The organism is Isoptericola sp. b515 (assembly GCF_030588125.1).
GTDB lineage: Bacteria > Actinomycetota > Actinomycetes > Actinomycetales > Cellulomonadaceae > Isoptericola > Isoptericola sediminis.
On record NZ_JAUQYR010000003.1, the window covers coordinates 341,468 to 569,162 of the forward strand.

Here is a 227,695-nt window from a genome sequence, read left to right on the forward strand (position 1 = left end):
CCGCGCCGAGGCCGCGGAGGTCGGCAAGCGTCTCAAGTCCCTCGGCGGCATGCGCCTGCCGGTGCCCAAGGGCGTCGACCCGATGAACGCCCGCCCCGACCGCAAGGGCATGCGCGGGCGCTGACACCCCCTCCGGACCACCGTCGGGCGGCCGGGACCCTCATCGACGCACGATGACGGTCCCGGCCGCCTTGTCGTGCAGACCCCGGCCGTCGGTGTCCCAGACCACGGCCGGGATGACGAGGCACACCAGCACCGCGCGGATCGCCCCGCGCCCGAACCCGACCAGGTGCGGGCCCTCGACGCCGAGCCGGCGCACCTGCAGACCGAGCAGCCGGTGCCCGAGCGTCGTGCCGACCGTGCTGACCAGCAGCAGGTTCATGGCGAAGAAGATCGCCAGGGTCGCACCGGCGTCGTAGGAGAAGAACGCGTAGCTGATGGCGCCGGCGGCCGCCCAGTCCACGACGAGCGCCACGACGCGCCGCCCGATCCGGGCCGGCGACCCCGGCCCGGAGGTGGGCAGACCCAGGGAATCGGTCCCGGACGTCTCATCCCTCGGGACGCCCCGACCGGTCAACCACGACCCGAATTCCTCGCGCGACGGCATGAACACACTCTACGTCGGGGTTTCGGCCGTCTACGTAACGCGGACGAAACACCGGCGCTATGCAAGAGTAATGCCACGGCTCTAGCGTCGAGGGAGCCGAGCCACCTGGCACCGTCCCATCAAGGAGCGCATGCATGTTCACCAATGCCGAGGAGGCAATCGCCTTCACCCGCAACGAGGGGGTGGAGTTCATCGACGTCCGGTTCATCGACCTTCCGGGCGTCATGCAGCACTTCAACATCCCCGTGGCGCAGTTCGACGAGGACTCCTTCACCGAGGGCCTCATGTTCGACGGCTCCTCGATCCGCGGGTTCCAGGCGATCCACGAGTCGGACATGAAGCTCGTGCCGGACGTGAAGACCGCGTTCATCGACCCGTTCCGCAAGCGCAAGACGCTCGTGATGAACTTCTCGATCGTGGACCCGTTCACGGACGAGCCCTACGCCCGCGACCCGCGCAACATCGCCGCCAAGGCTGAGGCCTACCTCGCCTCCACCGGCCTCGCGGACACCGCGTTCTTCGCCCCCGAGGCGGAGTTCTACATCTTCGACGACGTCAAGTTCGGCACCTCGTCGCAGTCCGGCTTCTACAGCATCGACTCGGTCGAGGCCGCCTGGAACACCGGCCGCGACGAGGAGGGCGGGAACCTCGGCTACAAGACCCGCTACAAGGGTGGCTACTTCCCCACCTCCCCGGGTGACCGCTTCGCCGACCTGCGTGACGACATGGTCGCCACCCTCGGTCAGGTGGGCCTGGACGTCGAGCGTGCGCACCACGAGGTGGGCACCGCCGGCCAGCAGGAGATCAACTACAAGTTCAACACCCTGCTGCACGCCGCCGACGACCTGATGAAGTTCAAGTACGTCATCAAGAACGTCGGCTTCGAGGCCGGCAAGTCGGTGACGTTCATGCCGAAGCCGATCTTCGGCGACAACGGCTCGGGCATGCACTCCCACCAGTCCCTGTGGCTGAACGGCGAGCCGCTGTTCTACGACGAGAAGGGCTACGGCGGCCTGTCCGACATGGCCCGCTGGTACATCGGCGGTCTGCTCAAGCACGCCCCGTCGCTGCTCGCCTTCACCAACCCGTCGGCGAACTCGTTCCACCGCCTGGTGCCGGGCTTCGAGGCGCCGGTCAACCTGGTCTACTCGGCCCGTAACCGCTCGGCCTGCATCCGCATCCCGATCACCGGGAACTCGCCGAAGGCCAAGCGCGTCGAGTTCCGCGTGCCGGACCCGTCGAGCAACCCCTACCTCGCGTTCTCCGCGATGCTGCTCGCCGGCATCGACGGCATCAAGAACCGCATCGAGCCGCCGGCCCCGGTCGACAAGGACCTCTACGAGCTGCCCCCGGAGGAGCACGCGGAGATCGCCCAGGTCCCGAGCTCGCTCGAGGGCACGCTGAACTCCCTCGAGGCGGACCACGAGTTCCTCACCCAGGGCGACGTCTTCTCCGAGGACCTCATCGCCACCTGGATCGACTACAAGCGGACCAACGAGATCGACCCGATCCGTCTGCGCCCGCACCCGCACGAGTTCGAGCTGTACTACGACATCTGATCGTTCTCCCCGGTCACCAGGCGTGGCACGTCTCGACCTGACACGTCGGTGACCCGAGGACGTCACGCGGACGCCCTGGCCCCACCTTCCACGGTGGACGCCAGGGCGTCCTGCGTCATCGGAACGTCGGCTCGCGACCTTCCCGCATGGCTGCCATGGCCTCCAGCAGGTCGTCGCTGGCGAGGAAGGCCGAGTTCCAGGCTGCGACGTACCGCAGGCCGGCTTCAACGCGCGGACCACGCTCGGCGTCCAGCACATCCTTGATCCCGCGCATGGTCAGCGCGCTGTTGCGGGCGATGGTCGAGGCGAGCGCGTGGGCGGCAGCCATCAGTTCCTCGGAGCTCGGATAGACGTCGTTGACCAGGCCGATCCTCGCGGCGCGCTCGGCGGTGATGTCCTCGCCGGTCAGCGCGAGCTGGCGCAGGTGGCCGTCACCGATCACCCCCACGAGTCGCTGCAGACTTCCGAGGTCCGCCACGATCGCGAGCTTCGCCTCCTTGATGCTGAACGTCGCGTCCGCCGAGGCCACCCGGATATCGCAGGCCGCGGCCAGGTCGACGCCCCCGCCCAGGCACCATCCCTCGATGGCGGCGATCGTGGGCTTGCGGCACGAGGCGACGGCGGTCATGGCCGCCTGCCAACGCCTGACCGTGGCGTGAACCTGCTGCCGCGTGTCGGCGTCGTCCTTGCTGAGGAAGTGGCCGAACATCCCCGCCACCGCCGCGATGTCGAGCCCGTAGGAGAAGTTTCCGCGCGTGCCCCGCAGCACGATCGCCCGCGCCTCGTCGTCCTGGTCGAGCTCGACGAACGTGTCGTGCAGCTCCGTGAAGAACTCCGGATCCATGACAGGTTTCCCGTCCCGTCCGGCAAGCTCGACGGTGACGACTCCGCCGTCCCGCGTGAGGTCGAAGCGTGCGTCGGTCACAGTGGTGCCCTCGTTTCTCGGGGGGTATGGGAGTTGATTCCTGGGTCCGAGCCCGCGAGCCGTGCGCGCAGCGCCTCGGCGACCGTGTCGAGCGCTGCCCGATCGGCGACCCGGTCCGGTGCGGAGACGACCATCCCGTCACCGGCCACACGCGGGATCACGTGCAGGTGCGAGTGGAACACCGACTGCTGGGCGTCACGCCCCTGCGCCGGCAGGTCCGTGATGGCCTCGTGGTGCTCGACCGAGGCCTCGAGGTCACCGTTCACGATCCGGCAGAAGAGGCAGTCGTTCTCCATCGTCGACACGGGGACAAGGTACCGGTCGGGACGGCACCGCCGGGACGCACCGACCCGGGTGCGAGTCACGACGGACACGCCCACTATCCGAGGACCACCAGGTTCGAGACCAGGAGGCGCAGTGAGCACGGCGGACCTCTCCAGCCTTCCCCTGGAGGACCTCCTCGACGAGCTGGGGGCCACCCCGTCCGGCTTGACCACCGCGGAGGCCACGGAGCGGCTGGACCGGTACGGGGCCAACGAGATCATCGAACGACGGAAGAACCCGCTGCTCGTGCTGGCCGGGTACTTCTGGGGTCCGATCCCCTGGATGATCGAGGCCGCCCTGGTGCTCTCCCTCGTCCTCGGCAGCTGGTCCGACGCGGTGATCATCGGGGTGCTGCTGGCCATGAACGGGGCGGTGGCGTTCAGCGAGGAGCACCAGGCGACGCGGGCGATCGAAGCGCTCCAGGAGCGGCTCGCCACGTCGGCCCGGGTCCGCCGGGACGGTGCGTGGACCACGGTGCCGGTCCGCGAGGTCGTGCCCGGCGACGTGGTCCGCCTCCGGCTCGGCGACGTCGTCCCCGCCGACGTCCGGCTCCTGGAGGACGCCGAGCTCCAGGTCGACCAGTCGGCGCTCACCGGCGAGTCGCTCCCCGTGCCCCGGGGGCAGGGTGACGCCGCGTGGTCCGGCTCGGTGATCACGCGCGGCGAGGCGGACGCGGTGGTCTACGCCACCGGTGAGGACAGCTACTTCGGCCGGACCGCGACGCTGGTCGAGAGCGCCGGGGTGGTCAGCCACTTCCAGCGTGCGGTGCTGCGGATCGGCCGGTACCTCATCGTTATCGCGGTCACCCTGGTCACGCTGACGTCGGTCGTCGCGCTGCTGCGCGGCAACGACCTCGCCGAGATCCTCCAGTTCGCCCTGGTGGTCGTCATCGCGTCCGTGCCCGTCGCGCTCCCGGCCGTGCTGTCGGTGACGATGGCGGTCGGCGCCCGTGCGCTCGCCCGCCGCCAGGCCGTCGTCAGTCACCTGCCGGCCGTCGAGGAGCTCGGCGGGATCGACGTGCTGTGCTCGGACAAGACCGGGACGCTGACCAAGAATCGGCTCGCCGTCGGCGACCCGTGGTGCGCCTCCGGCGTCGGACCGGCGGAGCTGCTCGAGGCCGCCGCCGTGGCCTCGCGCGCCGAGGACCAGGACCCGATCGACCTTGCCGTCCTCGCCGCCGCCGAGCACTCGGACGGGACCTCGGCCGGTCGGCTGCTGCACTTCACCCCGTTCGACCCCGTGGGCAAGCGCACCGAGGCCACCGTGCGGCAGGAGGACGGCTGCACCTTCCGGGTCAGCAAGGGAGCCCCGCAGATGATCGCCGCGCTGTGCGGCGACGACCCGGCCGTGGCGGAGTCCGCCCGGCAGGTGGACGACTTCGCCCGGCGCGGGTACCGCTCCCTGGCCGTGGCCCGCACCGACGGGGCCGACCGGTGGCATCTGCTCGGGGTGCTGCCGCTCGCGGACCCGCCGCGGGAGGACTCCCGGGAGACGATCGGCGCCGCCCGCGAGCTCGGCATCGAGGTCAAGATGGTCACCGGGGACCAGGTCGCCATCGGGGCGGAGATCGCCCGGCAGGTCGGGCTCGGCGACCGGATCCTGCCGGCGTCCGCGCTGGGCGACGAGGACACCCCCGAGGACACCCGGGCGCGGCTCGTGGCCGAGGCGGACGGGTTCGCCGAGGTGTTCCCCGAGCACAAGTACCGCATCGTCGAGCTGCTGCAGCGCCGCGGCCGCATCGTGGCGATGACCGGCGACGGCGTCAACGACGCCCCCGCGCTCAAGCAGGCCGACGCGGGGATCGCGGTCTCCGACGCGACCGACGCCGCGCGCTCCGCAGCGGACGTCGTGCTGATGGCCCCGGGTCTGTCGGTGATCGTCGACGCCATCCGGATGGCCCGGGAGATCTTCGCGCGGATGACCAGCTACGCGACGTACCGCATCGCCGAGACGATCCGGGTGCTGCTGCTCATCACGCTGGCCATCGTGTTCCTCGACTTCTTCCCCGTGACGGCCGTGATGATCGTCCTGCTCGCCGTGCTCAACGACGCGGCCATCCTGACGATCGCCTACGACCACGTCCGCGGCTCGGACCGCCCCGCGCGCTGGCGCATGGGGTCCGTGCTGACGGTCGCCACCGCGCTCGGGCTCGCCGGTGTCGTGGCGTCGTTCCTGCTGTTCCTCGTGGCGGACCTCGCGCTGGACCTCGACCGCGAGCTGATCCAGACGCTGATCTACCTCAAGCTGTCCGTGGCCGGGCACCTGACGATCTTCGTCACCCGCACCCGCGGCCCGTTCTGGTCGCGTCCGGCTCCGGCCCCGGTGCTGGTGGCCGCCGTGCTGGGCACCCAGGCGATCGCCACCGTGATCGCCGCGACCGGGTTCCTCATGGCACCGATCGGCTGGGCAGGCGCCGGGCTCGTCTGGGCCTACGCCCTCGTGTGGTTCCTCGTCAACGACCGGGTCAAGCTCGCCGCCCACGCGCTGGTGGGCCGCCGGGCGGCTCGGCGCGCAGCTCGCGACCGAGTGACCCTGCTCCGCGCCGAGGGCTGACCCCCGGGGCCGCCGGCGGTCCGGAGCGACCGCACGCGGTCCTGGGCATACTGAGGTCATGAGGCGCCTGGCCGCGCTCGTCATCGCCTGGGCCGTCCTGACCGCGTGCACCGGGCAGGAGCCCGGTTCGTCAGTGTCCGTCGGGGACGACGTCGTCGGGGCTGCCGACGCCGCGGTCGCGCCCGACGTTCCGACCGTGCACTGGTTCTGGGCGCCGTGGTGCCCCACCTGCCAGGCCCCGGACCCGCACCTGTCCGGACTGGCGGAGCAACACGCGGACCAGCTCGCCGTCATCGCCTTCGAGGGTCCCGACGGCCTCGAGACCATCGAGGTGGCCGCCCGGGTGGTCCCGCACGTCACCTACGTCGTCGGCTCCGAAGGCACGCTGTGGCAGCAGCGCGAGGTCACGGGCATGAGCACCTACACGGTCTTCGGACCGGACGGCGAGGTCCTCGACGAGGGCCATCTCGGTCAGACCGACCTGGCCGAGCTCGTGGCGGGGCTGGCGGAGGAGCACGGCCACGCCCCGGACGTCACGGTCCCGAACCGGTCCGCGATCAGCGCCGGCTGACGGTGCCGAACCGGCGGGCGACGGGGGCCAGGAAGAGCGGACGCAGGAGGGCGGCCGCCCCGGCGATCACCACGACCGCCGCGACGAACAGCCAGAAGCCGACCCAGCTCACCTCGTCCCGGGCGGCGAACATGTGGTTGAGGTTGCGCAGCGCCCCCGTGGCGAAGACCAGGGAGACGTGGACGACGGTGAACGCGACGAAGTACAGCATCACCGGGAAGTGGATCCGGCGCGCGACCTCCACGGGGAACAGGCGGTCCCGCCGGGGCCGCGAGGGCCAGGAGACGCTCATCCGCACGCCGGTGGCCATCGCCAGCGGGGCGGCGACGAACACCGTGGTGAAGTAGGCCAGCTGCTGGAGGCTGTTGTAGTGCACCCACCCGTTGTCCGTGGGCCAGCTCAGCGACAGGTACTGCAGACCCGCGGACACCGCGTTCGGGAACACGCTCCAGTCCGTCGGCACGATCCGCACCCACTGCCCCGTCGCGAACAGCAGCACGACGTAGAGCACGCCGTTGGCGACCCAGAAGACGTCCAGCGCCTGGTGGGCCCAGGACATGATGCTGACGCGCTCCTGCGGTGCGGCCCGCCGGGCCCAGTACGCGGCCGGCCGCTGCTGGCGGCGCACCATCCAGCCGGTGCGCACGATCAGCACCAGCAGGAACACGTTGAAGAAGTGCTGCCAGGAGAGCCAGGCGGGGATGCCCACCGGGGAGCCCTCGGGGAGCGGGTAGTCGCCGGGATAGGTGGTCAGGAAGCCCTGCACCGGTTCCAGGTGCACCAGCCACCGCGCGACCAGGACGGCGACACCGACCAGGACGACGGCACCGGCCACCAGGACGAGGGCACGACCGGCCCAGCGCGGCGGCCGAGGCCGGGCGGCCGGGAGCTGCTCGTCCTCGGCGGCCGTGCCCGTCTGCTGCGCAGCGGCCGGCGCGTGGTCCGCCCCGACGAGCGGCGGTGTGGCCGGCTCGGGCACGGGCTCCGGCTCCGGCGGCCGAGAGGCCCACGCCGGCGCGATGCTCGCAGGGGGCCACGGTTCTCCCCCGGGCACCCGGGGCAGGCCGCGGCGCAGGGGGACGCCGTCGAGGGCGGTCTCGGACGAGGTCGGCACGGCGGGCGACCCCGTGGATGCCTCCGCGGACGCCCCCGCAGCGGTCACCGCCTCCGAGCGCTCGACCGTTCCGGTGGCGACGGAGGCCTCCGGAGCGACCGTGGTGCCCGCCGCCGCGGACGTGTCGGCAGGGGCCTCGCCGGCCGGGGGCCACGGTGGGCCCCCCGGGCGGCGCGGCAGTCCTCGCCGCAGGGCGGTCATGAATTCCTCCGCGCCTCGAGGGCGGCGACGAGCCGGGGCACGACCTCGAACACGTCGCCGACCACGCCGAAGTCCGCGATCTCGAACAGGGGGGCGTCGGCGTCCTTGTTCACGACGACGATCGTCTGAGCCGTCTGCATCCCGGCGCGGTGCTGGATGGCGCCGGAGATGCCCAGGGCGACGTACAGCCGGGGCGACACCGACACGCCGGTCTGGCCCACCTGGGCCGACGACGGGGCGTACCCGTTGTCGACCGCGACCCGCGACGCGCCGACGGCGGCACCGAGGGCGTCGGCGAGTCGCTCGACCAGCTCGAAACCCTCTGCGGAGCCCAGACCCCGACCGCCGGAGACGACCTTCTCGGCCCCGCGCAGCGCGGGGCGGGACGACGTCACCTCGACGGGTTCGACCGCCACGATCTCGGCGCCGGGGATCCCCGACTCGGTGGCCGCGAGCTCCTCGACGGAGGCGTCGGGGACGGCGGACGCACGGTCGTCGATCTCCCCCACGCGCAGCGTGACGATCGGTGCGCCGAACGTGGCGGCCGCGTCGACCAGGTAGGTGCCGCCGTAGACCGAGTGGCGGGTGACGATCCCCTCCTCGTCGCGCGAGACGCCGACGGCGTCGACCGCGAGCGCCGACCGCGACCGGACGGCGTAGCGGGCGGCGGCCTCCCGGCCCTCCACCGAGTGCGCGGCGAGCACGGCGGCGGGGCGGACGCGCTCCGCGGCGGCCGCGAGGGCGTCGACGCGGGGCACCCCGAGGGCCTTGACGGGCGCGGAGACGGTCAGCACGCGCCGTGCTCCCAGCGCGGCGGCCGACGCGGCCTCGGTGTCGGCGTCGGGTCCGAGGATCAGCGCCACGGGGCTGCCGAGCGTGGCTGCCGCGCCGAGCAGCTCGGCGCTGGAGCCCGCGAGGGCGCCGTCGGGGTCACGGTCGAGCAGCACCAGGATCGGCGCGTCGTGGACGTCGGTCATGGTCGTGTTCCCCTTCATGCCAGCCGGTTCTCGACCAGGAAGTCCGCCAGCCGTTCGGCGGCGTCACCGCTGTCCACGATCTTGGTCCCCGCCGTGCGCGGGGGACGTTCCGAGACGGCGATCATGATCGAGCGGGCAGCGTCGACGGGCTCGGGGTCGACGCCGAGGTCGGCCGCGGAGACGGTGTTGATGGTCTTCTTCTTGGCGGCGATGATCCCCTTGAACCCGGCCAGGCGGACCTCGGGCAGCGCCTCGGTGACGGACACGACCGCCGGCAGGGGTGCGCCGACACGTACGGCGGCACCGTCGGAGGCACGCACCCCGGTGACCTCGGTGTCCGAGAGGTGCACTTCGGACAGCGCCGTGGCGGCGGGAACGGCGAGAAGCTCGGCGACCGCCGCCGGCACCGCTCCCCCGGACCCGTCGGTGGACGCGTCCCCGGCCAGGACCACGTCGAAGCCCACGTGCTGGACCGCCGCAGCCAGGATCTCGGCGGTGAGGACGACGTCGGCGCCGACGAGTCGCTCGTCGACCACCTGCAGAGCGGACGTGGCGCCGAGGGCGAGGGCCTTGCGCAGGCTGGTGACGCCGGCCTCCGGGGTCATCGCGACGGCCACGATCTCGGTGTCGGGGTGGTCGTCGGCATGGCGGAGCGCGACCTCCAGGGCACGCTCGTCGATCTCGTCGAGGACCAGGTCGGCCGTGGCACGGTCGGCCAGCCCCGTCTCGAGCGACAGCGTGCGGTCCACGTAGGTGTCCGGCACCACCTTCACCAGCACGGCGATCTTCATGGTCCTCCTTCTGCCGGGCTCCCTGGCGCGATGCTTAACCTCGGTTCAATCCCTGGACCTGACGGCGAGAAATCTTCGCCAGGACCAGCAGCGCGCCAGCGACGTTTCTAATACGCTATAGAAAGACGGAGGTCGAGATCAAGGACGATCGGAGACGACATGAGCCAGATCTTCGGGCCGCGCTCCCTCTACGAGGAGGAGCACGAGCAGCTGCGCGAGATGGTGCACGACTTCGTGGAGCAGAACGTCCGCCCCCACGTCGAACGGTGGGAAGGCGAGGGCCGGGTCGACCGCAAGCTGTTCACCCAGGCCGCCGAGGCAGGGATCCTGGGCCTCGGGATCCCGGAGGAGTACGGCGGCGGCGGGTCGGACGACTTCCGCTTCAACGCCGTCGTCGGCGAGGAGCTCTCCCGCCACCCGGTGTCGGACGGCGTGGCCAACATCCCCCTGGCGAACGACGTCGTCATCCCGTACTTCACCGACCTGACGAACGACGAGCAGAAGCAGCGCTGGCTGCCCGGGATCGCGGCCGGGGAGAGCCTCGTCGCCGTGGCGATGACCGAGCCCGGCGCCGGCAGCGACCTCGCCGGGATCCGCACGTCGGCCGTGCGCGACGGCGACGACTACGTCGTCGACGGATCCAAGACGTTCATCTCCAACGGGCAGGACGCCGACCTCGTGGTCACGGTCGTGCGCACCGGACCGGACCCGCACCGGGGGCTGAGCCTGCTCGTGATCCCCGCCGACTCCCCCGGGTTCTCCCGCGGCCGCCTGCTGGAGAAGATCGGCCTGCACACCCAGGGCACCAGCGAGCTCGCGTTCGAGGGCGTCCGCGTGCCGGCGGCGAACCTGCTCGGCCCCGAAGGGTCCGGCTTCGCGAGCCTCATGCGCAACCTGCCGCAGGAACGCGTCTCCATCGCCGCCGCCGCCGTCGCCGCCAGCGAAGGCGTGCTGGAGCGCACCCTCGAGTACGTCAAGCAACGGCACGCGTTCGGCCAGCCCATCGGCTCGTTCCAGAACACCCGCTTCGAGCTGGCCGACATGGTCACCGCCGTGCGGGCCACCCGGGCCTACATGGACGCCTGCCTCGTCCAGCACAACGCCGGTCGGCTCAGCGCGGAGGACGCCGCCGGGGCCAAGTTCCTGGCCACCGAGCAGTACGTCGACGTGGTCGACCGCTGCCTGCAGCTGTACGGCGGCTACGGGTACATGCGCGAGTACCGCATCGCCCGGGACTACGAGGACGCCCGCGTCACCACCATCTACGGCGGCACGACCGAGATCATGAAGGAGATCGTCGGCCGCGGCCTGGGGCTGTGAGGAGGAGCGCCGGGTCGGTCACGTCCCGGCGCCGTGCCGGATCATCCCCTGGGCGGTGGCCACCAGGTCGTCGAGCGACCGGGTCCGCGGGTTCCACCACTCGACGACCCAGTTCATGGCGCCGAGCAGCAGGAGCCGGAGGATGTTGATGTCGAGGTCGGCCCGCACCTCCCCCGCCTGCTGGGCGGCCACGAACAGGTCCCGCCACAGGTGGGTGTACTGGGCCTCCTCGGCGGCCGGCCGGACCCGGAGCTGCTCGGGGACGTGCCCGGCGTTGCGGACCGAGGCGGTCGCGTAGTCCGACAGCTGCAGCTCGAACCGCAGGTGCGCCTCGACGGCGACCATGAGGCGGTCCATCGCCGAGGCGTCCTCCGGCACGGCGGCCAACCGCTCCTCGACGTGGAGCCGGACGCGGTGCGCCCCGACCCACATCACCTCCTCGACGAGCTCGTCACGGGAGGCGAAGTAGTAGTAGATCGCCGGTGCCTGCACGCCGGCCACGGCCGCGACGTCCGAGAGACGTGTGCCGGCGTAGCCCTTGCGCGACAGCACCTCCGCGGCCGCGTCGAGGATGCGCTGCCGGGTCTGCGCCGACTTCGACGCCGCCCGCGGCGGGCCCGACGGGGCAGGCTCGGTCAGGTCCATCCCTCGATTCTAAGCCAGATTAGAGAATCTCCCGCTGCGCGGCACGGCCCGGGAGTGCACGCACGGGTCGGAGCTCGGCGGCGCGAGCGGCCGCCCCGATGGCGGTGCGTGGCCGGTGGAGGCGACCTACGGTGACGGCACACCGGCGAACGGCCGCCGGCGACCTCGAGGGGGAGGGGGTGACGCCGGGTGAGCGACCGAGCATCCGGGACGTCGCCCACGGTCGGGTCGACCGCCGTGACCACCGCGGGCATCGACCTGTCGGCGAACCCTCGCAAGACCGGCGTGGCGACGATCGAGTGGTCCGACGACGATGCCCGGGTCACCGCGCTGGCCGTCGGGGAGCACGACGACGCCGCGCTCTGCGACGTCGTCCGGGCGGCCGCGACCACCGGGATCGACTGCCCGGTCGGCTGGCCCGACGCGTTCGTCGACTACGTCGTCGCCCACCGCGACGGCGGGCACGACCTGGTGATCCCCGAGACGCGTCGCCCTCTCACCTACCGGGCGACCGACCTGCACGTCTGGGAGAACACCGGGGTGCGCCCGCTCGCGGTCTCCGCCGAGCGGATCGGCGCCGCGGCGATGCGCTGCGCGGCGATCCTCGCGATGCTCACGCGGTCCGGGACCGTCGTCGACCGCGCCGGTGAGGGGCCGGTGATCGAGGTCTACCCCGCGGCGGCCCTGAAGGTCTGGGGGCTGCCCCACCGCGGGTACAAGGGCCGCGACCCGCAGTCGTCCCGCGCCCGCGCGGACCTCGTCGACCACCTGGCGATCGCGTTCCCGTGGCTCGACCTCGACACCTTCGCGCCGCTGTGCCGCGACACCGACGACGCCCTCGACGCCGTGCTGTGCGCCGTCGTCGCCGGACTGGCCCGGCAGGGCCGCTGCGAACCCGTGCCCGCCGACCTGCGCGACGTGGCGTCCCGGGAGGGCTGGATCGTGCTGCCCCGTGCCGGGCACGACTGACGTCTCACCGGCCGCGGCGGCTCGGCGCGACGGCCCGGCTCAGCGCGGCAGCTCCCCCAGCACCGCCGCCAGGTCGACGACGGACGCGACCTCCCGGTCCGCCGGGCCGAAGTGGTCCGGGTAGACGGCGCCGGTGCGGTTGACCCACGCGGTCTGCAGACCGGCGCGACGCGCCCCTTCGACGTCCCAGGGATGCACGGCGACGAGGACCGCCCGCTCGGCGGCCACGCCGGTGGCTGCCAGCGCATGGGCGTACGCGCGGGCGTCGGGCTTCCAGGCGTCCGCCTCGCCGACCGCCAGGTAGTCCTCGATCACCCCGCCCGCGGCGGTGTCGGCGAGCAGGGCGCGGGCCACGTCCGCGGACCCGTTGCTCAGCGTGACGATCCGGCAGCCCTGCTCCGCCAGGGCCAGGAGCCCCGGGACGACGTCCGGGTGCGGGGACAGGGCGACGAACCGTCCCAGGACCTGCTGGGCACCCTCGGACGGGTCGGGGTGGCCGGCCGCCCTCAGGCGAGCGCGGAGCAGCGCGCCGCCGATCTCCGCGAACGACGGGTTGTCACCGAGCATGCCGAGCGCGAAGGCGTCCCGGAGCACGCCGGCGAACCAGGCCTCCACGTCGCCCGGGTCCAGGCCGACGTCACCGAAGGCGTCGGCCAGCGGCGCCAGGTCGGACAGGGTCTCGTTGACGTCGAGGACGACCAGGTCGGGACGTGGGAGCGACATCCCCCTACCGTCGCCCGGGTCGCCGGTTCCAGCAATCCGACGGGGCGGGCGGACTCAGTGCTCGTCGTGCCGGCTCGCGCCCGTCCCCGCTGACTCGCCGCCCGACCGCCCTGACTCGGCGTCCGGGTCGCGGTCGACGGCGGGACGCTCACCGGCGGGCGTGTCGTGAGCGTCGCGCGCGTCGTGGTCGTCGCCGAACGGCAGCACGTGCATCACGGCCACCGCGACCGCACCGACGACCAGGCCGATGAGGGCCGAGCACAGCGTGTTGAAGCACCAGGCGAGGAACCCGCCGATGCCCGGGACCGCCGCGGCGATCGCCTCCTCGCCGTGGTGCACCAGGTCGTACAGCCCGTGCCAGCCGAGCTCGTCGACCCCGACCAGCAGGATGTGCCCGCCGACCCAGAGCATCGCCACCGTGCCCACCACCGAGATCGTGGCCAGCACCTTGGGCATCCCGGTCACCAGGGCGCGCCCGACCCGGCGCGACAGGTCGGACTCGCGCTGCGCGAGCGCCAGCCCGACGTCGTCCATCTTCACGATGAGGGCCACGGCGCCGTAGACGATCACGGTGATGACGAGAGCCACGACGAGCAGGATCACCAGCCGGGACCAGAACCCCTCGTCGGCGACCTCGTCGAGGGCGATGACCATGATCTCCGCGGACAGGATGAGGTCGGTGCGGATCGCCCCGGACACCATCGTCTTCTCGGCCTCGGGCCCGACCGCGGCGGCGGGCCGGTCGTGGTCGGTGTGCCCACGCACCCGGCGCCAGATCTTCTCCGCACCCTCGAACGCCAGGTAGGTGCCGCCGAGCATGAGGATGGGTGTCAGCAGCCACGGCAGCCACTCGCTGAGCACCAGCGCGATCGGCAGGATGATGAGCACCTTGTTGCGGATCGAGCCCCACGCGATCTTCTTGATGATCGGCAGCTCGCGCTCGGCCGCGACCCCGTGCACGTACTGCGGCGTCACGGCGGTGTCGTCCACCACGACGCCGGCCGCCTTGGCCGTCGCCCGGCCGGCCGCCGCCCCGACGTCGTCCAGCGAGGCGGCCGCGAGCTTGGCGATGGCCGCGACGTCGTCGAGGAGCCCGAGCAGCCCGGCGCTCACGCGGCCGCCCCCGGCATGCCGGCGTGGCGCGGGCAGGACGCCGCGAGGACGGACGAGGACTCCAGGCACGATCGCATGGGCCTATCGTGCCCCAGACCGGGTCAGTCGTCGCCGTAGACGAGCCGCTCCATCACCGTGCGGGCGCGTCGCGCGGTGCGCAGGTACAGCTCCTCCAGCTCCTGGCCGGTGTCGACGTCGCCGAGCAGCCGCGCCAACCCGGTCAGCGCCCAGGCGTCCGCCGGGAGCACGTCCGCGCGCAGGCCGCCGACCTTGCCGGACCACAGCACCAGGGCGGACCGCAGCCGGGACGCGAGCAGCCAGGCATCGAGCAGGCACTCGGCCTCCTCGGCCTCGACGAGGCCGGCCCCCTCGGCCGCGGCCAGCGCCGCGACCGTCTCGGTGGTGCGCAGCCCCGGCACCTCGTGCGCGTGCTGGAGCTGCAGGAGCTGGACCGTCCACTCGACGTCGGACACTCCCCCGCGCCCCAGCTTGAGGTGGCGGCTCGGATCGGTGCCCCGTGGCAGCCGTTCGGACTCGACGCGGGCCTTGATGCGCCGCACCTCGCGCAGCTTGGGCTCGGCGAGCCCACCGGGCGGGTAGCGCAACGGGTCGACGACGGCGTCGAAGCGCTCGGCCAGGTCCACCGCCGTGCCGGTCGCGCCGGCCACGGGGCGGGCGCGCAGCAGGGCCTGCTGCTCCCACACGCTCGCCCACCGCTCGTAGTACTCGGTGTACGAGGCCATCGTGCGCACCAGCGGCCCCTGCCGCCCCTCGGGACGCAGGTCGGCGTCCACCGGCAGCGGGGGCTCGGGTCCGACGGCGGAGAGCAGCTTCTGCAGCGTGCGCGCGGTGAGCTCGGCGAACGCCTTGGCCTGCTCGGGGTCGGCGTCGGGCAGCGGGTCGTGCACGAACAGGACGTCGGCGTCCGAGCCGTAGCCCATCTCCCGTCCGCCGAGGCGGCCCATGGCGACCACGAGCATGCGGGTGGGGTTCGCCGCCGGGTCGGGTCCCAGTCCCATCTGGTCCCGGGCGGCGAACTCGGCCACGCGCAGGCCGCCGACGACGACCATGTCCGCGGCGTCGGAGATCGCCGCCTGGGCCTGCACGGGCCCGAGCACGCCGAGCACCTCGCCGGCGCCGGTCCGGGCGAGCTCGCGGCGCCTCAGGGCGCGCAGCCGGGTCGCCGCCGGACCGGGGTCGTCCGCCCGGGTCAGGACGGCGTCCGCCTCCGCGGCGAGCCGCTCGGGACCGCGGGGTTCCAGCCGGGAGGTGTCGGCGAGCCACTGCACCGACTCCGGTGAGCGGGCCAGCGCCTCGGCGAGGTACCGCGAGGAGGACAGCAGGTGGGCCAGGTGGTAGGCGGCGTTCCCGGAGTCGCGCAGGAGCCGCAGGTACCAGGGCGTGGCGCCGAGGTTCTCGGACAGCTTGCGGAAGTCCAGCAGGCCCGCGTCGGGGTCGGAGCCCTCGGCGAACCAGCCGAGCATCACCGGCAGGAGCTGGCGCTGCAGCTTGGCCCGGCGTGAGGTGCCCTCGGTGAGGGCCACGACGTGCCGCATCGCCCCGTCCGGGTCGCGGTAGCCGATCGCCGCGAACCGGGCGCGCGCGGCGTCCGGGGCGAGCGAGAGCTCGTCCTCCGAGAGCTGCGCCCACGCCGGCAGCAGCGGGCGGTAGAAGACGGCCTCGTGCAGGGCACGGACCTCGCGCCGGGTGGCCCGCCAGCGCTGGCGCAGGTCCTCGGCGCCCTGGCCGCGCATGCCCAGCGACCGGGCGAGGCGCCGCAGGTCCTCGTCCTCGGTCGGCAGCAGGTGCGTGCGCTTGAGCCCGAAGAGCTGGACCCGGTGCTCCAGGGACCGCAGGAACCGGTAGCAGGCGCCCATGCGCAGGGCGTGCTCACGCCCGACGTACCCCCCGGCCGCGAGCGCGGACAGCCCGGCCAGCGTGTTGCCGTCGTGGATGGCGTCGTCGGTGCGGCCGTGCACGAGCTGCAGGAGCTGGACGGTGAACTCGACGTCCCGCAGCCCGCCCTTGCCGAGCTTGATCTGCCGGTCGGCCTCGGCGTTGGGCACGTGCGCCTCGACGCGGCGCCGCATCGCCTGGGCGTCCTCGACGAAGTGGTCCCGGTTGGCGGCCGCCCAGACGAACGGGTCGACGGCCTCGCGGTAGGCCGCGCCGAGCGCGGCGTCCCCCGCCACCGGGCGGGCCTTGAGCAGGGCCTGGAACTCCCACGTCTGGGCCCAGCGCTCGTAGTAGGCGACGTGGCTGGCCAGGGTGCGCACCAGCGGCCCCTGCTTGCCCTCGGGACGCAGCGCCGCGTCGACCTCCCACAGCGCCGGTTCGAGCGAGGTGCCGCCGCACACCTTCTGCAGCCGGGTGGCGAGCTGGGTCCCGATCCGCATCGCCCCGGACTCGTCCAGGACGGGCTCCCCGGCCTCGTCGGTGGCGGGTTCGCACACGTAGACGACGTCGACGTCGGAGACGTAGTTGAGCTCGCGACCGCCGGTCTTGCCCATCCCGATCACCGCGAGGCGGGCCCCGGCGCCGTGGTCAGGGAGCTGGGAGCGCGCCACCGCCAACGCCGCCTCCAGCGCGGCGGCGGCCAGGTCGGCCAGCGCGGCGCCGACGTCCGGCAGCGTGGCCGAGGGGTCCGGCGCGGTCAGGTCCGTGGCGGCGATGCGCAGCAGCCGTTCGCGGTAGGCGCGCCGCAGCGCGTCCGTGGCGGTGGGGGCGTCCCGGTCGGGCCACCCCGGCGTGTCGGCGCCCTCGGGCTCCAGGGCCGCGACGGGATCCGCCGACTCCGGGTCAGCGCCGACGGCGCGCAGGAGCTCCGCCCGCACGTCCCGCGGGTCGGCCCCGAGCCCGCCGTCGCCGTCGCCCAGCACGTCCAGGAGCGCGGGACGGCGGACGATCTCGTCCGCGAGCGCCGTCGACGCGCCGAGGACGGCGAGCAGCCGTCCCCGGGCCACGCCCTCGCCCGAACGCTGGTCCGCCGCGAGCAGCCGTTCGACGGTCTGCTGCGCGGCGGGCACCGAGGCCAGCCGCACGAGGTGCAGCAGCGCGAGGTCCGGGTCGGCCGTGACCCCGAGGGCCTGCAGCACGCCGTCGTCCCCGCCCGCGTCGGCGGGGAGGCGGCGCTGCAGCGCGGCGTCCTGCCAGAGCGTGGCCGACCGGGTCAGGTCGGCGAACCCTGCCCGGAGCAGCCTCCGGGTCGGGGTCTGCGGTCTACCGGTGCCGGAGGTCGTCGGGCTCACCTCTCGACCCTATCGGCCGCCGCCGGAGCGTGCGGCGGCCGTCCGCTCAGAGGAACTGCAGGGAGGTCTTGAGCTCGTACGGGGTGACCTGGGCGCGGTAGGCGTCCCACTCGTTGCGCTTGTTCTTCAGCACGTAGTCGAAGACGTGCTCGCCCAGGGTCTCGGCGACGAGCTCCGAGGACTCCATGAGCTCGATGGCCTCGTCGAGGGACTCCGGCAGCGGCGCGATGCCGAGCGCGCGGCGCTCCGCCCCGGTGAGCTCCCAGACGTCGTCCTCGGTGGCCTCGGGCAGCTCGTACCCCTCCTCGATGCCCTTCATCCCGGCGGCCAGCAGCACGGCGAACGCCAGGTACGGGTTCGCCGCCGAGTCCAGCGCCCGGTACTCGATCCGCGAGGAGTTGCCCTTGCCCGGCTTGTACATGGGCACGCGCACCAGCGCGGAGCGGTTGTTGTGGCCCCAGCAGATGTAGCTGGGCGCCTCGGAGCCGCCCCACAGCCGCTTGTAGGAGTTGACGTGCTGGTTGGTCACCGCGGTGATCTCCCCGGCGTGCACCAGCAGCCCGGCGATGAACTGGCGCCCGGTCTTGGACAGCTCGAACTGCGCCCCCGGCTCGTGGAAGGCGTTGGAGTCCTCCTCGAACAGGGACATGTGGGTGTGCATGCCCGACCCCGGCTTGTCCGCGAAGGGCTTGGGCATGAAGGAGGCGAACACACCCTGCTCGAGCGCGACCTCCTTGACCACGGTGCGGAACGTCATGAGGTTGTCCGCGGTGGTCAGCGCGTCGGCGTAGCGCAGGTCGATCTCGTTCTGCCCGGGCCCGGCCTCGTGGTGGGAGAACTCCACGGAGATACCCATCGACTCGAGCATCGAGATGGCCGCGCGCCGGAAGTCGTGCGTGCTGCCGCGAGCCAGGTGGTCGAAGTAGCCGCCCTCGTCGACCGGCACCAGGGGCCCGTCCGAGGAACCCATCTGGTTGAAGAGGTAGAACTCGACCTCGGGGTGGGTGTAGAACGTGAAGCCCTTGTCGCCGGCCTTGGCGAGCGTGCGCTTGAGGACGTTGCGCGAGTCGGCACGCGAGGGCTCACCCTCGGGGGTGAGCAGGTCGCAGAACATGCGACCGGTGCCGTGGCGCTCACCGCGCCAGGGCAGCACCTGGAACGTCGTGGGGTCGGGCTTGGCGATCATGTCCGCCTCGTAGACCCGTGTCAGCCCCTCGATCGCGCTGCCGTCGAAGCCGATGCCCTCGACGAAGGCCTGCTCGAGCTCCGCCGGGGCGACCGCGACGGACTTGAGCACCCCCAGCACGTCGGTGAACCAGAGTCGGATGAAGCGGATGTCGCGCTCCTCGACCGTGCGAAGCACGAACTCCTGCTGCCTGTCCATGACCTCATCCTGCCCGATACCTGTTAACCGTGGGTGACGGACCGTCGACGGTCCGTCGCACCGGTCCGGGACCTGGGCCCGCACCGGCTGTCGCCTACGCTATCGACCATGGAACCCGCAGGCCACAACCCCTCGGTCACGCCCGCTGACAACTCCGCTGTGAGGTCGGTCACCGACGACGACGCGGCCGGCATCGCCGCCGGCGCCCGCCGAGTCCGCGTCCACCACCTGCAGCGCGCCAAGGAGCGCGGTGAGCGCATCACGATGCTCACCGCCTACGACGCCCCCACGGCCGCGATCCTCGACGCCGCCGGCATCGACACGCTGCTCGTGGGCGACTCCGTCGGGAACACCATGCTCGGGCACGCCACCACGCTGCCCGTGACCCTCGACGACATGGTGCGGGCCGGACGGGCGGTCGCCTCGGCGGCGCAGCACGCGTTCGTCGTCGTCGACCTGCCCTTCGGCACCTACGAGGCGGGCCCCGAGCAGGCCCTCGCCTCCGCCGTGCGCATCATGAAGGAGACCGGCGCCTCGGCGGTCAAGCTCGAGGGCGGCCGCCGCTCGGCCGAGCAGATCCGCGCGATCACCCAGGCGGGGATCCCGGTGGTCGGCCACCTCGGCTACACCCCGCAGTCCGAGAACGCGCTGGGCGGCCCCCGCGTGCAGGGCCGGGGCGACGACGCGGCCGAGGAGCTCAGCCAGGACGCGCTCGCCGTCCAGGAGGCCGGCGCGGTCGCGGTCGTGCTGGAGATGGTGCCCCGCGCCGTGGCGGCCCGCATCACCGAGTTCCTGGTCATCCCGACGATCGGGATCGGCGCCGGCCCCGAGGTCGACGGCCAGGTCCTCGTGTGGACCGACATGGCCGGGATGACCGACTGGTCGCCGCGCTTCGCCCGCCGCTACGCCGAGCTGGGCCGCGCCCTGCAGCAGGCGGCCGCGGACTTCGCGGCCGAGGTGCGCGACGGGTCCTTCCCGACCGAGGAGCACACCTTCGACCAGTGACGCGGGACCGGCGGCGCAGAGCCCCTCAGCGCCGCCAGTCCTCGTCCTCGGCCTCCCACTCCTCGTTGCGCCGCGCGGCGTTGTCCAGGGCGTGCTGCGCCTCCTCGCGCGTGGCGTACGGACCCAGCAGGTGCGTCCAGCTCGACTTCTCCTTCGCGGTCTCCACCTGCCCGGTCTCGGTGTTGAACCAATACTGGGTGCTGCTGCTGTACTCGCTCATGACTCGATCCTGCCGCAAGATGGGGTCCATGGCTGAGCAGAGCGGACACCAGGTGGCCTTCGGTATCGACATCGGCGGGTCCGGGATCAAGGGCGCCCCCGTCGACCTGACCACCGGCGAGTTCGCCGCGGACCGGCTGCGGATCCCCACCCCGAGCAAGTCCACCCCGGACGCGGTCGCCGACGTGCTCGCCGAGCTCGTCGCCGGCTTCGACCTGCCCGACGAGGCGCCGGTCGGCGTCGCGTTCCCCGCGCCCCTGGACCGCGGGATCGTCCGGTTCATCGCCAACCTGCACAAGTCCTGGAAGGGCGTCGACCTGCCGCAACTCGTCCGCGAGGCGACCGGCCGTGACGTGACGGCGGTCAACGACGCGGACGCGGCCGGGGTCGGGGAGGACCGCTACGGGGCGGCCGCCGGGCACGGCGGCGTGGTGCTCATGGCGACCCTGGGCACCGGGATCGGGTCAGCCCTGCTGGTGGACGGCGTGCTCGTGCCGAACACCGAGCTCGGCCACCTCGAGATCGACGGGCACGACGCCGAGACGAAGGCGTCGGAGGCCGCGCGGGACCGCGAGGACCTGTCGTGGGAGAAGTGGGCGAAGCGCCTGCAGCGCTACTTCGAGACCGTGGAGATGCTGCTCTCCCCCGACCTCATCGTCGTCGGCGGCGGCGTGAGCAAGCACCACCAGAAGTTCCTGCCGCTGCTGGACCTCCGCGCCGAGATCGTCCCGGCAACACTGCGCAACCGCGCCGGGATCGTCGGCGCCGCCTCCCTCGCGGCCGATCCCCACTGACCCTTCCGGACACGAGGACGCCGCACCACCCGGCCGGGTGGTGCGGCGTCGTCGTGTCGGGTCAGTTGGCGACGGGGACGTCGACGTGCAACGTGCCCAGCGGTTCGCTGACGACGGCCGGCGGGTCGTGCAACGTGACGGAGAGCCCTTCGTCCTGCCCGATGCGGCAGAGCTGGACGAGGAAGGCGATACCCGCGGAGTCGAGGAACGTCACCTCGGAGGCGTCCACGATCACGGGAAGGTCACGCTGGAACGCCCCGGCCAGAGCAGCCGAGGCCTCGTCGCGCAGGGCGATGTCGATCTCGCCCCACAGGGTCACCACACTGGCCTCGGGCGTCTCGTTCAAGACGATCCCTCCGGCCCGAACCTCATGGATGAGGGTCACTGTGCCACCTTCGTCCCTGGTGTCCTCGCCCCCTGCGTGCCGCGGGCGCGGCACCGGCGTTCGAGACTCGCGACCTCGTCGTCGCGATGCGGCCAACGTACACCACTCCGACCCCCACGGGAACCCGTTTCGGGAACCGTTCTTGACCGAACTTTCACGTTCGGACCGGGGCACCGGAGCGCCCGTCGACCCGTCGGTCACAGCTCGAGGCGCAGGACGCGACGGCGCGGCGTCGGGGCCGCGACCTCCTCCAGGCCGGCGGCCGAGAAGATCTGCGGCACGCCGACGCTCGTCTCGTCCCAGATCACCTCGCCACCGTCCGCCGCGACGATCGGATACCCCTCGAGGACCCGCGCACCCCGTTCCCGGGCGAAGTCGACGGCGCAGCGGGCCAGCTCGTACATCAGCCCCTGGCCCCGGTACCCCGCGCGGACGACGAAGCAGGCCGCGAGCCACACGCCGTCGTCGTCGCGGTCCTCGTGACGCCCGCGCCACGCGACGGGACTGCGGCCGTGGTACCGGCGGTAGGTCGGACGCGGGCCGACGGCGACCCAGCCGACCGGCTCGTCGCCGTCGTAGAGCACGACGCCGCTGGTCACCGGCGATGTCGGGTCGTCGGCACACGTCTGCTCGGCCAGCCGGAGCCGCCGTTCCTCGACCGGCATGTCCCACCACTCGCCGTCGCCGAGCACCTGACGCTGGCACTGGCACCGACCGGCCTGGGAGGTACCGAGCACCGTCTGGAGGTCCTCGAAGGGGACCTGGTTCGCGGGCCGTGCGGTGAGCGTCGCCACGCCGTGACCCTACGGGCGACCCCCGACGCTCGCCGCCGGACGGCCGGCGCCGGGGCGATGGGGTGCGGACGAGCCGGTCTGTACGCCGGGTTCTGTTCCCGTGCCGGGTCACCCCCGCACGGGCGACGGTCATCCATCTAGGACCTGCGTCGCCACAGGCCTCCAGCGGTCTACCCGGGGACATCGGGCGGGCAGCCCTCGAACGTCCCCTGTCCGACCTTGCTCCAGGTGGGGTTTACCGAGCCGTGCCCGTCACCGGACACGCTGGTGGTCTCTTACACCACCGTTTCACCCTCACCGCCGGTCTCCCGGCGGCGGTCTGTTTTCTGTGGCACTGTCCCGCGGGTCACCCCGGGTGGCCGTTAGCCACCACCTTGCCCTTCGGAGCCCGGACGTTCCTCGGCGACGGCGCCTGAGCACCGCCGACGCGACCGTCCGACCGACTCGTCCGCCCCGCAAGGATACCGGCCTCAGACCTCCACCGGGTACGTCAGCGCCAGCTCGTCCGCCGTCCGTCCGCGGATCCCCCAGTTCTCCGGCCGGCTCTCGAGGATCACGACCTCCAGGTCGTCGTCCGCCAGGTCCAGGGCCGGCGCGACCTCGTCGTACATGGCCCTGACCAGCGCCTTCTTCGCGGTGGTCGACCGGCCGGAGAAGCAGACGACCTCGATGAGGAGGTACGCGTCCGACCGCGGCGCGACGAGGTCCCCGTCCTCGAGCAGCAGGAACCGGTGGAACCTCTTGTCCTCGGGGATCCGCCAGGCCGTGACCAGCGCGTCGTGCACGGCGTCGGAGACCTCCTCACGACGCTCGCCCCAGATGGTCCGGTTTCCGTAGATCTTCACCTGCGCCATGAGGGGACCGTACCGCCCGGGGCGGTCCGTCAGTAGGCGGTGCGCCCCGGATAGGCGTGCCATGCCTCGAACGGGGCGAGCGCGGCGTCGATCCGCAGGTTCTCCATCGGCACCTCCGAGGGCTGTCGGCCGGCGAGCACCTCGTGGAAGTGCCGGTCGTCGAAGCCGGCACGGGCGGCGTCGTCGCGGTCGGCGGCGAACACCACCCGGTCGACGCGCGCCCACAGGGCGGCCCCGAGACACATCGGGCACGGTTCGCACGAGCTGTACAGCACCGCGCCGCTCAGGTCGAAGACGCCGAGCCGTGCGCACGCCTGCCGCAGCGCGACGACCTCGGCGTGCGCGGTCGGATCCGTGTCGGTCGTCACACGGTTCGTCCCCTCGGCCACGACCTCGCCGTCGCGGACGACCACCGCACCGAAGGGCCCGTGACCGGCCGGGACGCTGCTCGTCGCCAGCTCCACGGCCCGGGTGAGCCAGTGCACGTCGTTCGTCATGCCGAGATCGTCCCACGGGTGCCTAAGGTGTCCGGGTGCTGATCTGCCTGCCGCCCTCCGAGGGCAAGACCCCCGCGCCCGACGACGGCGCACCTGTCGACCTCGCGGCGCTCACCGCGCCGGAGCTCACCGCGCAGCGCGAGGCCGTCCTGGACGCGCTGGCCACCGCCAGCGCCCGCGACGACGCCACTGCGGTCCTCAAGGTGGGGGCGGGCCTGGCGGAGGAGGTCGCCCGCAACACCCGGTTGCGCACCGCCCCGACGGCACCGGCGACCGACGTCTACACCGGGGTCCTGTACGCGGCGGCGGGCCTCGCCGAGCTCGACGGGGAGGCGGCGGCCCGTGCGGCGGCGGACGTGCGCATCTTCTCGGGCCTGTGGGGCGTCGTCGCGCCGTCCGACCGGATCCCCGCCTACCGGCTGTCCATGGGCGTCACGCTGCCGGGCGTCGGCGGGTTGGCCACCGCCTGGCGGCCGCACCTGACCGCCGCGCTGGCCGAGCGGGCCGCCGGCGACGTCGTCGTCGACTGCCGCTCGTCCGCCTACGTCTCCGCGTGGAAGCCGGCCACCACCGGCGACCACGCCGCCGAGTGGGTGACGGTCCGGGTCGTGCGGGAGGCGGACGGCGAGCGCACCGTCGTCTCGCACAACGCCAAGCACACCCGTGGCGTGCTCACGGGCCACCTGCTGCGTCGCCGGGCCGCTCCCCCGACCTCGGCGACCGGGCTGCTCGCCGCGGCCCGCGAGCTCGACGGCGAGGTGATCGGCACGCAGGTCGGCACCGGGCTCAGCTACCGGATGGTCGCGGCGGAGCTGCACGAGGCCACCGGCGCACGTCGCCCGCACACCCTGGAGCTCGTCGTCGCCTGACCGGTCTCCCGGGCGGGGCGCGTGCCAGCGGCGCACACTGGCGCCATGGCCTACGACGAGGAGCTGGCCGACCGCGTGCGGGACTCCCTCTCCCGGTGGGAGGGGCTCACCGAGCGGAGGATGTTCGGCGGCATCGCGTTCATGCTCTCCGGGAACATGGCCGCGGGGGTGCTGCGCGACGCGCTGATGGTGCGGGTCGGCCCGGACGGGTACGAGGACGCCCTGGCCGCGGGCGCCGCCCCGATGAGCATGGGTCACCGCGAGATGCGGGGGTTCGTCTCGGTGGGACGGGACGAGCTCGCCGACCCCGCCACGCTGGACGCCTGGGTGGCCCGCGGCGCCGACCACGCCGCTGCCCTGCCGCCGAAGTGACCGGTCGTCAGTCGGCGGCGGGGTGCCCGACGGCGGTGACCTCGCGGTCCCCGTCGGGCCACAGCCGCACGATGGACAGCGAGCACGGCGGCACACGGAGGCGCCCCCACCCCGCCGGGGGCGCGTCCAGCGCCCGGCCGATCACGGACCGGATCACGGCGGCGTGGGCGACCACGACCGCGGTGCGCCCCACCGTGCCCGCCGCCAGCTCGTCGACCGCGGGGCCGACCCGTTCGCCCAGGTCCGCGTAGGACTCTCCCTCGGGCGGGGCGAAGGACCCGCTGGTGACCCACTTGGCCAGGTCGCCCGGCCAGGTCTCCTCGACCTCCTGCGGCGTCAGGGACTCCCAGACGCCGAAGCGCACCTCGGCGAAGCGCTCGTCCGTCGTGACGTGCACCCCGAGCCGCCGGCCGATCGCGGCGGCGGTCTCCTGGGTGCGCACCATCGGGGAGGCGACCAGCAGGTCGGGCCGGGCGAGGTCGGCCCAGGGCTCGGTGCCGAGCCGGAAGACGGCGTCCGCGGCCTGTGCCGCCTGGCGGCGACCCGCCGTGGTCAGCGACGGCCCGGGCACGTCGCCGCCGGACAGCGCCCCCGCCTCGGTCAGGTGCGTCACGCCGTGCCGCACCAGCACGAGCGTGGCCGGGACCGCGCCGTCGTAGCGCGCCAGGGCTCCGGGGGCGGGTCGGCGGTGCATCAGGAACCGTCGGGGTCGCGCACGAGGATCCGGCCGCACTCCTCGCACCGGACGATCTGCTCCGGGGCGGCGCCGCGCGCGGCGGCGAGGTCACCCGGGTTGAGCTCGAGGCGGCAGCCCTCGCAGCGGTTGCCGCGCAGGGCAGCGGCGCCGAGACCGCCGAGCTGGCCGCGCAGGCGGTCGTAGAGCGTCACGAGACCGGCGTCGAGCCCCTCGGCCAGCTGGGCGCGCTCCGCCTGGACCTCCCGCGCGGCGGCGTCGATCTCGGCGTAGGCGGCGTCCTGTTCGGCAGCGGCCTTCTCCTGGGCGGCGACCAGCTCGCCGTGGGCGGCCTCGACCTGCCCGAGCGACTCCTGGTGGGCCTCCAGCCGCTCCATGATCTCGAGCTCGGTCTCCTCCAGGACGTTCTGCCGACGGGCGAGCGACTCGAGCTCGCTCACCACGGCCTGGGCGTCCTTGGCACCGAGGGCGCCGCTGTCGAGGCGCTGCTGGTCCTTGGTCGCGCGGGTGCGCACCTGCTCGACGTCGGCCTCGGCCTTGGCGACCTCGCGCTCGAGGTCCGCGACGGCGGTCCGGGAGTCCACGAGCGAGGAGTGCAGGTCCGCGAGCCGCTTGTCCAGCTCGGCCAGCGTCGTCAGCGACGGGTGCTTGCTGCGCTGGTGGGCGAGCTGCTGGAGGCGGGTGTCCAGGGCCTGGACCTGGAGCAGACGACGCTGGTCCTCGACGGGTGCGGTAGCCATGGACGGGTCCTCTCGGTCTGCTCTCCTGATGCCGGTCAGCGCCCGACGCCGCCCACGCGGTGCGTCCACGGGTCGGTCACCAGGGTGCTGACCTTCGTGGTCACCGTACCGTCTCCGAGCCCGGCGGAGAGATCCGTGGCCGCGTAGGCCAGCCAGGGCCACTCGGAGGCGAAGTGCGCCACGTCCACGAGGAACGGGGTGCCCGCCTCGCGCCGCTCCGGGTCGGTCGACTCGAAGAGGGCCCGCTCGCGCAGCTCGGAGGCGGGGTGGTGACGCAGGTCGGCGGTGACGTACACGTCGGCGGCCGTCGCCCGCACGGCGTCGAACAGGGAGTCGCCCGACCCGCCGACGACCGCGGCCGTGGACACCGGGGCCTCGAGGTCGCCGGCCACGCGGACACCCTGGGCGGTGGTGGGCAGCACCTGGGCGACGCGTTCGGCGAACTCGCCCAGGGTCGTGGGGTGGTCGAGGGTGCCCACGCGTCCCAGCCCGCGCTCGGTGTCGTCGACGTGCGCGACGAGCGGACGGCGGTCGGTCAGCCCCACGAGGTCGGCCAGGGCGTCCGCGACCCCCCGCGGCGCCGCGTCGGCGTTCGTGTGCGCCACGTACAACCCGCAGCCCGCCGCCAGCAGCCGGTGGACCACGGCACCCTTGAACGTGGTCGCCGCCACCGAGTGCACGCCGCGCAGGAACAGCGGGTGATGGGTCACCACGAGGTCCGCCTCCCACTCCACGGCCTCGGCGACGACGTCGGCCACCGGGTCGACGGCGAACAGCACCCGGCGCACCGGCCGCGACGGGTCGCCGGCGACCAGACCGACGGCGTCCCAGCCCTCCGCCGTCGACGGCGGGTAGAGGTCCTCCAGGACGGAGACGACGTCGGCCAGCGTGGGGTGTTCGGCGTTCATGGCCCCGAGCCTAGGACGTGCCGGTCACTCCATGTCCTCGAGCTCCTTGTTGCGGGTCTCGGGGACGAACCGCAGCACGAAGAACAGCGACGCCAGCGCCGCGATCGTGTAGAAGCCGTAGGCGAACCACAGCCCGACCTCCGCCATGGACGGGAAGGAGCTGGAGATCGCGAAGTTGGCCAGCCACTGGGCCGCCGCCGCGATGCCGAGGGCCGTGCCACGGATCTTGTTGTTGAACATCTCCCCCAGCAGCACCCACACGGCCGGGCCCCAGGACATCCCGAAGAAGACGACGAACAGGTTGGCGGCCACGAGGGCGACGATCCCGGCGCTGTCGCTGAGGACCGGCTCGAGCTCGCCGGCGTCGTTGGGGACGAGCGGCGCCTGGCTGAACACGATCGTCATCGTCCCGAGGGCCACGAACATGCCGGCCGACCCGATGGTGAGCAGGCGACGTCGGCCGATCCGGTCGATGAGCAGGATCGCCACGACCGTGACGACGATGTTGGTCACCGACGTGATGACGGTCTGCTGCAGGGCGTCGTCCTCGGTGAACCCGACCGCCTGCCACAGGGTCGAGGAGTAGTAGAAGATGACGTTGATCCCGACGAACTGCTGGAAGACGCTCAGCGCGATGCCGATCCAGACGATCGGCAGCAGACCGCCGGTGGGCTTGAGCAGGTCCCGCAGCGAGGTGGCGCGGTCGCGGATGATCGTGCGGCGGATCTCGCTGATGCGGTCGTCGACGCCCTCGGTGAGCACGCTGGACAGCACCTTGCGGGCCTCGTCCTCGCGGCCCTGGTGCACCAGGAACCGGGGGGACTCCGGGATCGACAGCGCGAGCGCGCCGTAGATGACGGCGGGGATGACCTCGGTGAAGAACATCCAGCGCCAGGCGTCGAGGCCGAACCAGAACTCGTTGCCGGCCCCGCCGGCCGCCGCGGCGATGGCGTAGTCGGACAGCAGGGCGATGAAGATGCCGGTGACGATGGCCATCTGCTGCAGGGAGCCGAGGCGCCCGCGGATGTGCGCCGGCGAGATCTCCGCGATGTAGGCCGGCGCGATGACGGACGCCGCCCCGACGCCGAGGCCGCCGATGACGCGCCAGATGATCATGTCCACCGGGCCGACGGCGAACGTCGAGCCGATGGCGGAGATCGTGAACAGCGCCGAGGCGATGACCATGACGCGGACGCGGCCGATCTTGTCGGAGAGCCGCCCGGCGAAGTACGCGCCGACCATGCAGCCGAGCAGCGCCGAGGACACGACGAAGCCCGTCACCCCGGCACCCATGCCGAAGGCCTCCTGCATGGGCGTGACGGCGCCGTTGATGACCGCCGTGTCGAAGCCGAACAGGAAGCCGCCCAGCGCCGCGGTCACCGCGAGCTGGATCACACGCCCCGCGTGGAACCCCTGCTCCTGGGTCTGTGCCGTGCCTGACATGGTGCCCCTTCCGCCGCTGTCGTCAGAACCCGGCCAGGTTAGGCCCGCACGCCGTCGGGCGCCTGCCGGAGTCGGGGCGCTACTTCGCCTCGTCGTAGGCCGGCACGGCGGCGATCGTCAGGGGGAAGGCGACGGGGAACTCGCCGAAGAGCAGCCGTCCGGCCTCCGCGGCCGCCTCGCGCACCTCGTGGGCGACGGCGTCGGCGAGCTCGGCCGGCGCGTGCACGACGACCTCGTCGTGCACGAAGAACACCAGGTGCGGGCGGTCGGTGAACGGCGCCGGCGCGCGACCGTCGGTCGCTGCGGTGCCGAGCGCCCAGAGCCGGCGGCGGATCGAGGCCAGCCAGCAGTCCGCCCACTCGGCCGCGGTGCCCTGCACGACGAAGTTCCGCGTGAACCGCCCCCACGCGCGCGCCGAGGACCGGGCGAGCGTCGCGGCGTCCGGGGCGGCGTCGTCCCCGAGCGCACCGGACTGCGCGTCGTCCCAGGCCTGCCCCGGCGGCGGGGAGGACCGCCCGAGCCAGGTGGTCACCACGCCCCCGCGCTCACCGGTCGCGGCGGCCTCCTCGACCAGTCCCATCGACCGCGGGAAGGCGCTGCGCAGCCGCGGGAGCACCTGACCGCTGACACCCGTGGTCCCGCCGTAGAGCGCGCCGAGCATGCCCACCTTGGCGTGCTCGCGCGAGGCGACGGCACCGCCGGCCACGATGCCGGCGTACAGGTCGCCGTCGCGGCCGGCGCGCGCCATGGCCTCGTCCCGCGCCATCCCGGCGAGCACCCGCGGCTCGAGCTGGGCGGCGTCGGCCACCACCAGCACCCAGCCGGGATCGGCCCGCACCGCGCCGCGCACGCCCTTCGGCAGCTGCAGGGCTCCCCCGCCGGTGGAGGACCAGCGGCCGGTGACGACGCCGCCGACGACGTAGTCGGTGCGGAACCGGTCGCCGCGGACCCACTGGTCGAGCCAGTGCCAGCCGTTCGCGGTGTAGAGCCGGTAGAGGCTCTTGTACTCGAGCAGCGGGGCGATCACCGGGTGCTCGAGGCGCTGGAGCTCCCCCTTGCGCAGGCTGCGCGCCCCCACGCCGGCGTACTCCATGGCACGCAGCAGGTCCGGGTGGGAGTCGGGGTTCAGGGACGCGGGGGCGTCGAGGGCGGCGCGGATCTCGGTGACGAGCGCCTCCAGCCGGTCCGGGCGCAGGCCGGGCGCCGGGCGGGGCCCGAGGGCCTCGGTGAGGATCGCGTCGTGCACGTCCGCGCGCCACGGCAGGCCCGCGTGGTGCATCTCGGCGGCCGCGAGCGCCGCGGCGGACTCCGCCGCGAGCAGGAGTCGCAGCCGGCCGGGCTCCGACGCACCGGCGACGGCGGCCTGCTGGGCGGCCAGCTCGGCCACCGGGTCCGGGTCGGTCTGCGCGGGACGGCCCGACCGGGCCCCGTGCGTGGATCCGTCGAGGTCACCGAGGTCGAACAGCGAGTCGGCCTGCTGCTCGGGGCGGGCCCGGTCGACCGCTCCCCCGGCGACGGTGGGTTCCAGGGCGTCCCAGGGACCCGACGGGGCACCGGCCAGGTCGGAGCCGTGCGCGAACCGCGAGCCGCGCAGCACCCGGTGGGCGAGGCGCAGGTCGTGGGCCCGCTCGACCCGGACCCCGTCGGCGAGCAGGGCGGGGTACCAGCGGTTGGTGTCGACCCAGGTCCAGCGCGACGGTTCCACGGACTCCCGGGCGTGCACGGCGGCGGAGAGCTCACCCGGCGCCAGCCGCCACGGCGAGGCGTCGTCGGGGTCGCTCCCTGCCCCCTCCGGACGTCGGACGGCCTGGACGACCCCGGAGGCCTGCCGGGCCAGGACGATGTGCACGGGAGCATCCTCGCGCGTCCCTCCGACACCGCGCGGGCGCGGTCCCGCAGGGGGGCGACGCGCGTCACGCGGCGCACGGCCCACGTGGCCGCGACCGCGCGGCTTTCCCCGCGTATCCTGTGAAGGCTTATGAGTCAGAACACCGAGCCCGTCGACGCCGTGCCGCCGATCGCCGTACCCGACCAGGCGTCCCGCCCCGACGGCGGTGCGTGAGGTGGCACCGGACGACGACCGCTCCGGCGGCGGAGTGATCCTCGGCGGCCGCTACGTGCTCGGGGACGTCCTCGGCACGGGTGGGACCTACACCGCCTACGAGGCCACCCGGGTGGACGCGGGACCCGACGACGCCGAACCCGCGCTCCTCGTCAAGACCCTGCACCCGCACCTCGTCGACGACGAGGCCGCGCGCGCCGCGATGGACCGCGAGATCTCCGCGTCGCAGCAGATCGACGACCCGCACGTGGCGACGGTCCTCGACTCCGGCGAGGACGAGGTCGCCGGGGCGACCGTGCCGTGGGTCCTGACCCGGCGCTTCCCCGGTGCCCCTCTGTCCGAGACGGTGGCCGGCACCGGCCTGCCGTGGCGGGAGGCCCTCGTCGTCGTGGACGGGGTGCTCGGTGCGCTCGCGGCCGTGCACGCCGCCGGACTCGTGCACCGGGACGTGAGCCCGCGCAACGTCGTCGTCTCGCGGCACGAGGAGAGCGGCCCCACGGTGGGGCTGATCGACCTCGGGCTCGCCACTCCCGGCGACGCGGAGGGCGCCGCGGGTGTCGTGACGGGTTCGGCCCTGGGCATGTCCCCCGAGCAGGCCCGTGGCAGGCCGCTGGACGAGCGCAGCGACGTGTACGCGGTGGGCGCCCTGGCGTACTACGTCCTGACCGGGCACCCGCCGTACGAGCGGGCGACACCGGACGACGTGCTGCGCGCCCACGTCGGGGCCCCGGTCCCGGCACCCTCGGCCCGACGGGCCGCCGTGCCGGCCGCCGTGGACCGGTTCGTGGCGCAGGCGATGGCGAAGGACCCGGCACGACGTTTCGCCTCGGCCGCCGCCATGCGCACGGCGGTGGCGTCGCTGCTCGGCGGGTCCGCCGCCGTCGCGGCGCCCGGCGGCGGGGCGTCCCCCGACCAGACGATGGACCTGGGCCGCGTCGACGAGGACGACCCGCACCGGACCGCCGCGCTCGGAGCGGTCGGCGCCGCCGCGGCCGCGGCCGCGGTGGACGACCTGGGTGCGGAGCTGCAGCGCACACGGCAGATCGCCGCGGTCGAGGACGGTGACGCCGGCGCGACCGAGGGCGACGTCGCGGCCGACGGCGGCGGCGACACCGCGGCCGCGACGACCGCGGCGGCTGCCGGTGCGGCCGTCGGCGCAGGTGCCGGTGCCGGCGCGGCGTTCGGCACGGATGCTGCCGCGGCGGACCCGGGTGCCGGAGGGACCGGCGCCGACGGGTCCGGCAGCGGCGCGGAGACGGTCCCTGCGGGACGGCGCCGGCGATGGGTCCTGGTCGGGGCGCTCGCCCTCGTCCTGGCCGCCGCCGTGGGGGCGATGATGACCTGGCCCCTGCTCGACGGGGAGGACGAGGCACCGGTCGTCCCGGTCCTGCAGAGCCCGTCGCCGTCACCCACGTCGGAGCCGTCGCCGTCACCGACGACGACCGGCCCGACCTCCGAGCCGGAGGCGCCGACGTCGGAGCCCACGTCGGCACCGACCCGCACCGAGGAGCCGACGGAGGAGCCGACGTCCTCGCCGACCCCCACGGACTCCCCCTCGCCGACGGACGACCCGACGACCGCGGCGCCGGAGCCCGAGCCCACCGCCACACGGACCAGCTCCCCCGCGCCGGAACCGACCGCCACGCAGACCAGCGCGCCCGCGCCGGAACCGACCGCCACGCAGACCAGCGCGCCCGATCCCGCGCCGGCACCCAGCGAGGACGCGGACCCGATCGCCGAACCGAGCCGCAGCTCCTCGCCCATGCCCTGACGGGGGGCGACCGGAACCTCCCGGGCGCCACGGCGCGGGCGCGGCCCTGCCGCGTCACACCCCGGGGCCGCCGGCGATGTAGTCGGTCAGCTGGTCCCGCTCGGCCTGCACCTCGGCCATCCGGCGCTTGACGACGTCCCCGATGCTGACGATGCCGACCAGCCTGCCGTCGTCCAGGACGGGGACGTGACGGATGCGGCGCTCGGTCATCACGAGCATGAGGTCGTCGAGGGACGTCCCGGGGGTGCAGGTGTGGACGTCGACGGTCATGATCCGCGTCACCGGCCCGTCGAGGATCTCGTCACCGTCGACGTGCAGCCGGCGGACCACGTCGCGCTCGCTGACGATGCCGTCGACGTGCATGCCGTCGACGGACACGACGACGGCACCGATCCGGTGCTCGGCGAGCAGCGCCAGCATCTCGCGCACGGTCGATCCCGGCGCGATGGTGACCACGCCCTCGCCCTTGTGCCGCAACGTCTCTGTCACCCGCATCCCGGACACCTCCGTGGTGTGCACGCCGGGACCTCGTCGTCCCGGCCTCCTGCCACGACGCTACGACATCGGCCCGCGCTCGCTCTGCGGCCCCGGGCCGGTCGGGGTGTCCTGCCGCGGCAGGGATTCACCCGACGGGGTGGCGGCGCCCACCCGGCGAGCGGGTGAACCGTGGCTACGCTCGACACCAGGAGGGCGTCCCGCGGCGGCCAGGACCTTGCGGGCGCGGCGAGGTCGCCGGCACCACACCACGAAGGAGCGGTGATGACCGAGCTCACCACGCTCGAGGGCGGCACCGCACGGCTCGACGCCGAGCTGGACGCGCTCGCCGCCGCCCTGGCCGGCCGCCTGGTCCGCGCCGAGGACGACGACTTCGACGAGGTCCGGGCCCTGTGGAACGGCGTCACGGAGCGGCGTCCCGCGGCGATCGTGCGCTGCGCCACCACCGAGGACGTCCGTCGCACCGTCCTGCTGGCCGCCGAGCACCACCTGTTGGTCGCCGTCCGCGGGGGCGGGCACAACGTGGCCGGGACCGCCGGCGTCGACGGCGGGCTCGTCATCGACCTCGGCGAGATGCGGGACGTCGCGGTGGACCCCGGGGCCCGGCTGGCACGGGTGGCCGGCGGCGCCCGCCTCGGCGACCTGGACGCCGCCTCCCAGGAGCACGGCCTGGCGACGCCGGCCGGGGTGTTCTCCGACACCGGTCTCGGCGGGCTCGGTCTGACCGGAGGGATCGGCTGGTTGCGCCGCCGGTTCGGCCTGACCTGCGACAACATCGTCGGTGCCACGATCGTCGCCGCCGACGGGTCGGTGCACCACGTCGACGAGGAGTCCGACCCCGAGCTGTTGTGGGGGCTGCGCGGCGGGGGCGGGAACCTCGGCGTGGTCACCGAGTTCGTGGTGCGGCTGCACCCCGTCGGGCCCGAGGTCTACGCAGGGTTCGTCGTCCACCGGGCCGAACGCGCCATGGAGGTGCTGCACGCCTACCGCGACTGGTCCGCCGACCTGCCCGACGAGGTCTCCTCGATGGCCGTGCTGGGGGCCGCTCCCGAGGACGACGCGATCCCCGCCGAGCTCACCGGGCAGCCGTGCGTCATCGTGCTGGCCTGCGTCACCGACCCCGCGCGCGGTCCCGAGCTGCTGGCGCCGATCCGCGACCTGCCCGACCCGGCGGCCGACCTCAGCGGCCCGATGCCCTACGTCGAGCTGCAGCAGATCTTCGACGCCGACTACCCGAACGGGATGCGCTACTACTGGCGCTCGGTACACCTGCCCGAGCTCTCGGAGGAGGCGCTGCGCCGCGCCGTCGACCAGACGTACCGCCGTCCCTCGGCGCTGTCCACCATCGATCTGTGGCACATGGGCGGCGCGATGTCCCGGGTCGCGCCGGAGGACACGTCGTTCGGTGACCGCAGCGCACCCTACCTGGTGGGGATCGAGGCGAACTGGACGGAGCCCGGTGACGACGAGGCCAACGTGCGGTGGGCCCGGGCGTGCGCGGCCGACCTCGACGACCTGTCGACGGGACGCGAGTACCTCAACTTTCCCGGGTTCCAGGAGGGCGGCCAGGCGACGCTGCGGGCGGCCCACGGCGAGGCGAACTACGCCCGGCTGCGCGCCCTCAAGCAGCGCATGGACCCGGACAACCTGTTCCGACTGCACCAGAACGTCGCGCCCTGAGGAGAGGAACGATGATCGAGAAGAGCGAGATCTGGTCGCGCGGGGTCGTCGTCGGCGTCGACGGGTCGCACGAGAGCTACCACGCGTTCGACTGGGCCCTGGCCGCGGCCGAGCGTCACCACGCCACGCTGACGGTGACCCACGCCCGCACGGTGCCCGCGGGACCGATCAGCCCCGTGCCCGCCTACGACCCCGAGCTCCTGCGCGACGAGGGCGAGAGGATCCTCAGCGAGGTCCTCTCGCGGGTCGGACCGCGCCGCGAGGGGGCACCGCCCGTGCGCTCCGCACCGAGCGTCGGGGCGGCGGACGCCGTCCTGGCCGGGTACTCCCGCGACGTCGACCTGGTGGTGGTGGGTCGCCGGGGCCGGAGCGAGACCCGCCACGCGCTGGGATCGGTGTCCGCGGCGACCGCGGCCCACGCCCGAGGGCCGGTCGCGGTCGTGCCGACGGCCGCCCAGGGCACGGCCCCGGAACGGGTGGTCGTCGGCATCGGGTTCGACGACGACCCCTCCGCGGCGCTGGACCTGGCGTTCTCGGAGGCGCACCGGTGCGGCAGCCCCGTCGTGCTCGTGCACGCCGTGCAGCCCTCGACCCGTGCCGCCCGGGAGGCCGGCGCGGGCCGGGACGAGGACGTCCGGGCCGCGCTGCGCGGTCTGGCCGAGAGCTGGTCGGTGCTCCACCCGGACGTGGAGTGCCAGGTCGAGGTGGTCGAGGGCGACCCGGCGGACGCGCTGCTCACCCGGGTGACGGCCTCGGACCTGCTGGTCCTGGGCGGGCACCGGCACCCCCGGTTCGTCGGCCGGCTGCTCGGGTCGGTGCCGGACGCCCTGCTCGGCGACGCGCCCTGCGTGGTGGTCGTGGCCCACACCTCTCGTCCGCACCACGAGGAGGACTGACGACGTCGATGCAGGCCTGGACGACCGGCACCGAGCCCGGCCGCCTGACGAGGTCCGAGGTCGCCGTCCCGGACCCCGGGGCCGACGAGGTGCTCGTGCGCGTCGAGGCCTCGGGGGTGTGCCGGACCGACCTGCACGTCGTGGACCAGGAGCTCCCGGTCCACCGCCCGCACGTGGTGCCCGGGCACCAGGTCGTCGGGACGGTCGAGGGCACGGGACCGGCCGTCCGCCGGCTGCGACCGGGTGACCGTGTCGGGGTCGCCTGGCTGCGCCGCACCTGCGGAGCCTGCCGGTGGTGCCGGGAGGGGCGCGAGAACCTCTGCCCCGACTCGCGGTACACCGGGTGGGACGCCGACGGCGGGTTCGCGGAGTGCACGACCGTGCCGGAGGCCTTCGCGTACCCGCTGACGTCCGACCACGACCCGGTGACGACGGCTCCCCTGCTCTGCGCGGGGATCATCGGCTACCGCGCGCTGACGCGTGCTGCGCTCCCGCCGGGCGGACGGCTGGGGATCTACGGCTTCGGATCCAGCGCGCACCTCACGGCGCAGGTGGCGGCCGCCCGGGGCGCGGAGCTGTTCGTCATGACGCGGGGCGAGCAGAACCGGGAGCTCGCACGGCACGCCGGGGCCGCCTTCGTCGGCGGTGCCGCCGACGTGCCCCCGGTGCGGCTCGACGCCGCGATCGTGTTCGCCCCCGCCGGCGAGCTGGTGCCGTGCGCGCTGCAGGCCACCGAGCGGGGCGGCACGGTGGTGCTGGCCGGCATCCACATGACCGACATCCCGGCCATGGGCTACCAGGAGAACCTGTTCGACGAACGCGACCTGCGCACCGTCACGGCGAACACGCGGGCGGACGGTGCCGCGCTGCTCCGGCTCGCGACCACGCTACGGCTGACGCCGACCGTCACGCGCTACCCGTTCACCGCTGCGGACGCGGCGCTGGACGACCTGCGTGCCGGACGCGCCTCGGGCTCGCTGGTGCTCGAGCCGGACTGACCGTCAGGCCCGCTGGAGCATCTCCAGGGCACGACGGGCCAGGCGCTCGCCCCACTGGCGGGCGCGGTCCCGCTCGTGCGGCAGCAGCGGCCCCTCGACGTCGGCGACGTAGAACGAGGCGCCGCGGTCCACGACCCGGTGCCCCTCGTTGCGCAGCGCCCGCGCGGCAGCGTGCGCGGCGGACCCGGGCAGGTGGCGCACCTTCTCCACGCGGGTGTCGAAGGTGGCGTACAGACGCCCCTCCCGGTCCGGGTCGAGACGGTCGATCCACTCCCGGATCCCCGGGTAGTCGGTCGGGCGGTCACCCATCCGCTCCTGGGCCTCGTGCCGGGTCTGCGGCCGGCTCATCCCGAAGGCGTGGGTCGGACCGCCGACGACGACGAGGTCCTCGCCGTCGGTCTCGTCGTCCCCCAGGCTGGTCACGGACCGGACGCGGACCGGCATGTGCTCGGCGATCCCGTCGCCGACGGCCCGTGCTACCAGGGCCGTGTTGCCGAAGCTGGACTCGTAGACCACGAGTGCGGACATGGTGCTCATCTCCTCGGCGCGTGTGCGCTCTCAGCCGGCCTCGACCTCGGGGCCGTGGACCGGCATGACGATCCGGGTCCGCCACGTGGTCGGGTCGGGGTCGGACTCGGGGCCGGCCTCGTAGAACTCCCAGGACTGGTCCAGCGGCTCCAGGTGGCGCTCGGCCATCCACGACTCCAGGTCCGCGTACGTCGCGGCCAGCCCGTCGTAGCCGCCGTGGTGGACGGTCTCCACGACCCGGGCCTCCGGTAGCACGTCGGCGGTGGGCTCGCCCGGTCCGGGGTCGTCGACCGTCAACGTCGCCGGCTCGGCGAGGGGGAACCCGATCTCGACGTCGAAGCCTCCGGCCATCCGGCCGCGGTACCGGGCGTACGGCGGCCCGGCGGGCTGCACCCCACCGTGCTCCATCGCCGCGGTCAGCACGGGCAGGACGCGCGCGAAGAGCGCGGGCATGTCCTCCTGGCTCACCATCTGGCGTAGCCCGAACGTGGGCTGCTCCAGCGACTCGATGAGGTGGATCTCTCGCGTCTCGGCCATGGCTCCTCGACCTCCCGGCGGTCCCCGCGGTGCGCCGTCGCCCGCTGATTCCCACGATCGGTCGGGGCGGTCCGCCCGGATAGGGCCGATGGTCCCGGAGAGGTCGGCCGGAGGTCCCGGCCGCCTCGGACCCCGGGGCCGGGACGGCCTGTCAGTCCACCAGGACCTTCTCGCCGGACCGGGGGACGACGGCGACGCAGCCGACCTCGTCACGGATGCGTCCGGCCAGGGCGGCCGACGCCTGCTCCTCGCCGTGGACGACGTAGACGACCTCGGGCGGCTCCGGCATCTGCCGGAGCCAGTCGACCAGCTCGCTCGCGTCGGCGTGGACGGAGAACTCCTGGTCCTCGACGATCTCGGCCTTGACCGGCACGTACCGGCCCATCATCTTCACCTCGCGGGCACCGTCGCGCAGCATGCTGCCGCGCGTGCCGACCGCCTGGTAGCCGGTCAGGACCACGCAGTTGCGTCGGTCCGGGAGCAGGTGGCGCAGGTGGTGGACGACCCGGCCGCCGGACGCCATCCCCGAGGCGGACACGATGATGCAGGGCTGCCGCGGCGAGTTGAGCCGCATCGACTCCTCCGGGGTCCGTGCCGCGTGCAGCGACGGGAGGTCGACGAAGCTCGACATGCCCTCGCGCAGCTCTCCGGCCACCTCGGCGCGCCCGTAGACGTCGAGGGCGGCCAGCGCCATCGGGCTGTCGACGAAGACCGGGACCGGAGGGATCTGCCCGTCGCGGACCATCGCGGACAGGGCGTGCAGGACCAGCTCCGTGCGGTCGACGGCGAAGGCCGGCACGAGCACCACCCCGCCTCGACGGATCGTGCGCCGCACGGCGTCCGCGAACGCGGCATGGGCCCGGGACGGCTCGCGGTGCTCACGGTCGCCGTAGGTGGACTCGATCACCACCGTGCGTGCCGCCGGGGGGTCGGCTCGTGGTCGCAGCACCGGGTGCTCCGTGCGGCCGAGGTCTCCGGAGAAGAGGACGCGGGCGGACCCGGCACGAGCCAGCACGCTGGCCGAGCCCAGGACGTGCCCGGCACGGTGGAGCCGGACGCCGGCGTCGCTCCCGAGGTCGACGTCGACGTCGAAGGGCACGGTCTCGAACCGCTCGATCGCCCGCTCGGCGTCCGCGACCGTGTAGAGGGGCAGGGGCGGGTCGTGACGGGACCACCCTCCGGCACGGGCCATGTCCGCGTCCCGCTCCTGCAGGTTCGCGCTGTCCCGCAGGACGATCGCCGTGAGCGCGGCCGTCCCCTCGGTCATCCGGATCGACCCCTCGTAGCCGTCACGCACGAGGACCGGGAGGAACCCGCAGTGGTCCAGATGGCAGTGCGTCAGCACCACGTCGTCGATGGTCCGCGGCGAGACCGGGAAGGCGTCCCAGTTCTTCCGCCTCCACCGCCGCTCCCCCTGGTACAGGCCGCAGTCGACCAGGAGCCGCCGCTCTGCGGACTCGATCAGGAACCGGCTCCCCGTGACGGTCCCGGCGCCACCGAGGAAGGTCAGTGCGACCGATGCTGCCTCGCTCATGCGCACTCCTCGGGTCGTCCCGTCCTCTCCACCGTCCACCCTCGGGGCCCCGGGCAGCAGGGCCGATGGTCCCGATCGGGCCGGCCGGAGGTCCCTGGGGTCGGCTCTCCCGCAGCGGGTCGCCGCCACGGGGCGGACGATGGGAGGACGAGGGATCCGAGGAGAGCACCATGGGCACCGCGGACACCGAGCCGCCGGCCGTGCGGCGCCGGTCCCGTCTCGGCCGGTGGGTCGTCGCCCACCCGCCGGCCGCCTACGTCGTCCTCGCCTACGTGCTGTCGTGGGGGTACTGGGTCCCGCTCGCCCTCGCCGGGCAGACCGTCGAGGCCGGTGTCGGCCGACCGAGCCAGCTCCCGGGACTGCTCGGCCCGCTGGTCGCCGCGGTGGTCGTCACCGCCCTGGTCGACGGCCGGGCCGGCCTGGCGGACCTGGGCCGCCGCATGACCAGGTGGCGCGTGGGCTGGTGGTGGCTGTCCGTGGTCGCCGTCCTGGCGGTCGGCGCGGTCGGGCTGGTGGTGGTCGGCGGCCCACCCGACGCTGCCGATCTCACGCTCTACAGCGGGATCGACGCGGCGGCCGGCCCCGTGGTGACCGTCGTCCTGGCCCTCGTGGTCAACGGACTCGGTGAGGAGACCGGGTGGCGCGGCTTCCTGGCCGACCGTCTGCTCCGTCGGCACGGCCTGACCGCCACGGCCCTGCTGGTGGCGGCGGTCTGGGCGCCGTGGCACGCACCGCTGTTCGTCGTGATGGCCTCGTTCTCGGGCTTCACCGTCCCCGAGGTCCTCGGCTGGGTGATCGGCCTGACCGCGGGGTCGGTGGTGCTCACGTGGCTCTACCGCGGCTCCGCGGGCAGCATCCTGCTCGTCGCGGTCTGGCACATCGCCTTCAACCTCACCTCGGGGACCCCCGGGACCGCGGGCACCGTCGCCGCGATCAGCTCGACCGTCGTCATGGTCGCCGCGGTGGTGGTCGTCGTCGCGGACCGGCGACGGCGGCGGTGATCAGCCCCAGACCGCGAGCGCCACGGTGCCGACGTAGATCGCCGGGATCGCGACGCCCTCGAAGCCGATCCCCCGCCGGTCGCGCACGACGAGCCCGGCGGCCAGGGTGGCGGTCATCAGCAGCGTCCCGCCGACCAGCACCAGGCCGGTCGACCCCGCGTCGGTGTAGACGGACCCGGGCAGGTACGCCGCGTCGGCCACGGACACCATGAGCATGTCGTAGACGTTGCCGCCGATGATGTTGCCGATACCGAGGGTGAACTGGCCCATCCGGACCGCGGTCACCAGCACCACGAGCTCGGGCAGGGAGCTGATCCCCGTGGTGAGCGTGAAGCCCACGACCCCGCCGTCGAGCCCGGTCGCCTCGACCACGGACAGGCCCGCCCGGCCGACGAGCCAGCCCGCGACGCCGACGACGACGCCGAGCCCGGCCAGCGACCACCACAGCCGCGGGGTCGAGCGGCCGTCCTCGTGGCCGTCGTCCCCGTCGTTCCCGTCGTCGTCCTCCGTCTGCGGGGTGCGGATGGGCTGCCACATCGGCGCCTTGTGCATCTGGCGCAGCAGCACCAGCCCGTAGCCGTAGAGCACGGGGATGAGCAGCGTCAGCCAGTGCACCCACCCGATCGTCAGGTCCGGGGTGGCGGCGGCGACCACGGGCACCGCCAGCAGGGCGACGAGGATCAGCGACTGCAGGACGTTCTGCAGGGAGGCGGCCGCGTGCTCGAGGTTGACCCGGCGGTAGACGAGGTCGGCGATGGCCAGCCACACGGTCTGCACCGCCACGCCGCCCACGGGGTTGGCCAGTGCGAATCCGGCGTCGCCGCCGAGGGACCCCGTGAGCACGGTGACCAGGCCCGGCAACGAGGTGACCGCCCCGAGGAGCAGGGCGCCGCCGACCGCGTCGCCGAGCCCGGTTCGCTCGGACAGCGTGTCGGCGACCCGGGTCAGCCGCACGCCCGCCAGCACGATCACTCCGGACATGGCCGCCAGCGTGACGAGGCTGGGCAGGAGGTCCCACGGGGTGCTGAACATCGCCCCGAGGCTACCGGCGCAGGTCGACGCGCGTCGGACGGCCCAGGAGCGCGTCGCGCGAGTGGACGCTCCCGACGGACCTCGGTCGTGCGAGCGGCTCAGCCGACGGGGCGCGGGATCCGCAGCACGCCGGCACGCGCCGCCTCGACCGCGCCCGAGACGGCTCCGGTCGTGACGACCTGGGCACCGAGGGTGGAGGCGACCAGACGCGGCGGAGGCGTCACGACGGTGGCCGGGAGCAAGGCGGAGGCCTGCTCCACCACTTCGGTCAGCCCCTCTGCCGCACCCCCCGAGACCACCACCACCTCGGGGTCGTACACCGAGCACAGAAGCGTGGTGACGCGGGCGAGGACCTGAGCAGCCCTGGCCGTCAGACCCTGCGCCCAGCGGTCCCCGTCGCGGGCACGCTCCACCACGGCCCGGGCGTCGACCGCCTCCATCCCCGCGACGTCGGCCTCGCGCAGCCCTGCCCAGGGGTGGTCGGCAGGCAGGTCGCCCGCGACGATGTCGGTGTGTGCCCACGTCGCCAGGCGCAGCCCGAACCCGTCCGCCGAGCCGACACCGTCGACGTGGTCCAGGACGCTCATCTCCCCGGCACCACCGTGCATGCCCCGTAGGAGGCGCCCGTCCAGCACGACGCCGGCGCCGAGCCGGTCCCCGGCCATGAGCGCCACGTAGTCCCGGCTCGCGGTCGCGGCGCCGACGCTGCCCTCGGCGAGCGCCGCGAGGGAGGCGTCGTTCTCCACGCGGACGATCGGGGCGAACTCCCGCAGCAGCGAGACGAGGCCGGGGTTCATCCGCGTCCAGAAGCCGGAGACGTCCTCGGGTGAGGCTCCGTCCCGGTCCACGGGCGCCGGGACGCCCACGCATGCAGCGACCACCTCGTCGCCCGCCCGGCCCGAGTCCGCCAGCACCGTGGTGATGGCGGACCGGACCGCGGCGCGCCGGTCCACCGCACCGTCCCGATCCTCCCCGAGCTCGAGGGTGCAGCGGTGCAGGACGCGTCCCCGCAGGTCCGCAAGCGCCACGGTCAGGTGTGCACGCCCGGCGTCCATGCCCAGCACGAGGCCGGCCTCGGACCGCAGGGTGAACCGACGGGCGGGGCGGCCCTTGGTGTAGCTCCCGGATGCCCGGGCGTTCGGGAGCTCGGCCACGAGACCGATCTCGATGAGCTGGTTGAGCGCCTCGATGGCGGTGCTGCGGGTGAGCCCGGTCGCGCTCATGACCTCGGCGCTGGTGAAGTCGACGGCATCCCAGGCGAAGCCGAGAGCGGCGTCGACGCTACCCCGCACGGACGCCTGGTCGCGTGCGGGAGGACCCGCCGCGGCGCGCGACGCGGCCTGCGTGTGCTGTCCGACCTGTGCTTGCGACATGACTCTTGACCTCTCCCTCGGTGCCTGACACTATGTTGACGTGAGTTGATTCGCAGACTAAATCTACCGATGCGATCAACCGGTGACGACGGAAGGACGACGACGTGCCTCGCCCCACCCCACGCCCGACCACCGCGGCCCTGGTCAGCGCAGCCCTGGCGGCCTGCGCGACGCTCAGCGCCTGCTCCGGGAGCGACGGCGCGCCCGAGACCGTGCGCTTCCACCTGAGCAAGCCGGAGGCCATCCCCTACTTCCAGGACCTCATCGCCGAGTACAACGCCTCGCAGGACGAGGTCGAGGTGGAGTTCGACACCTCCTCCAACCTGCAGGCGGGATTCCTCCGGGGGAACCCGCCCGACCTCGGGCTCCTGAACTACAACATGGAGATGGCGCGCTTCATGGAGCGTGGCGCGCTCTCCGACCTCTCCGACATGCCGGAGGCCGACCGGATCCTGCCGCAGGTGCAGGACCTCGTGGACCAGTACGCCACCTACCCCGGGCGCACGAGCGTTCTCCCGTACTCGGTGATGGCGGCGTCCGTGATCTACAACGAGGAGATCTTCGCCGAGCACGACCTCGAGGTCCCGACCACGTGGAGCGAGTTCGTCGCGGTCTGCGAGGCGCTCGAGGCGGAGGGGGTCACGCCGATCTACGGGACCTTCAAGGACACCTGGACCATCGCCCAGGGATGGTTCGACTACACGGTCGGCGGCACCGTGGAGGTCGCGCCGTTCTTCGACGCACTCGCCGACGAGGGCACCGAGGTCGGCCCGGGCGCCGACGTGTCCTTCAGCCAGGACCTCGCCGAACCGGTCTCCCGGATGAAGATGCTGGCGACGACGTACACCAACGACGACGCGGCCTCCAAGGGCTACGGCGACGGCAACCTGGCCTTCGCGCAGGGCGAGGCGGCGATGTACCTGCAGGGGCCGTGGGCGTTCGGGGAGATCGCCAAGACGGACCCGGACCTGGAGCTGGGCACGTTCCCCCTGCCGATGACGGAGGACCCCGCGGACCTCGAGGTGCGCGTCAACATCGACCTGGCCGCCTGGATCCCGGAGGCGTCCCCGCACCAGGAGGCCGCCCGCGACTTCCTGCAGTTCCTCTTCCGGCAGGACGTCATGGACGACTACAACGCCGCGTTCCTGGGGTACGGCACCACCGTCGAGTCCGCACCGGTGACCGACCCGCGGATCGTGGGCATGCGTCCCTTCTACGAGGAGGGGCGCTTCTACCAGGGCGCCTCCAAGGCCATCCCCCTGACCATCCCCACGGAGAACTACCTGCAGTCCGTCGTGCTGGGCGGCGACGTGGAGGCCACGCTCACCACGCTCGACTCCGACTGGGCCCGGCTGGCCCTGCGCGGATAGCTCCTCCTTTCCCCTCGACCGCTCGTCAGACAAGGAAGTCGGACCATGACCACCACAACCACCAGGTCGGCACCACCGACCCCGCCCCGGGAGCCGGCCCGGCGACGCCGCCGTCCCGTCGGGATCGCGCACTACCTCTTCGTGCTCCCCGCGCTCGCGCTGTTCACGGTGATGATCGCGCTGCCCGCGTTCGTCGGGGTCTTCTTCAGCCTCACGAACTCGATCGGTTTCGGCGAGTGGGACTTCGTCGGGCTCCTGAACTACCAGGCGCTCTTCTCCGACCCCGCGATCCTGCGCAGCTACCTCTTCACCCTCGGGTTCGCCGCGGTCACCGTCGTGGTGGTCAACGTCGTCGCGTTCCTGCTCGCCGTCGGGCTGACCGCCAGGATCCGCATGAAGACGGGTCTGCGAGCCGTCTTCGTGATCCCCATGGTGGTCTCCGGCATCATCATCGCCTACGTCTTCAACTACCTGTTCTCCAACTCCCTGCCGCAGCTCGGGCAGGCCTGGGGACTCGAGTGGCTGAGCTCGTCGATCCTGGCCAACCCCGACCTCGCGTGGGTCTCCATCGTCATCGTCACCGCATGGCAGGCCGTCCCCGGAACCTTGCTGATCTACATCGCCGGTCTGCTGGCGATCCCGGGCGACGTGTACGAGGCGGCGGACATCGACGGCGCGACCCGGGGACAGCAGATGCTGCGCATCACCCTGCCGCTCATGGTCGGCTACGTGGTGATCAACGTGATCCTCGGCTTCAAGAACTTCCTGAACGCTTACGACATCATCGTCGGGCTCACCAACGGCGGCCCGGGCACGGCCACGCGCAGCGTGGCGATGACGATCTTCACGGGCTTCTCCGGCGGCGACTACGCCTACCAGATGGCGAACGCCACGATCTTCTTCCTCATCGTGCTCACCCTGTCCGCCCTGCAGCTGAGGCTGACCCGTGGAAGGAAGGCTCTCTGATGACGACGCAACCTGCCCTCGCCGTCGAGGACGTCGAGGCCGGCGAGACGCTCACCGACCGCCGTGCCGGCCGCCCGGCGCGGCGACGGACCACGAGCCGCCGCGGCCTGGCGCTCACCCTCGTCCTGGCCCTGTGCTCCCTCACGGTCCTCGTCCCGCTGTACGTGACCATCGCGATGGCGTTCAAGACCACCGCCCAGGCGGTGGACGGCAACGCCTTCTCCCTGCCCGCCCCGTTCAGCATCGACGGGTTCCGCGAGGCCTGGGCGCTGACCGACTTCCCCCGGGCGTTCACGATCTCCGTGCTCGTCACGGCGGTCACCGTGGTCGGCACCATCCTGCTGGCGTCGATGGCGTCGTACGCGATCGTGCGCAACTGGGACCGGCGGTTCTTCCGGTTCAGCTTCTTCTACCTGCTCGCGGCGATGTTCGTGCCGTTCCCGGTGCTCGCGCTGCCGCAGATCCAGCTCACGGGCCAGCTCGGCCTGGACAACCCGGTCGGGGTCGCGATCCTGCACGTGATGTTCCAGCTCAGCTTCAGCGTGCTGCTGTTCACCGCGTTCCTGCGCTCCATCCCCGGCGAGCTGGAGGAGAGCGCCCGCATCGACGGCGCCTCCACCGCCCAGGTGTTCTGGAAGCTGATCTTCCCGCTGCTGGCGCCGATGAGCGCCACCGTCGGCATCTTCGCCTTCCTCGCCTCGTGGAACGACTTCATGATGCCCTCGCTGATCACCTCGGACCCTGCACTGCAGACGCTGCCGGTGGTGCAGAACATCTTCCAGACGCAGTTCAGCAACAACTACAACGTGTCCTTCGCCTCCTACCTCATGGCGATGGCGCCCGCGATCGTCGTCTACCTCTTCACCCAGCGCTGGGTGATGGAGGGCGTCACCCAGGGCGCGGTCAAGGGCTGACGTCCGCGTCGCCCCGACACCGTCTCCGCACACCACCGACCCCGTACGAGGAGAACCCCGCATGACCCAGATCCAGCACGCCCACGGCACCCGGGCGTCGGACTCCGCCGAGCCGGCACCCTGGTGGCGCCAAGCCGTGGTCTACCAGATCTACCCGCGCAGCTTCGCCGACGCGGACGGCGACGGCCTGGGCGACATCGCCGGCATCACCTCGCGCGCGGACTACCTCTCCGCACTCGGTGTCGACGCCGTGTGGCTGAGCCCCTTCTACCCGTCCGCGCTCGCCGACGGCGGGTACGACGTCGCCGACCATCGCGACGTGGACCCTCGGCTGGGCACCCTGGACGACTTCGACACCATGCTCGCCGCCCTCCATGCCCGCGGCATCAAGGTGGTCGTCGACATCGTCCCGAACCACTGCTCCGACCAGCACGTGTGGTTCCAGGAGGCGTTGCGCGCCGGGCGCGGCTCGCCCGAACGCGAACGGTTCGTCTTCCGCGAGGGCACCGGGCCCGGTGGCGAGCACCCGCCGACCGACTGGCTGTCGGCGTTCGGCGGTCCCGCCTGGCACCGGGTGGCGGACGGCCAGTGGTACCTGCACCACTTCGCACCGGAGCAGCCCGACCTGAACTGGGACCACCCGGACTGGCGCGAGGACTTCGTGCGGACCCTGCGCTTCTGGTCCGACCGCGGCGTGGACGGCTTCCGGGTCGACGTCGCCCACATGCTCACCAAGGACCTCACCGAGCCGCTGCCGTCACAGGCCGAGCTGGACGCGATGCCGAAGGACGGTCTCCACCGCACGATCGACCGTGACGACGTGCACGACGTGTATGCCCAGTGGCGCGAGGTCTTCAACTCCTACGACCCGCCGCGCACCGCGGTCGCCGAGGCGTGGGTGAGCTCCGACCGGATCCCGCTGTACGCCAGCGAGACCAGCCTGGGCCAGGCCTTCAACTTCGACCTGCTGATCGCCGACTTCGACGCCGAGCAGTTCCGCCGGGTGGTGACCCACAACCTGGAGCTGGCCGGAAGGACCCGCTCCTCCAGCACGTGGGTGCTATCCAACCACGACGTCGTGCGCCACGCCACGCGCTACGGCCTGCCGGCGCCGGAGCGCCGGCCCGACGGCGAGCCGGCGGTGAAGCACGGCATGGAGTGGCTGCGGTCCGGCGGCACCGACCCGAGGCTGGACCGCGACCTCGGCGGACGCCGCGCCCGCGCCGCGACCCTGTTCATGCTCGGCCTGCCCGGATCCTCCTACCTGTACCAGGGCGAGGAGCTCGGACTGCACGAGGTGGCGGACATCTCCGACGGAGAACGCCAGGATCCCTCCTTCTTCCGCAGCGGAGGCGAGGACGTCGGCCGCGACGGCTGCCGCGTGCCGCTGCCCTGGTCGCGTGAGGGTGTGGCGCTGGGGTTCGGTGAGGCGAGCCCCCACCTGCCGCAGCCGTCGTGGATGGCCGACCACGCGGTCGAGCAGCAATCGGGGGTGCCCGGCTCGACGCTGGAGCTGTACCGCCGGGCTCTGGCGCGTCGCCGGGAATGGCAGTGCGAGGAGGACCTGGAGTGGTTGCCGACCGGTCGGGAGGACGTGCTGCACTACCGGCGTCCGAACGGGTGGGAGGTCGTGACGGTCTTCGGGGACGCCGACCACGCGGTCAGCAGGCCCGTCGCGCTGCTCAGCAGCGACGACGCCGTGGGCTCTCGGGTCGTCCCGCCGCAGACCACCGCCTGGATCGCGCCGTCGCGAACCGACTAGGGGCTGCCGGCGTGCGGCCCGGCTGACCGCGTCGGGCCGCACGCCGCGGGGTGGGCCCGGAGGGACTCGAACCCCCGACATCCACGGTGTAAACGTGGCGCTCTGACCAACTGAGCTACAGGCCCCGGTAGCGCAGGACAGGATACCCGGCCGCGCCGTCGCGCCGAACATCCGCCGTGCGGTTCAGACCTCCGCGAGCGCCGCCAGGTAGTCGTCGAGGTCGCGCCGGGCGCCCCGCGGCAGCACCGTCGACCAGCGCACGAGGCCGTCGGCGTCGATGAGGAACGAGCCGCGCAGCGCGTGCCCGGTGGACTCGTCGAACACGCCGAACGCCTGGGCGGCACGGCCGTGCGGCCAGAAGTCGCTGAGCAGGTCGAACCCGAAGCCCTCGACCTCCTGCCAGGCCCTGAGCGTGAACACCGGGTCGGTGGAGACCGCGAGGATCCGCACTCCCGCGGCCTCGAACTCGCCGGCGTGGTCGCGCAGCTCGCCGAGCTCCGCGGTGCAGGTGCCGGAGAAGGCGAACGGGAAGAACACCACGAGCACCGGTTCGCCGCGCAGGTCGGCCAGGTGGGTCGGGGTGCCGTGGGTGTCGGGCAGCGTGAAGTCGGGGGCCGGGTCGTCGGCGCCCGGCACGGTGCCGTCGGCCATCTGCTTACCGGCCGCGGGAGGCGAGCCGCGTGGCGGACCAGTCGTCGCCGGCGGCGAAGGTGCTGGTGGCGTGCAGGCCCGCGGTCGTCGACGCCTCCTGGATCTCGCTGTGGCCGACGTGACCGTCGCGGCCGGGCTTGCGGGTGAGCAGCCAGATCTGGCCGCCGTCGTCGAGAGCCGTCTGGACGTCGACCAGCATGTCCGTCAGGTCGCCGTCCTCCTCGCGCCACCAGATGATGACGCCGTCCACGACGTCGTCGTACTCCTCGTCGGCGAGCTCCTCGCCGACGACCGCCTCGATCGCCCCGCGCAGGGGTTCGTCGACGTCGTCGTCCCACCCGAACTCCTGCACGACCTGACCGGTGGTGAACCCGAAGCGTGCCGCCAGGTTGTCCGCCTGCTGTCCCACGAGGACCTACGTTCCTTCCGTCATGCCTTCGGCGCCGCCCGGCGCCCTGTCTGCTTCCTGCTGTGCGTCAACGTAGTGCACGCGCGCCCCGGATGCCCGCCCAGCCCCCCGCATGGGCCCACCTGACCACTTCAGCACGGGGTGACATGACGTAGATCACGGATTCTTGACCGCTCCCTGGTGTCAGTGCGGAGCAAGTGGGGACACAATGTGTAGTGACCCCCTGTGGGTGCTCCCGCGCCGTCGCGATCCCGACGACGCAGGCGACGCGCACGGGACGCCTGACACGGGCGCGCGCCGGACCCTCGGCGACCGCCCGCAGAAGAGAGAGGTTGCTGGTGGCTTCGTACGACGAGACCGGACCGTTGATCGACGGTCTGCTCAGCGCTGTGCCGGACATCGACCCGTCCGAGACCTCGGAGTGGGTGGAGTCCCTCGACGGGTTGATCGACGACAAGGGCGGCCCGCGCGCCCGCTACGTGATGCTCAACCTGCTGCGGCGCGCTCGCGAGCGCAACGTCCAGATCCCGACGTCGGTCGCGACGCCGTACGTCAACACGATCGGGGTGCACGAGGAGCCGTACTTCCCCGGCGACGAGACGATGGAGCGCCGCTACCGCTCCTGGATCCGCTGGAACGCCGCGGTGATGGTGACCCGCGCCCAGCGCCCCGAGATCTCGGTGGGCGGCCACATCTCCTCCTACGCCTCCGTGGCGACGCTGACCGAGGTGGGGCTCAACCACTTCTTCCGCGGCAAGGACCACCCGGGCGGCGGCGACCAGGTCTACTTCCAGGGGCACTCCTCCCCCGGCCAGTACGCCCGCGCCTACCTCGAGGGCCGCCTGTCGGCCGACCGGCTGGACGGGTTCCGCCAGGAGAAGTCCCACGAGGGCGGCGGGCTGCCCTCCTACCCGCACCCCCGGCTCATGCCGGAGTTCTGGGAGTTCCCGACCGTCTCGATGGGTCTCGGCCCGGCCTCGGCGATCTACCAGGCGTGGACGAACAAGTACCTGCACAACCGCGGTATCAAGGACACCAGCCAGCAGGACGTGTGGGCGTTCCTCGGCGACGGCGAGATGGACGAGCCGGAGTCGCGCGGCATGCTGCAGCAGGCCGCCCACCAGGGGCTCGACAACCTGACGTTCGTGGTCAACTGCAACCTGCAGCGCCTCGACGGCCCGGTGCGCGGCAACGGCAAGATCATGCAGGAGCTGGAGGCCCAGTTCCGCGGCGCCGGCTGGAACGTCATCAAGGTCGTCTGGGGCCGTGAGTGGGACGCCCTGCTCAACGCGGACAAGGACCGCGCCCTGGTCAACCTGATGAACGCCACCCCGGACGGCGACTACCAGACCTACCGGGCCGAGTCCGGCGCGTTCATCCGCGAGCACTTCTTCGGCCGCGACCCGCGCACGAAGGCCCTCGTCGAGAACATGACCGACGAGGACATCTGGAACCTGCGCCGCGGCGGCCACGACTACCGCAAGATCTTCGCCGCCTACTCGGCGGCGCGGTCGCACACGGGCCAGCCCACGGTGATCCTCGCCCAGACGGTCAAGGGCTACGGGCTCGGGTCGAGCTTCGCGGGCCGCAACGCCACGCACCAGATGAAGAAGATCAAGAACGAGGACCTCAAGGCGCTGCGCGACAACCTGCGCATCCCGCTCAGCGACGAGCAGATCGACGCCGAGCCGGGCCTGCCGCCCTACTACCACCCGGGCATGGAGGACGAGTCGATCCAGTACATGCTGGAACGCCGTCGTCAGCTCGGCGGGTTCGTGCCCGAGCGGCGCTCGTCGCCCAAGGCCCTGTCGCTGCCGCAGGACAAGTCCTACGAGATCCTCAAGAAGGGCTCGGGCAGCCAGCAGGTCGCCTCGACGATGGCGTTCGTCCGCCTCCTGAAGGACCTCATCAAGGACAAGGAGTTCGGCCGGCGCATCGTGCCGATCATCCCCGACGAGGCCCGCACGTTCGGCCTGGACTCCATCTTCCCGAGCGCGAAGATCTTCAACACCGCCGGCCAGAACTACCTGGCCGTGGACCGTGAGCTCATGCTGAGCTACAAGGAGTCCGAGTCCGGGCAGATCATGCACACCGGCATCAACGAGGCCGGGTCCGCGGCCGCGTTCCAGTCGGTCGGCACCGCCTACGCCACGCACGGCGAGCACATGGTGCCCGTCTACATCTTCTACTCGATGTTCGGGTTCCAGCGCACCGGCGACCAGTTCTGGGCGGCCGGCGACCAGATGACCCGCGGGTTCATCATCGGTGCCACGGCGGGCCGCACCACGCTGACCGGTGAGGGCCTGCAGCACGCGGACGGGCACTCGCCGCTCATCGCGGGCACCAACACCGCGATGGTGCAGTACGACCCGGCCTTCGGCTACGAGATCCGCCACATCGTGCGCGACGGCATCGAGCGCATGTACGGCGACGGCTCGGACGGTCGCGACCAGAACGTCATGTACTACCTGACGGTCTACAACGAGCCGATGGTGCAGCCGGCCGAGCCGGAGGACGTGGACGTCGACGGCATCCTGCACGGCATCCACCGCGTCTCCGCGGACAGCGGCGACGGGCCCCGGGCCCAGCTGCTCGCGTCGGGCGTCGGGGTGCCGTGGGCGCTCGAGGCGCAGGAGCTCCTGCGCGAGGACTGGGGCGTCTCGGCCGACGTCTGGTCGGTGACGAGCTGGAACGAGCTGCGTCGCGACGCGCTGGCCGCCGAGCACGACGCCCTCGTCGACCCGGCCGCCGAGCCCCGCGTGCCGTACGTGACGCAGAAGCTGTCCGACGCCGAGGGTCCGTTCGTGGCCACCAGCGACTACGACCACCTGGTCCCCGACCAGATCCGGGCGTGGGTGCCGGGTGACTACGCGGTGCTCGGCGCCGACGGCTTCGGGTTCTCCGACACCCGCGCCGCCGCACGCCGGTACTTCCTCATCGACGGGCCGTCCATGGTCGTCAAGACCCTGCAGCAGCTCGCCCGCCGGGGCGACGTCGCCCAGGACGTCGTGGCCAAGGCCGTCGAGAAGTACCGCCTCACCGACGTCAACGCCGGCACCTCCGGTGTCGCGGGCGGGGACGCCTGACCCACCGCGGCCGACCGCAGCACGACGACGGCCCCGCCACCTGTCCGGTGGCGGGGCCGTCGTCGTGGCGGGACTGTCCGGCTCAGGAGGAGGCCTGGCGCGCCTCCGCCTCGTCGATCGCGGCGACGAGGTCGTGCCGCATCGCCTCGACCTGGTCGTGGTCCGGGTGCGCCTCCAGCGCCTCCAGGTGCTGCCTGGCCTCGAACACCCGGTCGGCCTCGAGCGCGGCCAGGACGAGCTGGCGGCCGACCTCGGGCACCTGCTCGCGCGTGCGCCAGTGGCCGATGCCGAGACCGAGCGCCTCGACGGGCATGTGCGCGTCCCGCAGGATCTCGAGGCTCTTCGCCAGCGCCACCCCGGACGGGTCGCGCTCGGTCGCCGTCGTGAAACGACGCACCGCACCCTCGGGGTCGTCGTTGACGGAGAGCCGGCCGAGCTCGACCAGCGGGCGCCAGGCGCGAGGGTGGCCGGCGAGCTCCTCGGCCAGGGACCACAGCGCCAGGTCACCGGCCTGGATCGGCTCTTCCTCCGGCTCGGCGGTCAGGGGGTCGTCGGGGTTGTCGGGCTCGGACGCGTGACGACGCACGAGATCGGCGAGCGCGTTGAAGGCGCGCTCGTCGTTCGGGTCGTCGTGGAGCATCGCCCGCAAAGAGTCTTCGTGCACGGTGTCACCTCGCCGTCGGGTCTCGGTGGGCCTGCGGACACCCACCGTGGAGGTGGACCGTGTCCGCCGGATGAGCTGGCGGAGCCGAGACATCATGGCCATGAACCGACCCTATCGCCTGCGCCTCCTCGGGGCCGGGCGAACGCGCCCCGGGCACACGACGGCCGCCGTTTGTGCAATCCCCACAACGATGGCCCTATCCTCGAGAGCATGTCGACCACGACCGTCTCGCGTGACGAGAACGTCCAGCGCGTCCGTGAGGGCCTCGGGCTGCTCACGAACGCCGCCATGCGCCGCCTCGACGAGGAGGTGAGCTGGTACCGCCAGCTGCCGGCCGAGGACCGCTCCTACGTGGCGCTCGTCGCCCAGAGCGGCATCAACGCGTTCGCGACCTGGTTCGCCGACCCGACCCAGACGCCGCACGGCGTCGGCGAGATGTTCGCCGCCGCTCCCCCGGAGCTGACCAGGTCGATCTCGCTGCAGCACACCCTGCAGCTGGTGCGCCTGATGGTCGACGTCGTGGAGTCCTACTCGGACCAGATCGCCGCCCCAGGGTACGAGCGCGAGCTGCGCGAGGCCGTCCTGCGCTACTCGCGCGAGGTCGCGTTCTCCGCGGCCGAGGTCTACGCCCGCGCCGCCGAGGTCCGCGGCGCCTGGGACGCCCGTCTGGAGGCCCTGGCCGTGGACGCGCTCGTGCGCGGGGACACCGACGACGCGCTGCGCTCGCGCATCTCCGCGCTGGGGTGGAGCGGGCGCGGCCAGGTGCTGGTCGTGGTCGGCGAGGCGCTCGACGGGCTGGACGACGTCGGCACCGCCGAGCTGCGCCGGGCCGCCCGGCGGGCCGCGGGCGACACGCTCGTCGGCATCCACGGCGACCGGCTGGTGCTGGTCCTGGGCGGGGACACCGACCTGGTCGCCGCCGCCACCAGCCTCATCGGCCGGTTCGGGCCCGGACCCGTCGTCTTCGGGCCGGTGGTGCCCACGATCGCCGAGGCCACGGCGTCGGCGCGCTCCGCCCTGGCCGGACTCGCCGCCGCCGCCGCCTGGCCGCAGGCCCCCCGGCCGGTCCTGGCCGACGACCTGCTGCCCGAACGGGTGCTCACCGGGGACCAGGAGGCCCGCCGGACCCTCGTCGCCCAGGCGTACCTGCCGTTGCAGCAGGCCACGGGTGCGGTCCTGGAGACGCTCTCCGCCTACCTCGGTACCGGCCGCTCCCTGGAGGCGGCGGCCCGTCGTCTGTACGTCCACCCCAACACCGTGCGCTACCGGTTGCGCAAGGTGTCCGAGATCACCGGCTGGGACCCCCTGGACGCCCGCGAGTCGTTCGTGCTGCAGATCGCCCTCGCGCTGGGACAGCTCGACGACGCCCCCTGATTGCCGATTCCCACAACCGGCGGTGGCCAGGTTGGTGCACGTCGCGACGCTCGGGGTCAGAACCCAGGTGGCACCGTGGTGTCGTGCTCGCCGTCGTCTGCCCTGGACAGGGCTCTCAGAACCCCGGGATGCTCAGCCCCTGGCTGGAGCTGCCCGGCACCGCCGACCTGCTCGACTCCTTCTCGGCCGCGGCCGGGACCGACCTGACCCGGCACGGGACCACGTCGGACGCGGAGACGATCCGGGACACCGCCGTCGCCCAGCCGCTGATCGTGTCGGCCTCCCTGCTCGCGCTGCGCACGATCCTCGACGGCCGCGACACGGCCGAGGTCGTCGACGTCACGGCCGGGCACTCCGTCGGTGAGCTCGCCGCCGCCGCCGTCGCCGGCGCGCTGGACGACGCCGGGGCGGTCGGGCTGGTCTCGCACCGCGGACGAGCCATGGCGGACGCCGCGGCCGCGTCGCCGTCGGGCATGAGCGCGGTCGTCGGGGGCGACCCCGAGGACGTCCTGGCCGCCATCGAGGCGGCCGGCCTGTTCCCCGCCAACGTCAACGGCGGCGGCCAGGTCGTCGCCGCCGGGTCCCGGGAGGGGCTCGCCGCGCTGGCCGAGCAGCCCCCGGCCCGGACGCGCGTCGTGCCGCTGCCGGTCGCCGGCGCGTTCCACACCCCGTACATGGAGCCGGCCCGCGGACGCTTCGAGCAGGTCGCCACCACGTGGCTGGCCACCGACCCGCGCCTGCCGCTGCTCAGCAACGCGGACGGCGCCGACTACGGCTCCCTGGGCGAGGGCTCGCACGGCCACGGCCGCTCCGCCGACCTGCTCGCCCGCCTCACCGCCCAGATCACCGCGCCCGTGCGCTGGGACCTGTGCCAGGTCTCCCTCGCCGACCGCGGCGTGACAGGACTGCTCGAGCTGGCCCCCGGCGGTGTCCTGGCGGGCCTGGCCAAGCGTTCCCTGAAGGGCGTCGAGTCCGTCGCCGTGAAGACCCCCGACGACGTCGAGGCCGCCCGCGACCTGATCTCCCGCCACTCGGCCGTCGGCGGCGCGGCATGAGCGCACGGGCGCTGCGCCAGGGCGCGCCGGTGCTCCACTCGCGCATCCTGGGCATCGGCGGCGAGCGCGGCAGCCGCGCCGTCACGAACGACGAGATCGCCGGCCCGATCGACTCCTCGGACGAGTGGATCCGCCAGCGCACCGGCATCGTCACGCGCCGACGCGCCACGGACGACGTCGAGGTCCTGGACCTGGCCGAGGCCGCGGCCCGCCGCGCGATGGACGCCGCCGGCGTGACCGGCGCGGAGATCGACACGATCATCCTGTCGACCATCACGTACTACCACCAGACGCCCTCGGGCGCGGCGGTGCTGGCCGACCGGCTGGGCGCCTCGCCGGCCGCGGCCTACGACATCTCGGCGGCCTGCGCCGGGTACGCCTACGGCGTCGGGCAGGCCGACGCGCTCGTCCGTGCCGGGGCGGCGCGGCACGTGCTGGTCATCGGTGCCGAGAAGCTGAGCGACATCATCGACCCCACCGACCGGTCGATCTCGTTCCTCCTCGGCGACGGCGCCGGGGCCGTCGTGGTCGGCCCCTCCGACACCCCGGGCATCGGCCCGACGGTGTGGGGGTCGGACGGCTCCCGCTCGCAGGCGATCCGCCAGACGCACTCCTGGAAGGAGCTGCGCCAGGACCCCGACCTCGGCTGGCCCACGCTGCGCCAGGACGGCCCGACCGTGTTCAAGTGGGCGAGCTTCCAGATGGCGCCCGTGGCCGCGAAGGCCATGGCCGAGGCCGGCGTGGAGCCGCAGGACATCCAGGTCTTCGCCCCGCACCAGGCGAACATGCGGATCATCGACCAGATGGTCAAGCAGCTCGGCCTGCCCGACCACGTCGTGGTCGCCCGGGACATCGCCGAGACCGGCAACACCTCGGCGGCCTCGATCCCGCTGGCCCTGGACCGCCTCCTGGCGGAGGGCCAGGCCCGTTCCGGCGACCTGGCGCTGCAGATCGGCTTCGGCGCCGGCCTGGTGTACGCCGCGCAGGTGGTCGTGCTGCCGTAACACCCGCCCCGTAGAGTCCGACCCTGGTGGTGCGCAAGAATCGCACCGCCGCATCCCGACCTGGTGCCGGAGGACCGGTACCCCGTTCAAGGAGAGAAGCACCCCATGGCTCACACTTCTTCCGAGATCCTCGACGGCCTCGCCGAGATCGTCGCCGAGGAGACCGGCCTGCCGACGGACACCGTCACGGCCGAGAAGTCCTTCACCGACGACCTCGACATCGACTCGCTGTCGATGATGACCATCGTGACCCACGCCGAGGACAAGTTCGGCGTCCGCATCCCGGACGACGAGGTCAAGAACCTCACCACCGTCGGCGACGCCGTCACCTACATCGAGGGCGCGCAGAGCTGACCCGGCTCCCCCGCCCGCGCGGGCAGGCCGGCCCTGCCGGTCTGCCCGCGTCGCCCGTCCACCGCCGACCTTCGTTCTCAGGAGCACCGTCATGACCGCCCCAGCCTCGCGCGACGTCGTCGTCACCGGCCTCGGCGCCACCACCCCGCTCGGCGGGGACGCACCCTCGACGTGGGCGGCCGCGCTCGCCGGCGAGTCCGGTGCGCGCACGATGGACAACGACTGGTCGGAGAAGTACGGCATCCCCGTCACCTTCGCCGCGACGATCAAGGAGCAGCCCTCCGAGAAGCTGTCGCGCCCGGAGATGAAGCGGATGGACCCCTCGACCCAGTACGCGATGATCGCCGCGCGGGAGGCCTGGCAGGACGCCGGCGCCCCCGAGGTCGACGGCGAGCGGCTCGGTGCGGTGGTGTCCTCCGGCATCGGTGGCATCTGGACCACGCTGGACGCCTGGGACACGCTGCAGGAGCGGGGCGCGCGTCGCGTGCTGCCGATGACGGTCCCCATGCTCATGCCGAACTCCCCGGCCGCCTACGTCTCCCTCGAGCTCGGCGCCCAGGCCGGTGCGCACGCACTGGTCTCCGCCTGCGCCTCCGGTGCCGAGGCGATCGGTTACGGCATCGACATGATCCGTGCGGGCCGGGCCGACGTCGTCGTCTGCGGCGGCACCGAGGCCACGATCCACCCGATGCCGATCGCCGCCTTCGCGGCCTCGCGCACCCTCTCGCTGCGCAACGACGACCCGCAGGGCGCGTCACGGCCGTACGACGTCGACCGGGACGGGTTCGTCATCGGCGAGGGCGCGGCGGTCGTGGTGCTGGAGAGCGCCGAGCACGCTGCCGCCCGCGGCGCCCGCGTCTACGCGAAGATGGCCGGCGTGGGACTGTCCTCCGACGCCTACCACATCACCTCCCCCGACCCGGAGGGCAAGGGCCAGGTCGCGGCGATGCGCCGGTCGCTGGCGGACGCCGACGTCGACGGGGCGGAGGTCGTGCACGTCAACGCCCACGCCACGTCCACGAAGGTCGGCGACCTCACCGAGACGCGGTCGATCCGCACCGTGCTCGGCGACGACACCGACCACGTGCGGCTGTCCGCCACGAAGTCGATGACGGGCCACCTGCTCGGCGGCGCCGGTGCCCTGGAGGCGCTGTTCACGATCAAGGCGGTGCACGAGCGCCTCGCCCCGCCGACGATCAACGTCGTCACCCCCGACCCGGAGCTGCAGGTCCCGCTCGTCCGCGACGAGCCGGCGACGCTGCCCGACGGCGACATCGCCGCCGTCAACAACTCCTTCGGGTTCGGTGGGCACAACGTGGCGCTGACCGTGACCAACGCCTGAGCGTCCCCCCACCCACGACGGCGCCCCACCGGTTCGAGCGAACCGGTGGGGCGCCGTCGTGCACGGAACCTCCGAACCCGCCAGGGGCGGGCGCGCGACTACCCGACGCGGTGCAGCCAGCGCACGGGAGCACCCGCACCCGCGTAGCGGAACGGCTCGAGCTCGTCGTCCCAGGCGCTGCCGAGGGCGAGGTCCATCGCCTCGCGCAGGGCGCGCGGGTCGGACGAGGACTCCATGGCGCTGCGGACGCGGTCCTCGGGCAGGACCACGTTGCCGTGCACGTCGGTGACGGCATGGAAGATGCCGAGGTCCGGGGTGTGCGACCAGCGGGCGCCGTCGCTGCCGTGGCTCGCCTCCTCGGTGACCTCGTAGCGCAGGTGCTCCCAGCCGCGCAGGGCGGACGCCAGGCGGGCGCCCGTGCCCTGGGCTCCCTGCCACGCGTGCTCGGCGCGGTACAGGCCTCGCCCGGCGGGCTGAGGGGTCCAGTCCAACGAGACGTCAGTGCTCAGCACGTTGCCCGCCGCCCACTCGAGGTGGGGGCACAACGCGCGTGGCGCCGAGTGCACGAAAAGCACACCGCGGGTGATGACACCAGCCATGTTGTCCTCCCTGGTTCCGAGATCCGTCTTCCCCTACGTCCTCGGTAGCCACGAAGTTCCTGGTCAGGCCATCTTTTGCGGCGTGTCGTCTTGCTTCTCGGACACATACTGCCGCAGCGTCGGGGAACACGCGAGAGTGATTCGGACATTTGAGGCCGCTCAGAGGCGCTCGCGCAGCTCCCGCATCGCCTTCTTCCGGACGCTGCGCTCCAGCCGGTCCAGGTAGAGCTTGCCGTCCAGGTGGTCGCACTCGTGCTGCAGGGCCCGGGCCATGAGGTCGGTCCCCTCGACGACGACCTCGTTGCCGTCGAGGTTGATCCCCTCGACCCGGGCGTACCAGGCGCGTGTCGTCGGGTAGAACAGGCCGGGCACCGAGAGGCAGCCCTCGTCGCCGTCCTGGAGCTCCTCGGAGACGTCGACCAACCGCGGGTTGAGGACGTAGCCGAGGTCGTCGTCGACGTTCCAGGCGAACGCCCTCAGGTTGACGCCGATCTGGTTCGCGGCCAGGCCGGCGCGACCCTCGGTGTCCACGGTCTCGAGCAGGTCCGCGACGAGACCCCGCACGCGGTCGTCGATCGTCGTGATCTCTTCGCACGCCGTCCGCAGCACGGGGTCGGGCACCACCCGGATCTCTCGCATCGCCATGGCGGACATTCTTCCACGGCGCCACGCTGACCAGCGCCGCCACGGACTCCGGGCGGGCCGCCGTCACAAGGGCTCCACACGGCGCTTCCGGTAGGCTCACCGCCGCGCCCCGTTAGCTCAGTCGGTCAGAGCAGTCGACTCATAATCGATCGGTCGCCGGTTCAAGTCCGGCACGGGGCACCACCGGACGCGCGACGTCGGGCCACTACTTCTTGAAGGCGTCCTTGACGTCGTCGCCCGCCTGCTTGAGGTTCGCCTGCGACTGCTCGGCCTCGCCCTCGGCACGCATCTCCTCGTCGTCGGAGGCCTTGCCGACGGACTCCTTGACCTTGCCCGCCGCTTCCTCGGCCATGTGCTTGGCCTTGTGTCCCCTGCTCATGTCGGACCTCCTCGTCCTCGGAGGTCCGACGATACGGGCGCCGACGGACCGTCGCACCTGGACGGTCGCACCCTGACCGGGTCGCGTCTCGGGCACAGGCCGCTCGACCAGTACCGTGGGCGCATGTTCGCCAGCCGTCGCCAGCAGCCGCCCGCCGTGCGCCAGGTCGTGCCCCTGACCCGTGGCGAGCGCCTGCTCGCGAGCGCCGAGACCTCCGACGGCGGCTGGATGGTCGCCACCACGGCGGACCTCGTCGTCGTCGCGGCGGCGGACGACGGCCCCGCCGTGTCGCTGCGCCGCCCCTGGTGCGACGTCGACCGGGCGGCCTTCGACCCCGAGCGGTCGATCCTCACCGTCGAGTGGGTCGACGCGGCACCGGATCTCCGCCCGATGCTCTCCGACGCGGCCGGCTCGAACCTGCCCGCCGTCGTGCGCGAGCGGGTCCTGTGGTCCGTGGTGCTGGCCGAGACCGTCGACGTCCCCGGCGGCACGGTGCGCGTCGCGGTACGCCGCCGTCTCGACGGCACCCTGTTCTCCCAGGCGGTGGCGGGCGACGGTGTCGACCTGTCCCGCGCCGACGTGGCGAACGTGGTGGACGCCACGGAATCGAGGGTCCGAGGGGCGTGCGGACTACCCGGGTAGACCTGGTAAGGTTCTTCACGGTTCGGCGCTCCGGAGGAGCCTCGGGCCCTCGATCCCGCGTAGCTCAGCTGGCAGAGCATCCGACTGTTAATCGGACGGTCACTGGTTCAAGTCCAGTCGCGGGAGCCCCGCAGAAAGGCCCCTGACCTGCAGGTCAGGGGCCTTTCTCATGCGCTGTGCGCCGGTCGGTCAGCCTGCGCGCTCGGCCTCGCGGGCCTGACGTGCGGCGTCGATCTCGGACGTCGCGCCGGCCGTGGACAGCTCTCCCCCGGCGGTCTCCAGGTGGGCCCGGACGAACCAGTGGAACTGCTCCAGCTCACGCAGGTTGCCGATCAGCAGGTCGTTGGTGACGTCGTCGAGCTCAGCCGTCGTCTCGGCCGCCTGACGGTGCGCGGCGATGACACCCTGGTACACCTCGTCGAGCGCCCCGAGGTGCTCGATGGTCGTGGCCCGTCCCAGGTGGTAGTCCTCCCAGGTGCGGTGCGCCACCAGCGCGCCCGGGGTCCCCTGCGGGACCCCGCCCAGCGTCGCGATCCGTTCAGCCACGTCGTCCGCCATCAGCCGCACGGCGTCGACCTGCGGGTCGAGCATCTCGTGCACGGCGATGAAGTGGGGGCCGACGACGTTCCAGTGGACGTGCTTGAGCGTCAGGTGGAGGTCCGTCAACGAGTTGAGCCGGTCCTGCAGGATGTCAGCGACCCGGGCACCGTTCTCGGCGGTCATCGAGGGCACCGTGTAGGTGGGGTCGTGAGTACCGTCAGCCATCTGATCTCCTTCGCTCGGTCGTCCCCCCATGCTGGCCCCCCGACCCATCGACCGCGACCCGAGGACGACAGGCGTACGGTGAACGTATGAGCGAGGACGACCTGATCGCCGGCATCCCCCAGGAGGATCCTGCGGTGCGTGACGCGTTGGCCACCGCCGAGGAGTGGATCGGCGCGGAGATCCAGGGCGTCGCCGTCGGGGAGACGGCCCAGGGTGAACCGTGCGTCGTGGTCTACGCGCCGGACCCGGAGTCGCCGGCCGTGCGCGAGCTGCCCTCCTCGCTGAACGACATCCCCGTGCGCGTCGAGGCCGGCGGCCCCTTCCTCGCGGAGTAGCGAGTCCGGGACCGACGGCACCGCGCGGCCTTGTCACGGCCAGATGCGCACACCCAGCAGGATCTGGACGTAGGCGATCGGGTTGATGATCGTGGCCGTGCTGGACCCGGCGAACAGCAGCCCCACGGGGTTGTTGTCCAGGTCGAGCACCAGCGATCCCGAGTCACCACCGGCCGACATGTCCGAGGTGACGATCTGCTTGCCGAACTTCGCGACCTTGCCCCCGCCGTAGTTGACGTTCACGGTGGCGTTGAGCGCGGTGACCCGGCCGGTGGTGAAGTGCGTGGTGCGACCGGTCTTCTTCACCAGCATGCCGACCTCCGCCGCCTTGACGAGCGACCGCGGGTAGCCGGACCAGTAGATGTCCCGGTCGATGGTGTCGAACGGGATCTCCGCGATCGCCGCGTCGACGTAGTTGACGGTCCCGTCGAAGCGGATCGGCACGTAGCGCGCCAGCCGGCCCACCACGTCGGCCGGGTAGGTCCCGCCGTCGTACGCCCCCGGCTGGATGATCGGGTCGCCGATCCGGGCGTCGTTGGAGTTGGCGAGCACGTGGTTGTTGCTCAGCGCGTAGTAGTGCGGCGGCTTGCCGGGCACGGTGTTCCGCAGGTCGTAGGCACCGGCACCGAGCGTGCCCGCCGTGACCTTCAGGTGCCCGATGCTGTAGCCGGGCCGCACCGGACGGACCCGCTTGGCCAGCTTCTGCACGCCCGCCTCCATGGCGGGTTCGGCGTCTCCCCCGGCGACGAGCGGGCCGACCTCGAGCACGTCGGTCGGCGCACCCCCGACGGTCTTCGGGACTCCCTTGCCGGACAGCATCTCGGCCGGCAGCTTCTGCTCGACCAGCACCATCACGCTCGGCTTGTCCGTCTGGGTCCCGCCGGTGATCTTGAAGCCGAGTCCCACCCCCACCACGTTCTCCGTGGCGAGCAGGTCGTCCTCGGCCGAGTCCCGCTTCGAGGCGATGCCGGAGAGCGCCTCCGGTACGTCCGGTTCGAGGTCGAACATCTCGTCGTTCATGATTCCCTCCCCGAGGAGCCCGGAACGCCGGCCCGGGTGGGCCGCGACGTCGCTCCGGCACCCCTAGCAGGAAGGAGGGGCCCTCGGGTGTCCCGATACCCGGGTCGGGGGTGAATCAGACGCTCTCGCGCAGCTCGCGGCGTTCCTTCTCGATCGCGACGAGCTCCTCGAACGCGGCACGGTAGGCGTCGGGGTCCGCCGTGGCGTCGAGCCGCTGCACGCGGCTCTTGGCGTCCGCGATCCGCCGGGTCAGCCCCAGGTCGGCGACCTTGCGCACGACGTCGGCCACGAACGCGGCGATCGCGCTCTCGCGGTCCTCGGGCACCGGCGCGACCGCCAGCTCGGTCACCAGCGGCGACACCGCGTCGCCGGCTTCCTCCACGACGGTCTCGACCCACCGGTTCCCGCCCAGACCGGCGCCGGTCCGCACTCCCCCGGCCGCGCGGATCGCGGCGTGCACCGCCCGCCACGCGGGGGTGGCGAAGGCGTCGGGGCCCAGGTCGTCGAACGTCACCGGCACGTGCTGCGGGTACTGCAGCACCACCACGAGGGCGAGCCGCTCGATGCGTGCCACCGGGTCGGCGGGGTCGGGGGCGCTGAGCACCGGGCCGGACACCACCGACTCGCCGTCCGCGGGGCCGAGTGCACGCTCGGGCCGTGCGGTCCGCTCCTCGCGCCGTCGGGCGGGGCCCGGGGTGCTGTGCGCCCGGCTGACCTCGCGGCGCACCTCGTCGGTGTCGATGCCGATCCACCGGGCGAGCAGACGCGCGTAGCCGAGCTGCATCGACCGGTCGCGGATCCCCGCGACCACCGGTGCCGCGGCCCGCAGCGCGTTGACGCGCCCTTCGACCGTGTCGAGGTCGAAACCGTCGAGCGTCGTGCGGATGACGAACTCGAACAGCGGGACGCGCTTGTCGACGAGGGTGCGCACCGCGTCGGGGCCGCGCTGCATGCGCAGGTCGCACGGGTCCAGGCCGGTCGGTTCGACGGCGACGAAGGTCTGGGCGTGGAAGCGCTGGTCCTCGCCGAACGCGCGCATCGCGGCCTTCTGACCGGCCGCGTCCCCGTCGAAGGTGAAGATGATCTCGCCGCCCAGCGACGCACCCGAGGCGAGCTGCAGGCCGCCGCCGGCGGTGGTGTCGCCGAGCAGACGCCGCACCACCTTGGCATGGTCGGCGCCGAACGCGGTGCCGCACGTCGCCACCGCGGTGTCCACCCCGGACAGGTGGGCGGCCATCACGTCGGTGTACCCCTCGACGATGACCACCCGCTTGTTCTGGGCGATGGCGCGTTTGGCCAGGTCGATGCCGTAGAGGACCTGCGCCTTCTTGTACAGGGTCGTCTCGGGGGTGTTGAGGTACTTGGGGCCGGGGTCGTCGTCGAAGAGCTTGCGGGCGCCGAACCCGATGACCGCCCCGGTCACGTCGCGGATCGGCCACACCAGCCGGCCGCGGAACCGGTCGTAGATGCCGCGCTGGCCCTGGCTGACCAGCCCCGAGGCGACGAGCTCGGCCTGGGTGAACCCGCGGCTCTGCAGGTGCCGCATCAGGGCGTCCCACCCGGTCGGGGCGAACCCCAGCCCGAACGTCTCGGCGTCGGCCCGCTCGAAGCTGCGCTCGGCGAGGAACGCCCGTGCCGCCTGGGCACCGGGGGCGAAGAGCTGTTCGGCGTAGAACTGCGCCGCCACGCGGTGCGCCTCGAGCAGGCGCTGCCGACGGCCCGGCTCCTCGCGGGGGCCCCGCTGCGCCGCCGCACCGGTGCGGGAGTCCTCGTAGTGCAGCTCGACGCCGACCTTGTCCGCCAGGTACTCGACGGCGTCGGTGAACCCCATCCCGTCGATCTTCTGCACGAACGAGATGACGTCGCCGCCCTCGCCACACCCGAAGCAGTGCCAGCGGCCCACGCCCGGACGCACGTGGAAGGAGGGGGTGCGCTCGTCGTGGAAGGGGCACAACCCCTTCATCGAGCCGACGCCCGCGTTCTTGAGGGTGACGTGCTGGCCGACGATCTCGTCGATCCGCGCGCGGTCGCGGACGGCGTCCACGTCGTCTCGCTTGATCAGGCCTGCCACGGGCGCGAGTCTATGCCCCCGCAGTCAGTCGTCGCCGCGCACCAGGCGGCCGTGCATCTGGACCGCCGAGACGTCGGTGAGCGAGGCCACCTGGTCGACGACGACCCGCAGCCGCGCGGCGTCGTCGGGGGCCTCGTGCCAGTCCGCGGCGAACTGCGGCTCCAGCGCCGTCGGGGCACGGTCACCGAGGACCTTGACCAGGTCGGCGACGATCTCGCGCTGCGCGGCGTACAGCGGTTCGGACTCCCGCGGCGCCATGACGTAGGTGACCGCGACACCCTTGAGCGCCAGGATCTCGTCGGCCGTCTCCGGCGGGACGACGAGCTGGGCCGAGTACCGCGTCAGCGGCCCGTCCCCGTACTCCTCGCGGGTGGCGCGCTGGGCAGAGCCGCTGAACCGCCCGATGAGCTGGCTGGTGGCGTCCTTGAGCCGGGCGAGGGCTCCCCGCGATCCGTCGAAGTCGGTCACGAGGTAGCCGGTGTCCCGCAGCCGGCACAGCGCGGCGTCGAGGGCGTCGGCGTCGTGCCACGTGCCGTACCAGGACCGCACGTGCTCGACGATGCGCGCCCGCTCGGACTCGTCGTCGAGCAGGCGCAGGTCGAGGCGGCTGCCGACGACGGCGTCCTCGACGTCGTGCACGGAGTAGCTGATGTCGTCGGCGAGGTCCATGACCTGCGCCTCCATGCAGCGCACCATGGACCGCGGCGCGCCCTGCCGGAGCCAGTCGAACACCGGGGCGTCGTCGGGGTAGACACCGAACTTGCCGGTCGTCGACCCGTCGGGGCGAGGCGGCCCCTCGTGCAGACGCCAGGGGTACTTCACCGAGGCGTCCAGCGACGCCCGGGTCAGGTTGAGGCCGCGGGGTGCGCCGTCGGCCTCCAGGATCTTGGGCTCGAGGCGGGTGAGCAGCCGCAGGGTCTGGGCGTTGCCCTCGAACCCCCCGATGTCGGCGGCGAGCTCGGCCAGCACGCGTTCACCGTTGTGCCCGAACGGCGGGTGCCCCAGGTCGTGCGTGAGGCAGGCGGTGTCGACGAGGTCGGGGTCGCAGCCCAGCGCGCGGCCCATCTCGCGGCCGACCTGCGCCACCTCCAGGGAGTGCGTCAGCCGGGTGCGCACGAAGTCGTCGCTGCCGGGCGTGAGCACCTGGGTCTTGGCGCCGAGACGACGCAGGCCCGAGGAGTGGACCACCCGGGCCCGGTCGCGCTCGAACGGGGTGCGGTCCTTGGACTTGGGCGGCTCGGCGGCCCAGCGCTCGGTGTCGGCGTCCGTGTACGACGCCGGCCCCTCCTCGCCGGGGGCAGGACGCGGCCCGGTGCCGACCACGTCCGGGTCGAAGGCCTCCTGCGAGAACGTCTGCACGAGGGGAAGCCTACCGAGCGCCGCCCACGGGCTCGACGGCGTGCCGGCTGCGGTGGACGGCGGTGCGCAGCTCGCGCTCCCACGGCCCGTACTGCGGCATGTCCAGGTGGCGGGCGACGGCCAGCTCGGCCTCCACGTCGTACGGCAGACGGACGACCTGCAGGCCGAACGGCGCGGGGTCCGGTCCGGGGACTCCCTCGAGGACGACGTAGGCCGCCGACGGCTCGTCGAGGGCGTTGCCGACGCTGCCGGCGTTGAACAGCGTGCGGCCGCGCCGGGTGCGCTGATAGGCGGCGTGGACGTCGCCGTATCCGACCAGGTCGGGCTCCGGCCCCGGTCCCGTCAGGTCCGTGGCGGCGAACATGCCGGCGAACTCCTCCCGGGTGTGGTCGACGTGCACGCGCGTGTGCACGCTCGCCGCCGAGGCGTGGAAGAGCCGGATCCGTCGTCCGGAGAGCTGCAGGTCGTGGCACAGCGGACGACGGCGGATCAGCTCGCGCTGGTCGGGGCGCAGCTCGTCGCGCCACCACACCATCTCCGGCGGGCCGTCGTCGGGGATGTCGGGCAGGAACTCGTCCCAGTTCCCGCGGACGTTCACCTCGCAGACCTGCTCGGTCCGGTCCACGACGGCGCTGGCGCGCGGGCCCTTGCCCACGTCGTCCCCGAGGTTGAGGACCCGCGTGATCCCGCGGGCGGAGATGTCCGCGAGGACGGTCTCGAGCGCCGTGAGGTTGCCGTGCACGTCGGAGAGGATCGCGATCTGCTCGGTGGCCACGGCCCGAGCCTCCCACAGGGTGCGGGCCGTCACGCTTGACCTTTCCCCCGGGTCAAGGAGTCTTCTGGTGCCGGCCCGTTCGAGACTCGCACGGCGACCAGGAGGAACGACGATGACGACATGCACGATCGAGCAGTGGTCCGAGCGCCACTGGGTCGGTATCCCCGTGACGGCCGAGCTCTCGCGGTGGGACCGCGTCAACGCTCTCGTGCCGCAGGTCTTCGCCGCCCTGGCGGCGGCGGGCCACGAGCCGCTGGGAGGGCCGATCTACCAGTACCACCGGTTGCGGACGGTGGCCGACCCGATGGACGTCACCGTGTCCGTCCCGGTCGCGGCCCCCGTGCAGCTGGGTACGGGATTCGACACCGGGACGCTCCCGGCGGGCCGCTACCTCGTGGCGCGGCCGCACGGCGGACCGGACGCGCTGGCCCAGACCCACCGGGACATGGGCGACTGGGCGGGCCAGCAGGGTCTGGAGCTCGCCGTCGACGAGGAGGCCGACAGCATCCGGTGGCACGTCCGCACCGAGCAGTTCCTCACGGACCCGCAGACGGAGCCGGACCGGAGCAGGTGGACGGTCGAGGTCGCATACTTGCTGAGGTGAGCGAGCACAGCACCCGGATGCCCATCGGCGAGTTCGGCCGCGTCACCTGGCTCTCGCCGCGGGCGTTGCGCCTCTACGAACGCCGGGGCCTCCTGACGCCCGAGGTCGTCGACCAGTTCACGGGCTACCGCTACTACGGGATCGCCCAGGCCGACCGTGCCCGGCTCATCGCGTTACTCCGCCGGGCGGGGATGCCTCTGGACCGGATCGGCGACGTCCTGGACGCCGACCCGCGCCGGCGCTCGGACCTCGTCGCCGCGTACCGGGAGGACGCCGCCCGGCAGCACGCGCGGACCGTCGCGCTGCTCGACGACCTCATCGACGACCTCGACGGCGACCGCTCGCACCCGACGCGGTCGCATCCCCCGGTGGAGAGACGTGACGTCCCGGCGCAGGTGTTCCTCTCCCGCACCGTGCGCACCACGGCCGCCGACCTTCCCCGGCACGTCGAGGTCGCTGCGACCGAGCTGTCACGGCGGGCAGGCTCCTCCCGCGACGAGGACCGACCCCTCGTGGTCGTCTACCACGGCGAGGTGAGCTGGGAGTCCGACGGGCCGATCGACGTGCGCGTGCCCGTGCACCCCGACTCCGGCGTGGACGGCACCGAGGTCGAACCGGCCGGGTCGGAGATGTTCGTCGCCGTACCGTACGGCGCCGTCCAGTTCCCGACGATCCTCGGCGCCTTCGACGCCGTCCGTGCGGCCGCGACGGTCCAGGACCGCCGACCGCTCGGCCCGCCGCGGGAGATCTACCGGCAGGGCGACCCGTTCCGCTGCGAGGTGGCTCAGCCGTATGCCGTGACCCGCGTGGGCGCCGCCGATGGCTACGCCCGTCCGGTGCGCTCCAGGACGCCGCGCAGGTAGGCGATCTGCGCGGCGTGCTCCAGGGAGTCCAGGCCGACGCTGACCAGCCGGACCCCGCGGGTGACCGGCGGGTCCCAGGCGTCGTCGACCACCTCGTCCAGATCGTCGTCGGTCAGGTGGTCCAGCACGTCCAGGGACTCCGCCGCCACCGCCTCGACGTAGCCCAGGAGCAGGTCGGCCGGTGCCCGGACCCGCGCGACGTCCTCGGCGGTGTGCCCGTACCCGGTGTCGTGCAGCCCGAACGGGAGGTCGAACCGGTCCGCCCAGCCGCGGGCGTACACCTGGTCGCGGCCGACGGCGTCGGCGACCTGGACGTCCTGGTCACGGCCGATGTGCCAGGTCAGCCAGGCGACGGTGTTCGCCGCCGGGTCGAGCCGCTCGGTGAGCGCGGCCTCCGGCAGCCCCGCGACGGCACGCCGCACCGTCGGGAAGATCCGGGAGTACAGGTCCTGCAGCACCGCGATGCCGTGCATGATTCCTCCGTCGCGTCGGGGTCGGTGGTCCCGCAGCCCACCGTGCCGTGGACCGCCGGCCGGCGCGACCGGGCTCCGTGCCGGCTCTGGCGGCCGCGGCGGCCCTGGCGGACCTCCGGGTCGGGCATCGGCCACCCGATGCCTGACCGACGACGCCGTCACGCAGCGGTGGGCAGACGGAACACGCCCACGCCCGGCCCCGCGCCGTCGACCGTCAGCCCGTCCGGCCCGACGTCGAGCCCCACCTCGCCGTACAGCCGCTCCGGCTGCGCACCCGGGTCCAGCAGGTGGCTCGGCAGCACCGTCCCGGCCCAGGGGCCACGGGCGAGCACGACGAGCACCCGCTCGGACGGCGTCTCCCGCAGGAAGACGACGGCGTCGTCCTCGACGACCGCCCAGCGCAGCCCGCCGTCACGCAGGGCGGCCGATCCGCGACGCATCGCCGAGAGCCGCTGGTAGCGCTCGAGGATCTCCGCGTCCCAGCGCGGCCCTCCCCCGCGAGCGCCCTGGTCCCACGCCATGGTCGTGCGGGCGTGCTCGCCGTTGTCCCCGGTGGCACCGATCTCGTCCCCGGCGAAGACGACGGGCGTGCCCGGGTAGGTGAACAGCAGGGCGGCCGCGACCTCGGCCGCGGCGTCGGAGTCGACGGTGGTGCGCAGCCGCGGCGTGTCGTGGGAGCCGAGCATGTTCCACTGCCGGGCGGTGACGGACCACGGCACGGCGGAGTCGAACTCGCGCATCGCGGCCACCATGGCACCGCCGGGGCGGCGGGCGCCCGCCACGGGCAGACCGTGCGCGGCGGCCGGGGACCCCTCGGCGGCCAGCCAGGACCACGCGGGTCGGGTGAACCCCGTGTAGTTCATGTTGGCGTGCCAGCCGCCGGCGCGCAGGTCCTCGATCGCGTCGTGGAAGTGCTCGGCGATGAGGGCGCCGTCGAGCCGCTCCCGCTCGATGGCGGCACGCAGCTCGCGCGCGACGGCGTGGGTGCGGTCCTGGTCGGCCCACCGACCGGTCATGTTGGCGACGTCGACCCGCCAGCCGTCGAGCTCGAACGGCGGGCGCAGGTACCGGCCGATCGGGGCGTCGGGGTCGGTGACCATGCGGCGCCAGGTCTCGGGCGCGCCCCAGTCGAGCTTGGGCAGGGAGCCGAACCCGAGCCAGCTCGCGTAGTGCTCCCCGGACGCCGTGGTCGACACGTCCGTGGTGTCGCCGGACGGGTCCGCCCACACGTACATGGCGTGCTCGGGCGAGTCCGGGTCGGCGAGCGCGGTGGCGAACCACTCGTGGCCCTCGCCGGTGTGGTTGGTCGTGATGTCGCCCATGAGCCGCATGCCGCGGGCGTGCACGGCCTCGGCGAGCCGCGCGTAGGCCTCGTCGCCACCGAGCAGGGGGTCCACCTCGTGGAAGGACGAGGCGTCGTAGCGGTGGTTGGACCGGCCCGGGAACACCGGGGTGAGGTAGACGGTGCCGACGCCGAGCGCGGCGAGGTGGTCGAGGTGCTCGACGATGCCGTCGATGTCGCCGCCGTAGTACTGGGTGCCGGCCAGCACCCCGGTGCCGGCGGGCTCGTCCTCCCACTGCGCCGGCGCGGCCCAGTCCGGGACCGGGCGGGCGTCCGCGGCCGCCGAGCGGGCGAACCGGTCGGGGAAGATCTGGTAGACGAGTCCCTCGCCCATCCACTCCGGGCCCGGGGCGTGCGTCGTGAGCCGGAAGTCGCCGGCGTCGGACACGTCGCGGTCGTGCACGCCGCGCCCCGTGAGCCAGCGGTAGCCACCGGGCCCGTCCAGGAGGAAGCGGTAGGGCGTGACGGGGTTGTGCACCACGACGTCCGCGGTGAACCACCGGTCGGCGTCCGTGCCGGCGTCGGGCGTCGCCTCGGTCAGCCGCGGCTCGCCGTCCCGCACGCTGCGGACCCAGACCCGCTCGACACCCGAAGCGCGGGGCACGCGGACCCGGACCGGCACGGAGTCACCGAGCCGCGGGGTACCCGGGGGCACGTGGACGGCGGACCCGTCGTGGTGGGGCAGGTCGAGCAGGTGGGGTGCAGGGTGCATGCGGTCCTCTCGGTCGGTGGCGGCCGCCACCGACCGAGGTCCGGTCAGCGGCGGCGGCCGATCGCCCACCCGGTGGCGAGCGCGATCACGATCCCGACGATCTGTCCGCCGAGGATCACCTTGTTCAGGTCGAGCGCGGGCTGCCATCGCGTGCCCGTGGCGCCGACGACGTAGACGCCGAGCGGGGTGACCCGCAGCCCGTAGCCGCCGCCCCCGCCGCCGCCCTCGCCGGACGCCTCGTCGGGGACCTCGCTCGCCTCGTCCGTGGCGTGGGAGGCGGGGCCCGCCCCGCCGCCGGACCCCGTGCCGACACCACCCCGCACCCGGGCGACCGGGATGACGAGCTGGCCGTCGTGCTCGTACGCCTCGCCGAACGCGCGGCGCACGGTGAACGACTGGTCGGCGGCGTCGGTGAGCCGCGCCAGGTCCGGGCCGAAGGTGCGCTTCTCGCTCATGCATCCAGGCTAGGACCGGGGCCGGAGCCCCGCCACGGGCACGCGACCGACGCCGTCAGCCCTTGACGGAGCCGGCCGTCAGCCCGCCGACGATGTACTTCTGCAGGAACAGGAACAGCGCGAGGATCGGGATCGTGGAGATCACCGCGCCCGCGGCGAAGAGCCCCCAGTTGGCCTCGAGGAGGCTGGAGACCCACGAGTAGAGACCGACCGCGAGCGTCCAGTTGGACTCCGACTGCAGCAGCACGCGGGCGATGACGAACTCGCCGAAGGTGGCGATGATCGACAGCAGCGCCACGACCGCCAGGATCGGGGTCACCAGGCGCAGGATGATCGTCCAGTACGTCTGGGCGTGCGTGGCGCCGTCGATCTTGGCCGCCTCGTCCAGCTCGCGCGGGACCGTGTTGAAGAACCCGTACATGAGGAACGTGTTCACGCCGAGCGCGCCGCCGAGGTAGACGCAGATGAGCGCGACCCGGGAGTTCAGGCCGAGCGCCGGGACCACCTCGCCGAGGCTGATGAGGAGCAGGAAGATCGCGACGAACGCGAGCATCTGCGGGAACATCTGGAGGATCAGCAGCGTGGTCAGCCCGGCCCGGCGCCCCGTGAACCGGAACCGGCTGAAGGCGTACGCCGCGGCGGCGCCCATGAGCACCGTACCGATCGAGGTCGCCACGGCGATCAGTACCGAGTTGGCGAACCACGACCAGTACACCGTGTCGGCCAGCCGGGCGTAGTTCTCCGTGCTGAACGTGTCGAAGAGCTGGTTGGACCCGGTCAGGGTGCCGCTCTCGGCCACGGAGGCCGACAGGACGTACACGATCGGGAAGGCGGCGTAGACGACGAACACGACGCCGACGACGTGCCGCCAGCCGAGCTCGGTGAACCAGCGCCCGGCCGTCCTGCGACGGGTGGGCGTCGACGGGGTGCGGACCGCGGGGGCGGTCGAGGTGGCGGTCATGTCAGTTGATCTCCTCGAGCGAGCGGGTCCGCTTGAAGGCGATGGCCGAGATCGTCGCGATGATCACGAAGATGACGATGGACAGCGCGCTGGCCAGGCCGAAGTCCTTCGGGGCGTTCCCGTCCAGACCGGCCACGGAGTAGACCATCGTGATCATGATGTCGGTGTGACCCAGCGGCACGGAGGCGTCCTCGAACCGTGGACCGCCTCCGGTGAGCATGTACACCAGGGCGAAGTTGTTGAAGTTGAACGCGAAGCTCGAGATGAGCAGCGGGGTCGTGGAGACGAGCAGCAGGGGCATGACGACCGAGCGCCAGGTGCGCAGCCGGCCGGCGCCGTCGATCTTCGCGGCCTCGAGCACGTCGGTGGGCAGGGACTGCAGCGCACCGGTGCAGATGAGGAACATGTACGGGAACCCGAGCCACAGGTTCACCCCGATGATCGACAGCTTGGCCAGCCACGGGTCGGTCAGCCACGGGATGGCCGCGCCCCCGAGCAGCACCTGGTTGATGAACCCGAAGCTGCGGTTGAGCAGACCGGACCACAGCAGCGGGGCGACGAACCCCGGGATCGCGTACGGCAGGATCAGCAGCGTCCGGTAGATCTTGCGCCCGCGCATCGGGGTGTTGAACACCGACGCCAGGAACATCCCGAGCAGGAACGTCGTGGCCACGGAGGCGAAGGCGAAGACGAAGGTCCAGACGACGATCTGGAAGAACGGCCCGGAGTACCGCGAGTCGGAGAACGCCGTGGTGAAGTTGTCGAACCCGACGAACACCCGCCAGCCGACGTTCAGCGTGGATCCGTCCGCCGCCTCGAACTGCCCCTCGTCGTTGGGTGTGTAGACGGTGCCGCTCGCGGTGTCCGTCATGGTGTCCGCGGCCTCGTCGTAGACGAGCGTGGACTCGTAGACGTACCCGGTGCGGGCGTCCTGGGTGCGCACGGACCCGGCGGCCGGGTCGTCGGAGACGGGCACCCGCAGATCGGTGACCTCGCCCTGCCGGGCCAGCACGTCGGCGCGGTCGAGGACCTCCCAGCCGTCGACGGCGGTGACCCGCCCGTCGGTGACGGTGGCCTCCGCCGCGGCGAGCGGCTCCTCGGCGCTGCCGACCTCCGTCGTCCCGTCGGGCTGGACGACGGCGAACCCGAGCTCCTCGCCGTCGGCCACCACGGTCAGCGGCACGGCGGGCGACCCCTCGACACGGCGCTCGTTCTGCACGAGCAGCGCCGCGACGGCGTCCTCCTTGGTGGAGTTGTGGCCGTCCCCGTAGTTGGTGAAGGCGACCCACCCGGTGTAGCCGATGGTGAAGATCTGGAAGGTGAACAGGAAGATCAGACCGGGCAGCACGTACTTCAGCGGGACGACGCGCCGCGAGAAGTAGACCCAGTTCGCCACGACCAGCATGGCGACCATGGCGCCGAGGATGAACCACGACTCGGCGAGGTAGGCCGACCAGACGACGTAGACGCCGAACGCGTCGACGACGGCCATGAGGGCGAGCTTGGCGAGGAATCCGGCGCCGTAGCGTCCGGCCGGCGACTCGTCGCGGCGTCCGAGCCGGAAGCGGCGCGAGGGGCGGCCGGGGGGTGCGGGAGCGTCGTCCGAGGCCTCGCGCGAGGCGGTGCGGGACTGCTGCAGGTCGGTCATCGAAGAGCCTTCCGGGATCGCGCGACGGGCCGTGGTGGCACCACGGCCCGTCGCGAGAGGTCAGGACGTCAGGAGTCGAGTGCGCCCTCGATGTCCGAGATCATCTTGTCCCAGGCCTTGGCCGGGTCGGCCTTGCCGGCGATGATGTTGGCCTCGGTGACGCCCCAGAAGGCCCACACGGAACCCATCTCGGGGATGGACGGCATCGGCACGGCCTCGGCGCCGACCTCACGGAAGCCCGCCACGATCGGGTCCGACGACGCGGCGTCGGCGGCGGCGGTGAGCGCCGGCGGGCGGCCACCGGCCTCGAACAGCGCGGTCTGCGCCTCCTCGGTGGACAGGTAGTTCACGAGGAAGTCGTTGGCCAGCAGAGCGTTCTCGCTCTGGGCGCTGACGTAGAAGCCCTGCACGCCGACGAACGGCTGCGCGGCCTCGTCACCCGCGGCCGGGATCGGGTCGATCGCCAGGTCCAGGTCGGCGAACTGCTCGAGCATCCACGGCCCGCCCACGATGAACGGCGACTGGCCCTTGGCGAAGGCCTCGACGGCGATGTCGTAGGTGATGTCGGTGGTCAGCGTGCCGGCCTCGCCCTGCTCGGCGAGCCACTGCGCGTACGCGGTGCCCGCGTCGCCACCCATGGCGAGCTCCGGGGCGTAGGAGCCGTCCTCGTTCTGCTCGAACACGGGAGCGCCGAACGACGTCTGGAACGGGTAGTAGGTGTACGGGTCACCCTCGGTCCCGGTCTGGATGAGGAACGGGTACTTGGTGTCCGCGTCCTCGCCCATCGAGATGGCGTCGTCCCACGTGGCGGGGGCGCTGTCGGCCAGCTCGGTGTTGCGGATCAGGGCGATGTTCTCGATCGCGTACGGCATGCCGTAGACCGCGCCGTCGGCGGTGAAGGCCTCGACGGCGACGTCCTCGAACCCGTCGGCGGTGGCGCCGAGCTCGACCGGGGCGACGACCCCGTTGGTGATGAGCTCGCCGAGCCAGTCGTGGGCACCGACGGTGACGTCCGGGCCCTCGCCCGTCGGCACCTGGGCGATGAAGTCGGAGCGGATGTCCTCGAAGTTCTTCAGGACGATCTCGACCTCGGCGCCGGTCTCGGACTCGAACGCCTCGGCGGCGGACTCGACCGCGGTCTCGCGCGTCTCGTCGACCCAGACGGTCAGCGAGCCGGTCGCCTCGGTGGCCTCGGCCGTGCTCTCCTCGGTGCCCTCGGTGGTGTCACCGGCGTCCTCCGACGACCCGCACGCCGACAGGGCGAGGGTCGTCACCAGGGCGGACGCGATAAGGATGCTCCGTCGCATCGTCATTCTCCCAGCATCTTTCGGGGTGGTGGCCCACCGGCATGCACGCCGGCGGGCCCTGCTGGAGGATGAATCTAGGACAGGATGTTCGCGATTTGCAAGATGTTGCAATAACGTTTCTGCAACCGACGATCCACCGCAGCGTCCGACCCGCGGTCGCCCGAGGACGAGGAGGTCCCGTGTCCCTTACGATCGCAGGCGTGCGCACCCGACTGAGCGACCTGGCCGACCAGGCCGGGGTCTCGACCGCGACCGTGTCGCGCGTGCTCAACGGGAAGCCCGGTGTCGCCAGCTCCACCCGCCAGGCGGTGCTGGCCGCCCTGGACGTGCTGGGCTACGAGCGCCCCTCGACGCTGGCCGGCCGGTCCGCGGGACTCGTCGGTCTCGTGGTGCCCGAGCTCACCAACCCCGTCTTCCCCGCGTTCGCCCAGGCGGTCGAGTCCATCCTCGCCCAGCGGGGCTACACGCCGCTGCTGTGCACCCAGGCCCCCGGCGGCACCACCGAGGACGAGTACGTCTCGACGCTCGTGGACCACTCCGTCGACGGCATCATCTTCATCTCCGGCCTGCACGCCGACACCCGCGCCAACCACTCGCGCTACGAGCTGCTGCGCGGGCAGGGCGTGCCCATCGTCCTGGTCAACGGCTACGCACCGGGCATCGACGCCCCGTTCGTCTCCCCCGACGACGCCGAGAGCATCGACGTCGCGGTCCAGCACCTGGTCACGCTGGGACACCGGCGCATCGGCCTGGCCATCGGCCCCGAGCGGTACGTGCCCGCCCAGCGCAAGGCGGCGGCGTTCGCCGCGGCCCTGGTCCGTCACGGGCTGGCCGCCGACGAGGCCGCGGCCCGGGCGCACGTGGTCAACACGCTGTACACCCTCGAGGGCGGGCAGGCCGCGGCCGCCGAGCTCTACGCCTCGGGCCACACGGCCGTGGTGTGCGGCTCGGACCTCATGGCCCTCGGTGCCGTCCGGGCGGCCCGGGCCCAGGGCCTGAAGGTCCCCGACGACGTCTCCGTCGTGGGCTACGACGACGCCCCGCTCATCGCCTTCACCGAGCCGCCGCTGACGACGGTGCGCCAGCCCGTCGACGCGATGGCCGACGCCGCCGTCAGCGCCCTGCTCACCGAGATCGGCGGGGACCGCGCCCCGCGCACGGAGCTGCTGTTCTCCCCCGAGCTCGTCGTCCGGGGCTCGACGGGTCCCGCGCCCCGCGACTGACCCTCGACCGCAGGGTTGCCCTCCTGCCCGCCGCAGCGCAGGCTGGATGCCACGACGGCCCGCCCATCGACCCCGGGCACCCCTTCTGCAAGAATCTTGCAGAGGCGTTTACACTCGACCGCCGTACCCCCACCGACCACCACCGAGGTTCCTCATGGCCACCACCGAGCCGACCATCCCGACGTCGGAGACCCTGTCCACGGGCGCCACCGTGCACGTCGGGTCCGCGACCGCCCGCGAATGGTGGCGGGACGCCGTCATCTACCAGGTCTACCCGCGCTCCTTCGCCGACGGCAACGGCGACGGCGTCGGCGACATCCCGGGCATCACGTCCCGCCTGGACCACCTGCAGACCCTCGGCGTCGACGCCGTCTGGCTGTCCCCGTTCTACCGGTCCCCCCAGAAGGACGCCGGCTACGACGTCGCCGACTACCGCGACGTCGACCCGCTGTTCGGCACCCTGGCCGACTTCGACGCGATGCTCGCCGGCGCCCACGCCCGCGGCATGCGCGTCATCGTCGACCTCGTGCCCAACCACACCTCCGACCAGCACGTCTGGTTCCAGCAGGCGCTGGCCTCCGCCCCGGGCTCGCCGGAGCGGGCGCGGTACATCTTCCGCGACGGCCGCGGCCCGGCCGGCGAGGAGCCGCCGAACAACTGGCACTCGATCTTCGGTGGTCCGGCCTGGACGCGCCTCGAGCCGCGCGAGGACGACGGCCCCCTCGGCCCGCAGTGGTACCTGCACCTCTTCGACTCCACCCAGCCGGACCTCGACTGGGACCACCCGGAGGTGCGCACCGAGTTCACCGACGTGCTGCGGTTCTGGCTGGACAAGGGCGTCGACGGCTTCCGCGTGGACGTCGCGCACGGCCTGGTCAAGGCCGACGGGCTGCCCGACTGGCACGGCCACGTGTCCATGGTCGACGGCGGCACCTCCGACGACGCCGAGGACGACCCGGGCGCCCCGGAGGACGGCTCCACCGGCGCCGGCAACCAGGGCCCGATGTTCGACCAGGACGGCGTGCACGAGATCTACCGGACCTGGCACGACGTGCTCGCCGAGTACGACGGCGATCGCTGCCTCGTCGCCGAGGCCTGGGTGGAGCCGCTGTCCCGCCTGGCGCGGTACGTGCGCCCGGACGAGATGCACCAGGCCTTCAACTTCTCGTTCCTGACCACCGCGTGGGACGCCGCCGCCCTGCGGCGCGTCGTCGCGGCGTCGTACGAGGCCAACGACGAGGTCGGCGCGCCCACCACGTGGGTGCTGTCGAACCACGACGTGGTGCGTCACGTCACCCGGCTCGGCCTGCCCGACGTCGGCGTGCGGCCCAACGGCGTCTTCGCCACGGACCCCCAGCCCGACGAGGAGCTCGGCCTGCGCCGCGGACGCGCCGCCACGCTGCTCATGCTGGGCCTGCCCGGCTCGGCGTACCTGTACCAGGGCGAGGAGCTCGGCCTGCCCGAGCACACCACGATGCCGAACGAGGTGCGCCAGGACCCGGCCCACTTCCGGACGCACGGTGCCGAGGCCGGCCGTGACGGCTGCCGCGTGCCCCTGCCGTGGGAGGCCGACGCCCCCGGCTTCGGCTTCGGCCCGACCGATGAGACGTGGCTGCCGCAGCCCGACTCCTACGCGCGCTACGCCGCCGACGTCCAGTACGACGTCCCGGGCTCGACCTTCGAGCTGTACCGGGCGGCCCTGGCCGCGCGGCGTGCTGAGGGTCTCGGGCACGGCACGATGGCGTGGCTCGAGGCGTGGGAGGACTCCGCGGACGTCGTCGCCTTCCGCAACGACGGGGTCGCCGTCGTGGCGAACCTCGGTACGGAGCCGGTGGCCCTGCCCGAGGGCGCCGAGGTGCTGCTGACCTCCGGCCCGGTGAGCGACGACCTGCCCGCCGACACCACGGTCTGGCTGCGCGCCTGACCTCACCGCTGTGGGCATGAAATATGCCGTCCGGGGTCACCCCCGGGCGGCAGATTTCATGCCCACAGGCGTGACGAATTCCCCCGGGGGTATGGCTTAGGCTCGTCCCCGATGGGTACCACCGGGTCGTCGCGTCAGGTTCGCGTGCTGCGCGGTGCCGTCGCCGCGACCGTCACGACGGGGGTCGCGCTGGCGTCGCACGTCGCCGGCGGCGCTCCCGTGCCCGGTTGGCTCGGCGTCGCCGCCCCGTGGGCGATCACGCTGTGGCTCTCCACCCTGCTGGCGGGGCGCCACGTCGCCCGCTGGCGCACGGCCTCCTCGGTCGTCGTCGGGCAGGTGCTGTTCCACACCCTCTTCGTGCTCGGCACCCCCACCGGGGCGCCCGCGCCCTCCGGCCCGCACGCGGGTCACGCCGTCATGGCGCCGTTCACACCGTCCGCGACCACGGTCGACCTGCTCCAGGCCGACGCCCGCATGGGGGGCTGGCACGCCGCCGCGGCCGTCGCCACCGTCGCCCTGCTGTACCGCGGCGAGCTGTTCCTCCACCGGCTGCTCCGCGCCGCCGGCACGGTCGCCACGCGCCTGGCACCACGACGCCTCGACGTCGCCGCCGCGACCGTCGAGGTCCCGACGCCGCCCGCCCTCGTCGCGGTCCGGTACCAACGGCCGGCCCGGCCGCGGCCCCAGCTGCGCCCGCTCCAGCGGCGCGGCCCTCCCGCCCTCTCAGCGTCCTGAACCCCCATCCCGGGTCCGTCCGACGACGGACCCCGGTCGCGCCGCGCCCGCGCTCCCGTGCGGCGGCGCCGGCGCGCCCGACGCCAGAGAACCTGAGAGGCACTCCTGTGACCACCCGACGCACCACCACGACGCTCGCCCTGCTGCTCGCCGCCGGCTCCCTCGGCCTGGCGGGCTGCGCCACCGAGGAGTCCGCCGCCCCCGCGGCGACGGACACCACCACCGCCGACGACGTGTCGATCGACGACGCCTGGGTCAAGGCCGCGGACGCGGGCATGACCGCCGGCTTCGGCGACATCACCAACGACGGGGAGGCCGAGATCACCGTCGTCGCCGCAGCGACCAACGCCGCGGCCCGCACCGAGCTGCACGAGACCGCCGCCGACGCCTCGGGCGAGATGTCCATGGCCGAGGTCGAGGGGGGGTTCGTCGTGCCGGCCGGCGAGACCCTCGTCCTCGAACCGGGCGGGCACCACCTGATGCTCATGGACCTCGCCGGCCCGGTCCGTGCCGGGGACGAGCTGACGTTCACCCTGACGTTCGGCGACGGCTCGACGGCCGAGCTGACGGCGCCGGTCAAGGACTTCACCGGCGCCGAGGAGAGCTACGACGGCGAGTCCGGCGCGGAGCACGGGGACTCCTGATGGCGGCGTCCGACGAGGGCGCCCGCGGCCGGCCCGGGTCGACCCGGCGGCAGTTCCTCCTCGGAGGGGCTGCCGCCGGGTTCGGCGCGGTCGCCGCGCTGGGCGCCGAGCACGCTCTCGACCGGCCCACCGCCGCGGCGGAGCCACCTCCCCTGCACGGCACCGAGACGGTCCCGTTCCACGGTGCCCACCAGGCCGGTATCGCTACCGACGCCCAGGCGTACGGCACGTTCGTCGCGCTGGACCTGCACGAGGACACCGGCCGCGAGGCGCTCGGCCGACTGATGCGCATCCTGTCCGACGACGCCGCGCGGCTCACGCAGGGCGAGCCGGCCCTGGCGGACACCGAGCCGGAGCTCGCCGTCGTGCCGGCACGCCTGACCGTCACCTTCGGGTTCGGCCCGGGCTTCGTGGCCCGAGCCGGCGGTGAGGCCCCGGCGTGGCTGCACCCGCTGCCGTCGTTCGCCGTCGACCGGCTGGACCCCGGTTTCAGCGACGGCGACCTGCTGCTGCAGATCGCCGCCGACGACCAGCTCACCGTGTCCCACGCGACGCGGATGCTGCTCAAGGACGCCCGGGGGTTCGCCGAGGTGCGCTGGACCCAGCGCGGGTTCCGCCGGGCGCACGGGTCGGTCGCGCCCGGCACCACGATGCGCAACCTCTTCGGTCAGGTCGACGGCACCGCGAACCCGGTGCCGGGCACGCCCGACTTCGACGAGGTCGTGTGGGCCACCGAGGGCTGGATGGCCGGCGGGACGAGCGCCGTCGTCCGGCGCATCCACATGGACCTCGACGAGTGGGACACCGTCGGGCGGGCCGGACGGGAGCAGGCGGTGGGCCGGACCCAGGCGACCGGCGCCCCGCTGACCGGCACCCGGGAGCACGACGAACCGGACTTCGCCGCGCGGACCGAGGCCGGCTTCTCCGTGATCCCGGAGTTCTCGCACGTGCGGCGAGCTCGCGGTGTCGACGAGGGCCGCCACGACCGGATCTTCCGGCGGGGATACAACTACGACGACACCCCGTCCGGAGACCACGTGTCGGACGCGGGGCTGATCTTCGCCTGCTTCCAGGCCGACGTGGACCGGCAGTTCACGCCGATGCAGCGGCGGCTGGCGAAGCTGGACCTGCTGAACCGGTGGACGACACCGATCGGGTCGTCGGTGTTCGCGATCCCGCCGGGGTGCGCACCGGGCGGGTTCGTCGGCGACACCCTGCTCGCCTAGCCGTTGTGGGCATGAAATCTGCGGGCGTGAATCGATCCACGCCCGCAGATTTCATGCCCGCAACGGGACGCGGGGTGGTCAGCCGCCGGAGACGCTGAGCTCGGCCTCGCGCAGCTTCGCCTCGAACTCGGCGTCCAGCTCACGCGAGTCCAGCCAGCCGTACGGCAGGTGCGGCTTCTTCGGCGAGCCGGCACGTCCGCGCGGACCCTCGGCGTCCTCGCCCGGGTAGGGCAGGTCGAGGTCGAGGCCGTCGAGCCGCTCGCGCAGCTCGGCGAGCGTGGAGACCATCGCCAGCCCGCGGCGCGCGTCGCCCCCGACGGCGTACCCCTTGAGGTACCAGGCCATGTGCTTGCGCAGGTCGCGCATGCCCTTGTCCTCGTCACCGTCGTAGTACTCAATCATCAGCTGGCCGTGGCGGTAGATCGTCTCGGCGACCTCGCGCAGACCGGGCCGCACGCGGGCGTCGGACCCGTTGAACGCGGCCGCGAGGTCGGCGAAGAGCCACGGACGCCCCTGGCAGCCGCGGCCCACGACGACGCCGTCCGCACCGGTCTCACGGACCATGCGCACGGCGTCCTCGGCGGCCCAGATGTCGCCGTTGCCCAGCACGGGCACGGTCCGCACGGCCTCCTTGAGGCGCGCGACGGCGGTCCAGTCGGCGGTGCCGGAGTAGTGCTGGGCCGCGGTGCGGGCGTGCAGCGCGACGGCGGAGGCACCGAGGGACTCGGCGGTGCGGCCGGCCTCGAGGTACGTCAGGTGGTCGTCGTCGATGCCCTTGCGCATCTTCACGGTCACCGGGATGCCGTGCGGCTCGGCGGCCTGGACAGCGGACCGCACGATGCCGGCGAACAGCTCGCGCTTCCACGGCACGGCCGCGCCGCCGCCCTTGCGCGTCACCTTGGGCACCGGGCAGCCGAAGTTCAGGTCGATGTGGTCGGCACGGTCCTCGGTGGCGATGATCCGCACGGCCTCGCCGACGGTCGCCGGGTCGACGCCGTAGACCTGCGCCGAGCGCGGCGTCTCGTCGTCGCCGAAGGTCACGATGCGCAGGGCCTCGGTGTTGCGCTCGACGAGCGCCCGTGAGGTCACCATCTCGGCCACGTACAGGCCGGGGTCGAACCCGGTCGACTCCCCCGCCTGGCGGCACAGGGTGCGAAAGGCGCGGTTGGTCACCCCCGCCATGGGGGCCAGCACCACCGGGGTGTCCACGGTGAGGGGTCCGATCTGCAGCGGCGGCAGCACACGGCTGCCCGACGCCGGAGCGTCGGGTGCGGAGGTGGGCTGCGGCGTCGTGCGGGCGGGGTCGAACGTGAAGGTCACGTCGGTCATTGTCCCACCGGTACCGCGCGAGCCGCTGTGACCTCCACTACCGCGCATCCCCAGGACTCGCCAGTGTGACGCTCGTCACACTGGCGCGTTTCGGGTCGCAGGATTTTTCACCCGCTGCCAATCTGGCACGACCTCGACGAAAGGAAACACATGGCCCTCTGGCTGATTATCCTCATTGCCGGTCTCATCTCCCTGATCCTCGGTCTGACCGTCCTCGGCCAGACCTTCGTCTGGATCGGTGTGGTGGCCATGGTCGTCGGAGTCGTGCTGGTGCTCATGAACAAGGGCAAGAAGAAGGTCGCTTGATCCTGGGCGGGCTGGAAATGGCCTCGCCCGCCCGACGACAAGCACTCCCCCGCTAATCCGTGACATTGTCACATCTTGCCGCGGCACAAGAATTCCGCGGCTCTCGAAGGAGGAAATGTGCCCCTCTGGCTCATTCTGATCATCATCGGCGTCGTGCTCCTGATCCTCGGGCTCAGCGGCATCGCGGAGATCCTGCTCTGGATCGGCGTCGCCATCCTGGTCGTCAGCCTGGTTCTCGCGCTGATGAACCGCGCAAAATCCTGAACTCCCCTCTGGGTTGGTGTACCCGCTGACGCGGGAGCAGTAAGGGGGCCGTCCCCACCGGGACGGCCCCCTTACTGCTGTGCGCACACGACTGCGCCGGGGTCAGGAGACGCCGGGCATCTTCTCGGCGAGGTAGCCGGCGACCTTGTCCAGGGAGACCCGCTCCTGGGCCATGGTGTCGCGGTGACGGATCGTCACGGCCTGGTCGTCGAGCGTGTCGAAGTCGACGGTGACGCAGTACGGCGTGCCGATCTCGTCCTGACGGCGGTACCGCTTGCCGATCGCCTGGGTGATGTCGTGGTCGACGTTCCAGTACTGGCGCAGCTCCTCGGCCAGCTTCTCGGCCGTCGGCAGCAGCTCGGAGCTCTTCGACAGCGGCAGCACCGCGGCCTTGACCGGGGCGAGCCGCTCGTCCAGGCGCAGCACGGTGCGCTTGTCGACGCCGCCCTTGGTGTTGGGCGCCTCGTCCTCGGAGTAGGCCTCGATGAGGAACGCCATGAGGGAGCGGGTCAGACCGGCGGCCGGCTCGATGACGTACGGGAAGTACTTCTCGTTGGTCACCGGGTCGCGGTACATCAGGTCCTTGCCCGAGTGCTTCGCGTGGGTCGAGAGGTCGAAGTCCGTGCGGTTGGCGATGCCCTCGAGCTCGCCCCACTCGCCGCCGGTGAAGCCGAAGCGGTACTCGATGTCCACCGTGCGGGTGGAGTAGTGGGACAGCTTGTCGGCCGGGTGCTCGTACAGGCGCAGGTTCTCCGGGTCGATACCCAGGCCCTTGTACCAGGCCATTCGGGTGTCGATCCAGTACTGGTGCCACTCGGCGTCGCTGCCCGGCTCGACGAAGAACTCCATCTCCATCTGCTCGAACTCGCGCGTGCGGAAGATGAAGTTGCCCGGCGTGATCTCGTTGCGGAACGACTTGCCGATCTGGGCGATGCCGAACGGCGGCTTCTGCCGCGCCGCGGCGGCCACGTTGGCGAAGTTCACGAAGATGCCCTGGGCCGTCTCGGGGCGCAGGTAGTGCCGACCCGACTCGTCCTCGACGGGGCCGAGGTACGTCTTGAGCATCATGTTGAAGTCGCGCGGCTCGGTCCACTCACCGCGGGTGCCGCAGTTCGGGCAGGCGATCTCGGCGAGGCCGCCCTCGGGCGCACGGCCCTTGCGCTCCTCGAACTCCTCGATCATCTGGTCCTCGCGGAACCGCTTGTGGCAGCTCAGGCACTCGGTCAGCGGGTCGGTGAACGCACCGAGGTGACCGGAGGCCTCCCAGACCGGGGTCGGCAGGATGACCGACGAGTCCAGGCCGACCACGTCGGGGCGACGGGTCATGGCCTTCCACCACTGCTTCTTGATGTTCTCCTTGAGCTCGACGCCCAGCGGGCCGTAGTCCCACGCGGAGCGGGTACCGCCGTAGATCTCGCCGGACTGGAAGACGAATCCCCGGCGCTTGGCGAGGGAGACGACGGCGTCGAGCTTGGCGTGCGCGGACGGTGCTGCCACGGATCACTCCTGGGTGTCGACCCCGCCGGTGGCTCCGGCGGGGCGTACGTTCACGGTGGGGTCGGCGCCACGACGGGCGCCAGTGGTCCAGCGTACCGGTCGGGCATCTAGGGGTCGGCGACTCGCCGCCGTCCTCCGCGTGGCACCAGGGTCTGCAACCGCTGCCGAGGTGCGATCCGCGGCGACTGACGAGACCTAGCCTGCACCGAGAGCGAGGGACGCTGCGCCAACAAGGCAGACACCGCCGAGCAATAGGCCGACCATGGTCCGTGCTGCTGAAAACAGGTCTTTTCGCGCGAATGGTGCGGAGGGGTCATAGTAGCGCCGGATGAGCGGGTAGAGTGCAATAGCAGCCGCCACAAGAGCGAGTCCCAGCCATAATGCCATCACAATAGCCTCGTCCTCCGGATCAGCCAAGCCAGCGGCCAGGCTCGCCATCATCCCAGCCCCACCAAGCGCGAGACTCCCCGATCGGAAAAACTCCCGGAGGAATCTTGGATAGGCCTCCGACATTCCGACGAAGTGGGTTAGCCAGGTCCCGTTCATTCCGACCGCGAGAAGGAAGAGCGCCCCGAGGAGCCCCAGCAGGAATCTCAGGGAATCAATACCTAACATGAGCGTGTTCCTTTGAAGGGCGCCTCAAGCACTGAAGACCTCTCCGATCAGACGCCCCGCACCCCGGACGAGCCAGACGACGCCGCGCCCCACCTGGACCAAGAGCCTGGCAGGTCAAGCAGCTCCGCCAGAGCCGTGCACCGCGGCCCATGGCCCCGAAGGGTCGCCCCACCGTGGACCATGTGGCGCAGGCAAAGGATCCGCAGGACATTATCCGCTCAGCAACCCCCAGCTTTCGCGTAGTCTACAGCGCACAGAAACCCCATGTCAGCGAAGTGCCTGCCTGTTCAGCTCAATGCGTCGCTCTCGCTCCTTCCCCGACAATCTGGCTTCACCTGCGGCGCGGAGCACGCACCGTGTTGAATCATCCACCTCCACCAGATCCTCATTACCGAGCAGCGTAGTGTAGCCACTCTTCTTCTCGGCACGCGCCTTGATACTCTGGCCAATCGAGGCGGCCGTTGCCACTAAACCGTTGACAAAGACACAGGCCATGACCGCAAAAAGGACTGGTGACTCAGTGTAGCCCCGACCGGATACCGCCATGCCAATCACCAATACAACAATGAGCAATGGCAACAAGGCCCCGGAGACTGTCGACCACAACGTCCACGTCCGTGCCGAGGGTCCGGGAAGCAAGTCCACTCTCGTTCCAGCGACCCAATCGTCTGCGTCCAAGGAAAGTCCTTTCACCCGTGATAACTGACCGCTACACCAGGCAAACCGACCTGGGTGGCCTGAAGTCCCGTAACCGTATCAATCATCTTTGAGGAGCTCGAGACGCCGAGCGATCAGAACCTCCAAGAGAATCATAGCCGGGAATAGCGAGTAAGCAACGAGGGTGCCGAAGAGAAACGCTACCCCCGCAGCTCCGGCGACAACGACCACGAGGGTCCATGCGAGCCAGGAAGTGGAAAGATTGCCCAACTTACCAGGACCGTGGCGGGTGTCCAGCTTTTGCAGGATCAGGCGTGCACCAAGGTATTCCCGGTAGAATGCTAGCCATTAAGGAAAAGGTCATTAGCACCGGGTCGCCCAGCATCGCGATTGCAGGCATAAAAATGAAGAGTAACACGAAGGACCCGACCCATCGAACCCAAGCATTAAAAACCTGGAGGCGCTTGATGCGCACACTCTGCTCGCGCGAAACGCTTGAACCGTCCACCGACCTCGAATCCTCCAGTAGGCCTGCTATTCATTGCCCTCAAATCCAAATCCGGCCGACCATCCAAGGAAGTTTAGGCCCCACCGCCTCACCGAGATCGCCGCCGCCGCCCTCCTCTTGCCTACGATGACACTTTCCCTTTGCACGTCAATCAAGATCGGGGGATAAATCAGATATGAGCTGCAATCTCCGCCGGCACTTGGCGGGGCTCAAATACTCTTCCATCGGAAGTCGCAGGACGTAGCCAGACACGGGGTCAACCTGAGTAAGATGACGATCCTTCACACACCACTGACGGTATATCCAGCTTCGGCCTCTCTGCGCGCACGGCGTATCATGACGAAATCTTGACGGATAGCAATGACTGCCGCAACCACTAGACCAACATAAATCCAGCCAGGCGCGTCAATTTCTAGCATGAGCGTGATGAATAGCGCGACCAGAATCGCGAATGCTGAACCAACTGCAACCAACAAGAATTTCGCAGCGGCTCTCGAACTCGGCCCCGGTATGACCTCGAAGGTCATGCCAGGCGCCCACGTCGGAGTCTCATCAGATCCTTTCGCCGGCAAGCTATCCATCATTCATCTTCCTCCTCACCGTGTTGGCGGTGGAACCACCGAGATAGCCACAGCAGGTCGAGCGACGACGACGGCGCCCAGGCACTCGCCTCCACCTACCTCCTGCAGCACCTGGCCGAGAAGGTCGGCGGCGACCTCATGAACGTCGAGAACCTCACGCCCCAGGCGCCGGCGCATCACGACGTCGTAGCTCCTTTCTCCCCGGAGATCCCTTGAGGGCGGGATCAACCATGAGCCCTGGCCACCCGTATTCACTCTCAATCCATCCCCACACACGGAGGGTGCCCGCCACAGCACCCGGCACAACGTGCATCCATGGCACAAGCTCTGGGTGCCCTGATCCGAGAGCACCGAACAGGAAGCACCAAACACCAAGAACCACACCGCTCGCCGTCACATGAAACTGTGAACGCGCGTCCGCACTCGCGGCGGCAACGTCGCCGTTATGCATTGCAACATGCCAGTCGGTCAAGACGGTGGGACCTCGCCCGAGCAAACTCGCGATCACACGACCAAGCAGCGCTCCGAAGTAGCCGATGACGGCGATCCCGACCACAAAGGCGACGATCCGCAGCCCAATCGGGGGAACATAGTTGGCGAAGTCGTCAATCATCCAGCCTCCCCACTCTCCTGCATTCATGCCAATGACCCTTCCGCCGAAAACGGCCGATGGCCTCATCCGCCCTGCTCAGCAAGCCGCCGGTCGCCGAGCCTGCTCACCAGGCGACCGCCCTCAGCCACCGAAGACCTCTCCGATCAGACGCCCTGCACCCCGGACGAGCCACACCGCACCGCGCACCACCTGCACCGGGAGCCACAGCAGGTCGAGCAGCTCCACCAGACGCCCGACAGCGCGGCCCAGCGCCCGGAAGGGACGCCCCACCGTGGACCAGAAGCCCCTGCGCGACCGGGCGGCGTCGACCATGGCGCGAGAGTAGCGTGACGCCCATCGCAGCAACCCGGATTGACTTTCATTCTCAACTACGGTGAGAATCGTTCTCATGACTCGTCGCGCCACCCTCGGCCTCGCCGCCGCGCTCCCCCTCAGCCTCGTCCTCGCCTCCTGCGCCACGGACGGAGGCAGCGGAGACGGCGGCGACACCGTCGACGTCCTCGCCTCCTTCTACCCGCTGCAGTACGTGGCCGAGCAGGTCGGCGGCGACCTCGTGAACGTCGAGAACCTCACTCCCCCGGCCGCCGAGCCGCACGACCTCGAGCTCGCCCCCGCCCAGGTGCGTGCCGTCGGCACGGCGGACGTCGTCGTGTACCAGTCGGGCTTCCAGCCGGCCGTCGACGAGGCGGTCGACTCCCGCGCCCCGGAGCACGTGGTCGACGCCGCCGAGGTGGTCGACCTCGAGGAGAGCCCGGGCACGATCGAGGACGGCCACGAGGGCGAGACCGCCGAGGAGCACGCCGAGCACGCGGACGAGGAGGAGCACGCGGACGAGGAGGAGCACGCCGAGGACGACGGGCACGGCCACGGCCCCCTCGACCCGCACTTCTGGCTCGACCCGACCCTCCTCGAGCCGGTCGCGGACGCCGTCGCCGAGCAGCTCTCCGCGGCCGACCCGGACAACGCGGACACCTACGCCGCGAACGCCGAGGCGCTGCAGGGCACGCTCGACGAGCTGGACGCCGAGTTCGCCACCGCGCTGGAGCCGTGCGCGGGCGAGACCCTCGTGACGAGCCACGCCGCCTTCGGGTACCTGGCCGAGCGCTACGGCCTGACGCAGGTCGGCGTCGCCGCGATCGACCCCGAGACCGAACCGTCCCCGGCGCGGCTGCGCGAGATCGGCGAGGTCGTCGAGCACGAGGGCGTGCAGACCCTCTTCACCGAGACCCTCACCAGCCCCAAGGTCACCGAGACGCTCGCCTCCGACCTCGGTGTCGGGACCGCGGTCCTCAACCCGCTGGAGGGCCTCACCACGGAGGAGATCGACGCCGGCGCGGACTACGTTGCTGTCATGACCGAGAACCTCGCGACCCTGCGCGACGGCCTGGGGTGCGCATGACGACGCCCGCGATCGACGTCCGCGACCTGCACGTGCACCTCGGCGCCAGCCACGTGCTGCGCGGGGTCGACCTGCGCGTCGACCCCGGCGAGGTCGTCGCCCTGCTCGGCGCCAACGGGTCGGGGAAGTCCACCCTGGTGCGCACCGTCGTCGGTGTCCTGGAGCCCACCCGCGGCGAGGTCGACCTGCTCGGCCACCGGCGCGGGTCGGACGTGCCGTGGGACCGCATCGGCTACGTGCCGCAGCGGGTGAGCGCGGCGGCCGGTGTGCCGTCGACCGCCGCCGAGGTCGTGGCCTCCGGGCTGCTCCACCGCGGCCGGCTCACCCTGCCGCGGGGCTGGCGGCACCGCGCCCGCGAGGCGCTGGCCCAGGTCGGTCTCGCCGACCGGGCCGACGACGCCACGAACCGGCTCTCCGGCGGCCAGCAGCAGCGGGTCCTCATCGCCCGGGCGCTGGTGCGCAGCCCCGAGGTGCTGGTCCTGGACGAACCCGTCGCCGGTGTCGACCGGCCCAGCCAGGAGGCGTTCGCCGCCACCATGGCCCGCCTCGTCGACGACGGCCTCACCGTCCTGGTGGTGCTGCACGAGCTCGGGGAGCTCGCCGGGCTCATCAGCCGGGCGGTCGTGCTGCGTCACGGACGCGTGGTGCACGACGGCGCTCCCCCGCGCCCGCACGGCGAGCACGGCACGGAAGGGCACGAGCACATCCACCCCCACACCTCCGAGGTGCCGGCCCTGGGCGGTTCCGGCCTCGGCCTGACCGACACCCCGTTCGAGAGTGAGCAGGAGGCGCGGCCGTGACCGAGATCGCCTTCATGCTCACCGACCCCCTCATGCAGCGCGCCCTGCTGGCCGCCCTGCTCGTCGGCGCGGCCGCCCCGGTGGTCGGCACCTACCTCGTCCAGCGACGCCTCGCCCTGCTCGGTGACGGCATCGGCCACGTCGCCCTGACCGGCGTCGCCCTCGGCTGGCTCATCGGGTCGGCCATGGGTCTGGCGCCCAACGACGTGCTGGCCATCCCGGGCGCCGTCGTCGCCGCCGTCATCGGCTCGGTCCTCATCGAGGTCGTCCGACGCCGCGGGCGCACCTCCGGCGACCTGGCGCTGGCGATCATGTTCTACGGCGGTATCGCGGGCGGTGTGCTGATCATCGGCATCGCCGGCGGATCGTCCGGCAGCCTCATGTCGTACCTGTTCGGGTCGATCTCGACGGTCACGACCACCGACCTCGTCCTCACCGTGGTCCTGTGCCTGCTGATCCTCGTGCTCGGCGTCGGGCTGCGTCCCGCGCTGTTCTCGGTCAGCCACGACGAGGAGTTCGCGATCTCCTCCGGCCTGCCCGTCTGGGCGCTCAACATGGCTGTCGCGGTCCTGGCGGCCCTGACCGTCACCGTGGCGATGCGGGTGGTCGGGCTGCTGCTCGTCTCGGCCCTGATGATCGTGCCCGTGGCGATCGGGCAGCTCGTGACACACTCCTTCCGCCGCACGATGGCCGTCGGCTCGGTCACGGGCGTGGCGGTGTGCGTCACCGGGCTCAGCATCACCTACTGGTACCCGCTGTCCCCCGGTGCCCTCATCGTGGTGCTCGCGATCGGCGTCTACGCGCTGGTCGCGGGGCTGCACCCGCTGCTCGCCCGTCGCCGTCCCGCCGGCGACCCGCACCCCGACATCCCCGACGACGTCCAGGTGGCCGCCCGGACGTCCGCGCAAGGAGACTGCGAATGACCACACCGCTGCGCATGACCAAGCAGCGGGCCGCCGTCGCCGAGGCGCTCGACGCCAGCGACGAGTTCCGCAGCGCGCAGCAGCTGCACGAGCTGCTGCGCGACCGTGGTGACGCCGTCGGCCTCGCCACGGTCTACCGGACGCTGCAGGCGCTGGCCGACGGCGGCGACGTCGACGTGCTGCGCACGGACGACGGCGAGGCGCTGTACCGCCGCTGCGCCCGCACCGAGCACCACCACCACCTGGTGTGCCGCTCGTGCGGCCGAGCCGTCGAGATCGACGGCCCCACGGTCGAGGCCTGGGCCGCCGAGGTCGGCGCCTCCCAGGGCTTCACGGACATCGACCACACGATCGAGCTCTGGGGCACCTGCGCCGACTGCCGCGCACTGTGACGTAGTCGACTAAGGACAGGCATACCTCACAGGGCACAATGGGGCCATGGTCACCGCTCACCTGGTCGTCGCCGCGTCCGAGGACGCCGAGCGCCAGGGTGTGTTCACGCTGGACGGATTCCCCTTCTGGATCGTGTACGTGGCCGCGTTCTGCCTCGTCATGGTGCGTGCCGGGGCCACCTACTGGCTGGGCCGCGGCGTCGCCCGCGGCACGGTGCGCACCCGCGCCGCCGAGCTCCTGACCGGCGACCGCGCGACCCGGGTCATCGACCGGATCCATCGGTGGGGCCCGCCGGCGGTGACCTTCTCCTTCTTCACCGTCGGTATCCAGACGGTGGTCAACCTCGCCGCCGGCTACCTGCGGATGCCGTTCGGCCGCTACCTCGTGGCGCTGACCTTCGGCTCCCTGATCTGGGCGGCGATCTGGACCACGGTCGGCACCGCGGTCGTCTGGGGCGCCGTCCTGCTGTTCCTCGAGCAGCCGGCCGTGCTCGCCGCCCTGGGCGTGCTGGCGGCGGGCCTCACCGTGTGGTTGCTGCTCCGTCGCCGGGCCCGCGACCGGACCGCCGCACCCCAGCCGGACGAGGTCTGATGCTCACCTCGCCGGCCACCGTGCCGACCGCCGCCGAGCAGGTCGCCCGCCGCACCCGGCGCCGGGTCCTCGCCTGCCTGCTCGCCCTCGCCGCCCTCACCGCCGTCGTGGTGGCGAGCCTGGTGCTCGGGGTGCGTGACGTCTCCCTGCCCGTCGTGTGGCAGGCGCTCACCGACCCCGTCGCGGGCGACGTCGACCACCAGGTGATCGCCGGCCAGCGGGTGCCGCGCGCTCTCGTGGGGATCGCCGCCGGCCTGGCCCTGGGCGTGGCCGGTGCCGTCATCCAGGGCGTCACCCGCAACCCCATCGCCGACCCCGGTCTGCTCGGGCTGAACTCCGGGGCGTCGTTCGCCGTCGTCTGCGCCGTCTGGCTGCTCGGCCTCACCGCACCGTCGCAGTTCGTGTGGTTCGCCTTCCTCGGCGCCGCGGCCGCGGCCGCCCTGGTGTTCTCCATCGGCTCCGGGCAGCCGGTCAAGCTCGCTCTCGTCGGGGCGACCGTCACCGCACTCATCACGCCGCTCATCACGCTCGTGCTGCTGCGCGACCAGCAGGCGTTCAACCTCTACCGGTTCTGGGCCGTCGGGTCGCTCACGGGCCGCGGCACGGAGACGCTCCTCGTGGTGCTGCCGTTCGTCGCCGTCGGCGCCGTCCTGGCCGCCGGCCTCGCGCACCGCCTCAACATGCTCGCCCTCGGTGACGACATCGCCCGGGGCCTGGGTCAGCGCGTCGGTGTCACCCGGGCGGTCGCCGGGCTGACCATCGTGCTGCTGGCCGGCGCTGCCACGTCGCTCGCCGGACCCATCGCGCTCGTCGGCCTCGCCGTCCCGCACGCCGCCCGCCGCCTGGTCGGGACCGACTACCGCTGGGTGCTGCTGATGTCGGCGCTGCTCGGACCCGTGATGCTGCTCGGGGCCGACGTCATCGGCCGACTGGTCCTGCCGCACAGCGAGCTCGAGGCGGGCGTGGTCGCCGCAGCGCTCGGCGCGCCCGTCCTCGTCGCGGTCGCCCGCGGCCGGAAGATCGCGGGGGTGTGAGATGACGACGACGCTCCCCGCCACCCCGTCGGCCACCCCGGCCACCGACCCCGTCGGCGCGCTGCGCCGCCGCCGCCGGCGACGCCTCGCCCTCGTCCTCGGCGCGCTCGCGGTCCTCGCGGTGGCGCTGGCCGGTCTGGCCCTCACGCTCGGCGCGGCCTCGCTCACCCCGGGCCGGGCGCTGCTGGCCGCCGTCGGTGTCGGTGACGACGGCGACCTGTTCATCGTGCAGCGCCTGCGGCTGCCGCGGCTCGCGGCGGCCCTGCTCGCCGGTGCCGCGTTCGGCCTCGCCGGTGCCCTGTTCCAGTCGACCCTGCGCAACCCGCTGGCCAGCCCCGACATCCTGGGGATCGCCACAGGCGCCTCGGTCGGAGCAGTCTTCGCGATGCTCGGACTCGGGCTGACGGGCCTGGCCGTCTCGGCCGGGGCGTTCGTCGGCGCGGGGGTCATCGCGCTGCTCATCTGGTTCTTCGCCTGGCGCCAGGGCCTGCACTCGATCCGGTTCGTGCTCGTCGGCGTCGGGTTCGCCTATCTCGCCTCCTCGGTGCTCGCCTGGATGCTCGCGAGCGCCGACCAGCGCGACGCCGCGTCCGCCCTGGTCTGGACCGTGGGCAGCGTCGCCGACGTGCGCGGCACCGAGCTCGGGGTGCTCGGACTGGGTCTCGCGGTCCTGGCCGTGGTGGTCGCGGCGATCTCCCGCTGGCAGGCTCCGCTCGCCCTCGGCGACGACCACGCCCGTGGGCTCGGCGTACCCACCGACGCCGCCCGGGTCGGCACGCTGCTCACCGCGGTCGGCCTCGTCGCGCTGGCGACCTCCGTCGTCGGGCCGCTGGCGTTCGTCGCCCTCGTCGCCCCGGCGATCGCCCGTCGTCTGGTGGACGACGGCGGCCCGGCCCTGTCGGTGTCCGTCGCCACCGGCGCGACCCTGGTCCTGGCCGCCGACGTCGTCGCCGAGCACGCCGTGCTCGGTGTGGCCGCCCCGACCGGCATCGTCACCGGCCTGGTCGGCGCCCCGTACCTGCTCTGGCTGCTCGCCACCCACGAGAAGAGAACCCGCGCATGATCGACGTCCCGCACACCGACACCCGCCCGGCGCACGGCACCACCGGCGCGCTCGTCGCGCACGGGGTCTCGATCGGGTACGACGGGCACCGCGTCATCGAGGACCTCGACCTCACGCTGCCCGCGGGCCGGGTCACCGCCGTCGTCGGGCCGAACGCGTGCGGCAAGTCGACGCTGCTGCGCGGCCTGGCCCGGCTACACCCGCTCGACGCCGGACGGGTCACCCTCGGCGACCGGGACGTCACCACCATGCCCCGCAAGGAGCTGGCCCGGTCCGTCGGGGTCCTGCCCCAGACCTCCGTCGCCCCCGACGGCGTCCGCGTGGCCGAGCTGGTCGGCCGGGGCCGCTACCCGCACCAGGGCTGGTTCGGCCGGCACTCCAGCGACGACGACGCCGTCGTGCGGCGAGCCCTGGAGGCCACGGGGGTCGCCGACCTCGCCGACCGGCCGGTGGCCGAGCTCTCCGGCGGTCAGCGGCAGCGCGTCTGGGTGGCGATGGTGCTCGCCCAGGAGACCGGCGTCGTGCTCCTGGACGAGCCGACGACGTTCCTGGACGTGGCCCACCAGGTGGAGCTGCTGGACCTGCTCGCCGACCTCAACGCTGAGCGGGGCACCACCGTGGTCATGGTGCTGCACGAGCTCAACCTCGCCGCCCGCTACGCGGACCACCTCGTCGTGATGAGCGCGGGGCGGGTCGTGGCCGAGGGACCGCCGGCCGAGGTGCTCGACGCCCGCACGGTCCTGGACGCGTTCGGCCTCGACGCGCAGGTCGTGCCCGACCCGGTCTCGGGCACGCCGATGGTCGTCCCGGTGGGCCGGCACCGGCGTGGGTGACGTCACACTCCCTTCCACTCGGTCGACAAATGAGGTTAGCCTTGCCTCACTTAACCGCCCTCACGCTTCGCCGTGAGCACACCGAGGAGGACCTGTGCGTTGTCGCCGCTCCCTGACCACCGCCGTCGGTCTCGCCGCCGTGGGCACCCTGATGCTGACCGCCTGCTCCGGCGACGCCGAGCCCGAGGCCGGCTCCGGGGAGGAGACCGCCGCCGAGGAGTCGGCGGGCTCCGCGGGCGCCACCGACGAGTTCCCGGTCACGATGACCCACGCCTTCGGCGAGACCACGATCGAGTCCGCACCGGAGCGCGTCGCCACCTGGGGCTGGGGCTCCACCGAGGCGGCCCTGGCCGTCGGGGTCGCGCCCGTCGGCGTCGCCGAGCAGGTCTTCACCGTGGGCGAGCAGGCGCTCGTGCCCTGGGTCGCCGAGGAGTACGAGGCCCTGGGCGCCGAGGAGCCGGTCATCTTCACCGACCCGGAGGCCGGCGCCTCCGTGCCCTACGAGGAGTTCGTCGAGGCCGACCCCGACCTCATCCTCGCCCCGTACTCGGGCCTGACCGAGGAGCAGTACGACGTGCTCTCCGACATCGCCCCCGTCGTGGCCTACCCCGAGAACCCGTGGACCACCCCGTGGGACGAGACCATCACGATCACCGCCGAGGCCCTGGGCCGTTCCGAGGCCGGTGAGCAGGTCCTGTCGGACATCGACGCCTACTTCGCCGACCTCGCCGCCGAGCACCCCGAGCTCGAGGGCGAGACGTTCGCCGCGATCGTCGACTCCCCCTCCGAGGGCCAGGTGTACGTCTACACGCCGGCCGACCCCCGGGTGAGCATCCTGGAGAAGCTGGGCATCGAGTCCGCACCGGCCGTGGCGGAGCTCGACACCTCCGACGGCGGGTTCTTCTACACGCTGTCCTACGAGGAGCTGGACAAGCTCGAGTCGGACGTCGTCATCGCCTACACGTACACCGAGGAGGAGGCCGAGACGTTCGGCGAGTCCGACGAGCTCCAGGCGGTCCCGGCGATCGCCGACGGGAACGTCGTCAAGGTCGTCGGCAACGTCGCCGTCTCCTCCGTCTCGCCGCCCACGGCCCTGTCCTACGACTGGCCGGACGGCGTCCCCGCGATCGTCGACCAGCTCGCGGCGCTGTACGACGAGAGCTGAGTCGTCACGACACGTCGTCGAACAGATGACGCCCGTCCGAGGTCGTCGATCCCGAAGTGGAGGGGCCCCTGGGGCCCGTGAACGCGATCTCGGACGGGCGTCATCTGTTCGGCGTCAGGCCGACGCGCCCGGGACGTCCACGGCCCCGCCGTAGCGCCGGTCGCGGCGCGCGAACTCCTCGACCGCCCTCCACAGGTGCCGCCGGTCCACGTCCGGCCACGGCTCGGGCAGGAACACCAGCTCGGCGTACGCGGCCTGCCAGATCATGAAGTTGCTGGTGCGCTGCTCGCCCGAGGACCGCAGGAACAGGTCGACGTCCGGCAGGTCCGGCTCGTCGAGGTACTGCTGGATCGTCTTCTCGGTCACGCGCGCCGGGTTGATCTTCCCGTCGACGGCGTCCCGCGCGATCGCCGCCGCCGCGTCGGCGATCTCCGCGCGGCCGCCGTAGTTCACGCACATGGTCAGCGTGCAGCGGTCGTTGTCCTTCGTCATCTCCTCGGCCCGCTGCAGCTCGTCGATCACCGAGCCCCACAGCTTCGGACGCCTCCCCGCCCAGCGGATCCGCACGCCCCAGGACGCCATCTCGTCCCGGCGCCGGCGGATGACGTCCCGGTTGAAGCCCAGGAGGAACTTCACCTCCTCCGGCGACCGCTTCCAGTTCTCCGTGCTGAACGCGTACGCCGAGACGTGCTTGACGCCGATCTGCACCGCGCCCGCCACGACGTCGAGGAGCGACTTCTCGCCCTCCTTGTGCCCCTCGATCCGGGACAGCCCGCGCGCGTTGGCCCACCGGCCGTTGCCGTCCATGACGACGGCGACGTGGTTCGGCACGAACTGGGCGGGGATGTCCGGCGGCGTGGCACCGGAGGGGTGCGGGTAGGGCTCGGCGTACTCACGGGGGGCGCGGGGCATCAGGCCTCTCTCTCGATCAGGCGCAACGAGCGCAGGGTGCGCTCCAGGTAGAACTGCGAATAGGCGGCGACGAGGCCGTCCGCCTCGTGGCGGTGGCGCGGCTCGGCGGCGTCGGCGACGTCCCACTCACCGGCGAGCAGCGCGGCCAGCAGCACGAACGTCTCCGGGGCCGGCGACGGCGACCCGGGCGGGCGGCAGCGCGTGCACACCGCGCCGCCCTGCGCGACGGCGAAGGCGTGGTGCGGCCCGGGCTCGCCGCAGCGGGCGCACTCGGTGAACGACGGTGCCCACCCGGCGACGGCGAGCGCGCGCAGGAGGTAGGAGTTCAGCACCAGCCCGGGGGCGTGCGCCCGCTCGGACAGCGCTCGCAGCGCGCCCACGAGCAGCCAGTACTGCTGGACGGCCGGTTCGTGCTCCTGGGAGACCAGGCGGTCGGCGGTCTCCAGCATGGCCGCCCCGGCGGTGTACAGCGCGTAGTCGGCGCTGATCTGCCGGGCGAACGGGCCGATCGTCTCGACCTGCGTCACCGAGTCCAGGCTGCGGCCGGTGTGCAGCTGGACGTCGACCGCCATGAAGGGTTCCAGCCGGGCGCCGAACCGTGAGGACGTGCGCCGCACACCGCGACCGACGGCACGGACCTTGCCGTGCTCGCGGGTCAGCAGCGTGATGATGCGGTCGGCCTCGCCCAGCTTCTGGGTGCGCAGCACGATCGCGTCGTCTCGGTACAGGGGCACCTGGCCATTGTCCCAGGTGCCCCTGTCAGCGAGGACCTCAGGCGTGCTCGGTGCGGTTCACCGCCGAGACGATGGCCTTGAGCGAGGCGGTGGTGATCGACGGGTCGATGCCCACGCCCCACAGCACGTCGTCGCCGACGGCGCACTCCACGTAGGCCGCGGCCTCGGCGTCGCCGCCCGCGCTCATCGCGTGCTCGGCGTAGTCGAGCACCTTGACGTCGACGCCGACGCCGGCGATCGCGGTGACGAAGGCGTCCAGCGGTCCGTTGCCGGTGCCGACCAGCGTCTGCTCCGTGCCCTGGTCCACGACGTCCACCTCGAGCGTCGTGGTCCCGTCCTCGGCGGCCCGGGTGCGGATCTCGCGCAGCCGGAGGCGGCCCCACGGCTTGAGGTCGGAGTGCCCGTTCTCGTCGAACGGCAGGTACTCGTCGGTGAACATGCGCCAGATGTCGTCCCCGGTGACCTCGTTGCCGGCCGTGTCGGAGAACTTCTGCACGACGCCGGAGAACTCGATCTGCAGCCGGCGCGGCAGGTCGAGCTGGTGCTCGGTCCGCAGCAGGTAGGACACCCCGCCCTTGCCGGACTGCGAGTTCACGCGGATGACCGCCTCGTACGACCGGCCGAGGTCCTTCGGGTCGACCGGCAGGTAGGGCACGCCCCAGGTGATCTCGTCGACGTCCTTGCCCTCGGCCGCGGCCCGGGCGTCCATGTGCTCCAGGCCCTTCTTGATGGCGTCCTGGTGGGACCCCGAGAACGCGGTGAAGACCAGGTCGCCCGCGTACGGGTGGCGCTCGTGCACCGGCAGCTGGTTGCAGTGCTCGACCGTGCGCCGGATCGCGTCGATGCCGCCGCCGACGGTGAAGTCGATCTGCGGGTCGATGCCCTGGCCGAACAGGTTCATGCCCAGCGTGACCAGGTCGACGTTGCCGGTGCGCTCCCCGTTGCCGAACAGGCAGCCCTCGATGCGGTCGGCACCGGCCTGGTACCCCAGCTCGGCGGCGGCGACGGCGGTGCCACGGTCGTTGTGCGGGTGCAGGGACAGCACGACGTGCTCACGGTGGTTGAGGTTCCGGCTCATCCACTCGATGGAGTCCGCGTAGACGTTCGGGGTGGCCATCTCCACCGTCGCCGGCAGGTTGACGATCACCGGGCGCTCGGCCGTCGGCTCCAGGACCTCGAGCACCTCGTTGCAGATGCGGGCGGCGTACTCCAGCTCGGTGCCGGTGTACGACTCCGGGGAGTACTCGTAGTAGACGGTCGTCTCCGGCACCGTCTCCTCGAGCTTGCGGCACAGCCGCGCACCCTGCAGGGCGATGTCGATGATGCCGTCCTGGTCGGTGCGGAAGACGACCTCGCGCTGCAGGATCGACGTCGAGTTGTAGATGTGCACGATCGCCTGCTTGGCGCCGCGGATCGCGTCGTAGGTCCGCTCGATCAGGTGGTCGCGGCACTGGGTCAGCACCTGGATGACGACGTCGTCGGGGATGCGGTCGGTCTCGATGAGCGTCCGCACGAAGTCGAAGTCGGTCTGCGAGGCGGACGGGAAGCCGACCTCGATCTCCTTGTAGCCCATCTGGACGAGCAGCTCGAACATCCGCAGCTTGCGCTCGGCGTTCATCGGCTCGATGAGGGCCTGGTTGCCGTCCCGCAGGTCCACCGCGCACCAGCGCGGGGCCTTCTCGATCCGGCGGTCGGGCCAGGTGCGGTCCGGCAGGTCCACCTGGATCTGCTCGTGGAACGGCACGTAGCGGTGGTAGGGCATCTGCGAGGGGCGCTGGGGGTTGTGCGCCGCGATGCCGTTGGTCGAGTGGGTGTGCTCGGCGATCATCGGGAGGTCGTCCTTCGGGGTGGTTCGGCTCGGTGACGGCCGGCGCACCAACGTTCCCCGCGGCGAGGAACCGGCCTGTACTAGGCCTCGCCGCGGCACCGAAGGAGGAGGCTCACCACGTGCTGCACCCTCACACCGTACACCGTTTGTGGCCGAGGTCACCCTGACGTCCACACTGTGTACCGCGACCGCACCCGGCGGCGCCACCCCACGCCGGGACGCCGCGACCCGACCGGGTCCGCCCCCCGGGGGGCGGGCGCTCCGACCGCGGGTCGGGGCGCCCGCCGGCGTGGTCAGCGCCGGCTGCGCAGCGCGGCGTCGACCGCCGGGTCGCCCAGCGCGCCGAGCCAGTCGAGCAGGGCCGGGTAGGTCGCGGGGTTGGCGGCGACGTGCGGCCGCAGGTGGGGAGCCTCCTGGACGATCTGCGCGAGCTGCTCCAGCGGCGTGTGGGGGTCCATCGCCTGCTCGGCGGTCCAGGACCCCGCCGGGGCGTCGGCCACCGGCGACATCATCTGCGTGCTCTCGGCCCGCGTGGCCTCCGCCTGGGCACGCACGGGCTGCTGCACGGCGGTCGCGTCCACCGGGGAGCTGCTCCCGGCGGCCTGCGGCTGCTCGCCCGACGGGGCGGAGCGGACCGGCGACATGTGCTGCGTCGCGTCCGTGCCGTCGGCCCAGGTGCCACGCCACCGGGCCCCCGGCTCCGAGCCCGACGACGGCTCCCGCGACGCCGCGGAGGAGGCGCTGTGCCCGCTCTCCTCGCCCGACCACTGCTGCGCGTGCTCGGGCTGGGCGTACTGGCCGTACTCCGGCTGATCGTGGTCCGGCCCGGCGTACTGGCCGTACTCCGGCTGGGCGTACTGGCCGTGCTCGGGCTGGGCGTACTGGCCGTACTCGGGCTGGGCGTACTGGCCGTGCTCCGCCTGACCGTGGACCGGGGCGGTGGCCGGCTCGCTGCCCAGGAGGGCGCGGACCGAGGGCGGCACGATGAGTGCCACGAGCACGAGGGCCGGCAGCGCGAGCGCCAGCAGCAGCTCCTCCACCCGCGACGCGGTGCCGACGCCTGCGCGTGCCACCACGATGATCACGCCGAGGACGACCACGACGCAGGCCGCCCCGACCGCCGTGGCATGCCCGTCCTTCGGGTTCCGCAGCAGGGCCCGGCGGGCCAGCACGGCGACCACGACGACGAGCACCCCGACGATCAGCCGCACGATGACCTCGGCGCTGACCCCGACCCCCACGAGGCGCACGAGGGCGACGGCCGCGACGAAGCCCGCGACGAGGGCCATCAGCTCGAAGGACTGCACCGCGACCCGGACCCAGCGTGCCGAGGCGGCCTCCACGGGCTCGTCGGCCAGGGCGTCGATGCGCGTCAGGACCGGCACGGCCGCCGCCGCGGACACGACCGGCAGCAGCAGGAGCCCGAAGCGGCTCCCGTGGACCGAGTCGAACCAGGCGGTGCCGACGCCGCCACCGAGCATGATGATCTCCAGCATCACCGCACCGCCGACGACGAGCAGCACGATCCCGGCGGCGTCGTCCCCCCGCAGGAAGCGGCGCACCGTGGCCCAGAGCAGACCGAGCACCAGGACCGCACCGAGCAGTGCGCCGAGGACGCCGTTCGCCGACGTGTCGCCGACGAGGTTCAGCAGCGGGTTCAGCACGGCCCCGGCGGCGAGGACGACCGCGGAGACGACCATCGGCCGGGTGCCGGTCATGGCGGCGGCCAGCACGGCGCCGGCCAGCCCGACCGCCAGCCCCCCGCCGACGAAGCCCTCCTGGTCCCCGGGGCTGAAAACGTCGAGCACCAGGTACAGCAGCGCCACCAGGCCGTAGGGGGCGAGCCCCCACCACCGGGCGGCGGGTTCGGCCAGGCGCTTCCAGCCCCCCGACAGCACACCGGCGCGCTCGGCGTAAGGCGCGACGATCACCACGAGGGCGGCGACCGTGGCCAGCACCACCCAGAGCAGGTCGCTGCCCCGCAGCAGCATCGCCCACGGCAACGGCAGCGCGACGAGCAGGGCGCCCACGGCGACGGCGTCGCGCACGATCTCGCGGGTGGGCACCCCCGCGAAGGGCGATCGGCGCTGGTCGACGGCGACGGCGTCGGACATGACGGTGACTCCTTGCGATTGGCCTACCCGGACCGGGGAACCGGGACCGGACCTGGACGTTTCTACCCGACCGGACCGCCTCCCGTCTCCCCGGGGCGCGGCACGGTCAGATCCCGAGCTGGTACACCCCCCAGTAAGCAGCTGTGACCAGCAACAACGCGGAGCCGAGCACCACGGCCCACAACGTGACGTGCGCCACCGCCCCGTGTGCGACGGCCACGTCGCGGTCGGCCCGACGGTGCACCCGCACGTCGCCGACCCGTCGCAGCAGCACGGCGGCGGCCACGGCCGCGACGACGCCGAGCACCCGCACGGTGATCCAGCCGCCCTGGACCACGAGGGCGTCACGTTCGTAGTCCACAGCGAGGCGGGCGACCGCGGCCAGGTAGAGCGCCAGACCCACGACCGTGGCGACGGACACCACCCCGAGCACGACCAGCGGCGGCCCCACCCCGGGCGCGAAGCGGCCGCCGTGCGGCGCCGGCCGGTGCAGGAGTCGGTGGGCCAGCGCCGCGACGCCCCAGGCCACCAGGGCCAGCACCACCAGGCCGGTCCCGGCCACGACCACGGCGACGACGACGTCACCGTTGCCCCACCACTGCGGCCGCGGCACCGGCGCCGCCAGGTAGAGCTGTTCCGGGGAGTCGCCGGCGACCCGGGGCGCGGCGTCGGCGGTCCCCGGCAGCCCCTGGATCCAGGCGGCGAGGTCCCGCGGGAAGTCGGGGTGCAGCGGCGACCCGGCTCCGTCCGTCGACTGCTCGCCGCGCAGGCGGATGCCGTGGTCGGCCCCGGCATAGTACCGCACCGTCACGGGCGCGTCGGTGCCCACGCCGGTGTCGGCCAGGATCAGCCGGACCCCCTGCTCGATGGGCATCGACGGGTCGGCGGTGCCGTAGACGACGAGGATCGGCGCGGTCTGCTGCTCCAGCCACGGGCGCACGTCGAAGTCCGCGTAGTCGAAGCCGCCGCCCGGCAGCTGCATCCCGACCGCGCGCGGGATCGCCCGGAACACCTGCCCGGGCACCCCCGTGTTGCGCAGGTAGTTGTCGACGGCGAACGCCGCCTGCTCGCGCGGGGGCACCACCGGCGCGGAGACCAGGACGGTGAAGGCGAGCGTGGGGTCGTCGACCTGCATGACCGGGACGATCCAGGTCCCCTCCGACTCGCCGTAGGCGCCCACGCGCGCCGGGTCGACGCCCTCGACGGTACGCAGCAGGTCCACCGACCGCAGGTAGTCCTCGGCCATGGCCTCGTAGTCGCGCTCGCGGGTGGAGTACGTGTCCAGGCGTTTGTCGGGCACGAGGGTCACGATCCCGGCGCTGGCCAGCATCCGGGCGGTCCGGACGAACGCCTCCTGCGCCCGGCCCGTCCCGGCACCGTGCACGAACACGACACCCGGGCGGTCCTGGAGCAGCGTGCCGTCCTCGTCGACGGGGCGGCGCAGGAGGCCCTCGACCGTGGTGTCGCCGAGGTCGACCGGGACAACCGTGCTGCGCACCTCGTGGTCCCCGACCTGTCCGGCGTCGGCGAGAGACACGGGGTCGTTGCTCTCGATCGTGGTGTCCACGCGGGTCGGCACGATGTGGTCCCGCACCGGGACCGGGTGCCACTGCGGCCCGGCGAGGGATCCCACGACGGCCAGCCCGACCAGCAGGGCCAGGCTGGCCGCGAACGTCCGGAAGACCACCTCTCGGATGCTACTCGGCGACCCTGTGCGGGGCCGCCGGGACGCACCGGTACGGCGCTCTCAGAACCCCATCCGCTGCAGCTGCTTGGGGTCGCGCTGCCAGTCCTTGGCCACCTTCACGTGCAGGTCGAGGTAGATCCGCGCGCCGAGCAGCTTCTCGATCCCCTCCCGTGCCTGGGACCCGACCTCGCGCAGCCGGGACCCGCCCCGGCCGATGATGATGCCCTTCTGGCTCTCGCGCTCGACGAACAGGTTGACGCGCACGTCCAGCAGCGGGGCAATACCGGCGGCGCCGTCCGTGCCCTCGTCCTGCCCGGTGCCCTCCCGCGGCACGATCTCCTCGACGACGACGGCCAGCGAGTGGGGCAGCTCGTCCCGGATGCCCTCCAGGGCCGCCTCGCGCACGAGCTCGGCGATCATCGTCTCCTCGGGCTCGTCGGTGAGCTCACCCCCGGGGTAGAGGTCGGGCCCCTCGGGCAGGTGCGCCACGAGAACCTCGGTGAGCTCCTCGACCTGGTAGCCGCCCTTGGCGGAGACGGGCACGATCGCCGACCAGTCGCGGTCGATCGACCGCGCGAGCTGGTCCACCGCCAGCAGGTGCTCGGCCAGCTGGCCCCGGCCGACGAGGTCGGCCTTGGTCACCACGGCCACGACCGGGACCGCCGACCGGCGGCCCTCCATCAGCGGGGCGAGCTGGTTGGCGATGTAGCGGTCACCCGGTCCGATCTTCTGGTCCGCGGGCAGGCAGAACGCGACCACGTCGACCTCGCTGAGCGTGTCCAGCACGAGCGTGTTGAGCCGTTCGCCGAGCAGCGTGCGGGGCCGGTGCAGGCCCGGGGTGTCCACCAGCACCATCTGGGCGTCCTCGCGCTGGACGATCCCGCGGATGGTGTGCCGGGTCGTCTGCGGCCGGGCGGACATGATCGCGACCTTCTCCCCCACCAGCGCGTTGGTCAGCGTCGACTTGCCGACGTTGGGGCGCCCCACCAGGCAGGCGAAGCCGGAGCGGTGCGGGTTCTCGTGGGTCATACGGCGTCCTTCTGGTCGTGCGGCACGACGTCGTCGTCCTCGTCCACCGCGGGGAGTGCGATCCGTCGCACCAGGAGACTGGCGAGCTTCTTGCGGCGACCCTCGACGTGCTCGGCCTCGAGCCGCAGCGCCCCGGCGTCGGCGGAGGACCCGGCCAGCGGCACCTTGCCGAGCGCCTTGGCGAGCAGACCACCGGCGGTGTCGACGTCGTCGTCGTCCAGGCGCAGGTCGAACAGCTCGCCGAGCTCGTCCACGGGCATCCGGGCGGGCACCCGCCAGAGCCCGTCGCCGAGGTCCTCCGGCTCGGGCTCGGCGACGGTGTCGTGCTCGTCGGTCAGCTCCCCGACGAGCTCCTCGATGATGTCCTCGACGGTGACCAGCCCGGCCACCCCGCCGTACTCGTCGACGACGATCGCGATGTGGGAACGCCGGGCCTGCATCTCGCGCAGCAGGTCGTCGGCCGGCTTGGACTCCGGCACGAACACCGCCTCGCGTGCTACGTCCCGGACAGGCCAGTCCGCCGCCCCGGCGTCGTTCTCGAGCCGCCGCGCCACGTCCTTGAGGTAGACCACGCCGAGCAGGTCGTCGACGGTGCGGCCGACGACCGGGATCCGCGAGAAGCCCGAGCGCAGGAACAACCGCATGGCCTTCTGCAGCGAGGTGTCGGCGCCGGCGGTGACCATGTCGGTGCGCGGCACCATCACCTCGCGGGCGAGGGTGTCGCCGAGCTGGAGGGCCGAGCGCAGCAGCTCCCGCTCCGGCTCCTCGATCGCCTCGTTCTCGCGGACCCGGTCGGCCATGTCCTGCAGCTCGTCGGTCTCGGGCACGGCGACGTCGGCGGCCCGGTCCCGTCGCGGCACCCAGGCCACGGCCCGGTGCACGACGGACAGGGGGCCGGCGAGCATGACCAGCGCCGTGGTGGGGCGGTGGTGGGCCCACGTGCGCGGGCTGAGCCGCACCACGAGGATCCCCGCGAGGACCCCGACGACGGCGGCGGCGAGCAGCACCTCCCACCACCGGTCGAACCAGTGGGCCAGCAGCAACGTCGCCGACGCCACGGACACCGTCTCGGCCAGCACCCGGACCAGGGCGAACGACCCGGCGGCACGGGAGTCGGCCGCGAGCGCCTGCGCCCGGCGGATGTTGCGCCGTCGGCGTCGGGCCGGCGTCCCGCCGTCCGGTCCGGGCTCCTCGAGGGCGAGGGCCAGGGAGACCTTGGTGACCCGTTCGACGGCGGCCTCGCCGGCGCTGAGCAACGCGGACAGGCCCAGTGCCGCGACGAGCGCGGCCCACAGCACGAGGTCGGGAGCGTCCACCGCGCCGCTCACCGCCCGGCCAGGAAGGTCAGCAGGAGCCGTCGTTGCAGGGCGAACATCTCTCGTTCCTCGTCAGGGTCGGCATGGTCGTAGCCGAGCAGGTGCAGGATCCCGTGCGTGGTGAGCAGCAGCATCTCCTCGACCGTGGAGTGCCCGGCGGCGCGGGCCTGGGTGGCGGCCACCTCGGGGCACAGCACGATGTCCCCGAGCGTGCCGGGCGGGGTCTCCTCGCCCTCGCGGCCGGGGCGCAGCTCGTCCATGGGGAAGGACAGCACGTCGGTGGGACCGGGCTCGTCCATCCACTGCACGTGCAGGTCGGTCATGGCGGCGGTGTCGACGAACACGATCGACAGCTCGGCCGCGGGGTGGACGTGCAGCTCGTCGAGCGCGAACCGGGCCAGGGCGGCGAACTCGGCCTCGTCGACCTCGACGCCGGACTCGTTGTTGACCTCGATGCTCACCGGCGTCCTCCTCGGTCGTGGCGTCCGGGCCGTCGGCGGTCGTCGGCCGGGCGGGTGCTGTCCCAGCGGGCGTAGGCGTCGACGATGTCGCTCACGAGGCGGTGCCGGACGACGTCGGTGCTGCTCAGCCGGCAGAACTCGACGTCGTCGACCCCGGTGAGGATGTCCTCGACCACCCGCAGGCCCGACGTCGTCCCGCCGGGCAGGTCGACCTGGGTGGCGTCGCCGGTGATCACCATCGTCGAGCCGAACCCGAGCCGGGTGAGGAACATCTTCATCTGCTCGGCGGAGGTGTTCTGCGCCTCGTCCAGGATGATGAACGAGTCGTTCAACGAACGGCCGCGCATATAGGCCAGCGGAGCGACCTCGATGGTGCCGGACTCCACCAGCCGCGGGATGGAGTCGGGGTCGACCATGTCGTGCAGCGCGTCGTAGAGCGGGCGCAGGTACGGGTCGATCTTGTCGCTGAGCGAGCCGGGCAGGTAGCCGAGCTTCTCCCCCGCCTCGACGGCGGGACGCGTGAGGATGATGCGGTTGACCTGCTTGGCCTGCAGGGCCTGCACGGCCTTCGCCATCGCCAGGTAGGTCTTGCCGGTGCCCGCCGGGCCGATGCCGAAGGTGATCGTGTTGGCCGCGATGGCCTCGACGTAGCGCTTCTGGCCGACGGTCTTTGGGCGGATCGTGCGGCCGCGCCCGGAGAGGATGTCGTGGGTGAGCACCTCGGCGGGCCGCTGGGCGGCGGCGGAGGTCAGCATCGACACCGAGCGGGAGACCACCTCGGGGGTGAGCGGGGTGCCGGCCTCGACGACCTCGACCAGCTCGTCGAGCAGCCGTGCCACCAGGGCGACGTCGCCGGCCGGGCCGTGCACGGAGATCTCGTTGCCGCGGGCGTGCACGTCCACCCCGGGGAACCCGTCCTCGATCGCTCGCAGGACGGAGTCGCCGCTGCCGAGCAGCGCCACCATCGGCACGTGCGGGGGGACGACGACGCGATGCTCGGTGGCGTGCCGCGGGTGGTCGGTCAGGGAGCGGTCGGAGGCGGGGGACGTCATGCTCAGGCGGGACTCCATCCCAGCTGGGTGCCGGCCAGGACGTGGCCGTGCACGTGGAAGACGCTCTGGCCCGCACGCGGGCCGGAGTTGAAGATGAACCGGTACTGGCCGTCGGCGAGGTCGTGCGCGATCTCGTCGGCGACGGCGACGACCTCGGCGAGCAGCTCCGGGTCGGCGGCGGCCAGGACGGACACGTCGCCGTGGTGCTCCTTGGGCACGACGAGCACGTGCACCGGCGCCTGCGGGTCGATGTCCCGGAACGCCAGGACCCGCTCGGTGTCGGCCACGACGTCGGCCGGCTGCAGGCCGGCGACGATCTTGCAGAAGAGGCAGTCCGCCTCGGTCTCCGTCGTCATGCGTCCACGCTACCGCCAGCGGCCCAGCCGGTCGCTCAGGAGCGCCACGGCCACGGGACCCGCCGTGGAGGTACGCAGCACGTGCGGGCCGAGCCGTGCCGTCACGGCGCCGGCGTCGGTGAGCGCGCTGACCTCCTCCGTGGAGATCCCGCCCTCGGGGCCGACGACGAGCGCCAGCTCGGGAGGCGCGTCCGCGCCGAGAGCCGGCTCCGGGAGCGCGACGTCGGCGAGCGGTGTCGTGGCCTCCTCGTGCAGGACGACGACGGCACCGCCCGCGGCGACGACGTCGCGCACCCGGGCGGCCAGCGTCCGCGTGGTGACGTGCTCCTCCACCGGCGGCAGCCACGCGCGGCGGGACTGCTTGACCGCCGCGAGCACGGTGGCGGCCCACTTGGCGCGCGCCTTCTCGGCCCGCGGTCCGCGCCAGACGACGACGGACCGGTCGGCCTGCCAGGGCACGACGGCGTCGACCCCGACCTCGACCGCGGCCTCGACCGCCTGGTGGTCGCGGTCGCCCTTGGCCAGCGCCTGCACGAGGGTCAGGCGCACGGCCGGCGCCGGTTCGTGCCGCACGTCCTCGACGCGCAGGGCGACCTCGCCGCCGTCGACCGTCTCGACGACGCCGAGCACGCGGGTGCCCGCGCCGTCGACGACGTCGACCCGCTCACCGGCGCGCCGTCGCTGGACGACGCCGGCGTGCCGCCCCTCCGCCCCGCCGAGGACGTAGGTCGCCCCCGGGGCCAGGGAGGCCGGCACGCCGTGGTCGACGAAGACCGGTGCGCTCACGACGTCGCGCCTAGCGCCCGGCGAACTTGTCCCGCAGCCGCGAGAACACGCCCGGGTGGGCCGCGGCCAGCCGCGGGTCGGGGCGTTCCTCGCCGCGCAGGTTCGCCAGCCGGCGCAGCAGCTCGGTCTGCTCCTCGTCGAGGGAGGTCGGCACCTGGACCTCGACGTGGACGTTGAGGTCGCCGCGACCGTTGCCGTGCAGGTGCCCCACGCCGAGGCCCTTGAGGGTGACGATCTCGCCGGGCTGGATGCCCGGACGCAGGTCGATCTCCTGCTGGCCGTCGAGGGTGGACAGCTCGAGCACGGTGCCCAGCGCGGCCGCGGTCATCGGCACCGGCAGGGTGCAGTGCAGGTCGTCGCCGCGGCGCACGAACGTGTCGTGGGCCTTCTCCCGGATCTCGACGTACAGGTCGCCCGCCGGACCACCGCCCGGCCCGACCTCGCCCTGGGCGGCGAGCTTGATCCGGGTCCCGGTGTCCACGCCCGCGGGGACGTTGACCGTCAGCGAGCGACGCGAGCGCACCCGGCCCTCGCCGGAGCACTCCGCGCAGGGCTCGGGGATGATCGTGCCGAAGCCCTGGCAGGCCGCGCAGGGCGCCGTCGTCATGACCTGGCCGAGGAACGACCGGGCCACGCGCTGGACGTTGCCCTGGCCGTGGCAGACCTCGCAGGTCCGCACGTCGGTCCCGGGCCGGCACCCGTTGCCGCCGCAGGTGCCGCACACCACGGCGGTGTCGACCTGCAGCTCGCGCTTGCCGCCGAACGTGGCCTCGGAGAGGTCGATGTCCATGCGCACCAGCGCGTCCTGGCCGCGCCGGGCCCGCGGCACGGGACCGCTGGCCTGACCGCCGCCGAAGAACGTCTCGAAGATGTCCTGGAAGCCGAAGCCCTGGCCGAAGCCGGCTCCGGCGCCGCCGCCGGGTGCGCTCGGGTCGACGCCCAGGTCGTACTGCTCGCGCTTCTCGCGGTTCGACAGCACCTCGTAGGCCCGGGCGACGTCCTTGAACCTCTCCTCGCCCTCGGCACCCGCGACGTCGGGGTGGAGCTCGCGCGCCATGCGGCGATAGGCCTTCTTGATCTGCTCGGGAGTGGCGTCACGCTCGACGCCGAGGATCTCGTAGTAGTCGGTCACAGGTCTCTCTTCGGTGACGTGGAGAAAGTCTGGTCAGGGATACCGGTGGTCAGTTCGGCAGCACGCGGGACAGGTAGCGTGCCACGGCGCGGACCGAGGCGATGGTGCCCGGGTAGTCCATGCGGGTGGGGCCGATGGACCCGAGGGAGGCGACGGTGTCGCCGTCGCTACCGTAACCGGAGGCGACGACGGAGGTCTCGGTGAGACCGTCGAGCCGGTTCTCGTGCCCGATCCGCACCCCGACCCCGTCGGTCGCCATCTCGGTGAGGAGCCCGAGCAGCACCACCTGCTCCTCGAGCGCCTCGAGGACGGGGCTCAGCCCCTGCTCGAACGTGGCGCCGGACCGGGCCAGGTTGGCCGTGCCGGCCAGCACGATCCGCTCCTCGTTCTCCTCCCCGAGCGTCTCGACGACGAGGTCCGCCACTGCCTGGGCCACGCCGCTGAGGCGCGGGCCCACGGACTCGACCACGCCGGCGAACACGCCGGTGAGGTCGGCGAGGCGCTTGCCGGCGGCGGCCGCGTTGAACCGGGCCCGCAGCTCGCCGATGGTGCCCTCGTCGAGGTCCGTGCCGGCATCCGTCCCGTCCGGTCGCACCGGCAGCTCGCAGTAGCGCTGCTCGACGCGGCCGGTGTCGGTGATGACCACGACGAGGATCCGGGAGTCCGCCACGGGCACGAGCTCGAGGTGGCGCAGCCCGGACCGCCGCAGCGACGGGTACTGCACGACGGCGACCTGCCCGGTGAGCTGGGCGATGAGCCGCCCCGCGCGCGTCAGGACGTCGTCGAGGTCGATCGCCTCGGACAGGAAGGCCTCGATGGCCCGCTTCTGGGGGACGTTGAGGGGCCGGACCTCGGCGAGCCGGTCGACGAACACCCGGTACCCGGCGTCCGTGGGCACCCGGCCGGCCGACGTGTGCGGCTGGGCGATGTACCCGGCGTCCTCCAGCGCGGCCATGTCGTTGCGGATCGTGGCCGGGGAGACACCGAGACGGTGACGCTCGGTGAGCATGCGCGACCCGACGGGTTCGCGCGTGGTGACGTAGTCCTCGACGATGGCGCGCAGCACCTCGAGCCGACGTTCCTCGCTCACTTCTCGACCTCCCCTCGCTCGGCGCCCCGGGGGGTTTAGCACTCTCCAGGGCTGAGTGCCATCTTACGCGGTTCGTGCGACGGTCCGGCGTCACCCGCCCGTCACCGGTGAGGTACGTCATGCCCGCCCCCGTCGCCGGGCCCCGTCCCCGTGTGCTGTCGACGCTCGTCCGCCCGCGGCACCGCCGGACCGGGGCGGTCCGTCCCGCCCGAGGCGTGCCGTCCCGCAGGCTGGCAGCATGTCCCCATGAGGGTCAGCCAGGTCCCCCTGGTCGGGCGCCGGCCCGAGCTCGCCGCGCTGCGCGACGCCCTCGACGGTGCCACGCACGGCGCGGGGCGATGCCTCGTCGTGGCCGGTGAGGCCGGGATCGGCAAGACGCGCCTCGTCGAGGAGCTCCTCGACGGCGTCGACACCGGCACGACCCTCGTGGCCCGGGGCCAGTGCGCCGACTCCGGCGCGGGCCCCGTGCCCTACGCCGGGCTCGACGGCGTGCTGCGGGACCTGGTCGGCGCGCTCGGTGAGGAGGCGGTGCTGGACGCCGCCGGCCCCGCGGCGGACGCCCTCGGCGTGATCCTGCCCCGGCTGGTGACCGTGCGGCCCGGCGTCGACGGCGGCCGCGTACCGGAGGTGCTCACCGACCTGCTGACGACGGTCTGCGCCCGCCGGACGGTCGTGGTCGTCGTCGAGGACCTGCACTGGTCCGACGACGTCACGCGGACCACCGTCGCGCGGCTCGCCCGCGCCGCCCCGTCCACCCACCTGCTCGTGCTGGTCACCTACCGCAGCGACGACGTCGGCCGGCGCCACCCGCTGCGCACCACCCTGGCCGAGCTCGACCGGGCTCGGCTCGCCGAACGGGTCGAGGTGCCGCGCCTCGCCGACCCGGAGGTCGTCGAGCTCGCACGCGCCGTGCTCCCCGACGCACCGGCCGGCGCGGACCGGACCGGCGCCGGGGGCCTGGGCGAGCTGGTCGAGCGTGCCGAGGGCGTGCCCTTCTACGTCGAGGAGCTCGCCTGCTGCTACGACGGTGACATCCCCGTCTCGCTGCGTGACGTCCTGCTGCTGCGCTACGCGGGCCTGTCGGAGGCGGCGCAGGCGTTCTGCCGGGTGGTCGCCGCCGGCGGGGTCCGCGCCGGCCGTGACGTGCTGGCCGCCGTCCTGGGCGACGAGGCGCTCGAGCGGGCCGAACCCGCTGCGCGCGAGGCCGTCGACGCCCTGGTCCTGCAGGCCGACCCCGACGGCTACGGGTTCCGTCACGCCCTGATGCAGGAGGCCGTCGAGGCGGAGCTGCTGCCCACCGAGCGGCGGCGGCTGCACGCGGCCTACGCCGAGGCGCTGGCCACCGGTCCGGCCACCGTGCCGCGGCTGGTCGAGCAGGCCGACCACTGGTGGCACGCCCGTGTGCCGGACCGCGCCCTGGCCGCCGCCGTGACCGGCCTGGACGCCGCCGCGAACGACGTCGCCCCGGCGGCTGCCGTCCGGCTCGGGGAACGGGCTCTCGAGCTGTGGGACACCGTGCCGGACGCGGCGGACGTCACCGGGACCACGCACCACGACCTGCTCGTGCGGGTCGCCGAGGCCGAGACCGTCGCGACCCACGTCGACCGGGCCCTGGCGCTGGCGCGTCAGGCGTTGGACGAGTGGCCCGCCGACGACCCCGCGGGCCGGGCCCGCACCCTCGGGCTCGTGGCGGTGCAGCAGCTGCGCGCGGGCGACGTCGCGGGCCTGGACCGGACCCGGGAGGCGCTCGCGGCGGCACCGCAGGACGACCTCGGGACGCTCGCCGGGCTGCTGCGCCTGGACGCCCGCGCCAAGATGCTCGCCGGCCGCTTCCAGGAGGCGGTCGCGGCCGCCGGGCGCGGCTACGAGGCCGCGACGGCCGCGGGCGACCGCTCCACCGCCGCGCTGCTGCTGAACACCAGCGGTCTCGCCCGGCTGAGCGCGGGCGACCCGGGCGGCCTCGACGAGCTCGAGGAGTCCCGCCGCCTCTCCGGGGACGACTGGGCCGGGCGGGCCCACTACTTCACCAACCTCTCCGACCACCAGCTCCGGCTCGGCCGGTTCGCCGAGGCGCTGCGGACCGCCTCCGCCGGTGCCGAGGTCGGCCGCGCCGGGGGATCCGGCTGGAGCAGCCGCGCGATGCTGGAGGGCAACGTCGCCGAGGCCCTCATCGGGCTCGGCCGCTGGGAGGAGGCCGACGCCTGGTACCGGCGGGCCACGAACGAGGTCTCGCCGAGCGCCTGGGCCGTCTACCTCGCCGAACGATGGACGTGGCTCACGCTGTGGCGCGGGGACGTCGAGACCGCCCAGGCGATGGGGCGACGCCACCGGGCCGTGTGGCTGCGGTTCGCCGAGGTGGAGATGCAGGTCCGGGGTCGGGCCCCGGCCACGCTGGCCGAGCTGGCCCTCGCGCGCGACGACGTCGACGACGCGCTCGACCTGGTCCGGCACGCCGCCGACCCCGGTCGGCTGTCCGGGGCGTACGCCCTGACGGTGCTGGCGGTCGCCGCCCGGGTGCTCGCCCGGGCCCGCGCCGCCGGCCGGGCGGTCGACGTCGGACCGTACGAGGAGGCCCTGGCCGCCGCCGCCTTCTGGCCGACCCACCGGTTGTGGGCGACGGTGTTCGCCGCCGAGCTGGGCCGGGCCCCGTGGCCCGAGGTCAGCGCGTTCGGTCCCGACGACGGCGCCCCGGCACACCTGCGCCCCTACGCCCTCGTGCGCGAGGGCGAGCACCGGCTCGCGGCGGGCGACAAGGCTCCCGCGCGCGAGCTGCTCGGTGACGCCGCGGAGGCCGCGCGCGACGTCGGTGCCGGCTCCCTGCTGGCCCGGGCGACCTCGCTGCTGCACGACGCGGGACTCGCGGCACCGACCCGGCGCCGGCCGGCCGAGGCCGGCGCCGACCCGCTCACCGACCGGGAGCGCCAGGTGCTGGAGCTGGTCGCCGAGGGACTGACGAACGGGCAGATCGCCGAGCGGCTGTTCATCTCCCGCAAGACGGCGTCGGTGCACGTCTCGGCGATCCTGCGCAAGCTCGGTGTCACGAGCCGCACCGAGGCCGCCGTCGTGGCCCGGTCCACGGCGCACCCCGCCTGACCCTCCGGGTACCTCAGACGGGCGCCGCCCCGGGCCGGGGGTACCTCAGGCCTGCCGAGCGACGCGCCGGCGAAGACCGGACGGATGCCCGATCCACACCCCTACCTCAGGGACCGAACCTGGAGTCATCGCGAGCCACCCCGGCCCGCCGACCAAGGAGGGTCACCATGTCCCCGGAGCAGTTCCACCAGATGTACCGCCTCCAGGAGGCCGAGGTCGTCCGCGAGGCCGAGCACCGCCGTCAGGCGGCCGAGCGCGGCGAGCGGACGGCACCGGCGCACCGCCGGCACCCCGCCACGGCCCCGCGCCCCCGCGTGCTGGTGGCCCTCGACCGCCTGCGCATGGCTCGGGCCCGTGCGGTCCGCGCAGCCTGAGGCGTACCGCCCCGGGGGCTGGCAGCATGACTTCATGAGGGTCAGCCGGGTCCCGCTGATCGGCCGCGAGAGCGAGCTCGCGACGTTGCGTGGCCTCCTCGACGAGGCCGCGCACGGCGACGGCCAGTGCGTGATCGTGGGTGGCGAGGCCGGGATCGGCAAGACGCGCCTCGTCGAGGAGCTCCTCGACGGGTCCGCTGCCGACCCGGCCTTCGTCCTGCGGGGCCAGTGCGCCGACTCCGGCGCCGGTCCCGTGCCCTACGCCGGGCTCGCGGGTCTGCTGCGGGACGCCGTCGCCGCGCTGGGGGCCGAGGCCACGCTGGAGGCCGCCGGACCGGCGGCGGACGCCCTCGGCGTCGTGCTCCCCGAGCTGGTCGAGGTCCGGGCGGACGGGGAGGCCGGACGCCTCCCGGAGGCCTTCGCCGCACTGCTCACCACGCTCGCCGGGCGACGGCCCGTCGTGGTCGTGATCGAGGACCTGCACTGGTCCGACGACGCCACCCGCGGCTGCCTGGCCCGCCTCGCGCGCACCGCCCCGGGCCGCCGGCTGCTGGTGGTGGTCACGTACCGCAGCGACGACGTCGGACGGACCCACCCCCTGCGGACCCTGCTCGCGGAGATCGAGCGGGCCCGGCTCGCCACCCGGATCGAGGTCCCGCGGCTCGCCGCCCACGACGTCGTCGCCCTGTTCCGGGCGCACCTCGACGCCGGAGCCGTCGACCTCGAGGAGGTCGTCGACCGCAGCCAGGGTGTGCCGTTCTACGTCGAGGAGCTCGCCACCGGGGTCGGCGTCACCCTGCCGGACTCGGTGCGCGACCTGATGCTCCTGCGGTACTCACGCCTCGGCCGCCAGGCGCAGGAGTTCTGCCGCACCGTGGCCGCCGCCGGGCAGAGCGTCGGGCACGAGCTGCTCGCCGCGGCGCTCGGCGACGAGGCCGTCCGGGAGACCGAGCCCGCCGCCCGCGAGGCCGTCGAGGCCGGGGTCCTCGTCGTCGACGCCGACGGCTACCGGTTCCGGCACGCCCTCATGCAGGAGGCCGTGGCCACCGAGCTGCTGCCCAGCGAGAGCCGACGCCTGCACACCGCCTACGCCCGCGCCCTGGAGACCCGGCCGGCCACCATCGCCCGCCTCGCGGAGATCGCGGACCACTGGTGGCGTGCCCGCGTGCCGGACCGGGCGCTCGCCGCGTGCGTGGCGGGCCAGGCCGCGGCCGGCGAGTACGCGGCGACGTCCACGGCCGTCGCCCTGGGCGAGCGGGCGCTCGAGCTGTGGGACCTGGTCGCGGACCCCGAGGGGGTCACGGGCACCACCCACGCCGAGCTCATGCGACGGGTGGCCTGGGCCCTGCACGTCGGGTCCCAGGCCGAGCGTGCGCTCGCGCTCGCCCGCCAGGCCCTCGCCGAGTGGCCGCCCGACGACCCGGCCGGCCGCGTCTCCGCCTACGTGACGCTGTCGACGGCCGCCGAGGTCACCGGGTCCGACGAGGGCCGGCGCCTGCTCGACCACGCCCTGGAGGAGATCCCGGACGACGACGTCGCCGGGCGCGCCGCCCTGCTCACCGAGTCCGCCCGGGGCGCGATGATGGAAGGGCACGAGGAGCGGGCCATCGAGCTCGCCAACCAGGGTCTGGCCGCCGCCGAGGAGGCCGGGGACCGCAGGCTGCAGGCGCGCTGCTACAACATCCGGGCGGTCAGCCGCGTGGTCACCGGCGACCTGGACGGGCTCGAGGACTTCGCCCTCGACCGTGAGCTCGCCGGCGACGACTGGGACGCGCTGATGAAGCACTTCGTCAACGCCTCCGAGGCCACCCTGCGCGTCGGCAGGGCGCACCGGGCGCTGGAGATCGCCGAGGAGGGCGCCACCCGGGCGCGCGAGCGCGGCACCGGGATCGGGATGCGGTCGCGCATCGAGGGCAACGGCATCGAGGCCTTGATCGACCTCGGCCGCTGGGACGAGGCGGCCGCCTGGTTCGAGCGGACCGTCCCCCTCATGGGCCGCAGCGTCTTCACCGTCACCCTCACCGAGCTGTGGGCCTGGCTCCTGCTGTGGCGCGGCGAGGTCGAGCAGGCGGAGTCCGTGGTCCGGACCTACCGGGCGTCCTGGGAACGGCACGGCCGGATCGAGCTGCAGGTGCGCTCGCTGCTCACCACCACGCTGGCGGACCTGGCCCTGGAGCGCGGGGACGTGGACGAGGCCCTCGGCGCCGTGGCGGACGCCGTGGCCGACCCCCTGCAACGCCGGTCGGCGTCGTCGCTGCTGCCGATCCTCGGGATCGCGGCCCGGGCGCTGGCCGCCGCACGGGCCGCCGGGCAGGAGGTGGACAGCACGCCCTACCGCGAGGCGCTCGCCGACTGCGCCGGGTGGCCGACCCACGGCGTCTGGGCGGCCCTGTTCGCGGCCGAGCTCGGCGAGGGCCCGTGGTCCGCGGTGGCCTCTCTCGGGCCCGACGACGGCGCACCGGCCCACCTGCGGCCCTACGCCGAGTACCGCGAGGGGGCCCGCCTCCTGGCCGCCGGGGACCGGCCCGGCGGCCGTGCCGCGCTGGGCGCGGCGGTCCGGGACGCCGAGTCGATCGGGTGCGGGCTCGTCGCCCGGCACGCCGCGGCGCTGCTGGCGGGGGCCGGCACCGCGTCGCCGTCGCGCCGGGAACCGCACGACCCGGCCGACCGTCTCACCGACCGGGAGCGCCAGGTGCTGGAGCTGGTCGCCGAGGGACTGACGAACGGGCAGATCGCCGAGCGGCTGTTCATCTCCCGCAAGACGGCGTCGGTGCACGTCTCGGCCATCCTGCGCAAGCTCGGCGTCACGAGCCGGACCGAGGCCGCCGTCCGCGCGCGCGAGGCCACCGCGGCCCGCCCGGTCCCGCACCGGCCGTAGCCGCACCCGACCACGCCGCCACCACGCTGCACGACACGCCACGCCGCCACGACGACCCGGAGCCCTCGCGGTCGTACCTCGCGTCACGTGGTCGTACCCGCGGGGTACGACGGCGGGACGGGAGGTACGACCGCAAGGCCCGGCCCGGCCCGGGGCGGGGCGGACCCGGGGCGGGATCGACCCGTGGTCGGACGGGTGTCGGTCCCCCGGCACCGGCCCACGCCTGCCTAGGCTCACGCCGTGCACGATCGCTACGGCTCCGACGTCCTGTCCTCCTCCCCCGGCGCGTCCGGCGGGTCCGCCCACCACCGCCGGCGCCTCGTGTCGCGACCGCAACCCGCCGAGCCGGGTCTCGTCGTGGAGGAGGTCACCAGCGGCTGGGTGGGCGCCGTCGTCCGCGTGGAGAAGTCCGGCGGCGTGCACCTGGTCGTGCTGGAGGACCGGCACGGGAAGGTCCGGTCCTTCCCGCTCGGGCCGGGGTTCTGGGTCGACGGACGACCCGTCGCCCTCACCGCACCGGTCACCTCCCGCGCCCCGGCCGCCCCGGCACGCACCGCGTCCGGGTCGGTCGCCGTGCACGGGGCCCGCGCACGCGTCGCGCGGGGCTCGCGGATCTGGGTCGAGGGCAAGCACGACGCCGAGCTCGTCGAGAAGGTCTGGGGGGACGACCTGCGGATCGAGGGGGTCGTCGTCGAGATGCTCGACGGCGTCGACCACCTGGCCGAGGCCCTGGCCGAGTTCGCACCCACGCCCGAGCGGCGCGTCGGGGTGCTGGTCGACCACCTGGTGCCCGGCGCCAAGGAGCAGCGGATCGCGGCCGACGCGCTGCGCAGCGTGCCGGACGGCACCGTCCTGGTGCTCGGGCACCCCTACGTGGACGTGTGGCAGGCGGTGAAGCCGGCCCGGGTCGGTCTGGAGACGTGGCCGACCATCGAGCGCGGCACCGAGTGGAAACGCGGCATCCTGCGGGAGCTGGGCTGGCCCGCGGACTCGACGGCGGACGTCGGGCGCGCCTGGCAGCGGATCCTCGGCGCGGTGCGGGACTACCGCGACCTCGACCCGGCCCTGCTGGGCCGGGTCGAGGAGCTCATCGACTTCGTGACGGCCTGATCAGACCATCCCGTCGCGCCGCGCGTAGTGGTTCATCTTCTCGGAGATGTTCACCACCGCCTGGAAGACCTCCAGCCCGATCCGCCAGACCGCCAGGTAGACCAACGCGGCGATCCAGCCGAACAGGATGGTGACCAGGCCGACGTACCACTGGTCCGAGAACAGCGTGACGACACCGGCGATGAAGGAGAACAACCACCCGATCGCGATGAGGACCGTCAGGATCACGTAGACGATCTTGACGATCTTGGGGGTCACGTAGTTCGAGAACGAGAAGTCGAAGAGGGAACCCAGCAGCCCCTTCGTGTCGTCCCGGGCCACACCGGCCGCCGACGACGCGGCGGCCGAGTAGAACGGCTGCTGGCCGCCCTGGTAGCCGGTGGCGCCGCCCGCGTGCTCGGAGGGCGGCGGTGTCGACGGCTGCGGCGGCTGCGCGGGCCGCTCGGAGTAGGGGTCCTCGGGTCGTCCGGGCGGGTTCGGGGGGTTCTCGCTCATCGTTCCTCCTGGTCGGGACGTCATGGCCGAGCGACACCACTGTCGAACCGCCCGTGCCGCCTCGCCACCGGGAACGAGTTCCGGCGCAGACGGTGCGCACCCGTCCCGCACGCTGCCAGGATGGGGACATGACGCAGACTCCCCCGCCGACGGGACCGCCCCCGGGGCCCCGACCGCTCTCCCAGCCCGACGAACGGACCTGGGCGATCATGGCGCACATCGGTCCGCTGCTGATCGGGATCGTCACGGCCGGGTCGTTGGGTTTCGTGGCGCCGCTGATCATCTGGCTGGCGCTGCGCGACCGCAGCGCCTTCGTGGCCGACCAGGCGAAAGAGGCCCTCAACTTCCAGATCACCCTGCTGATCGGCCAGGTCGTCGGGTGGCTGACCGTCTGGCTGCTCGTCGGGTGGCTCGTGCTGGCGGCCGTGTGGGTGATCGGCATCGTCTTCGCGATCATCGCCGCGGTCACCGTCAACCGGTACGAGGCCTACCGGTATCCCGTGAACCTGCGAGTGGTGAGGTGACCGGGTGAAATCCCTTCACGACCGTCAGGGACACGGCGTCGGCGGGCTCCTCACCGGTAGTTTCGCCGGACGTGTCCGGTGCGCCCAGCGCGCCCTACCTCGAAGGAGAAGCAGATGAGCCAGTCGACTCCGGAACCACACCCCGAGGAGCACCCGCCCCCGGGTCAGCCTCAGCAGGGCTTCCCCCAGCAGCCGCCGACGGGTGCGAGCCAGGGGCAGGCCCAGCAGCCCCCGCAGGGCTACCCGCAACAGCCCCCGCAGGGCGGGCAGGCCCTTCCGCCGGTCGCGCCCTCGGAGGAGCGGACCTGGTCGATCGTCGCCCACGCCGGCGGGATCCTCGTCGGGTTCCTGGCCCCGCTGATCGTGTGGCTGATCTACAAGGACCGCAGCGCACGGCTCGACGACCAGGGCAAGGAAGCCCTGAACTTCCAGCTGACGATCCTCATCGCCTACGTCGTGGGCTGGATCCTGACGATGATCGTCATCGGCGGGCTCATCGTCTTCGCCGCCTGGGTGTGCACGATCATCTTCGGCATCCTCGGCGCGATGGCCGCCTCGCGCGACGAGTGGTACCGCTACCCGTTCAAGATCCGCTTCATCAAGTGACCCGCTGACCGGCACGGACCGCCCGCGCCGCGGGCGGTCCGTGGGTCAGGCGGTGAGCTCCCGCACGACCGTGTCGGCGAGCAGGCGCCCACGGCGGGTGAGCACCGCGCGGCCGCGGACGGCCGCCGCCCCGTCGAGGAGCTCGCGGGCGACCATCCCGGCCACCGCGCGCCGGCCGGGCGGGTCCAGCACGTCCAGGTCCAGCCCCTCGGCGAGCCGGACACCGAGCATGACCCGCTCCAGGTGCGCCTCACCGCGGGAGAGCACCTCACGTCCCGCCCCGGGCGACCGGCCGTCGGCCAGCAGCGCCGCGTAGCGCCGGGGGTGCTTGACGTTCCACCAGCGCACTCCCGCGCCGTCGTCGGTGGCGTCGCCGTCGGGCGCCCCGACGTAGGAGTGCGCGCCGGGGCCGATGCCCCACCAGTCGTCTCCCCGCCAGTAGGCCAGGTTGTGGCGGCACGCCTGTTCCGGTCCGCGCGACCAGTTGCTCACCTCGTACCAGGACAGGCCTGCCGCGGTGAGCAGGTCGTCCGCCAGCTCGTACTTGGCGGCCTGGTCGTCGTCGTCCGGGAGGGTGAGCTCGCCGCGGCGCACCTGCGCCGCCATCTTCGTGCCCGGCTCGACGACCAGGGCGTACGCGGACACGTGGTCGACCCCCGTGCTCAGGGCGGCCTCGACCGACGTCCGCCAGTCGTCCAGGGACTCGCCGGGCGTGCCGTAGATGAGGTCCACCGACACCGCGAGACCGGCCTCGCGGGCCCACCGCACGACGTCGGGCAGACGCGCCGGGTCATGGGTGCGCTCGAGCGTGGCCAGCACGTGCGGCACGGCGGACTGCATCCCGAAGGACACCCGCGTGAACCCCGCCGCGGCGAGCGTGGCCAGCGACTCCGGCGTGACCGAGTCGGGGTTCGCCTCGGTGGTGACCTCGGCGTCGGGGGCCAGCCCCCACGCGGAGCGGATCCCGTCGAGGATCCGCACCAGGTCGGCGGCCGGCAGCATCGTCGGGGTCCCGCCGCCGAAGAACACCGTCCGCACCGGCCGGTGGCCGAGCCCGGCGTCCGCCAGCACCCGGGCGGCCAGGTCGACCTCGCCCAGCGCCGTCGTGGCGTACTGGTGCTGGGAGGCGCCCCCGCCCAGCTCGGCGGCCGTGTAGGTGTTGAAGTCGCAGTAGCCGCACCGCACCGAGCAGAAGGGCACGTGCACGTACACCCCGAACCGGGAGCGCGACGACGGGACACCGGTCGCGTCGTCGGCCGACCGGGTGACGAGGTCGGGCAGCGAGCCGTCCGCCGGGACCGGTTCGCCGTCGGGCAGGGCGGGCACTACTTCTTCTTGTCCTTGGTCTCCTTGCCGCCGGAGCCGTCGGAGGACAGCGCGGAGATGAAGGCTTCCTTCGGGACCTCGACGGACCCGATGTTCTTCATCCGCTTCTTGCCCTCCTTCTGCTTCTCCAGCAGCTTGCGCTTCCGGGAGATGTCGCCGCCGTAGCACTTGGCGAGCACGTCCTTGCGGATCGCGCGCACCGTCTCGCGGGCGATGATGCGAGCCCCGACGGCGGCCTGGATCGGCACCTCGAACTGCTGGCGCGGGATGATCTCCTTGAGCTTGGCCGTCATCTTGACGCCGTACTCGTAGGCCGCGTCCTTGTGCACGATCGCGCTGAAGGCGTCGACCTGGTCGCCCTGCAGCAGGATGTCGACCTTCACCAGATCGGCCGCCTGGTCGCCGGAGGGCTCGTAGTCCAGCGAGGCGTACCCGCGCGTGCGGGACTTCAGCGCGTCGAAGAAGTCGAAGACGATCTCGGCCAGGGGCAGCGTCCAGCGCAGCTCGACCCGGTCCTCCGAGAGGTAGTCCATGCCCTCCATCTGGCCGCGGCGGTCGGTGCACAGCCCCATGACCGCGCCGACGAACTCGCTCGGGGCGAGCACCGTGGCCTTGACGATCGGCTCGCGGACCTCCTTGATGCGCCCGGCGGGGAACTCCGAGGGGTTGGTGACCTTGACCGTCGTGCCGTCCTCCATCGTGACGTCGTAGACGACGTTGGGGGCCGTCGAGATGAGGTCGAGGTCGAACTCGCGCTCGAGGCGCTCGCGCACGATCTCCAGGTGCAGCAGGCCGAGGAACCCGACGCGGAACCCGAACCCGAGCGCCACGGAGGTCTCCGGCTCGTAGTTCAGGGCGGCGTCGTTGAGCTTGAGCTTGTCCAGCGCGTCGCGCAGCGTGGGGTAGTCCGACCCGTCGATCGGGTAGAGGCCGGAGAACACCATCGGCTTGGGGTCGTCGTAGCCGCCCAGCGGTTCGGCGGCGGGGTGCTGCGCGCTCGTCACCGTGTCGCCGACCTTCGACTGGCGCACGTCCTTCACGCCGGTGATGAGGTAGCCGACCTCCCCCACGCCGAGACCCTTGGTCTTGATCGGTTCCGGCGAGATGACACCGATCTCGAGCAGCTCGTGGGTCGCCTTGGTCGACATCATCTCGATCCGCTCGCGCGGGTTGAGGTCGCCGTCGACCGCCCGCACGTAGGTGACCACGCCGCGGTAGGTGTCGTAGACGGAGTCGAAGATCATCGCGCGCGCCGGGGCGTCCGGGTCTCCCACGGGCGCGGGGACGCGGTCGACGATGAGGTCGAGCAGCTCGGTGACGCCGTCACCGGTCTTGCCGGAGACCCGCAGCACGTCCTCCGGCTCCCCGCCGACCAGACCGGCCAGCTCGGCCGCGTACTTCTCGGGCTGCGCGGCCGGCAGGTCGATCTTGTTCAGGACCGGGATGATCTCCAGGTCGTGCTCCATCGCCAGGTACAGGTTGGCGAGGGTCTGGGCCTCGATGCCCTGCGCGGCGTCGACGAGCAGGATCGCGCCCTCGCAGGCCGCCAACGACCGGGACACCTCGTAGGTGAAGTCCACGTGGCCCGGGGTGTCGATCATGTTGAGGGCGTAGGGCTCCTCGCCGCGCTGCCACGGCATGCGCACGGCCTGGGACTTGATCGTGATGCCCCGCTCCCGCTCGATGTCCATCCGGTCGAGGTACTGCGCACGGGCGTCACGCGGCTGCACCACCCCGGTGAGCTGGAGCATGCGGTCCGCCAGCGTCGACTTGCCGTGGTCGATGTGCGCGATGATGCAGAAGTTGCGGATCAGCTCGGGCGGGGTCGCGTTCGGCTGGATGCGTTCGCTCAGGGCGGCGGACGGGATGGGCAACACGTCTCCGTCGGGTCGAGGCTGGACTGCGGGCCTCGTCATTGTCCCACGAGCCCGACGGCGCCCCGGCGGACCCCGGCGGCACCCGTCGCCCCGGACCCCTGCCCGTCACGTCCCCGGCACGCTACGTTGCCCGTCATGACCAGCCCGACACCCGTCGTCGACCCGGGCTCCGGACGCCGCACCGACGGCGGAGCGGACCTCGACCACCTCGACCGCCTCGCCGCGCTGCAGGAGGCGTTCCTCGCGGACGTGCCCGGCGCCGACCCCCGCGCGCACGTGCCGGCCTGCGGCCGCTGGACCGTCGCGCAGCTGGTCACCCACGTGGGCCGGATCCACCACTGGGCCGCCGGCCAGGCGCGTCGACACCAGGAGACGCCGCTCGGGCGCGGCCCCTTCGACCTCGCACCCTTCTACGCCGCGCAGGCCGCCGAGCTGCGGAGCACGCTGGCCGACGTGCCCCCGGACACGCCGTCGTGGACGCTGCTCGGTACCGGGCCGGTGTCGTTCTGGCACCGCCGGCAGGCGCACGAGACCTTGGTCCACCTGCACGACCTGCGGGCGTCCGTGCTGGGATCGGGACGGCTCGTCGCGCCCGAGCGCCCGATCGACGCGGGTCCGCCGGTGTGGGCCGACGCCGTGGACGAGGTCGTGCGGATGTTCGCCCCGCGGCAGGTCGAGCTCGGGCGGATGACGGCGCCGGGCGCCCCGGTGCGCCTGACCGCCACGGACCTCGGCTGGTCCTGGGACCTGGGACCGGAGGCACACGGACCTGCCGCCGTGCTGCAGGCGCCCGCCCGCGAGCTGGCACTGGTGCTCTGGCGCCGGCTCACTCCCGTCGAGGCGGGCGCGCGGATCGACGGCGACGCCGGCCTGGTGGCCGACCTGCTCGCGGCGCGTCTCGTGCCCTGACCCGGCGCCCGTCCGGCCTGTTCCGCCGAGGTCTCCTCCGCGTGTCGCGCCGTAGGCTGTCCGTCATGGCGAGCCACCGGTGGACGAGACTCCTGCGCGACGCGGGCCGCGCCCTCGCGGCGGTCCTCGGGCGTGCCCGACGCCGCCCGCCGGCGGGACGTCCCGCCCCCGGGCGACCGGAACGGGCGCCCTCCTACCCGGGTGACTTCACCGGCATCGTGCGCCCCGTGTACTCCCCGCACCCGGACGGCGCCCCGGACCCCGGCGAGATCGTGTGGACGTGGGTGCCGTTCGAGGAGGACCACACCCGCGGCAAGGACCGCCCCGTGCTGCTGGTCGGCCACGACGGACCCTGGCTGCTCGGTCTGCAGCTGACCAGCAAGAACCACGACCGCGACGCGGCCCAGGAGGCCCGGTTCGGGCGGTTGTGGATGGACATCGGGTCGGGTCCGTGGGACGCCCGGGGCCGGCCGAGCGAGGTCCGGGTCAACCGCGTCGTGCGGGTGGCACCGGATGCCGTGCGCCGCGAGGGCGCGGTCCTGGACGCCGCGACCTTCCGCCAGGTGGTCGACACGATGGGACGCGCCCGCCGCTGACGCGGCGTCGGTCACACCGGTTACCACGTCCCGATCCCGGCTGGTACCGTAGATCCTTGCGTGTCCGCCCAGGTCGGCGGACACCGCCGCAGTTCCTCTCCACGGGTTCCCCACCCCCAGTCCCGGAAGTGCGGCCGCCCTCTACGACCTATCCGCTCGCCGACAGGCGAACACACCAGGAAGTTCTCTCGTGGCAAACATCAAGTCTCAGATCAAGCGCAACCTGCAGAACGAGAAGGCGCGCCTGCGGAACCGCTCCGTGAAGTCGGAGCTCAAGACGTACGTCCGCAAGGTCCGCAAGGCCGTCGCCGCCGGTGACAAGGACGCCGCCACCTCGGCGCTCCGCGACGCCTCGCGCAAGCTCGACAAGGCTGTCTCGAAGGGTGTCATCCACCCCAACCAGGCTGCGAACCGCAAGTCGGCGCTGGCCAAGGCCGTCGACAAGCTCTGACGCCGCCCGGTCGCCCGCGCGACCGCTGGCCGCCGAACGCCCCTGCACCCCGTCGGGTGCGGGGGCGTTCTCGTGCCCGGGGCTAGGACCGCCCGCCGGACCGGGCGATCGTCAGGACCGCCCGCTCGACCGCGTAGACCGGATCACGGCCGCCGCCCTTGACGTCCGCGTCCGCCTGGGCCACCGCCGAGATCGCGGCGGCCAGCCCCTCCGGCGTCCACCGGGACAGGTCCCGCTGGGCGTTGCGCACCTGCCAGTCCTGCAGACCGAGCTCCCGCGCCGTCGTCGACCCGCCCCGGATCGCGGCCACGCGGGCGAGGGTGCGCAGGCGCAGCGCCAGGGCCGCCACCACGGGCACCGGGTCCGCCCCGGTGGCGAGGGCGTGCCGCAGCAGGGCCACCGCCGCGCCGGCGTCGCCGGCCACCGCGGCGTCGGCCACCTTGAAGCCCGTGGCCTCGACGCGACCGCCGTAGTACCGGTCGACGGTCTCGGCGGAGATCGTCCCGGCGGTGTCCGCCACCAGCTGGGAGCAGGCGGCCGCCAGCTCGCGCAGGTCGTTCCCGAGCGCGTCGACCAGCGCCCGCACCGCCGCCTGCTCGGCCCGTCGCCGGGCCGCCCGGAACTCCCCGGCCACGAACGCGACCTTGTCGGCGTCCTTGGTGATCGCGTCGCACTGCAGCACCGGCGCCCCGGTGGCCACGATCGCGTCGAGCATCTTCTTGCCTCGGTTGCCCCCGCGGTGCACCACGACGACGATCGTCTCCGGGTCCGGGGCGGCCACGTAGTCGACGACGTCGGCCACCAGGTCCTCGGTGCACGCCTCGGCACCGCGCACCACCACGGCCTTGGCCTCGCCGAACAGTGACGGACTGGCCGCCACGGTGAGCTGGCCGGCCGCGTAGGTGGGCGCGTCCAGCTCGGCCTTCTCCACCGCGGGGTCCTGTTCGCGGGCGAGCGCCAGGACGCCGTCCACCGCGCGCTCGGCGAGCAGGTCCTCCGGGCCCCGGACGAGGATCACCGGCGCGAGCGTCGGGTCGTCCCAGGGGCGCGTGTTCGCCGACGCCCCCGAGCGGCGGGACGAGCGGGACCGGTTCGTGGAGGGCACGGGGACAGCCTGCCAGACCCGACCGACACGGCGTCCCGGTCCGGTGAGGCGCCGGGTAGCCTGGCCCGGTGCCCCGGACCCTCGTCGTGACCAACGACTTCCCTCCCCGCCAGGGCGGCATCGAGACGTTCGTCCACGCGATGACCTCCCGCTTCGACCCCGACGAGGTGGTCGTCCACACGTCCTCGACGCCGGGCCAGGAGGAGTACGACCGCACGCTGCCCCACCCGGTGGTCCGGGCACGCACGCGGATGCTGCTGCCGACCCCGGCGCGGACCCGGGAGGTCGTCCGCCTCGTGCAGGAGTACCGGTGCGACGCCGTCTGGTTCGGGGCGGCGGCCCCGCTGGGCCTCATGGCACCGACGCTGCGCCGGCGGACCGACGTCCGGCGCCTCGTCGCCACGACCCACGGCCACGAGCTGTGGTGGGCGCGGGTGCCCGGCACCCGGGCGGCGCTGCGGCGCATCGGTCGCTCGGTCGACCACCTCACCTACCTGTCGGACCGGACGGTCGACGTCCTGGCCGAGGCCGTCGGGCCCGAGGTCGTGTCCCGCGCCGTGCGGCTCTCGCCCGGCGTGGACCCGTCGGCCTTCGCCGGTACCGACCCGGCCGGGGGCCGTGCGGTGCGCGACCGCTACGGGATCCCGTCGGACGCACCCGTCGTGCTCTGCGCCGCAAGGATCGTGGAGCGCAAGGGGCAGGACACCCTCGTGCGGGCCATGCCGGAGGTCCTGCGTGCCGTGCCGGACGCGCACCTGCTCCTGGTGGGCGACGGCCCCTACGCCGACCGCGTGCGGCGGCTCGTCGACGCGCACGGCCTCGGGGACCGCGTCGTCCTCGCCGGCGGCCACCCGCACACCGCGATGCCCGCCTTCTACAGTGCCGCGGACGTCTTCGCGGGTCCCTCGAGGACGCGACGGGGCGGTCTCGAGGTCGAAGGTCTCGGCATCGTCTACCTGGAGGCGCAGGCGGCCGGGCTGCCCGTCGTCGTCGGCGACTCCGGCGGCGCCCCCGACGCCGTGGACGACGGTGTGACCGGATTCGTGGTGGACGGCACCGACCCCGGTGACGTCGCCGCCCGCCTCGTCGAGCTCCTGCAGGACCCCGCACGACGGGCGCGGATGGGGGCGGCCGGGCCCGCCTGGGTCGAAGGTGCCTGGACGTGGGACCAGCGGTTCGAGATCCTTCGAGGACTGCTCGCGCGCTGACGCCGCGGCCCTGGCGTCACCGCTCGCACACCAGGGCCGGCGCACCGTCCCGCACGACCAGCGAGGCCGCGCCGCAGCGGTCCGTGCGCACCACGCGCGCGCCGACCCGGCGGTACATCTGCATCGCCGTGTCGGTCGGGTGCCCGTAGTCGTTGCGCCCGACGGAGACCAGGGCGACGGCGGGGTCGAGCAGCCGGGCCAGCTCGGCAGACTGCGCGGCGGACCCGTGGTGCGCCATCTTGACCACCTCGACGGGGTCGGCCGGGTACCCGGTCGACGCGAGGTCGGCGACGAGCCGCTGCTGCCCCGGCACCTCGAGATCGCCGAGCGCGACGACGTCCACGCCACCCGCCGTGCGCAGGGCGAGCGCGACGCTGCCGTCGTTCGCGGACGCAGCGGTCACGTCGGCGCCCAGCACGGTCCAGGTCACGTCACCGGCGGTTCCGTGCCGACCGCGCCCGGCCACCTCCACCGGCACGCCGGCGAGCTCGAGGGTCGCCCTGGTCCGCTCGGCACCCTCGGGCGGGTCGTCGACCGGGGACACCAGCGCCGCCGCCACCCCACGGCCCGCGAGGACGGCGGGCAGGCCTCCGACGTGGTCGGCGTGGAAGTGGCTCAGGACCAGCAGGTCGACCCGGTCGACCCCGAGGCGGTCCAGGCAGCGGGCCGCGTCCTGCCCCGGCGGACCCACGTCGACCACGACCGCGGCGCGCTGCCCGCTGCGCACCACCAGGGTGTCGCCCTGCCCCACGTCGCAGGCCACGACCTGCCAGTCCGCCGGGACCCCCGTGCCGACGGGTCGGACCAGCACCAGCAGCACGGCGAGCACGACCGTGCCGGCCGCGCCCCCGAGGAGCGCCACCGTGAGCGTCCGCCGGCCCGGTCGCGCCCGGCGCCGGGCTCGCGCCACCCAGGACGCCGGGTCCCGGCCCGTCGGCCAGCCCCGCCCGGGCGGACGTCGCAGCACCGCCAGGAGCACGGCGGCCGTCGACAGCGCGAGCAGCGCGGCGCCGGCCGGTCCTCCCGGCCACGGCACACCGGCCCCCGGCACCGCCGCGGCCGTGGTGGCGACGGAGGCGATCCATCCCGTCGCCAGCCCGGCCAGCCAGGCCAGCCCCCCGGCGAGCCCCGGGGCCCAGGGGGCCGTCAGCGTGGCCGCCAGCCCGAGCACCGTGGCGGGCACCACGGCCGGCGCCACGAGCAGGTTGGCCACGACGGCGGTGGTCGGGACCACCGGGTCGAGCAGGATCAGCACCGGCCCGCAGGCCGCCTGGGCGGCGACGGGCACCGCGACCGCGAAGGCGGGTCCACGGCCGCACCACGGCGCCATCCGCCGGGCGAGGGGTCCGGTCAGCAGGACGATCCCCGCGGTGGCCGCGCACGACAGCGCGAAACCGAAGGAGCGTGCCTGCCACGGGTCGACGACGAGCAGCACGGTGGCGGCCGTCGCGAGCGCCGAGAAACCCGCCGAGGGCCGTCCCAGCGCGAGGGCGAGCAGCGCGACGGCACACGTCCAGGCCGCCCGCAGGACGCTGGGCTCGGGACGGACGAGCAGCACGAAGCCGACCGCCACGAGCGCCAGCAGCAGCACCCGGGCGCCCCGGGGGATCCGCAGCGCCACGCACGCGGCACCGGCGACCGCCAGGACGATCGCGAAGTGGCTGCCCGACACGGCGGTGACGTGGGTCAGACCGGTCACGCGCATCGCCTCGTCGATCGGGGCGGGCACCCGCGAGGTGTCCCCCACCGCGGCCCCGGGCACCAGACCGCGGGCCTGCGGCGACAGCCCCCCGGTCACGACGAGCAGCTCGGAACGCAGCCGGTCCGTCAGCCGCCCGACCGGTCCGGGCGCTGCCGTCTCGGGCACCGCGGACGGGACCTGCGCGGCCGCCACCACCCCGGCACCGAACGCGGGCGGTGCCAGCCGGCCCCGGGGGCGCACGGTGGCGCCGACGCGCGGCGCCGGCCCCGGAGCGGTCACCATGACGTGCCCCACCGCCGGGACGAGCACGTCGCGGGTCATCACCTCGTCGACGGCCAGCACCCACCGCTCGCCGTCCCCGCGAGCAGCGGGACGGGCCGACGAGACCACCTCGCCGTGCAGCGTCACGACCGCGCCGTCCGCGGCGAGCCCGCTCAGCGGACCTCGGGCGTCGCTCTGGACCGCCACCGAGGAGGCCACGGCGACCAGGCACGCCGTCACGAGCACGCCGTGCGTCACGACCGGGCGCGTCACCGCCGGGCGGGTCACGACCGGGCGCCCACGCCGCCGGGCGTCGTCGGCCGCGAGCACCGCGCCGACCGCGAGCAGCACCGCCGCGCCGACGGCGACCACCGGTCCGGCCCACGCCGACGACGTCCCCGTCAGGGCCCAGGAGGCGACCCACGCCGCGGCCAGCACCGGCGCGAGCCGCAGGTCCCGCGTCACAGCACCACGCGGTCGCGCAGTCCCTCGAGGAGCACCGGGCCGATCCCCGACACCTCCGTGAGCTCGTCCAGCCGGGAAAAGGGCCCGTGCTCGTCACGCCAGGCGACGATCCGGTCGGCCAGCACGGGCCCGACGCCGGGCAGAGCGGTCAGGGCCACGGCGTCGGCGGTGTTGAGCGGAACCGGACCGGCGTCCGCGCCGGACCCGCCGGCCGGCGGGTCGGCCACGAGCGGCTCCTCCCCCGGCGCCGGCACGTGGACCTGCTCGCCGTCCACGACAGGACGGGCCAGGTTGAGGGCGGTCAGGTCCGCCTCCGGACCGGCACCGCCCGCGGCCTCGACGGCGTCGGCGACCCGTGATCCCGCCGGCACGGTGACCAGCCCGGGTGCGGCGACCTGCCCGATGACGTGCACGACGACGGCCGGTCCCGGGTCGTCGGCACCCGGCGGGGGCGCGGCCGCCGGGTCGGTCCGGTCCGACGAGCCGTCGCCACCGGGGGCGACCGGCGCGGCGGGGGCCGCGGTCGCGGCCGGCACGGGCAGCGGTTCGAGGGTCTCGCGGGGCCACAGCGCGACGGCGGCCGCGATCACGGCGACGAGGAGCAGGACGGCGGCTGCCGCGGTCCCGGCCGGCCCGGCGAGTGCCCAGCGGCTCCGCCCGGGGGCGGGTTCGAGGTCGACCGGGTGCCCGTGGGCGGCGCTGTAGGCGGCGGCGACGTGGCCGGCCGAGCGCCGGGAGCGCAGTCGTTCGACGAGCTCGTCGGGTGCAGCGGTGTCGGGCGGGGTGGCGAGCGCCGCGCGCAACGCCTCGCGGCGGCCCGCCGCCGGGTCGAGCCGGTCGTCGGGGAGGTCGGGAGGTGCCGTGGTCACGGCGCGACGCTAGGGCCGCCTCCGGTGCTGCCGACGGTGGCCGGCCCGCGTCTGTGGACGGGCGCGGGTGTGGATGGCCGCGGCGCCCGCTACCAGGGGCCGCCGGGCTCCAGGTCGTGCACGTGGCCGCCGCGGTCGACGACCACCACGGCCAGCGCTCCCGGCCCCACGTGCGCACCGAGGACCGCACTGACGGGGGTGACGACCGGCAGGAACCCGAGCCGGTCGGCGAGCGCGGCGGCGACCTCGGCCGCCTGCTCGGGTGCTCCGAGGTGGTGCACCGCGACGGCGGGCCGCGAGGCCGCACGGACCTGCTCCAGCGCCAGCCCGACGAGCCGGGCCACCGAGGCCCGGCGGGTCCGGACACGCTGGGTCAGCTCGATCGCGCCGTCGTCCAGGGTAAGGATGGGCCGGACGCCCAGGGCGGTGCCGAGAGCGGCGGCCGGGGCGGAGAGCCGTCCGCCCCGGCGCAGGTGGTCGAGGGAGTCCACGAGGAACGTCGTCCGCGCGGAGGCGGCGACCTCGGCCGCCCGCCGGGCCACGTGGCTCGCGTCGCAGCCCGCGGCCGCGCAGCGAGCCGCCTCGTCCGCGGCGAACCCGAGCCCCATCGCGGCGGTGCGCGAGTCCACGACGCGCACGGGGAGCATCGCCCGCTGCCCGGCACGCTCGGCGGTCCCGGCGGTGCCCGACAGCTTGCCGGACAGGTGCACCGACACCACCGCGCGGGCGCCCTGGGCGGCGAGGTCCCCGTAGACCGAGGTGAACTCGGCGGTGCTGGGCTGCGAGGTCGTCAGCCGCTCTCCCTCGGCGATCCGCGCCGCGACCTCGGCAGCGCGGACGTCGACGCCCTCGCGCAGGTCAGTGTCGTCCGTCACCACGTGCAGGGGGACGACGACGGGCGCCAGCTCTGCGGGCAGCAGCGAGTTGGTGGGCGGGTCTCCTGGGCCGGGCAGGCAGGCGGTCGAGTCGGTCACGACGCGGACGGCCGGTAGGTCACGCATGTCGCCACGAGTGTAGCCACAGGCACCCGTGGGGTCGCGCCGGGCCGGGCAGTGGACCTGCGGGGTCTCTTCCCCGCCCGCGCGGGCCGGGTCCGCCGTCGGGCACCGGTGACGCACCGGTGCCCGACGGCGAGGCGGCGGTCAGGACTCCAGCGGCTCCGCGTGCCAGATCCGGTCGAGGTAGTCGCGCATCGACCGGTCCGAGGAGAAGAAACCCGACCGTGCGACGTTGAGCACCGCGGACCGGCTCCAGGCGTCCGGGTCGCGGTAGGCGGCCTCGACGCGCTGCTGGGCGTCCAGGTACGACTGGTAGTCCGCCAGGACCATGAAGCGGTCCTCGCCGAGCAGGTTGGACACGATCGGCTCGAACGTCTGCCGGTCCCCGCCGGAGAACTCGCCACGGGCGATCAGGTCGAGTGCCCGCCGCAGCGTCGCGTTCTCCTCGTAGTACGTGGCCGGCCGGTAGCCGGCCTCGGCGACGGCGGCGGCCTCGGGCTCCGTCAGACCGAACAGGAAGAAGTGGTCGTCACCCACGAGCTGGCGGATCTCGACGTTCGCCCCGTCGTCGGTGCCGATCGTGAGCGCACCGTTGAGCGCGAACTTCATGTTGCCGGTGCCCGAGGCCTCCTTGCCGGCCAGCGAGATCTGCTCCGAGAGGTCCGCGGCCGGGATGAGCGTCTCCGCCACCGTGACGTTGTAGTTCGCCGGGAAGGCCACGCGCAGCACCCGGGAGACCTCCGGATGGTTGTTGACCACCGCCGCGACGTGGTTGATCAGCCCGATGATCTGCTTGGCCATGGCGTACCCCGGGGCGGCCTTGGCACCGAAGACGACGGTGCGCGGCACCACGTCCTCGAGCGCGAGGCGGCCGGAGACGATCCCGTCGTAGAGGGTGATGACGTGCAGGATCTGCAGCGTCTGGCGCTTGTACTCGTGGAGGCGCTTGACCATGACGTCGAGCATCGTGTCGACCGGGACCTCGATCCCGTCGCGCCGTGCGAGGAAGTCGGCGAGGCGCTCCTTGTTCGCCGACTTGACCTCACGGAACCGACGCCGGAACTCCGGGTCGTCGGCCAGCGGCTCCAGCTCGCGCAGGCGGTCGAGGTCGGTGACCCAGCCGTCACCGATCGCCTCGGTGATCAGCTCCGACAGCCGCGGGTTGGCCATCCGGACGAAGCGGCGCGGGGTCACGCCGTTGGTGACGTTGGTGAACTTCTCCGGCCACAGCCGGGCGAAGTCCGCCAGCACCTTGTCGCGGAGCAGCTGCGAGTGGAGCTCGGCGACGCCGTTGACCTTCGTCGCGGCCACCGTGGCCAGGTGCGCCATGCGCACGGCGCGTCCGGGGTGCTCGGCGATGATCGACATCCGCCGCACGAGGACCGCGTCGTCGCCGGAGGCCTCGCGGACCTCCTCGAGGAACTCGTCGTTGATGCGGTAGATGATCTCCAGGTGCCGGGGCAGCAGCCGACCGAGCAGGTCGACGGGCCAGACCTCGAGCGCCTCGGGCAGCAGGGTGTGGCAGGTGTAGGCGAAGCAGCCCTGCGTGACCTCCCACGCCTCGTCCCAGGCGAAGCCCTCCTCGTCGACGAGGATCCGCATGAGCTCGGGCACCGCGATGACCGGGTGCGTGTCGTTGAGCTGGAAGCAGACCCGCTCCGGCAGCCGGTGCAGGTCGAACCCCTGCGGCAGGAGCTGGTCGATGAAGTCCCGCAGGGAGCAGGCCACGAAGAAGTACTGCTGCTGGAGCCGCAGCTCCTTGCCCTGCGGTGTCGAGTCCTCCGGGTAGAGCACCTTGGAGATGTTCTCGGCGAACGTCTGGGCGCGCACCGCCTCGGCGTAGTCGCCGTAGTTGAAGGTCTCCAGGTTGAAGGCGTGCGTGGCCCGGGCGCTCCACAGCCGCAGCGTGTTGACGCACCCGTTGCGGTAGCCGGGGACCATGTAGTTGTAGGGCACGCCGAGGACCTCCCAGCCGGGCACCCAGCGCGACGTCTCGACGGCGTCGGCGCCCTCCCCCTCGGAGACCGTCTCGACGTGACCGCCGAAGCTGACGGTGACCTCGTGCTCGGGGTGGGCGAACTCCCAGGGCGAGCCGTTGTCGAGCCAGCGGTCGGGCTTCTCGACCTGCCACCCGTCCTCGAACTTCTGCCGGAAGATGCCGTACTCGTAGCGGATCCCGTAGCCGATCGCCGGGATCGCCATCGTCGCCAGCGAGTCAATGAAGCAGGCGGCCAGCCGGCCGAGGCCGCCGTTGCCGAGCCCCGGCTCCACCTCGGCCTCGCGCAGCTCGGCCACGTCGATGCCCAGGGAGGCGAGCGCCTCGGAGGCGATGTCGGTGAGGTCGGCCGCGATGAGGGCGTTGTCGAGCTGCCTGCCCAGCAGGTACTCCGCGGACAGGTAGGCCACGGCCTTGGGCTGGGTGCGCAGGTGCTCGCTCGTGGTCCGCATCCAGCTCGCCATCAGGTAGTGGCGGACGGTACGGGCCAGGGCCAGGTACTTGTCGTTCGTGCTGGCGCGCTCCAGGACCGTGCCCTGGGTGAAGTTGAGCTCGCGCAGGTACTCGCGCACGAACCCCTCGACGGAGGGCTCGGGGCTGGCGATCAGCGGGGTCGATTCGGTCACACGGGTGACACTACCTACGCGTCCGCGCGCTGTCCTCGGGTGGTGCTCGGCGGACGCCGGATCGTCACGTCCGCGAACCATGCCCGACACATCGGCCCTGCAGGGACGTGTGACGGATGTCGCTATAGTCCTGCTCATCCTGATGTCGCGCCCCCTCGGAGCACCCATGGCCGCCGGTCCCCGCCCTGTTCGCCGACGCCTCCTCGGCGTGCTCCTCACCGTCGTCGTGGCGCTCTCCGGGACGCTGGTCGCGGCGCCCGCCGCGACGGCGGCCGACGACACCCCGCCCACGACTCCCCAGGTCACGCAGAAGCGCTGGCTCCCGCCGAAGGAGCCCGACTTCTCCGGCATCTGGTGGTGGAAGCCGCGGGCCACGTGGACGGCGTCCCGGGACGACAGCGGGGTCACCGGCTACCAGGTCCAGGTGCGGCACCCCGGCAGCCACTGGCACACGCCCGGCTCGACCACGTGGAGGTCGCCCGACAGGCTGAGGTACCGGCTCCTGCTCGAGCCCGGTGAGCAGGACTGCCTGCGCGTCCGCGCCCGCGACGCCGCCGGGAACGTCAGCCGGTGGTCGAAGCGCCGTTGCACCACCGCGCCGCTGACACCCCTGATGGACTTCGTCGACACGACCCTGGTGAAGGACAACGGCGCACTCACCCACCCGTACGCCTACCTCACCACCACGTGGGGCGGCCCGACGAAGACCGAGGACAGGTTCACGGACGTCCGCGGCGTCCGCCTGCGGGTGCGCACCGGGCCGAAGGCCGGGCGCGCCACGGTCTACGTCGGCAGCCGGCGCCTCGGGACGATCGACGCCCGGTCCTCGACCGGTCGGTGGCGCACGATCACGATCCGCGTGCCCGCGGAGGACGCCCGCACCGGCCGCATCCGGTTCGTGCCCCGCACCGAGGCCCCCGTCAAGATCCGGTTCGTCTGGCCGATCGGCCGGTGACCGATCCGCGGCCGGTCACGCCCCCACGAGCGTGACCAGCCGGGAGCGGCCCGCCGGGTCCTTGACCGCCTGCAGCACCACGTCCACGTGCGGCTCCAGCGCACTGACCTTGTCCAGCGGCGCGCCGATGACGAGCTGGAATCCCAGCCCCTGCCACGCCCCGACCGCACGTCCGGCGAACCGGGCGTCGGCCTTGATGAACGCCTCGTCGAGGAACACCGGCGCGTACCGGGGGCGCTCGGCCCCGGCGTCACCGAGCTGGTACCGCAGGGCCGCGCCCACGATGAACGCCACGAGCTCCTGCGACTCCCCGCCGGACTTCCCGGCGATGTGGTCGTACACCGAGACGTGGTTCCCGTCGAGGTCGACGCACTCGGCGCTGATCCGCACGTGCTCGCGCACGTCCACGAGCCTCCGCCGCTCCGGGGAGTCGGGGCGGATACGGTCGATGAGCCGTGCCATCCGTTCGTAGCGCCGCTGCCGCTCGGCGGGGGTCTGCTCCCCCGGGTCCGCGGCCAGCTCGCGCAGGCGACGCCTGAAGGACACGACGTCCCGCGCCTCGGTCACCTGCGCGGTGATGCGCAGCCGGTGGGCGTCGTCGCGGAACGGCAGGGTCGCCAGGATCTGGTTGACCGGTTCCATGCGCTCGCGGATCTGGGCGACGGAACGGCTCATCACGTTGCCCAGCAGGGTCAGGTCGTGGCCGCTGAGCCGCCCCAGGGTCCGCGACCACCGTTCGGTCAGCTCGTAGAGCCGCTGGTCCTCGATCTCGGCGAGGATCCGGGCGAAGTCGTCGTAGGACGCGTCCGGGTCCGTCCCCAGGTCGGGGTGCGGCCAGGCGTCGCAGAACCGTTCGAACACGCCGCGCAGACCCGCCCGGGCGGCCTCCGCGGCCGCGACGGAGGCCTCCCGGTCGCGGACCAGCTCGCGGGCCACGGCGGTGGTCGCCTGGTCCAGCGCGGCCAGCGGCAGCCGGTCGGGGTCGCCGGGCGCCACCGCCGTCAGTGCCGACTCGAGCCGGCGCTCCTGCACCTCGGTGCACCCCACGCCCGACTCCTCGGCCCCCTCGACGGCGTCGGTGACCTGGTCGACGAGGTCGGTGATGGCCGCCCACTGCTCGCCGAGCTCGCGCACACGGTTCTCGGCGTCGGCGCGCTCGCGGTACAGCTCGGTCAGCCGGGCCCGCAGCTCCTGCTCGTCGTCGCCGAGGGCGCGCACGACGTCGGACCCGTCGCGCAACGACGCGAGACGCGCCTGCCGCACGGCCAGGGCCTCCTCGGCCCCGTCGACGTCGACGTCCTCCCAGCTCAGCCGCAGGAGCTGGCCGGCGGCGACGAACTCGTCGGTGTGCGCCGCCTGCCGCAGCCGTGCACCCTCCAGCGCCGCGCCGGCGTCCTGCAGCGCGGTGCGTGCGGACTCGATGTCGGCGGCCAGCCGGTCACGACGTCGCGCGTTGGAGAACCCGAGCACGGACCCCCGCGGGCTGCCGCCGTGGGCACCGCGGCTGCCGTCGGCGATCTGCCCGGCGCGGGTCAGCGCCCGCCGGTGCTCGCGCAGCTCCGACGGATCGTCGACGCAGACGTGGTCGAACCGGTCCGCGAGCCGGTCGGCGAGCCATCCGCCGAACGGGCCGGCCTTGATCTCGAGCCGTCCCGGCAGGGTGCGCGGGTCGGCGTCCTCCCCCATGGGCCGGTGCGTGGGGACGCCCTCGAAGCGCAACCGGCGGCGCAGCGGGACGCGGTCGATCGCGGACCGGAAGTTCGCCAGGCGCTCGGCGTCGACGAGCAGCGTGGTGGCGAAGCCGCCCAGGGCCAGACCGATGGCGTCACGCCACGGCTCGTACTCGCCGCGGACCTCGAGCAGCTCGCCGACGAACGGCAGCTCGTCGGCGTCGAGGCCGGCCGCCTCGGCGAGCGCGACCCGGGCGGCGTGGTCCTCCGCGGAGACGTTGCCACGACGCCGGGACAGCGAGGCCGCCTCCTGCTCCAGCCGGGCCAGCCGCTGCTCGGCGTCCGTGACCGCACGACGGGCGCCGTAGACCGCGTCCTCGAGCTCGGCGGACCGCTCGGTGCGGTGCTCGACCAGGTCGTGCGCGGCACGCCGGACGCGGTCGAAGTCACGGCGGGAGCCCACCGACTCCTCGAGCACGGCGAGCTGCGTCTCCAGGCCGGCGCGGGCGGTGCGCACCTGCGCCAGCTCCTCGGACCGGCGGCGGATCTCCCGCTCCGCCGCCTCGATGGCGTCACCGCCCTGGCGTCGCAGCGCGGCCCGGGTCTCCTCGAGGTCGGACTCGGCGGTGGCGATCCGCGCGGCGGCGGCGGTGCGGCGTTCCTCGGCGGCGCGGTGCGCGGCGCGGTTGACCTCCTCCTCGGCACGGACGAGCGCGAGCCGGCGGCGGTCGCGCCACACGCTGAACGGTGTGGTGGTGGCCTCGGCGCCCGACCCCGGCGCGCCCAGCGTGTCGAGCAGCGCCACGGCCGCCTCGGCGTCGTCGATCCGTGCGCGCAGCTCGCGCATCGGACGCAGCACCTCGACCTGGCGGGTGGCGGTGAGCATCTCGGTGCGCACGGCGCTCAGCTCGTCGAAGTGCTCCACGGCGCGGTCGGCCACCTCGAGCGTCTCCGGCTCGGTGAGCACCATCGCCTTGTACAGCGCGTCGACGGTGGTGATCGCCTGTCCGGCCTGGATGCGTCCGAGCAGCTGCATCGCCCGGTGCCCGTCCCCGGCCGCCCCGATCCCGAGCGCGGCGTGCAGCCGGGTGGCGAAGGCGATGTCGGTGTCGAACGGCGTGAGCCCGGCCTCCGCCAGCCCGGTGCGCGCGAACCGCCCCGGCGCCAGGGCCTCCAGGTCCCGCAGGTCGAACGCGCCGTCGGCGGTGGCCCGCACGACGACGCACTCCTCGTTGCGCGTCGCGCCGCGCGGGACGTACCAGGCACGCAGCGCGGTGAAGACCTCCCCGGACTGGTCCGTCCACGACATCGCGATCGCCGTCCAGGTGTCGACGCCGTCGCCGCGCAGCACCTGCTCGCGGCTGGTGGCGCCGTCGGCCCGGGACTCGTCCTGCTTGCCGCGGGCGTACGACAGGACGTTGCGCTGCTCGCGCCCGCGGGCCCGCCCCGCGGCCGCACCGTTGGACGCCCCGTTGAACGGGGTGGTGTGGCTCATCATCAGGGCGATGTAGGCGTCCAGCAGCGTCGACTTGCCCGAGCCCGACGCCCCGGACAGCAGCGTCGCCCGCGGGGAGAAGCGCACCTCGTGGTGCCCGTGGTAGCCGCCCCAGTTGACGAGCTGCATCGAGGTGGCCGTCCACTGGCGCCCGTCCGAGGCCGCGGGGATCAGCCCGAACAGCGAGTCGTTCATGCGGACCGTCGTCGTGGTGGTCATGCGTCCTCCCCCGTCCCCGCCGCGCCGTCGTGCCGGTCGGCTCCGTCCTGACCGCTCAGCCAGGCCGTCAGCTCGCGCAGCCGGTCGACCGGAAGCAGGATCTCCACGACCGGTCCGACGCGGTAGCGCCCGGTCGCGACCTCCTCCAGCACGCGTTCGCGCACCAGGGCGGCGACGGCGTTGTCGATCTCCCGGTGCCGAGCCGCCAGGTTGGTCTCGTCGTGGGCGAGGAACCCGAGCGCGTAGTCGGTCATCTCCTCGGCGTCGACGTAGGCGGCCGGGTGCCCGGCGCCCTGCTCCTGGTGGTACCGGTTGCGCACGTAGAGCATGAGCAACGTCTCGACCCGCTTGAAGGGCTCGTCCCGCAGCAGCACCGGGACCGCGAGGCCGTCCGGGCGCACCTGGCGCTTGTACGCGATCTCGTAGTCGCGGTCCACGACCAGCTCGACGAAGAGGTCGTGCAGGCGGGACGACAGCACCTGCTGGTGGGTCAGCAGCGCCGTCCACTCCGCCGGGTGCTCGGCCGCCGACAGGTACCGCCGCTGCATGACGAGCGCCAGGACGCGGCGGGCCTCGAACGGCAGCACGCCGGTGTCGCCGGCGAACAGCGCGGTGTCCTCGTCCTCGATCGCGGCGGCCTCCACGAAGGGCTCGTCGGCGCCCGTGCCCGACGGCGGCACCTCGGTCTCGGCGACGTCAGTCATCGGTCCTCCTGATCGGGGTACGGGGCAGCACGAAGTCGCGGGTGGTGCCGTCGGCGCGGGTGGCGGTGACGCGTTCGAGGTCGGCCGCGGGGACGTCGCCGGTGCCGGCTCCTGCGGTCGCGTCGGCGTCGCCGTCCGCGGCGACGAGGTCCAGGTAGCCGAGCAGCTCCACCGGGCGCCGCAGGGCGGCCGGCCCCTGTGCGAAGACCGCCCCGACCGTGCTCGGTGCCGTCAGGGCGGCCAGCCGGGCGGCGAGGTCGAGGTGGTGCGGGCCGCCCATGGCCCGCAGGTCGTCGATCGCCCCGTCGGTGTCGCCGGCGTCGTCGGCGACCCCGGGGTCGAGCTCCTCGGGCGGCGTCTCGGGTCGCAGGTCGTGCAGCGTGGTGCGCAGCCGGCCGGGCACGGCACGCTCGAACCAGCGCAACGGCTCGACGCGGGCGGCGCGCGCGCTGGCCGGGAACCAGTCCGCCATGGCGGCGGTCGCCTCCCGCAGCGCGGTGTCGACCTCCCGGTCCCGCAGCGGGTTGTGGTGGCGGATCTGGGCGGTGACCGTGCGCGAGACCCGGGCCTGGGCCGCCAGGACCACCTCGATCGCCGAGACGAGCTGGGCGCGCAAGCCCTGCAGGGCGACGCGCTGCGCCGCCGGGACCTCGGCGGCGAACGGGTGCTCGAGGATCTGCCGGACACGCTGCTCGAGCGAGTCCAGGAGCTCGGGGTCACCGAGCAGCTCCATGGCCCCGGCGAAGGCGCGTCCCTCCGGCGTGCCGTCGAGGAGGTTCTCCGAGGCGTCCAGGTACTCGGCGACGACCACGCCCGTGGACCGTTCGTCCTGGCGCAGCCGGGTCACCAGGTCGCGCTGCAGCACCGACAGCGACTCCACGACGCGGGCGAAGTCCGTCGGCAGCTCCCGCACGAGGAACAGCAGGTGGTCGTACTGCTCGCCGAGGCGCTCGTCGGGGACGGGTTCGACCTCTCCCCCGGCCTCGAGCCGCGCGAGCTCGCCCTGCGCCTCGTCGATCCGGGCGCGCAGCCGGCGCATCTGCGCCTCGCGGTCCGGGTAGGCGTCCCGGGCCAGGTCGTCGAGCGCGACCAGCAGGGTGCGGATCCGCGACTCGCTGACCAGGCCCCGGCCGCCCTGGGTGCGCGTGACGACGTCGAGCGCCTCGGTGGCGTAGCTCGAGAGCTGGTAGCGCTCGGTCCCGTCGTCGTCGAGCGCCCGCACCAGCCAGCGTTCGCGCACCCAGCGCGTGCAGACCACGCGCGCCGGATCGCCGGGCACCCGGGGAGCCTGCGGCCCCGCCTCGGCCCGGAACCCCGCGAGCAGGTCGTCCACCTCCACGTGCAGCTGCTCGGTGCCCACGGTGGGACGGTCCGGCGTGAAGACGCAGCGCAGCACGGCGACCACCAGGGGCGCCTCGGCCTTGTGCAGCAGCCCGAGGGTGGGCGCGGCGAAGGCGCGCTCGACCCCCGCGAGCGCCCCGGCCAGCCGTGATCCCGGTGCCGACGCCACCTCAGACGACGACATTCACCAGCTTCGGCGCCCGGACGATCACCTTACGGATCTCGGCACCGTCGATCGCCCGCATGACGTTGGGCTCGGCCAGCGCCGCCGCCGTCAGGTCGTCGTCCGAGATCGAGGGCGAGACCTCGATGCGGCCGCGCACCTTGCCCTTGACCTGGACCACGCAGGTGACGGTGTCCTCGACCAGGTACTCGTCCTGCGCCGTCGGGAACGGCTCCCGGGCCAGCGAGTCGGGGTGCCCCAGCCGCTCCCACAGCTCCTCGGCGATGTGCGGCGCGATGGGCGCCACCATGAGGACCAGCGGCTCCACGGCGGCCCGCGGCACGGAGTCCAGCCCGGTGAGGTGGTTGTTGTAGGTGATGAGCTTGGCGATGGCCGTGTTGGGGCGCATCTGCTCCATCTCGAGGCGGACGTCCGCGATGGTGCGGTGCAGCGCCCTCAGCGTCTCCCGGTCCGGCTCGTCGTCGGTGACCACCAGGGAGCCGTCGGTCTCGTCGACGACGTTGCGCCACAGCCGCTGCAGGAACCGCTGGGACCCGACGACGTCGCGGGTGTTCCACGGACGGGACAGGTCCAGCGGGCCCATCGCCATCTCGTAGACGCGGAAGGTGTCCGCCCCGTACTCGGCGTACATGTCGTCGGGGGTGACGACGTTCTTCAGCGACTTGCCCATCTTGCCGTACTCGCGCTCGACGGGGCGGCCCTCGTAGGTCCACCCCTTCTGCTCGTCACCGTCGACGTCGGCGGCGGGCACGTAGGCGCCGCGGGCGTCGGTGAAGGCGTAGGCCTGGATGTAGCCCTGGTTGAACAGCTTGCCGAACGGCTCGATCGAGCTGACGTGGCCCAGGTCGTGCAGGACCTTGTGCCAGAACCGGGCGTACAGCAGGTGCAGCACCGCGTGCTCCACGCCGCCGACGTACAGGTCGACGCCGCCGGCCGGGCCGGTGGTGTCGTTGTGCCGCGGCCCCATCCAGTACTCCTCCAGGGCCGGGTCGACCACGGGGCGGGTGCCGTCGGCCCGGTCGTCGGAGCCCCACGTGGGGTCCAGGTACCGCAGGTAGTACCAGCACGAGCCGGCCCAGTTGGGCATGGTGTTCGTGTCACGGCGGTACCGCTGCGGGCCGTCGCCCAGGTCGAGGGTGACGTGCACCCAGTCGTCGTTGCGGCCCAGGGGCGCCTCCGGCTCGGAGTCGCGGTCGTCCGGGTCGAACGTGCGGGGGGCGTAGTCCGGCACCTCGGGCAGGCTCACGGGCAGCCGGTCGGTGGGGATGGCGACCGGGCGGTCCTCGGCGTCCCACAGGATCGGGAACGGCTCGCCCCAGTACCGCTGCCGGCTGAACAGCCAGTCGTTCAGGCGGTAGGTGGTGGTGCCGCGGCCGGTGCCCTTCTCCTCGAGCCAGGCGATGATGCGCGCCTTGGCGTCCTCGACGCCCAGCCCGTCCAGGGAGATCTCGTCGTTGGCCGAGCGCACCGTGACGCCGTCACCGGTCCACGCGCCCTCGTGCCCCTCGGGCAGACCGCCCGCGGGCTCGACGGTGTGCACGACGGGCAGCTCGAAGGCCGTCGCGAACGCGAAGTCGCGGTCGTCACCGCCCGGGACGGCCATGATGGCGCCGGTGCCGTACCCCATGAGCACGTAGTCGGCGGTGAAGACGGGGACCGTCTCGCCGTTGACCGGGTTGACCGCCAGGTGGCCGGTGAACACGCCGGTCTTCTTGCCGGCGTCCGCCTGGCGCTCGACGGCGGTCTTGGCCGCTGCCTGGCGGCGGTAGGCGGCGACGGCCTCGGCCGGGGAGGCGTGCCCGCCGGTCCAGACCTCGCGGGTGCCGTCGGGCCAGGTGGCCGGCACCTCGTCCAGCAGCGGGTGCTCGGGGGAGACGACCATGAAGGTCGCGCCGAACAGGGTGTCGGGGCGGGTGGTGAACACCTCGATCGCGCCACCGGCGCCCGCGGCGTCGGCGTCCGCGTCCCCGGCGCCGACCACGTGGAAGGTCACGTTGGCGCCCGTCGAGCGGCCGATCCAGTTGCGCTGCATCGCCTTGACCTTGTCCGGCCAGTCGATCAGGTCCAGGTCGTCGACCAGGCGGTCGGCGTAGGCGGTGATCCGCATCTTCCACTGGCGCAGGTTCTTGGTGAACACCGGGAAGTTGCCGCGCTCGGAGCGGCCGTCGGCCGTGACCTCCTCGTTCGCCAGCACGGTGCCCAGGCCGGGGCACCAGTTGACCGGGGAGGAGTCGACGTAGGCGAGCCGCTGGGAGTCCAGCACGTCGCGCTGCTCGTTCGCGTCCAGCGCGGACCACACGGCACCGCCCGTGTTGTCGCCGTCGTGGCCGGGCACGGGACGCGCGCCCGCGGCCAGCTCGTCGCGCAGCTCGGCGATCCGTCGGGCCCTGCCGCGCTGGGCGGTCGGGCTGCCGTCGGCCCGCTTCCCGGCCTGCTCGGCGTCGGCGTCGTACCAGGAGTCGAAGATCTCCAGGAAGATCCACTGGGTCCAGCGCACGTAGTCGTCGTCGATGGTGGCGAAGCTGCGCCGCGGATCGTGCCCCAGGCCCATCCGGCGCAGCTGGCGCCGGTAGGTGACCATGTTGCGCTCGGTGACCAGGCGGGGGTGCTCACCGGTCTGGACCGCGTACTGCTCGGCGGGCAGGCCGAAGGCGTCGAAGCCCATGGCGTGCAGCACGTTGTCGCCGCACATCATGCGGAAACGGCCCACGACGTCGGTGGCGATGAACCCGAGCGGGTGGCCGACGTGCAGACCCGCGCCCGAGGGGTACGGGAACATGTCCATGATGAAGAACGGCCGACCCGTCGGCCGGGCACCGCCCGCCCCCGTGAGGTCTCCGGTCGGGTTCGCGGCGTAGAAGGTGCCGCGCTCGTCCCACCGGTCCTGCCAGCGCAGCTCGATCTCCTGCGCGAGGGCGGGGGTGTACCGGTGCACCGGCTCGTCCGGGCGCTGCGGGGTGACGGGCATGTCCGTGGTGTCGGCGTTCGGCGTGCTCACCCGGGCGAGTCTACCGGCCGGGCCGTCCGGGACCCGCGGCCTTTTCGCCGGTCCGGACCTCGCCGTCGGGCGGCGGCCCGGCTCAGAACGAGGCGACCAGCGCGGCGCCGACGGCGACGAGCAGCCAGGCGACCGCCACGACGTAGCCGATGACGAGGATCACGCCGCGGTTGCCCACGACGATGCGGCGCAGCCCGTCCCCCACCCGGAGGTCCCCCTCCTGGACGGCCCGCACGACCTGGAACCACAGCAGCGGCCACATGGCGGTCCACACGACCATGCAGGCCGGGCAGAGCGCCACGAGCACGTAGAAGCTCGTCCACATGAGGAAGAACACGAGCAGCTGGCCGAGCACGGTGCCGCCGAGCAGCCACAGGTGGTACCAGCGCGGCAGCCGGGCACCGGTGAGCAGCACGACACCGGTCGTGATCACCACGGGGAACGCCGCCACGCCGATGAAGGGGTTGGGGAACCCGAGCAGGGACCCCTGCCACGACTCCATGGCGACGCCGCAGTCGAGGAACAGGTTGATCGAGCAGGAGGTCACCCGGTCCGGGTCCTGCAGCTTGAGGATCCGCTCGATGGCCAGCCAGAGCGCTCCGCCGAAGCCGACCGCCCCGAGCACCACGAGGAGCAGGGCGTAGGGGCGGGTGGCCAGCGGGCGCGGCCCCGTCGCGGGAGCCGCGGCGTCGTCGGCGCCCGGGCTGCCGCCCGTCGCGTCCGCGGAGATCTCGGTCACGAGGTGACGGTACCTCACACGGTGCGGGCCGGAGCCGGGCGGGGCGTGCGCAGCGAGACCAGCACGACGGCCAGACCGACGACGGTCAGCCCCAGGCCGGCCCACGCGGGCGCCACGTACCCCCAGCCGCCGGCGATGACCAGCCCGCCGACGAACGCACCGCCGGCGTTGCCGACGTTGAGGGCCGAGTGGCACAGCGCCGCGCCCAGGGACTGCGCCCGCGGCGAGAGGTCCATCAACCGTGTCTGCATGGCCAGCCCCAGCACCTGCGAGGTGACCCCGAGCAGGAAGAGCCCGGCCACGGCCCCGAGCGGGCTCGTCGCGGTGAGCGCGAACAGCACCAGCGACAGCCCGGTGCTGACGAAGCCGCCCAGCACGGTGCCCACGACGGACCGGTCGGCGAGCCGGCCGCCGAGCAGGGTGCCGACGGTCATCCCCACGCCCATGACGGCGAGCACCCACGGCACGGAGCTCTCGCCCATGCCGGCCACGCGGGTCACGGTGGGTGCGACGTAGGTGTAGACCGCGAACAGCCCGCCGAACCCCACGGCCCCACCGACGAACGCGACCCACAGCGGGCCGTTGGCCAGCGCGCCCAGCTCCTGGCGGACGCTGCTCTCGACCGGCCCCTGCTCCGGCACGAACCGCCACAGCCCCAGCAGCGTGATCCCACCGAGGACGCCGATGAGCACGAACGCCACGCGCCAGCCGAACGCCTGGCCGACGGCGGTGGAGATCGGCACCCCGACGACGTTCGCCACGGTGAGTCCCGTCATCATCATCGCCACCGCGCGTCCCCGGCGGCCCGGCCCCGCGACCGCGGACCCGACGGCGGCCCCGACGCCGAAGAAGGCGCCGTGCGGAAGTCCGGCGAGGAACCGCCCGGCCACCAGCCACTCGATGCTCGGGGCGGCGGCGGACAGCACGTTCGCCACCGTGTACGACCCCATGAGCAGCAGCAGGAGCCGACGGCGGGACATCCGTGCCGCGGCCACCGTGAGCAGCGGTGCGCCGACCACGACGCCCACCGCGTAAGCGGTGATGGCGTGCCCGACGACGGGGTCGCTGGCCTGCAGGTCGGCCCCGATCTGGGGCAGCAGACCCATCGTGGCGAACTCGGTGGTGCCGATGGTGAAGCCGCCGAGGGCCAGGGCGAACAGGGCCCAGCCGGCGCCCTGGACCGAACCGCGAGTGGGGCTACGGGGCGGTGCGACGGTCACGATCACATCCTCTCGAAACGATTCGACGACGCCGCACGCCTCAGGGGGTGCACGTCGTCGGGGATGCCGACCAGCCTACGCGCGGACCACCCGGACGCGCGAGGCCGCGAGATGACCCAGGTCCACCGCCACCGGCCCGTCCGGACCGGTCCAGGTCAGGGAGAGCGTCCCGGCGTAGTCACGGCGTCGCTCGACCGTGACCTCGACGTCGAGCTCCAGGCCGAGGCCGGCGAGGTAGCGCAGCGCGTCCGGGTCGGCGTCCGAGATCCGGGCCACCGCACCCCGCTCCCCCTCGGCCAGGTCCGCCAGGGGGACGGCGTCGGGGCGCACCACGCGCCCGTCCGCGGTCGGGATCGGGTCGCCGTGCGGGTCGCGGACGGGGTGGCCCAGCCGGGCGTCGATCCGCTCGACCAGCCGGTCGGAGACCGCGTGCTCGAGGACCTCGGCCTCGTCGTGCACCTCGTCCCAGCCGTAGCCGAGCTCACGGACCAGCCAGGTCTCGAGCAACCGGTGACGCCGGACCATCGTCAACGCGTGGCGGCTCCCCTCCTCGGTGAGCCAGACACCGCCGTAGGGCTCGTGGCCGAGCAGCCCCTGCGCCGTCAGGCGGCGGACGGTCTCGGAGACGGTGGACGGCCCGACACCGAGGCGGTCGGCGAGCAGGCCGGTCGTGACCTTGTCGTCGGTCCACTCCTGCGCGGACCAGATCGCCTTGAGGTAGTCCTGCGCCACCGGCGTCAGGTCGGCCGGGCCGGCGGTGTCGGTGTCGTTCACACCCGCAGCCTACGTGGTGGCCTACGGCGCGATCGGGCCGACCGGGCTCGCCGAGGGCGAGGGCCGCACCTCGTCGTCGCCGGTCGCGCCGCCCGTCTCCGTCGGGTCCGGGGAGGACGAGGGGTCGTCCTGCGACGTGTCGAACGGACCCTCCGACGGCGTCGTGCGGTCGAGCTGGCCCACGGCGGGCACCACGGGCGGCACCGGCTCCCGGTCGTGCACCGTGGCCTGGCCGTCCGGGTCCACCGTGATGACCTGGAGGTCGATCACACGACCCTCCTCGGGATCGACGCGCAGGAGCGTCATCTCGGCCGTCCCGCGCAGCGGCCCGACGGTCGCCTGGCCCGACGCGGCGCCCGCCGTGCTGGCGGACACGTACCGCATCCCCTGGCCCACCTGCTCCGGACCGGCCCGACGGTGCGTGTGCCCCGAGACCTGGAACGGCACGCAGCCGGACTCCAGGGCGGGTGTCCCCACCACCGGCGTGTGCACCAGCAGCAGGTCGACGTCACCGTCCTCGCACGCCGTCTCGGCCAGGTCCTCCGCCTGCTCCGCCGGGGTCCGCTCGCGCGCGACCGACGTCCCCTCGCCGATGCGGGTCTCCAGCGCGTCGCGGTCGCCCAGGATGCGCACGCCCGCCACCTCGACGACGGACCCGTCGAGCACCGTCTGGCCGTGCGCGGCCTCCTGCTCGGAGGTCAGGACCGAGTCGTGGTTGCCGTCCGCGACGATCATCGGCACGCCGTCCGGGACCGCCGCGGCGAACGAGTCGACGCACGCCTTCTCCACGGCCGTGCCGTTCATCGTGGTGTCCCCGGCGTTGAGCACGACGTCGGCGCCGGCCAGCGTCGCGGCCGAGCTGATCAGGGTCGACATGCCGGTGTTGCAGTGCAGGTCGGAGACCACGAGCATCGTCACCACGTCGTCGCCGCTCGCGGACACGTCGCCGAGGTTGGTCCGCACCGCGTCCCGGATCAGCCAGGACCGCCACGCCTGGTGCAGGTCGTCGTCGGCGGCGGCGTAGAAGGCCTCGTTGTCGTCGTACAGCTCCAGGAGCTGGCCGCCGTAGGTGTCGACCACGGACGCCAGCCGCCCGGTGATGCGCGCGCCCTCCAGCGCCGTCCCGGCGAACACCTCGGACGCCGGACGGCCGGACCGCACGGGTGCCTCGTCACCGGACACGACCGTCGCCCCGACGACCGCCACCACGACCACCCCGGCGGTGAGCTGCCAGGTCCGCGGCGCCAGCACCGCCGAGAGCTCCTTCCGACGGCGTCGGCCCAGCAGGGCGCTCAGGCCCCACCCGGCCAGCCCCACGACGGCGAGCGCCGCCACGGACCGGCGGATCGCCGACGCCACGAGCGCCCGGGTGGCGGCGTCGATGGTGATCTCGGGGCTGTCGTAGAACTGCAGGTAGCGGTCGAGGTCGCCGACCAGGCGGTCCAGCGTCGAGGCCTGGTCGACGGCCGTGAGGTCCGCCGGGATCTCCTTGACCGTGATGTCCGCCCCCAGGCCGAGCGGCAGGGGCGAGTCGATCTCGAGGGTGCCCAGCGGGCCCAGGTCGGTCACCACCAGGCCGTCGGTGTCGACCTCGTAGAGGGCCTCGTGCGGGCCGAGGTTGAGCTCGGCCGACGCGGTCGTGACCCCGTAGACGAGGCAGGCGACGACGGCCGCGGAGGCCACCAGGGTCCAACGCAGCCAACGGGGCGGTTCACGGCGATCGGTCATCGTGCCACCATCCTGACACCGATCCCGCGCCGTTCCGTCCACGACCCCGCCGGCCGGTCAGGCGGTGGCGCGCCGCAACGTCACCAGGGCGATCCCGGCGGCGGCGAGCACCGCGACGAGGCCGATGACCGAGGTCGTCACGACACCGCTGCCGAAGGCGGCGTGCGCCGAGTCGAGCAGGGCCCGGGCCTGGCCGGGGGGCAACGTCGCCGCGACGTTCGTCGCCCCGCCGAGCGTCTCGGTCGCCCGCGCCGCCGCGCCGGGCGCCACGCCGTCGGGCACCCGGACGCCCGCCTGGTACGAGGCCGTGAGGATGCCGCCGAGCACGGCCGTGCCGAGCACCGCGCCCAGCTCGTACGCCGTCTCGGAGATCGCCGAGGCGGCGCCGGCCTTCTCGGCCGGGACGCTGGAGACGATGAGGTCGTTCGAGATCGTCTCGGCCATCCCGACACCGAGCGCGAGCACCACGAACGCCAGCGCGATCCAGCCCGCCTCGCCGCGCCCCGCGACCAGAGCGGTCACGAGGTAGCCGGTGGCCGACACCGCGAGCCCGGAGGCGACGATGACCGCGGGCCGGACACGCCGCACGAGACGCACCACCGACAGCCCGGCCGCGACCGTGGTCACCGTGCCCGGCACGAGGACGAGCCCGGCCTGGACCGGGGACAGACCGAGGACGAGCTGCAGGTCCTGGGAGACGAAGAAGAGGAATCCCACGAGCGCGAAGACCGACAGCAGGTTGACCAGCACGCTGCCGGTGAACGCGGTGTGGGCGAACAGCCGCACGTCGAGCATCGGGTCCGGCCGCCGGAGCTGGCGACGGACGAACACCACCCCGACGCCCAGGCCCACGGTGAGCTCCGCGAGACCGAGGAGGTCGCCCTTGGCCAGCGTCTTGATCCCGAGCACGACCGTCAGCATCGCGGCCATGACGAGCGCGATGGACACCGGGTCGACGCGGCCGGGCGCCGGGTCGCGGGACTCGGGCACGAACACGGGTGCCAGGACGACCAGCAGCGCGAGCACCGGCACCGCGAGCAGGAAGACCGAGCCCCACCAGAAGTGTTCGAGCAGCACGCCACCGACGATCGGGCCGACAGCGGACCCCACGGTGAACGTGGACGCGAACACGGCGACCGCGAGCCGGCGCTCGGTGCGGTCGGTGAAGACGTTGCGCAGCAACGACAGCACCGAGGGCATGAGCATGGCCCCGAAGAACCCGAGGCCCGCCCGGGCGACCAGGAGCGCACCGGCGCTGGGCGCGAAGGCGGCCAGTGCGGACACGGCGGCGAAGCCGGCGGCACCGGTCAGCAGCAGGCGGCGGCGGCCCACGCGGTCGGCGACGGAGCCCAGGGGGACGAGCAGGCCGGCCAGCACGAGCGAGTAGACGTCGACGATCCACAGCAGCTGGGTGCCGCCGGGTTCGAGCGCGGCCGAGATCTGCGGCAGCGCGAAGCTGAGGACGGTGTTGTCGATGGACACGAGGAGCACCGGCAGCATGAGCACGGCGAGCGCGACCCACCGCCGCACCGGGGCGGCCGGGGTGGCCGCGGGAACGGTGGCGGGGGTCGTCGTCGAGGAGGCCGGTGCCGTGAGGATCTGAGCCATGGGGAGGCCTTTCACGAGCACGGGACGGCCAGGGCGACGCGTCGCGTCGGACTTCTGCACCGTCTAGTCGGTACAGTAACGAGTCCGCCGGTAGGGTGCAACCATGCCTCCCCCTCCCGCAGCTCGAGCAAAGGTGCTCGAGGCGTTCACCGACCTCCTCGTCACCTCCGGGGAACGGTCCGCCACCCTCGACGCGGTCGCCGACCACGCCGGCGTCTCCAAGGGCGGCCTGCTCTACCACTTCGGGTCCAAGGACGCCCTGGTCGACGGGCTCGTCGAGCAGCTCACCGACCTCATCGCCGCCGACGCGGCCGCGATGCGCGCGGATCGCGAGGGCCCGGTGCACTACCTGCTGCGCACCTCCTCCGACGTCGGCCACGAGTTCGACCGTGCCTACCTCGCGGTCGCCGAGCTGGCCCGCGGTGCGTACCCCCGGGCCCGCGGAGCGCTGGACGCGGCCGAGCAGGCGTGGACCGACGCCGTCGTCGAGGAGGTCGGTGACCCCGCCGTCGCCCGGGCGGTCGTGCTGCTGTCCGACGGGATCTACCACCGCACGTCGCTGGGCGCCGCACCGCCGCCGCTGGAGGAGCTGCTCACCCTCGTCGACAGCCTGCGTCGGACGACCACGGGCTGACGCCCGCCGTCAGCCCGTCCGGCGCTGGGCCTCGACCGAGCGGCGCAGCGCCTCCATCAGGTCGACGACCTCGGCGCCCTCACCCTCCGGCTGCTCGCCGAAGGTCTCGGCGGCGTCCACCGTGTCGCCCTGCTCGATCTTCGCGTCGATGAGCTGCCGCAGCTGGGCCTGGTACTCGTCGGTGTACTCCTCGGGCGCGAAGTCCGCCTCGTAGGCCGACACGAGCTGGGCGGACATCGCCAGCTCCTTGTCGCTCACCGACGTCGACCCGTCGAGCGCGGGGAACTCCGCCGCCCGGATCTCGTCGGCCCACAGCAGCGTCTGCAGCGTGAGCACCTCCTCGCGCACGCGCAGCGCCGCCAGCCGGGTGCGCTGACGCAGCGCGAACTTCACGATCGCGGTGCGGTCGGTCTCCTCGAGGGTGCGGCGCAGCAGCACGTAGGCCTTCGGGCTCTTCGAGTCCGGCTCGAGGTAGTAGGACCGGTCGAGCAGGATCGGGTCGACCTGGTCGCTGGGGACGAATTCGACGACCTCGATCTCGCGGTTCGACTCCGCCGGCAGCGCGGCGAAGTCCGCCCGGGTCAGCACCACGACGTGCTCGCCGTCGTCGTAGGCCTTGTCGATGTGCTCGTACGGCACCGTCTCGCCGCACACCTCGCACACGCGCCGGTAGCGGATGCGACCGCCGTCGGCGTCGTGCACCTGGTGCAGCGACACGTCGTGGTCCTCGGTGGCGCTGTAGATCTTCACCGGGACGTTCACGAGCCCGAACGTCACGGCGCCCTTCCAGATCGCCCTCATCACCCCATGGTCACGCGGGCGGTCACCGGACGCGACCGGTCAGCCGAGCAGGCCCAGGACCCCCACGACACCGACGAGGGCACCCAGGAGCAGGGACACCCCCACCAGCACGGCGTGGACGGTGTAGAAACGGGTGGGCCGCGCGGCGTCGTCACGGGCCCGCGGGTCGCGCGTGACCCGCTTCCAGAACGGCGGCCACACCACGAGGTTCCACACGGCGGCGACGACGAGCACGAGCGACCAGGCGACGGGGATCTCCACGGCGACGAGTATCCCACCCGGGGCCGGGCGCGGGGCGGCGCGCCGACGAGCGCGCCGCCCCGCGGTTCCTCAGCGGCCGAGCGTCGCGAGGACGGCGTCGGCCATCCCCGCCTCGCCGCGGGCGTTGGGGTGCACCGGCACGACGTTGGTGCCGAAGAGGATCGGCTCGATCCACCGCTCCCCGTACGGCGCGCAGGCGTCACGGCCCTCGCTGCGCTCCGCCATGTCGACGAACGTCGCCCCCGTCTCGGCGGCGGCCTGCTCGATCACGCCGTTGAGGGTGGCCTGCAGGTCGCGCAGGTAGGGGATGTCGCCCTGCGCGATCGACATCTTGGCGAAGCAGCCCTTCTCCGCCGGCACGATCCAGGGGTAGCCCACGATGGCGACCTCGGCCTTCGGCGCGCGCTCCTGGATGTCCAGCAGGGCCTGCCGCACGGCGGGGTAGGTGACCTGCTCGACCTGGTCGGTGAAGTGGCTCCCGTAGGTGTTCTTGCACGGGCTGCCGAAGCCCACCGTGAGCGCACCCAGCGACCCGCACTTGAGGATGGCGCTGATGAACGTGCTGTTGTCGTTGCCGCCGATGGTCAGCGTGACGACGTCGGTCTTGGAGGTGAGCGCGTCGAGCTGGGCGGGCACGAACAGGTGCTGGTTCCGGTAGAGGTCCCCCGTCTCGGCACCGGAGCAGCTGACGTCGGTCAGGTCCGCACCGATCCGGTCGGCCACCAGGTGCGGGTAGTTGCGGGTGCTCTGCAGGCAGACCGGTCGGGCGTCCGGGGCCAGCGGCAGGATGCCCGACCCGGCCGAGTAGGAGTCGCCGAGGGCGACGTACTCCTCGGGGGGCGGGGCGGCCGCGGCCGCCGGGACGAGGCAGCCGGCGACGAGGACGGTGGCGGACGCGAGCGCGGCGGCCAACCGTCGACGGGGGGCGAGGGGCATGAGACAACTCCTTCGTTGTTTCGTCCGGCGCTCGACGGTGAGCACCGGTACCGAGTATCACGATCTGCGACTCCGTCCACAAGGCATCGCGGCAGATCCATGGCCAGGATGAACACGTGAGCCGGCAGCCCCAGCGCGTGTCGGTGGAGGGGCGCAGCCTGACCCTGACGAACCTGGACAAGGTGCTGTACCCCGCCACCGGCACCACCAAGGGCGAGGTGCTGCAGTACCTCGCCCGGGTCGCGGACGTCCTCGTCCCGCACGCGGCGCACCGGCCGGCCACCCGCAAGCGATGGCCCGACGGCGTCGAGGGCCAGTCGTTCTTCCAGAAGAACCTCGACGCCTCCACCCCCGACTGGGTACCGCGACGCACCATCCGGCACCGGCACTCCGTCAACGACTACGTGCTCGTCGACGACCTGGCCACGCTCACCTGGCTGGGCCAGACCGCCACCCTGGAGATCCACGTCCCGCAGTGGCGGTTCGGGCGCACCGGTGACCCGCTGCCCCCGGACCGCCTGGTGCTGGACCTCGACCCGGGTCCCGGCGTCGGGCTGCCCGAGTGCGCCCGGGTCGCCCGGTGGGCCCGCGACATCCTCGCCGGGACGGGCCTGGAGCTGCTGCCCGTGACCAGCGGGTCCAAGGGCCTGCACCTGTACGCACCGCTCACCGGACCGCACGGTCACCTCACCAGCGACGACGTCTCCGCCGTCGCCAAGGAGCTCGCCCAGCACCTCGCCACCGAGCATCCCGACCACGTGGTCGCCGAGATGAAGCGCTCGCTGCGGGCGGGCAAGGTGTTCGTCGACTGGTCGCAGAACAACGGGTCCAAGACCACGATCACGCCCTACTCGCTGCGCGGACGGGAGCGCCCGACCGTCGCCGCGCCCCGTACCTGGGACGAGCTCGACGACCCGGACCTCGGCCAGCTCACCTACCCCGAGGTGCTGGAGCGCGTCGCCCGCGACGGTGACCTGCTGACCCCGCTGCTGGCCGGTCACCTGGACCGCCTCGAGCCGACGCCGGAGCACCTGGCGTCGTTCGAGCGGCTGGAGACCTACCGCGCCAAACGTGACCCGGGACGGACCCCGGAACCGTTCGACAGCGACACCGACCGCCCCGTCGACGCGGCGCCCCGGTTCGTCGTCCAGGAGCACCACGCCCGCCGTCTGCACTGGGACTTCCGGCTCGAGCACGAGGGTGTCCTGGTGAGCTGGGCGCTGCCGAAGGGGGAACCCACCGACCCCGCGCAGAACCATCTCGCCGTGCAGACCGAGGACCACCCCCTGGCCTACGGCGACTTCGAGGGCACGATCCCGGCCGGCGAGTACGGCGCCGGGGAGGTGACGATCTGGGACGCCGGGACCTACGACCTGGAGAAGTGGCGCGAGGGCGCCGAGGTCATCGTCACCCTCCACAGCGAGCGCCGCGGGTCACGGCGGCTCGCGCTGATCCGCACCGGCGGACGCGGCGGGGACGACCAGAAGTCGTGGCTGATCCACCGCACGAAGGCCCAGCCCGGCGACGCCGCACCGGTGACGTCCGACGGCGGGTCCGCCGTCGCACCGCCGCCGTCGGCCGCCACCCTGGCCGCGCCCCGTCCGATGCTCGCGACGAGCGCGAGCGAGGCGGAGCTGGCCCGGCTGACCTCGGACGACTGGGCGTTCGAGGCCAAGTGGGACGGTTTCCGCACGATCGTCGAGGTGCTGCCGCCCGAGGCGTCCGCGCAGCACGGGGACCGTGCGTCGGCCGAGGACGAGGCGTCACCCGGGCACGGGGCACCACCAATGCGGGTGCGGCTGACCTCCCGGTCGGGCCGGGACCTGACCCCGACCTTCCCCGAGCTGCAGGCGGTGGGGGGCATGGTCCGTGCCGCGGACCTCCCGCTCGTCCTGGACGGCGAGGTCGTCGCCCTGGACCCCGACGGGCGACCGAGCTTCCGCCGTCTGCAGCAGCGTGCCAACCTCGCGAAGCCCCGCGAGGTCGATAGGGCGCGGCGGCGGGTCGGCGTCGACCTGGTGCTCTTCGACGCGCTGCGGGTCGCGGGGGTCGACATCACGGACCACCCCTACGACGAGCGGCGCGCCGCCCTGGCACGGGTCGTCTCCCCCCGCTCCCCCGTCCACGTGCCGACGGCGCTGGAGGGCACGGCCGAGGAGGCCCTGGCCGAGTCCCGCCGGCTCGGCCTGGAAGGACTGGTCGCCAAGCGGCGCCACGCCGGCTACACGGCCGGGCACCGGTCGCGGGAGTGGCTCAAGATCAAGCACACGCCGACCCAGGAGGCCGTGGTGATCGGCTGGCGTCCGCTGCGGGTCGGCACGCCCACCGAGGACCCCCGCTCCGTGGGTGGCCTGCTGCTGGCCCTGCCCGTCGAGGACGACGGCTGGCGGTACGTGGGCCGGGTGGGCACCGGGTTCTCCGACCGCGTACGCCGCGAGCTCGCCGACCGGCTCGCCGGGCAGGAGCGCCCGACGGCGCCGGTCGGCGACGTCCCGGCGATCGACGCCGCCGGCGCCCGGTGGGTCTCCCCCGACGTGGTCGTCGAGGTGCGCCACACGGGTTGGACGGGCGACGCCCCCGGCGAGGGGAGCCTGCGCCACGCCGTGTGGCGCGGGATCCGCGACGACAAGGACCCGCGCGCGGTGCGGGTCGAGTGAGCTCACGCCTCGTGGGCGTAGACCACCGTGTTGTCCACGTAGTGCCCCCAGTCCGCGTCCCAGGCCCCGCCGCAGGTGATGACCCGCAGCTCGGCCCCGTCGGTGTTGGCGTACACCGCGCGCGTCGGGAACTGCTTCTTGGGGTACTGCTCCACCCGGTCGACGACGAACGTCGCCGTGGAGCCGTCCCGGCGGTCGACGTGGATCTCCTGGCCGGGTTCCAGCTCCGCGAGGCGGAAGAAGACCGACGGCCCGTTCGGGCTGTCGACGTGCCCCTCGATGACGGCCGGGCCCTCCTCGCCCGGACGCGGTGACCCGTCGAACCACGCGGCGCGGTCGATGTCGTCCCCGGCGGGGACCTCGATCGTGCCGTCGTCGTTCAGCCCCAGGTGCAGCAGGTCCGAGTCGACGCCGACGGCCGGGATCCGCACCTGCTCCGGCAGCGCGGCACGCTCCTGCCGCGGCGGCTCCGCCGGCGACGGCGCCGCGGACGTCGGGGCGGACGTCGGGGCGGGTACCGCTCGGGCCGACGTGACCGGGTCCGGGGACGTCGCGGCCGCCGTGCCGGGCGCCGCGGCCGGACCCGGGGTGGCTCCTCCGTCCTGGACGCCGAACCCGACGGCGACCGCCGTCCCGCCGCCGAGCACCAGCCCGGCGGCGAGGACGACGGCCACGCGTCGGCGACGCATCAGGAGTCCTGCGCCGTGCGACGGCGGGCCACCAGACCGGCACCCACGCCCGCACCGGCGAGCAGCGCGACGCCGCCACCGGCGATCAGGGCGGCGTTCCCGGTCCCGGCGGTGCTGCCGGTCCCGGTCTGCACGCCGCCGGCGGGCATCTCGTCCATCTGCGAGGCGGCCAGGATGCCGCACAGGGCCGGGTCGGTGGCCTCGGCCGGCAGCGACGGGTCGAGGTCCGAGGGGGTGTCGCCGTCGTAGGCACCGCTGCCGTCGTGGTCGACGCCGTGGACGACCAGGGCCACGTCACCGGCGAGGATGTCGTCGGCGAGGTCCTGCGAGACCTCGATCTCACCGCGCTGGTAGTCGATGCTGCCGCCCGCGGCGGTGTCGAAGCGGTCGACGGCGAGCGCCGAGTCGCCGGAGGTGTCGCCCTCGGTGGTCAGGGACACCTGGACCGAGCCGTAGGACGGCACGCCCTCGGTGGTGGTGATGGTGCCCGAGCCGTCGGCGTCGTCGGCCTCGGTCGGGCACTGGTTCGCGGCGTCCTCGCCGTAGTGCAGGTGCGCGGCGTGCGGGCTGCCGGCGAGCAGGCCCGAGGCCGCGAACTCGACCGTCACGGTCGTGCCGTCGACCCAGACCATCGCGTCGCCGCCGCCGTCGACGCCGTTCAGCGGCACCGGCGTGAGGTCGCCGGAGGCGGTGCCGTCGGCCGCGGCGGCCGGTCCGGTCACGGCCAGCAGGCCGGCGAGCGAGAGGGCGGGCGCGACGAGCGCTGCGCGGGTACGTGCCTTCATGATCGATCCCTTCGTCCGGGTCGCGGCGTTCGCGACCTGTCGAGGGTTCGGAGCACCCCGCGCGGCGGATGGGTCCGGATCCGGACCGGTGTGCGCGAGGCCACGGAATGCTCGCGGCAGGTGCTCGGTTGCCCGTGACATGCGAGCCATCACCTATGCCCAGTACGGAAGCGCCGACGTCCTCGAGCTCACCGAGCAGCCCGACCCGCACCCGGGTGCGGACGTCGTGGTCGTCCGCGTGAAGGCGGCCTCGGTCAACCCCGTCGACTGGAAGGTCCGCGAGGGCTACCTCGACGGTCTGCTGGACACCCAGTTCCCGGTCGTCCCGGGCTGGGACGTGGCCGGCGTGGTCGAGCAGGTCGGCCTGGACACCCCCGAGTACTCAGTGGGCGACGAGGTCTACGGCTACGTCCGCAAGGACTGGGTGCACGGCGGGACCTTCGCCGAGAAGGTCGCCGCTCCGGTGCGCACCCTCGCGCCGAAGCCGTCGACCCTCAGCTTCGAGGAGGCGGCCGCCGTGCCGCTGACCGGCCTGACGGCGCTGCAGTCGATCCGGCGTGCCGGCGTGGCCTCGGGCCAGACGGTGCTCGTGCACGCCGCGGCCGGTGGCGTCGGCTCGTTCGCGGTCCAGATCGCCAAGGCCCGCGGGGCCCGCGTGATCGGCACCGCGAGCGAGGGCAACCACGACTTCCTGCGGTCGCTCGGTGCCGAGCCCGTGACGTACGGCGACGGCCTGGCCGACCGCGTCCGCGCCCTCGCGCCCGAGGGCGTCGACGTGGCGCTGGACTACGTCGGCGGCGACGCCGTGGCGGTCAGCGCGGACGTGCTCGCCCCCGGCGGGACCATCTCCTCGATCGCCGACCCGGCCGCCCGCGACGAGCACGGCGGTCAGTACGTGTGGGTGCGCCCCTCGACGGAGGACCTGGCCGAGCTCGGCGCCCTGATCGACGAGGGCACCGTCGGCGTCGAGGTGGCCGAGGTCTACGACCTGGCGGACGCCGCCGCGGCGCACCGGGCGAGCGAGACCGGCCACGTGCGCGGCAAGATCGTCGTGAAGGTCTGATCTCGCGACCATCCCGCGGACGGCCCGGGGACGCCGCAGCGCGTCCCCGGGCCGTCGTGCGTCCGGAGCCACGACCCGCCGGTCGGCGCGAGGTCGGGCGACGGACCCCGCACACTGGGACCGTGCGCCACTCCCCCACCGGCGGCCCCGGCCCCGTGGCCGCGACGGCCGTCCTCGCCGTGCTGCTGACGTCGTGCGCGCCGGGAGACGACGGCGGGCCGGACGACGAGGCCCGGACCTCACCACCCGCGGCGAGCAGCACACCGCCCGCGCCGAGTCCCTCGTCGCCCTCGGCCTCACCCGTGGCACGTCTCGAGCTCGTGGCCGGCGACCTCGGGCTGGACGTCACGGGCCGCTGGACGGACTCCACGGCACCGCGTCCCGAGGGCTCCGGCACGACGACGGCGCTCACCGTCCCGTCCGGAGCGCTCCCGCTGACCTTCGCCCTGCCGGAGGGCGGCTTCGTCCAGCACGCGGACGGCAGCGTCGGCGTGCTGGGCGCGCCCGACGGCGGCACGCCGGTCGCCGGGCTGAGCGCGCCCGACGGGCCCGCCGTGTTCCGGCAGGTCGACACCCGGCACGTGGAGCTGGTGCGGACCGGCGACGGGGGGACGTCCGATCCCGGCGACGTGAGCACCACGGTGGGCACCAGGGGTCTCGTCGACGCCACGTGGGGCGAGCGCGAGGGCGGGCGGTCCCTGGCCGTCGACCCGACGGCGTGGGCCCGGTCGGCGGGGGTGGCGGGCGTCGAGCTCGTCCGGGCGGAGCTCGCGGCCGCCGACCCGGAGGCGGACACCGCCACGATGCACGACCAGCTGCGCTGCCATGCGCTCGGGGCTCCGCAGAAGGACACCTGGAACCTGGAGCCGTGGCGACCCGACGTCGGGCTGGTCGCCGTGCTGGCCGCCCGGTGCAACCCCGTGGAGGGTTCCTGAGCGACCGCCGGCCGTCGCGGCGCTCAGCCGCGCGCCCCGGCGATGCTCCTGTGCCCGGTCAGCGGTGCGGGGCGCCCGGCCCGTCGGCTCCCGACCGGGCCAGCACGTCCGCCTCCTGCGCCGCGGTCAGCCCGGTCACCGCGGCCTCGGGGTCGGCGCGCAACCAGTCGAGCACGTCGGCAGCGGTCTCCTCGACCGGTCGGACGGACAGACCCGCCAGCAGCGCCGGGTCCGCGGCGTGGGTCACCATGCCGTCGTACCCCGGGCGGGGCAGCCACAGCGGCAGCGACCGCTCCCCGGCCCACGGGCGGACGCCGAGCGCGGCGAGGCGGTCGCCGTCCACCCAGCGCCAGCGCGGTGCGGCCCCGCAGCCGCGGGCGACGTCCGCCAGCAGCTCGCCGATCGGCACGGCGGGTGCGACGGCGTCGAACGTCCCCACCGCCCGGTGCTCGGCCAGGTCGACGATCCAGACGGCCAGGTCGCGGACGTCGATCACCTGGACGCGGTCGGCCGGGTCCCCGGGTGCCAGCACGTCCGCGGACAGGAGGTCCTCCGGGCGGGCGTCGAGCACCCGCCGCATCCGGGCGGGCCAGTAGGCGAACCGTCCGGACGGGTCGCCGGGTCCCACGACGAGTCCCGGCCGCACGACGGTGGCGCTCGCCGCACCGTCGCGCACCGCGTTCTCGCAGGCGACCTTCATCGGCCCGTACGCGGCGGGGTCCGCGGCGAGGTCGACGTCCTCCGGCTGGGCCTCGACCAGCCGGCCGACACCCGGGCCACCGGGGTCGGCGACGTCCGCGTAGACGCTGATCGTCGACACGAGCACCCAGTGCGCGTCCGGCCACGCCGCGACGGCGCGCCGCACGTGCGACGGGGTGCGCGAGACGTCGACGACGGCGTCGAACGGCTCGCCCGCGAGCGCCGCCGGCAACGGGTCCGCACGGTCGTGCACCACCTGGCGCACGCCGTCCGGCACGGTGCCGGAGCGGCCGCGGTGCACCGCGACGACCTCGTGGCCGCGGGCGACGGCGAAGGCGGCGACGGCGCGTGACAGGAACACGGTGCCGCCGAGCACGAGCATCCTCACGTGACCTCCTCCGGGGCGGTCCGGGTGTCCCGGATGCCGACCATGCTCACCAGACCGCCCGCCACGAGCAGCCCCGCGGTCACCAGCAGCGCCCGGTGGAAGGACTCGACGTCGAGCACGCCACCGAGGATGACACCGGCGAAGGCGATGACGACCAGCCCGGCCACCCGGGAGACCGCGTTGTTGACGGCCGAGGCGATCCCGGCGTCGGCCCTCGGGACCGCGCCGAGGATCGCCGAGGTCAGCGGGGCCACCGTGATCGCCAGTCCCAGGCCGAACACGAGGATGCCCGGCAGCACCTGGGTGAGGTAGGTGGCCTCCGCGTCCATGCCCAGCATCAGCAGGAACCCGCCGCCCGCGACGATCGGCCCGACCGTCATGAACCAGCGGGCGCCGTACCGCCCGGCCAGGGTGCCGAACAGGGTCGACAGCGCCAGCATCGCGAAGGTCGTCGGCAGCTGGGCGACGCCGGCGGCGGTAGCCGAGTACCCGGCGACCTGCTGCAGGAACAGCGTCAGCACGAACCCGCCGAAGGCCAGCGCCCCGTACACGGCGAACGTCGCGACGTTGCCCCAGGCGAAGGTCCGCGACCGGAACAGGCGCGGCGGGAGCATCGGGTCCGGGGCGCGCCGCTCGACCACGACGAAGGCGGCCAGGAGCACCGCGCCGACGATCACGACGGGCCACCACTCCTCGATGAGTCCGAGGACGGCGGCGGCCAGCCCGAGAGCGGCCAGGGCGGCACCGGGGACGTCGATCCGGCGCCGCACCGTGGCCTCGGCCTCCGGCACGCGCCGGAGCAGCACCAGGTTGACCACGACGACGGGGACGTTGATCCAGAACACCCACCGCCACGAGATGAGGTCGACGAGCCCGCCGCCGACGAAGGGGCCGACGATCATCGCGGTCCCGGTCCAGGCCGTCCAGCGTCCGATCGCCCTCCCCTGCGCGGGACCGTCGAACGTCGAGATGATCAGCGCCAGCGAGCTCGGGACCAGCAGGGCCCCGGCGACACCCTGCAGCAGCCGCGCCACCACCAGCACCGGGCCGGTGGGGGCGACGGCGCACAGGACCGAGGCGGCGGCGAAGCCGATGAGCCCGACGAGGAGGACGCGCCGCCGACCGTGCACGTCGGACAGCGAGCCGGCCAGCAGGATGAACGACCCGAGGGTCACGAGGTAGCCGTCGACGACCCACTGCTGCAGCGTGAGCCCGGCCTCGCCCGGACCGCCGAGCTCGTCCGCGATCGCGGGCAGGGCGACGTTGACGACGGTCCCGTCGAGGAACGAGACGAACGAGGCGAGGATCGCGACGACCAGCACGCGTCGCTGCACAGCCGTGTCCACGAGCGTCACGCTACGCCTGCCCGGCTATCGTCGTGATGTGAGCCATGACATCCGCCGGCTGCCCTTCGCCGATGCCGAGGCCTCCCGCAGGCTCCAGCAGGAGGCCTTCGGCGGCGCGGCCCCGGTGCCGGACGCCGACGGATGGCCGCCGGCGGGGTCGAGGCCCTGGGGCGCGTGGGTGGACGGCGGGCTCGCCGCCCGCGCCACCGTGCGGTCCTTCACCTCCTGGTTCCACGGCGCACGGGTGCCGACCGCGGGCCTCGGCGGCGTCACGGTCGCCGCGGAGCACCGCGGGACGGGGCTGCTGCGTCCCCTGGTGGAGGCGGCGCTGGCCGAGGCGCGGGAGCACGGCGAGGTGGTCTCCACGCTGTACCCGTCCGCGCCGGGCGTCTACCGCGGCCTCGGGTACGAGATCGTGGGGTCCTACGACGAGATCACCGTGCCCCTCTCCGCGCTCGCCGCGCTGCGCCGGCCGCCGGGGGTACGGACCCGGCGCGCAGCCGAGGCCGACGTCCCCGCGGTCCGCGCGGTCTACGAGCGGTGGGCCGCGGCGCAGAACGGCCCGCTGACCCGGACCGAGGCACCGTTCACCGTGGACCCCGAGGACCTGGTCGGCCCCGACGCCGACTACACCGGTGTCACGCTGGCCGTGGACGCGGCCGACGGCGGCGTGCTGGGTTTCGTCAGCTGGACCCGCGACGCCGGGTACGACCGCGCCGGCGTGCTCGAGGTCGACGACCTGGTGGCGCTCTCCCCCGACGCGGCCCGCGCGCTCTGGTTCGTGCTGGCGTCGTTCGGCACCGTCGTCGGCTCGGCCCGGATCTCGACCTCGGGCGCCTGGTCCGGTGCCGACGTGAGCCGTCTGGTCCTGCCCGACCACGCCGCCACGGCGACGTCACGCCCCTACATGCTGCGGCTGCTGGACGTCCCCGGCGCCCTCGGCTCGGCCCGGCTCGCGGCGTGGACCGCCGAGGTGCCGTTCGCGGTGGTCGACCCGCGCACGCCGGACCTCGAGGGGTCCTGGGTCCTGCGCGTGTCCGACGGTGCGGTGCGGGTGGACCCCGACGACGCCGCCCCCCGCACGCCGGCCGACCGGCCGGTTTTCACCGCGGGCGGTCTCGCGCAGTCGTACGCCGGGTCGCAGACGTGCGCGAACCTCCGGCTGGCCGGGCAGCTGCACGGTCCCGACGGCCACGACGCCGTCTGGGACGCGCTGTGGACCGGCCGCCCGGTGCACGTGCGCGACTACTTCTGAGCGCTCAGCAGGAGGCGGAGACGTCCTTGCGGTAGCCCAGCGCCCAGCACAGCACCCCGACGTCCTGCCGGATCCCCTCGATCGAGGACCGCAGCGCGCTGAGGTCGCCGCGGAGCGCGCCGACCTCGCCCCGCAGGGCGTCGACGTCCGCCGCGGACGGCGGTTGCGGGCCGCTGGAGAGGTCGTTGCGCACCGTCGCGAGGTCGTTGCGCACCCCGCCCAGACCGTCCTCCAGGTTCGTCTCGAGGCTGTCGATGCCGTTGGACACCTCGACCAGCCGCGTCTGGAGGTCGTCCATGCCGTCGAGCTCCTGAGGCATCCCGGTCCACGACTCGACACCGTCGACCCGCCCGGCCAGCGCCTCGACCGTCGCCGTGTCCGGCGCCTCCTCGAGCGCGACGCGCAGCCGGGCGGACTCGGCCTCGGCCAGCTCGGACTGCGCGACGGCCGCGTCCACCTCGGACGCGAGCTTGCGGTTCGCCGACCAGAGCATCGCGACCCCGACGGTGGCCACGAGGGCGATCACCAGGGCCGCGGCCACGAGGACCATCTGCACGTTGACACCTGCGCCGCGGGCGGGGACCGGTCCGGTCGGACCCGGGGCCGGGGGCGGCTCGGCAGGCAGGAGGGTCGCAACCGACGTCATGGCACCGCTGCCCGGCTCGAGACGGCGGCGCGCGATGCGCCCGCCACCCTCGGGACGGCCCACGGCTCCCGGTGGATACGTCATCGCTCTCCTTCGCGCAGCAGCACGGTCTGTCCTCATCGTCGCCCGTCCCGCACCCGTGCACAAGAGTGAACACCGCACAACGGGCGGAAAAGGACGCAGGATCACCCGCTCGGAGGTCCTCCGGTCGCTACGGTGAGGGAGTGACGAGCTTCCGCGCGCGACTCCGTGACCTGCAGGTCCTCCCCGACGGCCTGTCCGGCTGGGAGCTCACCGACCTCTCGGTCCTGCCGGGCACCCCGCACGAGCTGTTCGAGACCTGGTTCGACGAGGCCGCGGCCGCGGGACCGCACGCCCCGCACGCGATGACGCTCTCGACGGTCGGGGCCGACGGCACCGTCGCCGCGCGGACCGTGCTGCTGACGGACCTCAGCTCCGCGGGCTGGTGGTTCGCCGGCCACGCCACCAGCCCCAAGGGCCGCGACCTGGCCGCGAACCCGCACGCGGCCCTGACCTTCCTCTGGCAGGGGGTCGGACGCCAGGTCCGGGTGACCGGCGCCGTGACGTCGCACCCGGAGGCCGGTGCCGCCGACTTCCGGAGCCGGTCGGCCGGGTCCCGCGCCACGGCGCTGGTGGACCACCAGAGCGAGGTCCTCGACGACCTGGCCGACCACCGCGAGGCCTGGTCCGCCGCACTGGCGGAGGTGCGCGCGGACCCGGAGCTGGTGGTGCCGACGTGGACGGCATGGTGCCTGGCGCCGACGACCGTCGAGTTCTGGCGCTCGGGCGGCGGCACGGGACAGACGCGGGTGCGGTACCGCCGCGGCGGGCAGGAGGAGGCCTGGACCACGGAGCTCCTGTGGCCCTGACGCACGGCACGCCCCTGACCTGCGGGAACGAGATCGACCTGGTGTGACGTGCATCACTGCAGGTCAGACGCCTTGTGACGTTGTTCACATTCTTTGGGACAGTTTTCACCAACGACCTAGCATGGCCCGGTGACTTCGCGCGAAACAGCCCCCCGCCAGCGGCCCTCGGACGCCGTCGACGTCGTCCTCGTCGGCGGCGGCATCATGAGCGCCACCCTCGGAACCCTGATCCAGCAGCTCGAGCCGACCTGGTCGATCCGCATCATCGAGCGGCTCGACGACGTGGCGCTGGAGTCGTCGAACCCGTGGAACAACGCGGGTACCGGCCACGCCGCCCTGTGCGAGCTGAACTACACCTCGGAGAAGCCCGACGGCACCGTCGACATCTCCAAGGCGGTGCAGATCAACGAGCAGTTCGAGACCTCCCGCGAGCTCTGGCAGCACCTGCTCGCCACCGGCCAGCTCGCCGACCAGTCCTTCATCCAGCGCACCCCGCACATGACCTTCGTGCGCGGGGCCGAGAACGTGGAGTTCCTGCGCCGGCGGCACGCGACCATGACCGCGCACCCGCTGTTCCGCGACATGGAGTTCTCCACCGACCGCGCCGAGATCGCCCGCTGGACCCCGCTGCTGACCGAGGGCCGCGACGCCGACGAGCCCGTCGCCGCCACCCGGTCCGTGGCCGGCACCGACGTGGACTTCGGCAACCTCACCCGCCAGCTCGTCGACAACCTGGTGCGCCACGGCGCCGAGCTGCAGCGGCAGCACGAGGTGACCTCCCTGAAGCGGACCAAGGACCGTCGCTGGCGGCTCAAGGTGAAGGACCGGTCGTGGAACGCCCCGCGCCGCACCTCCACCGTGACCGCCCGGTTCGTCTTCGTGGGCGCCGGCGGCGGGGCTCTCCCCCTGCTCCAGTCCGCGGGCATCCCCGAGATCAAGGGCTTCGGCGGCTTCCCGATCTCCGGGGAGTTCCTGCGCACCGACAACCCCGAGATCGTCGCCCGCCACCACGCCAAGGTCTACGGCAAGGCCGACGTCGGCGCCCCGCCGATGTCCGTGCCGCACCTCGACACCCGCGTGGTCGACGGCAAGAGCTACCTGATGTTCGGTCCCTACGCCGGCTTCAGCCCCAAGTACCTCAAGCAGGGCAAGTACCTCGGGCTGATCACCTCGCTGCGCGCCCACAACATCACCTCGATGCTCGGCGCCGGCCTGAAGAACATCGACCTGACCCAGTACCTGCTCGGCCAGCTCGCCGCGGCGCCGGAGTCGAAGTTCCACTCCCTGCAGCAGTTCATGCCGACCGCGCACCCCAAGGACTGGGAGAAGATCACCGCGGGCCAGCGTGTCCAGGTGATCAAGCGCGACGCCGACGGCAAGGGCGTCCTGCAGTTCGGCACCGAGGTCGTCTCGGCCGCCGACGGCTCCATCGCCGGTCTGCTGGGTGCGTCGCCGGGGGCGTCCACCGCGGTCTCGGCGATGGTCGACGTGCTCGACCGCTGCTTCCCGGAGGAGTTCCCCTCCTGGCGTCAGCAGCTCGCCGCGATGATGCCCAGCCTCGACGGCGTCCCCGCCGACGCCCGCGAGATCGACACCACCGCCAGCGCCGCGGACGAGCCCGCGGCCGGGCTGCCGGAGCCGGTCGACGGCGTGCTGCCCGCCAGCGTCTACGAGTCCCGGGCGGACTCCCGCTCCTGACGGCGGTCGCCCGACGGCCCGGTGCCGGCCCCGCGACGGGCCGGCACCGGGCCGTCGTCGTTCACAGCTCCTGGATGATCCGCTCGACCTGCTCCTTGGCGTCGCCGAAGATCATCGCCGTGTTCTCCCGGAAGAACAACGGGTTCTGCACCCCGGCGTACCCGGTGGCCATCGAGCGCTTGAACACCACGACGTCACGCGCCTGCCACACCTCGAGCACCGGCATGCCGGCGATCGGCGAGCCCGGGTCCTCCTGCGCGGCCGGGTTGACGGTGTCGTTGGCGCCGATGACCAGCACCACGTCGGTCGTGGTGAAGTCGCTGTTGATCTCCTCCATGCTCAGGACCACGTCGTAGGGCACCTTGGCCTCGGCCAGCAGCACGTTCATGTGGCCGGGCAGACGGCCCGCGACGGGGTGCACACCGAACCGGACGTTCACCCCACGGTCCCGCAGCTTGTCGGTCAGGTCCGCCACCGGGTACTGGGCCTTGGCCACGGCCATGCCGTACCCCGGCACGATGACCACGGAGGTCGCGTTCGTCAGCTGCTGGGCGACGTCCGCCGCGTACGTCTCCCGGTGCTCACCCTCGACCCCGGCGGCCGCCGGGCTGCCCGGCTCGGCGCCGAAGCCGCCGAGGATGACGGAGACGAACGACCGGTTCATCGCCCGGCACATGATGTAGGACAGGATCGCACCGGAGGATCCCACCAGGGCGCCGGTGATGATCAGCAGGTCGTTGCCCAGCATGAAACCGGCGGCCGCGGCGGCCCAGCCCGAGTACGAGTTGAGCATCGAGACCACGACGGGCATGTCGCCGCCGCCGATCGAGGCGACCAGGTGCCAGCCGAGGGCCAGGGCGATCACCGTCATGAGGACCAGCGCGGTCAGGGCCGCACCGTCGGCACCGGAGCCCGAGGCCGTGAGGAACCACGCCAGCAGCCCGGCAGAGGTGACCACCATCAGCAGGTTGAGCCAGTGCCGGCCGGGGAGCATCAGCGGAGCCGACCGGATCCGCGCCGACAGCTTGAGGTTGGCGACGATCGACCCCGTGAACGTCACGGCGCCGATGAGCACGCCGAGGAAGACCTCGACGAGATGGACCGTGTCGGACTGCGGCTCGGACAGGTACGAGCCGAAGCCCACGAGCACCGCCGCGAGTCCGACGAAGGAGTGCAGCAGCGCGATGAGCTCGGGCATCTGGGTCATCTCGACCCGACGGACCCGCCAGGTGCCGACGGCGGCCCCGACGACGAGGACCGCCAGGATGAGCCCGGCGGTGACCTGCCAGGGGCGTGCGGAGGTCTCCAGCGCGAGGGCGACGGTGGCGACCAGCGCCAGAGCCATGCCGATCATGCCGAGGACGTTGCCGCGGCGCGCCGACTCCTGCTGCGACAGCCCCGCGAGGGAGAGGATGAACAGCACGCCAGCGACGACGTAGGTGGCCTGCACGGCCGAGAGCACGGTCATCGGGTCGCCTCCCCGGTCGGCGCGGTCACGTGCGGGGCGGGCGCCCCCTTGCGGAACATCCGGATCATCCGGTTCGCGACGAGGAAGCCGCCGAACACGTTGATGCTCGCGACCGCGGCGGCCACGACCGCCAGCCCGGTGACGAGCCAGTCGTCCGTGCCGATCTGCAGCAGGGCACCGACGAGGATGATGCCGCTGATGGCGTTCGTCTGCGCCATCAACGGGGTGTGCAGGGCGTGCGTGACCGCCGAGATCACGTAGAAGCCCACCACGACCGCCAGCGCGAACACCGTGAAGTGACCCACGGACTCCGGCGGTGAGGCGGCGATCGCGAGACCACCGACGACGGCACCCAGCCCGGCCAGGGCGGTGCGCCGGACCCGGCGACGGCGGCGCCGGGCGGCGAGCTCCTCCGGGTCGGGCCCGGGAACCGGCTCGGGAGCCGGCTGCCTGGCGGGCGCCGCCGGTGCCGCCGAGACCTGGACGGGTGGCGGCGGCCAGAGCACCTCGCCCTCGCGGCACACCGTCATACCGCGGATGACGACGTCCTCGAGGTCGACCACCGGGCGACCGTCCTTGGCGGGGGTCATCAGCGTCAGCAGGTTGACGATGTTGGTGCCGATGAGCTGGGAGGTGTGCTGCGGCATCCGCCCGGGCAGGTCGGTGTAGCCCAGGACGATCACGCCGTTGTCGCTGACGACCCGCTCCCCCGGCACCGTGAGCTCGCAGTTGCCGCCTCCCGGCGCGGCGAGGTCGACGATCACCGATCCGGGCTTCATGGCGGCCACCATCGCCGCGGTGATGGTCGTGGGTGCCGTCCCGCGCACCAGGGCGGTGGTGATGACCACGTCGGCCCCCGCGGACTCCGCGGCGTACATCGCCTGCGTCGCGGCCTCCTGGTCGGAGGTCAGCTCGCGGGCGTACCCGTCGCTGCTGACCTCCTGCGCCGTGCCCTCGGCCTGGACGAACGTCGCACCGAGCGACTCGATCTGCTCCCCGACCTCGGGGCGGACGTCGAAGGCGCGCACCTTCGCGCCCAGCGAGGAGGCGGTACCGATCGCGGCGAGCCCCGCGACCCCCGCACCGATGACGAAGACCGTCGCCGGCGGCGTGGTCCCGGCGGCCGTCACCTGTCCCGTGAACATGCCCCCGAACTCCTCGGCGGCCTCCACCACGGACCGGTAGCCGGCGACGTTCGACTGCGCGGAGAGCACGTCCAGCGCCTGGGCCCGCGAGATGCGCGGGACGGCGTCCAGGGCGAGGGCGGTCACGTGCCGCTCGGCCAGCGCGTCGACGAGCTCCGGGTGGGTGGCCGGTCCGATCTGGGAGATCAGCACGGCGCCGGGTCGCAACAGCTCGAGCTCCGGTGGGGCCGGCGCGTTGACGCAGGTGACGACGTCGGACCCCCAGACCTCCTCCCGGCCGGCGATCCGCGCACCGGACTCGACGTAGGCGCGGGTGGGCATGCTCGCCCGCTCGCCGGCTCCGGACTCGACGAGCACGTCGTAACCGAGCGCGGTCAGACGCTGGACGGTCGCGGGGGTGGCGGCGACCAGCCGCTCACCGTCGCGCGACTCCCGAGGGACACCGATCTGCACGAGGCTCGAACCTCCTTTGGTCGAGGACACGAGCAACCTACCGGGTCTGAGGCCTGACCACGAGGGACCACCCACGGAGCGAGACGCCGCGCCCACCGGTCGGCACGCACCCGGGGCGGCGTGCGCCCGACGGCTCGTCGTCCCGGGCCCCGCACGGACGTCACGCCGTCGGCGGCGTCCCCTCGTCGAGCGAGCGCCCGGCGTGCGCGAGCATCTCGCGCAGCACCGCCTCGTCGAGGTCGTCGAGACGGGCGAACGAGATGCTCGCCGCCCCGACCTTCGCACGCCCGAGCCGGTCGGCGTACCGCCGACCCAGGTAGGCGCCGTCCTCGACGGCGTTGACGTACAGGCTCAGGTGCCGCCTCTGCTGGGCGAGGCCGACCAGGAACCACTCGACGTCCGCACCGCGCGGGCGCGGCTGGACGATGTCGCCGTAGCCGATGATCACCTGCTCGGTGCCGCCCCAGAACACGCCCCGCCACAGGGACCGGGAGAGCCCGGGCAGCACGTCCCGCACGACGGCGTCGGTGCGTGCCAGGTCAGGGGCCACGTCGTCGCCGTGCAGGTACGCGTCGACGTCCTCGGCAGTGCGGCGCACGGGCTCAGTCCTGCCGCGGCCCCACCCACACCTGCTGGACGTTGACGAACTCCCGGATGCCGTGCGGGCCGAGCTCGCGCCCGTAGCCCGACCGCTTGACGCCTCCGCTGGGCAGCCGCGGATCCGTCTTGACGATGCCGTTGACCGCGACCTGTCCGGCCTCGATCCGCCGGGCCATCGCCACGCCGCGCTCCGCCGTCGACCAGACGCTGGCCGCCAGCCCGTACTCGGTGCGGTTGGCCATCGCCAGCGCCTCCTCCGCGTCCGGGGCCTCCATGACCACCATCACCGGCCCGAAGGTCTCCTCACGGCAGGCGGTCATGCCCTCGGTGACGTCGGCCAGCATCGTCACGGGGTAGAACCAGCCGTCCCCCTCGGGCAGCTCGCCGCCGAGCAGCAGCCGCGCCCCGGCGTCGACGGTCTCCGTCACCTGGCGGTGCAGCGTCTCGCGCAGGTCCTCGCGGGCGATGGGCCCGACGTCGGTGGACTCCTCGGCCGGGTCCCCGACGGTGAGCCGTGCCAGCCGCTCGCGCAGCTTGTCGACCATCTGCGGGTACACCGCGCTCTCCACGATGATGCGCTTCGCGGCGATGCAGGACTGCCCGGCGTTGATGATCCGGGACAGCGCCACCGTGTCCGCCGCGGCGTCCAGGTCGGCGTCCGCGAGCACCAGGCAGGGGTCCGAACCGCCCAGCTCCAGCACCGTCGGCTTGATCTCCGCCGCCGCCGTGCTCGCGACCGCGGCCCCGCCGCGGGCCGACCCGGTGAAGGACACGGCGTGCACGCGCGGGTCGCGGATGACCGCCTCCACCTGCGGGGTCTCCAGCGGCAGGTTCTGGAAGACACCGTCCGGGGCACCGACCTGCGTGAACACGTCCGCGATCGCGGCCGCGCAGCCCGGGACGTGCGGGTCGTGCTTCATCACGCAGGTGTTGCCGGCCATGAGCGCCGGGGCGGCGAACCGGGACCACAGCCAGAAGGGCGCGTTCCACGGCAGCACGCCGAGCACGGTGCCGAGCGGCAGGTGCTGCACGTAGCTCGTGCTGGCGTCCGAGGGGAGCATCTCGTCCGCCAGGTAGTCGGCCCCGTGGTCGGCGTAGTGGTCGAAGCACAGCGCCGCCTTGGCGACCTCGCCGCGCGCCTCGCCGACGGGCTTGCCCATCTCCTCGGTCATGAGGGGCGCCAGCTCGTCGACGTGCTGACGCAGGTAGGTCGCCACGGCGTGCAGGACCTCCGCCCGCCGGTCGAAGGTCAACCGTCCCCACCCGACGGCGGCGTCCGCGGCCGCGGCGAGGATCTCCTCCACCTTCTCGGGGCCGGCCGGCTCGACCTCGCGGATGACCTTGCCCGTGCTCGGGTCGATCGCAGTGAGCATCGAGACTCCTCTCAGGCGACTTCGGGTCGGATCGGGGTGGTGTTGTCCAGGGCGTCGGACCGTTCCTCGCCGGACTCGGCGTCGCGGGCTCCGGCCCCCCGGTCGGGCTTCACGGTGAAGTCCTCGTCGAGGGTGAAGAAGGACTCGCACCCCCGGTCGGTGACGTAGACGGTGTCCGAGATGCCGACGGTCTTGTCCCCGTCGACGCCCCACATCCACGGGATGATGTGGAAGGTCATGCCCTCGCGCAGGATCGTCGGGTTGCCCTGGTTGAGGCTGGCGATGTAGCCCTCGTCCCAGCTCGGCGGGAACGCGATCCCGATGGAGTACCCGGAGCGGGTGATGAGGCGGGCCCCGACGTGGTTGTCCGTGATCACGCTGCGCACGATGTTGTCCGCGTCGGAGACCGTGATCCCCGGACGGATCGCCTTCTTCACCTCCGCCAGCGCCGTCTTCATCCGGTGCTGCGCCGCCGCCAACGACGGTGAGAGGTCGTCGAGCACAGCCGTGCGCATCATGGCCGTGTGGTAGCGCCGGAAGCAGCCGCCGACCTCGAGGAAGACGTGCTCGCCCGGCTGGACGACGCGGCCCTCCCAGGTGGCGTGGCCGATCATGCTGCGCGGTCCGGAGGCGACGTACGGCATGACGGCGGGGAACTCGCCCCCGGCACGGAACATCGCGGCGCTGATCTCCGCGGCGATCTCGTTCTCCGTCACCCCGGGCGCGCAGGCCTCCAGCCCGGCCTGCATGCCGACCTCGGTGGCCCGGGCGGCCTTCCTCATGATCTCGATCTCGGCCGGGGACTTGGTCACGCGGCCCTCCTCGACGATGCCGAAGCAGTCGAGCAGGCGCCCCTCGGTGAGCGAGGTGTGGATGTAGTCCTGGTGATAGGCCGGGAAATAGTAGCTGTTGCGTTCGTACCCGATGTCCTTGGTGTGCAACCCGAATTCCCGCAGCGACTGCACAAGGCTCTGAATCGCGTCGCCGGTGTCCGGATAAGGGCGGGTCAGCTCGACCCACGTGCGCGCATAGACGTTCGACTCCTCCATGCTCCGCGTGATCATGAAGGGTTCCTCGGTCAACGGGACCACGAGCGCCTGGAAGAACGAATACCCCGTCGTCTGATAGTCGGTGAGATACATCAGGTTCTCGGGATCGGTGATCACGACGGCGTCCAGGAGCCGGTCGGCCATCCGTCGGCGCAGGTCACCCAGGCGCCGCTCGTACTCCTCGAACGGGAACGTCATGTCGTCGCGCTGCTTCACACCGGCCTCCAGGGTGGTCAGATGGTGCTGTGGACGGCCTTGGCGAGGATCTCGAGGCCCTCGTCCAGGTCGGCGTCCGGGATCGTCAACGGCGGGATGAGCTTGAGCACGCGTCCCCCGGTCCCGCAAGGACCGATGAGCAGTCCGTCGTCGAAGCACTTCTTGGCGATGGCCTTGGCGAGCGCGCCGTCACCGATGTCGAGACCCTGCATCATGCCGCGGCCGCGGACCTCGAAGCGTCCGTCCGAGCCTGCGGCGAGGTCGTCCAGGACAGCCGTCATGGTCTCGCGCTTGGCCGCCACCTGGTTCATCAGCTCGTCGTCGTCGAAGTACTCCAGCGCGACCCTGCCCGCCACGAAGGACAGCCCCTGGCCGCGGAACGTGCCGGTGTGCTCACCGGGTGACCAGTGGGCGTCGAGCTCGGGCTTGTTGAGGTTCATGGCGATCGGGGTCCCGTACCCGCCGAGGCCCTTCGCCAGCGTGATGATGTCCGGGTCGAGCCCCATGCCGTCGAAGCTGAAGTAGCTGCCGGTCCGGCCGCAGCCGGTCTGGATGTCGTCCACGATGAACAGGGCGCCCACGTCGTGGGCGAGGCGCTGGACCTCGCGCAGCCACTCCGCGCTCGCGACGTGCACGCCGCCCTCGGCCTGGATCGTCTCGACGACGAAGGCCGCCGGCGGGAGCAGGCCGCTCGAGGAGTCCTCCAGGAGCGCACGGAAGTCGGCGAGCTGCTGGACGCCGCCGCCGGGCGCCGTCTCGAACGGCAGCCGCACGACGTTCTCGAGCGGCACCCCCGCCGCGGCGCGGAAGTAGTCGTTGGCGGTCAGCGCCAGGGAGCCGAGCGTCATGCCGTGGAAGCCGTTGCTGAACGCCACCACGTCGCGGCGTCCGGTCACGCGTCGCGCGAGCTTGAGCGCGGCCTCGACGGCGTTGGTGCCCGTCGGCCCCATGAACTGCATCTTCATGGTCATGTCGCGCGGGGCGAGCACCGTGGCGGCGAACTTCTCGATGAAGTCCCGCTTGGTCGTGGTCGCCATGTCGAGGCTGTGCGCGACGCCGTCCGCCTCGAGGAAATCGATCATCGCGCGCTTCATGCGCGGGTTGTTGTGCCCGAAGTTGAGCACGCCGGCGCCCGCGAAGAAATCGAGATAACTACGTCCCGATTCGTCGACCTGACGCGCATTGGATGCCGAGGCAAAAACAGTCGGGTATGCCCGGCTGTAGCCACGGATCTCGGATTCCCACTTCTCGAACGCCTCCATGGACCATCTCTACGCGACCCCCCAGGGGGTGTCAAGAGGTCCGAAGTCCGCCGGGTAACAACTCTGTTTCCGCCGGATTCGCGGGCTCGTCGACGGGGTCGTCGACCGTCGGGCTCCCGGTGCGCACAGGGGTGCGACCGGCGCCGTCGACCTCGCCACCGAGGCCGGGTCCGCCCCGGCCCGTCGAGCGCGGCCGCGCGTCGTCGGCCGGCGCGATCACGCCCGCTCCCGCACCGTCCCGACGTGTCGGGCACCCATGGTCATCGGAAGTCCGTCTCGTCCAGGCGCAGACCCGTGCGCACGTAGGAGAGCAACGCGTCGGCCAACGCCTCGGGATCGATCGGCCCGTCCGGCCGGTACCACTCGACGAGTGAGTTGACGAGGCCGAAGGTGAAGCGTGCCGCGAGACCGGGATCGAGGTCGTCGCGGAGCGACCCCTCGTCACGCGCGGCCTCGAACGTCCCCCGGAGCCGCGCCGTGAGGACACGCCGACGCTCCAGCGCCCTCAGCTCCACGTCGGAGTTGCCGTGCAGGCGGAGCAGCAGCGTGAGGTACTGCCGTCGTTCGCAGGCGACGAGCACCGCGTGCCGCACGATGTAGCCGATCCGGGACACCGCGTCGCCCGGCTGGGACTCGGCCTCGTCGAACACCCGCTCGAGCTCGCCCAGGGCTCGCTCCAGGGCGATCTCCAGCATCTCCGCCTTCGACGAGAAGTGGTAGTACACCGCCGACTTCGAGAGCCCCAGCCGTCTCGCGATCATCTCGAGCGACGAGGCGTCGTAGCCGTGGTCGGTGAACACCTGCACGATGACCTCGAGCATGCTGTTCCGGTCGTGGCCGGGCCTCCCCCGGCGGGGCGCTCCGCGCACGTCGGCGCTCTCCACCTGGCGAACCTCCCCTTCCGCGCGCTTCGCGGCACCCTGACGGACCGGGCCGGCGCCGGTCGCCCACGTTACCGCAGGTCGTACAGCCGCTTGAGCTTGCCCTGGGAGCGCGGCAACGTCCCGGTCCCGACCAGCTCCACCCCGAGCGTCGTCCCGATCCGGTCCTTGATCCGCTGCTGGAGCAGCAGCAACCCCTCCTCGGCCTCCCGCGGCGCAGCCCCGTCCCGTGCCTCGATCTTCACCGTGAGGTGGTCCATCCTCCCCCTCGTCGTGAGCTCGAGGACGAAGTGGGACGTGAGGTCCGGGATCTCGCAGACGATCTCCTCGACCTGCGTGGGGAAGAGATTGACCCCTCGCAGGATGATCATGTCGTCGTTCCGGCCGGTGATCCGCGCGATCCTCCGGTGCGCGGGTCGCGCGGTGCCGGGGTGCAGCGACGTGAGGTCCCGCGTCCGGTAACGGATCATCGGGAAGGCTTCCTTGGTCAGCGTCGTGAGGACGAGCTCCCCCGTCGTCCCGTCGGGCAGGGGCCGCAGGTTCTCGTCGAGCACCTCGGGCAGGACGTGGTCCTCCCAGAGGTGCGGCCCGTCCTGCGTCTCGGCACACTCGTTGCCGACGCCCGGTCCCAGGATCTCGGAGAGTCCGTAGATGTCGACGGCTGTGAGGTCCAGGCGATCCTCGAGCTGGCGCCGCATCGAGTCGGTCCACGGCTCGGCGCCACAGATCGCGACCTTGAGGCTGGTGTCCCGCGGGTCGAGCCCGGCCTCCTCGAAGGCGTCGGCGATCGTCAGCAGGTAGCTGGGGGTGCACATGATCGCGTCCGGTTCGAAGTCGCGGATGAGCTGCACCTGCTTCTCCGTCTGGCCGCCCGACATCGGGACCACCGTGCAGCCGAGCCTCTCGATGCCGGCGTGAGCACCGAGACCGCCCGTGAACAGCCCGTAGCCGTACGCGTTGTGCACCGTCCACCCGGGACGCACGCCCGAGGCGTACAGCGAGCGGGCGACGAGACTCGCCCAGTGGTCCAGGTCGTTCTCGGTGTAGCCGACGACGGTCATCCTCCCGGTCGTGCCGGACGACGCATGGACGCGGCGCACCTGGTCCCTCGGCACGGCGAAGAGCCCGAACGGGTAGTGGTCGCGCAGGTCGTCCTTCGTCGTGACGGGCAGCTTCACGATGTCGCCGAGCTCGCGGACGTCGCCGGGGGCGACGCCGGCCTCGTCGAGCTTCCGCCGGTAGAAGGGCACGTTCTCGTAGGCGTGGCGCACCGTCCATCGGAGGCGCTCGAGCTGCAGCGCCTCCAGCTCGGCGCGGTCGAGGCGTTCCTCGGCGTGCAGTCCCACCTGGTCGGTGAGGCTCTGGATCGCGGGCATGGCTCTTCCTCGAAGGGTGGGTCGGGTCGGGCGACGGCAGGACCGGTCAGGAGGCCGGCGGCGCGGGGCGATCGGTGGCGAAGGACCGACCGCGGAACTCGGCGACCACGTCGCCGCGCTGGTCGGCCACGGTGACGTCGTAGAGGCCGTTGCGCCCCCGGAGCCAGCGCCGCTCGGCGGTGGCGGTGAGCACGTCACCGGACCGGCTCGCCCTCGTGAAGACGATGTCGGCCCCCGAAGCGACGACCGGCGTCGCCCCCTCGTTGCACGCATAGGCGAACGCCGTGTCCGCGAGGGCGAAGACCATGCCGCCGTGCGTGATCCCGAACCCGTTCACCATCCCCTGGCCGACGCGCATGGACAGCACCGCGCGGCCGCGCTCGAGCACCTCGACACGGATGCCGAGGGCGTCCTTCGCGGGGTCGTCCTGGAACATCGCCGTCGCCGACCACGTGGGATCGACCTCGATCGCGTCGTCGGCACGTCCGCTCGTCGGGGGGTTCGTCGTCGAACTCATCTGCGCTCCGTTGCGTGGGCCGTGGTGGGAGCCCGCCGTCCTGCTTCGTTGCGGCTCCGCCCGATCCGTGGCTATGCTCAATGAACGGTCGGTAAGTAATTCCTGGCCGGAACCGTACCACCCCTCCCCACCGGCGGGAGAGGGCCGACGACGGCCCCGGGGACCCTGACGCAAGGAGGCAGCAGATGGTCACGACCACGGCCGAGCTCGCCGAGGACGAGGACGGACGGGCTCGCTTCGACGCGCTCATCGCGGCGGACCAGCGCATCGAGCCACGCGACTGGATGCCGGACGAGTACCGCAGGACCCTCGTCCGGCAGATCTCGCAGCACGCCCACTCCGAGATCATCGGCATGCAGCCGGAGGCGAACTGGATCACCCGAGCGCCGAGTCTCAAGCGCAAGGCGATCCTCATGGCGAAGGTCCAGGACGAGGCCGGGCACGGCCTGTACCTCTACGCGGCGGCCCAGACGCTCGGCATCTCGCGCGAGGAGATGACCGCGCAGCTGATCGAGGGCCGGGCCCGCTACTCCTCGATCTTCAACTACCACACGCCGACGTGGGCGGACATGGGGGCGATCGGATGGCTCGTCGACGGGGCCGCCATCTGCAACCAGGTGCCGCTCTGCCGCGCCTCCTACGGGCCCTACGGCCGGGCGATGGTGCGCATCTGCAAGGAGGAGTCGTTCCACCAGCGTCAGGGCTTCGAGATCCTCTACGAGCTCGCCCACGGCACACCCGAGCAGAAGCAGATGGCCCAGGACGCGGTGGACCGCTGGTACTGGCCGTCGCTCATGATGTTCGGCCCCAGTGACGACGCCTCCCCGAACTCGGCGCAGTCGATGGCCTGGAACATCAAGCGGTTCTCCAACGACGAGCTGCGCCAGCGCTTCGTCGGGATGTGCGTCCCCCAGTTCGAGGCCCTCGGCCTCGAGTGCCCGGACAAGGACCTCCGCTACGACGAGGAGACCGGCACCTGGATCACCGGCGAGATCGACTGGGACGAGTTCGCCGCCGTGCTCGACGGCCGCGGCCCGGCGAACGCCGCACGGCTGCGTCACCGCCGGGAGGCGCACGACGACGGAGCGTGGGTCCGCGAGGCGGCCGCCGAGTACGCCCGCAAGCAGCATGACAGCGAGCGCGTCGCGGTCTGAGCAGCGACCGCCCGCCCCATGGACACCGAAGGAGACGAGGATGCCGACACCGGGTGAGACGGGAACCGAGGCATGGCCCCTGTGGGAGGTGTTCGTCCGCGCGAACCGCGGGCTGAGCCACGTCCACGCCGGGTCGCTGCACGCGCCCGACGAGGCGATGGCGCTGCGCAACGCCCGCGACCTGTACACGCGGCGCAGCGAAGGGGTGTCGATCTGGGTGGTGCCCGCCGCCGCGATCACCACGAGCGACCCCGACGCGAAGGGCGCCTTCTTCGAGTCGCCGGCCGGGAAGAACTACCGCCACGCGGTCTACTACACCCGCGCGGAGGGGGTGAAGCACCTGTGAGCGAGCACAGCGGGGCGCACGGTGACGTGAGCGTCGACGAGCTGACCCTTGCCGAGGAGCTGCTGGGCTCCGGCGCCACGGCGACGCCCCCGGTGGCGGAGTACGCGATGCGGCTGGGGGACGACGCCCTGATCCTCTCCCAGCAGCTCGGCGGGTGGATCTCTCGCGCGCCCGAGCTCGAGGAGGACCTGGCGCTCGGCAACATCGCGCTCGACCTCATCGGCCATGCGCGCGCGTTGCTGCGCTACGCCGGCACGGCGTCGGGCCGCTCGGAGGACGACCTCGCGTTCTGGCGGGACGAGCCCGAGTTCCGCAGCTGCTGGCTGGTGGAACAGCCCAACGGCCACTTCGGCGACACGATCGCCCGACAGTTCCTCTTCTCGGCCTACCAGGTCGAGCTCTACCACGCGCTGGCGACGAGCACGGACCCGTCGCTCGGCGCGATCGCCGGCAAGGCCGAGCGCGAGGTGGCGTACCACCTCGACCACGCCGCGCAGTGGATGCTGCGGCTCGCGGGCGGCACGGAGGAGTCGCGGGGCAGGATCACCGTGTCGCTGGGCGACCTGTACCCGTACGTGGACGAGCTCTTCGAGGACGACGAGCTCACCGACCGTCTCGCCGGTGTCGCACCGCGGCCCTCCTCGCTGCGAGCCGGCTTCGACCGCACCGTCGCCTCCGTGCTGGCGGAGGCAGACCTGGAGACTCCCGCGGTGAAGCCGGCTCGCGGGGACGGGCGCCGTGGCGGGCACACGGCGTCGATGGGCTACCTGCTCGCGGAGATGCAGTGGCTGGCCCGCCGCCACCCCGGAGCCACCTGGTGACGGGCACCCGACCTCACGAGCCCGCCGCGGCCCGCGTGTGGGACATCGCCGCGGAGGTCCTGGACCCGGAGGTGCCCGTCCTGACGATCGAGGACCTCGGGGTGCTCAGGACGGCCGAGGCCGACGAGCGAGGGGCCGTCCGGGTCGTGCTCACCCCCACGTACTCGGGCTGTCCCGCGATCGACCAGATGCGCGACGACGTCCGCTCCCGGCTCCGGGCCGCGGGCTACGAGCAGGTCGTGGTCGAGTACACCCTCGCCCCGGCCTGGTCGACCGACTGGATGAGCGAGGCCGGCAAGCGCAAGCTCGCCGACTACGGGATCGCGCCACCGGACTTCCGCGCCGCCTCGCGCAGGGGTCCGGTTCTCGTGCAGCTCTCGGTCAGGTGCCCGCGCTGCGGCTCGACCCGCACCCGTGAGGTCGCCCGCTTCGGCTCGACGTCGTGCAAGGCGCTCCACGAGTGTCTCGACTGCCTCGAACCCTTCGACTACTTCAAGGTCCACTGATCTCGCACGAGTCCCGGAAGGGAAACCATGGCCACCACCACCGTCGGTGCGAAGAAGCGCGCGACGTTCCACGAGCTCCGTGTCGCCGAGGTGCGGCGTCTCACCGGGACGAGCGTGGAGGTCACCTTCGAGGTGCCCGAGGAGCTCGCTGACGCGTACCGCTACCTCGCCGGGCAGTACCTCGCCCTGCGCACGACGATCAATGGCGAGGACGTGCGGCGTTCCTACTCCATCTGCCGGCCACCTGCCGACGGCCGCATCTCCGTGGCCGTCAAGCGCGACCACGGCGGGCTCTTCTCCACCTGGGCCAACGACGAGCTCCGCGCCGGCGACACGCTGCAGGTGATGACCCCGCAGGGTGCGTTCACCTCGAACCTCACGGAGCTCGACGGGCGGCACGTCGTCGGGATCGCGGCGGGGTCGGGCATCACACCCGTCATCACGATGGCGCACCAGGTGCTGCAGCACAGCGCGACGAGCCGCTTCGACCTGCTGTTCACGAACCGCTCGTCCCACGACGTGATGTTCGTCGAGGAGCTCGCCGACCTCAAGGACCGGTACCCCCGGCGCTTCGCGATCCACCACGTGCTCTCGCGCGAGCAGCGGTCGGCCCCGATCATGTCGGGACGCCTCGACGAGGAGCGGCTGCGCACGATCCTGACCTCGGTCGTGCCCGTCGAGATGGCGGACGAATGGGTGCTGTGCGGCCCCTTCGAGCTCGTCCAGCTGTGTCGCGACCTCCTCGACGGGTACGGGGTGGACGCCGCGCACGTGCGCTACGAGCTGTTCACGACCGGCGAGCCCGGCGCCCCGTCCACCCGCCCGCGTCCCGTCGAGGTCCGGGCCGGCGAGAGGACGGTCACCGTCGACATCAACCTCGACGGGACCTCGGCGTCGGTCGAGAGCCCCCTCAGTGCGAACGAGACGATCCTGAACGCGGCGCTGCGCGTGCGCCCGGACGCACCCTTCGCCTGCACGGGCGGGGTGTGCGGCACGTGCCGGGCCCGCGTCCTGGAGGGGTCCGTGACGATGACCGAGAACTACGCGCTCGAGCCCGACGAGGTCGAGAACGGCTACGTCCTCACCTGCCAGTCGCACCCGCAGTCCGACCACGTGGCCGTCGACTACGACGCCTGACCCGAGAGAAGGTACCGACCGATCATGATCACCCTGTCGATCGCCGACGACGTGGCCGAGGTCGTCCTCGACGCACCCACCCGCCTCAACGCCCTCGGGCCCGACGACGTGCGCGAGCTCTCCGCCGCCTACACGCAGGCGGCGGAGGCCGGCGTGCGCGCACTGGTCCTGCGTGGCGAGGGCCGCGCGTTCTGCGCGGGCCGGGACATCTCGGGGGTCGACCCCCGGGAGGACGACGTGCTCGGGTACCTGGAGGGGCTGATCCAGCCGCTGCTCGAGCAGATGAGCGCGTTCCCCGCCCCCACCTTCGCCGCCGCCCACGGAGCCTGCCTCGGCGTCGGTCTGGGACTGCTCGTCGCGAGCGACGTCGTGTACGTCGCCGACACGGCCAAGATCGGCAGCCCCTTCGCGAACCTCGGCGCGACGCTCGACTCCGGCGGTCACGCGCTGTTCCACGAGCGGCTCGGGGCGCACCGCACGCTCGACCTCGTCTACACCGGACGGCTGATGTCGGGGTCCGAGGCCGTGGCGGCGGGCCTGTTCTCCCGCGCGATGCCCGCCGACGAGGTGCTCGACACCACGCGTGCCGCGGCCGCGACAGCCGCCCGCGGGGCGACGCAGGCGTTCCTCGCGTCGAAGGCGCTCGTGCGCGAGCTGCGCGACCGCCGCGTCGGCCTGTGGGAGTCGATGTCCGCGGAGAACCGCGCGCAGGCCGCCCTGTGCGACACCGACGACTACCGCGAGGGCTTCGCCGCCTTCCAGGAGAAGCGCACGCCGGTGTTCACCGGCGGCGAGCGCGGCGGTGTCGCATGAGCACGGCGAGGGTGACGGACCCCGGGACCGCTCCGGTCGGCGCCGGCAACTGGGTCGCGGAGAACGGCTCGGGCGAGCTCGCCGACATGATGGGCATCGAGTTCCTCGAGTACACGGTCGAGCGGACCGTCGGGCGGATGCCCGTGCGCGGCAACCGCCAGACGGTGGGCTACCTGCACGGCGGGGCGTTCGTCGTCCTCGGCGAGTCGCTCGGGTCGATGGCCGCCAACCTCCATGCCGGCGCAGGACGCCTCGCCGTCGGCGTCGACGTCAACGCGACGCACACGCGATCGGCGACGGAGGGCTACGTCACGGGCGTGTGCACGCCCGTCCACCTGGGGCGTTCCCTCACCGTGCACGAGATCGTCGTCACCGACGACGACGGCCGGCGCTGCTGCACGATGCGCATCACCAATCTCGTCAAGGACGCGCCCGTCCCGTAGCGGTCCGCGCCGCACGGCCCGCTCGTCCCCCCCCTCACCGAAACGCTCGGTCGCCCCCGCGGGGTGACACCGCGCAGACAGGAAGGTCCATCCCCATGCCCGAGGCATATCTCGTCGACGGGGTCCGCACACCGGTCGGCCGGTACGGCGGAGTGCTCGCCGGCGTCCGCCCGGACGACCTGGCCGCGCTGGTGCTCGGCACGGTCCTCGAGCGGTCGGGCGTCCCCGCGGACGCGGTCGACGAGGTCGTCCTCGGCGCGGCCAACCAGGCCGGTGAGGACAACCGCAACGTCGCCCGCATGGCGGTGCTGCTCGCCGGACTGCCCGACTCGCTGCCCGGGTACACCGTCAACCGTCTCTGCGCGTCGGGCATGACCGCCGTCGCCAACGCCTCGCAGGCCATCCGTGCGGGTGACGCCGACCTCGTCGTCGCGGGCGGTGTCGAGTCGATGACCCGCGCGCCCTGGGTGCAGGAGAAGCCCGCCCGTGCCTGGGCCAAGCCGGGCGCACAGTTCGACACCTCGATCGGCTGGCGCTTCCCCAACCCCGTCCTCCTGAGGCGCGACAAGGCGACCTACTCGATGCCGGAGACCGCGGAGGAGGTCGCCCGCGTCGACGGCATCAGCCGCGCCGACGCGGACGCCTTCGCCGCGGAGAGCCACCGCCGCGCCGTCGCCGCGATCGAGGCCGGCCGCTTCACCGACGAGATCGTCCCGGTCAAGGCTCCGGCCGGCCGTGGGGAGACGCGGCTCGTCGACACCGACGAGGGCCCTCGTCCCGGCACGACCACCGAGGTGCTGGCGGGCCTGCCGCCCGTCGTCGCCGGCGGGAGCGTCGTCACCGCGGGCAACTCGTCGTCCCTCAACGACGGTGCCTCGGCACTCGTCGTCGCGAGCGGCGACGCCGTCGACAGGTACGGGCTCCGTCCGCGGGCGCGCATCCTCACGAGCGTGTCGGCCGCCCTCGCCCCCGAGATCATGGGCCTCGGCCCCGTGCCCGCGACGCAGAAGGCGCTCGAGCGCACGGGCCTGTCGCTCTCCGACATCGGCGCGGTCGAGCTCAACGAGGCCTTCGCCACCCAGTCACTGGCCACGATCCGCCGGCTCGGTCTCGACCCGGCCCTCGTCAACGCCGACGGCGGCGCGATCGCGCTGGGCCATCCCCTGGGCTCCTCGGGGTCGCGACTGCTCGTGACCCTGCTCGGCCGCATGGAGCGTGAGGGGTCCCGCTACGGCCTCGCCACCCTGTGCGTCGGCGTCGGCCAGGGGTCCGCCACCATCGTCGAGAGGATCGATCCGTGAGCCGAGCAACGACGGGCGTGGGACACCAGGCTCCCCTGAGGGTCGAGGACCGTGACACCCACGTGCTCGCGAGCCTCGACCGCCCCGAGAAGCGCAACGCGATCGACCAGGACCTGGTCGACGCCCTGCACGCGCTGTGCGCCGACCTCGAGGAGGAACCGCGCACGCTCGTGCTGCGCGGCGAGGGCGGCGACTTCGCCGCGGGCGCCGACATCGCGCAGCTGCGAGACCGACGAGCGGCAGATGCTCGTGACGGCATCAACACCCACGCCTTCCTGCGTGTCCGTGCCCTCCCGATGCCCGTGATCGCCGTGCTCGACGGCTTCGCGCTCGGCGGCGGCGCGGAGCTCGCCTACGCGGCCGACGTCCGGATCGGTACCCGCTCCCTGCGGATCGGCAACCCCGAGACCGGCCTCGGCATCATCGCCGCGGCCGGGGCGACGTGGCGCCTGCCGGAGCTCGTCGGTGAGCCCCTGGCGGCCGAGATGCTCCTGACAGGGCGTGTCCTCGACGGTGCCGAGGCGTTCGCCGCCGGGCTGGTCACCCAGCTGCACGACGACGGCGCCGCCGCGCTCGTGGCGGCCGAGGGCATGGCCGACCGGATCGCGAGACTCGATCCCGCAGCCCTGCAGGCGTCCAAGCGCGCGCTGCGAGCCCCGCGGAGCGAGCACCCCCAGGTGGATCTCGCGGAGCAGGCGATCCTCTTCGAGAGCCCCGAGAAGACGCGCCGCATGACCGAGTTCCTCGAGCGGAAGCAGCAGAGCAGATGACGACCGCACCTCGCCCCGCACCCCGGTCCCGCCCGGACGGCACGGTCCCCGCGCGCGTCGGCGTCCTCGGCGGTGGCCGCATGGGCGGCGGGATCGCCCACGCCTTCCTCCTCGCGGGGGCCTCCGTCACCGTCGTCGAGCGCGACATCGAGTCGGCGGCGGGCGCACGAGCACGCATCGAGAGGAGCATCGACACCTCCCTCGCGCGGGGCTTCGACGGTGACGCCGCGGCACTGCGGCGGGCCCTCACCGTCGCCCCGGACATCGGTGCCTTCGGCGCCTGCCGGCTCGTGCTCGAGGCGGTACCGGAGTCGCTCGACCTGAAGCTCGAGGCCCTCGGCGAGATCGAGCGACAGCTTCCGGCCGACGCCGTGATCGCCTCGAACACCTCCTCGATCCCGCTCGCACAGCTCGCCGACGGGCTGGAGCGGCCCGAGCAGTTCATCGGACTGCACTTCTTCAACCCGGTGCCGGCCTCGACGCTGGTCGAGGTCGTCGTCCACGAGCGCAGCGGTCCCGGCCTGCCAGACCTGGCGCGCGGCTGGGTGCACGCGCTCGGCAAGACCCCGATCACCGTCACGGACGCGCCGGGCTTCGCCTCGAGCCGGCTCGGCGTCGCGCTCGCGCTCGAGGCCATCCGGATGGTGGAGCAGGGCGTCGCGAGCGCGCAGGACATCGACCTCGCCATGGAGCTCGGCTACCGGCACCCGACCGGCCCGCTCCGCACCACCGACCTCGTGGGCCTCGACGTCCGCCTCGGCATCGCCGAGCAGCTGGAGCGGGACCTCGGTGCTCGCTTCGCACCGCCGCAGCTGCTCCGCGACATGGTGGCCGCGGGCACGCTCGGCCGCAAGAGCGGCCGCGGCTTCTACGACTGGAACGACAGCTGACCGCGGCTCGGCCGCACGAACGGAGGACTGATGACGCGCACGTTGCAGAGCTATGTCGAGGACACCTGGTGGAGCCCCGCCACGAGCGCGACCGGCACCGAGGTGCGGGATGCCGCCACCGGCGAACCGGTCGCGATCGTGTCGAGCGAGGGCCTCGACCTCGCCGGCGCGATGGAGCACGCCCGCACCGTCGGCCAGGCGAGCCTCGGCCGGCTCACGTTCCACCAGCGCGCGGTGCTGCTCAAGAAGCTCGCGCTCGTCCTCACCGAGCGCAAGGCCGAGCTCTACGAGCTGTCCTCCCGCACGGGCGCGACGAAGTCCGACTCGTGGATCGACGTCGACGGCGGCATCGGGGTGCTGTTCACCTACTCCGGGAAGGGCAGGCGCGAGCTCCCGAACTCGACCGTGCAGCTCGACGGGCCGCTCGAGCCGCTCTCGAAGGACGGGTCGTTCCTGGGACGCCACGTCCGCACGGCCCTGCCGGGCGTCGTCGTGCAGATCAACGCGTTCAACTTCCCCGTCTGGGGTCCGCTCGAGAAGTTCGCCCCGGCCTTCCTCGCGGGCATGCCGACGATCGTCAAGCCCGCCACACCCGGCGCGTACCTGACCGAGCACATGGTGCGGATCCTGGTCGAGTCGGGTCTGCTGCCCCCGGGTTCGCTCCAGCTCGTCTCCGGCTCCGTCCGCGACGTCCTCGACCATGCCCGGCTCGGCGACGTCGTGGCCTTCACCGGCTCGGCGTCGACGGCCGACCTGCTCCGGCGCCACGACGCCGTCAGGTCCGGCGGCGTCGTCTTCGGCGCCGAGACCGACTCGATCAACGCCTCCGTGCTCGGCCCCGATGCGGTGGAGGGCACCGCCGAGTTCGACGCCTACGTGCGTCAGCTCGTCACCGAGATGACCGCGAAGGCGGGGCAGAAGTGCACCGCGATCCGCCGCGCGATCGTCCCCACGGCGAGCGCCGATGCCGTGGTCGAGGCCGTGCGACGGCGTCTGGAGGCGAAGGTCGTCCTGGGCGACCCCCGCGACGAAGGCGTCACGATGGGCCCGCTGGCGTCGGTCGACCAGCGCGACGAGGTCCTGCGCCAGGTGCGCAGGCTCGCCGACGGCGGGGGGAAGATCGTGGTCGGTGACCAGCAGGAGGAGGGGCGTGACAGCGCCTTCCTCTCGCCGATCCTGCTGCGCTTCGAGGACGCCGAGGCCCCGCGGGTGCACGACACCGAGGCGTTCGGCCCGGTGTCCTCCGTGATCGCCTACGACACCCCCGAGCAGGCCGCGGAGCTCGTCGTGCGCGGCGGTGGCTCGCTCGTCACGAGCGTCGCCTCGGCCGACCCCGGGTTCGTCGCGACGCTGACGCGGCGAGTGGCCTCCGCCAACGGCCGGATCCTCGTGCTCGACGCCGCCGCGGCACGCTCCTCGACGGGGCACGGCTCTCCCCTGCCGATGCTCGTGCACGGCGGGCCCGGACGTGCCGGTGGCAGCGAGGAGCTCGGCGGCGTGCGCAGCGTCTTCCACTACATGCAGCGCACGGCGATCCAGGGCAGCCCCGAGATGCTCACGGCGATCACCGGCGTGTGGCACCCGGGCGCGGCGACCCGCGGCGACGCGCACCCGTTCCGGAAGTCGCTGGACGAGCTCCGCGTGGGCGACCAGGTGGTGTCGGAGGAGCGCGAGGTCACTCTCGACGACATCACCCACTTCGCCGAGTTCACGGGCGACACCTTCTACGCGCACACCGACGAGGAGGCGGCGGCCGCGAACCCGTTCTTCCCCGGACGGGTGGCCCACGGCTACCTGCTGCTCTCCTTCGCGGCGGGCCTGTTCGTCTCGCCCGAGCCCGGCCCCGTGCTCGCGAACTACGGACTCGAGAACCTGCGTTTCACGACGCCGGTGTCCCCGGGGGACAGGATTCGCGTGGCGCTCACCGCCAAGCAGATCATCCCCCGCGAGACCGACGACTACGGCGAGGTGCACTGGGACGCCGTGCTGACCAACCAGGACGACGAGACCGTCGCCACCTACGACGTGCTCACGCTGGTCAGCAAGGACGGCCACGCGGCGTAGCGCGGGACGGCGCACGACGGGCCCCGGCGGAGACCAGCTCCGCCGGAGCCCGTCCTCGTCCCGCCGGCGGTGCGGCTCGTCCCCACCCTTCCGGCCCCGCTCCGACGGGCGCGGCGGCCCGCCCCGGGAACGACGAAGGCCGGCCCACCGTGATGGTGGACCGGCCTCGTACGACGTGGAGCTGAGGGGACTCGAACCCCTGACCCTCTGCATGCCATGCAGATGCGCTACCAGCTGCGCCACAGCCCCGTGAACCGACCGAAGGTCTGATTCGTGGAGTTCCGGGGGGCTTGCCCCCTCGGGAACGACGTTATCTTAGGCAGACTTCGGCTCAGGTTCCAAATCCGCGTGCGGGCCCGCCTGCCAGCGGTCCAGCGGGTAGCCGGCACCGACGTTGTGCGCCACCAGCCGCCACCCCGGGACCGCTCCGGGCGCGGATCGGTGCAGGTGGGACCAGTGCACGTTGTGCATGCCGGAGATCCCGCGCCATGCCGTCGCGTCCAGGTCGAGCAGTCCGGTGATGGCCAGCGAGATGGCTGCCCCGTGCGAGACCACGACGAGACACTCGTCACCGTCGAGCAGGTCGGCGTGGTCCCGGACCGCTGCGGTCGTCCGCGCGGCGACCTCGGCCTTCGTCTCGGCGTCCACGCCGCGGGGTTCCCCGCCGCGGCGCCACGTCGCGTACTCCTCGGGCCAGCGGTCGACGATCTCGTCCTGGGTCAGACCCTCCCACTGGCCGAAGGACCGTTCGCGCAGCCGCGGGTCGGTCTCGACCGGCAGGCCCATCAGCTCGGCGTAGGCGGCCGCGGTGTCGGCGGCCCGTTCGAGGTCCGAGGACACGACCCGCGCGGCACGGTGCGAGGTCGCCAGGGCGGTCGCGCCCTGCTCGGCCTGCCAGCGGCCGACCTCGTCCAGCGGGATGTCGACCTGGCCCTGCAGCCGCATGGTGGCGTTGTAGGCGGTCCGACCGTGCCGCAGCAGGACGACGGTGCGGGCGGTCATCGCCTCACATCCCGCCGTGCAGACGGATCGCACCGTCCGCGCCGTCGTCGCCGAACTCGGCACGGGCCGCGGCACCGTCGCCCCCGCGGGCGTCCGGCGGCAGGTCCACGGACGGGCAGTCCTTCCAGAGCCGCTCGAGCGCGTAGTAGACCCGGTCCTCGGCGTGCTGCACGTGCACCACGACCTCGCCGAAGTCGAGCAGGACCCAGCGCGCCTCGGACTTGCCCTCGCGCCGCAGCAGCTTGGCCCCCGCCTTGTGCATGGCCTCCTCGACGGCGTCGACGACGGCCACCACCTGGCGCTCGTTGGTCCCGGTGGCGATGAGGAACACGTCGGTGAGCACCAGCTGCTCGCTCACGTCGAGCGCGATGATCTCCTGCGCCTTGCGCTCGGACGCGGCTCGCGCCGCGACGACCGCCAGCTCGACGGCACGGTCGGTCGCGGTCATCGACGTCCTCCCAGATCGGTCGTGGCGGTCGCCACGGGGGTCGGCGGCACCGGCGCGGACGCCTCCTCCGGTGCGAAGTCGTCCGGCGGGCTGAGCACGAGGTTCCAGATCAGCAACCCCAGGACGAACGCGACCACGACCAGGATGATGTAGTGCAGCCACGTGTAGGAGGGCTCGTGCTCGTCGTCCCAGTCCTCCTCGTCGTCCTCGAGGTACCGGGGACCGGCCGGACCCGGGGGCTGGGCCGCGAGCCCGCCGAACGGCGAACCGGTGGTCGGTGGGACGGAGGCCGGCGCGGCACCGGTCCCCGACGACGGCGAGCCCCACGGCAGCGCGGGCCCGTCCGTGCCCGACGCCTGCCGCGAGGCACCACCCGGTCCCGGGGAGGCGCTGGGCCAGGCGGGCGGAGGCGTCGTGCCGGCCTGCGTCTCGCTCCGGCCGGGCGCCCCGAAGGGAGAGCCGGCGCCGAAGGCCGACCGGCGCCCGGGCGTCGTCCCCTCGGACGGTGCCGGGGCCGGGGAGGAGCCGGACGCCGCCCCGGCGGACGGTCCGGGGCCGAACGGGGAGGGCGGCGTGGACGCGGGCGGCGTCGACGCGGGCGGCGTCGACGTCGGCGGGGTGTCGTTCCGCGGCGCCGACGGCGCGGGGCCCGACGTGGGCGGGGTCGCCGACCGGGACTCCGGAGGCTGCCCGAACGCCCGGGTCGAGGCGCGGCGGGGCGTGGCCGACCCGCCCTGCGCACCGGAGGACGGGAAGCCCGCCGACGGTGCGGCGGACGAGCCGTCGCGCGGGGGCGCGGTGTCGTTGCGCTGCACGGGCGCCAGCCGACCGGTCTCGTCCAGACCGCGCACACCACCGGAAGAGCTCGGCGGGCGGACGGTGGGCGCGGGGGCCGGCGCCGGGGACGCCGAGGAGCGTTCCCGCATCGCCCGGCGGGACGGGGGCGGCGTCGGTGCGGCGCGCGGGGGCGTCGGCGCGTCGCCCGTGGCGGGGGCAGGCGTCGGCGCCGGACCCGGCGACGGGGCGGGGGCCGGAGCGGGCGAAGGGGCCGGCGTCGGGGCCGGGGACGCACCGCTGCCGAACGCGGCAGGACCCGCACCGGGGACCGGCGCCGAACCCGCGGACTGCGCGCTCTCCCGCGCGGCCGCGGCCGCACGCTCACGCTCTCTGATCTCCCGACGCGTCATCGGCCGGGACGTGTTGTCACTCATCGAGACCTCGATACAGACCGTGCTTGGCGATGTACTGGACGACGCCGTCCGGGACCAGGTACCAGACCGGCAGGCCCGCGGCGGCGCGGCGGCGGCAGTCGGTCGACGAGATCGCGAGGGCGGGGACCTCGAGCGTCGTCACGCCGTGGGTCGGCAGCTCGTCGACCGTGAGCGAGTGGCCCGGCCGCGTCACCGCGACGAAGTGCGCCATCTCCCACAGGTCCCCGGCGTCCTTCCACGTGAGGATCTGCTCGATGGCGTCCGCGCCGGTGATGAAGTGGAGATCGGCGTCGGGACGCGCCGCCTGCAGGTCGCGCAACGTGTCGACCGTGTAGGTCAGACCCGGCCGGTCGATGTCGGCCCGGCTGACGGTGAACCGGGGGTTGGACGCCGTCGCGATGACGGTCATCAGGTACCGGTGCTCGGCCGGTGAGACCTGCGCGTCCTGCTTGAAGCTCGGCTTGCCGGTGGGGACGAACACGACCTCGTCGAGGTCGAGCAGCGCCGCCGCCTCGCTCGCCGCGACGAGGTGGCCGTGATGGATCGGGTCGAACGTCCCGCCCATCACCCCGATCCGGGGTCTCGCCTGCTCGCTCACGTGCTGTCGCGGCGTCGTCAGTGCTTGTTGTGCGCGTTGCGGAAGGCGTACGTCGCCAGCAGCGCGACGACGAAACCACCGAACGCGAGCACACCGAACAGGACCGGCGGGATCTCGAACCCGGAGTGCTCAACGGCCTCTTCGGCGGCAAGGACGGCGATGTGCAGCACGAGTGCTCCTCAGTGATGGTCCGGACGGGTCGCAGCACAGTCTCTCACGACGCGGGGTCAGGGCCGCACGTGGCCGTCGCCGTGCACGACCCACTTGGTGGTGGTGAGCTCGGCGAGACCCATCGGGCCACGGGCGTGCAGCTTCTGCGTCGAGATCCCGAGCTCCGCACCCATCCCGAACTGGGCGCCGTCGGTGAACCGTGTCGACGCGTTCACCAGGACGGCCGCGGCGTCGACCTCCGCGACGAACCGCTCGGACGCCGCGAGGTCGTTCGTGACGATGGCCTCGGAGTGCCCGGAGCTCCACGTGCGGATGTGCTCGATCGCCTCGTCGAGGGAGTCGACGACGCGCACGGCGAGCTCCGCCGCGAGGTACTCCGTGGCCCAGTCCTCCTCGGTGGCCGCCAGCACCTCGACGCTCTCGGGCGCCTGGCCCGCGGTCCGGTCGTCGACGTGCAGCACGACCCCGGCACCGCCCAGCGCCGCGAGCGCGGCCGGCAGGAACCGGTCGGCGACGTCGGCGTGCACGAGCAGCGTCTCGGCCGCGTTGCACACACCGACGCGCTGGGTCTTGGCGTTCATGACGATCTCGACGGCCGAGGCGACGTCGGCGGCGGCGTCCACGTAGACGTGGACGTTGCCGGTGCCGGTCTCGATGACGGGCACGGTGGACTGCTCGACGACCGTCCGGATCAGGTCGGCGCCCCCGCGGGGGACGAGGAGGTCGACGAGACCGCGGGCCTGCATGAGCGCGACACCGCCGGGTCGGCCGTGGGCGTCGATGGACTGCACGAGGTCGGCGGGCAGGCCCTGCGCCGTCAGACCCCGTCGCATCACGTCGACGATGACCGTGTTCGACGACGCGGCGGCGCTGCCCCCGCGCAGGATGACCGCGTTGCCGGACTTCAGCGCGAGCCCGGCGGCGTCGACCGTGACGTTCGGCCGCGCCTCGTAGATCATGCCGACCACGCCCAGCGGCACGCGCAGCCGGCGCAGCCGCAGGCCGTTGGGGAGCGTCCGGCCCGTCACGACCTCGCCGACCGGGTCCGGGAGCCCGGCGACCTCGCGCAGGGCCTCCGCGATGGCGGCGACCCGCTCGTCGGTCAGCGCCAGGCGGTCCAGGAGCCCCTCGCTCATGCCGTGCTCGCGACCGCGGCGCAGGTCCTCGGCGTTGGCGGCCACGATCTCGCCGGACGCCGCGACGAGGGCGTCGGCGAGGGCGTGCAGCGCGGCGTCCTTGGTGGCACGGGTCGCGGTCGTCAGGGACCGGGCGGCGACCTGGGACCGCCGGGCGACGTCCTGCACCGCGGCGAGCACCTCGGCGTCCGGCTGCGGTCGCTGCGCGGGTCCGGGCGTCGTGCCGGCTGAGGGTTCGAACGTCGTGGTCATGCGTTCGAGACTACGACGACGACGGCGGTGAGGACAGGCCGTTCCGCCCTTCGAGCACGAGGTCGTCGCGATGGACCACCTCGCGGTCGTACCCCTCCCCCAGCTCCTCGCGCAGGGCGTAGGTGGACCGTCCCAGCAGGTCGGGAAGGTCACCGGCGTCGTAGGCGACCAGGCCCCGGGCCACGACCGTCCCGTCGGGCCCGACCAGCTCCACCGGGTCGCCGGTCTCGAAGTGTCCCTCCACCCGGGTGATCCCGGCCGGCAGGAGGGAGGCCCGTCCGCCGAGCACCGCGCGGGTGGCGCCGTCGTCGAGGTGCAGCCTGCCCTCGGTGCGCGCGGCGTGCGCGATCCACAGCCGACGGGCCGTCGACCGCTTGCCGCCGGCGGCGAAGAAGGTGCCGACGTCCTCGCCCGCGAGGGCCCGCGCGACGTTGTCCGCGCAGGTCAGCACCACCGGCACCCCGTCCTGGGTGGCGATGCGGACCGACTCGAGCTTGGTGACCATCCCGCCGGTGCCGACCGCGCTCCCCCGGCCCGTGACCTCGACGCCGGCCACCTGCGCCAGGTCGGCGACGTGGCTGATCCGGCGGGCGCCGGGCCGGCTGGGCGGGGCGTCGTGCAGGCCGTCGACGTCGGTGAGCAGCACCATCGCGTCGGCACGCACCAGGTGCGAGACGAGGGCGGCGAGCCGGTCGTTGTCCCCGAAGCGCAGCTCGTCGACGGTGACCGCGTCGTTCTCGTTGACCACGGGCACGACGCGCAGGGCGAGCAGCTTCTCCAGGGACCGCTGGGCGTTGCGATACCGGGCCCGACGCACCGTGTCCTCGGCCGTCAGCAGCGCCTGGCCGACCCGGATGTCGTGCGTGGCGAACGCCTCGCTGTACCGGGCCACGAGCTGCCCCTGGCCCAGCATGGCGCAGGCCTGCATGGTGGCCAGGTCACGGGGGCGAGCGCTCAGTCCCGCCGGCCCGATCCCGGCGGCGATGGCCCCGGAAGTCACGAGGACGACCTCCTGACCCTCCCGGTGCCGTGCCGCGAGCACGTCGACCAGCGACCGCAGCGCACCGAGGTCGAGGTGGCCGTCGGCGCGCGTGAGCGACGACGAACCGATCTTGACGACGATCCGGCGGGCGGCCGGCAGAGCGGAGCGGGACTGGGCGTTCACGCCTCCATCATCCCCGACCCGGCGCTCAGTCGTCGGAGGGGTCCGCCCAGTGGCCGGCCTCGCGCTCGGTCCACAGCTCCTCGCGGGCGGCCGTCTTGGCGTCCATCCGCTCGACGAAGTCACGACGCTTCTCGGAGCGCGTCGGGCGGCGGCTCTCCTCGAGGCGGCGGTCCTGCCCGCGGGCGCCGAGCAGCTCCGCACCCGTGGACAGCGTCGGCTCCCAGTCGAAGACCACGGCGTCCTGGTCGGTGCCGATGCGGACCTCGTCGCCGGCCACGGCGCCGGCCTCGAGGAGCTTGTCCTCGACCCCGAGCTTGGCGAGGCGGTCGGCGAGGAACCCGACGGCCTCGTCGTTGTTGAAGTCGGTCTGCCGCACCCAGCGCTGCGGCTTGCTGCCCTGGACGAGGTAGTAGACGTCCCCGGTGGACCCGTCCGTGCGGCGCACGACGGTGAACCCGGAGTCGTCGACGGCCCGGGGCCGCAGCACGACGCGTGCGGGCTCCGGCGCCGGGGCGGCGGCCCGGGCCTGCTCCACGAGCTCGGCCAGGGCGAAGGTGAGGGCCTTCAGCCCCTCGTGCGAGGCCGTCGAGATCTCGAAGACGCGCAGCCCACGGGCCTCGAGGTCGGGCCGGACGAACTCGGCCAGCTCCCGCGCCTCGGGCACGTCGATCTTGTTGAGCACGACGAGCTGAGGGCGCTCGGTGAGCGGCACGCGGCCGCCCTGGATGTCGAGGTCGCCGGCGTAGGCCGCCAGCTCCGCCTCGAGGACCTCCAGGTCGGTGATCGGGTCGCGCCCGGGTTCCAGCGTGGCGCAGTCCAGCACGTGCACGATGACGGCCGTGCGCTCGATGTGCCGCAGGAACTCCAGGCCGAGGCCCTTGCCCTCGCTCGCACCGGGCAGCAGCCCGGGCACGTCGGCGATGGTGTAGCGGGTCGACCCCGCCTGCACGACGCCGAGGTTCGGCACGAGGGTGGTGAACGGGTAGTCGGCGATCTTGGGCCGGGCCGCCGAGACCGCGGCGATCAGCGAGGACTTGCCGGCGCTGGGGAAGCCCACGAGAGCGACGTCCGCGATGGTCTTGACCTCGAGCGTGACGTCACGCTCCTCGCCGGGCTCGCCCAGCAGGGCGAAACCGGGGGCCTTGCGCTTCGGCGAGGCGAGCGCCCGGTTGCCCAGGCCGCCGCGCCCGCCCGCGGCCACGACGTACTCGGCACCGATCCCGACGAGGTCGGCCAGCACGGTGCCGTCGCGGTCCTTGACGACGGTGCCGTCGGGGACGCTGAGCACCAGGTCGTCGCCCTGGGCCCCGTGCCGGTCGCCGCCCATGCCCTGCCCGCCGTTGGCCGCCTTGCGGTGCGGCGAGTGGTGGTAGTCGAGCAGCGTCGTCGTCTGCCCGTCGACGACCAGCCGGACGCTGCCGCCGTCACCCCCGTTGCCGCCGTCGGGGCCGCCGAGCGGCTTGAACTTCTCGCGGTGCACGGAGGCGACCCCGTGCCCGCCGGACCCCCCGGCCGCGTGGAGCACGACTCGATCGACGAAGCTGGCCATGGGTAGATCCTCTCAGGTGAGCGTGCGCCACCACGACGGACGGGTGGCCGGACGCGCACGAGGGGCGCACCCCGCTCGGTGGTGCGCCCCTCGTGACGGACGGTGCAGCGTGGCTGCGGTGCCGGGTCGGCTCAGACCTGGGCCGAGACGATGTCGACGACCTTGCGGCCGCGACGGGTGCCGAAGGCGACCTCGCCGGCCGACAGGGCGAACAGCGTGTCGTCGCCGCCACGGCCGACGTTCTCGCCGGGGTGGAAGTGGGTGCCGCGCTGGCGGACGATGATCTCGCCGGCGTTGACGACCTGGCCCGCGTAGCGCTTCACGCCGAGGGACTTGGCGTTCGAGTCACGACCGTTGCGCGAGGAGCTCGCGCCCTTCTTGTGTGCCATCTCAATCCTGCTTTCTCGTCAGTACGAAGAGTGTGGGGAACCGTGCGGGCCGGGGCCCGCCGGACATCACTTGATACCGGTGACCTTCAGGCGGGTCAGCTGCTGGCGGTGACCCTGGCGCTTCCGGTAGCCGGTCTTGTTCTTGTACTTGTGGATCGTGATCTTCGGACCCTTGGCGTCCTTCACGACCTCGGCGGTGACCTTGACCTTCGCCAGCTTCTCGGCGTCGGTGGTCACGGTGTCGCCGTCCACGAGCAGGATCGCGGTCAGCTCGACGGTGTCACCGGCCGAGCCCTGGACCCGGTCCGTGACGACGATGTCCCCGACGGACACCTTCTCCTGCCGGCCACCGGCCTTGACGATCGCGTACACCATGTTGATGCTCATCTCTCCTGGTCTTGGCGTGCTCACCCGACGTCGGTCACCGGCTTGGTCTGGAACTCGCACCGCCGCGGCGGTGGAGTGCGGTGCGCCGAGGGCACACGGGACAGGCGCGCTCACAACGCGCCGACGCAACACCTTACGCGACCGGCCCTCGGCGGATCAACCTGGCCCGACGGGCCGGACCGTGAGGTGGGCCACGTCACGGGCAGGTCTGCGAGCGGGGCACGGCCGTCGGACCATGGTCGCATGAGCCCCGTCCGCGACGACGCCGTCCCCGTGGACGGGCACGACGCCGTGGCCGCCGCGATGCGCGCGGTGGACCGGCGCGGCTTCCTGCCGCGGGCGCAGCGGGCGTCGGCCGCCTTCGACCAGCCCCTGCCCATCGGCCACGGGCAGACGTGCTCCCAGCCGTCGACCGTGGCGGCGATGCTGCGGATGCTGCGGGTCCCGCGCGGCGCCGCCGTGCTCGACGTCGGCGCCGGGTCGGGGTGGACGACGGCGCTGCTCGCCCACCTCGTCGGCCCGGAGGGCGAGGTGCTGGGCGTGGAGCGGATCGCCGACATCGCGGCGTGGGGCGCGGCGAACGTCGCGCGCGCGGGGATGCCGTGGGCCCGGCTGGTGCCGGCGGCGCCCGGCGTCCTCGGCTCGCCCCGGCCCGGCGGGTGGTCCCGCGTCCTGGTCTCGGCGTCGGCCCGGTCCCTGCCGCAGGAGCTGGTCGACCAGGTCGCACCCCGCGGACGGATGGTCATCCCGGTGGGCCACCTGATGATCGTCCTCGACCGCGACGCCGACGGCACCGTCCGCACGACGCAGGAGGGCACCTACAGCTTCGTCCCGCTCGTGGAGGACTGAGCGGACCCGCGCACGCTGCGGTGGGCCCGGCAGCGCGCCTGGTAGCTCTCCGCTCCCCCGACGTACCCGGCCACGGTCGTCAGGGCGTCGGACGCTGCCTCGTGACCCGGCGCCCCGTGGAGCCGGACGTGGTAGGCGGCGTCCCGCCCGCACACCGTGCACACCGCCGTCAGCCGCGTGACGGACTCCGCCAGGGCCATGAGGGACGGCAGCGGCTCGAAGGGGCGGCCGTCGAACGTCACGGTCAGACCGGCCACGACGACGTCGACCCCGCGGTCGGCGAGGTCCGTGACGACGTCCACGAGCTCGAGGCCGAGGAACTGCGCCTCGTCGACGGCGACCAGGACCGTCCCGGGCCCCAGGTGCCCGGGGATCTCCGACGCCCGCGACACCGCCCGGGACGCCACCGCCAGCCCCGTGTGCGAGGCGATCCGCCCCGGACCGTGCCGCTCGTCCAGGGCGTGCGAGACCACCAGCACCTCGCGGCCGGCGATGCGTGCCCGGTCGACCCGGCGCACGAGCTCGGTGGTCTTGCCCGCGAACATGGGCCCACCGATGACCTCGAGACGGCCGGGGGCTCGACGGTCGTCCATGACGTCCAGTCAAGCACCCCGGCCGTACGGTCGCTCAGGGGGTGTCGGTCAGCGACGCAGCCGGCGTCGCAGCCTGCTCAGGAGCCTCTGCGGCTCCGGCTCCTTTGGGCGGCGCGTCGCCACCGGCCGGGTTGTCCTCCGAGGTCTCCTCGGCACCCGTGGCGGGCGACGGGTCACCTGCGGCGTCGGGGTCCGGGGCGGTCTCGGCCGGGGTCCCGGCACCCTGCTCGACGGCGGGCGCTCCGGCCACGTCGTCCGTGACGGTCGTGCCGCCACTCGTCGGCGCGGCCTCGTGCCCCTCCTCGTCCTCGTGCTCGTGGGCGTGCGCAGCCGCCGCAGCGATCGTCGCCAGGGTGGCCTTGACGGCCTGGCGCTTCTCGGACTCGTCGTCGGGAAGCTTCGGCACGTCGGCGTGCGCCGGCGCCTCCTCCTTCTTGGCACCCGAGCGCTTGCGGCGCGAACGCTTGGCCCCGCCGCCGTCGCCGTCGCCCGAGGACGCCGCGCTCTTCTCGACCGGGTGCTCGTGGACGATGAAGCCGCGGCCCTTGCAGTGCTCGCACGTCGAGCTGAAGGCCTCGACGAGACCCTGGCCGACGCGCTTGCGCGTCATCTGGACCAGTCCGAGCGAGGTCACCTCGGCGACCTGGTGCTTGGTGCGGTCCCGGCCCAGGCACTCCACGAGCCGGCGCAGGACCAGGTCGCGGTTGGACTCGAGGACCATGTCCACGAAGTCGATGACGATGATGCCGCCGATGTCGCGCAGCCGGAGCTGTCGCACGATCTCCTCGGCCGCCTCGAGGTTGTTGCGCGTCACCGTCTCCTCGAGCGTGCCGCCGCTGCCGGTGAACTTGCCCGTGTTGACGTCGATGACCGTCATGGCCTCGGTGCGGTCGATCACCAGCGAACCGCCGGAGGGCAGCCAGACCTTGCGGTCCATGCCCTTGGCGAGCTGCTCGTCGACGCGGTGCTGGGCGAACACGTCCCCGGACCCGGTCCACCGCGTGACCCGCTCGCGCAGGTCGGGCGCCAGCTCGGCGACGTAGGAGGAGATCTCCGTCCACGCGTCCTCGCCCTGGACCACCAGGGAGGCGAAGTCGTCGTTGAAGATGTCGCGGACCACGCGGATGGCCATGTCCGCCTCGCCCTGCAGCAGGGCGGGCGCGTTCGTCGAGGACTTCTCCGCCTTGGCAGTGATGGCCCGCCACTGCGACTGCAGCCGCTCGACGTCCGCGCGCAGCTCCTCCTCCGACGCGCCCTCGGCGGCCGTGCGCACGATGACGCCCGCACCGTCCGGGACGACGTCGCGCAGGATCTTCTTGAGGCGGTTGCGCTCGGTGTCCGGCAGCTTGCGGCTGATACCCGTCATGCCGCCACCGGGGACGAAGACCAGGTACCGGCCGGCCAGCGTGACCTGCGAGGTCAGGCGCGCACCCTTGTGCCCGATCGGGTCCTTGGTCACCTGCACCAGCACCGAGTCGCCGGACTTCAGCGCCTCCTCGATGCGCCGCGGCTGCCCCTCGATCCCGGCGGCGTCCCAGTTGACCTCACCGGCGTACAGCACGGCGTTGCGTCCCTTGCCGACGTCGACGAAGGCCGCCTCCATCGACGGCAGCACGTTCTGCACGCGGCCGAGGTAGACGTTGCCGACCATGGAGGCCTGCGCCTGCTGGGAGACGTAGTGCTCCACGAGCACGCCGTCCTCCAGCACCGCGATCTGCGTGCGGCCGTCGTGCTCGCGCACGATCATCGACCGCTCCACGGACTCGCGCCTCGCCAGGAACTCCGCCTCGGTGATGACCTGGCGGCGGCGACCCGCGTCGCGTCCCTCGCGGCGACGCTGACGCTTCGCCTCCAGCCGCGTCGATCCCTTGAGCGCGGTGACCTCGTCCTCGGCCTTGCCCGAGCGGCCGGCCTCACGCTCGCCACCCCGTCCCCGGCGGCGCCGGCGGCGGCGCCGGCTGCTGCCGGACGTCTGCTCGGACTCGTCGGTGCCCTCGGACCGCTCGGCCTCGGTGGCCGATTCGCCGGACGTCTCCGCGCCCTGCTCGTCACGGCGCGCGCCGTCCTGGTCCGCGTCGCCGTCCTGCTCGTCCTCGGCGGCGGACGACTCGGAGCCGTCGCCCTCGGTGTCGTCCTCGGGACGACGGTCGCCCTTGCGGCCGCCGCGGCGACCGCGGCCCCCGCGCCGGCGCCGACGCCGGGGGCGGATGTCCGACTCGTCGCCGTCGTCGAGGAAGTCCGCGGGGCCGAACCCGACCAGCTCGACCCCCTCGTCGACGATCTCGGTCTCGATCAGCTCGAGCTCGTCGACGGCCGCCTCGTCCACGTCGCTCAGCTCGAGCGGGGCGGAGGTCGGCGCCTCGACGGGCTGCGCGGCCGAGGTCGCGGACGCCGCGTCCTGCGCTGCAGTCTCCGTGGTCTCCGTGGCGTCCTTCGCGGTGGCGTCCTCGGCGCGCCGCGACGTGGAGGACTTCCCGGCCTTCTTCGTCGAGGACTTCTCGGCCGTGGCGGGCTTCTCGGACGCAGCGGACTCGTCCGCGGCCGCGCTCCTGCGCTGCTGCCGTGCCGAGGTCGCCGGGGTCTCCTCCTCGCTGGGGCGCGGCGGGCCCGCCGGAGCCTGGGCGCGGCGCGCGGCCCGCTGACCCGACAGCTCCGGCGCCTGGAACAGCAGCGCCGTGGTGGCCAGGCGGGGCGTGGCCGAGCCTCCGGCCGTCCCGGTGGTGGTCGGCCCGGCCGGGCGCTCCGCGCTCGGGGACTTCTCGGACGTCGCGGACTCCGGCGCGGCCGTCTTCGACGTCGCGGCCGCGGTCTTCTTCGGCGCCGCCTTCCTGCCCGACGGCTTCTTCTCGTCCTCCGTGGCGGCGGCCTTCTTCGCACCGGCCTTCGTCGCACCGGACTTCTTGGCACCGGACTTCTTCGTCGCCGCAGGCTTCTCGGCCCCGGCGGACTCGTCCCGGGCCTCGCCCGGTGCGGGGGCCTCGGACGTCGCCTTCTCACCGGACGCGGCGTCCCGGCCGGGAAGCACGATGTCGTCGAGGGACAACGACGGGGTGGCGCTCGCCGGCGCCTCCTCCGCCTTCGTGGGCAGCGTGATCGGCTCCGCGGGGGGCGTCGCGTCGTCGGCGGCCGCCGGCTCGTCCGTCGCGGCCTGCTCCTCGGGGGCCGGCGCGGCCTCGGGCGTGGGCGCGGCCTCCACCGGGGCCGGGCCGCCGGCTCGGCGGCTTGCGCGCCGGGACCGGCGGGCCGGGGTGGACGAGGGCGCAGCCGTCGTGGACGACGCGGGCTGCGGCGCCGCGGTGGTCGTCGGCTCGAACGCCGCGGGCGTCGAGGCCGCGGTCGTGGCCGGCACGACGATGGGCGCGGGAGCGCTCGTGGTCGGTGCCGACGTCGCGCGGGTCACCCGGCGCCGCGTGCTGCGACGGGGCGTCTCCTCGGCGGAGGCCACGGGCTGGTCGGGGGTGTCGGATGTCACGGGGGTGCTCCTGCTCTGCGGCGGCCGGCCCACACCTGCCGGCCGCCCCGGCGGTCGTCGGCGACGGCGGCGCTGCTAAGCGCGCCGTCCGGACGGAAGTCTCGGTCGGCTGCAGCCCCACGACTTCGCGGACGCCAGGCGGCCGGGCCCTTCACCCCGGTCGCGGCACCGCGTGCGGACGCGGGAGCGGCGAGCTCGTCGATCCCCGGGGGATGTGGGCCCCGGAGGTCTCGATCCAGTATCGCACCCTTGGGCGCGCCCTCTCGCCCCGGTCCGTCCACCGGCGTGGCGACCGTCACGTCGCGCCCTGACGGCTTGACTTGCGGGGACCCTTCACGGGACAGTCGTGAAAGTCTTCACAAGTTGCGAGATGCCGCCTCTCCCCGTGCGGACCTGGGACGCCGGTCCTACCGTCGAAACAGCCCCGCACGAGGGGCGGCCTCTCCCCCTGGCCCGCATCGAAGGAGTCCACGTGGACGCTCTCGACCTGGCACGGTGGCAGTTCGCCATCACCACCGTGTACCACTTCATCTTCGTGCCTCTCACGATCGGTCTGGCGCCCCTCGTGGCCGCGATGCAGACGGCGTGGGTCGTCACGAAGAAGGAGCGCTGGCTCCGGCTGACGAAGTTCTTCGGCAAGCTGCTCCTCATCAACTTCGCCCTCGGTGTCGTGACGGGCATCTGGCAGGAGTTCCAGTTCGGGATGGCCTGGAGCGAGTACTCCCGGTTCGTCGGCGACGTCTTCGGGGCGCCGCTGGCCATGGAGGCCCTGGCCGCGTTCTTCGTCGAGTCCGTCTTCCTCGGCGTGTGGATCTTCGGCTGGGACCGCGTGTCCAAGAAGGTCCACCTGGCCTCGATCTGGCTCTTCGCCCTGGCCACCAACCTCTCGGCGTTCTTCATCCTGGCGGCGAACTCCTGGATGCAGCACCCCGTCGGCGTCGTCTACAACGAGGCGACCGGCCGCGCCGAGATGGAGTCCATCTGGGCCGTGCTGACCAACAACACGCTGCTCGCGGCCTTCCCGCACACGATCACCGCCGCCTTCCTCACGGCGGGCACCTTCGTCACGGGCGTCGCCGCCTGGTGGATGGTCCGCCTGGCCCGCACCAAGAAGGCCGAGAACCTGGAGACCGCCCGGGACGTCTACCGCCCCGCCGTGCGGCTGGGCGTGTGGGTGATGATCGTCGCCGGCCTCGGCGTGATCTGGTCCGGCGACGTCCAGGGCAAGCTGATGTACGAGCAGCAGCCCGGCAAGATGTCCTCGGCCGAGGCCCTCTGCGAGGGCACCGAGTCCGCGGAGTTCTCGATCCTCGCCGTCGGTCCGCTCTACGCGGGCTGCGAGGACGTGGCCCACCTCATCTCGATCCCCGGCGTCACCAGCTACCTGGGCACCGGGGAGTTCTCCGGCCCGGACTCCTACCTGCCGGGGGTCTACGACGTCCAGGAGGAGTACGCCGAGCGCTACGGCGAGACCACGGCCGACGGCCAGGAGGTCACCTACACCCCGCCGCTGGCGGTCACCTACTGGTCGTTCCGCCTGATGATGGGGTTCGCCGCGTTCTCCGTGGCCCTCGCCCTCGCGGCGCTGTGGCTGACCCGCAAGGGCCGGATCAGCGACAACGTCTGGCTCAGCCGGCTGGGGATCCTGGCCATCCCCATGCCCTTCGTCGCGAACTCGTTCGGCTGGATCTTCACCGAGGTCGGCCGTCAGCCGTGGGTGGTGGCCCCCAACCCCACCGGCATCGACCAGGTCCGGCTGCTCACCGAGCGCGGGGTGTCCACCGCCGTGCCGCCGGGCGTCATCCTGACCTCGATGATCGTGCTCACGCTCATCTACGCCGTCCTGGCCGTCGTCTGGTACCGGCTCATGCACCGGTACGCGATCGAGGGCGTGCCCGACGCCGTCCGGGACGAGTCGCCGGAGGCGCAGGACCCCGACGACGCCGACCGCCCGCTGTCCTTCGCGTACTGAGCGCCCGAACCTGAAGAGACTGGAGACCTGACGTGGACCTCGCGATCCTCTGGTTCGTCATCATCGCCGTGCTGTGGACCGGCTACCTCGTGCTCGAGGGATTCGACTTCGGCGTGGGCATGCTGCTGTCGATCCTGCCCCGGGGCGACAAGGAGCACCGGGAGAAGGAACGGCGCGTGCTCGTCAACACCATCGGACCCGTCTGGGACGGCAACGAGGTGTGGCTGCTCACCGCCGGCGGCGCGACCTTCGCCGCCTTCCCCGAGTGGTACGCCACGATGTTCTCCGGCTTCTACATCCCGCTGCTCATCATCCTGGTCGGCCTGGTCGCCCGCGGCGTGGCCTTCGAGTACCGCGGCAAGATCGCCGACCCGGTCTGGGCCCGCCGGTGCGACCAGGCGATCCAGCTCGGCTCCTGGATCCCCGCGGTGCTGTGGGGTGTCGCCTTCGGCAACCTCGTGCGCGGTCTGCTGCTCGACGCCGACCACCAGTACGTCGGCGGCTTCTGGGCCCTGCTCAACCCCTTCGCCCTGGTCGGCGGCCTGACGACGCTCACGCTGTTCCTGCTCCACGGCGCCGTGTTCATCGCCCTGAAGACCGACGGCGAGATCCGCGACCGCGCCCAGCGGCTCGCGTCCGGCCTGGCCGTGGTCGCGCTGGTCGTCGCCGGCGGCTGGGCGATCTGGGCGCAGGTCGCCTACTCGGTGACCTGGACCTGGGGGGCCGTCGTGGTGGCGGCGCTCGCCCTGCTCGGTGTCGTGGCCGCGACCCGGGCCCGCAGGGAGGGCACGGCGTTCACGCTGTCGGCCGTGACGCTCGTGGCAGCCGTCGTGCTCATCTTCGGGTCGATGTACCCCGAGGTCATCCCCGCGGTCGACGGCGGCAACTCCCTGACGATCGCGGAGGCCTCCTCGACGGACTACACGCTGACCGTGATGACGTGGGTCGCCGTGTTCCTCACGCCGGTCGTCATCGCCTACCAGTCGTGGACCTACTGGGTCTTCCGCCGCCGGCTCTCGACGAAGGACATCCCCGCCCCCGCGGGTCTGAGCTGGCAGAAGATCAAGGACGCGGCGTTCTGAGGTGAGACCGCTCGACCCCCGGCTGCTGCGGCAGGCCCGGGCCGCACGCTCGTACGTCCTGCTCACCACCGCACTGGGCGTGGCCTCGGCCGCCCTGGTGGTGGTGCAGGCCTTCGCGATCGCGTTCGTGCTCGGGCCCGTCGTGATCGCCACGAGCCCGGGCGGCGACGGCGTGGTGGACCAGAGCGGGACGGCCCGGTGGCTCGCCGTCCTGGCCGCCGCCGCCGCGGGACGCGCCCTGGTCGCCTGGGCGCAGGAGCGGTTCGGCCGGCGGGCCGCCACGGCCGTCGTCGCGGACCTGCGCGAGCAGGTCGTCGACCACGCCGTCGCCCTGGGGCCACGCCCGCCCGCCGGGGCGACGCCGTCCGACGTCGCCACCCTGGCCACCCGCGGGCTGGACGACCTGCAGCCCTACCTGGTGCGGTTCCTGCCGCAGCTGCTGCTGACGGCGCTCGTCACCCCCGCCACGGTGCTCGTGGTGCTCGGTCTGGACTGGGTCTCCGCGCTCATCGCGGTGGTGACGCTGCCGCTCGTGCCGTTCTTCATGTGGCTCGTCGGCACCATGACCGCCGGGACCTCGGAACGGCGGCTGGCCACGGTCGAGCGACTCGGGTCCCAGGTGCTCGACCTGATCGCCGGGCTGCCGACCCTGCGGGCGTTCGGCCGCGAGGTCGGCCCGGCCGCCCGGGTCCGGTCCCTGGGCGAGTCCTCCCGGCGCGCCACGATGGGCACGCTGCGGGTGGCGTTCCTGTCCGGGGCGGTGCTGGAGCTGCTGACCACCCTGTGCGTGGCGATCATCGCCGTCGGCGTGGGCCTGCGGCTCGTGCACGGGGGCATGGAGCTCGTCCCGGCCATCGCCGTGCTGGTGCTCGCGCCCGAGATCTTCCTGCCGCTGCGCCGCGTCGGCTCCGAGTTCCACGCCTCCACCGACGGGCTCGCCGCCACGCACCGGGCGTTCGCCGTCCTGGACCTGCCGGCGGACGACGGGTCGCGCCCCGGTGCCGACCGCGAGCCGGAGACCGCACCGGCGGTCGAGGGCGCGACGCTCGTGCTCGACGACGTCAGTGTGCGCGCACCCGGCCGGGACGTGGACGCCCCCGCGCACCTGTCGGCACGGCTGGCCCTCGGCACGGGCCTCGCCGGCGGCGGCCGCGTCGTCGCGCTCCGTGGTCCGAGCGGGGCCGGGAAGTCCACGCTCGTGCTGCTGCTGCTCGGTCTGCTGCGCCCCGACCGCGGCCGCGTCGTGCTCGAGCCGGCCGCAGGCGGCCGGACCGACGTGGTCGACCGGGCCGGTCGCGGCTGGTGGGACCAGGTGGTCTGGGTCCCGCAGCGCCCGGCGATCGGTCCCGGCACGGTGCGCGAGGTCGTCACCGACGGTCACGACGTCGACGCCGCCGCCCTCGCGGAGGCCGCGCGCACGACCGGGCTGGACACCGTGCTCGACGACCTGCCCCACGGCTGGGGCACCGCCGTCGGGCTCGGCGGGGCCGGGCTCAGCGTCGGTCAGCGCCAGCGCGTCGCCCTGGCCCGCGCCCTGGTCGGGGCCGCCGACCGACCCGTGGTGGTCCTCGACGAGCCGACGGCGCACCTGGACGCCCGCGGCGAGCAGGTCGTGCTCGACACCGTCCGCGCCTGGCGCGCGGCGGGCCGCACGGTGATCGTGGTCGCCCACCGCACGTCGCTGCTGGAGCTGGCCGACCAGGTCGTCGACGTCGAGGCGAAGGAGGCCGCCCGTGCCTGACGGCCTGCGCCACCGCGTCACCCGCGACCCGCTGCTGCGCCTCGCCCCCCTGCTCGAGATCCGCTGGGGCCGGGTCGCCCGGGCCGTCGGGCTCGGCACCGCCACGCTCGTGTGCGCGATCGGGCTGGCCGCGGCCGCGGCCTGGCTCATCGCCCGCGCCTCGCAGATGCCGCCGGTGCTCACCCTGTCGGTCGCGACCGTCGGCGTGCGGGCGTTCGGCACCGGCCGGGCGTTCTTCCGCTACCTGGAGCGGCTCGCCTCGCACGGCGTGGCGCTGCGGGGCATGGCCGCGCTGCGCGCCAACCTCTACGACCGGCTCGCCCGCGGCGGGGCCGACGTCGTGGCGCTGCACCGCGGCGACCTGCTCGCCCGGGTCGGCAGCGACGTCGACGACGTCGGTGACGTCGTCGTGCGCGCGCTGATCCCCGCAGCCGTCGCGGTCGTGACGGGGTTGGGGTCGGTGCTGCTGGTCGGGATCTTCCTGCCCGCTGCCGGCGCGGTGCTGCTCGCCTGCCTGCTGCTCACGGGTGTCCTCGCCCCGTGGTTGGCCTCGCGGGCCTCGCGGTCCGTCGAGCAGCGGGGTGCCGCGGCCCGCGGCGAGGTCGCGGCCCGCACCCTCGAGCTGCTCGAGGACGGCCAGCAGCTCCGCGTGGCCGGGCGGCTCGACGAGCGTGCCGACGGGCTGCGGGCCGCCGACCGGCGCCTCGCGGACGCGACCGACGACGGCGCCCGCGTCGCGGGACTCTCGGCCGCGATCGAGGCGGGAGCCCAGACCCTGGCCGTGCTCGGCTGCCTGCTGCTCGGGATCCCGGCCGCGCTGACCGGCGACCTCGCGGCGACCGAGCTGGCGGTGGTCGTGCTCACCCCGCTGGCCGTGTTCGAGGTGACGACCGCACTGCCCGCCGCCGCGGTGCAGCTGCGCCGGTCGCGCGAGGCCGCGCGGCGGCTGGTCGACCTGCTGCCGGCGTCCGAGGGCGTACCGGGCGGACCGCGCCCCGTCGCTGCCGATGACGCGACCGGGCTCGACCTGGAGGAGGTCTCCGCGGGGTGGCCCGAGGGTGGCCGCACCGTCGTGCGGGACGTCGACCTCACGCTGCGGCCCGGTGGGGTCGTGGCCCTGGCCGGTCCGTCGGGGGTCGGCAAGACGACGCTGCTGCTCACCGCGGCGGGGTTGCTCGCCCCCGTCGCCGGCCGGGTCCGCGGCGAGGGTCTGTTCGTCGCGGAGGACGGCCACGTGTTCGGCACCACCGTGCTGGAGAACCTGCGGGTCGCCCGCGCCGACGTCACCGAGGCGGACGCCCGCGAGGCGCTGGCGGCCGTCGGGCTCTCCACCTGGCTGGAGGGTCTGCCCGCCGGGCTCGACACCCCGCTCGGCTCGGGCGGCACGGACGTGTCCGGCGGGGAGCGCCGCCGGCTGCTGGTGGCCCGGGCGCTGCTGGCGCCGCACCGGGTGCTGCTCGTGGACGAGCCCGTCGAGCACCTCGACGCCGCCACCGCGGACGCTCTGGTGGAGATGCTGGCCGGGCTCGCCCGCACGACAGGGCGCGCCGTCGTCGTCGCCTCCCACCGGCTGACCCCGCTGGCGGCCGCCGACGAGGTGCTGCTGCTCGGCCCGGGCGAGGCCCCGGGCGATCCGGCCCGTGTCGTCGCGCGCGGCACGCACGACGCGCTGCTGCACGAGGTGCCGGACTACCGCTGGGCGACCGACCGGGAGGGTGCCACGCCCCGGCCCTGAGCGGGGTGGACGGTTCTCAGGGCTGGAACCGGGGTGGTCCCCGATGTGCCGGGACCCGCAGCTCCGTAGCGTCCGAGACATGATCAGGATCGCATCCCTCACCCGACGGTACGGGGACCTCACGGCCGTCGACGACCTCACCTTCACCGCGTCCCCCGGACGCGTCACCGGCTTCCTCGGCCCGAACGGCGCCGGGAAGTCCACCACCCTGCGGATCCTCACCGGACTGGCCACCCCGACCTCGGGGACGGCGACGGTGCTCGGCCGCCGGTACGCGGACCTGCCCAACCCCGGCCTGGACGTCGGGGTGCTGCTGGACGCCTCGGCCCAGCACGGCGGACGCACCGGGCGCGAGACCCTCGTGCTCGCCCAGCGCACGATGGGCCTGCCCGAGGCTCAGGTCGACGCGATGCTCGATCTCGTCGGCCTGACCCGCACCGAGTCGCGGCGGCGCGTGCGCGACTACTCCCTCGGCATGCGTCAGCGCCTGGGCATCGCCACGGCGCTGCTCGGCGACCCGCGCGTGCTGATCCTCGACGAGCCGGCGAACGGGCTGGACCCCGCCGGCATCCGCTGGATGCGCGACCTGCTGCGGTCGTTCGCCGACGACGGCGGCACCGTGCTGCTCTCCAGCCACCTGCTGGCAGAGATCGAGGCGATCGCCGACGACATCGTCGTCATCGGCCACGGCCGCGTGGTGGCCGCCGGCTCGACGGCCGAGCTGCTGGACGGGGCGGGGACCCTGGTCCGGGCGCACGACGCGGCCGCGCTGTCGGCGGCCCTGACGTCGGCGGGCTACCGTGCCACGGCCGGTGCCGACGGCGCCGTCGTCACCGACGCCGGGACCGTGGACGCCGGGCTGGTGGCCTTCGCCGCCGGCCTGCCCGTCACCGAGCTGCGGTGCGCCGACGGCACCGCGCTGGAGGAGATGTTCCTCGACCTGACCGCCGACGACCGGCGTGACCGCCCGTCCGTCGGTGCCGTCCCGATCCCGAGCGGAGCCCTCGCATGACCACCCTCGCCCCGGACGCCGTCCCGCCCCTCGCACCGGCGGCACGCCGACCGGTCCCCCTGACCCGGCTCGTGGACGTCGAGCTGCGCAAGCTCGTCGACACCCGGGCGAGCCGGTGGCTGCTCGCCGCCGTCCCGCTGCTCACGCTGCTCACGGCCGTCGCCCTGGCGGTCTGGGGCCCGGACACCGAGGTGACGTTCGGCGCGTACACGGCGACCAGCCTCATGCCGCTGGAGCTGCTGCTGCCGCTGGTCGCCGTGCTGTCCGTGGCCGGGGAGTGGAGCCAGCGCTCGGCCCTGACGACCTTCGCGCTGCTCCCCCGCCGGGGACGGGTGATGGCCGCGAAGGCCGTCGCCCTGCTGCTGGTCACGCTCACCGCGGCCGCGTCGGTGGTCCTGCTCAGCGCCGTCGCCACGGTGGTGGCCGCCCAGGCCCGCGGGCTCGACGCCGTCTGGGACCTGTCGACGACCCTGACCCTGCGCTCCGTGCTGGCCTACGCGGCAGCCGTCGCGTTCGGGTTCACGACCGCCGTGGCGCTCCGGAGCACCGCGCCGGCGATGGTGGCCTGCCTGGGGTTCCTCTTCGTCGTGCCGATGGTCTCCTCCGTGGTGGCGGGGGTCTCCGGCTGGTGGGCCGAGCACGGCGCCTGGGTCGACCTGAGCTGGTCCCTGAGCTTCCTGACCCTGCCCGGGATCACCGGGGAGCAGTGGGCGCAGGTCGGCACCGGGGCGCTGCTGTGGATCGCCCTGCCCCTGGTCCTGGGCCTGCGCCGGCTGCACCGGGTCGAGATCCGCTGAGCCGCGGCGCGACCGCCCCCGGCTACGGCGCCGGGGGCGGCGTCGTGTCGGTGGTGGCCAGGTAGTGGTGCTCGTAGTCGGACAGGGCGATGCTGCCGTCCTCGGTGACGAGGACGGGGACCACCAGGTCCCCGGTGCCCTCGGGGTCGTAGGCCTCGGCGACGTTCCCGGTGACGACGTTGTGCGCGCGCAGGGAGTCCCCCACCCGCAGGTACACGAGCGCCCCGCTGACTCCCTCGACGGCCGTCTCCTGCCCGGAGGAGGACGTCCACAGCTCGGCCCCCTCGGCGTCCAGGCCCCGCACCTCGTCGACGTCCACGGTGATCACGGTGCCCGTCGTGGGGTCGACGCCGACGTCGGTGAACCCGTCGGCCAGGACGGTCCCGTCGGCGAGGTCGACCAGTGCCTCGGACGCGTCGTCGGTGCGCACCCGCACGACGCCGGGACCGGGTGCCGGCTCGGTGGCCGCCACGAGCGCCTCCGGGTCCCAGCCCTGCGCGGCCGCGTCCAGGCGCCAGCTCTCGGCACCGGCCGTGTCGGTGGCGACGAGGTCGTCACCCTGCCGGGTCACGACGGTGCCCCGGTACTCCCCCAGCACCGTGGCACCGTCGTCCTGCCCGAGCACCTGCCCCGTGCCGGCGTCGAGCACCACGCGTGCGTCGCCGCTGCCCATCGGCTCCGTCGGCTCCGCGCTGAACACCAGCCCGGGGCCGACCAGCGGTCCGGGGACGTCGACGGGTCCCCAGACCTGCTCGCCGGTGCTCAGGTCGTAGGCCGTGGCGCTGGTCGCGACCCCGGCCTCGCTCTCGTCGGCTGCGGGACTGTCAGTCAGCACCGCGAGCGCCCGGCCGCCGGGGGTGGTGGTCACGGCGTAGCCGGTACGGCTGACGGGCCGGTCCGCGCTCCACAACGCCTCGCCGTCGGCGGCCACGGCGGTGAACCGCAGCAGTCCGTCCCGTTCGCCGACGCCCAGGGTGATGCCGTCGGCCGACTGCGGGACGGCGTCCCACCCGGGGTCGACGATCCGCACGGTGTCGACCTGCAGCGGCAGGCGCAGGCCGTCCGGGTCGATCTCGGCCGGCGCCTCGACGGCGCTGGTCGGCGTGCGGTCGATCTCGACCGGGGGCGGTCCGGGCTGGTCCGCGCACCCGGCCAGCAGCAGGGCGCCCGTCAGCACGAGGGCCGGCGGGCCGGTCCGGCGGGTCCGCGTCATCGGGAGGCCTCCTCGGTCTCGGCGGCGGCGGCACGCTCGCGGCGCGCCCGGTGGCGGGTCCAGACGACGACCACGACGGCGGCGACGGCCAGCAGCAGCCCGACGTCGAGGACGGGGTTCGCCAGCAGGGCGCCCTGGCCCTGCAGCCACGCCTGGGTGCTCACGGGCACCAGCTCCGGCATCCCGACCAGGCCGTTGGTGGCCCAGAACAGGACGCCGGCCGCGACGAGCAGCAGGCCGGTGACGATCGAGGTGGTGTGCAGCTCACGCCCCAGCACGGTGACCGTCCGCCCCCGCAGCGCCGCACGACGGCGGTCGTCCAGCCGCCCCCAGAGCGTGGCCAGGACGAGCAGCGGCAGGACCATGCCGACGCCGTAGACGGCCAGCAGCAGCCCGGCGCCGACGACGTCGCCCTGGGCGGCGGCGAGGGTCAGCACGGCACCGAGGATCGGGCCGGCGCAGAACCCGGCGACGCCTCCGGCCGCGCCGAGCAGGAACGTCTTGGCCCACCCGGTGCGGGTGGCCGACGACCGCTGCACGGCCCGGACCCCGGGCACCACGCGGGCGAGGTCGACGCCGAGGCCGAGGAGCTGCACGACGCCGAGCACGACGAGCAGCACGGCGGCGACGGCGACGACCAGGTCGCGGCGGGTGACGAACAGGGTGCCGAGCGCGCCCGCGCCGACACCGAGCGGGACCAGCACGACGAGCAGTCCGGTGAGGAACACCCCGCCGTGCGCCCACAGACGGGGGCCGGCGCCGACGGTGGAGGCGAAGAACGCGGGCAGCAGCAGCGCACCGCAGGGGCTGAGGAGCGCGAGCGCACCACCGAGGAACGCGGTGAGGAGGCCGACCTCCATCGCTCAGTCCGCGCTCGCGGCGAGCGCCGCGTCGTAGGCGTCACGGAAGACCTGCGTCGGCTGCGCCCCCACGAGTGGCCGGCCGCCGAGCAGGAAGGCGGGTGTGGAGTAGGCGCCGAGGTCGAGGCCGAGCTTCTCGTTGGCGGCGACGGCCCCGGCCGTCTCGGACGAGGCCATGTCGGCGGTGAACCGCTCGACGTCCAGGCCCAGCTCGGCGGCCAGGTCGGTCAGCGCCTGCTCGGACAGCTCGGCCTCGGACCGCTTCTCCCCCTCGGGGTAGAGGGCGTCGTGGTAGGCCCAGAACTCGTCCTGGAGCCCGGCGGCGTAGGCGGCACGCGCCGCACGCTCGGAGGCCTCGCCGAAGACGTTGACGTCCCGGTACTCGATGCGCAGGTCGCCGTCCTCGGCGTGCTGCATCATCTCCGGCAGCGTCTCGTGGCTCCACTGCGCGCAGAACGGGCACTGGTAGTCGGAGAAGACGACGAGCACGACGGGGGCGTCGACCGGGCCCGCGGCGAGCGGGTCCTCGGGGTCGCGACGCTCGACGGCGGCGGGGTCGAGCTCGGCGGGCCCCTGCACGTCGGTCGGGGCGTCACCCTGCCCGGGGGCGGTCGCCGCACCGGGGGCCGCTGCCGGGCCGGCCGGTGCGTCGTCGCCGGACGACCAGAGCACGGCCGCCGCCAGCACCAGGGTCAGCACGGTGACGACGACGGCGGGCAGGACCCACGGCCGGGACGCGGTCGGGGTACGGGGGTCGGCCACGGGTTCCTCCGGGAGGTCGGCTTACTATCTTGCGTAGTCGACTATGCACCATAGTCGACGATGGGTCATCATGGCACCGTGACTCCCGTGACACCGACCCGCGCCTCCTGGCGCGACACCGCCGGCCTCGCGCTGCTCGGCCTGCGCACCTGGACGCCACGTCAGCGCGTCGTCGCCGTCGGGGCGGCGCTCGCCGTCGGCCTGCTCATCGGGTGGGCGACCGTGCTGATCCCCAACCCCGTCTTCTCCCGGGAGATCCCCCCGGTGTGGTGGAACTACCCCGTGTGGATCCTCACCTCGGCGCTGTCCGGGATGCTCGTGGCCACCTACGTCCGCTCGGCGGCGCCGGACCCGGACGAGGCCCGGTCCAGCCGGCTCGGCATGGCCGGCGGCGTGCTGGCCTGGTTCGCCGTCGGCTGCCCCGTGTGCAACAAGCTCGCCCTGCTGGCCCTCGGCTACAGCGGTGCGATCACCTGGTTCGCCCCGGTCCAGCCGTTCCTCGGCCTGGCCGCTCTCGCGCTCACCGCCGTCGCGCTCGTGTGGCGGCTGCGCGGCCAGGTGGCCTGCCCGGCACCCCCGGCGGCGCCGGCACCCACGCCCGAGGGGGCTGCTCGATGACGGCGCGCGAGCACGACGAACCGGCCCGCCTGGGCACCCTCGAGGCCCAGGTCATGGACGTCCTGTGGGACTGCGGCGGCTGCACCGTCCGGCACGTCATCGACCGGCTCGGCGGCCGCCCCGCCTACACGACCATCGCCACGGTGCTCGGCAACCTCGAGCGCAAGGGCTTCGTGGAGCACGTGCGCGAGGGCCGCAGCGCCCGCTACCTGCCGGCCTCCAGCCGGTCCGAGCACGCCGCCGAGATCATGGAGCACGCACTGGCGAGCAGCGGCGACCGCGCGGCCTCGATCCTGCACTTCGTCGAGGCCATGCCCGAGAGCGACCGCGCCCTGCTGCGCGACTACCTCGCGGGGCAGGACGCGACGGGGTCCGCATGACGACCGCCGTCGCCGCCCTCGCCGGCCTGGGCATCGTCCTCGCGGCGCTGAGCGGTCCGTGGCTCGTCCGCCGTGCCGCGCCGGCCCTGGTCCGGGCACCGCTGACCGCGGCCGTCGTGCTCACCGGCGGCGTCCTGCTCTGGCTGGCCGCCGTGCTCGCCGTCGGTCCGATGCTCGCCTGGACCCTCTCCGGTCCCGCCGTGCTGCCCGGGGCGGCGGGTGACGTGTGCCGGCGGTGCCTGGCCGCGGCCGACCCGTTCGCCGGCACCCCGCTCGACACCGCCGTGCCCGTGGTGCTGCTGCTGGCGGTGCCCGCCGTCGTCGCCGGGGTGCTGGCCACCGTGCTCGGGCGCGACCTGCTGCGGCGCCGACGCGAGACCGCCCGGACGGCCGCCGTCCTGCGGTCCACCGGTGCGCCGCGGGTCGTCGGCGGGCACCGGGTGCTGGTCGTGCCCGACGACGCGGCGGCCGCGTTCGCCCTGCCGGCCCGGCACGGCGGCGTCGTGGTGACGACCGGTGCCCTCGAGGCCCTCGACGACACAGGGCTCGCCGCCGTCCTCGCCCACGAGGACGCCCACCTGCGCCAGCGCCACCACCTCGTGGCGGCGGTCGTCGAGGCCCTGGCGACCCACCTGCGCTGGATCCCCGTGGTGGCCGCCGTCGCGGACGCCGTGCCCACCTACCTGGAGATCGCCGCCGACGACGTCGCCCGGCACCGCGTCGGCACGACCGCGCTCGCCGGGGCGCTGCTCACGCTCGGCGACGCCCCTGACCGTGCCCCGGTCGCCGTCGGTGCCCTGCACGCCGGCGGACCGGACCGGATCCGGCACCTCGTCGCTCCCGGGACGGCGTCCGCCGGCACCTGGCCGGCCGTCGCCGTCGGGGCGCACCTCGGGGTGCTCGCCGCCGTGGCCCTGGCCGTCCACGTGCCGTACGCGGGCGCCCTGCTCTCGGGGTGCGCCTAGTCACGCCTCAGTCGAGCAGCGCCATGGCGGCCGCCCGGCCCGGGATGCCGCTCACTCCCCCGCCGCGGCGCGCACCGGCCCCGGCGAGCAGGACCTGGGGGTGCAGCGTCTCCACGCCCCAGGTCCCCGGGGCGTCGAGTCCCTCGGGGTCGGTGTCCTCGTCCGCCCACGGCCACGACAGGTCACGGTGGAAGATGTGCCCGCCGGGCAGCCCGACGCTGCGCTCCAGGTCCACCGGCGTGCGCGCCTCGAGGCAGGGCTCGCCGTCCGGGCCCCGCCACAGCACGTCCTCGATCGGCTCGGCCAGCACGGAGTCCAGGGAACGCAGGGTGGCCGCGAGCGCCGCCTCGCGGGCGGTGTCGTGGTCCTCCCGGAACAGCCGGGCGGGCATGTGCAGCCCGAACAGCGTCAGCGTCTGCGCCCCGGCGGCCCGCAGGTCGGGACCCAGGATCGTGTCGTCCGTCAGGGAGTGGCAGTAGATCTCGCACGGCGGCGTCTCGGGGATCCGGCCGGCCGCGGCCTGGGCGTGGGCGGTCTGCAGCTCGTCGAAGGACTCGTGCACGTGGAAGGTCCCGCTGAACGCGGCGACCGGGTCGACGTCCTCGCGCAGCCGCGGCAGCCGACGCAGCAGCATGTTGACCTTGAGCTGGGCACCCTCGGGCGCCGCGGCAGTGGCCCGGCCCGACGGCGTCGCGCCGGCGGCGTCGAGCAGCGCGTCCAGCACGCTGGGGGCCGCCCCGCTGACGACCGCCCCGGCCCGCACCCCGCGGGTCCGCCCGCCGTCCGCGGTCCACGCGACCTCGGCGTCCCCGCCGGTCGGCCCGGGGTCGACCGCCGTCACGTCGGCACCGGTGACGATCGTCGCCCCGGCGGCGAGCGCCGCGTCGCGCAGCGCACCGGAGACCGCCCCCATCCCGCCGACGGGCACGTCCCAGTCCCCCGTGCCGCCGCCGATCACGTGGTAGAGGAAGCAGCGGTTCTGGATCAGCGAGGCCTCGTCCAGGTCGGCGAAGGTCCCGATGAGACCGTCCGTGGCCGCCACGCCGCGCACGACGTCGGCGTCGAACCGCTCGCGCAGCGTCCGGCCGAGCGGCTGTTCGACGACGGCCCGCCACAGGGCGTCGTCGCCCACCCGGGCGCGTGCCTCGGCCGCGGACAGCAGCGGCTCGGTGACCGTGGGGAAGACTCGACCCGCCAGCCGCTCCAGGTCGGCGGACAGCTCCTGCCAGCGGGTGTGGTCGCGCCCCGCCCCGATCGCCTCGAACGAGGCCCGGGTGGCGTCGTCGGACCCGGTGTCCACCAGCAGGCCGCGGTCGCCCACGGGCGTGTAGGAGGAGTAGCGGCGCCGGGCCAGACGCAGCGACAGCCCGAGCTCGTCGACGACCTGGCGCGGCATGAGCGAGACCAGGTAGGAGTACCGCGACAGCCGCGCGTCCACGCCGTCGAACACCGGGGCCGAGACGGACGCCCCGCCGACGTGGTCGAGCCGTTCGAGCAGCAGCACCGACCGGCCGGCCCGGGCGAGGTAGGCGGCGGCCGTCAGGCCGTTGTGCCCTCCCCCGACGACCACGACGTCGTAGCGGGCGGCGGTGCGGGGCGGAGGCGCAGGTTCCATGCGGGTCATCGTGGCACGGCGGGTAACGTCACCGCCGTGAAGATCCTCGTGCCGAGCAACGTGCCCTTCGACCTGACCGTCGACGTCGAGGGGGTGGACGCCGTCGGCTACGTCATGCGTGAGGAGATCCCCGCCGCGCACGTGGACGCCGAGGCGATCGTCACCTGGGCGAGCCCGCAGCGGGTCATGGACGACGCCGCGCGCCGGCTGACGAACCTGCGCTGGGTGCAGACCCTCAACGCGGGCCCCGACCAGGCGCTCGCCACCGGCTTCGCCCCCGAGGTGGTCATCTCCTCCGGGCGCAGCCTGCACGACGCGACCGTGGCCGAGCACACCCTCGCCCTGCTGCTCGCCTCCGTCCGGCGGATCGACCGCACGCTGGAGGCGCAGCGCCGGCACGCGTGGGACCGGGACCTCGGTCGCGAGCAGGCCCGCGACGAGCAGGCGTTCACGCTGCACGGCGCGCACGTCGTGATCTGGGGCTTCGGGTCGATCGCTGCTCGGCTCACCCCGCTGCTCGAGGCCCTGGGCGCCCACGTCACGGGCGTGGCGTCGTCGGGCGGTGAGCGGTACGGCCGTCCGGTGGTCGGCCAGGACCGCCTGGCCGAGCTGCTGCCGACGACGGACGTGCTGATCTCTCTGCTGCCCGCGACCGCGGCCACCCACCACGCGCTGGACGCGTCGGTCCTCGCGCTGCTGCCGGCCCACGCCCGGTTCGTCAACGCCGGACGCGGCACCACGGTCGACGAGGCGGCCCTGGCCGAGGCGCTGCGCTCGGGATCGATCGCCGGGGCCGCCCTCGACGTCACCGAGACCGAGCCGCTGCCCGCCGACTCCGCGCTCTGGGACACCCCGCACCTGATCCTCACCCCGCACGTCGCGGGCGGGCGGCCGCAGGAGGCGTCCGCGTTCGTCACCGCGCAGGTGCGGCGGTGGCGCGAGGGCGGGGCCGCGGCGCTGGAGAACGTCGTCGCGCGCTGACCGGCCGCCGGGGCGGAAGGCTCACGACCCGGCGGTCTCGGGAGCGGCGGGCATCCGCTGCTGACGTCGGTACCGGCGCTCCTGGACGAGGGTCGCGACGATGGTCACGCCGAAGAACAGCCCGACCGCGCGCAGCCGGTCCTCCACCGAGGACGTCGCCAGCACGGCCACGAGCAGGACGAGCACGGCCCCGAGGTAGAGCGCGAACCACCCGTGCTGCCGCGGGTCCCGCAGGTCTCGGGCCTCCCAGTAGCGTCCGGTGAGGAACGACGCCGCCATCGGCCCCGCGAGCGTCGTCAGCGAGCCGATCATCTGGGCGTCGTCCACGCGGTCTCCTTCGACGGTGCTGGTCACGGCGGTCCGAGCCTAGGGCCTCCGCCGAGTGCGCGGTAGGGCACGCGGCGATGCGACCGGTGCCGGGTCACGAGCGGTGCCCGTCGTCGCTCGACCCGAGGTGCTCGTCGAAGAAGGCCACGATGCGCCGGCGCGCGGCGTCGGCGGAGTCGGCGTGGTAGCCGGACCGGACGAACCGCCCCGGGACGAGCGCCCACAGCGGCATCTCCTCGCGGGGGTGGTCGTTGAGGAACGAGTGCCCGGCACCCTCGTAGACGGTGACCTGGTGCGGGACCTCGGCGCGGGTCAGGGCCCGCTCGAGCCGGGCGGGGGCATCGGCCAGGCTGCGGTCCAGCGCCCCGTAGCTGCCGAGGACCGGGCAGGCGTCGGCGAGGAGCTCGTCCGCGTCCTCGGGGACACCGCCGTAGTTGACGCTCGCCGCCTGGTACCGGCCGCCGCCCGCGAGCAGCACCGCGAAACCGCCGCCGAGGCAGAAGCCGATGACGCCCACCCGCCCGGTGCAGTCCTCGTGGGCGGCCAGCCAGGACCGGGTCGCCTCGAGCTCGTCGAACCCGCGGCCCCGGCGGCGCACGAGGGAGCGCATCGCCGACACCACGCACCACAGCCGCGGCCCGTGGTGCAGCAGGTCGGGCGCGACGGCGAGGAACCCGTGGTCGGCGAGCCACTCGCACTGGCGACGCAGGTCGCTCGTCATGCCCAGGGCGTCGTGGATCACCACCACGCCCGGCCACGGCGGTCTCCCGGCAGGACGCGCGAGGTAGACCGGCAGCCGGCCGTCGTCCGTCTCCACGGTCGTCAGGGACATGGGCTCAGCCACCCTCCATGAAGCGGTTCCGCTCTAGCGTAGTGACGCGGACGGGCCACGCCCGCTGTCAGCGCCCGGGGTCGTCGGCGAGCAGCTCGGCCAGCACCGGCAGGTGGCTGCCGTCGACCTCGCGGGTGGAGGTCACCAGCGTGACCGTTCCCTGTCGCGCGATGTCGCGCAGCTCGGCGAGTGCGTCCGCCCCCGGCCCCGGCGTCTCCAGCTCGGCCCGGTACCGGTCACGGAACTCGGCGGCACGGTCCGGGTCGTGGGAGTACCAGCGACGCAGCTCGGTCGAGGGCGCGACGTCCTGGAGCCAGACGCCGACCCGTGGGTCGCCCTTGCGCACGCCCCGCGGCCAGAGCCGGTCGGCCAGCACCCGACGGCCGTCGTCGGGACCGGGCTCGGTGTACACACGCGCGAGGTGCACCGTCATGGTCCGAGCCTAGGGCGCGGAGTCCACCGGCAGCAGGTCGAGCCGCCGACGCAGCAGGCAGAACTCGTTGCCCTCGGGGTCGGCGAGCACGTGCCACGGCTCGTCGCCCGTCTGGCCGACGTCGGCCGGGCGTGCACCCAGCGCCAGGAGACGCTCGAGCTCGGCGTCCTGGTCACGGTCGGTCGGGTTGACGTCGAGGTGCAGCCGCGGCTTCGCCGGCTCGGGGTCCGGGTGCGGACTGAGGATGATCGTCGGCTGCGGGCCACCGAACCCGGACCGCGGCCCGATCTCCAGGGCGCCGTGGTCCTCGTCGAGCACCACGTAGTCGAGGACCTCGCACCAGAACCTCGCCAACGCCTCGGGGTCCTTGCACTCGAGCACCAGCTCGCTGAGTCGACACGCCATGGTCGCGACCCTAGGGGTGCCCGTCGGCGGACGCGAGGGAATTCTGCGCGGTCACCAGCGGCCGTGGCGGGGGCGCGGCTGGCAGCGCGGGCAGGTGTACGACGACCGGTTCATGAACTCGTCCCGGCGCACGGGCGTCCCGCAGCGCGGGCAGGCCTCGCCGAGGCGGCCGTAGACGGCCAGCGACCGCGAGAAGTAGCCGGACTCGCCGTTGACGTTGACGTACAGGGCGTCGAAGCTCGTGCCGCCCTGCGTCAGCGCCTCGGCCATGACCTCCGTGGCGGCGTCGAGCACGCGCCGCACGACGGGGCGCGTCATCGTGTCCGTCGCCCGGGCGTAGTGCACGCGGGCCCGCCACAGGGCCTCGTCGGCGTAGATGTTGCCCACCCCGGACACGACGGTCTGGTCGAGCAGCGCCCGCTTGATCCCGGTCCGACGCCGGCGGATGCGTTCGACCAGCGTGTCCCGGTCGAGCGCGGGGTCGAGCAGGTCGCGGCCGATGTGCGCCACGGGTTCCGGCACCGCGGCCAGCGGGCTGCCGTGCCCGCCGGGTGCGCCGTCCGGCGTCGGGGCGAGGTCGGTGACGGAGAGGTGCCCGAAGGTGCGCTGGTCGACGAAGTCCAGGTAGTGCGCCCCCGACGGCGCCTCGTCCAGGTGGACCCTGACCCGCAGGTGGGGGTGCGCCCACTCCCCCGCGACGGCCGGATCGCGCACGAGGAGCTGGCCGGACATGCCCAGGTGCGCCAGCAGCGCGGACGCCGGGTCGCCCGTGGCGGCGGGGTCGGTCAGCGGGAGCCAGAGGTACTTGCCGCGGCGCGCGGCGCCGGCCAGCCGGCGGCCGCTGAGCTGGTCGGCGAACCCGGTCGGCCCGCCCTCGTGCCGGCGCACGGAGTAGTCCCGGAACACCTCGACGTCGCGCACGACGGCGCCGGTCACGAGCCGGTCGAGGCCGTCGCGGACGGTCTCGACCTCGGGGAGCTCAGGCACCGGCCGGCTGCTCCCCCGGACAGGCGCCCGCGTCCTGCGCCTGGCCCGGCAGCGGCAGGGCGATCACGGCGCGGTAGGCCTGCGCGGCGGCGGCCTGCTCGGCGTGCTTCTTCGCGGTGCCCTCGCCGAACCCCGTCACGGGACCGGCGGTGACCTGCGCCGAGAAGCGGCGGGCGTGCTCGGGGCCCTCACCGGTGACCTCGTAGACGGGGGCGTCGAACCCGCGCTCGGCGACCGCCTCCTGCAGGGAGGTCTTCCAGTCCAGCCCGGCCCCGAGGTCGGCCGCCGCCTCCATCGTGTCGTCGACCAGCCGGAGGACCAGCTCGCGCGCGACCTCGAGGCCGTGCGAGAGGTAGGTGGCTCCGAGCAGCGCCTCGACGGTGTCGGACAGGATCGAGTCCTTGTCGAACCCGCGGGTGCGCTTCTCGCCCTTGCCCAGCAGGACGTAGCGGCCCAGCTCGAGCCGGCGGGCCACCGCCGCGAGGGACCGCTGCGAGACCGTCGCCGCCCGCATCTTCGCGAGCTCGCCCTCGGGCTTGTCCGGATGGCGCCGGTACAGCGCCTCGGTCACCACCAGCCCGAGCACCGTGTCCCCGAGGAACTCGAGGCGCTCGTTGGTGGGGATCCCGCCGGCCTCGTGCGCGAACGACCGGTGGGTCAGGGCAAGCACGAGAAGCTCGGGATCCAGATGGACCCCGAGCTTCTCGAGAAGTGCTGACGGCTCCGGACGTTCTCCGTTGCCGCGTGCAGGCATGTCAGCCCGCGTGCTCGGTGCGCAGCGCCTCGGCGTACTGACGGCCCTTGTAGGAGCCGCAGGTCGGGCACGCGGCGTGCGACAGCTTCTGGCCCTTGCACTGGGGGCAGGTCGCGAGCGGCGCTGCGGTGGTCTTCCACTGCGAGCGGCGCGCGCGGGTGTTGCTGCGCGACATCTTGCGCTTGGGAACAGCCACGGTCAGCTCTCTTTCGTCTCGTCGGACACGCTCGACTCCTCGAGCATGGTCTGCAGCGCCGCCCATCGGGGGTCGACGATGTCGTGGTGGTGCTCGGGGTCGTCCTCCAGCCGTGCTCCGCACTCGGAGCACAGACCGGGGCAGTCCGGCCGGCACAGCGGTTGAAATGGTAGTGCAGTGACCAGGGAATCCCGAACCACGGGTTCGATGTCCGCCTGGTCGTCGATCAGCAGGGCCTCGTCCTCGGCCTCCTCGTCCCCGGCTTCCTCGGCGGCCTCGGCGCGCTCGGGGTAGACGAAGAGCTCCTGGACACGGACGGTGACCTCCTGGGAGATCGGGTCCAGGCATCGCGCGCACTCACCGACGGCGGTGCCGCGCACGACGCCGGAGACGAGCACGCCCTCCATGACGGCCTCGAGACGCAGCCCGAGGGTCAGGTCGGCGCCCTCGGGCACCCCGATGACCGCCGTGCCCAGGTCTGCGGGCGCGGCGACGACGGTCGCGACCTCCCGCATGGTTCCGGGACGCCGCGTGAGCTCGTGCGTGTCGAGCACGAGCGGCGAGCGCTTGGCGGTGGTGATGGTGATGCTCCAGACGACGGCGCCGAGCACGGCGCGGTGTGCAGGTGGGACGGTCCTCACGGACCAGCGGTTCAGTCTACGCGATCGCCCCGCGCGGGCCAACGCACCGACGACGTGACGTACGCAACGGCGCCGGCCCCGTCGACCGCCGGCGTCAGGCGCTGCGGCGGTCGCCCGGGTCGTCCTCGTCCGGCCACTCGGGGTCGGAGACCGCGTCCCAGCGCACGCGCGGCGACCCCGTGCCCAGACGCTCGGCCAGCTTCGACCGGCCCGCCCGGACCTGGGTGGTCAGCCGCCCCAGGTCGGCCTCGAAGTCGGCCAGCCGCCCGTCGCAGTACTCGTCGGCGTCGGCGCGCAGCGCCGCGGCCCTGCGCTCCGCCTCGGCGACGATGTCCGCCGCGCGGGACTCCGCCTGGACGACGACCTGCTCGTCCTGCACCAGCTCGATGGCGCGCGCCCGCGCCGTGGCCACGATCTCCTCGGCACGGCGGTGGGCGTCCTCGAGGGTGCGTTCGGCGTCCGCCAGCACCTCGTCCGCCCGGGCGACCTGGGTGGGCAGGTTGTCGCGCAGCTCGGCCACGAGCCCCAGCGCCTGGTCGCGGTCGATCTTGATGTTGGTCGACAGCGGTGACGTGCGCGCTTCCTCCACGAGGGCGGCCAGGTCGTCGATGATCTCCAGCAGTCCGGCCGTCGGGTTCGGGGTGTCGGTCATGTCGTGCTCCTCACGCACGGTGCGCCACGGTGGAGCGCACCGCCTCGGCCGCGGCGGACGGGACGAGATCGTCGATCGGCCCGCCGTGCCGGGCGATGTCCTTGACCAGCGACGACGCCACGTGCGCGTACCGCGGCTCCGCCGGCAGGAAGATCGTCTCCACACCGCTCAGGTGGCGGTTCATCAGGGCCATGGGGTGCTCACCGTCGAAGTCGGCGCCGCCGCGCAGCCCCTTGACGACGGCGGCCGCCCCGACCTCGCGGCAGAAGTCCACCAGCAGGCCCGGGACCACGTCGACGCGGACGTCGGCGGTCTCCGGGTCGTCCGCGACGGCGGCACGCACCAGGTCGACCCGCTGGTCGGCGGTCAGCAGGGCGTTCTTGGCGGCGTTGCGGGCGACCCCCACCACGACGACGTCGAACAGGCGGTTCGCCCGACGCACGATGTCGAGGTGCCCGAGCGTGATCGGGTCGAAGGACCCGGGACAGACGGCGATGCTCACGTCGCCCACGGTAGGTCGGGCGGTCACGTTTCCGTGGGACCTTCCTCGGCCTGCCGCCGTTCGGCGTAGTGCACGACCGTGTCCCCGTACCGCTTGGCCGACAGCTCGACGAGCGCGTCCGGCCAGACGAAGGGTGCGCCCCGCCGGGCCTGCTCGAGGACGACGACGGCGTCGGGCGCCAGCACGCCCGGGACGGCCAGGTCGGCGAGCACCCGGTTGAGCACGCCCGGGTCCAGGTCGTAGGGCGGGTCGATGAGCACGAGGTCGAACCCGTCGCCGGGCCCACCGTCGGCCGCGATCCGGGCCGTCGCCCGCTCAGCCGGTTCGGCGAGCACGCGCACGACGCGGTCCAGGCCGAGGTCGGCGGCGTTGCGGCGGGCGATGTCGGCGGCCTGCCGCGCCGCGTCGACGAGCAGGACCTCGACCGCGCCGCGGCTGGCGGCCTCGAGGCCGAGCGCGCCCGACCCCGCGAAGAGGTCCAGCACACGGGCGCCGTCGACGACGCCGAGGTGCTCGAGCCGCGAGAACATCGCCTCCCGGACGCGTTCGCTGGTGGGGCGGGTGCCCGACGGCGGCACGGTCAACGACCGCCCACCGACGGTTCCGGCGACGATCCTGGTCATGGCCCGGACTCTACCTGCGCCCACCACCGACCGTTGTGGGCATGAAATCTGCAGCACCCCGGCGGACCGGGGCTGCAGATCTCATGCCCACAACGGTCGGTGGGGCACGACGGCGTCGGGAGCGGATCGGCGCGCTCAGGCGCGCTCGAGGAACTCCTCCTGCTCGGCGTCGAGCTGGACGGCGATCGCCGCGGCCAGCACGGGGTGCTGACCGAGGCCGGGGTCGGCGTCGACGACCCCGGTGGCCTCGGTGCGCGCCGAGTCGATGAGGTCGGCGTCCTGGACCACGCGGAGCAGGCGCAGGGAGCTGGTGCGTCCGGACTGCGCGGCGCCGAGCACGTCGCCCTCGGAACGCAGCTCGAGGTCGAGGGTGGCGAGCTCGAACCCGTCGGTGGTGGCGGCCAGCGCCTCGACGCGGGCGGCGGCCGGGGTGCCGGGCCGCGCGGTCGACACCAGCAGGCACAGGCCCGGGTCGGCTCCGCGACCGATGCGGCCCCGCAGCTGGTGGAGCTGGGAGATGCCGAACCGGTCGGCGTCGAAGACCACCATGACGGTGGCCTCGGGCACGTCGACACCGACCTCGACGACGGTCGTGGACACCAGCACGGGTGCCTGGCCGGCGGCGAACCGCGCCATCGCGGACTCCTTGTCGGCGGGTGCCATCTGGCCGTGCAGCACCCCGACCTCGACGCCCGCGAGCCGCGGCTCGGCGCGCAGCGACTCCGCGACCTCGAGCACGGCACGCAGCGGGGCTCGGTCGGTGCCACCGCCGTCGGGCTCGGTGAGCTCGAGGAACTCCGGGACCTCGTCGAAGTCCTGTCCCGCCCCCGCCCGCCGTGCCGAGGCGTCGCCGTCGTCGTCGGGATGGATGCGCGGGCACACCACGTAGGCCCGCCGGCCGGCGTCGACCTCCTCGCGGACCTTCTCCCACACCCGTTGCATCCACCGGGGGTTGTCCGCGGGGACGACGTGGGAGGTGATGCCGGAGCGCCCCGCCGGGATCTCGGTGAGGGTCGAGGTGGTGAGGTCGCCGAACACCGTCATCGCCACCGTGCGCGGGATGGGTGTGGCGGTCATGACCAGCAGGTGCGGGGCCACCCGGGCCTTGGCCCGCAGGGCGTCCCGCTGCTCGACGCCGAACCGGTGCTGCTCGTCGACGACGACCAGCCCCAGGTCGGCGAACTGCACCTGGTCGCCCAGCAGCGCGTGCGTGCCCACGACGATCCCCGCCTCGCCGCCGGCGGCGTCCAGCAGCGCCTCCTTGCGGGCGGCCGCGTCCAGCGAGCCGGTGAGCAGGGCGACGCGGGTGCCGTGGGCCGCTCCGCCGAGCAGGCCGCCCTCGGCGAGCGGGCCCAGCATCGCGCGCAGCGTGCGGGCGTGCTGCGCGGCGAGCACCTCGGTGGGGGCGAGCAGCGCCGCCTGCCCACCGGCATCGATGACCTGCAGCATCGCCCGCAGCGCCACGACCGTCTTGCCGGATCCCACCTCGCCCTGCAGCAGGCGCTGCATCGGGCGCGGGCGGGCGAGCTCGCCGGCGATCTCGTCCCCCACCGCGCGCTGGCCCCCGGTGAGCGTGAACGGCAGGGCGGCGTCGAAGTCGGCGAGCAGACCGCCCTCGCCGTCGGGGCGGGGCGGCCGCGCGGTGGCCTCCTGCTCGGCGACGGCGGAGCGACGCTGGGCGAGCGCCGCCTGCAGCACGAAGGCCTCCTCGAACCGCAGCCGGCGCCGTCCCGCCTGCCAGTCCTGCGCCGCCTCCGGCACGTGCACGGCACGCAGGGCGTCCAGCCGGGTCGGCAGCGCCAGCCGGGTGCGGACCTCGTCCGGGACGGGGTCGGGCACGTCGTCCTCCGTGAGCGGGTCCAGGACGGTGCGCACGGCCCGCTGGATGCGCCACGTCGGCACCGCGGCGGTGGCCGGGTAGATCGGGATCGGGCGCGAGGCCTCGCTCAGGGCGGACTCGTCGTCGTCGGCGTCGACCCCGACCAGCACGTAGTCCGGGTGGGTGAGCTGGCGGGTGCCGCGGTACTCGGAGACCACACCGGTGAACAGCCCCGACCGCCCCGGACGCAGCTTGTCCTCGTGCGGGCGCAGCGCGCCGGGGCGCTTGGCGAAGAAGGTCAGGGCCAGCTCGTGCCGTCCGTCGGTCACCGTCGCCTGCAGCAGGGCGCCGCCGCGGCTGCGCATCGGGCGCACCGTGGCGCTCGCGACGCGTGCCATCACGGTGACGTGCTCCCCGAGCTGCAGGCGGTCCATGTCGGTGAGGGTGCCGGGTTCGCCGTAACGGCGCGGGTAGTGCCGGAGCAGGTCGTCGATCGTGACCAGACCCATCTTCTCGAGCGGCCCCGCGGCCCGCTTGCCCAGGGTGGCGGTCAGCGGCTCGGACAGCCGCGGGGTCATCGCCCGCCCCCGTCGCGCAGGGGCAGCAGCGCGTCGTCGACCACGTCCTCGACCGGCTCGACGCCGATCCCGACCCGGTCACCCGGGCGGCCGGTGGCGAGCACGACGACGTCGGCCCCGGGCGCGCACGCGGCGGCCCGGTCCACGACCTGCCCCAGCACGACCGCTCCGACGTCGGCGTCGGGCAGCACGGCGACGATCCCGGGGTCCTCGCACTCCTCGACCAACCGGGCGACGGCGGTCGCGGCGTCGGCGGCGGCCACCCGGTCGGCCCGCAGCCGCCGGTGCGCCGACAGCACCACGCCCGGCACGTCGAGGGCGTCCCCGCCGGCCCGCACCGCGTCCAGCGCACCGGCGAGCGCCGACACCGCGGTGACGAGGTGGACGTCGTCGGGGGCCGGCACCGCCGCGAGCCGGGGCTGGTCACCCGGACCCCCGTGGGCGACGTCCCGGGCGACCAGGTCGTCGATCGCGTCGTCCAGCCCCTCCAGCAGCTCCGGCGAGGCCATGACGAGCACGTTCGGGGTCCCGGCAGCGACCGCCGCCTGCGCCAGGTCGTCGACGGCGGGAGCGGTGTCGAGGTCCAGCAGCACGACCGCACCGCCGGTGGCGAGCTCGGCGGCCAGCGCCGGTGCCGAGGTCGTCACCACCACGGCCCAGTCGGTGGGGGGCACCGCGAGGTGGCGCACGTGGACGTGGGAGATGGCGCCCCGCTCGGCCCAGCGTCGGGGCACCGCCAGGGCCGCGTCGAGGTCCGGTGCGTGCACGTGCGCCTGCCAGAGCGAGTCCACGTCGTCGGCGCTGCCGCCGACCACGACGACGGAGTTGCCGACCCGGTCGAGGTCGGCACGCAGGGCGTCGGCCACGGCCCCCGGGACGAACCCGTCCGCGTCGGCGGAGCGGTGCAGCACGAACATCAGCTCGACCTCGTCGAGGCCGCCGGACTCCGGTTCGGCGACGTCGGCGGGCACCTCCGCCGCCACGTCGTCGCCGACGGGGGCGTGGCCGCGCAGGTCCATGTCGAGCAGCACGGGCGCCGTGGCGCCGGGCACCGGCGAGACCCCCGCCTCTCCCGCAGCCTGCTGGGCGGCGGCCAGGGACGCGAGCACCAGGACCAGGCCGCAGGCCCCGGCGTCGAGCACCCCGGCGTCGCGCAGGGGCGCCAGCGACCCGACGCTGCGCAGGGCCGCCTCCCGCGCCCCTCGCCGGGCGGCGTCGAGCACGCTGAGCCGTCGCGGCGCCCCGAGCGGCCCCACCATGCCACCGGCCTCGGCGTGCCGGGCAGCGGCCGCCGCGGCGTCGGCGGCCGTGAGGATCGTGCCGGGCATCGGGTGCGCCACGGCGCGGCGGGCCGACCGTGCCGCGACGTCCAGACCGACTCCCAAGGTGTCCTGCCGGCTCGCGGCGACCGCGAACCCGCGCAGCCACTCGCTGAGGATGACCCCGGAGTTGCCGCGGGCGCCGAGCAGGGCGGCCCGGGCGGCGACCCGCAGCAGCTTGGCCCCGCCGCTGCCGGCATCCGCGTCGTGGACAGCCCCGGCGGCCTCGCGCACGGTCAGGTACATGTTGGTCCCCGTGTCGCCGTCGGCGACGGGGAACACGTTGACCCCGTCGAGCTCCGGTCGGGCGGTGTCGAGGGCCTCGACCACCGTGTGCGCCCAGGTGCGCACCACGACGGCGTCCAGGAGCTCGGGCTGATCCACGCTGCCCACCGTAGCGGTGACGGAGGGCACGTCGCGGGAGCGTTGAGGGTTTCCGCGGCGATCCGCTATCATCATGTGGTTGCCTGGACTCCGGGCACCCCCCAAGACCACCGACCTTCACGTCCTGCTGCCCTGCTGGCGCGCGACGTGACACGACGATTCAGGAGACACCGTGGCTGCCAACTGCGACGTCTGCGGCAAGGGCCCGGGCTTCGGGCACAGCGTTTCGCACTCCCACATCCGGACCAAGCGCCGCTGGAACCCGAACATCCAGCGCGTGCGCGCCGTCGTCGCGGGCACCCCCAAGCGCGTGAACGTGTGCACCTCGTGCCTCAAGGCCGGCAAGGTGCAGCGCCAGGCCTGAGCCTCCGCCGCACGGCGACATCATCGACAGACGCCCGTCGGGTCCGACCCGGCGGGCGTCTGTCGTGCGATCACGGCCCGTGAACCGCCGCCCATGAACTGCAAAGAGTTCGTGAACCGTTCACCAATACCTCTTGGCGTGCCCGGCGGACCGTGGCAGTCTGAATCCATGATGGTCGAGACCGACAACGACGTGGTGATCCGTTCGGCGAACCCCTCGGACGCCGGCGCCATCGCCCGGGTGCACCTGACCTCGTGGCGCAGCGCGTACGCCCACGTCCTGCCGTCCGACTACCTCGACTCCCTCGACGTGGACGAGCAGACCCGGACCTGGGAGAAGTCCCTCGGCCAGGAGAACAGCACGACCGTCGTCGCCGAGGCCGACGGGCGCACGCTCGGCTTCGCGAGCTGGGGGCCGTCCCGCGACGAGGACGCCGAGGACGGCTGCCTCGAGCTCTACGCGATCTACCTCGACCCGGAGTCCTGGGGTCGCGGCGTGGCCCGCGACCTGATGCGCACGATGCTCGGGGAGGTCGGCCCGCAGGCCCGCATCACCCTGTGGGTGCTGTCCGAGAACGCCCGGGCCCACCACTTCTACCGGCGGCACGGCTTCCAGCCCGACGGGATCGAGCGCATGGAGGACTACGCCGACGTGCCCGTGACCGAGGTCCGCTTCGTCCGGGAGCCCGAGCGCTGACCCGGAGCGCAGCCGACGGTACGCGCCAGGATCAGGGACGGAAGTGGTCCCACCCGGTCGCGACGTGCGGGACCTCGCCGTCGAGCAGCACGCGCGGCGCGTCGTCCGCCGGCGCCCTGACGTCGCCGACCAGCCGGAAGCCGTTCGGCAGCCCCCGGTCGGCCACCTCCGCGGGGAAGGTCGCGAGCAGCCCGTGGTCCTCTCCCCCGGACAGCACCCAGGTCCGCGCCCGGTCGGCCCCGTCGGGATCCTCCGTCGCCACGGCGACCTCGACGGCGGCAGGGACCAGCGCGGTCACGTCGCGCATCAACGCACCCTCGGCGAGGTCGACGTCCACACCGCTGGCGCGGGCGAGCCGGCCCGCGTCCCGCAGCAGCCCGTCCGAGACGTCGAGCATCGCCGTCGCCCCCGCGAGCGCCGCCGCGGGCCCGGCCTCGAGCGGGGCCTCCGGGCGCAGGTACGCGGCGACGTAGGGCGTGCGTGACGTCGCGGCGCCGGGCGCACCGTCGTCGGGCGTCGCCGCTCCGCTGGTGAGCAGGTCGAACCCGGCGGCCGAGGCGCCGAGCACGCCGGCGTGCGCGACGACGTCGCCCGGACGCGCACCCGATCGCAGCACCGGCGCCCGCCCGGCGAGGTCGCCGTGGACCGTGACGGACACGACCACCGCGTCACCGCCGGACAGGTCGCCGCCGACGACCGTCGCCGGACCGGAGGCGTCGGCCAGACCACGCGCGAGGTCGGTCACCCACTGCACCGGCAGGTCGGCAGGCATCACCAGGGAGACCACCATGGACGTCGCGCGCGCTCCCATGGCAGCGACGTCGGCGAGGTTCTGGACCGCCGCCCGGTACCCGACGTCGTACCCGCCCGACCACTCGCGGCGGAAGTGGCGGCCCTCGACGAGGACGTCCGTGGTCACGACGAAACGTCCGTCGGCGGCGCGCACCACCGCCGCGTCGTCACCCGGCCCGACGTCGACCCCCTCGCCGACGGGCAGGAGCGGGAAGATGCGTGCCAGGAGCGCGGTCTCGTCGAGGTCGCGCACGCGCAGGATGGGGTCGGTCACGACCGAACCCTAACCGGACGCCGGGCCGTGACGGAGACGGTTACCGTAGGCACGTGCTCGTCCGTCGACTCGCCGCCCTGCTCGCCCCGCCGTGCCTCGTGCTGCTCGCCGGCTGCACCCCGACGATCGGGGTCGAGCCGGGCGAGGACGCCGCGAACCCCGACTGCGCACCCGTGATGCTGGCACTGCCGGACGTCGTCGCCGGGGACCTGGAGCGCGCCGACGTCAACGCCCAGTCGACGGCCGCCTGGGGCTCACCGGGCGCCGCGGTCACGCTGCGGTGCGGGGTCGAGGAGCCGGGCCCCTCCCCGGACTGCCAGCGGATCGACACGGCCAACGGTTCCGTGGACTGGGTCGTGGAGACCAACGACAGCGGCACCTGGCGTTTCACGACCTACGGCCGGACCCCCGCGATCGACGTGACGGTGCCGCCGTCGGTGACGACGGACCACTCGACGTCGTTCATCGCCGACCTGACGTCCGCCGTCTCCCTGATCCCGGCGACCAGGAGCTGCACCTGAGCTAGCCGAGCTCCGCCCGCCACAGCTCCAGACCCGGCTCACCGGCCTCGACGCAGGCGTCGGCGACGTCACCCACGGCGCCGCGCAGGTCGTCGTGCTCGCCGCCCGCACCGACGACGGCGTCACCACTGGTCCACGCCGTCCCGTCGTCCGCCACGAGGCGCCCGTCGTCCGCCACCGAGAAGCCGGCGGGCCAGACGACCACCCGCACGTCGTCGGGATCCGCCTCGGACGCGAGGCCCCAGCAGCCGTCGTCGTCGAGGGCCAGCACACCGGCCCATGCGGCGTCCATGCCGCCCTGCCTGACCAGCTGGACCAGGGCGACGTGACCGCCGGCCTCCTCCACGCGCACCCCCGTCAGCGCACCGCAGGCACCGGTCGCCAGGAGCAGGCCGGCGACCGTGGTCGTCGTGATCGACCGGTGCACGGCACCGCACACAGCCCACCGTCGCGCCATCGCACGCCTCCTCGACCGGACATGGTCAACGTAGCGGCACGGACGGTCCGACGCACCGGCGTCGTGCCGGCGTCCGACGAGCAGGTCAGCGCAGCCCGGTCGGCCTCTCGAGGGCGAGCTGGATCAGCTCGTCGACCAGCGCCGGGTAGCTCATCCCGGTCGCCTCCCACATGCGCGGGTACATCGAGAACGGGGTGAACCCCGGCATGGTGTTGATCTCGTTGACGACGACCTGCTGCTCGGGCGTGACGAACACGTCGACGCGCGACAGCCCCTCGGCCTCCACGGCCTCGAAGGTGCGGACGGCGAGGTCGCGGACCTCGGCGATCACCGGCTCGGGGAGGTCGGCGGGGCACGACAGCTCGACGTGCGCCTCGTCGAGGTACTTGGCCTCGAAGTCGTAGAAGGCGTGCTTGCCGTCCACGACGATCTCCCCGGGCAGCGACGCCCGCGCGCGGTCTCCGCCGCGGCCGCCGAGCACCGCGCACTCGATCTCGCGGCCCTCGATCCCGGCCTCCACGATCACCTTCGGGTCGTGCTCGCGGGCCTCCTCCACGGCGGCCGGCAGGTCCTCGAGCACG

217 protein-coding genes, 4 tRNA genes and 1 other RNA gene (2 of these 222 cut by a window edge) are annotated in these 227,695 nt (G+C 73.4%); 90 read left to right on the forward strand and 132 right to left on the reverse strand.

Annotated features, from left to right (window positions below; translation table 11 throughout):
* A protein-coding gene (locus tag Q6350_RS10595) for a DUF4191 domain-containing protein (RefSeq protein WP_171248054.1) crosses the window boundary here: on the forward strand, positions 1-124 show its final stretch. Its footprint begins 611 nt before the window's first position; 124 of the gene's 735 nt are visible here — the last part of the coding sequence; its start codon lies off the left edge, out of view; its stop codon occupies positions 122-124.
* 36 nt (positions 125-160) lie between these two features.
* On the opposite strand, the gene Q6350_RS10600 is transcribed toward Q6350_RS10595, so the two are convergent.
* Positions 161-607: an RDD family protein gene (locus Q6350_RS10600; protein WP_171248053.1), complete on the reverse strand. Its 447-nt coding sequence runs from the start codon at positions 605-607 to the stop codon at positions 161-163.
* Positions 608-741: 134 nt separating this feature from the next.
* Between Q6350_RS10600 and glnA (Q6350_RS10605) the strand changes: the two genes are divergently transcribed.
* Entirely contained in the window at positions 742-2,166 is a 1,425-nt protein-coding gene (glnA, locus tag Q6350_RS10605) for a type I glutamate--ammonia ligase (RefSeq protein WP_171248052.1), read from the forward strand.
* Between the two features lie 115 nt (positions 2,167-2,281).
* Here glnA (Q6350_RS10605) and Q6350_RS10610 read toward each other — a convergent pair whose 3' ends face one another.
* Both Q6350_RS10610 and Q6350_RS10615 read right to left on the reverse strand, forming a co-directional pair.
* Positions 2,282-3,091, reverse strand: coding sequence for a crotonase/enoyl-CoA hydratase family protein (locus Q6350_RS10610; RefSeq protein WP_305066126.1), 810 nt, complete (start codon positions 3,089-3,091; stop codon positions 2,282-2,284).
* The gene (locus Q6350_RS10615) at positions 3,088-3,396 is read right to left on the reverse strand and encodes an HIT family protein (protein WP_305066127.1); all 309 of its coding nucleotides are present in this window, start codon (positions 3,394-3,396) and stop codon (positions 3,088-3,090) included. The genes Q6350_RS10610 and Q6350_RS10615 overlap by 4 nt, the downstream gene beginning before the upstream one ends.
* A 112-nt stretch (positions 3,397-3,508) precedes the next feature.
* Here Q6350_RS10615 and Q6350_RS10620 point away from each other — a divergent pair, with 112 nt between their 5' ends.
* Both Q6350_RS10620 and Q6350_RS10625 read left to right on the forward strand, forming a co-directional pair.
* The gene (locus Q6350_RS10620; RefSeq protein WP_305066128.1) at positions 3,509-5,968 is read left to right on the forward strand and encodes a plasma-membrane proton-efflux P-type ATPase; all 2,460 of its coding nucleotides are present in this window, start codon (positions 3,509-3,511) and stop codon (positions 5,966-5,968) included.
* A 58-nt stretch (positions 5,969-6,026) separates the two neighbouring features.
* On the forward strand, positions 6,027-6,539 hold the full coding sequence (locus tag Q6350_RS10625; protein ID WP_304604230.1) for a thioredoxin domain-containing protein: 513 nt from the start codon (positions 6,027-6,029) through the stop codon (positions 6,537-6,539).
* Here Q6350_RS10625 and Q6350_RS10630 read toward each other — a convergent pair.
* From Q6350_RS10630 to Q6350_RS10640, 3 genes are read right to left on the reverse strand one after another with little or no spacing between them, the layout of a single operon-like run.
* Positions 6,526-7,854: a cytochrome b/b6 domain-containing protein gene (locus tag Q6350_RS10630; RefSeq protein WP_305066129.1), complete on the reverse strand. Its 1,329-nt coding sequence runs from the start codon at positions 7,852-7,854 to the stop codon at positions 6,526-6,528. The two genes, Q6350_RS10625 and Q6350_RS10630, sit on opposite strands and share 14 nt — an antisense overlap.
* Positions 7,851-8,831: an electron transfer flavoprotein subunit alpha/FixB family protein gene (locus Q6350_RS10635; protein WP_305066130.1), complete on the reverse strand. Its 981-nt coding sequence runs from the start codon at positions 8,829-8,831 to the stop codon at positions 7,851-7,853. Before Q6350_RS10635 ends, Q6350_RS10630 begins: the two co-directional genes overlap by 4 nt.
* A gap of 14 nt (positions 8,832-8,845) precedes the next feature.
* On the reverse strand, positions 8,846-9,622 hold the full coding sequence (locus Q6350_RS10640; RefSeq protein ID WP_305066131.1) for an electron transfer flavoprotein subunit beta: 777 nt from the start codon (positions 9,620-9,622) through the stop codon (positions 8,846-8,848).
* A gap of 159 nt (positions 9,623-9,781) precedes the next feature.
* On the opposite strand from Q6350_RS10640, the gene Q6350_RS10645 reads away from it, so the two are divergent.
* Positions 9,782-10,942 carry an acyl-CoA dehydrogenase family protein gene (locus Q6350_RS10645; protein ID WP_305066132.1) on the forward strand — a complete coding sequence of 387 codons (1,161 nt, stop codon included), beginning with the start codon at positions 9,782-9,784 and terminating at the stop codon, positions 10,940-10,942.
* Positions 10,943-10,960: 18 nt separating this feature from the next.
* Here Q6350_RS10645 and Q6350_RS10650 read toward each other — a convergent pair whose 3' ends face one another.
* The gene (locus Q6350_RS10650) at positions 10,961-11,587 is read right to left on the reverse strand and encodes a TetR/AcrR family transcriptional regulator (protein WP_305066133.1); all 627 of its coding nucleotides are present in this window, start codon (positions 11,585-11,587) and stop codon (positions 10,961-10,963) included.
* Between the two features lie 189 nt (positions 11,588-11,776).
* Between Q6350_RS10650 and Q6350_RS10655 the strand changes: the two genes are divergently transcribed.
* Positions 11,777-12,556, forward strand: coding sequence for a DUF429 domain-containing protein (locus Q6350_RS10655; RefSeq protein WP_305066134.1), 780 nt, complete (start codon positions 11,777-11,779; stop codon positions 12,554-12,556).
* A 39-nt stretch (positions 12,557-12,595) separates the two neighbouring features.
* Here the strand turns inward: Q6350_RS10655 and Q6350_RS10660 are convergent, their stop codons facing one another.
* The 4 genes from Q6350_RS10660 to glnA (Q6350_RS10675) form a co-directional block, all read right to left on the reverse strand.
* Positions 12,596-13,279 (reverse strand): haloacid dehalogenase type II, encoded by a 684-nt coding sequence (locus tag Q6350_RS10660; protein WP_305066135.1) that lies wholly within the window; start codon positions 13,277-13,279, stop codon positions 12,596-12,598.
* 54 nt (positions 13,280-13,333) lie between these two features.
* Entirely contained in the window at positions 13,334-14,392 is a 1,059-nt protein-coding gene (locus Q6350_RS10665; RefSeq protein ID WP_305066136.1) for a DUF808 domain-containing protein, read from the reverse strand.
* A gap of 101 nt (positions 14,393-14,493) precedes the next feature.
* A complete protein-coding gene (locus Q6350_RS10670) occupies positions 14,494-17,640 on the reverse strand; it encodes a bifunctional [glutamine synthetase] adenylyltransferase/[glutamine synthetase]-adenylyl-L-tyrosine phosphorylase (protein WP_305066138.1) in 3,147 nt (1,048 codons plus the stop codon).
* Between the two features lie 46 nt (positions 17,641-17,686).
* Positions 17,687-19,024 (reverse strand): type I glutamate--ammonia ligase, encoded by a 1,338-nt coding sequence (gene glnA, locus Q6350_RS10675; protein ID WP_171248039.1) that lies wholly within the window; start codon positions 19,022-19,024, stop codon positions 17,687-17,689.
* 108 nt (positions 19,025-19,132) lie between these two features.
* On the opposite strand from glnA (Q6350_RS10675), the gene panB reads away from it, so the two are divergent.
* Positions 19,133-20,029: a 3-methyl-2-oxobutanoate hydroxymethyltransferase gene (gene panB, locus Q6350_RS10680; RefSeq protein WP_369810817.1), complete on the forward strand. Its 897-nt coding sequence runs from the start codon at positions 19,133-19,135 to the stop codon at positions 20,027-20,029.
* Positions 20,030-20,054: 25 nt separating this feature from the next.
* Here panB and Q6350_RS10685 read toward each other — a convergent pair whose 3' ends face one another.
* Positions 20,055-20,249 carry an SPOR domain-containing protein gene (locus tag Q6350_RS10685; protein WP_171248037.1) on the reverse strand — a complete coding sequence of 65 codons (195 nt, stop codon included), beginning with the start codon at positions 20,247-20,249 and terminating at the stop codon, positions 20,055-20,057.
* Between the two features lie 28 nt (positions 20,250-20,277).
* On the opposite strand from Q6350_RS10685, the gene ppgK reads away from it, so the two are divergent.
* Positions 20,278-21,042, forward strand: coding sequence for a polyphosphate--glucose phosphotransferase (gene ppgK, locus Q6350_RS10690; RefSeq protein ID WP_171248036.1), 765 nt, complete (start codon positions 20,278-20,280; stop codon positions 21,040-21,042).
* A gap of 61 nt (positions 21,043-21,103) precedes the next feature.
* Here the strand turns inward: ppgK and Q6350_RS10695 are convergent, their stop codons facing one another.
* The 5 genes from Q6350_RS10695 to Q6350_RS10715 all read right to left on the reverse strand — a co-directional run bounded on the left by Q6350_RS10695 (position 21,104) and on the right by Q6350_RS10715 (position 23,572).
* A complete protein-coding gene (locus Q6350_RS10695) occupies positions 21,104-21,388 on the reverse strand; it encodes an STAS domain-containing protein (RefSeq protein ID WP_304604239.1) in 285 nt (94 codons plus the stop codon).
* Positions 21,389-21,624: 236 nt separating this feature from the next.
* Positions 21,625-22,221: a GNAT family N-acetyltransferase gene (locus tag Q6350_RS10700; protein ID WP_305066140.1), complete on the reverse strand. Its 597-nt coding sequence runs from the start codon at positions 22,219-22,221 to the stop codon at positions 21,625-21,627.
* 65 nt (positions 22,222-22,286) lie between these two features.
* An RNA gene (gene rnpB, locus Q6350_RS10705) (RNase P RNA component class A) lies at positions 22,287-22,668 on the reverse strand.
* Positions 22,669-22,691: 23 nt separating this feature from the next.
* Positions 22,692-23,075 carry a tautomerase family protein gene (locus Q6350_RS10710; protein ID WP_304604241.1) on the reverse strand — a complete coding sequence of 128 codons (384 nt, stop codon included), beginning with the start codon at positions 23,073-23,075 and terminating at the stop codon, positions 22,692-22,694.
* A gap of 29 nt (positions 23,076-23,104) precedes the next feature.
* A complete protein-coding gene (locus Q6350_RS10715; RefSeq protein WP_304604242.1) occupies positions 23,105-23,572 on the reverse strand; it encodes a nucleoside deaminase in 468 nt (155 codons plus the stop codon).
* A gap of 35 nt (positions 23,573-23,607) precedes the next feature.
* Here Q6350_RS10715 and Q6350_RS10720 point away from each other — a divergent pair, with 35 nt between their 5' ends.
* Together Q6350_RS10720 and Q6350_RS10725 are read left to right on the forward strand one after the other, a co-directional pair.
* On the forward strand, positions 23,608-24,441 hold the full coding sequence (locus tag Q6350_RS10720; RefSeq protein ID WP_304607003.1) for a YaaA family protein: 834 nt from the start codon (positions 23,608-23,610) through the stop codon (positions 24,439-24,441).
* Positions 24,442-24,486: 45 nt separating this feature from the next.
* Positions 24,487-24,813 carry a TfoX/Sxy family protein gene (locus tag Q6350_RS10725; protein WP_304604244.1) on the forward strand — a complete coding sequence of 109 codons (327 nt, stop codon included), beginning with the start codon at positions 24,487-24,489 and terminating at the stop codon, positions 24,811-24,813.
* A gap of 7 nt (positions 24,814-24,820) precedes the next feature.
* Here the strand turns inward: Q6350_RS10725 and Q6350_RS10730 are convergent, their stop codons facing one another.
* From Q6350_RS10730 to Q6350_RS10750, 5 genes are all read right to left on the reverse strand, one after another.
* Complete coding sequence (locus Q6350_RS10730; protein WP_305066141.1) at positions 24,821-25,507, reverse strand: histidine phosphatase family protein; 687 nt, start codon at positions 25,505-25,507, stop codon at positions 24,821-24,823.
* Positions 25,507-26,247 carry a zinc ribbon domain-containing protein gene (locus tag Q6350_RS10735; protein WP_305066143.1) on the reverse strand — a complete coding sequence of 247 codons (741 nt, stop codon included), beginning with the start codon at positions 26,245-26,247 and terminating at the stop codon, positions 25,507-25,509. Before Q6350_RS10735 ends, Q6350_RS10730 begins: the two co-directional genes overlap by 1 nt.
* Positions 26,248-26,282: 35 nt before the next feature.
* On the reverse strand, positions 26,283-27,155 hold the full coding sequence (locus Q6350_RS10740) for a Nif3-like dinuclear metal center hexameric protein (RefSeq protein WP_304604246.1): 873 nt from the start codon (positions 27,153-27,155) through the stop codon (positions 26,283-26,285).
* Between the two features lie 24 nt (positions 27,156-27,179).
* A complete protein-coding gene (locus Q6350_RS10745; protein WP_304604247.1) occupies positions 27,180-28,598 on the reverse strand; it encodes a sugar porter family MFS transporter in 1,419 nt (472 codons plus the stop codon).
* 79 nt (positions 28,599-28,677) lie between these two features.
* Complete coding sequence (locus Q6350_RS10750; protein ID WP_305066144.1) at positions 28,678-30,447, reverse strand: bifunctional 3'-5' exonuclease/DNA polymerase; 1,770 nt, start codon at positions 30,445-30,447, stop codon at positions 28,678-28,680.
* 214 nt (positions 30,448-30,661) lie between these two features.
* Here Q6350_RS10750 and Q6350_RS10755 point away from each other — a divergent pair, with 214 nt between their 5' ends.
* Entirely contained in the window at positions 30,662-32,431 is a 1,770-nt protein-coding gene (locus Q6350_RS10755; protein ID WP_304606999.1) for a serine/threonine-protein kinase, read from the forward strand.
* A gap of 54 nt (positions 32,432-32,485) precedes the next feature.
* Here the strand turns inward: Q6350_RS10755 and Q6350_RS10760 are convergent, their stop codons facing one another.
* The gene (locus Q6350_RS10760; RefSeq protein WP_304604464.1) at positions 32,486-32,926 is read right to left on the reverse strand and encodes a CBS domain-containing protein; all 441 of its coding nucleotides are present in this window, start codon (positions 32,924-32,926) and stop codon (positions 32,486-32,488) included.
* Between the two features lie 264 nt (positions 32,927-33,190).
* Between Q6350_RS10760 and Q6350_RS10765 the strand changes: the two genes are divergently transcribed.
* From Q6350_RS10765 to Q6350_RS10775, 3 genes are read left to right on the forward strand one after another with little or no spacing between them, the layout of a single operon-like run.
* Positions 33,191-34,606: an FAD-binding oxidoreductase gene (locus Q6350_RS10765; protein WP_305066145.1), complete on the forward strand. Its 1,416-nt coding sequence runs from the start codon at positions 33,191-33,193 to the stop codon at positions 34,604-34,606.
* Between the two features lie 11 nt (positions 34,607-34,617).
* A complete protein-coding gene (locus Q6350_RS10770) occupies positions 34,618-35,502 on the forward strand; it encodes a universal stress protein (protein WP_304604251.1) in 885 nt (294 codons plus the stop codon).
* Positions 35,503-35,510: 8 nt separating this feature from the next.
* On the forward strand, positions 35,511-36,500 hold the full coding sequence (locus Q6350_RS10775; protein ID WP_305066146.1) for a zinc-binding alcohol dehydrogenase family protein: 990 nt from the start codon (positions 35,511-35,513) through the stop codon (positions 36,498-36,500).
* 3 nt (positions 36,501-36,503) lie between these two features.
* Here Q6350_RS10775 and Q6350_RS10780 read toward each other — a convergent pair whose 3' ends face one another.
* The 3 genes from Q6350_RS10780 to Q6350_RS10790 form a co-directional block, all read right to left on the reverse strand.
* Positions 36,504-37,037: a flavodoxin domain-containing protein gene (locus Q6350_RS10780; protein ID WP_304604253.1), complete on the reverse strand. Its 534-nt coding sequence runs from the start codon at positions 37,035-37,037 to the stop codon at positions 36,504-36,506.
* Between the two features lie 21 nt (positions 37,038-37,058).
* Positions 37,059-37,565: a GyrI-like domain-containing protein gene (locus tag Q6350_RS10785; protein ID WP_304604254.1), complete on the reverse strand. Its 507-nt coding sequence runs from the start codon at positions 37,563-37,565 to the stop codon at positions 37,059-37,061.
* 151 nt (positions 37,566-37,716) lie between these two features.
* On the reverse strand, positions 37,717-39,099 hold the full coding sequence (locus Q6350_RS10790; protein ID WP_304604255.1) for an MBL fold metallo-hydrolase RNA specificity domain-containing protein: 1,383 nt from the start codon (positions 39,097-39,099) through the stop codon (positions 37,717-37,719).
* Between the two features lie 170 nt (positions 39,100-39,269).
* On the opposite strand from Q6350_RS10790, the gene Q6350_RS10795 reads away from it, so the two are divergent.
* Positions 39,270-40,100, forward strand: a complete 831-nt coding sequence (locus tag Q6350_RS10795; RefSeq protein WP_305066147.1) for a CPBP family intramembrane glutamic endopeptidase — start codon at positions 39,270-39,272, stop codon at positions 40,098-40,100.
* Here the strand turns inward: Q6350_RS10795 and Q6350_RS10800 are convergent, their stop codons facing one another.
* The gene (locus Q6350_RS10800; protein WP_305066149.1) at positions 40,101-41,132 is read right to left on the reverse strand and encodes a sodium:calcium antiporter; all 1,032 of its coding nucleotides are present in this window, start codon (positions 41,130-41,132) and stop codon (positions 40,101-40,103) included.
* A gap of 98 nt (positions 41,133-41,230) precedes the next feature.
* Positions 41,231-42,424, reverse strand: a complete 1,194-nt coding sequence (locus tag Q6350_RS10805) for an ROK family protein (RefSeq protein ID WP_305066150.1) — start codon at positions 42,422-42,424, stop codon at positions 41,231-41,233.
* A 185-nt stretch (positions 42,425-42,609) separates the two neighbouring features.
* Between Q6350_RS10805 and Q6350_RS10810 the strand changes: the two genes are divergently transcribed.
* The 4 genes from Q6350_RS10810 to Q6350_RS10825 all read left to right on the forward strand — a co-directional run bounded on the left by Q6350_RS10810 (position 42,610) and on the right by Q6350_RS10825 (position 47,517).
* Positions 42,610-43,875 (forward strand): ABC transporter substrate-binding protein, encoded by a 1,266-nt coding sequence (locus Q6350_RS10810; RefSeq protein WP_304606993.1) that lies wholly within the window; start codon positions 42,610-42,612, stop codon positions 43,873-43,875.
* 45 nt (positions 43,876-43,920) lie between these two features.
* Positions 43,921-44,841 carry a carbohydrate ABC transporter permease gene (locus Q6350_RS10815; protein WP_304606992.1) on the forward strand — a complete coding sequence of 307 codons (921 nt, stop codon included), beginning with the start codon at positions 43,921-43,923 and terminating at the stop codon, positions 44,839-44,841.
* Complete coding sequence (locus tag Q6350_RS10820) at positions 44,841-45,755, forward strand: carbohydrate ABC transporter permease (protein WP_304606991.1); 915 nt, start codon at positions 44,841-44,843, stop codon at positions 45,753-45,755. The genes Q6350_RS10815 and Q6350_RS10820 overlap by 1 nt, the downstream gene beginning before the upstream one ends.
* 61 nt (positions 45,756-45,816) lie before the next feature.
* Positions 45,817-47,517 carry a glycoside hydrolase family 13 protein gene (locus tag Q6350_RS10825; protein WP_305066151.1) on the forward strand — a complete coding sequence of 567 codons (1,701 nt, stop codon included), beginning with the start codon at positions 45,817-45,819 and terminating at the stop codon, positions 47,515-47,517.
* A gap of 51 nt (positions 47,518-47,568) precedes the next feature.
* Here Q6350_RS10825 and Q6350_RS10830 read toward each other — a convergent pair.
* The 3 genes from Q6350_RS10830 to Q6350_RS10840 form a co-directional block, all read right to left on the reverse strand.
* Positions 47,569-47,642, reverse strand: a tRNA-Val gene (locus tag Q6350_RS10830).
* A 58-nt stretch (positions 47,643-47,700) separates the two neighbouring features.
* A complete protein-coding gene (locus tag Q6350_RS10835) occupies positions 47,701-48,168 on the reverse strand; it encodes a peroxiredoxin (protein ID WP_305066152.1) in 468 nt (155 codons plus the stop codon).
* Positions 48,169-48,172: 4 nt separating this feature from the next.
* On the reverse strand, positions 48,173-48,577 hold the full coding sequence (locus tag Q6350_RS10840; protein WP_304604259.1) for a DUF3052 domain-containing protein: 405 nt from the start codon (positions 48,575-48,577) through the stop codon (positions 48,173-48,175).
* Between the two features lie 338 nt (positions 48,578-48,915).
* On the opposite strand from Q6350_RS10840, the gene aceE reads away from it, so the two are divergent.
* Positions 48,916-51,663, forward strand: a complete 2,748-nt coding sequence (aceE, locus tag Q6350_RS10845; RefSeq protein WP_304606988.1) for a pyruvate dehydrogenase (acetyl-transferring), homodimeric type — start codon at positions 48,916-48,918, stop codon at positions 51,661-51,663.
* A gap of 82 nt (positions 51,664-51,745) precedes the next feature.
* On the opposite strand, the gene Q6350_RS10850 is transcribed toward aceE, so the two are convergent.
* Positions 51,746-52,327, reverse strand: a complete 582-nt coding sequence (locus Q6350_RS10850) for a hypothetical protein (RefSeq protein ID WP_343035833.1) — start codon at positions 52,325-52,327, stop codon at positions 51,746-51,748.
* A gap of 210 nt (positions 52,328-52,537) precedes the next feature.
* On the opposite strand from Q6350_RS10850, the gene Q6350_RS10855 reads away from it, so the two are divergent.
* From Q6350_RS10855 to Q6350_RS10875, 5 genes are all read left to right on the forward strand, one after another.
* A complete protein-coding gene (locus tag Q6350_RS10855) occupies positions 52,538-53,701 on the forward strand; it encodes a CdaR family transcriptional regulator (RefSeq protein ID WP_171248011.1) in 1,164 nt (387 codons plus the stop codon).
* An 83-nt stretch (positions 53,702-53,784) separates the two neighbouring features.
* Positions 53,785-54,756, forward strand: a complete 972-nt coding sequence (locus Q6350_RS10860; protein ID WP_305066153.1) for an ACP S-malonyltransferase — start codon at positions 53,785-53,787, stop codon at positions 54,754-54,756.
* The gene (locus Q6350_RS10865) at positions 54,753-55,760 is read left to right on the forward strand and encodes a beta-ketoacyl-ACP synthase III (protein WP_305066154.1); all 1,008 of its coding nucleotides are present in this window, start codon (positions 54,753-54,755) and stop codon (positions 55,758-55,760) included. Before Q6350_RS10860 ends, Q6350_RS10865 begins: the two co-directional genes overlap by 4 nt.
* Positions 55,761-55,865: 105 nt before the next feature.
* Complete coding sequence (locus Q6350_RS10870) at positions 55,866-56,114, forward strand: acyl carrier protein (protein WP_171248008.1); 249 nt, start codon at positions 55,866-55,868, stop codon at positions 56,112-56,114.
* A 91-nt stretch (positions 56,115-56,205) separates the two neighbouring features.
* The gene (locus Q6350_RS10875) at positions 56,206-57,456 is read left to right on the forward strand and encodes a beta-ketoacyl synthase (protein WP_304604263.1); all 1,251 of its coding nucleotides are present in this window, start codon (positions 56,206-56,208) and stop codon (positions 57,454-57,456) included.
* 98 nt (positions 57,457-57,554) lie between these two features.
* Here Q6350_RS10875 and Q6350_RS10880 read toward each other — a convergent pair whose 3' ends face one another.
* Positions 57,555-58,055: a DUF3145 domain-containing protein gene (locus Q6350_RS10880; RefSeq protein WP_304604264.1), complete on the reverse strand. Its 501-nt coding sequence runs from the start codon at positions 58,053-58,055 to the stop codon at positions 57,555-57,557.
* Between the two features lie 159 nt (positions 58,056-58,214).
* Positions 58,215-58,700, reverse strand: a complete 486-nt coding sequence (def, locus tag Q6350_RS10885; RefSeq protein WP_304604265.1) for a peptide deformylase — start codon at positions 58,698-58,700, stop codon at positions 58,215-58,217.
* 106 nt (positions 58,701-58,806) lie between these two features.
* Between def and Q6350_RS10890 the strand changes: the two genes are divergently transcribed.
* Positions 58,807-58,883, forward strand: a tRNA-Ile gene (locus tag Q6350_RS10890).
* A 22-nt stretch (positions 58,884-58,905) separates the two neighbouring features.
* On the opposite strand, the gene Q6350_RS10895 is transcribed toward Q6350_RS10890, so the two are convergent.
* Positions 58,906-59,079 carry a CsbD family protein gene (locus Q6350_RS10895; protein WP_171248003.1) on the reverse strand — a complete coding sequence of 58 codons (174 nt, stop codon included), beginning with the start codon at positions 59,077-59,079 and terminating at the stop codon, positions 58,906-58,908.
* Positions 59,080-59,202: 123 nt separating this feature from the next.
* Between Q6350_RS10895 and Q6350_RS10900 the strand changes: the two genes are divergently transcribed.
* Positions 59,203-59,721, forward strand: coding sequence for a hypothetical protein (locus tag Q6350_RS10900; protein WP_304606985.1), 519 nt, complete (start codon positions 59,203-59,205; stop codon positions 59,719-59,721).
* Between the two features lie 53 nt (positions 59,722-59,774).
* Positions 59,775-59,847 (forward strand) — tRNA-Asn (locus Q6350_RS10905).
* Positions 59,848-59,910: 63 nt separating this feature from the next.
* Here the strand turns inward: Q6350_RS10905 and Q6350_RS10910 are convergent.
* Positions 59,911-60,486, reverse strand: coding sequence for a Dps family protein (locus Q6350_RS10910; RefSeq protein ID WP_304606984.1), 576 nt, complete (start codon positions 60,484-60,486; stop codon positions 59,911-59,913).
* Between the two features lie 86 nt (positions 60,487-60,572).
* On the opposite strand from Q6350_RS10910, the gene Q6350_RS10915 reads away from it, so the two are divergent.
* Complete coding sequence (locus Q6350_RS10915) at positions 60,573-60,821, forward strand: hypothetical protein (RefSeq protein WP_171247989.1); 249 nt, start codon at positions 60,573-60,575, stop codon at positions 60,819-60,821.
* A gap of 33 nt (positions 60,822-60,854) precedes the next feature.
* Here Q6350_RS10915 and Q6350_RS10920 read toward each other — a convergent pair whose 3' ends face one another.
* The 4 genes from Q6350_RS10920 to Q6350_RS10935 form a co-directional block, all read right to left on the reverse strand.
* A complete protein-coding gene (locus tag Q6350_RS10920; RefSeq protein ID WP_305066156.1) occupies positions 60,855-61,841 on the reverse strand; it encodes a trypsin-like peptidase domain-containing protein in 987 nt (328 codons plus the stop codon).
* A gap of 115 nt (positions 61,842-61,956) precedes the next feature.
* Positions 61,957-63,912, reverse strand: a complete 1,956-nt coding sequence (dnaG, locus tag Q6350_RS10925; RefSeq protein ID WP_305066158.1) for a DNA primase — start codon at positions 63,910-63,912, stop codon at positions 61,957-61,959.
* A 24-nt stretch (positions 63,913-63,936) separates the two neighbouring features.
* On the reverse strand, positions 63,937-65,271 hold the full coding sequence (locus tag Q6350_RS10930; RefSeq protein ID WP_305066160.1) for a deoxyguanosinetriphosphate triphosphohydrolase: 1,335 nt from the start codon (positions 65,269-65,271) through the stop codon (positions 63,937-63,939).
* 10 nt (positions 65,272-65,281) lie between these two features.
* The gene (locus Q6350_RS10935; RefSeq protein WP_304606982.1) at positions 65,282-66,079 is read right to left on the reverse strand and encodes a metallophosphoesterase; all 798 of its coding nucleotides are present in this window, start codon (positions 66,077-66,079) and stop codon (positions 65,282-65,284) included.
* Positions 66,080-66,158: 79 nt separating this feature from the next.
* Between Q6350_RS10935 and Q6350_RS10940 the strand changes: the two genes are divergently transcribed.
* Positions 66,159-66,650: a GyrI-like domain-containing protein gene (locus Q6350_RS10940; protein ID WP_304604273.1), complete on the forward strand. Its 492-nt coding sequence runs from the start codon at positions 66,159-66,161 to the stop codon at positions 66,648-66,650.
* Entirely contained in the window at positions 66,647-67,513 is an 867-nt protein-coding gene (locus Q6350_RS10945) for a MerR family transcriptional regulator (RefSeq protein WP_304604274.1), read from the forward strand. Before Q6350_RS10940 ends, Q6350_RS10945 begins: the two co-directional genes overlap by 4 nt.
* On the opposite strand, the gene Q6350_RS10950 is transcribed toward Q6350_RS10945, so the two are convergent.
* The 6 genes from Q6350_RS10950 to Q6350_RS10975 form a co-directional block, all read right to left on the reverse strand.
* Entirely contained in the window at positions 67,474-67,986 is a 513-nt protein-coding gene (locus Q6350_RS10950) for a DinB family protein (protein WP_305066164.1), read from the reverse strand. The two genes, Q6350_RS10945 and Q6350_RS10950, sit on opposite strands and share 40 nt — an antisense overlap.
* A gap of 158 nt (positions 67,987-68,144) precedes the next feature.
* Positions 68,145-70,040 carry a glycoside hydrolase family 13 protein gene (locus tag Q6350_RS10955; RefSeq protein ID WP_305066166.1) on the reverse strand — a complete coding sequence of 632 codons (1,896 nt, stop codon included), beginning with the start codon at positions 70,038-70,040 and terminating at the stop codon, positions 68,145-68,147.
* Positions 70,041-70,084: 44 nt separating this feature from the next.
* Positions 70,085-70,495 (reverse strand): spore germination protein GerW family protein, encoded by a 411-nt coding sequence (locus tag Q6350_RS10960; protein ID WP_305066168.1) that lies wholly within the window; start codon positions 70,493-70,495, stop codon positions 70,085-70,087.
* A 55-nt stretch (positions 70,496-70,550) separates the two neighbouring features.
* Positions 70,551-71,456 carry a sugar ABC transporter permease gene (locus Q6350_RS10965; RefSeq protein WP_304604278.1) on the reverse strand — a complete coding sequence of 302 codons (906 nt, stop codon included), beginning with the start codon at positions 71,454-71,456 and terminating at the stop codon, positions 70,551-70,553.
* Between the two features lies 1 nt (position 71,457).
* A complete protein-coding gene (locus Q6350_RS10970) occupies positions 71,458-73,104 on the reverse strand; it encodes an ABC transporter permease subunit (RefSeq protein WP_305066169.1) in 1,647 nt (548 codons plus the stop codon).
* 68 nt (positions 73,105-73,172) lie between these two features.
* The gene (locus Q6350_RS10975) at positions 73,173-74,411 is read right to left on the reverse strand and encodes a maltose ABC transporter substrate-binding protein (RefSeq protein ID WP_305066271.1); all 1,239 of its coding nucleotides are present in this window, start codon (positions 74,409-74,411) and stop codon (positions 73,173-73,175) included.
* A 200-nt stretch (positions 74,412-74,611) separates the two neighbouring features.
* Between Q6350_RS10975 and Q6350_RS10980 the strand changes: the two genes are divergently transcribed.
* The 5 genes from Q6350_RS10980 (at position 74,612) to Q6350_RS11000 (ending at position 80,163) form a co-directional block, all read left to right on the forward strand.
* Positions 74,612-75,634 (forward strand): LacI family DNA-binding transcriptional regulator, encoded by a 1,023-nt coding sequence (locus Q6350_RS10980; RefSeq protein WP_304604280.1) that lies wholly within the window; start codon positions 74,612-74,614, stop codon positions 75,632-75,634.
* Positions 75,635-75,788: 154 nt separating this feature from the next.
* Positions 75,789-77,558: an alpha-amylase family glycosyl hydrolase gene (locus Q6350_RS10985; RefSeq protein WP_304604281.1), complete on the forward strand. Its 1,770-nt coding sequence runs from the start codon at positions 75,789-75,791 to the stop codon at positions 77,556-77,558.
* A 111-nt stretch (positions 77,559-77,669) separates the two neighbouring features.
* Positions 77,670-78,293 (forward strand): hypothetical protein, encoded by a 624-nt coding sequence (locus Q6350_RS10990; protein WP_305066170.1) that lies wholly within the window; start codon positions 77,670-77,672, stop codon positions 78,291-78,293.
* 107 nt (positions 78,294-78,400) lie between these two features.
* On the forward strand, positions 78,401-78,937 hold the full coding sequence (locus Q6350_RS10995; RefSeq protein ID WP_304606977.1) for a copper chaperone PCu(A)C: 537 nt from the start codon (positions 78,401-78,403) through the stop codon (positions 78,935-78,937).
* Positions 78,937-80,163 carry a Dyp-type peroxidase gene (locus tag Q6350_RS11000; RefSeq protein WP_304604284.1) on the forward strand — a complete coding sequence of 409 codons (1,227 nt, stop codon included), beginning with the start codon at positions 78,937-78,939 and terminating at the stop codon, positions 80,161-80,163. Before Q6350_RS10995 ends, Q6350_RS11000 begins: the two co-directional genes overlap by 1 nt.
* 78 nt (positions 80,164-80,241) lie before the next feature.
* Here the strand turns inward: Q6350_RS11000 and dusB are convergent, their stop codons facing one another.
* A complete protein-coding gene (gene dusB, locus Q6350_RS11005; RefSeq protein ID WP_370375391.1) occupies positions 80,242-81,492 on the reverse strand; it encodes a tRNA dihydrouridine synthase DusB in 1,251 nt (416 codons plus the stop codon).
* Between the two features lie 150 nt (positions 81,493-81,642).
* On the opposite strand from dusB, the gene Q6350_RS11010 reads away from it, so the two are divergent.
* Together Q6350_RS11010 and Q6350_RS11015 are read left to right on the forward strand one after the other, a co-directional pair.
* Positions 81,643-81,798, forward strand: a complete 156-nt coding sequence (locus Q6350_RS11010) for a hypothetical protein (protein WP_171247973.1) — start codon at positions 81,643-81,645, stop codon at positions 81,796-81,798.
* Positions 81,799-81,915: 117 nt separating this feature from the next.
* Positions 81,916-82,062, forward strand: a complete 147-nt coding sequence (locus Q6350_RS11015; protein WP_171247972.1) for a hypothetical protein — start codon at positions 81,916-81,918, stop codon at positions 82,060-82,062.
* 102 nt (positions 82,063-82,164) lie between these two features.
* On the opposite strand, the gene Q6350_RS11020 is transcribed toward Q6350_RS11015, so the two are convergent.
* The 5 genes from Q6350_RS11020 to Q6350_RS11040 form a co-directional block, all read right to left on the reverse strand.
* Entirely contained in the window at positions 82,165-83,559 is a 1,395-nt protein-coding gene (locus tag Q6350_RS11020) for a glycine--tRNA ligase (protein WP_305066172.1), read from the reverse strand.
* Between the two features lie 882 nt (positions 83,560-84,441).
* Entirely contained in the window at positions 84,442-84,729 is a 288-nt protein-coding gene (locus Q6350_RS11025) for a hypothetical protein (RefSeq protein WP_305066174.1), read from the reverse strand.
* An 891-nt stretch (positions 84,730-85,620) separates the two neighbouring features.
* Entirely contained in the window at positions 85,621-85,866 is a 246-nt protein-coding gene (locus tag Q6350_RS11030; protein ID WP_305066175.1) for a hypothetical protein, read from the reverse strand.
* A gap of 208 nt (positions 85,867-86,074) precedes the next feature.
* Complete coding sequence (locus Q6350_RS11035) at positions 86,075-86,560, reverse strand: hypothetical protein (RefSeq protein ID WP_305066176.1); 486 nt, start codon at positions 86,558-86,560, stop codon at positions 86,075-86,077.
* A 93-nt stretch (positions 86,561-86,653) separates the two neighbouring features.
* Positions 86,654-86,845, reverse strand: a complete 192-nt coding sequence (locus Q6350_RS11040; RefSeq protein WP_305066178.1) for a hypothetical protein — start codon at positions 86,843-86,845, stop codon at positions 86,654-86,656.
* A 76-nt stretch (positions 86,846-86,921) separates the two neighbouring features.
* Here Q6350_RS11040 and Q6350_RS11045 point away from each other — a divergent pair, with 76 nt between their 5' ends.
* The 9 genes from Q6350_RS11045 to Q6350_RS11085 all read left to right on the forward strand — a co-directional run bounded on the left by Q6350_RS11045 (position 86,922) and on the right by Q6350_RS11085 (position 94,734).
* Entirely contained in the window at positions 86,922-87,932 is a 1,011-nt protein-coding gene (locus Q6350_RS11045; protein WP_304606974.1) for a metal ABC transporter solute-binding protein, Zn/Mn family, read from the forward strand.
* A complete protein-coding gene (locus Q6350_RS11050; RefSeq protein WP_305066179.1) occupies positions 87,929-88,732 on the forward strand; it encodes a metal ABC transporter ATP-binding protein in 804 nt (267 codons plus the stop codon). Before Q6350_RS11045 ends, Q6350_RS11050 begins: the two co-directional genes overlap by 4 nt.
* Before the next feature lie 14 nt (positions 88,733-88,746).
* Positions 88,747-89,655, forward strand: a complete 909-nt coding sequence (locus Q6350_RS11055) for a metal ABC transporter permease (protein ID WP_171248310.1) — start codon at positions 88,747-88,749, stop codon at positions 89,653-89,655.
* On the forward strand, positions 89,652-90,047 hold the full coding sequence (locus Q6350_RS11060; protein ID WP_305066180.1) for a Fur family transcriptional regulator: 396 nt from the start codon (positions 89,652-89,654) through the stop codon (positions 90,045-90,047). The genes Q6350_RS11055 and Q6350_RS11060 overlap by 4 nt, the downstream gene beginning before the upstream one ends.
* Before the next feature lie 46 nt (positions 90,048-90,093).
* On the forward strand, positions 90,094-90,639 hold the full coding sequence (locus tag Q6350_RS11065; RefSeq protein ID WP_305066182.1) for a DedA family protein: 546 nt from the start codon (positions 90,094-90,096) through the stop codon (positions 90,637-90,639).
* On the forward strand, positions 90,639-91,673 hold the full coding sequence (locus Q6350_RS11070) for an iron ABC transporter permease (protein WP_305066183.1): 1,035 nt from the start codon (positions 90,639-90,641) through the stop codon (positions 91,671-91,673). Before Q6350_RS11065 ends, Q6350_RS11070 begins: the two co-directional genes overlap by 1 nt.
* A gap of 1 nt (position 91,674) precedes the next feature.
* Positions 91,675-92,736 (forward strand): iron chelate uptake ABC transporter family permease subunit, encoded by a 1,062-nt coding sequence (locus Q6350_RS11075; protein WP_305066184.1) that lies wholly within the window; start codon positions 91,675-91,677, stop codon positions 92,734-92,736.
* Entirely contained in the window at positions 92,733-93,569 is an 837-nt protein-coding gene (locus Q6350_RS11080) for an ABC transporter ATP-binding protein (RefSeq protein WP_304606971.1), read from the forward strand. Before Q6350_RS11075 ends, Q6350_RS11080 begins: the two co-directional genes overlap by 4 nt.
* A gap of 94 nt (positions 93,570-93,663) precedes the next feature.
* Entirely contained in the window at positions 93,664-94,734 is a 1,071-nt protein-coding gene (locus Q6350_RS11085) for an iron-siderophore ABC transporter substrate-binding protein (protein WP_305066186.1), read from the forward strand.
* Between the two features lie 114 nt (positions 94,735-94,848).
* On the opposite strand, the gene Q6350_RS11090 is transcribed toward Q6350_RS11085, so the two are convergent.
* The 13 genes from Q6350_RS11090 to hrcA all read right to left on the reverse strand — a co-directional run bounded on the left by Q6350_RS11090 (position 94,849) and on the right by hrcA (position 109,231).
* A complete protein-coding gene (locus Q6350_RS11090) occupies positions 94,849-95,646 on the reverse strand; it encodes an isoprenyl transferase (RefSeq protein WP_305066187.1) in 798 nt (265 codons plus the stop codon).
* Complete coding sequence (gene recO, locus Q6350_RS11095; RefSeq protein WP_171247957.1) at positions 95,646-96,380, reverse strand: DNA repair protein RecO; 735 nt, start codon at positions 96,378-96,380, stop codon at positions 95,646-95,648. The genes Q6350_RS11090 and recO overlap by 1 nt, the downstream gene beginning before the upstream one ends.
* A gap of 37 nt (positions 96,381-96,417) precedes the next feature.
* Positions 96,418-98,208 carry a 2-isopropylmalate synthase gene (gene leuA, locus Q6350_RS11100; RefSeq protein WP_305066188.1) on the reverse strand — a complete coding sequence of 597 codons (1,791 nt, stop codon included), beginning with the start codon at positions 98,206-98,208 and terminating at the stop codon, positions 96,418-96,420.
* Between the two features lie 293 nt (positions 98,209-98,501).
* On the reverse strand, positions 98,502-100,322 hold the full coding sequence (locus Q6350_RS11105; RefSeq protein ID WP_305066189.1) for a hypothetical protein: 1,821 nt from the start codon (positions 100,320-100,322) through the stop codon (positions 98,502-98,504).
* Positions 100,323-100,428: 106 nt separating this feature from the next.
* Positions 100,429-102,009: a S9 family peptidase gene (locus Q6350_RS11110; RefSeq protein WP_305066190.1), complete on the reverse strand. Its 1,581-nt coding sequence runs from the start codon at positions 102,007-102,009 to the stop codon at positions 100,429-100,431.
* Between the two features lie 60 nt (positions 102,010-102,069).
* A complete protein-coding gene (gene era, locus Q6350_RS11115) occupies positions 102,070-103,038 on the reverse strand; it encodes a GTPase Era (RefSeq protein ID WP_304604298.1) in 969 nt (322 codons plus the stop codon).
* Positions 103,035-104,354: a hemolysin family protein gene (locus Q6350_RS11120; protein ID WP_304604299.1), complete on the reverse strand. Its 1,320-nt coding sequence runs from the start codon at positions 104,352-104,354 to the stop codon at positions 103,035-103,037. The genes era and Q6350_RS11120 overlap by 4 nt, the downstream gene beginning before the upstream one ends.
* An 8-nt stretch (positions 104,355-104,362) precedes the next feature.
* On the reverse strand, positions 104,363-104,815 hold the full coding sequence (gene ybeY / locus Q6350_RS11125; protein ID WP_304604300.1) for an rRNA maturation RNase YbeY: 453 nt from the start codon (positions 104,813-104,815) through the stop codon (positions 104,363-104,365).
* The gene (locus Q6350_RS11130; protein ID WP_304604467.1) at positions 104,812-105,867 is read right to left on the reverse strand and encodes a PhoH family protein; all 1,056 of its coding nucleotides are present in this window, start codon (positions 105,865-105,867) and stop codon (positions 104,812-104,814) included. The genes ybeY and Q6350_RS11130 overlap by 4 nt, the downstream gene beginning before the upstream one ends.
* A gap of 2 nt (positions 105,868-105,869) precedes the next feature.
* Positions 105,870-106,223, reverse strand: coding sequence for a histidine triad nucleotide-binding protein (locus tag Q6350_RS11135; RefSeq protein ID WP_171247949.1), 354 nt, complete (start codon positions 106,221-106,223; stop codon positions 105,870-105,872).
* A 9-nt stretch (positions 106,224-106,232) separates the two neighbouring features.
* Positions 106,233-107,009, reverse strand: a complete 777-nt coding sequence (locus Q6350_RS11140; RefSeq protein WP_304604301.1) for a 16S rRNA (uracil(1498)-N(3))-methyltransferase — start codon at positions 107,007-107,009, stop codon at positions 106,233-106,235.
* Positions 107,010-107,019: 10 nt separating this feature from the next.
* Complete coding sequence (gene dnaJ, locus Q6350_RS11145; protein ID WP_304604302.1) at positions 107,020-108,141, reverse strand: molecular chaperone DnaJ; 1,122 nt, start codon at positions 108,139-108,141, stop codon at positions 107,020-107,022.
* Between the two features lie 49 nt (positions 108,142-108,190).
* Positions 108,191-109,231, reverse strand: coding sequence for a heat-inducible transcriptional repressor HrcA (gene hrcA / locus Q6350_RS11150; RefSeq protein WP_304606967.1), 1,041 nt, complete (start codon positions 109,229-109,231; stop codon positions 108,191-108,193).
* 246 nt (positions 109,232-109,477) lie between these two features.
* Here hrcA and Q6350_RS11155 point away from each other — a divergent pair, with 246 nt between their 5' ends.
* From Q6350_RS11155 to Q6350_RS11170, 4 genes are all read left to right on the forward strand, one after another.
* On the forward strand, positions 109,478-112,324 hold the full coding sequence (locus tag Q6350_RS11155) for a LuxR family transcriptional regulator (RefSeq protein WP_305066191.1): 2,847 nt from the start codon (positions 109,478-109,480) through the stop codon (positions 112,322-112,324).
* 167 nt (positions 112,325-112,491) lie between these two features.
* The gene (locus tag Q6350_RS11160) at positions 112,492-112,698 is read left to right on the forward strand and encodes a hypothetical protein (protein WP_304606965.1); all 207 of its coding nucleotides are present in this window, start codon (positions 112,492-112,494) and stop codon (positions 112,696-112,698) included.
* Positions 112,699-112,732: 34 nt separating this feature from the next.
* Positions 112,733-115,576: an AAA family ATPase gene (locus Q6350_RS11165; protein ID WP_304604306.1), complete on the forward strand. Its 2,844-nt coding sequence runs from the start codon at positions 112,733-112,735 to the stop codon at positions 115,574-115,576.
* 240 nt (positions 115,577-115,816) lie between these two features.
* Positions 115,817-116,686, forward strand: coding sequence for a DUF3097 domain-containing protein (locus tag Q6350_RS11170; protein WP_304604307.1), 870 nt, complete (start codon positions 115,817-115,819; stop codon positions 116,684-116,686).
* Here Q6350_RS11170 and Q6350_RS11175 read toward each other — a convergent pair whose 3' ends face one another.
* Entirely contained in the window at positions 116,687-117,181 is a 495-nt protein-coding gene (locus Q6350_RS11175; protein WP_171247941.1) for a DUF4282 domain-containing protein, read from the reverse strand.
* A gap of 128 nt (positions 117,182-117,309) precedes the next feature.
* On the opposite strand from Q6350_RS11175, the gene Q6350_RS11180 reads away from it, so the two are divergent.
* A complete protein-coding gene (locus Q6350_RS11180) occupies positions 117,310-117,705 on the forward strand; it encodes a DUF4870 domain-containing protein (protein ID WP_171247940.1) in 396 nt (131 codons plus the stop codon).
* 114 nt (positions 117,706-117,819) lie between these two features.
* Positions 117,820-118,311 (forward strand): DUF4870 domain-containing protein, encoded by a 492-nt coding sequence (locus Q6350_RS11185; RefSeq protein WP_171247939.1) that lies wholly within the window; start codon positions 117,820-117,822, stop codon positions 118,309-118,311.
* Positions 118,312-118,356: 45 nt separating this feature from the next.
* On the opposite strand, the gene hemW is transcribed toward Q6350_RS11185, so the two are convergent.
* Together hemW and lepA are read right to left on the reverse strand one after the other, a co-directional pair.
* On the reverse strand, positions 118,357-119,637 hold the full coding sequence (gene hemW, locus Q6350_RS11190; RefSeq protein ID WP_305066194.1) for a radical SAM family heme chaperone HemW: 1,281 nt from the start codon (positions 119,635-119,637) through the stop codon (positions 118,357-118,359).
* Positions 119,637-121,514 carry a translation elongation factor 4 gene (lepA, locus tag Q6350_RS11195; protein ID WP_369810815.1) on the reverse strand — a complete coding sequence of 626 codons (1,878 nt, stop codon included), beginning with the start codon at positions 121,512-121,514 and terminating at the stop codon, positions 119,637-119,639. Before lepA ends, hemW begins: the two co-directional genes overlap by 1 nt.
* A 135-nt stretch (positions 121,515-121,649) precedes the next feature.
* On the opposite strand from lepA, the gene Q6350_RS11200 reads away from it, so the two are divergent.
* The 3 genes from Q6350_RS11200 to rpsT all read left to right on the forward strand — a co-directional run bounded on the left by Q6350_RS11200 (position 121,650) and on the right by rpsT (position 123,470).
* Positions 121,650-122,423 carry a maleylpyruvate isomerase N-terminal domain-containing protein gene (locus Q6350_RS11200; protein ID WP_305066195.1) on the forward strand — a complete coding sequence of 258 codons (774 nt, stop codon included), beginning with the start codon at positions 121,650-121,652 and terminating at the stop codon, positions 122,421-122,423.
* 65 nt (positions 122,424-122,488) lie between these two features.
* A complete protein-coding gene (locus Q6350_RS11205) occupies positions 122,489-123,019 on the forward strand; it encodes a type II toxin-antitoxin system PemK/MazF family toxin (protein WP_304604311.1) in 531 nt (176 codons plus the stop codon).
* A gap of 190 nt (positions 123,020-123,209) precedes the next feature.
* Positions 123,210-123,470, forward strand: coding sequence for a 30S ribosomal protein S20 (gene rpsT / locus Q6350_RS11210; protein WP_171247934.1), 261 nt, complete (start codon positions 123,210-123,212; stop codon positions 123,468-123,470).
* Between the two features lie 82 nt (positions 123,471-123,552).
* Here the strand turns inward: rpsT and holA are convergent, their stop codons facing one another.
* Complete coding sequence (gene holA / locus Q6350_RS11215; protein ID WP_304604312.1) at positions 123,553-124,575, reverse strand: DNA polymerase III subunit delta; 1,023 nt, start codon at positions 124,573-124,575, stop codon at positions 123,553-123,555.
* Between the two features lie 68 nt (positions 124,576-124,643).
* Here holA and Q6350_RS11220 point away from each other — a divergent pair, with 68 nt between their 5' ends.
* Positions 124,644-125,783 (forward strand): glycosyltransferase family 4 protein, encoded by a 1,140-nt coding sequence (locus Q6350_RS11220; RefSeq protein WP_304606958.1) that lies wholly within the window; start codon positions 124,644-124,646, stop codon positions 125,781-125,783.
* A 16-nt stretch (positions 125,784-125,799) separates the two neighbouring features.
* Here the strand turns inward: Q6350_RS11220 and Q6350_RS11225 are convergent, their stop codons facing one another.
* The 4 genes from Q6350_RS11225 to Q6350_RS11240 all read right to left on the reverse strand — a co-directional run bounded on the left by Q6350_RS11225 (position 125,800) and on the right by Q6350_RS11240 (position 132,700).
* Positions 125,800-128,211: a ComEC/Rec2 family competence protein gene (locus Q6350_RS11225; protein ID WP_305066197.1), complete on the reverse strand. Its 2,412-nt coding sequence runs from the start codon at positions 128,209-128,211 to the stop codon at positions 125,800-125,802.
* Positions 128,208-129,080: a helix-hairpin-helix domain-containing protein gene (locus tag Q6350_RS11230; RefSeq protein ID WP_304604315.1), complete on the reverse strand. Its 873-nt coding sequence runs from the start codon at positions 129,078-129,080 to the stop codon at positions 128,208-128,210. Before Q6350_RS11230 ends, Q6350_RS11225 begins: the two co-directional genes overlap by 4 nt.
* 89 nt (positions 129,081-129,169) lie before the next feature.
* Positions 129,170-130,081 (reverse strand): DegV family protein, encoded by a 912-nt coding sequence (locus Q6350_RS11235; RefSeq protein WP_305066198.1) that lies wholly within the window; start codon positions 130,079-130,081, stop codon positions 129,170-129,172.
* A gap of 141 nt (positions 130,082-130,222) precedes the next feature.
* Entirely contained in the window at positions 130,223-132,700 is a 2,478-nt protein-coding gene (locus tag Q6350_RS11240; protein ID WP_304604316.1) for a glycogen/starch/alpha-glucan phosphorylase, read from the reverse strand.
* 142 nt (positions 132,701-132,842) lie between these two features.
* On the opposite strand from Q6350_RS11240, the gene Q6350_RS11245 reads away from it, so the two are divergent.
* Positions 132,843-133,655 carry a hypothetical protein gene (locus tag Q6350_RS11245; protein ID WP_305066199.1) on the forward strand — a complete coding sequence of 271 codons (813 nt, stop codon included), beginning with the start codon at positions 132,843-132,845 and terminating at the stop codon, positions 133,653-133,655.
* A gap of 15 nt (positions 133,656-133,670) precedes the next feature.
* Here Q6350_RS11245 and Q6350_RS11250 read toward each other — a convergent pair whose 3' ends face one another.
* The 9 genes from Q6350_RS11250 to Q6350_RS11290 form a co-directional block, all read right to left on the reverse strand.
* Entirely contained in the window at positions 133,671-137,039 is a 3,369-nt protein-coding gene (locus Q6350_RS11250) for an ATP-binding protein (protein ID WP_305066200.1), read from the reverse strand.
* On the reverse strand, positions 137,036-137,743 hold the full coding sequence (locus Q6350_RS11255; RefSeq protein ID WP_305066202.1) for a DUF4194 domain-containing protein: 708 nt from the start codon (positions 137,741-137,743) through the stop codon (positions 137,036-137,038). The genes Q6350_RS11250 and Q6350_RS11255 overlap by 4 nt, the downstream gene beginning before the upstream one ends.
* Entirely contained in the window at positions 137,736-139,268 is a 1,533-nt protein-coding gene (locus tag Q6350_RS11260) for a DUF3375 domain-containing protein (protein WP_305066203.1), read from the reverse strand. The genes Q6350_RS11255 and Q6350_RS11260 overlap by 8 nt, the downstream gene beginning before the upstream one ends.
* On the reverse strand, positions 139,255-142,236 hold the full coding sequence (leuS, locus tag Q6350_RS11265; protein ID WP_304607148.1) for a leucine--tRNA ligase: 2,982 nt from the start codon (positions 142,234-142,236) through the stop codon (positions 139,255-139,257). Before leuS ends, Q6350_RS11260 begins: the two co-directional genes overlap by 14 nt.
* 112 nt (positions 142,237-142,348) lie before the next feature.
* Complete coding sequence (locus Q6350_RS11270) at positions 142,349-143,005, reverse strand: vitamin K epoxide reductase family protein (RefSeq protein WP_304604320.1); 657 nt, start codon at positions 143,003-143,005, stop codon at positions 142,349-142,351.
* A 14-nt stretch (positions 143,006-143,019) separates the two neighbouring features.
* Positions 143,020-144,225, reverse strand: coding sequence for an MFS transporter (locus Q6350_RS11275; RefSeq protein WP_305066204.1), 1,206 nt, complete (start codon positions 144,223-144,225; stop codon positions 143,020-143,022).
* Positions 144,226-144,300: 75 nt separating this feature from the next.
* The gene (locus Q6350_RS11280) at positions 144,301-144,999 is read right to left on the reverse strand and encodes a metal-dependent transcriptional regulator (RefSeq protein WP_171247924.1); all 699 of its coding nucleotides are present in this window, start codon (positions 144,997-144,999) and stop codon (positions 144,301-144,303) included.
* A 21-nt stretch (positions 145,000-145,020) separates the two neighbouring features.
* Positions 145,021-146,727: a metallophosphoesterase gene (locus Q6350_RS11285; RefSeq protein WP_305066205.1), complete on the reverse strand. Its 1,707-nt coding sequence runs from the start codon at positions 146,725-146,727 to the stop codon at positions 145,021-145,023.
* A 57-nt stretch (positions 146,728-146,784) separates the two neighbouring features.
* Positions 146,785-148,335, reverse strand: a complete 1,551-nt coding sequence (locus Q6350_RS11290) for an MFS transporter (protein WP_304606949.1) — start codon at positions 148,333-148,335, stop codon at positions 146,785-146,787.
* A gap of 103 nt (positions 148,336-148,438) precedes the next feature.
* Here Q6350_RS11290 and Q6350_RS11295 point away from each other — a divergent pair, with 103 nt between their 5' ends.
* A complete protein-coding gene (locus Q6350_RS11295; RefSeq protein WP_304606948.1) occupies positions 148,439-148,969 on the forward strand; it encodes a TetR/AcrR family transcriptional regulator in 531 nt (176 codons plus the stop codon).
* A 9-nt stretch (positions 148,970-148,978) separates the two neighbouring features.
* Here the strand turns inward: Q6350_RS11295 and Q6350_RS11300 are convergent, their stop codons facing one another.
* The 3 genes from Q6350_RS11300 to Q6350_RS11310 all read right to left on the reverse strand — a co-directional run bounded on the left by Q6350_RS11300 (position 148,979) and on the right by Q6350_RS11310 (position 150,967).
* On the reverse strand, positions 148,979-149,770 hold the full coding sequence (locus tag Q6350_RS11300; RefSeq protein ID WP_304604325.1) for a Ku protein: 792 nt from the start codon (positions 149,768-149,770) through the stop codon (positions 148,979-148,981).
* Positions 149,771-149,809: 39 nt separating this feature from the next.
* Positions 149,810-150,031: an SCO4848 family membrane protein gene (locus tag Q6350_RS11305; RefSeq protein ID WP_305066207.1), complete on the reverse strand. Its 222-nt coding sequence runs from the start codon at positions 150,029-150,031 to the stop codon at positions 149,810-149,812.
* A gap of 69 nt (positions 150,032-150,100) precedes the next feature.
* Complete coding sequence (locus Q6350_RS11310) at positions 150,101-150,967, reverse strand: SGNH/GDSL hydrolase family protein (RefSeq protein WP_305066208.1); 867 nt, start codon at positions 150,965-150,967, stop codon at positions 150,101-150,103.
* A gap of 116 nt (positions 150,968-151,083) precedes the next feature.
* On the opposite strand from Q6350_RS11310, the gene Q6350_RS11315 reads away from it, so the two are divergent.
* The gene (locus Q6350_RS11315; RefSeq protein ID WP_305066209.1) at positions 151,084-153,624 is read left to right on the forward strand and encodes an ATP-dependent DNA ligase; all 2,541 of its coding nucleotides are present in this window, start codon (positions 151,084-151,086) and stop codon (positions 153,622-153,624) included.
* Between the two features lie 2 nt (positions 153,625-153,626).
* Here the strand turns inward: Q6350_RS11315 and Q6350_RS11320 are convergent, their stop codons facing one another.
* Positions 153,627-154,313: a class F sortase gene (locus Q6350_RS11320; protein WP_305066210.1), complete on the reverse strand. Its 687-nt coding sequence runs from the start codon at positions 154,311-154,313 to the stop codon at positions 153,627-153,629.
* Positions 154,313-155,098 carry a hypothetical protein gene (locus Q6350_RS11325; RefSeq protein ID WP_305066211.1) on the reverse strand — a complete coding sequence of 262 codons (786 nt, stop codon included), beginning with the start codon at positions 155,096-155,098 and terminating at the stop codon, positions 154,313-154,315. The genes Q6350_RS11320 and Q6350_RS11325 overlap by 1 nt, the downstream gene beginning before the upstream one ends.
* A 139-nt stretch (positions 155,099-155,237) precedes the next feature.
* Here Q6350_RS11325 and Q6350_RS11330 point away from each other — a divergent pair, with 139 nt between their 5' ends.
* Both Q6350_RS11330 and Q6350_RS11335 read left to right on the forward strand, forming a co-directional pair.
* Positions 155,238-156,161, forward strand: a complete 924-nt coding sequence (locus tag Q6350_RS11330; RefSeq protein ID WP_304604331.1) for an NADP-dependent oxidoreductase — start codon at positions 155,238-155,240, stop codon at positions 156,159-156,161.
* Positions 156,162-156,283: 122 nt separating this feature from the next.
* Complete coding sequence (locus tag Q6350_RS11335; protein ID WP_304604332.1) at positions 156,284-157,096, forward strand: DUF2599 domain-containing protein; 813 nt, start codon at positions 156,284-156,286, stop codon at positions 157,094-157,096.
* Positions 157,097-157,154: 58 nt separating this feature from the next.
* On the opposite strand, the gene Q6350_RS11340 is transcribed toward Q6350_RS11335, so the two are convergent.
* Positions 157,155-158,177, reverse strand: coding sequence for an NAD-dependent epimerase/dehydratase family protein (locus tag Q6350_RS11340; protein ID WP_304607147.1), 1,023 nt, complete (start codon positions 158,175-158,177; stop codon positions 157,155-157,157).
* Between the two features lie 2 nt (positions 158,178-158,179).
* Positions 158,180-159,529: an MFS transporter gene (locus tag Q6350_RS11345; RefSeq protein ID WP_304604333.1), complete on the reverse strand. Its 1,350-nt coding sequence runs from the start codon at positions 159,527-159,529 to the stop codon at positions 158,180-158,182.
* 37 nt (positions 159,530-159,566) lie between these two features.
* On the opposite strand from Q6350_RS11345, the gene eis reads away from it, so the two are divergent.
* A complete protein-coding gene (gene eis / locus Q6350_RS11350) occupies positions 159,567-160,784 on the forward strand; it encodes an enhanced intracellular survival protein Eis (RefSeq protein ID WP_305066213.1) in 1,218 nt (405 codons plus the stop codon).
* Positions 160,785-160,788: 4 nt separating this feature from the next.
* Here the strand turns inward: eis and Q6350_RS11355 are convergent, their stop codons facing one another.
* Positions 160,789-161,514, reverse strand: coding sequence for a hypothetical protein (locus Q6350_RS11355; RefSeq protein WP_171247912.1), 726 nt, complete (start codon positions 161,512-161,514; stop codon positions 160,789-160,791).
* A 140-nt stretch (positions 161,515-161,654) separates the two neighbouring features.
* Here Q6350_RS11355 and Q6350_RS11360 point away from each other — a divergent pair, with 140 nt between their 5' ends.
* Both Q6350_RS11360 and mqo read left to right on the forward strand, forming a co-directional pair.
* Positions 161,655-162,320: a pyridoxal 5'-phosphate synthase gene (locus Q6350_RS11360; RefSeq protein ID WP_305066214.1), complete on the forward strand. Its 666-nt coding sequence runs from the start codon at positions 161,655-161,657 to the stop codon at positions 162,318-162,320.
* Between the two features lie 129 nt (positions 162,321-162,449).
* Positions 162,450-164,018, forward strand: coding sequence for a malate dehydrogenase (quinone) (mqo, locus tag Q6350_RS11365; protein WP_304604336.1), 1,569 nt, complete (start codon positions 162,450-162,452; stop codon positions 164,016-164,018).
* Between the two features lie 61 nt (positions 164,019-164,079).
* On the opposite strand, the gene pntB is transcribed toward mqo, so the two are convergent.
* The 9 genes from pntB to paaI all read right to left on the reverse strand — a co-directional run bounded on the left by pntB (position 164,080) and on the right by paaI (position 174,358).
* Positions 164,080-165,486 carry a Re/Si-specific NAD(P)(+) transhydrogenase subunit beta gene (pntB, locus tag Q6350_RS11370; protein WP_304604337.1) on the reverse strand — a complete coding sequence of 469 codons (1,407 nt, stop codon included), beginning with the start codon at positions 165,484-165,486 and terminating at the stop codon, positions 164,080-164,082.
* A complete protein-coding gene (locus Q6350_RS11375; RefSeq protein ID WP_304606944.1) occupies positions 165,483-167,084 on the reverse strand; it encodes a Re/Si-specific NAD(P)(+) transhydrogenase subunit alpha in 1,602 nt (533 codons plus the stop codon). Before Q6350_RS11375 ends, pntB begins: the two co-directional genes overlap by 4 nt.
* Positions 167,085-167,244: 160 nt before the next feature.
* On the reverse strand, positions 167,245-167,682 hold the full coding sequence (locus Q6350_RS11380) for a hypothetical protein (protein ID WP_305066215.1): 438 nt from the start codon (positions 167,680-167,682) through the stop codon (positions 167,245-167,247).
* Between the two features lie 4 nt (positions 167,683-167,686).
* Positions 167,687-169,057 (reverse strand): NAD-dependent succinate-semialdehyde dehydrogenase, encoded by a 1,371-nt coding sequence (locus tag Q6350_RS11385; RefSeq protein ID WP_171247906.1) that lies wholly within the window; start codon positions 169,055-169,057, stop codon positions 167,687-167,689.
* A gap of 11 nt (positions 169,058-169,068) precedes the next feature.
* A complete protein-coding gene (gene doeA, locus Q6350_RS11390; protein ID WP_171247905.1) occupies positions 169,069-170,322 on the reverse strand; it encodes an ectoine hydrolase in 1,254 nt (417 codons plus the stop codon).
* A 17-nt stretch (positions 170,323-170,339) separates the two neighbouring features.
* Entirely contained in the window at positions 170,340-171,584 is a 1,245-nt protein-coding gene (locus tag Q6350_RS11395) for an aspartate aminotransferase family protein (RefSeq protein ID WP_304604340.1), read from the reverse strand.
* Between the two features lie 260 nt (positions 171,585-171,844).
* Complete coding sequence (locus Q6350_RS11400) at positions 171,845-172,468, reverse strand: TetR/AcrR family transcriptional regulator (RefSeq protein WP_304604341.1); 624 nt, start codon at positions 172,466-172,468, stop codon at positions 171,845-171,847.
* A 68-nt stretch (positions 172,469-172,536) separates the two neighbouring features.
* A complete protein-coding gene (locus tag Q6350_RS11405; protein ID WP_304604342.1) occupies positions 172,537-173,841 on the reverse strand; it encodes an AMP-binding protein in 1,305 nt (434 codons plus the stop codon).
* A 46-nt stretch (positions 173,842-173,887) separates the two neighbouring features.
* Positions 173,888-174,358 carry a hydroxyphenylacetyl-CoA thioesterase PaaI gene (paaI, locus tag Q6350_RS11410; RefSeq protein WP_304604343.1) on the reverse strand — a complete coding sequence of 157 codons (471 nt, stop codon included), beginning with the start codon at positions 174,356-174,358 and terminating at the stop codon, positions 173,888-173,890.
* 185 nt (positions 174,359-174,543) lie between these two features.
* Between paaI and paaA the strand changes: the two genes are divergently transcribed.
* From paaA to paaZ, 11 genes are all read left to right on the forward strand, one after another.
* Complete coding sequence (paaA, locus tag Q6350_RS11415) at positions 174,544-175,512, forward strand: 1,2-phenylacetyl-CoA epoxidase subunit PaaA (RefSeq protein ID WP_305066217.1); 969 nt, start codon at positions 174,544-174,546, stop codon at positions 175,510-175,512.
* A 40-nt stretch (positions 175,513-175,552) separates the two neighbouring features.
* Positions 175,553-175,858, forward strand: coding sequence for a 1,2-phenylacetyl-CoA epoxidase subunit PaaB (gene paaB, locus Q6350_RS11420; RefSeq protein ID WP_171247900.1), 306 nt, complete (start codon positions 175,553-175,555; stop codon positions 175,856-175,858).
* Positions 175,855-176,679, forward strand: coding sequence for a 1,2-phenylacetyl-CoA epoxidase subunit PaaC (gene paaC / locus Q6350_RS11425; RefSeq protein WP_304604345.1), 825 nt, complete (start codon positions 175,855-175,857; stop codon positions 176,677-176,679). The genes paaB and paaC overlap by 4 nt, the downstream gene beginning before the upstream one ends.
* Complete coding sequence (gene paaD, locus Q6350_RS11430; protein ID WP_171247898.1) at positions 176,676-177,185, forward strand: 1,2-phenylacetyl-CoA epoxidase subunit PaaD; 510 nt, start codon at positions 176,676-176,678, stop codon at positions 177,183-177,185. The genes paaC and paaD overlap by 4 nt, the downstream gene beginning before the upstream one ends.
* Before the next feature lie 27 nt (positions 177,186-177,212).
* The gene (paaE, locus tag Q6350_RS11435) at positions 177,213-178,322 is read left to right on the forward strand and encodes a 1,2-phenylacetyl-CoA epoxidase subunit PaaE (RefSeq protein ID WP_304606940.1); all 1,110 of its coding nucleotides are present in this window, start codon (positions 177,213-177,215) and stop codon (positions 178,320-178,322) included.
* 24 nt (positions 178,323-178,346) lie between these two features.
* Positions 178,347-179,135, forward strand: coding sequence for an enoyl-CoA hydratase/isomerase family protein (locus tag Q6350_RS11440; protein WP_304604347.1), 789 nt, complete (start codon positions 178,347-178,349; stop codon positions 179,133-179,135).
* A gap of 86 nt (positions 179,136-179,221) precedes the next feature.
* Complete coding sequence (locus Q6350_RS11445) at positions 179,222-179,578, forward strand: hotdog fold thioesterase (RefSeq protein ID WP_304604472.1); 357 nt, start codon at positions 179,222-179,224, stop codon at positions 179,576-179,578.
* A gap of 95 nt (positions 179,579-179,673) precedes the next feature.
* Entirely contained in the window at positions 179,674-180,879 is a 1,206-nt protein-coding gene (locus Q6350_RS11450) for a thiolase family protein (RefSeq protein ID WP_305066220.1), read from the forward strand.
* Complete coding sequence (locus Q6350_RS11455; RefSeq protein WP_304606938.1) at positions 180,876-181,649, forward strand: enoyl-CoA hydratase/isomerase family protein; 774 nt, start codon at positions 180,876-180,878, stop codon at positions 181,647-181,649. Before Q6350_RS11450 ends, Q6350_RS11455 begins: the two co-directional genes overlap by 4 nt.
* Positions 181,646-182,539 carry a 3-hydroxyacyl-CoA dehydrogenase family protein gene (locus tag Q6350_RS11460; RefSeq protein WP_305066221.1) on the forward strand — a complete coding sequence of 298 codons (894 nt, stop codon included), beginning with the start codon at positions 181,646-181,648 and terminating at the stop codon, positions 182,537-182,539. Before Q6350_RS11455 ends, Q6350_RS11460 begins: the two co-directional genes overlap by 4 nt.
* A gap of 30 nt (positions 182,540-182,569) precedes the next feature.
* Positions 182,570-184,603 (forward strand): phenylacetic acid degradation bifunctional protein PaaZ, encoded by a 2,034-nt coding sequence (gene paaZ, locus Q6350_RS11465; RefSeq protein WP_305066223.1) that lies wholly within the window; start codon positions 182,570-182,572, stop codon positions 184,601-184,603.
* Positions 184,604-184,779: 176 nt separating this feature from the next.
* On the opposite strand, the gene Q6350_RS11470 is transcribed toward paaZ, so the two are convergent.
* The 11 genes from Q6350_RS11470 to rplU all read right to left on the reverse strand — a co-directional run bounded on the left by Q6350_RS11470 (position 184,780) and on the right by rplU (position 192,899).
* Positions 184,780-184,852 (reverse strand) — tRNA-Ala (locus tag Q6350_RS11470).
* Positions 184,853-184,918: 66 nt separating this feature from the next.
* On the reverse strand, positions 184,919-185,605 hold the full coding sequence (locus Q6350_RS11475) for a histidine phosphatase family protein (RefSeq protein WP_304604352.1): 687 nt from the start codon (positions 185,603-185,605) through the stop codon (positions 184,919-184,921).
* Positions 185,606-185,609: 4 nt separating this feature from the next.
* A complete protein-coding gene (gene rsfS, locus Q6350_RS11480) occupies positions 185,610-186,053 on the reverse strand; it encodes a ribosome silencing factor (protein ID WP_171247890.1) in 444 nt (147 codons plus the stop codon).
* A complete protein-coding gene (locus Q6350_RS11485) occupies positions 186,050-186,868 on the reverse strand; it encodes a hypothetical protein (RefSeq protein WP_305066224.1) in 819 nt (272 codons plus the stop codon). Before Q6350_RS11485 ends, rsfS begins: the two co-directional genes overlap by 4 nt.
* Before the next feature lie 388 nt (positions 186,869-187,256).
* Positions 187,257-187,862 carry a nicotinate-nucleotide adenylyltransferase gene (nadD, locus tag Q6350_RS11490; protein WP_304604354.1) on the reverse strand — a complete coding sequence of 202 codons (606 nt, stop codon included), beginning with the start codon at positions 187,860-187,862 and terminating at the stop codon, positions 187,257-187,259.
* 17 nt (positions 187,863-187,879) lie between these two features.
* Positions 187,880-188,032 carry a hypothetical protein gene (locus Q6350_RS11495; RefSeq protein WP_171247185.1) on the reverse strand — a complete coding sequence of 51 codons (153 nt, stop codon included), beginning with the start codon at positions 188,030-188,032 and terminating at the stop codon, positions 187,880-187,882.
* Between the two features lie 57 nt (positions 188,033-188,089).
* Entirely contained in the window at positions 188,090-189,421 is a 1,332-nt protein-coding gene (locus Q6350_RS11500; RefSeq protein WP_304604355.1) for a glutamate-5-semialdehyde dehydrogenase, read from the reverse strand.
* A 10-nt stretch (positions 189,422-189,431) separates the two neighbouring features.
* Entirely contained in the window at positions 189,432-190,586 is a 1,155-nt protein-coding gene (gene proB, locus Q6350_RS11505) for a glutamate 5-kinase (protein WP_171247187.1), read from the reverse strand.
* 25 nt (positions 190,587-190,611) lie between these two features.
* Positions 190,612-192,135, reverse strand: coding sequence for a GTPase ObgE (obgE, locus tag Q6350_RS11510; protein WP_171247188.1), 1,524 nt, complete (start codon positions 192,133-192,135; stop codon positions 190,612-190,614).
* A gap of 131 nt (positions 192,136-192,266) precedes the next feature.
* On the reverse strand, positions 192,267-192,524 hold the full coding sequence (rpmA, locus tag Q6350_RS11515; protein ID WP_305066227.1) for a 50S ribosomal protein L27: 258 nt from the start codon (positions 192,522-192,524) through the stop codon (positions 192,267-192,269).
* A 66-nt stretch (positions 192,525-192,590) separates the two neighbouring features.
* On the reverse strand, positions 192,591-192,899 hold the full coding sequence (gene rplU, locus Q6350_RS11520; protein WP_171247281.1) for a 50S ribosomal protein L21: 309 nt from the start codon (positions 192,897-192,899) through the stop codon (positions 192,591-192,593).
* Between the two features lie 255 nt (positions 192,900-193,154).
* Here rplU and Q6350_RS11525 point away from each other — a divergent pair, with 255 nt between their 5' ends.
* On the forward strand, positions 193,155-193,760 hold the full coding sequence (locus Q6350_RS11525; RefSeq protein WP_171247190.1) for a protein-L-isoaspartate O-methyltransferase: 606 nt from the start codon (positions 193,155-193,157) through the stop codon (positions 193,758-193,760).
* On the opposite strand, the gene Q6350_RS11530 is transcribed toward Q6350_RS11525, so the two are convergent.
* Together Q6350_RS11530 and Q6350_RS11535 are read right to left on the reverse strand one after the other, a co-directional pair.
* Positions 193,730-194,353, reverse strand: coding sequence for a thymidine kinase (locus Q6350_RS11530; RefSeq protein WP_304604357.1), 624 nt, complete (start codon positions 194,351-194,353; stop codon positions 193,730-193,732). The genes Q6350_RS11525 and Q6350_RS11530 overlap by 31 nt on opposite strands.
* 34 nt (positions 194,354-194,387) lie before the next feature.
* Positions 194,388-197,825, reverse strand: coding sequence for an Rne/Rng family ribonuclease (locus Q6350_RS11535; RefSeq protein WP_305066228.1), 3,438 nt, complete (start codon positions 197,823-197,825; stop codon positions 194,388-194,390).
* A gap of 472 nt (positions 197,826-198,297) precedes the next feature.
* On the opposite strand from Q6350_RS11535, the gene Q6350_RS11540 reads away from it, so the two are divergent.
* The 6 genes from Q6350_RS11540 (at position 198,298) to Q6350_RS11565 (ending at position 206,164) form a co-directional block, all read left to right on the forward strand.
* Entirely contained in the window at positions 198,298-199,797 is a 1,500-nt protein-coding gene (locus Q6350_RS11540; protein ID WP_171247194.1) for a cytochrome ubiquinol oxidase subunit I, read from the forward strand.
* A 32-nt stretch (positions 199,798-199,829) separates the two neighbouring features.
* Entirely contained in the window at positions 199,830-200,879 is a 1,050-nt protein-coding gene (gene cydB, locus Q6350_RS11545) for a cytochrome d ubiquinol oxidase subunit II (RefSeq protein WP_304604359.1), read from the forward strand.
* A gap of 1 nt (position 200,880) precedes the next feature.
* On the forward strand, positions 200,881-202,620 hold the full coding sequence (cydD, locus tag Q6350_RS11550) for a thiol reductant ABC exporter subunit CydD (protein WP_305066230.1): 1,740 nt from the start codon (positions 200,881-200,883) through the stop codon (positions 202,618-202,620).
* Positions 202,613-204,355: a thiol reductant ABC exporter subunit CydC gene (gene cydC / locus Q6350_RS11555; protein ID WP_305066231.1), complete on the forward strand. Its 1,743-nt coding sequence runs from the start codon at positions 202,613-202,615 to the stop codon at positions 204,353-204,355. The genes cydD and cydC overlap by 8 nt, the downstream gene beginning before the upstream one ends.
* Before the next feature lie 79 nt (positions 204,356-204,434).
* A complete protein-coding gene (locus Q6350_RS11560) occupies positions 204,435-205,367 on the forward strand; it encodes an ABC transporter ATP-binding protein (protein WP_304604362.1) in 933 nt (310 codons plus the stop codon).
* Positions 205,364-206,164, forward strand: coding sequence for a hypothetical protein (locus Q6350_RS11565; RefSeq protein ID WP_305066232.1), 801 nt, complete (start codon positions 205,364-205,366; stop codon positions 206,162-206,164). The genes Q6350_RS11560 and Q6350_RS11565 overlap by 4 nt, the downstream gene beginning before the upstream one ends.
* Positions 206,165-206,186: 22 nt before the next feature.
* On the opposite strand, the gene Q6350_RS11570 is transcribed toward Q6350_RS11565, so the two are convergent.
* The 3 genes from Q6350_RS11570 to Q6350_RS11580 are packed head-to-tail and all read right to left on the reverse strand — an operon-like array spanning position 206,187 to position 208,999.
* A complete protein-coding gene (locus Q6350_RS11570; RefSeq protein ID WP_305066233.1) occupies positions 206,187-207,377 on the reverse strand; it encodes a hypothetical protein in 1,191 nt (396 codons plus the stop codon).
* Entirely contained in the window at positions 207,374-208,237 is an 864-nt protein-coding gene (locus tag Q6350_RS11575; RefSeq protein WP_304606929.1) for a cytochrome c biogenesis CcdA family protein, read from the reverse strand. Before Q6350_RS11575 ends, Q6350_RS11570 begins: the two co-directional genes overlap by 4 nt.
* A gap of 3 nt (positions 208,238-208,240) precedes the next feature.
* Positions 208,241-208,999, reverse strand: coding sequence for a thioredoxin domain-containing protein (locus Q6350_RS11580; protein ID WP_304604366.1), 759 nt, complete (start codon positions 208,997-208,999; stop codon positions 208,241-208,243).
* 78 nt (positions 209,000-209,077) lie between these two features.
* Between Q6350_RS11580 and Q6350_RS11585 the strand changes: the two genes are divergently transcribed.
* From Q6350_RS11585 to Q6350_RS11595, 3 genes are read left to right on the forward strand one after another with little or no spacing between them, the layout of a single operon-like run.
* Entirely contained in the window at positions 209,078-209,617 is a 540-nt protein-coding gene (locus tag Q6350_RS11585; protein WP_369810813.1) for a hypothetical protein, read from the forward strand.
* The gene (locus Q6350_RS11590) at positions 209,614-209,997 is read left to right on the forward strand and encodes a BlaI/MecI/CopY family transcriptional regulator (RefSeq protein WP_171247202.1); all 384 of its coding nucleotides are present in this window, start codon (positions 209,614-209,616) and stop codon (positions 209,995-209,997) included. Before Q6350_RS11585 ends, Q6350_RS11590 begins: the two co-directional genes overlap by 4 nt.
* Positions 209,994-210,962, forward strand: coding sequence for a M56 family metallopeptidase (locus tag Q6350_RS11595; RefSeq protein ID WP_304606928.1), 969 nt, complete (start codon positions 209,994-209,996; stop codon positions 210,960-210,962). Before Q6350_RS11590 ends, Q6350_RS11595 begins: the two co-directional genes overlap by 4 nt.
* A gap of 7 nt (positions 210,963-210,969) precedes the next feature.
* Here Q6350_RS11595 and Q6350_RS11600 read toward each other — a convergent pair whose 3' ends face one another.
* Complete coding sequence (locus Q6350_RS11600; protein ID WP_304604368.1) at positions 210,970-212,577, reverse strand: NAD(P)/FAD-dependent oxidoreductase; 1,608 nt, start codon at positions 212,575-212,577, stop codon at positions 210,970-210,972.
* A 36-nt stretch (positions 212,578-212,613) separates the two neighbouring features.
* Between Q6350_RS11600 and Q6350_RS11605 the strand changes: the two genes are divergently transcribed.
* Positions 212,614-213,558, forward strand: a complete 945-nt coding sequence (locus Q6350_RS11605) for an NAD(P)-dependent oxidoreductase (protein ID WP_304604369.1) — start codon at positions 212,614-212,616, stop codon at positions 213,556-213,558.
* A 21-nt stretch (positions 213,559-213,579) separates the two neighbouring features.
* Here the strand turns inward: Q6350_RS11605 and Q6350_RS11610 are convergent, their stop codons facing one another.
* From Q6350_RS11610 to Q6350_RS11670, 13 genes are all read right to left on the reverse strand, one after another.
* On the reverse strand, positions 213,580-213,912 hold the full coding sequence (locus tag Q6350_RS11610) for a hypothetical protein (protein ID WP_304604370.1): 333 nt from the start codon (positions 213,910-213,912) through the stop codon (positions 213,580-213,582).
* Positions 213,913-213,979: 67 nt separating this feature from the next.
* Entirely contained in the window at positions 213,980-214,717 is a 738-nt protein-coding gene (locus Q6350_RS11615) for a dienelactone hydrolase family protein (RefSeq protein ID WP_304604371.1), read from the reverse strand.
* 67 nt (positions 214,718-214,784) lie between these two features.
* On the reverse strand, positions 214,785-215,150 hold the full coding sequence (locus Q6350_RS11620) for a DUF488 domain-containing protein (RefSeq protein WP_304604372.1): 366 nt from the start codon (positions 215,148-215,150) through the stop codon (positions 214,785-214,787).
* A 9-nt stretch (positions 215,151-215,159) separates the two neighbouring features.
* On the reverse strand, positions 215,160-215,555 hold the full coding sequence (locus tag Q6350_RS11625) for a VOC family protein (RefSeq protein WP_304604373.1): 396 nt from the start codon (positions 215,553-215,555) through the stop codon (positions 215,160-215,162).
* Between the two features lie 51 nt (positions 215,556-215,606).
* On the reverse strand, positions 215,607-216,542 hold the full coding sequence (gene mutM, locus Q6350_RS11630; RefSeq protein ID WP_304604374.1) for a bifunctional DNA-formamidopyrimidine glycosylase/DNA-(apurinic or apyrimidinic site) lyase: 936 nt from the start codon (positions 216,540-216,542) through the stop codon (positions 215,607-215,609).
* Positions 216,535-217,296: a ribonuclease III gene (gene rnc, locus Q6350_RS11635; RefSeq protein WP_305066234.1), complete on the reverse strand. Its 762-nt coding sequence runs from the start codon at positions 217,294-217,296 to the stop codon at positions 216,535-216,537. The genes mutM and rnc overlap by 8 nt, the downstream gene beginning before the upstream one ends.
* Before the next feature lies 1 nt (position 217,297).
* A complete protein-coding gene (gene rpmF / locus Q6350_RS11640; RefSeq protein ID WP_171247212.1) occupies positions 217,298-217,492 on the reverse strand; it encodes a 50S ribosomal protein L32 in 195 nt (64 codons plus the stop codon).
* Between the two features lie 2 nt (positions 217,493-217,494).
* Complete coding sequence (locus Q6350_RS11645; RefSeq protein WP_304604474.1) at positions 217,495-218,046, reverse strand: DUF177 domain-containing protein; 552 nt, start codon at positions 218,044-218,046, stop codon at positions 217,495-217,497.
* Positions 218,047-218,227: 181 nt separating this feature from the next.
* Positions 218,228-218,785, reverse strand: a complete 558-nt coding sequence (locus Q6350_RS11650) for a hypothetical protein (RefSeq protein WP_304604376.1) — start codon at positions 218,783-218,785, stop codon at positions 218,228-218,230.
* A gap of 10 nt (positions 218,786-218,795) precedes the next feature.
* Positions 218,796-219,287, reverse strand: coding sequence for a pantetheine-phosphate adenylyltransferase (gene coaD, locus Q6350_RS11655; protein ID WP_304604377.1), 492 nt, complete (start codon positions 219,285-219,287; stop codon positions 218,796-218,798).
* Between the two features lie 23 nt (positions 219,288-219,310).
* Positions 219,311-219,910: a 16S rRNA (guanine(966)-N(2))-methyltransferase RsmD gene (gene rsmD, locus Q6350_RS11660; RefSeq protein WP_304604378.1), complete on the reverse strand. Its 600-nt coding sequence runs from the start codon at positions 219,908-219,910 to the stop codon at positions 219,311-219,313.
* Positions 219,911-220,045: 135 nt separating this feature from the next.
* Positions 220,046-222,307, reverse strand: a complete 2,262-nt coding sequence (locus Q6350_RS11665; protein ID WP_305066236.1) for an ATP-dependent DNA helicase RecG — start codon at positions 222,305-222,307, stop codon at positions 220,046-220,048.
* Positions 222,304-224,010: a DAK2 domain-containing protein gene (locus Q6350_RS11670; RefSeq protein ID WP_304604380.1), complete on the reverse strand. Its 1,707-nt coding sequence runs from the start codon at positions 224,008-224,010 to the stop codon at positions 222,304-222,306. The genes Q6350_RS11665 and Q6350_RS11670 overlap by 4 nt, the downstream gene beginning before the upstream one ends.
* Before the next feature lie 172 nt (positions 224,011-224,182).
* Between Q6350_RS11670 and rpmB the strand changes: the two genes are divergently transcribed.
* Both rpmB and Q6350_RS11680 read left to right on the forward strand, forming a co-directional pair.
* On the forward strand, positions 224,183-224,374 hold the full coding sequence (rpmB, locus tag Q6350_RS11675; protein WP_171247217.1) for a 50S ribosomal protein L28: 192 nt from the start codon (positions 224,183-224,185) through the stop codon (positions 224,372-224,374).
* 168 nt (positions 224,375-224,542) lie between these two features.
* Entirely contained in the window at positions 224,543-225,070 is a 528-nt protein-coding gene (locus tag Q6350_RS11680) for a GNAT family N-acetyltransferase (protein ID WP_304604381.1), read from the forward strand.
* 31 nt (positions 225,071-225,101) lie between these two features.
* On the opposite strand, the gene Q6350_RS11685 is transcribed toward Q6350_RS11680, so the two are convergent.
* Positions 225,102-226,136, reverse strand: coding sequence for a thiamine-phosphate kinase (locus Q6350_RS11685; RefSeq protein ID WP_304604382.1), 1,035 nt, complete (start codon positions 226,134-226,136; stop codon positions 225,102-225,104).
* A 53-nt stretch (positions 226,137-226,189) separates the two neighbouring features.
* On the opposite strand from Q6350_RS11685, the gene Q6350_RS11690 reads away from it, so the two are divergent.
* The gene (locus tag Q6350_RS11690; RefSeq protein ID WP_304604383.1) at positions 226,190-226,657 is read left to right on the forward strand and encodes a DUF3515 family protein; all 468 of its coding nucleotides are present in this window, start codon (positions 226,190-226,192) and stop codon (positions 226,655-226,657) included.
* Between the two features lies 1 nt (position 226,658).
* On the opposite strand, the gene Q6350_RS11695 is transcribed toward Q6350_RS11690, so the two are convergent.
* Positions 226,659-227,114, reverse strand: coding sequence for a hypothetical protein (locus Q6350_RS11695; RefSeq protein WP_305066239.1), 456 nt, complete (start codon positions 227,112-227,114; stop codon positions 226,659-226,661).
* Between the two features lie 85 nt (positions 227,115-227,199).
* Positions 227,200-227,695, reverse strand: partial view of a D-alanine--D-alanine ligase family protein gene (locus Q6350_RS11700; RefSeq protein ID WP_305066240.1) — the 3' end only. 641 nt of this gene lie beyond the right edge of the window; the window shows 496 of its 1,137 coding nt (coding positions 642-1,137); the start codon falls outside the window, past its right edge — the gene reads right to left on this strand; it ends in the stop codon at positions 227,200-227,202.

Bases quoted from the DNA above. Each gene is read 5' to 3' on its own strand.
- Q6350_RS10600 (WP_171248053.1), bottom strand. From the start codon at position 607: ATGCCGTCGCGCGAGGAATTCGGGTCGTGGTTGACCGGTCGGGGCGTC.
- glnA (WP_171248052.1), top strand. From the start codon at position 742: ATGTTCACCAATGCCGAGGAGGCAATCGCCTTCACCCGCAACGAGGGG.
- Q6350_RS10625 (WP_304604230.1), top strand. From the start codon at position 6,027: ATGAGGCGCCTGGCCGCGCTCGTCATCGCCTGGGCCGTCCTGACCGCG.
- Q6350_RS10630 (WP_305066129.1), bottom strand. From the start codon at position 7,854: ATGACCGCCCTGCGGCGAGGACTGCCGCGCCGCCCGGGGGGCCCACCG.
- Q6350_RS10635 (WP_305066130.1), bottom strand. From the start codon at position 8,831: ATGACCGACGTCCACGACGCGCCGATCCTGGTGCTGCTCGACCGTGAC.
- Q6350_RS10640 (WP_305066131.1), bottom strand. From the start codon at position 9,622: ATGAAGATCGCCGTGCTGGTGAAGGTGGTGCCGGACACCTACGTGGAC.
- Q6350_RS10645 (WP_305066132.1), top strand. From the start codon at position 9,782: ATGAGCCAGATCTTCGGGCCGCGCTCCCTCTACGAGGAGGAGCACGAG.
- Q6350_RS10650 (WP_305066133.1), bottom strand. From the start codon at position 11,587: ATGGACCTGACCGAGCCTGCCCCGTCGGGCCCGCCGCGGGCGGCGTCG.
- Q6350_RS10660 (WP_305066135.1), bottom strand. From the start codon at position 13,279: ATGTCGCTCCCACGTCCCGACCTGGTCGTCCTCGACGTCAACGAGACC.
- glnA (WP_171248039.1), bottom strand. From the start codon at position 19,024: ATGGACAGGCAGCAGGAGTTCGTGCTTCGCACGGTCGAGGAGCGCGAC.
- panB (WP_369810817.1), top strand. From the start codon at position 19,133: ATGGAACCCGCAGGCCACAACCCCTCGGTCACGCCCGCTGACAACTCC.
- Q6350_RS10685 (WP_171248037.1), bottom strand. From the start codon at position 20,249: ATGAGCGAGTACAGCAGCAGCACCCAGTATTGGTTCAACACCGAGACC.
- ppgK (WP_171248036.1), top strand. From the start codon at position 20,278: ATGGCTGAGCAGAGCGGACACCAGGTGGCCTTCGGTATCGACATCGGC.
- Q6350_RS10710 (WP_304604241.1), bottom strand. From the start codon at position 23,075: ATGGCGCAGGTGAAGATCTACGGAAACCGGACCATCTGGGGCGAGCGT.
- Q6350_RS10715 (WP_304604242.1), bottom strand. From the start codon at position 23,572: ATGACGAACGACGTGCACTGGCTCACCCGGGCCGTGGAGCTGGCGACG.
- Q6350_RS10725 (WP_304604244.1), top strand. From the start codon at position 24,487: ATGGCCTACGACGAGGAGCTGGCCGACCGCGTGCGGGACTCCCTCTCC.
- Q6350_RS10730 (WP_305066141.1), bottom strand. From the start codon at position 25,507: ATGCACCGCCGACCCGCCCCCGGAGCCCTGGCGCGCTACGACGGCGCG.
- Q6350_RS10735 (WP_305066143.1), bottom strand. From the start codon at position 26,247: ATGGCTACCGCACCCGTCGAGGACCAGCGTCGTCTGCTCCAGGTCCAG.
- Q6350_RS10740 (WP_304604246.1), bottom strand. From the start codon at position 27,155: ATGAACGCCGAACACCCCACGCTGGCCGACGTCGTCTCCGTCCTGGAG.
- Q6350_RS10745 (WP_304604247.1), bottom strand. From the start codon at position 28,598: ATGTCAGGCACGGCACAGACCCAGGAGCAGGGGTTCCACGCGGGGCGT.
- Q6350_RS10760 (WP_304604464.1), bottom strand. From the start codon at position 32,926: ATGCGGGTGACAGAGACGTTGCGGCACAAGGGCGAGGGCGTGGTCACC.
- Q6350_RS10765 (WP_305066145.1), top strand. From the start codon at position 33,191: ATGACCGAGCTCACCACGCTCGAGGGCGGCACCGCACGGCTCGACGCC.
- Q6350_RS10770 (WP_304604251.1), top strand. From the start codon at position 34,618: ATGATCGAGAAGAGCGAGATCTGGTCGCGCGGGGTCGTCGTCGGCGTC.
- Q6350_RS10775 (WP_305066146.1), top strand. From the start codon at position 35,511: ATGCAGGCCTGGACGACCGGCACCGAGCCCGGCCGCCTGACGAGGTCC.
- Q6350_RS10780 (WP_304604253.1), bottom strand. From the start codon at position 37,037: ATGAGCACCATGTCCGCACTCGTGGTCTACGAGTCCAGCTTCGGCAAC.
- Q6350_RS10785 (WP_304604254.1), bottom strand. From the start codon at position 37,565: ATGGCCGAGACGCGAGAGATCCACCTCATCGAGTCGCTGGAGCAGCCC.
- Q6350_RS10790 (WP_304604255.1), bottom strand. From the start codon at position 39,099: ATGAGCGAGGCAGCATCGGTCGCACTGACCTTCCTCGGTGGCGCCGGG.
- Q6350_RS10795 (WP_305066147.1), top strand. From the start codon at position 39,270: ATGGGCACCGCGGACACCGAGCCGCCGGCCGTGCGGCGCCGGTCCCGT.
- Q6350_RS10800 (WP_305066149.1), bottom strand. From the start codon at position 41,132: ATGTTCAGCACCCCGTGGGACCTCCTGCCCAGCCTCGTCACGCTGGCG.
- Q6350_RS10815 (WP_304606992.1), top strand. From the start codon at position 43,921: ATGACCACCACAACCACCAGGTCGGCACCACCGACCCCGCCCCGGGAG.
- Q6350_RS10820 (WP_304606991.1), top strand. From the start codon at position 44,841: ATGACGACGCAACCTGCCCTCGCCGTCGAGGACGTCGAGGCCGGCGAG.
- Q6350_RS10825 (WP_305066151.1), top strand. From the start codon at position 45,817: ATGACCCAGATCCAGCACGCCCACGGCACCCGGGCGTCGGACTCCGCC.
- Q6350_RS10835 (WP_305066152.1), bottom strand. From the start codon at position 48,168: ATGGCCGACGGCACCGTGCCGGGCGCCGACGACCCGGCCCCCGACTTC.
- Q6350_RS10855 (WP_171248011.1), top strand. From the start codon at position 52,538: ATGTCGACCACGACCGTCTCGCGTGACGAGAACGTCCAGCGCGTCCGT.
- Q6350_RS10865 (WP_305066154.1), top strand. From the start codon at position 54,753: ATGAGCGCACGGGCGCTGCGCCAGGGCGCGCCGGTGCTCCACTCGCGC.
- Q6350_RS10870 (WP_171248008.1), top strand. From the start codon at position 55,866: ATGGCTCACACTTCTTCCGAGATCCTCGACGGCCTCGCCGAGATCGTC.
- Q6350_RS10875 (WP_304604263.1), top strand. From the start codon at position 56,206: ATGACCGCCCCAGCCTCGCGCGACGTCGTCGTCACCGGCCTCGGCGCC.
- Q6350_RS10880 (WP_304604264.1), bottom strand. From the start codon at position 58,055: ATGGCTGGTGTCATCACCCGCGGTGTGCTTTTCGTGCACTCGGCGCCA.
- def (WP_304604265.1), bottom strand. From the start codon at position 58,700: ATGGCGATGCGAGAGATCCGGGTGGTGCCCGACCCCGTGCTGCGGACG.
- Q6350_RS10895 (WP_171248003.1), bottom strand. From the start codon at position 59,079: ATGAGCAGGGGACACAAGGCCAAGCACATGGCCGAGGAAGCGGCGGGC.
- Q6350_RS10900 (WP_304606985.1), top strand. From the start codon at position 59,203: ATGTTCGCCAGCCGTCGCCAGCAGCCGCCCGCCGTGCGCCAGGTCGTG.
- Q6350_RS10910 (WP_304606984.1), bottom strand. From the start codon at position 60,486: ATGGCTGACGGTACTCACGACCCCACCTACACGGTGCCCTCGATGACC.
- Q6350_RS10915 (WP_171247989.1), top strand. From the start codon at position 60,573: ATGAGCGAGGACGACCTGATCGCCGGCATCCCCCAGGAGGATCCTGCG.
- Q6350_RS10920 (WP_305066156.1), bottom strand. From the start codon at position 61,841: ATGAACGACGAGATGTTCGACCTCGAACCGGACGTACCGGAGGCGCTC.
- Q6350_RS10940 (WP_304604273.1), top strand. From the start codon at position 66,159: ATGACGACATGCACGATCGAGCAGTGGTCCGAGCGCCACTGGGTCGGT.
- Q6350_RS10950 (WP_305066164.1), bottom strand. From the start codon at position 67,986: ATGCACGGCATCGCGGTGCTGCAGGACCTGTACTCCCGGATCTTCCCG.
- Q6350_RS10955 (WP_305066166.1), bottom strand. From the start codon at position 70,040: ATGCACCCTGCACCCCACCTGCTCGACCTGCCCCACCACGACGGGTCC.
- Q6350_RS10960 (WP_305066168.1), bottom strand. From the start codon at position 70,495: ATGAGCGAGAAGCGCACCTTCGGCCCGGACCTGGCGCGGCTCACCGAC.
- Q6350_RS10965 (WP_304604278.1), bottom strand. From the start codon at position 71,456: ATGACCGCCACCTCGACCGCCCCCGCGGTCCGCACCCCGTCGACGCCC.
- Q6350_RS10970 (WP_305066169.1), bottom strand. From the start codon at position 73,104: ATGACCGACCTGCAGCAGTCCCGCACCGCCTCGCGCGAGGCCTCGGAC.
- Q6350_RS10975 (WP_305066271.1), bottom strand. From the start codon at position 74,411: ATGCGACGGAGCATCCTTATCGCGTCCGCCCTGGTGACGACCCTCGCC.
- Q6350_RS10985 (WP_304604281.1), top strand. From the start codon at position 75,789: ATGGCCACCACCGAGCCGACCATCCCGACGTCGGAGACCCTGTCCACG.
- Q6350_RS10990 (WP_305066170.1), top strand. From the start codon at position 77,670: ATGGGTACCACCGGGTCGTCGCGTCAGGTTCGCGTGCTGCGCGGTGCC.
- Q6350_RS11000 (WP_304604284.1), top strand. From the start codon at position 78,937: ATGGCGGCGTCCGACGAGGGCGCCCGCGGCCGGCCCGGGTCGACCCGG.
- dusB (WP_370375391.1), bottom strand. From the start codon at position 81,492: ATGACCGACGTGACCTTCACGTTCGACCCCGCCCGCACGACGCCGCAG.
- Q6350_RS11010 (WP_171247973.1), top strand. From the start codon at position 81,643: ATGGCCCTCTGGCTGATTATCCTCATTGCCGGTCTCATCTCCCTGATC.
- Q6350_RS11030 (WP_305066175.1), bottom strand. From the start codon at position 85,866: ATGACCTTCGAGGTCATACCGGGGCCGAGTTCGAGAGCCGCTGCGAAA.
- Q6350_RS11035 (WP_305066176.1), bottom strand. From the start codon at position 86,560: ATGAATGCAGGAGAGTGGGGAGGCTGGATGATTGACGACTTCGCCAAC.
- Q6350_RS11040 (WP_305066178.1), bottom strand. From the start codon at position 86,845: ATGGTCGACGCCGCCCGGTCGCGCAGGGGCTTCTGGTCCACGGTGGGG.
- Q6350_RS11045 (WP_304606974.1), top strand. From the start codon at position 86,922: ATGACTCGTCGCGCCACCCTCGGCCTCGCCGCCGCGCTCCCCCTCAGC.
- Q6350_RS11050 (WP_305066179.1), top strand. From the start codon at position 87,929: ATGACGACGCCCGCGATCGACGTCCGCGACCTGCACGTGCACCTCGGC.
- Q6350_RS11055 (WP_171248310.1), top strand. From the start codon at position 88,747: ATGCTCACCGACCCCCTCATGCAGCGCGCCCTGCTGGCCGCCCTGCTC.
- Q6350_RS11060 (WP_305066180.1), top strand. From the start codon at position 89,652: ATGACCACACCGCTGCGCATGACCAAGCAGCGGGCCGCCGTCGCCGAG.
- Q6350_RS11065 (WP_305066182.1), top strand. From the start codon at position 90,094: ATGGTCACCGCTCACCTGGTCGTCGCCGCGTCCGAGGACGCCGAGCGC.
- Q6350_RS11070 (WP_305066183.1), top strand. From the start codon at position 90,639: ATGCTCACCTCGCCGGCCACCGTGCCGACCGCCGCCGAGCAGGTCGCC.
- Q6350_RS11075 (WP_305066184.1), top strand. From the start codon at position 91,675: ATGACGACGACGCTCCCCGCCACCCCGTCGGCCACCCCGGCCACCGAC.
- Q6350_RS11080 (WP_304606971.1), top strand. From the start codon at position 92,733: ATGATCGACGTCCCGCACACCGACACCCGCCCGGCGCACGGCACCACC.
- Q6350_RS11090 (WP_305066187.1), bottom strand. From the start codon at position 95,646: ATGCCCCGCGCCCCCCGTGAGTACGCCGAGCCCTACCCGCACCCCTCC.
- leuA (WP_305066188.1), bottom strand. From the start codon at position 98,208: ATGATCGCCGAGCACACCCACTCGACCAACGGCATCGCGGCGCACAAC.
- Q6350_RS11105 (WP_305066189.1), bottom strand. From the start codon at position 100,322: ATGTCCGACGCCGTCGCCGTCGACCAGCGCCGATCGCCCTTCGCGGGG.
- era (WP_304604298.1), bottom strand. From the start codon at position 103,038: ATGACCCACGAGAACCCGCACCGCTCCGGCTTCGCCTGCCTGGTGGGG.
- Q6350_RS11130 (WP_304604467.1), bottom strand. From the start codon at position 105,867: ATGACGTCCCCCGCCTCCGACCGCTCCCTGACCGACCACCCGCGGCAC.
- Q6350_RS11135 (WP_171247949.1), bottom strand. From the start codon at position 106,223: ATGACGACGGAGACCGAGGCGGACTGCCTCTTCTGCAAGATCGTCGCC.
- Q6350_RS11155 (WP_305066191.1), top strand. From the start codon at position 109,478: ATGAGGGTCAGCCAGGTCCCCCTGGTCGGGCGCCGGCCCGAGCTCGCC.
- Q6350_RS11160 (WP_304606965.1), top strand. From the start codon at position 112,492: ATGTCCCCGGAGCAGTTCCACCAGATGTACCGCCTCCAGGAGGCCGAG.
- Q6350_RS11165 (WP_304604306.1), top strand. From the start codon at position 112,733: ATGAGGGTCAGCCGGGTCCCGCTGATCGGCCGCGAGAGCGAGCTCGCG.
- Q6350_RS11175 (WP_171247941.1), bottom strand. From the start codon at position 117,181: ATGAGCGAGAACCCCCCGAACCCGCCCGGACGACCCGAGGACCCCTAC.
- Q6350_RS11180 (WP_171247940.1), top strand. From the start codon at position 117,310: ATGACGCAGACTCCCCCGCCGACGGGACCGCCCCCGGGGCCCCGACCG.
- Q6350_RS11185 (WP_171247939.1), top strand. From the start codon at position 117,820: ATGAGCCAGTCGACTCCGGAACCACACCCCGAGGAGCACCCGCCCCCG.
- Q6350_RS11200 (WP_305066195.1), top strand. From the start codon at position 121,650: ATGACCAGCCCGACACCCGTCGTCGACCCGGGCTCCGGACGCCGCACC.
- Q6350_RS11205 (WP_304604311.1), top strand. From the start codon at position 122,489: ATGGCGAGCCACCGGTGGACGAGACTCCTGCGCGACGCGGGCCGCGCC.
- Q6350_RS11235 (WP_305066198.1), bottom strand. From the start codon at position 130,081: ATGCGTGACCTACCGGCCGTCCGCGTCGTGACCGACTCGACCGCCTGC.
- Q6350_RS11245 (WP_305066199.1), top strand. From the start codon at position 132,843: ATGTCGCGCCCCCTCGGAGCACCCATGGCCGCCGGTCCCCGCCCTGTT.
- Q6350_RS11250 (WP_305066200.1), bottom strand. From the start codon at position 137,039: ATGACCACCACGACGACGGTCCGCATGAACGACTCGCTGTTCGGGCTG.
- Q6350_RS11255 (WP_305066202.1), bottom strand. From the start codon at position 137,743: ATGACTGACGTCGCCGAGACCGAGGTGCCGCCGTCGGGCACGGGCGCC.
- Q6350_RS11260 (WP_305066203.1), bottom strand. From the start codon at position 139,268: ATGTCGTCGTCTGAGGTGGCGTCGGCACCGGGATCACGGCTGGCCGGG.
- leuS (WP_304607148.1), bottom strand. From the start codon at position 142,236: ATGCCCGTCACCCCGCAGCGCCCGGACGAGCCGGTGCACCGGTACACC.
- Q6350_RS11285 (WP_305066205.1), bottom strand. From the start codon at position 146,727: ATGACCGATCGCCGTGAACCGCCCCGTTGGCTGCGTTGGACCCTGGTG.
- Q6350_RS11290 (WP_304606949.1), bottom strand. From the start codon at position 148,335: ATGGCTCAGATCCTCACGGCACCGGCCTCCTCGACGACGACCCCCGCC.
- Q6350_RS11295 (WP_304606948.1), top strand. From the start codon at position 148,439: ATGCCTCCCCCTCCCGCAGCTCGAGCAAAGGTGCTCGAGGCGTTCACC.
- Q6350_RS11300 (WP_304604325.1), bottom strand. From the start codon at position 149,770: ATGAGGGCGATCTGGAAGGGCGCCGTGACGTTCGGGCTCGTGAACGTC.
- Q6350_RS11310 (WP_305066208.1), bottom strand. From the start codon at position 150,967: ATGCCCCTCGCCCCCCGTCGACGGTTGGCCGCCGCGCTCGCGTCCGCC.
- Q6350_RS11320 (WP_305066210.1), bottom strand. From the start codon at position 154,313: ATGCGTCGCCGACGCGTGGCCGTCGTCCTCGCCGCCGGGCTGGTGCTC.
- Q6350_RS11325 (WP_305066211.1), bottom strand. From the start codon at position 155,098: ATGAAGGCACGTACCCGCGCAGCGCTCGTCGCGCCCGCCCTCTCGCTC.
- Q6350_RS11330 (WP_304604331.1), top strand. From the start codon at position 155,238: ATGCGAGCCATCACCTATGCCCAGTACGGAAGCGCCGACGTCCTCGAG.
- Q6350_RS11340 (WP_304607147.1), bottom strand. From the start codon at position 158,177: ATGCTCGTGCTCGGCGGCACCGTGTTCCTGTCACGCGCCGTCGCCGCC.
- Q6350_RS11355 (WP_171247912.1), bottom strand. From the start codon at position 161,514: ATGACGTATCCACCGGGAGCCGTGGGCCGTCCCGAGGGTGGCGGGCGC.
- pntB (WP_304604337.1), bottom strand. From the start codon at position 165,486: ATGACCGTGCTCTCGGCCGTGCAGGCCACCTACGTCGTCGCTGGCGTG.
- Q6350_RS11385 (WP_171247906.1), bottom strand. From the start codon at position 169,057: ATGCTCACTGCGATCGACCCGAGCACGGGCAAGGTCATCCGCGAGGTC.
- Q6350_RS11395 (WP_304604340.1), bottom strand. From the start codon at position 171,584: ATGGAGGCGTTCGAGAAGTGGGAATCCGAGATCCGTGGCTACAGCCGG.
- Q6350_RS11405 (WP_304604342.1), bottom strand. From the start codon at position 173,841: ATGCCCGCGATCCAGAGCCTCACCGACCAGGTGGGACTGCACGCCGAG.
- paaI (WP_304604343.1), bottom strand. From the start codon at position 174,358: ATGAGTTCGACGACGAACCCCCCGACGAGCGGACGTGCCGACGACGCG.
- paaA (WP_305066217.1), top strand. From the start codon at position 174,544: ATGGTCACGACCACGGCCGAGCTCGCCGAGGACGAGGACGGACGGGCT.
- paaB (WP_171247900.1), top strand. From the start codon at position 175,553: ATGCCGACACCGGGTGAGACGGGAACCGAGGCATGGCCCCTGTGGGAG.
- paaE (WP_304606940.1), top strand. From the start codon at position 177,213: ATGGCCACCACCACCGTCGGTGCGAAGAAGCGCGCGACGTTCCACGAG.
- Q6350_RS11440 (WP_304604347.1), top strand. From the start codon at position 178,347: ATGATCACCCTGTCGATCGCCGACGACGTGGCCGAGGTCGTCCTCGAC.
- Q6350_RS11445 (WP_304604472.1), top strand. From the start codon at position 179,222: ATGATGGGCATCGAGTTCCTCGAGTACACGGTCGAGCGGACCGTCGGG.
- Q6350_RS11450 (WP_305066220.1), top strand. From the start codon at position 179,674: ATGCCCGAGGCATATCTCGTCGACGGGGTCCGCACACCGGTCGGCCGG.
- Q6350_RS11460 (WP_305066221.1), top strand. From the start codon at position 181,646: ATGACGACCGCACCTCGCCCCGCACCCCGGTCCCGCCCGGACGGCACG.
- paaZ (WP_305066223.1), top strand. From the start codon at position 182,570: ATGACGCGCACGTTGCAGAGCTATGTCGAGGACACCTGGTGGAGCCCC.
- Q6350_RS11475 (WP_304604352.1), bottom strand. From the start codon at position 185,605: ATGACCGCCCGCACCGTCGTCCTGCTGCGGCACGGTCGGACCGCCTAC.
- rsfS (WP_171247890.1), bottom strand. From the start codon at position 186,053: ATGACCGCGACCGACCGTGCCGTCGAGCTGGCGGTCGTCGCGGCGCGA.
- Q6350_RS11500 (WP_304604355.1), bottom strand. From the start codon at position 189,421: ATGACCACGACGTTCGAACCCTCAGCCGGCACGACGCCCGGACCCGCG.
- obgE (WP_171247188.1), bottom strand. From the start codon at position 192,135: ATGGCCAGCTTCGTCGATCGAGTCGTGCTCCACGCGGCCGGGGGGTCC.
- rpmA (WP_305066227.1), bottom strand. From the start codon at position 192,524: ATGGCACACAAGAAGGGCGCGAGCTCCTCGCGCAACGGTCGTGACTCG.
- rplU (WP_171247281.1), bottom strand. From the start codon at position 192,899: ATGGTGTACGCGATCGTCAAGGCCGGTGGCCGGCAGGAGAAGGTGTCC.
- Q6350_RS11525 (WP_171247190.1), top strand. From the start codon at position 193,155: ATGAGCCCCGTCCGCGACGACGCCGTCCCCGTGGACGGGCACGACGCC.
- Q6350_RS11530 (WP_304604357.1), bottom strand. From the start codon at position 194,353: ATGGACGACCGTCGAGCCCCCGGCCGTCTCGAGGTCATCGGTGGGCCC.
- Q6350_RS11560 (WP_304604362.1), top strand. From the start codon at position 204,435: ATGATCAGGATCGCATCCCTCACCCGACGGTACGGGGACCTCACGGCC.
- Q6350_RS11565 (WP_305066232.1), top strand. From the start codon at position 205,364: ATGACCACCCTCGCCCCGGACGCCGTCCCGCCCCTCGCACCGGCGGCA.
- Q6350_RS11570 (WP_305066233.1), bottom strand. From the start codon at position 207,377: ATGACGCGGACCCGCCGGACCGGCCCGCCGGCCCTCGTGCTGACGGGC.
- Q6350_RS11575 (WP_304606929.1), bottom strand. From the start codon at position 208,237: ATGGAGGTCGGCCTCCTCACCGCGTTCCTCGGTGGTGCGCTCGCGCTC.
- Q6350_RS11590 (WP_171247202.1), top strand. From the start codon at position 209,614: ATGACGGCGCGCGAGCACGACGAACCGGCCCGCCTGGGCACCCTCGAG.
- Q6350_RS11595 (WP_304606928.1), top strand. From the start codon at position 209,994: ATGACGACCGCCGTCGCCGCCCTCGCCGGCCTGGGCATCGTCCTCGCG.
- Q6350_RS11600 (WP_304604368.1), bottom strand. From the start codon at position 212,577: ATGGAACCTGCGCCTCCGCCCCGCACCGCCGCCCGCTACGACGTCGTG.
- Q6350_RS11615 (WP_304604371.1), bottom strand. From the start codon at position 214,717: ATGTCCCTGACGACCGTGGAGACGGACGACGGCCGGCTGCCGGTCTAC.
- Q6350_RS11620 (WP_304604372.1), bottom strand. From the start codon at position 215,150: ATGACGGTGCACCTCGCGCGTGTGTACACCGAGCCCGGTCCCGACGAC.
- Q6350_RS11625 (WP_304604373.1), bottom strand. From the start codon at position 215,555: ATGGCGTGTCGACTCAGCGAGCTGGTGCTCGAGTGCAAGGACCCCGAG.
- rnc (WP_305066234.1), bottom strand. From the start codon at position 217,296: ATGCCTGCACGCGGCAACGGAGAACGTCCGGAGCCGTCAGCACTTCTC.
- Q6350_RS11650 (WP_304604376.1), bottom strand. From the start codon at position 218,785: ATGACCGACACCCCGAACCCGACGGCCGGACTGCTGGAGATCATCGAC.
- rsmD (WP_304604378.1), bottom strand. From the start codon at position 219,910: ATGACCAGGATCGTCGCCGGAACCGTCGGTGGGCGGTCGTTGACCGTG.
- Q6350_RS11665 (WP_305066236.1), bottom strand. From the start codon at position 222,307: ATGACCCCGCGGCTGTCCGAGCCGCTGACCGCCACCCTGGGCAAGCGG.
- Q6350_RS11680 (WP_304604381.1), top strand. From the start codon at position 224,543: ATGATGGTCGAGACCGACAACGACGTGGTGATCCGTTCGGCGAACCCC.
- Q6350_RS11695 (WP_305066239.1), bottom strand. From the start codon at position 227,114: ATGGCGCGACGGTGGGCTGTGTGCGGTGCCGTGCACCGGTCGATCACG.